Raw genomic sequence first — 230,686 nt, 5'->3', positions numbered from 1 at the left:
GCTGGGTCGCGGCGTTCGTCGCGGTAACGGTGCTGCATTGGGTCGCGGCGGAATGGATCGAGCGTCATCGCGGCGCGCCGCCGCCCGTCGCGCACGTGCGCGTGCCGGTGCAGGTCGCGCTGCTCAAGACCGAGCGCATCGAGCGCGAGGCACCGCCGCCCGCGAGCCCGGCCAAGGCCGCGCCCCAACCCGCGCCCAGGCCGAAGCCCAAGCCCGCCGAACCGCACACGCTGCAAGCCGTCTCGCCGGCGAAGCCGCATCCGGCCACGCCCGCGGCGGCCTCGGCGGCCACGGAAGCGGCGGCGCCCGATGCGGCTTCCGCCACAAATACCGGAGCGAGCGGCAACGGCGCGAGCCACGCGGCGTCCGGCAACGGCAATACGCCGAACGCGCAAGCGCCGCAGGCGTCGCACGGCATCCGGTTTTCGGTGCCGCCTTCGGGCGAGTTGCAGTACGACACGTTCTTCAACGGCGTGCGCAATCAGCCTGGCACGATCCACTGGTTCAGCGACGGCCAGCGCTACGAAATGGTCGTCTCCGTGCCGCTGCCCTTCGTCGGCACGTTCAGCTGGACCAGCAAAGGCCATGTCGATGCGTTCGGCCTCGCGCCCGATCAGTACATCGAACAGCGCGGCCGCCGCGCCGCCGACATCGCCGTGTTCGATCGCAACAACAAACAAATCGTCTTCACGCGCACGCCCAATTCGCTGGCGCTGCCCGACGGCGCGCAGGATCGCTTCAGCATGGTGATGCAGCTCGCGAGCCTCGTGCGCGGCAATCCCGGCGCGTACACGCCCGGCGTCACGCGCGAGTTCTACGTGGCCGACAACGACAGCGGCGAAACCTGGCCGATCACCACCATCGGCGACGAAACCGTGAACACCGATCACGGCTACGTGAGCGCGCGCCACTTCATGCGGCTGCCGCGCCACGACGGCGACAAGCGGCGCATCGACGTGTGGCTCGCGCCTTCGCTCGGCTGGCTACCCGTGCGCCTCGTGCAGACCGAGCCGAACGGCAACCAGTTCGAGCTCGTGTGGCGCGGCGCGCTGACGGTGCCGCGCGCGGGTGCGCGTCCGGCGGATCAGCCCGCACCGGCGGTGCCGAGCGCGCCCGCCGACGCGGGCAATCCGGCGCCCGCGTCCGAACCCGCGGTCACGCCCGATGCGTCGTCGAACGCGGCGCCCGCGACGTCAGATCCGGCCCAGCCCGCGCCCGCAGCACCGTCGGCGGCATCGCCCGATGCGGTGACGTCGCCCGGGTCGCTGTCCACGCCGCCGTCCACGCCGCCATCCACGCCGCCGCAAGCGCCGTTGCCATCGCCGGCACCATCGCAAGCACCGCCGCCATCGCCCGACGCTACCGGCGCACAAGCCGAGCATCCCTGAAGCGCTCGCGCCGCACCGCTCGCGCTTGCATCATCGAGACAACACGAACGACATCCGCGTGGCCAATACAACGACATCGACGAAAAAAATTGGCCCGAATGCCTGCAGGTTTGCGCGAAATCGCCCATACTGAGTTGCAGCGGTCCGGTAGCATGAAACAAGCATCGGAACCGCATTTCAGCAGCGCCGCGCATGGCAAAAATTTCATCGACGAAACCCAGCGGCGCACGCGCGAATTTCACAAAAAGAGATTAGACGGCGAGCAGGCAGATGCAGGTTGGCATGGCGTGACATGCTGCACCGTAATCAGCTCATCGCGGCGTAACAGGGACGGCAACATCAAGAGTGCATAGCGGGTGCAGCGTCAGGCGCGAGGTGCGTCGAGAGGCGCGTGCGAGCCACCCGCATATCGATTGCAAACATCGGATTGCAAACAGCAGATTGCAAACAGTGCGCATCACGTTCACGGGCCTCGGGCGCGTGAATTGCTGCACAGCATCGAGCACGCAGTACCTCGCAAACGGCTTGACTCCCGGCCCCGGCGGGCGAAGGAGGAACCCATGCAAGTGACTGTCAACGGCATCGACACGCACTATGTCCACGACGACAGAAGCGGCGGTCCCGCGCTGGCGTTCGTGCATCAGCTCGGCGGTGATCTGTCGATCTGGGACACGCTGGCAGGTCACTTCCGCCATCGTTACAGCGTGCTGCGTTACGACGTGCGTGGGCACGGCGCGAGTCGCGTCGCGCGCGAGGCATTCGACTTTGGCGCGCTCGGCAGCGATCTCGCCGCATTGCTCGACGTTGCTGGCATCAAACGTGCACATATCGTTGGCATGTCCATGGGCGGCATGATCGCGCAGCAGTTCGCGCTCGATCACCCCGACCGTGTGCTCACGCTCACGTTATGCGATACCGCGAGCCATACCGCCGCCGAAGCGCGCGCCAGCTGGGACACACGCGCGGAAACGGTACGGCGCGAAGGTCTCGCCGCGCTCGCCGACGCCACCATGGCGCGCTGGTTCACCGCGGAATTCCGCGGCGCGCAGCCTCATGTGATCGACCGTGTGCGCGACGTGTTTTTGCGCACACCCGCCGAAGGTTACGCAATGGCGTGCGAGGCGTTACGTAACTTCGACGTGGAGGAGCGGCTCGCGCAGGTGCGGGCGCCGGTTCTCGCGGTAGCAGGACGGCATGACACAGGCACGCCATCTGCAAACACACAGGCGATGGCGCGCGCCATTCCGGATTCGCATTTCGTCGTGCTGGATGCGGCGCATCTGGCCCCGATCGAGGAGTCGCATCGCTTTACCGCGTTGCTAGAGACGTTCCTCAAGCAGCAGATCTAATGTTTTTCGCATAACGGCCGTTGAACAGGTAAGCGCCGCAGCAGGTCTCGCGGCAGTGATCGAAGCCGGCCGAACGCCGTTGAGTAGAGCAGTCGCAGCGCCCGTAGTGGCAGTCGAAGTTGCGGTGAATTTGCAGCAAAGGGAGAGCAGTCCAGAAAGAGGTGAAGCCGGACCCACCCCTTGAATTCCAGAACGAACGCTCCATGTATCGATTCAAGCAGTCAGGGAGCATAGGAAAAAGGAGTGTCGCCATGCAGATGATCTACAACAGTCCGAACTATTGCGTAGTCGAATTTCCGCCGCAGGATGGCCATGTCGCCATGAGTTCCGGCGGCTATGAGATCGTCGACAAGAACTCGCGTCGCGAGCTATTTATCGACGGCATGATGGCGGCACGTTTTCGCGAAGACGTGCAGAAGTTGATGGATGAGGACCAGTCGCTCGACGAGGTGGATGAATTCCTCGGGCAGTTCGACAGCCTCATGCAGCAACCCGTCGTGCTTCACTGACACGCCCGCCCGAAGGCCTCGCGCGCGGCACTCGCGCGGCCCTCTCGTCGCAGGTGGGTCCAGGCCCCGTCCGGTTCGCCGGGCGGGGCCTTTGTTTTTGCGGCGATGGCGCGTGGCCTAAGCCTGTCGCCCGCGCCGGTCGCCCGAGCCCGGCGTCCAATCCCGATGGGAAACTCGCAGGTACGCGCCCCGATTGCGGCCCGGCGCGCCCGACCAGGGGCGTTGCACGGGGGCCCAAGCGCGCAGCGGGCCGCCCCGGCTGCGGCTACAATGACGGGTTTCCCCGTTCACCCGGCGCTCGTCACGCCCGCGATCCATGAACCAGTCCGTTAAAACTGCCCACTACACGCGCGGCGCCGCGCTCGTCGCGCAGCTCGCCGCGCGCATCGTCATCCTCGACGGCGCGATGGGCACGATGATCCAGCGCTACAAGCTCGACGAAGCCGCCTACCGCGGCGAGCGCTTCAAGGACTACGCGCGCGATATCAAGGGCAACAACGAACTGCTCTCGCTCACGCAGCCGCAGATCATCAGCGAGATTCACGAGCAATATCTCGCGGCGGGCTCGGACATCATCGAGACCAACACGTTCGGCGCGACCACGGTCGCCCAGGACGACTACGGCATGGGCGATCTGGCGATCGAGATGAACGTCGAATCGGCGAAACTCGCGCGCGCCGCGTGCGACAAGTATTCGACGCCCGACAAGCCGCGCTTCGTCGCGGGCGCGATCGGACCGACGCCGAAAACCGCGAGCATCTCGCCCGACGTGAACGATCCGGGCGCGCGCAACGTGACCTTCGAGGAACTGCGCCGCGCTTACTACGAGCAGGCCAAGGCGCTCATGGACGGCGGCTGCGACCTCTTCCTCGTGGAAACGATCTTCGACACGCTCAACGCCAAGGCCGCGCTGTTCGCGCTCGACCAGCTGTTCGAAGACACCGGCGAAAATCTGCCGATCATGATCTCGGGCACCGTGACCGACGCCTCGGGCCGCATTCTCTCGGGTCAAACCGTGGAAGCGTTCTGGAATTCGCTGCGTCACGCGAAGCCGCTCACCTTCGGCTTGAACTGCGCGCTCGGCGCGGCGCTCATGCGCCCGTATATCGCCGAACTCGCGAAGCTCTGCGACACCTACGTTTCGTGCTACCCGAACGCGGGCCTGCCGAATCCCATGAGCGACACGGGCTTCGACGAAACGCCGGCGGATACGTCGGCGCTGCTCAAGGAATTCGCCTCGGCCGGTCTCGTGAACGTGGCGGGCGGTTGCTGCGGCACGACGCCGGAGCACATCGCGGCCATCGCCAAAGCGCTCGCCGAAATCAAGCCGCGCCGCTGGCCGGGCCAGTATCGCGACGCGGCCTGAGCGCGGCGGCCGGCGCGGCGATCGTCGCGCTGACTGCCGCGCTTTTCGCCACATTTTTCGCCGCGCTTTTCGCCACCCGAATCGCCTCGCCAGCACCGTTCGCCGCCAGGCTCTCAAGACAAACTCTCGCTCCGGTCCCACGCCATGACTGACCATACCCTGCGCCTCTCCGGCCTCGAACCCTTCAACGTGACCGAGGGCACGCTCTTCATCAACGTCGGCGAGCGGACCAACGTGACCGGCTCGAAGGCCTTCGCGCGCATGATCCTGAACGGCCAGTTCGACGAAGCGCTCGCGGTCGCGCGCCAGCAGGTCGAGAACGGCGCGCAGGTGATCGACGTGAACATGGACGAAGCCATGCTCGACTCGAAGGCGGCCATGGTGCGCTTCATGAACCTGATCGCGTCCGAGCCCGACATCGCGCGCGTGCCGATCATGATCGACTCGTCGAAGTGGGACGTGATCGAAGCGGGCCTGCAATGCGTGCAGGGCAAGGCCATCGTCAACTCGATCTCGCTCAAGGAAGGCCGCGAGCAGTTCGTGCATCACGCGAAGCTGATTCGCCGCTACGGCGCGGCGAGCGTGGTGATGGCGTTCGACGAGCAAGGCCAGGCCGACACGTTCCAGCGCAAGACCGAGATCTGCAAGCGCTCCTACGACATCCTCGTGAACGAAGTGGGCTTCCCGCCCGAAGACATCATCTTCGACCCGAACATCTTCGCGGTGGCCACGGGGATCGAGGAGCACAACAACTACGCCGTGGACTTCATCAACGCCACGCGCTGGATCAAGCAGAACCTGCCGCACGCGAAGATCAGCGGCGGCGTCTCGAACGTGTCGTTCTCGTTCCGCGGCAACGACCCGGTGCGCGAGGCGATTCACACCGTGTTCCTCTACCACGCCATTCAGGCGGGCATGGACATGGGCATCGTGAACGCGGGCCAGCTGGGCGTGTATGCCGATCTCGACGCCGAGCTGCGCGAGCGCGTGGAAGACGTGGTGCTGAACCGCCGCGAGGACGGCACCGACCGTCTGCTCGAGATCGCCGACAAGTTCAAGACCGGCGCGGCGAAGAAGGAAGAGAACCTCGAGTGGCGCAACCAGCCGGTCGAGAAGCGTCTCGCGCACGCGCTCGTGCACGGCATCACGAACTTCATCGTCGACGACACCGAAGAAGCGCGCGCGAAGATCATGGGCGACGGCGGCCGGCCGATCAACGTGATCGAAGGCCCGCTCATGGACGGCATGAACGTGGTCGGCGACCTGTTCGGTCAGGGCAAGATGTTCCTGCCGCAGGTGGTGAAGTCGGCGCGCGTGATGAAGCAGGCCGTGGCGCATCTGATTCCGTTCATCGAGGAAGAAAAGCGCCTGCTCGCGGAAGCGGGCGGCGACGTGCGCGCGAAGGGCAAGATCGTCATCGCCACCGTGAAGGGCGACGTGCACGACATCGGCAAGAACATCGTGTCGGTCGTGCTCCAGTGCAACAACTTCGAAGTGGTCAACATGGGCGTGATGGTCCCGTGCAACGAGATTCTCGCCAAGGCGAAGGTCGAAGGCGCGGACATCGTCGGGCTCTCGGGACTCATCACGCCGTCGCTCGAGGAAATGGCCTACGTCGCGAGCGAAATGCAGCGCGACGACTACTTCCGCATCAAGAAGATTCCGCTGCTGATCGGCGGCGCGACCACCTCGCGCGTGCACACGGCCGTGAAGATCGCGCCGCACTACGAAGGCCCGGTGGTGTACGTGCCCGACGCGTCGCGCTCGGTTTCCGTGGCGTCCAGCCTGCTCTCGGACGAAGGCGCGACGAAGTACATCGACGAACTCAAGACCGACTACGAGCGCATTCGCGACCAGCACGCCAACCGCAAGGCCACGCCGCTCGTGACGCTGGAAGAGGCGCGCGCGAACAAGACGAAGGTCGACTGGGCGAGCTACACGCCGGTGAAGCCGAAGTTCATCGGCCGCCGCGTGTTCAAGAACTTCGATCTCAACGAACTCGCGAACTATATCGACTGGGGTCCGTTCTTCCAGACGTGGGATCTGGCCGGCCCGTACCCGGCCATTCTCAACGACGAGATCGTGGGCGAGTCGGCGCGCAAGGTGTTTTCGGACGCGAAGTCGATGCTCTCGCGCTTGATTCAGGGCCGCTGGCTGCAGGCCAACGGCGTGATCGCGCTGTTGCCCGCGAACACCGTGAACGACGACGACATCGAGATCTACACCGACGAATCGCGCAGCGAAGTGGCGCTCACGTGGCGCAATCTGCGCCAGCAGACGGTGCGGCCGGTGGTGGACGGCGTGATGCGCCCGAACCGCTCGCTCGCCGACTTCATCGCGCCGAAAAGCTCGGGCGTGGCCGACTATATCGGCATGTTCGCGGTCACGGCGGGCATTGGTGTGGACGTGAAGGAAGCGCAGTTCGAGAAGGATCACGACGACTACAGCGCGATCATGCTCAAGGCGCTCGCCGACCGCTTCGCGGAAGCCTTCGCCGAGTCGATGCACGCGCGCGTGCGCCGCGATCTGTGGGGCTACGCGGCGGGCGAAACGCTCGACAACGAGGCGCTTATCGACGAGAAGTACGCGGGCATCCGTCCGGCGCCGGGCTACCCCGCGTGCCCGGATCACCTCGTGAAGCGCGACATGTTCGAGGTGCTGCAGGCGAACGAGATCGGCATGAGCGTGACGGAGTCGCTGGCCATGCTGCCGGCCGCGAGCGTCTCGGGCTTCTATCTCGCGCACCCGGACAGCACGTACTTCTCGGTGGGCAAGATCGGCCAGGATCAGCTCGCCGACTACGCGCGCCGCATGGCGCTCTCCGACGAAGACGCGCGCCGCGCGCTGGCGCCGCAGCTATAACGCGGCGGTTTTCTTCGCCAGGAAACACGACGGGGCGCTTGCGGCGCCCCGTTTCTTTTGCGCCTGGCACTTGCGCTTGGCACTCGCGCTTACGCTTGCGTTTTCATTGGCGCGCGGCCTGCGCCCGGCACGGCGCGCTGTTGCGCCCGCCCGACATACGCGAACGCGCAGGGTGAATATTACGCGCACGTCATTTTTCGGCTTTGTAAGATGCCCCGGCAAGACCTCGCTTCACGACGTTTCGCACGATCATCAGCAAATCCTTAAAAGCACATTCGCAGCACATTCAAGCAACCACGACGGAGAAAATCGTATGAAAAAGCTGATGTTGATGTTGACCGCCTGCGGCGTCGCGGCGCTCGCCCAGCCCACGTTCGCGCAGCAGCCCGCCGCGCCCCAGCAGGCCAGCCCGGCGACCACGTATTCGCCGCCCACCGAAAAGCACGTGAAGAAGCCGAAGAAAAAGAAGATGAAGAAAGCGGCGGCTTCGACCGCGGCGGCGAGCGAGTGAGCGCACGCGAATAAGCGCAGGTTCGCCTCGCTCGAACGCACCAAAACAAAGAGCCCGCATCGGCGGGCTCTTTACATTTCAGTGCCCGGAAAACTTCCCGGACCCGGGCGCGAGGCCGCGGAGCAAAACCCTCAGATTCCCCAGACGATGTCGTTCTGTTCCTTCTGCGCCGCGCGCAGCATGTCGAGGAACGGAAACGCGCGCTGCGCGAGGCCGACCGGCATTTCGTGATGCTCGTGGCCTTCCTCGCCTTCGTGGAAGTGGCCTTCGTGTTCGGCGCGGTCTTTTTTGTCGGTGGCGATGGCGGCTTCCAGCTTGGTGATGGCCGTGTCGAGCTCATCGTGCGTGATCACGCCGCGCTCGCCGAGCCGCTTGCCGATGATGCCGAGAAGATACTGCGCGAGGTTCTCCAGCATCGTGACGTCCGGCGCAGCGTGACATTTGAAAGTAACCAGCATGTCTGTTCCCTTTATGGTTTTTTAGGCTCTCGCCCGGCGTCAGGGCCGCTCGCGAGCCGTGCGAGGCCAGGGCGGCCCCTGCCGGGCATCTCATTCCACATATTAGCACCTGCTAAAATCCGTCTGGACGGATTTACCCGCAGGGCGCGGCGGCCCCGCGGCGGCTCGATCGGACCGGTTCCGGTGCCCCTTCGTGCCGCCCGACAGCCGCCTCACCGCTTGCCGCGCGGCTTATCGCACGCGTCTGGCCGCCGCTCACCCGGCGGCGCGCTGCAGGAACGCTCGCACGACCGCGCCCTCGCCGTAGTTGGCGGCCCGCGCCGCATCTTATTACCCGCACAGGACCTGCAATCAGCATGTTGCCCGCACAGAAACACACCCTGGAGACCCTGCTCGCGCAAGCCGTGACTCAGGTGGCCAAAGCCACCGAAGGCGCGAGCGAAGCCGCATTCGTCGTGCCCGCGATCACGCTCGAGCGTCCGAAGGTCGCCGCGCACGGCGACGTCGCCTGTAACGTGGCGATGCAGCTCGCCAAGCCCCTGCGCGCGAATCCGCGCCAGCTCGCCCAGCAGATCGTCGACGCGGCGCTCGCCCAGCCCGAAGCCGCCGGCCTGATCGACGGCGCCGAAGTGGCCGGTCCCGGCTTCATCAACCTGCGCCTGAGCGCGGCCGCGAAGCGCGCCGTGATCGGCGCCGTGTTCGCCGAAGGCGAGGCATTCGGCCGCTCGCAGCGCGAAGCCGGCAAGCAGGTGCTGGTCGAGTTCGTCTCGGCCAACCCGACCGGCCCGCTGCACGTGGGCCACGGCCGCCAGGCCGCGCTCGGCGACGCCATCTCCAACGTGCTCGCCTCGCAAGGCTACGGCGTGCACCGCGAGTTCTACTACAACGACGCGGGCGTGCAGATCGCCAATCTCGCGGTGTCGACCCAGGCGCGCGCGCGCGGCTTCAAGCCCGGCGACGCCGAATGGCCCGAAGCCGCCTACAACGGCGAGTACATCGCCGACATCGCGCGCGACTACCTCGCCGGCGCGACCGTCGCCGCGAAAGACGGCGAACCCGTGCAAGGCGCGCAGGACCCGGAAAACCTCGAAGCGATCCGCCGCTTCGCCGTGGCGTATCTGCGCCACGAGCAGGATCTCGACCTGCAGGCGTTCGGCGTGAAGTTCGACCGCTACTACCTGGAGTCGTCGCTGTACACCGAGGGCCGCGTCGTGAAGACGGTCGAGGCGCTGGTGGCATCGGGCCAAACCTACGAGCAGGACGGCGCGCTGTGGCTGAAGACCACCGACTACGGCGACGATAAAGACCGCGTGATGCGCAAGTCCGACGGCACCTACACGTACTTCCTGCCCGACGTCGCCTATCACGTCACCAAGTGGGAGCGCGGCTTCACCAAGGTCATCAACGTGCAGGGCTCGGACCACCACGGCACCATCGCGCGCGTGCGCGCCGGCCTGCAGGCGCTCGGCGTCGGCATTCCGAAGGGCTATCCCGACTACGTGCTGCACAAGATGGTCACCGTCATGCGCGACGGCCAGGAGGTGAAGATCTCCAAGCGCGCGGGCAGCTACGTGACGGTGCGCGACCTGATCGAATGGTCGGGCGGCCTCGCCCCCGGTCACGAGACCGCGCCGGACCAGATCGACGAAGCCACGATTCGCCGCGGCCGCGACGCCGTGCGCTTCTTCCTCATCTCGCGCAAGGCCGACACGGAGTTCGTGTTCGACATCGACCTCGCGCTCAAGCAGAACGACGAAAACCCGGTGTACTACGTGCAGTACGCGCACGCCCGCATCTCGTCGATTCTCGGCGACTGGCAAGGCAAGTTCGGCGGCGATCTCGCCGCGCTGCCCGCCGTCGACCTCGCGCCGCTGTCGAGCGAACGCGCGCTCGCGCTGGTCGCCAAGCTCGCCGAATACCCCGACATGCTCACGCACGCGGCGAGCGAACTCGCGCCGCACGCGGTCGCGTTCTATCTGCGCGAACTCGCGGCTGAGTTTCACTCGTTCTACAATGCCGAACGCGTTCTCGTGGACGACGCCCGCGAACGCGACGCGCGCGTCGCCCTGCTCGCGGCCACGCGCCGCGTGCTCGCGAACGGTCTTGCGGTGATCGGCGTGTCCGCGCCGGAACGCATGTAACACACGCAAGACCGGGCGCGGCGCACTCGCACGAGGCGAGCGCGCGCCGCGCCCGGCACACCACCGCCGCACCCTGTTTTGGGGCCGCTCGCCACGCGCGCGCGGCCATTCCGGATTCTCTTGTTTGCAGGTGATTCAGACGATGGCAAAACCGCGCCGCACTACAAAACAGCAGTCGAAACAGACCGGGGGAACCTTTCTCGGCATCGTGCTGGGCCTGATCGTCGGCCTTGCGATCGCGGTGGTCGTGGCGCTCTACATCACGCGCGCGCCCACGCCGTTCGTCGCCAAGGTCGCGCCGCCGGCCGCTTCGGACGCGAGCCAGAACGGCCAGTACGATCCGAACCGCGCGCTGCAGGGCAAGTCGCCGGGCCAGCCGGTGCCGCAAGCCGCGCAGAGCACGCCGCCCAACACGGCGCCGGGCCAGACCACCAATCAGTCGCAGTCGTCGGGCATGCTCGACGAGCCGCAGATCGTCGAAGTGCCGCCGTCGGGTTCGGCCGACAACGGCAACGGCGTCGCGGTCGCACCGAAGCCCGCCACGGGCGACACCGTGACGAGCGGCACGGCCATCGTGAAGAAGCCGCAGGCGCCCGCGGCGACCAACCCGGCGCAGATCCTCGCGGGCAACCAACCGCAGAAGCCCGCCAACGCGGTGCCCACGCCGCCGCCCGCCAAGGCTGCGCCGGGCAGCAACGCCGCCGCCACGGCCGGCGACGCCAACACGGGCTACTTCCTGCAGGTGGGCGCGTACAAGACCTCGGGCGACGCCGAGCAGCAGCGCGCGCGCCTCGCGTTCCAGGGCTTCGAGTCGAAGGTCACGCAGCGCGACGCCGGCGGCGTCACGTACTTCCGCGTGCGCATCGGGCCGTTCTCGAAATTCGACGACATGAACTCGACGCGTCAGCGCCTGTCCGACGCCGGTATCGACACGGCCGTCATCCGCTTCACGAAGCAGTAACCGCACTCCACGCCGCGCGCCTCGCATCCGTCCTCCGTTGCCCGCCGCCTCGCCCCCGGGGCGGCGCCCGGAACCGACGAACGCGTTCGCGCGGCACGGTTTTTCGTCAACACGCATCGTGCCTTTCCGCCAGCGCGCGCGCTGCCCGGCCAGCGATGCAAGACCGGCCTGCGACGCCAGACCGGCCGGTCCTGTCCAGTGGGAAACCCAACACCATGAAACGCCTTCTCGGTACGCTTCTCGTCTCGCTCTCCCTCGCTGCCGGCGCCGCGCACGCCTCGCCCACCGCACCGGTCGCGGGCAAGGAATACACGGTCCTCAAGACGCCGCAGCCGCTCGACGTGCCCGCGGGCAAGATCGAAGTCATCGAATTCTTCTGGTACGGCTGCCCGCACTGCAACGCCTTCGACCCGACGCTCGAAGCGTGGATCAAGAAGCAAGGCCCGGACGTCGTGTTCAAGCGCGTGCCGGTGGCCTTCCGTGACGATTTCATCCCGCATTCGAAGATGTACTACGCGCTCGACGCGCTCGGCCTCTCGCAGAAGCTCACGCCGGTCGTGTTCCACGAAATCCACGTGAACAAGAACTATCTGCTCACGCCGGAGGACCAGGCCAAGTTCCTCGCCACCCAGGGCGTGGACGCGAAGAAGTACATGGACGCCTATAACTCGTTCTCGACGCAAAGCGCGCTGCAACGCGACAAGGCGCTGCTCGATTCGTACAAGATCGACGGCGTGCCGACCATCGCGATCCAGGGCAAGTACGAAACCGGCCCGGCCATGATGCAGATGGACGAGCAGCACGCGCTGCCCGCCACGGCGCAGGTGATGGACTTCATCGTCTCGCAGATCCGCGCGAAGAAAATGTAATGAGCGGCGCGCCGCTGAAGGTCTTCATCACCGGCGCGTCGAGCGGTATCGGCGCGGCGCTCGCCGCCGAATACGCGCGGCGCGGCGCCGTGCTCGGGCTCGTCGCGCGCCGCGCCGAGGCCCTCGCCGGCTTCCGGCAAGCCCACCCCGATCGCACGATCGACATCTATCCCGCCGACGTGCGCGACGCCGAGGCGCTCGCCGCCGCCGCGCGCGACTTCATCGCGAAGCACGGCCTGCCCGACGTCGTGATCGCCAACGCGGGCGTGAGCCGCGGCGCGCTCACCGGCGAAGGCGACCTCGCCACCTTCCGCGACGTGATGGACACCAATTACTTCGGCATGGTCGCGAGCTTCGAACCGTTCGCCTCGGCCATGGCGAAGGCGCGGCGCGGCACGCTCTGCGGCATCGCCAGCGTGGCGGGCGTGCGCGGCTTGCCGGGCTCGGGCGCGTACAGCGCCTCGAAGGCCGCGGCGCTCGCCTATCTCGAAGCGCTGCGTGTGGAGATGCGGCCCTTCGGCGTGCCCGTCGTGACCATCGCGCCGGGCTATATCCGCACGCCCATGACGGCGAAGAACCCCTACCGCATGCCCTTTCTCATGGACGCGGACCGCTTCGCCGCGAAGACCGCCGACGCCATCGCGCGCGGCGCGTCGTTTGCCGTGTTTCCGTGGCCGATGCGCGTGGTCGCCATGCTGCTGCGCGCGCTGCCGCGCTGGCTCTACGACCGCGCGTTCGAGAAGGCACCGCGCAAACCGCGCTCGGCCGAGCTTTGAGCGAACGCTGACGGCAGCGCGTGCGCGAGGGCATGCGCTTTGCTGATGCGCCCGGCTTTCCGCGTTGCCCGATTGCTCCGCTCACGCCGATTACGCCGATTGCGCCGCTCGAAGCCGCTCGCGCGGAGCCCGCGCGATATCGGTATGTGGAATAAATGGTTGTCCCGGCAATTTCCCTTCAGTAAGCTTGCCTGACCCGGGCGCCTCTCGAGGCCTCACCGCCGCTTCGGCATCTCACGCTCCACACGCAACACGCGGAGGCGCCGCCCGTCACCGAAGAACCACGGAGATCCCATGCGCTTCACCCCGCTCAACGCGCCCGCGCGCTCGTCCACGAGTTGGTCCGCCCTGGTGCTCGCGACCGCGCTCGGCGCCGCGTGCGCCTTCGCGTCCGCCGCCGCGCTCGCGAAACCGCTAACGATCTGCACCGAGTCGAGCCCGGACGGCTTCGACGTCGTGCAGTTCAACTCGCTCGTCACGACCAATGCCTCGGCCGACGTCATCTTCAACTCGCTCGTGTCCTACGACGAAGCGCAGAAGAAGGTCGTGCCCGCGCTCGCGCAGAAGTGGGACGTGAGCCCCGACGGCCTCACCTACACGTTCCATCTGCGCCCGAACGTGCAGTTTCAGACCACCGAGTGGTTCAAGCCCACGCGCACGCTCAATGCCGACGACGTGGTGTTCACCTTCGCGCGCATGCTCGACGAGAACAACCCGTGGCACAAGGTGGCGGGCGCGAGCGGCTTTCCGCACGCGCAGTCCATGGGTCTCGTGAAGCTCGTGAAGTCGGTGACCAAGGTCGACGCCAACACGGTGAAGTTCGAACTCAACGAGCCGAACGCCACCTTCCTCTCGATCCTGACGATGGGCTTCGCGTCCATCTATTCGGCCGAATACGCCGACGAACTGCTGAAGGCGGGCAAGCAGGTCGATCTCAACGCGAAGCCGGTGGGCACGGGCCCGTTCGAGCTGAAGAGCTACACGAAGGACGCGGTGATCCGCTACGACGTGAATCCGTCCTACTGGGGGCCGAAGCCCAAGGTGGACCGCCTGATCTACGCGATCACGCCCGACGCCGCCGTGCGCGCGCAGAAGGTCAAGGCCGGCGAATGCCAGATCGCGCTCTCGCCGAAGCCGCAGGACGTGGCCGACGCGAAGCAGAACAAGGCGCTCAAGGTGGTCGAAACGCCCGCCTTCATGACCGCGTTCGTCGCGCTCAACACGCAGAAGAAGCCGCTCGACAATCCCAAGGTGCGCCAGGCGCTGAACCTCGCGTTCGACCGCACGACGTATCTCAAGACCGTGTTCGACAACACGGCCACGGCCGCCTCGAACCCGTGGCCGCCCACGACGTGGGGCTTCGACAAATCGATCCAGGCGTATCCGCACGACCCGGCGAAGGCGAAGCAACTGCTCGCCGAAGCGGGCCTGCCGAACGGCTTCGCCACCACGATCTGGGTGCGCCCGAACGGCAGCGTGCTCAATCCGAATCCGCGCGCGGGCGCCGAGCTGCTGCAGGCCGACTTCGCGAAGATCGGCGTGAAGGCCGAGATCAAGGTGATCGAGTGGGGCGAGCTGATCAAGGAAGCGAAGCAAGGTCAGCACGACACGCTCTTCATGGGCTGGGCCGGCGACAACGGCGACCCCGACAACTATCTCTCGCCGCTCTTTAGCTGCAACGCGGTGCAGTCGGGTATCAACTTCGCGCGCTATTGCGACCCGAAGCTCGACAAGCTGATCGCCGACGGCAAGGCCACCGCCGATCAGGCGAAGCGCACGAAGCTCTACGACGCGGCGCAGAAGATCATCCACGATCAGGCGCTGTGGATTCCGCTCGGCTATCCCACGGCTTCGGCCATCACGCGCAGCAACGTGAGCGGCTATCAGGTGAGCCCGTTCGGCCGCCAGAACTTCGGCAACGTCGCGGTGCAGTAAGCGCGCGCGAGCTTCTCGCCATTGAAAAGCCGGGCGCTGCTGCCCGGCTTTTTTCGTTGTGGCGAGCGCTCGCGCGCCGGAACGCCGCCGTCATCATTACAACGCCTCGAACGTCGATATCGAAATGCAACGGCCCAACTGGCGGAAAACGCCCGGAAGCCCCGCCGCACAGGGCTTTCACGGGCAATCGACGCGTCACGCGCGTAAGAATCGCGCGCACATTGTTGCAGTTTGGTAACTCAAGCCCGAGCGCGCCTGGCTACATTGAAGCCATCGATCTTCACCTGCCACCCGGACGACATGCCGAGAGCAGGCCACCGATGCCAACCGAAGGAGGCTCCTATGAAAACCAAACTCTTTGCCGCACTGGGCGCTGGCGCACTCATCCTCGCCGCTTCGCAAACCGCGATGGCGGGCGTCGCGGTGGGCCTGAACATCGGCATTCCGGCTCCGGTCTACGTCGCGCCGCCGCCGCCCGTGTATGTCGCGCCGCGTCCGGTTTATGTCGCCCCGCCGCCGCCGATGCCCGTGGCCTACGCGCCGGCTGTCGTGATCGGCTGGCACGGCGACCGCTACTGGGACGGCCACCGCTGGTACGGCCGCCGCGAGTGGAACGCGCATCGTCGCTGGTACTAAGCGCCGGTTTCGCGACCACGCCTCACGTGGCGTAAAAGCAAAAACGCCTCGCAATGTGCGAGGCGTTTTTTCGTGCCGCCAGGAAAACCGCGCGTACGGCGTTACTTGCGGTCCGCGACGATCTGGTCGTACGTGCCGCCATCGGCGAAATGCGTGGCCTGCGCCTTCTGCCAGCTGCCGAACACCTGCTCGACCGTGAAGGTCTTGAGGGGCTTGAACTCGTTCGCGTGCTTCGCGAGTACCTGCGCGTTGCGCGGGCGCAGGTGGTGATCGGCGATGATCTCCTGCGCCGCGGGCGACCACAGATAGTCGAGATACGCCTGCGCGACCTTGCGCGTGCCGCGCTTGTCCACGACCTTGTCGACGATCGTGACGGGCGGCTCCGCCAGCAGGCTCACCGACGGATACACCGGCTCGAAATCTTTCGCGGCCGCGCCCGTGTCGATGAGGTTCACCTCGTTTTCGAAGGTGACGAGCACGTCGCCGATGCCGCGCTGCGTGAACGTCGTGGTCGCGCCGCGCCCGCCCGCGTCGAGCACCGGCACGTTCTTGATGAGCGCGCGCTCGAAGTCGAGCGCCTGCGCGTCGCTCGCGCCTTGCAACTTGCGATAGCCCCACGCCGCGAGGTACGTGTAGCGGCCGTTGCCCGAAGTCTTCGGGTTGGCGATCACGACCTGCACGCCCGGCTTCGCGAGATCGTCCCAGTCCTTGATGTGCTTCGGGTTGCCCTTGCGCACGAGGAACACCATGGTCGTGGTGTAAGGCGCGCTCGCGTCCGGCAAGCGCGTGCGCCAGTTCGCGGGCACGAGATGGCCGCGCTCGGCGAGCAGGTCGATGTCGTTGGGCTGGTTCATCGTCACCACGTCGGCCTGCAGGCCTTGCAGCACCGAAAGCGCCTGCGCGCTCGAGGCGCCGTGCGACTGCTTGATCGCGACCGTCTCGCCGCCCTTCTTCTGATAGTCGGCGATAAAACTCGCGTCGATGTCCTTGTACAGCTCGCGCGTCACGTCGTACGAGACGTTGAGCAGCGACGTTTCGGCGTGCGCGGCCGGCGCGCTCAAAGTGATGCTGGCGATGATGCCCGCGCCGACCCAGCGCGCCGTGCGTCCCAAACCTGCCATGGTGATCCCCGTTTTCGTTGAAAGGCGTGATGGCTCGCCTTCACCGAATGCGCCGCGGAACGCCGTGCGCAAAACGTAAGGAAGCCGAACGACGATTCTAGCGAGCCGGGCGAAACCGGTTAGATCGATGGGAAATATGCATATGCCCGCGCCCCGGGCACCGCGCGCTACGCCATGATGTGCGCGCCGCCGTCGATATACACGGTGTTGCCGCTCATGCGGCGCGCGTAGCGCGTGGCGAGGTACGCGGTCGCGTAGCCCACGTCCATGATGTCGACGAGCTCGCCGAGCGGCGCGCGCTCGACGGCGTCGGCGAGCATGCGGTCGAAGTCGGGCAAGCCGGAGGCGGCGCGCGTCTTGAGCGGCCCCGGCGAAACGGCGTGCACGCGTATGCCGAGCGGCCCGAGTTCGTACGCGAGATAGCGGCACGACGCTTCGAGCGCGGCCTTCACCGGGCCCATCAGGTTGTAGTTGGGCACCACGCGGTTGGCGCCCACGTAGCTCATCGCGAACAGCGTGCCGCCGCGCGGCATGAGCGGCACGGCGCGTTGCGCCATGCGGATGAACGAATGGCACGAGATGTCCATCGCCATGGCGAAGCCTTGCGCCGAAGACGCGAGCAGGCCGCCTTGCAGATCGGCTTTGGGCGCGTAGGCGATCGAGTGCAGCACGATATCGAGCGCGCCCCACTGCTCGCGCACCGCGTCGAACACGGCGTCGAGCTGCGCGTCGTCCTCCACGTTCAGCGGCAACAGCAAGCTCGCGCCGAGTTCGTGCGCGAGCGGCTCGACGTACGGTTTGGCCTTCTCGTTCAGATACGTGAGCGCGAGTTCCGCGCCCAGCTCGGCGAACGCGCGCGCGCAGCCGTAAGCGATCGATTCGGCGTTCGCCACGCCGGTGACGAGTGCGCGCATGCCCGCGAGCGGGCGGTCGGGAAGCGTTTGCATGGCGGACCTCACGTTGCGGTGGGCGGGACGGGGGCGGCGTTACGGTTTCTGTCGATGGGCGGGCGCGCGGCGGCTAGACGCGGTTGCCGGAGCCAGGTGCTGAAAACCGCGCCGCCGTGCATGACGGCACGGCGGCGCGGTGGCCCAGCGCTGACGGCGCGCGGCGGCTTACTCGCCCGAGCCGCGCGTGGAGCGGCGGCGCGTGGCCGGCGTGCCCGCCGCGCGCGTGGGCGTGGGCGCGGCGGCCGCGCGCGCCTTGCGCGGCGTCTTCGCCGCGACGGGCGCCTTTTTCGCCGCGGCGGCGGGCGCCTTCTTCGCTTCGGCGGCTTCGGCCTTCACGGCCACCGCACGCGCGGCGCGGCGTGCCTTGGCGGGCGTGACATGCGGAGCGGCGTCCTTCGCTTCACCCGATGCACCCGCTGCAGCCGCTGCGCCCGACGCACGCGAGGCTTGCGGCGCGGCGCGTGGCGCGACCTCGGCGCCCGGCGCTTCGCCGGTTGCCTGCGGCGCGGCCTGCGCCTGCGCATCGGCATCGGCATGCTTTGCCGCGCCCGGAGCCGGCGCGACCGCTTCATCGCCGGCGGCAGCAGCGGCCTGCGCAGCCGCCTCGCTTTCGCTCACGCCACGACCCGGCGCGGCGCCGCCGTCGGCGGGCGGCAAGCCGGTCTTCTCGCTGCCCGGCTCCACGCCCAGCGCGCGCTGCACGTCGCGAAAGCGTTCGCGGCGCTCGCCTTCGAGCGGCCCGGACACCGTCGCGATGCGGTACACGGCCGCGAGCAACGCACGGCGCGTGGGCATTTCGGGCACGAGCAGCGGCAGCGCCTCGATCGCCGCGTGCGGGTCGAGTTGCACGATCGCGCCCTGGCGGCGCGCCGACTCCTTCAGCTCGGCGATGGTCGGTTGCCGCTCGCCGAGATACTCGCGCGCGAGTTCGCGCATGCGCTGGAACGGCCGGTACTGCACCGTGTGCATTTCGTCGGTGAGATACGCGGCGATCCGCATGAACGCGTCGACGAGCGAACCCTGGGTAAGATGCGCGCGCGCCGCGCGCAAGCGCGACTGCGCGAGTTCCTTGCGCAGCGCCATCAGCGGCGGCGCGATGGGATCGAGCGGCGTGTTCGGCGCGACGCCCACCCACGCCTGCACCCACGGCGCGGTGTAGACGCCGTAGAAGGTGCGCTCGACCCACGCGTCGCGCGCGTCGCGATACGCGTCCCACGAGGCTTCGATGCTCGCCGAGGTCTGCTTCTCCATCAGCGTGAACGGATTGTCGGCCGCGGCGGGCTGGCGATGCGCGCGCACCGCGTCGGCCACCGCGGGCAGCAGCGCGAGCGCGGGATTCGCGTCGCTCAGCACGCTGCGCTCCACGCGCGACGGATTGGCTTCGCGAATCGCATGCGCCGTGAACGCGTTGCTCGACGCGCGCACGAACGGCGAGACGAACAGATCGTAGAGACGCTGATTGTTCTCCGCGAACCGGCGCACCACCTCGAACGGCTGCTCGTCGTCGCGGCCGTCGTCGAGCGCGAGGATGTCGTCGATGGTGCGGCGCTCGAAGTGAATCTCGTAGCGCCCTTCGAGCGCCTCGAGACGCGCGGCGTGCGGCGTCGTGTCGCTGATCTTCGCCTCGTAGAGACCGGGCGGCAGTACGTCGATCAGATCGAGCGCGGAAAATAGTTCGGTGTGCTCTTTATTTGCCACGCTCGCCGAAACGAAGATGCCGAGGTGCCCCACCTTGTCGTGCAGGCAATACACGATCACCTGCTCGTTCGCCACGATTTCGTCGACGCTCGCGTAGAGGTCGGGAATCCAGTTGAGCGCCTGCTGCGGCGGCGTGATGTTGTCGCCCCACGAAGCGAGCACGATGATCGGCGTGCGAATGTTGCGCAGGTCCACGGGCGAGCGCGCCTGCTTCGCGTAGACCTGATTGCGCGTGAGGTGATTGCCCACGAACAGGTTCTGCACGATCCAGTCGATCTCGGCGCGATTCAACTGGAAATGGCCGCCCCACCAGCGCTCGAATTCGAGAAAGCGCTCGCGTTCGGTATCGACGTGCGAATAGAGGTTGTAGAGCTTGCCCCAATACGTGTTGGCCGGATTGAGGCTTTCGAAGTTCTGCACGAGATGCGCGCCGTCGAAGCGCCCGTCGCCGAGATCGGCCGCGAACGACGACATCCACGAGCCGCCGAGCATGCCGCCCGAGTAGCGCATGGGGTTCTTGCCGCGCACGCCCGCCCAGTACGAGAGCGGCGAACCGGCCAGCATCAGCGGACCGACCAGCGAAGGCGCGGACGCGGCGAGCAGCGCGGCGGCCCAGCCGCCCTGGCAATTGCCGATCACGAACGGCAGGCCGTCCGACTCGGGATGCAACTCGCGCACGCGGCGCAGGAACACGGCTTCGGCCTTGCCGACCGACTCGATCGTTTGCGTGTCGCAGGGCACCGGGAAGAACGTGACGAAGTAGACCGGATGACCCTTGCGCAGCGCGATGCCCACCTCGCTGTCCATCTTGAAGCCCGCGATGCCGGGGCCGTGGCCCGCGCGCGGATCGATCACGACGAACGGCCGCATGCGCGGGTCGGTGGCGGCACCGGCGTCGGGCTTGATGCGCAGGAGCGCGTAGTTGCACGGATCCTCGAGTTCGCGACCGTCGGCGATCACGTCGTACTCGAACGCGAGCACGGGCGGCATGCCCGCCTGCTCGTGCTGCCATGTCTGGTTGCCGCGCTCGCGCAGCACGTCGAGAAACAGCACGCCGCGCTGCCAGGCGTCGAACAGATAGTCGTAGAACGGTTGCGCGGCGGCGGGCGCGAGCGGTGCCTGCTGGAGCGCGGCCGCGGCTTTCGCGAGCGTGTTCGCGGTGGCGCCCACGGTTGCGTCCACCGCGGCATGCACGGCGGCGGCCGGTTCGGTGAGCGAGGTGGCGGGCGTCATGGCGTCGTCGGGCGTGGCCGCGAAAGGCCAGAACGGCGTGAAGGTCGACAGCGACGAAAGCGAAGCGAAAGGCCAGAACGGCGCGCCCGAGTCGAACGTCGGCAGAAACGAAAACGGGGACGACGACGGGAGCGGCGAGGACGACTGCGGCGAAGGCGACTGCGAAGTGGAAACTGCCACGAGACACATCTCCTTTAAGGGAGCGCAGGGAGCGCGAACTCGCGAACGCGTCGTTCGGCGGGCGCGCGCCTGGCGGAATCTGAAGCGGCCCGTTTTTTCGGGCTTGGCCGCGATGGCCGCGATGGCCGGCGAGCCGGCGGCGGCGGGCGTGATCCGGCGGCAAAACGTGGGCGGCGCGTGCCGGGTCCGGCGCGCCCGCGCGGGTTCGCGTGAAGCGCGAACCCTACCGAGCTGTTGCCGAGCTACCCGCTAAGCATCGATGCAAGACCGCGCGTCATCGACAAGACATGCCGCACCGCAGCATCCCAAAATCTAGGCAGCGCAGCGGCGAAAGTCAAGGCGCGGGACGCGCGCCCTGTCATCGTGGATCATCGCCTCGCGCCGTGAACGAAGCGTGACAAGGCACGGCGCGGCACGCGCGCCGTGTGCGTCACGATGCCGCCCGCCGCGAGTGAGCAACTTTCGGACTGGCGATGTCGCGCTGGACTACACTGTTAGCGCCTTGCGCGCCGCAGCAAAAATTCGTACGCGCCGTTTATCGCTGTGCTTCGCCGTTCTTCGCCCGTCCTCCGCGCGCGATCGCGTCACGCGTCGATCGCGGCGGGAATTGCCCGTGTGTTCGTCTGGAGTCAGTCATGGCTGCATCGCCCGACAAGTATTCGGTTCTGCTCGCCCGTTGCGGCGGCCTCGCGCCCGTGCCGACAGCCGTCGCGCATCCGTGCGACGTGTCCTCGCTCACCGGCGCGCTCGACGCCGCCAACCTCGGCCTGATCGTGCCGATCCTCGTCGGCCCCGAAGAGAAGATTCGCGCGGTGGCCGAGGAAGCCGACCTGCGCCTCGACGGCGTGCGCATCATCGACGCGCCGCACAGCCACGCCTCCGCCGAGCGCGCCGTGCACGCCGTGCGCGAAGGCGAGGCCGAACTGCTTATGAAGGGCAGCCTGCACAGCGACGAACTGCTGCACGAAGTCGCGCTCGGCGCCAACGGCCTGCGCACCGAGCGGCGCCTCTCGCACGTGTTCGCGATGGACGTGCCCTCGTATCACAAGCCGCTTTTCATCACCGACGCGGCCGTGAACATCTTCCCCAAGCTCGCCGACAAAGCCGACATCGTGCGCAACGCGATCGAACTCGTGCAGGCGCTCGGCATCGGCACGCCCAAGGTCGCCATTCTGGGCGCGGTGGAAACGGTCTCCGACAAGATGCCTTCCACGATCGACGCCGCCGCGCTCTGCAAGATGGCCGACCGCGGCCAGATCGTGGGCGGCCTGCTCGACGGCCCGCTCGCCTTCGACAACGCGATCAGCGCCGAAGCCGCGCGCATCAAGGGCATTCACTCGCCGGTCGCGGGCGACCCCGACATCCTGCTCGTGCCCGACCTCGAAGCGGGCAACATGCTCGCCAAGCAGCTCACCTTTCTCGCGGGCGCGGAGGCGGCCGGCATCGTGCTCGGCGCGCGCGTGCCCGTGATCCTGACGAGCCGCGCCGACAGCGTGCGCTCGCGCATCGGCAGCTGTGCGATCGCGGTGCTCGTCGCGCATGCGCGGCGCGCGCGCAAAGCCACGGAGATCCTGTGAGCCGCGCCCATGAAGGCCACCCGCTGCCCGGCCATGTGGTGCTGGTGGTGAACGCGGGTTCCTCGAGCATCAAGTGCTCGGTGTATCGCGTGATCGAAGACGCACGCGTGGCGGGCGGCGCGCGCGCGATCCACGGCGCGGGCGGCCAGATCGAAGGCATCGGCGTGGCGCCGCGCGTGGTCGCGCACATGGCCGACGGGCGCCTGATCGTCGACGAAAAATTTCCCGTGGCGCAGGTCGCCGATCACGACGCCGCGTTTCGCCTGCTGCGCCTCGTGCTTGCCGTGGGCTTGCGCGACACGCCGCCCGCCGCCATCGGCCATCGCGTCGTGCACGGCGGCGCGCAGTACCGCGAGGCCGTGCTCATCGACGATCAAGTGATCGCCGACCTCGACGCGCTCACGCCGCTCGCGCCGCTGCACCAGCCGCACAATCTCTCGGCGATCCGCGCGGTGCGCGAGGCCGCGCCGGAGCTGCCGCAGGTCGCCTGCTTCGACACGGCTTTTCATGCGAGCAACGGCATCATGGCGCAACTGTTCGCCCTGCCGTACCGCTACTACGAAGAAGGCGTGCGCCGATACGGCTTTCACGGGCTCTCGTACGAGTACATCGCGAAGCATCTGCATCAGGTCGCGCCCGAGATCGCACGCGGGCGTCTCGTGGTCGCGCATCTCGGCAACGGCGCCAGCTTGTGCGCGATGCACGACGGCAAGAGCGTGGAGACCACCATGGGCCTCACCGCGCTCGACGGCCTGCCGATGGGCACGCGCTGCGGCGCGCTCGACGCGGGCGCCGTGCTGTGGATGATGGCGCGCGGCATGGACTATCACGCGATCGAAAAGCTGCTTTATCAGGAGTCCGGACTGAAGGGCTTGTCGGGCGTGAGCAGCGACATGCGCGAACTGCTCGCGAGCGATCACGAACACGCGCGGCTTGCGATCGACTTCTACACGTATCGCATCGCGCAGGAAACGGGCAAGCTCGCCACCGTGCTGGGCGGCCTCGACGGCCTCGTATTCACGGGCGGTATCGGCGAACACGCGGCGCCCATCCGCGCGCAGGTGTGCGAGCGCCTCGCGCCGCTGTTCGGCACGCGGCTCGACGCCACGGCGAACGAAAGCGGCCAGGACGAACGCGTGAGCACGCCGGACAGCCGCGTACCCGTGTTCGCCATGCCCACCGACGAAGAAGGCATGATCGCGCTGCATACGGCACGCTTGTTGCGCGCCACGCTCGCGCACTGAACGTCCCGAGCGCACGGGGCGCGGCGGGTGGCTTTTCTCGGTTTTATCGCGTTTTTGTCGCGTTTCTATTGCGCTTTTATCGCGTTTTTATCGGATTACGCATCGGCGGGCGGCGCCGCCTTCCGGTGGACGCGGGCGGGCGCGTCGGTTGCTACTCGTCGACAAGCTCCTTTTTGCGGAGGTTCGCCCATGGCCGCGGAAACCCAAACGCTCACGGTGCAATTGCCGGTGGAACTGGCGCAGGAACTCGATGCGCTCGCCGACATGATCGCGCGCCCGAAAAACTGGATCGTGCGCAACGCGCTGGTTCAGTATTTCGCACGCGAAGGCGAAAAGCGCCGGATGCTTCAGGAAGGCCTCGAGGACATCACGGCGGGCCGCGTGGCGTCGCTCGAACAGGTGCGCGCGTGGGCCAACAGCATCACGAACGGCGCGAACGTCACGAACGGCGCCGCGCCCCATCCCGGCGAACCCCAACCCGCGCAGGCCAGAACATGAACGCGAAAGTCATCGTCGCCAACAAGGCGATGGCCGATCTCGGCGCGATCTGGAAAGGCGTGACGAAGTACCACGACGACGCGAGCGCGTACCGCACCATCAACGCGCTGCTCGACGAAGCGGAACGCCTCGGCCAGGAAACCACGCAGCGGCTGGGCGAACAGGTCGACGGTTTCGACGGGCCGCCCGCGCGCGAGATCTACCGCTGGGTGTGCCTCGCCGGGCGCTACGAATTGCACTACGAGGTGCTGCCCGCCTACGCGATGCAGCCCGCGACCGTCGCGATCCTGCGCGCCTCGCACGCCCGCAAGGATCGCTGAGAACCCGTCTCGCCGATCGGGCGTGACGCTCGCGCAATCACGCGAACGCCGGGCCGCTCGCGTCGAAGGCCTCGTCGCGCAGGCGCGCCGGCGCCGCGCCGTGCACCAGCGTATCGACGAAATATCTGGCACGCGGCCACGGACCGAAGCCGGCCGCCGTGTTGATGTGCCCCGCATCGCCGAGATTGACGAACGCGCTGCCCAGTTGCCGCGCGAGCGTGCGCGCGCCGTCGAGCGACATCCACGGGTCGGTTTCGCTGCCGATCAGAATTGACGGCACGTTGAGCGGCTGCGGATCGAACGGTCCCGCGAAACGGAACTTCGCGGGACTCGCGGGCGCGACGAACAACACCCCGGCGATATCGGCGCTGACCGCGCCCAGCACGCCTTGCAGCAACGCATGCGCCGTCACGAGGCAGCCGAAACTATGCGCCGCGAGCACGAACGGCCCGCGTTCGCCAGCGAGGCGCCTCGCGAGTGCCGCGCTCCACACCGCGAGATCGGGTGCGTCCCAGTCGTCCTGCTCGGCGCGCAGCGAGCGCGCGAACTGGCGCTCGAGCCAGCTTTGCCAATGCGCGCCGTCACTGCCGTGCAAACCGGGCACGGTGACGAGTCGCGGCGGCCAACGCGTTTGGGCGCACGAAAGCATGATTTTTTCCTCGCTGGATCACGGCGTGCTTCGATTGTCGCGGCCGGGCGCCAGGTACCGAACCAATTTTTTTTGCTTTGCTTGTGCACGCGCGCGCTGCGCTGCGCCGTAACGGCCGTCGCACGGGCGCCGGCGCGATTGAAGCGGCGAGCGCGATGCCGAAACCGTAGAATGTGGGCCAGTGACCACGTTTTCAGCGCTCTCGCCCATGAAAATCCTGTTCTGGCTTCCGCAAGCCGATGCCTCCGCCTGGCTGCACGGCCTGGCGCGCGCCCTCCCCGAAGCCGAGTTGCGCGAATGGCAACCCGGCGACACCGCCCCCGCCGACTACGCCGTCGTCTGGCATCCGCCGCGCGAACTGTTCGCCGCGCCGGGCCTGCGCGCGGTGTTCAACCTCGGCGCGGGCGTCGACGCGATCCTCGCGCTGGAGCGCGACCAGCCCGGCACGCTGCCCGCGAACGTGATGCTCGTGCGTCTCGAAGACTCGGGCATGGGCCCGCAGATGGGCGAATACGTGCAGCATGCGGTGCTGCGCTACCTGCGCCGCTTCGACGACTACGCGCTCCAGCAGGCGCGCCGCGAATGGCACGTGCTCGCGCCGCATCCGCTCGAAACCTTCACGGTGGGCATCCTCGGTCTCGGCGTGCTGGGCGCGCAGGTCGCGCGTGCCGTGGCCGCGCTGGGCGTGCCCGTGCGCGGGTTTTCGCGCAGCGCCAAAACGCTCGCCGGCATCGAGACGTTTTCCGGCGAGTTGCACGGCCCGCAGTTCGACGCGTTTCTCAGCAACGTCAAACTGCTCGTGAACCTGCTGCCCGCCACGCCCGACACCGAGAACGTGCTCGATGCGCGCACCTTCGGCAAGCTCGCGCGCGGCGCGTATCTCGTGAACGTCGCGCGCGGCACCCATCTCGCCGAAGCCGATCTGCTCGACGCGCTCGGGAACGGCACGCTCGCGGCCGCCACGCTCGACGTGTTTCGCGAGGAACCGCTGCCGGCGGAGCATCCGTTCTGGCGCGAACCGCGCATCACCATCACGCCGCATAGTTCGGCGCTCACCTTGCGCGACGAAGCCATTTCCCAGATCGCCGACAAAATCGGCGCGCTCGCGCGTGGCGAAACGGTGAGCGGCGTCGTGCACGTCGAGCGCGGGTATTAAGCCGCTCGAACGACTCATATCAGACAGCAGGAGACAAACATGGCATTGCCGAACGCAGTGAAGATCGTCGAAGTCGGGCCGCGCGACGGTCTGCAAAACGAAAAGGAATTCGTTGCGACCGCAACCAAGATCGAACTCGTGAACCGGCTCTCGCGCGCGGGCTTTCCGAATATCGAAGCCGCTTCGTTCGTCTCGCCGAAATGGGTCCCGCAAATGGCCGACGGCGCCGAGGTGATGCACGGCATCGAGCGGCGCGCGGGCGCGATCTATTCGGTGCTCACGCCGAATATGCGCGGCTTCGAAGGCGCGCTGGCCGCGCGCGCGGACGAGATCGTGATCTTCGGCGCGGCGAGCGAGGCGTTCTCGCAGAAGAACATCAACTGTTCGATCGCCGAAAGCATCGAGCGTTTCGCGCCCGTCGCGCAGGCCGCCAAAGCGCACGGCGTGCGCATCCGCGGCAGCGTGTCGTGCTCGCTCGGTTGCCCGTATCAGGGCGACGTGCCGGTGGCGTCCGTGGTCGACGTGGTCGAGCGCTTCGCGGCGCTCGGCTGCGACGAGATCGATATCGCCGACACCATCGGCGTGGGCACGGCAAAGCGCGTGCACGACGTGTTCGCGGCGGTCACGAAGGTGTTCCCGCGCGAGCGGCTTTCGGGCCACTTCCACGACACCTACGGCCAGGCGCTCGCGAACATCTATGCCGCGCTCGAAGAAGGCGTCGCGATCTTTCACGCCTCGGTGGCGGGGCTCGGCGGCTGTCCTTACGCGAAGGGCGCGACCGGCAACGTCGCGACCGAAGACGTGCTGTATCTGATGAACGGTCTCGGCATCCACACCGGCATCGACCTCGATCAGGTCGTGGCGGCCGGCGACTTCATCTCGCAGGCCATCGGCCGGCCCAACGTGTCGCGCGCGGGCAAGGCGCTGCTGGCGAAGGCGCAGAACGCGGCCGCGTGCGCGTGACGTGGCGCGCCGAACCTTGTACATGAATCATCGATTAATTCGCAGTTCGAAGGAAACGAACGTATGACCGAAGTGACTGCAACGCACGCCAACGACAACCTCGACACGCTGCCCGACTCCGCGCGCCGCGTCGCGCTGCTGCTGCGCGAGCGCGGCCATGCGAAACCCGTGGTGATGCTGCCCGAAACCGGCAAGACCTCGGCCGAAGCGGCGGCGGGACTCGGCTGCGAAGTCGCGCAGATCGCCAAGTCGATCCTGTTTCGCCGCCGCAAGGACGACGTGCCCGTGCTCGTGATCGCGAGCGGCGCGAATCGCGTCGACGAGAACAAAGTGGCCGAACGCGTGGGCGAGATTGGCCGCGCCGACGCGAAGTTCGTGCGCGAGAAGACCGGCTACGCCATTGGCGGCGTCTGCCCGATCGGTCACGCTGTCACGCCCGTCACGCTGATCGACGCGGACCTGCTCGCGCTCGACAGCCTGTGGGCGGCGGCGGGCCATCCGCATGCGGTGTTCAATCTCACGCCGCAGGAACTCGTCGCGCTCACCGGCGCGCCCGTGGTGGACGTCGCGCTGCGCGACGCGTGACACCTCTCGACACGACCATGACCACGCCTTCGCCCTGCATCAACGTCTGCCGCATGAACGCGCAAAGCGGCCTCTGCGAAGGCTGTTTGCGCACGATCGACGAAATCGCGGCGTGGTCCACGCTCGACGACGACGCGAAGCACGCAATCTGGGACGCCATCGAAGCGCGTCACAGGGAATGGCTCGCGCGCCGCAACGCCGCATCCTCCGGAGACCTGCTATGACCGCGCCCGCGCGCGTCGTGACGATCGGCGAGACGTTTCGCTCGACGCTCGCGCTCACGCCCGAATCGGTGAAATCGTTCACGCGGCTCGTGAACGACCTCAACCCGCTGCATCTCGACGACGCCTACGCGGCGCAGAGCCGTTTCGGCGGCCTGATCGCGTCGGGCACGCAGCCCACGGCGCATTTCATGGCGCTGCTCGCCACGCATTTCTCGCAATACGCGCAGCCGCTCGGGCTCGAATTCGACATGAAGCTCAAGCGCGCCGCGTATGCCACCGACGTGATCACCTTCGAATGGCGCGTGGAAGAGGCGTACTGGAAGCCGAGCCTGAACGGCGACCTCGTGAAGCTCGCGGGCGAAGCCGTGAACCAGAACGGCGAGGTGCTCGTGGTGGGCCGCTCGACGATCCTCGTCATGCCGAAGCCCGCGCACGCCGCGCAATGAGCGCGACCGCCCAGCCTGCCCCGTTGCCCGCGTCCTTGCGCGTGTTCGAGCGCGGCTGGCTCTCGTCGAACAACGTGTTGATCGCCGATACGCAACGCGCCGCGCTCATCGACACGGGCTACGCCACGCACGCCGCTCAAACCGTCGCGCTCGTGCGGCACGCGCTCGGCGCGCGCCCGCTCGACCTCGTCGTCAACACGCATCTGCATTCGGATCATTGCGGCGGCAACGCGCGCCTGCAAGCGCAATGGCCCGCGTGCGCCACGCTCGTGCCGTCCGCGAGCGCGAACGCCGTGCGCGACTGGGACGAAGCGCGCCTCACGTTTCGCGCCACGGGCCAGACCTGCGAACGCTTTGGCTTCACGGGCACGCTCGCGGCCGGCGACCGGCTCGCGCTGGGCGGTTTCGAGTGGACCGCGATCGGCGCGCCGGGCCACGATCCCGACTCGCTCATGCTCTACGCCGCCGAGCCGCGCGTGCTGATCAGCGCGGACGCGCTCTGGGAAAACGGCTTCGGCGTGATCTTTCCCGAACTCGACGGCGCGAGCGGCTTTGCCGAGCAGCACGCGGTGCTCGACGCCATCGCGCAACTCGATATCGACGTGGTCATTCCGGGTCACGGCGCGCCGTTCGCAAACGTCGGGGCCGCGCTCGAACGCGCGTACTCGCGCCTCGCCTGGCTGCGCGCCAATCCCGCGCGCAACGCGAAAAACGCGCTCAAGGTGCTGATCGTGTTCAAGCTGCTGGAAGTGCGCGCGATGACGTTCGAGGCGCTCGAGGCACTGCTGGATCACGCCGCGCTCATGCGCGCCGCCGCGCAGTCACTCGCGCCGCGCGCCGCCTGGCCCGCGCTGTTGCGCGAACTCGTGGCGGAACTGGTGAAGGCGGGCGCGCTTGTCGCAAACGGCGAGTGTATCGAGGCACCCGCCGCCGCGGTGTGAGCGGCGCGATGGCGGCGCGAGGGTGACATGATGGCGCACAACGGCCGCTCGAACGCGGCGCCATCGACGAAAAAAAACGCTCGTCCGTTTCGGGACGAGCGTTGCAATGTGTTCTGACGTGATCAAACTGTCGAGCGAATCATACTCGCGCCAGAAATGGCGAAGCATCGGTGATTTCCCTACAAATGTTTGACGCTCCGCGCAGCCCGTAGCAAGCAAATCGAAATATTTCGCGCCGCCACGAGATAGTTGGGATTCCCGATCAATAGCCGAGCGCAATGCGCAGCCATTCGAACCCGTACGAGCACAGATACAGCCCCAGCCCGATGGTGCCGCCGATCACCGTGCCGTTCACGCGAATCTCCTGCAAGTCCTTGCCGATCTTCAGCTCGATGAGCCGCGCCGTGTCGCGCGTGTCCCAGTGGCGCACGGTGTCGCGAATGTGATGCGTGAGGTACTGCGCGAAATCGGGCGCCATCGCGCGCGCGGCGTCTTCGAGATGGCCGTTGAGCGAGGCGCGCAAGGCGGCGTCGGCGGCCAGCGTTTCGCCGAGCCAGTGGCCCGCCGCCGCGACCTTCGCATGCAGCGAGGAATCCTCCCGCGCGAGGTCGTCGCGCAGCCACGCGCGCAGGCTGTCCCACAGTTCGCGCGTGTAGTCGTTGAGCGCGCTGCCTTCGCGCAGGCTCGCCTTCAGTTCCTCGCCCTTGCGCAGAAACGCGGGATCGCTCTTGAGCTGCACGATCAGCTTGTGCACCACTTCGTCGAACTTCTGCCGCAGGTGATGCTCGCGGTCCTCGCTCACCTGCAGCAACAGGCGATTCACCGCGCTTTCGAGCACCCGCGCGCCACTTTCGCCAATCCAGCCCGAGGGCAGAATCTTCTCCGTCTTCGGAAATTCGCCCTTGAGCCCGTCGACGATCCGCGCCGCCACGAACGCGCGCGTGCTCTCCTCGCTCAGCAGCGCGCCGAGCTGGTCGAGCATCTGGTCGAGCAATTCCTGATGCCGGCCGTCTTTGGTGAGCGTGTCGAGTATCGCGCCCGCCGACTTCGAGAGATCGACGCGCGCGAGCGCCGCATGCAGCCCGTCGCGAATGAACGTCTGGATGCGCGCGTCGTCGGTGAGGCCGAGCAGCCCCGACATCACGCGCACCGCGTAGTCGCCGAGATGCCGCGCGTTGTCGGGCGCGGTGAGCCACACGGCGAGCCGTTCGACCGGATCGTGACGGCGGATCAACGCGACCAGCGAGCCCACGTCGAGAAACTTGTCGCGCACGAACACGGCGAGTTCGTCGGCGATGCGATCCTTGTTGCGCGGAATCACGCCCGTGCGCGCGGAAACGAACGGGATCGGCACGCGCCGGAACAGCGCGACCACGGCGAACCAGTCGGCGAGCGCGCCCACCATGGCGGCTTCGCTCACGGCCTTGATACCGTCGATGACAACGCCGGGCGGCGAGAGCGCCGTGGCCACGAACACCACGGCCGCAACGATCAGCAGCAGCAAGGCGCGGCGCTTGGCGCGCGCGAGTTCGGCTTCGTCGCGCGCGGTGGCGGAGGTCGGCAAGGCATCGGAGTCGTGCGGTGGCGTCATGCGCAAAACCTGTGTCGCGAAAGGCAATCGCAACATTATGCGGCCGCCCGTGAACCGGGGCGGCGGCGCGGTTGCCGCACGCGCGCGCCGTCGCTCGCGAAAGTACGGCGCAAGTTCCGCGCGAGGCCGCTGCCCCACCCTCGACGCAAAACCCTCAATACGAAATCAGCGCTCGGTGGTCTCGAAGAACGCCAGCATTTCCTCGACGAGCACGTCGCTCGCTTCCTCGGGAATGTAGTGGCCGCACGGCAGCGCGCGGCCGCTCACGTCGCGCGCGACCTTGCGCCATTCGGCGAGCGGATCGAAGCAGCGTTCGATCACGCCGGCTTCGCCCCACAGCACGCGCAGCGGGCACGCGACCTTGTTGCCGCGTTCGAGATCGGCGCGATCGTGTTCGAGGTCGATGGTGGCCGAGGCGCGGTAGTCCTCGCACATCGCGTGCACGGCGCCGGGCTGGCGCAGCGCCGCGCGATACGCGTCGAGCGCTTCCGGCGAGAACGGCGCGAGACCGGCGTGGCGGCTGCCCATCACGCGTTCGATGTAGACGTCGGGGTTGGCCGAGATCAGCGTTTCGGGCAACGGCTCGGGCTGGATCAGGAAGAACCAGTGGAAATAGAGCGTGGCGAATTCGCGGCTGGTTTGCTCGTACATGGCCAGCGTGGGCGCGATGTCGAGCAGCATCAGCCGTTCGACGGCCTGCGCGTGATCGAGCGCCATGCGATGCGCCACACGCGCGCCGCGATCATGCGCGCAGACCAGAAAGCGCTCGAAACCGAACTGACGCATGACGTCGACCTGATCGGCGGCCATCGCGCGTTTCGAGTACGCCGCGTGCGTGGCGTCGCCAGCCTCGCTGTCCGGCTTGGCCGAGGCGCCGTAGCCGCGCAGGTCGGTGGCGATCACGGTGAAGCGCCGCGCGAGCGCGCTTGCGCAGCGATGCCAGATCATGTGAGTCTGCGGGTGGCCGTGCAACAGCAAGAGCGGCGGCCCGTCGCCGCCTTTCACTCCGCAGATGTCGACGCCGCTCGCGGTGCGAACGCTGAAGGGCTGGAATCCATCGAAGGACATGGGACGTGTCTCTTGTGCTTGTTGGTGTTGTCATTGTATGAGCGGTGCGCTGCGCGCCGGGCCGGTTTGCGGCTCGCGGGCGTAGAAACCGAACACTCACTCGAATGCCGCACGCACCGTGCCGCAGCAGCCTGCGGCCTATAATCGAACGATCGTTAGCAAAACGGGAAGCGCGACGCTTTGCTGGAAACGTTTTCCGCGACCTCGCGCGCGAGCTTCTCGAACCGTACGCGCCGCACCCGTGCCCCCAACCCGCCGCCCGCGCGAAAGACGCGGGCTTCAACAAGGAGACAAGACTCATGGCATTGCCCGCCGTCCTGCAAAACCTCGCGCTGCCCGTCGTGGCCTCGCCGATGTTCATCGTCAGCTACCCCGAGCTCGTGCTCGCGCAATGCAAGGCGGGTATCGTCGGCTCGTTCCCGGCGCTCAATGCGCGCCCGGCCGAACTGCTCGACGAATGGCTCACGCAGATCCAGAGCGAACTCGCGGCGCACAAGGCCGCGAACCCCGACGCCGTGATCGGCCCGATCGCCGTGAACCAGATCGTCCATCAGTCGAATGCGCGGCTCGAGCACGACGTGCGCGTGTGCGTGGAGCACAAGGTGCCGATCTTCATCACGAGCCTGCGCGCGCCGCCGAAGGAGCTGCTCGACGCCGTGCACAGCTACGGCGGCATCGTGCTGCATGACGTCATCAATCTGCGGCACGCGACCAAAGCGCTCGAGGCGGGCGTCGACGGGCTGATTCTGGTGGCGGCGGGCGCGGGCGGCCACGCGGGCACGACCTCGCCGTTCGCGCTGGTGGGCGAAGTGCGCAAGATGTTCGACGGCCCCATCGTGCTCTCGGGCGCGATCGCCAACGGCGGCTCGATTCTCGCCGCGCAGGCCATGGGCGCCGACCTCGCCTACATGGGCACGCGCTTCATCGCCACGCGCGAGGCGCACGCCGTGGACGCGTACAAGCACGCGATCGTCGAAGCCAGCGCTTCGGACATCATCTACACGAACCTCTTCACGGGCGTGCACGGCAACTACATCCGCGAAAGCATCGTGAACGCCGGGCTCGATCCCGACGCGCTGCCCGAATCCGACAAGTCGAAGATGGACTTCGGCGCGGGCAGCTCGAAGGCGAAGGCGTGGAAGGACGTATGGGGCGCGGGCCAGGGCGTCGGCCTGATGGACGACGTGCCCGCGGTGGCGGAACTCGTCGCGCGGCTCAAGGGCGAGTACGACGAGGCGAAGGCGCGGCTGGGAATTGGCGCGCGCTGAAACCCGCATCGGGCGATGGCGCGCGGCCTCGCGCTCAGGTGACGGGGCCCAGGCGCGTGGGCCAATCGGCGCGCCACGGTAGCGCGCGTCAGGCCTCGAAATCGCGCTGCGCCCGGGCGGCGGCCGCGCGTATCGCTGCCACGTCGGGCCACAATTCGCGTGCCGAAAACCGCGCCGCGAGGAAATCGACGAACGAACGCACCTTCGCCGAAAGATGGCGACGGCTCGCGTACACGGCGTAGATCGGCAGCTCGCGCGGCGGCAGCGCGTCCACGAGCAGCGGCACGAGGCGGCCTTCCGCGATGTCGTCGCCGACCACCTCGGTGCCGAGCATGGAAAGCCCGCCGCCTTGCAGCATCACCACGCGCAGCGCTTCGAGATGGTTGACGATGAGATTGCCGCCCGGCTTGAGCTTCGCGGCGCTCGCGCCCGGGCCGTCGGCGGATAAGGCGAGTTCCTGCGCCGAGGCCCCCGCGTATTGCACGAAGCGATGGCGCGCGAGATCGGCCACCGTCTGCGGCATGCCGTGGCGGCGCAGGTAGTCGGGCGCCGCGCACAGCACGATGTGCGCGGTCGCGAGCGGCCGCGCGATCAGCGAGGACGACTTCAGGCCCGAAGGCGCGGCGCGAATCGCCACGTCGAAACCCTCGTCGATCAACTCGACCACGCGGTCGGACAGCGTGATGTCGACGGTCACCTGCGGGAAGTCCGCCGCGTAGTCGGCCACGGCGCCCATCACGTGCCGCAATCCGAACGCCGTTAGCGAGGAGACGCGCAGCCGGCCCTGCGGCACGACGCTCGCGGCGCCCACGGCCTGGCCGGCTTCGTCGAGTTCGGTGAGTGCGAGCGCGAGACGCTCGTAGTATTCGCGGCCCGCCTCGGTGGGCGCGACGCGGCGCGTGGTGCGGTTCAGGAGGCGCGCGCCGAGCTGCTGCTCCAGATGCGCGACGTGCTTGCTCGCCATCGCCGCCGACATGCCCAGGCGCTCCGCGGCCGCGACGAAACTGCCCGCCTCCACCACCTGGCGGAACACGTTCATGCTGACGAGGGTATCCATCGCGCCGACCTTCTATTTCAGTTGCGGAATCAATCGGCGATATTTTGCGCGGTTTATCAAATGCGGGTAGGCAAACCTGCACGCTCGCACGCGGTATCGACGAGCAAGCGACGATAAAAAACCCCGCGCCGCTTCTCGCCGCGCGGGGTTTTACGTCGACCGTCGACGGGAACGCGCAGCCGCCTAGAACTTCGCGCGAATGCCCACGCCGTAGGTCATGCCGCTCGACATGTTGTCGTAGTGGTCGTACATGTACGCCGCGTAGAGGTCGGTGCGCTTCGAGAGCGCGTAGTCGTAGCCCACGGCCGCCGTCTGGTGCGTCTGGTTCAGGCCGCCCGTGTCGCGCGAGTACGCGTACGAGGCCATCACCGTGCCCGGGCCGACCGGTGCCGAAACGCCGCCTTGCGCCGTGTTCACGTGGAAGCTGCCAATCTGCTCCCAGTTCGCCGTGTACATGTACTGGCCGAAGAACTTCACGTACTTGAGGTCGTACGAGAGGCCGACCTGCGCGACGCCCTGGCTCTTCAGGCCGACCACGGTCGTGTCGCCGCTGATGATGCTGCCGATGTCGCCCGGCGTGTTGTTGAAGTTCACGTACTGGTACACGGCCGTGGCCGCGAACGGGCCGTGGAAGTACAGGCCCTGCACGCTCCACTTCTTCTGGCCGTTCTGGCCGGCCTGGTTGCCGAACGCGTACATGGCCGAGCCCGAGAGGCCGTTGAAGTTGGGCGTCGAGTACTGCACCGCGTTGTTCCAGCCCGAGTCGCCCACCACGCCCTGGTCGGTCGTGTAGGTCGGGAACGTCGAGAGGCCGAGGTACACGTGGTACACCATCGGCGAGAAGGTGTACGAGTCGATGAACGGGTTGAACAGAATCGTGGAGACGAAGAGCTGCGTGGTCAGGCGGCCCGCCGTGACCGTACCGTACGGCGACTCGAGGCCCACATACGCGTTACGCGCGAAGAAGGTGTCGCCGGTGAAGCGGCCGTAGTTGCCGTTTTGCGCGCGGAAGAAGCTTTCAAGGGTGAAGATCGCCTTGTAGCCGTTGCCGAGGTCTTCCGAACCCTTCATGCCCCAGTACGACGTCGACATACCGCCGCCGCCCACGTTCCAGGCCGTCTGGCTGCCCGGAAAGCGCGTCGCGCCGACCCATTCGTCGACCTGACCGTAGAGCTGGACGCTCGACTGCGCCAATGCCGACGACGACGCGGCGGCAAGTACGGCGGCGATCGCACTCGCCTTCAGGGTGGTGCGCAGCGCGCGGCTCTTCGTGGTGTTCATGGGTTCTCCAGTCTTTGTCAAAAAAGGGATAGGCGGCTGGGCTCGAAGCCTTGTTTTCGTCGTTCGCGGCAGGGACCGCGCTTTCATTGCCGGTTGAATCGCGCTTCGAATCGGTGCGGGCAGGTCCATCTTTGCGGACCATTTTTACGGTCAAAAATATTGGGTGTTATCGCCGGTATATCGACGGGAATACTTTGTCGCCGATGAAACCTGTTTAACCGCGCTTCCGACCCCTTTCTACTGCGCTGCAGCACGCGTTCTCGCAGGCCGCAAAGCCGCGCGGGTCAACGTTTTGCCGACCTCCGCGCGGCGCGAATGACGCGCCGCCGTAGCGAAGTCGAGATTTGATGACGAAAGGGTTACATCTGACGAGAGATTTCCAAAAAAGTGTGGTATCCGCGCGTCAAATTGGCGGCGACGGGCTACCGGCGACGGGCTGCCGGCGACGGGCGACCGGCGACGGGCGTGCGGATATCGGGCGCGCGACAAGGCGCGACCCGGCGATGCCGATTCGGCGTTGGAATGGAGAAAGCAGGAAGCGGGAAGCGGGAAAAAAGCGGAAACGCGAGACACAGCGGTCTCGCGTGGTCGGCAACGGGTCAGTTGCCGCTTAACTGATGATGAATTGCCGATCAGTCACGATCAGTCGCGATCAATTCCGATCAGTTCCGATACGGCGAAGGCATCGGCGGACGGGGCACGTCGCCGCCGCGCTGCAACGGCCGGAATGCGGCGCGCTCCTCGTTGTAGCGCGCGACGTCTTCGCGGATCGAGCCCGCGCGCACTGGCGAGTCGGCGGGCGGATGCGGCGCCGGGCGGGTTTCCGCACTCACCGGCGTGATGGGATTGCCCCGATAGCCGCCCCCCTCGTCGAAGCCGCCGTACGAAGCACCGCCGTAATGCGGCGCGGGCGGCGCTTCCGCCGGGCCTCGCCATGCGTTGTGGGCCCGCGCGCCGCCGCGCTCGCGACGGCCGCCCTGATCGGCCACGCGCACCGGCGCCGGACCGCGCATGCCGCCGCGCATTGCGCCGAAGTCCTCGCGGCCCGGACCTTGCGGGCTGAACACGGCACTGCGCATGCCGCCGAAGCCCGGATTACCGCCGCGTTCGCCAGCGCCGTAGGCGCTGCCATTGCCATGGAAACCGCCGCCGCCCCAAGGCGCGGAGCGCATTTCGGGCGCGCGCGCGCCAGCGCCGCCGTGCGAGCCGGCGGGCGCGAAAGCGGGATGGGCGTGGGCCAATACGACAGCGGACGCCAGACCGGCGCCCAGAACCCAACGTCCCAGTTTGAACAACCCTGCGTGCATTGTGATGTTTCACCTGCCCGACGATCCGCATGGCGGCGCACCATTCGGGCGGTGGCGCGCCTGTCCCGGAATGACGCCGCTGTCCGTATTCCTGTACGAAACCGCGATGCGTAACGATTGCCGCCGCAACGGTCGGCGCATTCCTTTCACGGTAATTTATGGGCGCTCCTAAACCGTGTCGAGCCAATAATTGTTATGCCGCCTGAAGGGTTGTAACACCATGTTACTGCACGGTTTTTTGGTATCGAGTGGGCTCCGTGATTGCCCGTAGACGCTTGCCGGACAAGGCTTTCAACGCCACGAATCGACCTCTGCAAACGCAGGCGAACGTCTGACGAATCGCGGCACTTTGAACGGTTTTGTTGCGGGCCGGGAATACCGCTCGCGCGCTCAAAATCCGTTATGCCGATGCGGCATTCAAAACGCCGATCCATGCAATCGATTCATTAATCGATTCTTCAAATGAATTTGCTTTTTCAATCGCTCTGCGCCGACAATAGGACCTTCCGTTTTCGACCTTTTCGACTCAACCCCAGGCAACGCAGGCTCACGCCGCCGCGCGTGGCGCTTTAGAGATTCCTTCGATGGCTCGTCCGAAATTCCTGCCCGATAACTTCACGTTGTGCCTCGTCGGCACCGTGATCCTCGCGAGTCTGCTGCCCGTGCACGGCCAGTCCGCCACCGCGTTCAACTGGCTGACCAACATCGCCGTCGGCCTGCTGTTCTTCCTGCACGGCGCGAAGCTCTCGCGCGAAGCGATCATCGCGGGCGCAACGCACTGGCGTCTGCACCTCGTCGTGCTCGCGAGCACCTTCGTCCTCTTCCCCGTGCTCGGGCTCGTGCTCAAGCCGGTGCTCTCGCCGCTCGTCACGCCCGCGCTCTACGCCGGCGTGCTGTTCCTCTGCACGCTGCCTTCCACGGTGCAATCGTCGATCGCCTTCACCTCCATCGCGCGCGGCAACGTGCCCGCGGCCGTGTGCAGCGCGTCGGCGTCGAGCCTGATCGGCATCTTCGTCACGCCCGCGCTGGTGAGCGTGGTCGTCACGAACCAGAACGCGGGCGGCACCTCGGCGTGGCATACGGTGGGCAACATCGTGCTGCAACTGCTCGTGCCGTTCGTCGCGGGTCAATTGCTGCGCCCGCTGATCGGCCGCTGGATCGAGCGCAACAAGAGCGTGCTCAAGTTCGTCGATCAGGGTTCGATTCTGTTCGTGGTGTATGGCGCGTTTTCGGAAGCCGTGAACGAAGGCCTCTGGCATCACATTCCGCTCGCGGCGCTGGGCGGCCTGCTGGTCGTGAACGCCGTGCTGCTCGCGCTGGCGCTGGGTATCACCATCTTCACGAGCAAGAAGCTCGGCTTCTCGCGCGCGGACCAGATCACCATCATCTTCTGCGGCTCGAAGAAGAGCCTCGCGGCCGGCGTGCCGATGGCCAAGGTGATCTTCGCGTCGAACGCCGTGGGCGCGGTCGTGCTGCCGCTCATGCTGTTCCATCAGATGCAGCTGATGGTGTGCGCGGCCCTCGCGCAACGCTGGGGCGCACGCGACCTGAGCGCGGAGCGCGACGCCACACGCGGCGAAGAATCGGGTGCCAGCGCGGGCGAACGCACGGCCGCCGCCCGCCGGTAGATCCCTCACGCCGCGCGCTCCAGCCGCGCACATCGTCCACAAAACGCCCGCCTCGCCGGGCGTTTTGCGTTTGTCGCGCGCTTGTTCTGCGCGGATATCGGGCCAAATCATCCGTAATATGACAGCCCGAATCTGACATGGAAATGACGTTTATGCGCCACGGATTGGCGGCGCGCAAACGGTTGCGCGACTTTTCATGGCCGGAATCCGCGTTTCTGTCACCAAAATTTCACTTAATTCATCCGATCATTTGCCGTTAAATCCAACGTCTACGCCCGTCCTGGCTTGTTCATGTCTGCTCGCGCGCCACTCCTACGCGCCGCGCCCGGTGTTGGGGCTTTGATCGCCCAACGCCAGTTGCGCGCCGTCTTTCAGCCGATTGTCGATTTCGAGAACGGCGCGATCCTGGGCTACGAAGGGCTCATTCGCGGGCCGGCCGGCTCGCCGCTCGAATCTCCCGCGGCGCTGTTTTCGCGCGCCCACGCCGAAGGCTGCACGGCCGCGCTCGAACGCGAAGCGGCACTCACCTGTATCGAAGCGTTCGCGCGGCTCGACTCGCCCGCCAAACTGTTCCTCAATTTCAGCGCCGACGCGCTGCGCCAGTTCACCGAAACCGGCGACGCGGGCGACGCCGCGCGCGCGCTCTTCAGCGGCCCGATCGATCCCGCGCGCATCGTCATCGAACTCACCGAGCAAAGCGCCGTCGACGACCTGCGCGACTTCGCGCCCGTGGTCGAACGCCTGCGCGCGGCGGGCGCCCAGTTCGCGCTCGACGACTACGGCACGGCCAACGCGAGCCTGAGCCTGTGGGCCAGGCTGCAACCCGACATCGTCAAGATCGACCGCTTCTTCATTCACGACATCGCCAACGACCCGCTCAAGTTCGAAGCCGTGCGCGCCATGCAGCATTTCGCGCAGGCGAGCGGCGCGCGGCTCGTGGCCGAGGGCATCGAAAACGCCGCCGACCTGATCGTGCTGCGCGACATGGGCATCGCCTGCGGCCAGGGCTTCTTCTTCGGCCGGCCGGAAACCGAGCCGCTGCGCGCGCTCGCGCCCGAAGCGCGCGAGGCGATTCGCGCGGGCCATATCGCCGTGTTTCCGGAAGCCACGCGCAGCGCGGCGACGCAGGCCGCGGGCACCGCGCCCGCCGAGAAAATGCGGGTGCGCGCGCCCGCCTTGCCGCGTCACGCGACCAATAACGACGTGCTCGAACTCTTCAACAGCCGCGCCGACCTGCACGCGGTGGCCGTGGTCGAGGGCGAGACGCCGGTCGCGCTCATCAACCGGCGCGCTTTCATGGACCGCTACGCGCTGCCGTATCACCGCGAATTGTTCGGCAAGAAGGCCTGCATGCAGTTCGCCAACGCCTCGCCCGTGCTGATCGAGCAGACCATGAGCGTGGAGCAGATGGCGACGCTGCTCGCGAGCGACGACCAGCGCTATCTCGCCGACGGTTTCGTCTTCACCGACAACGGCCGCTACGCCGGTCTCGGCACCGGCGAAAGCCTCGTGCGCGCCGTGACCGAAGTGCGCATCCAGGCCGCGCGTTACGCGAATCCGCTCACGTTTTTGCCGGGCAACATTCCGATCAGCTCGCATATCGAGCGGCTGCTGTCGCACGACGCGGGCTTCCATGCGTGCTACGTCGACCTGAACCAGTTCAAGCCGTTCAACGACCAGTACGGCTACTGGCAGGGCGACGAAGTGCTGAAGTTCGCGGCGCAGGTGCTCGCCGACGTGTGCGATCCCACGCGCGACTTTCTCGGCCACGTGGGCGGCGACGACTTCCTGATCCTGTTCCAGAGCGAAAGCTGGCGCGACCTCGCGTGCCGCGCGATCCAGACGTTCAACGCGGGCGCGCTGCGCTTCTACGCGCCCGAGGACCGGCGCGGCGGCGGCATCCACGGCGAAGACCGCCATGGCAATCCGACCTTCTTCACCTTCGTGACGATGGCGATCGGCTGCGTGCGCGTCGCGCCCGGCGACGGCGCGCGCCATAGCAGCGACGCGATCGCCTCGCTCGCGGCATTGGCCAAACGGCGCGCGAAACAGGAAGCGTCGGGGCTGTTCGTGATCGAAGCCAACGAACGCTTTCCCACGCTCACCAGCGTGCCCGGGGGTGATCGTTGACCGGGCGATCGGGCCGGCCGTGAGCTAGCGGTCGATCCTTTAGCGGCGCCCCAAAAGAAAACGGGCCGGCCGCGCGGCAATTGCCGCGCGCCGGCCCGTTTTGCGTTTCGACGCCCTGCGCGCGAACACGCAGGACGCCGTCACGCAACGCGAACGGTCATATCGTGCCCATCAACACCAGCACGATAACGACGATCAGCACGACGCCGAGCGTGCCCGACGGTGCATAGCCCCACGAGCGGCTATGCGGCCAGGCGGGAAAGGCGCCGACGAGCAACAGGATCAGGACAACCAGAAGCAGGGTGCTAAGCATGATGCCTCCGAGAGTGAAGTGATTAGCGCCAGCCCTTCCGCAACCGGCGTGCCCGGAGAATATGTTTAGTTCATTTTACTAAACAAATTATTTTGCGTTTATCTGAGTGATTACGCGGTGTTACGTGGTGTTCCGAACGTAAACCCGGGCTTTTTTCGATGCTTTTTACTATACAATGCCCCGCACCTGGAGGACGCAGCGGAACCAAGAGCCGAACATGGGGACAACCATTCGTGACGTCGCGCAGGCCGCCAACGTGTCGATCGGCACGGTGTCGCGCGCGTTGAAAAATCAGCCCGGTCTGTCGGAGGCCACGCGCGAGCGCGTGGTCGAAGTGGCGCGCGCGCTGGGCTACGACATCGCGCAATTGCGGCCGCGCATACGCCGTCTGACCTTCCTGCTGCACCGCCAGCACAACAACTTCGCGGCCAGCCCGTTCTTCTCGCATGTGCTGCACGGCGTGGAAGACGCCTGCCGCGAACGCGCGATCGTGCCCGCGCTCCTCACCGCCGGTCCCGCCGACGACACCGTGCAGCAATTACGCCTGCACGCGCCCGACGCCATCGCCGTGGCCGGTTTCGTCGAGCCCGAAACGCTCGCCGCGCTGGTCGCGCTGCAACGCCCGCTCGTACTGATCGATCTGTGGGCGCAAGGCCTGCGCTCCGTGAACGTCGACAACGCGGCGGGCGCCGCGCTCGCCATGCAGCATCTGTTCGCGCTCGGGCGGCGGCGCATCGCGTTCATCGGCGGCTCGCTCGCGCACTACAGCATCGCGCAGCGCGCGCTCGGCTACCGGCGCGCGTTCTTCGAGGCGGGCCTGCTGTTCGATCCTTCGCTCGAAACCACCCTCGACGGCGGCCTCGACCCCGACACCGGCGCCGCGCTCGCCATGCAGCGGCTGATCGACACGGCGCGCGCCGAATCGCGGCCGCCGCCCGACGCGCTGTTCGCCTACAACGACGCCGCCGCGCTCGCGGCCATGCGCGTGTGCGCGGCGAACGGCCTGCGCGTGCCCGAAGACATCGCCATCGTCGGTTTCGACGATATTCCGGGCGCCACGCACGCCTCGCCCGCGCTTTCGACCATCGCCGTCGACAAAGAAGCGCTCGGGCGGCGCGGCGTCGAACTGCTGCTCGAAGAAGCGCCGGCGCACAGCGAGATCCGCCTGCCGGTGCAGCTGGTCGCGCGCGCGAGCACGTTAGCCACGTTGAGCACGGGCGCATGCACGCCCGCCGCGCCGCCCGAAACGCCGGTTCATGCCGATGGCGGTCGCGACACGCACGCGGTCGTATCCGCCGTGACAGCGCCCGCTTTATCGGCATCGACATCGACATCGACATCGCTCAAAGCGGCGGCCAAACCCGCGCGCGCGCCACGCGCCGCGCGCGCGGTTGCCGTCGCGCATGCCGCCGCCGCGGTCGAAGCCACCGAAGCCACCGAAGCCACGGTAGCCACCGAAGCGCCGCAAAAAACCCGTTGACGCCACAATCGGCGTGCACGCCTCGTCCACCCGACTCCAGCACGCAGTCCAGCAAGAAGAGAACGCCATGACGACGACCGCTACTCCGCCTTCTGCTTCACAACCAGCTTCACAAAACGCTTCACCGACCGATTCGCAAACCGCCGCGCCGGCCGTCGCGAGCTTTCGCGACCGCGGCTTCCTGCTCGGTCACGTGCAGGACACGCTGCGCTTCTACGCGCCCAACGTGTTCGACCGCACGGGCGGCTTCTTCCACTATTTCCGCGACGACGGCTCGATCTACAACGCGCACTCGCGCCACCTCGTGAGCAGCTGCCGCTTCGTGTTCAACTATGCGATGGCGTATCGCGAGTTCGGCGATCCGCAGCATCTCGAATACGCGCGCCACGGCCTGCAATTCCTGCGCGACGGTCACTGGGACCCGCAACGGCAAGGCTACGACTGGGAGATCGACTGGCGCGACGGCCAGAAACAGTTGCTCGACGGCACGCGCCATTGCTACGGTCTCGCCTTCGTGCTGCTCGCGTATGCGCACGCCGCGATGGCGGGCATCGAGGAAGCCAGGCCGATGATCGCCGCGACCTTCGAGCTGATGGAACACCGCTTCTGGGACGGCGCGGCCGGCCTTTACGCCGACGAAGCCACGCCCGACTGGACCGTTTCGAGCTATCGCGGCCAGAACGCCAACATGCACACGACCGAGGCGCTGATCGCCGCGTACGAGGCGACCGGCCATCTCGTCTATCTCGACCGCGCGGAGCGTGTCGCGAGCAACATCACGCTGCGCCAGGCGAAGCTGTCGCAAGGGCTCGTGTGGGAGCACTATCACGCCGACTGGTCGGTGGACTGGCACTACAACGAGGAAGACAGCTCGAACATCTTCCGTCCGTGGGGTTTCCAGCCGGGCCACCAGACCGAGTGGGCGAAGCTGCTGCTGCTGATCGAGCGCCATCGTCCGCTGCCGTGGCTGCTGCCGCGCGCCATCGAACTGTTCGACGCGGCCATGGCGCACGCGTGGGACAACGACCACGGCGGCCTGTACTACGGCTTCGGCCCGGACTACACCGTGTGCGATCACGACAAATACTTCTGGGTGCAGGCCGAGACCTTCGCCACCGCCGCGCTGCTGGGCAAGCGCACCGGCAACGAGCGCTTCTGGGACTGGTACGACGAAATCTGGCGCTACAGCTGGAAGCATTTCGTCGATCATCGCTACGGCGCGTGGTATCGCATCCTCACCTGCGACAACCGCAAGTACAGTGACGAAAAGAGCCCGGCCGGCAAGACCGACTACCACACCATGGGCGCCTGCTACGAAGCGCTGAACGGTTTGCCCGGGCGCGGCATGGCGCCGGTCGTCGGCCGCGAGGCGGCGCCGCACGACGCGCCGTAACGCCAGCGACCGGCGTACGGGCATCCGGCATACGGGCATCCGGCGTACGGGCAACCGGCGTACGGGCAACCGGCATACGCATTCCAACGATCGAGACAGCGGCCCGATTCCGCCGCAACGAAGCACAAGGAACACGACGATGAGCACTTGCAGCACCGGTCCGGACTTCTCCTCCGGCTTCCCGGCCTTCATCTCGGCCGGCGACATCCTCACCGACCTCGTGCGCGGTCCCGCGCCCGAAGGCAGCGCGCACGCGTCCGTGCCGGGCGGGCAGGCAGGCACGGATTCGCACTGGCGCGCGCATCCGGGCGGCGCGGGCTGGAACGTCGCGCGCGCGGTGGCGCGCCTCGGCCTGCCCACGGCCTGCGTGGGCGCGCTCGGCACCGACAACTTCTCCGACGAGCTCTGGAACGCCAGCGTCGCCGCCGGTCTCGACATGCGCTTCATGCAGCGCGTGGAGCGCGCGCCGCTGCTCGCGATCGTGCATCAGACGCACCCGCCCGCGTACTACTTCATCGGCGACAACAGCGCGGACCTCGCCTTCGACCCCGCGAAGCTGCCCGAAGGCTGGCGCGCGCACGCGAAGTGGGCGCACTTCGGCTGCATCAGCCTCGTGCGCCAGCCGCTCGGCGAAACGCTCGCGACGCTCGCGGCCGAGTTGCGCGCGGCCGGCGTGAAGATCAGCTTCGATCCGAACTACCGCAACCTCATGGCGCACGGCTACGAGCCGATCCTGCACCGCATGGCGGCGCTCGCCGATCTCATCAAGGCTTCGGACGAAGACCTGCGCATGCTGTTTCCGGGTCTTGCGGAAGCCGAAGCGATCGCGGCGCTGCGCGCGCTCAATCCCGCCGCCACGCTGCTCGTCACGCGCGGCGCGCAGGCGGCCACGCTCTACGTGGGCGACGAGGTGATCGAGGCCGCGCCGCCGCGGGTGGAAGTGGCCGATACGGTGGGCGCGGGCGACGCGTCGATCGGCGGTCTGCTGTTCAGCCTGATGAGCACGCCGCAACGCCACTGGCGCCAGCATCTCGCGTTCGCGCTCGCCGCGGGCGCCGCCGCCTGCCGCCGCGCGGGCGCGCATTCGCCGACGCTCGACGAAGTCGTCGCGCTGATCGCGGATTGAGGGCCGGCCGGGGTTCGACTGGTGTGTCGATGGCGTGTCGATGGTGGATCGGTTGAACCCTGGTTGAAGTCGATCGATTCGATCGAGGGCGGATCGAGGCCTGCGCCTCGGCTGCCTTCCCGCGCGCGGCGCGCCATGCCGCCACCGTACGAGACGTACGAGACGTACGACACGTACGCCACCGCACGACCGCCTCGGGCGCGCCCCGTGCCCTACCCGGCTTTCCCGCTCCCCGCTCCCCGCGAGGCCACGCGCCACACGCCACACGCTGGCCAGCCGCGTCACGAAGCTGCCGCGCAGCCGTCACATGCGTGCCCCGCAGCGCCGCTGGCAACGTGCTAGCATGGAATCGACCCGCATGGATGTCAGACACAGCCTGATGTCGACGCGGGATTTTCCCTCCACGAGGAGCTGGGTATGGAAGACGTCACCTACACCAAGGGAATCTACACGGCCGTCGCCACGGTGCGTCCCATGAACGCGGGCAACGCGGGCACGTACCAGGGCCTGGTCTCTCTGGCGCGCGACGACGGCGAGGATCTCGAGAACGCGCTCTACGAAGTCGAAGCGGCCTCGGGTACGCCGGAAGAAGCCCTCGAGGAAGCCAAGGCGCTCGCGCATCGCCTGCTTGGCGAGCTGGAACTGTAGAACGGTAGTCCCGGGTTCGACCGCGAACCGGCTGGAGATGATCATGGCCGAACAGCTTTTCCTCCACGGCGTCTACGCCATCCACGTGCATCCGCTCGAACTGCAGGGCGCGCGCTGGGACGCCGAATATCAGATCACGCATCGCGACACGGCCGTGCAGCCGTGGGTCACGATCGGCGGCAACGCGGGCTTCGACGCACCTGCGCAAGCCGTCGAAGCCGCGCGCCGCCAGGCCATCGCCGACATCGAGCACGGCGCCGGCATTCCGAAGCCGCACGGCTTTCCTTGAAGGCACGGCTTTCCTTGATGTCGTGATTTCCTTGAAGGCACGGCTTTCCCTGATGTCGTGATTTCTCTGAAGGCACGGCTTTCCCTGATGTCGTGATTTCCCTGAAGGCACGGCTTTCCTCGATTCACCTCGCACCCCACGGCTTTCATCGACGCTGACCATCCCGCGCGCCGCCTCGCGACGGCCCGGGTGCATGGCGAGGCGGCATCGTCCGGGCCGATCGCGCACGTCCCTCTCACGCCGGCAGGCCATGGCCCGCCGCCAGCTTGTCCGGCTTCCCCGGCGTTGCTACGCTCTCCTTTTCCGCCTCAGGGAACGCAGAGGACCATCATGACGCCCGACACGCCGGAGCGGCTCGCCCATCAGGAAGCGGCGCAGCAGGCCGAGTTTGCGCCCGTGGAGACACCGGGCGCGCAGCCGGGCGCGCAGCCGCGCCCGCCGTCCAGCGCGAACACCGAAACGCCCGCGACCGACACCGCCGCCGCCGCGCGCCGCGGCCCGGGCCGCCGCCTGCGCATCGGCGCGCGCGAGGTGCTCGTCTACGGCATGCCGGTGCAAACCTGGGGCGACTTCTACCACTCGGCGCTCACCATGCGCTGGTCCACGTTCTTCGCCTCGCTCGCGGGGCTCTTTCTGCTGCTCAACGGCGTGTTCGCGTGCCTCTACCAGATCGGCGCGGCGCCTATCGCGAACCAGTATCCGCGCGGCTTTCTCGGCGCGTTCTTCTTCAGCGTGGAAACGCTCGCGACGGTCGGCTACGGCGACATGCATCCGCAAACGCTCTACGCGCACGCGATCGCCACGCTCGAAATCTTCGTCGGCATGTCGAGCATCGCGTTGGCGACGGGCCTGATCTTCGCCCGCTTCTCGCGGCCGCGCGCCAAGATCATGTTCGCGCGCGAAGCGGTCGTGCATCCCATCGAAGGCCGTCTCACGCTGATGGTGCGCGCCGCCAACGCGCGCCAGAACGTGATCGCCGAAGCGGGCGCCAAGCTGCGCCTGATTCGCGTCGAAACCTCGCCCGAAGGCTTCTCGTCGCGGCGCATTCACGACCTCAAGCTCGTGCGCGACCAGCATCCGCTGTTCACGCTCGGCTGGAATCTCATGCACGTGATCGACGAATCGAGCCCGCTGTTCGGCGCGACGGCCGCGACGCTCGCAGGCCAGAACGCCTCGCTGCACGTGGTGATCGAGGGCTCCGACGAGTCCACGGCGCAGACCATGCAGGCGCGCTACAGCTGGTCCGACCAGCACATCCACTGGCACTACCGCTACGTCGACCTGATGAGCGACGAGGGCGGCATCAGCACGATGGACTACACGCACTTTCACGATGTCGTGCCCTTCGACGGGAAAAAGCCCTACGGACCGCGGATGATCTAGGCCGCGCCACGGTTGGGGCGCCGCGAAAAATCTCACTCGAAACCCCGCAAACATGAGCGGCATTTGGCGCAATTGGGGAGCGCACCCGCAGAGTTAGCAAAATATTTCCGTCATTGGCGCGAAAAAATAGAGTCTTCATCGCCGGTGTTAGTGAAGCGCCTGGCGAATGCACAAAACGGAGACTCCCCCCATGACCGCGCGCCCCGCCTTCGGTGACACGCCTGCTTCGCCGCTCGACTCGCCCCCTCTCGCCGACTACAAGCTCACCGACAACCTCACCGCCACGCGCGGCCGTATCTTCCTGACCGGCACCCAGGCGCTGATCCGCCTGCCGCTCATGCAGCGCGCGCTCGACCGCGCGCACGGGCTGAACACGGCGGGGTTCATCAGCGGTTATCGCGGCTCGCCGCTCGGCATGGTCGACCAGCAGGCGTGGAAGGCGAAGAAACTGCTCGAAGCCGCCGACGTGCGCTTCCTGCCCGCCATCAACGAGGAACTGGGCGGCACGGCCGTGCTCGGCACGCAGCGCGTGGAAGCCGACCCGGAGCGCACTGTCGAAGGCGTGTTCGCGATGTGGTACGGCAAAGGCCCGGGCGTGGATCGCGCGGGCGACGCGCTCAAGCACGGCAACGCGTACGGCTCCTCGGCGCATGGCGGCGTGCTCGTGGTGGCGGGCGACGATCACGGCTGCGTGTCGTCGTCGATGCCGCACCAGAGCGACTTCGCGTTGATGGCGTGGCACATGCCGGTCGTGAATCCGTCGAATATCGCCGACATGCTCGAATTCGGCCTGTACGGCTGGGCGCTCTCGCGCTTTTCGGGCGCGTGGGTCGGCTACAAGGCGATCTCGGAAACGGTGGAGTCGGGTTCGACCGTCGACCTCGACGCGATCCAGACCGACTGGCCCGCGCCCGCGGGTTTCACGCCGCCGCCGGGCGGCCTGCATAACCGCTGGCCCGACCTGCCGAGTCTCGCGATCGAGCAGCGTCTCGCCGCCAAGCTCGACGCCGTGCGCCACTTCGCGCGCGCCCACAGCATCGACAAATGGATCGCGCCGAGCCCGCACGCGAACGTGGGCATCGTCACCTGCGGCAAGGCGCATCTGGACCTGATGGAAGCGCTGCGCCGGCTCGACCTCACCGTCGCCGATCTCGAAGCGGCGGGCGTGCGCATCTACAAGGTCGGGCTCTCGTTTCCGCTGGAGATGTCGCGTATCGACGCGTTCGTGGCCGGTCTCGACAACGTGCTCGTGATCGAGGAAAAAGGCCCGGTGATCGAGCAGCAGATCAAGGATCACCTCTACAACCGTACGAGCGGCGCGCGCCCGGCGATCGTCGGCAAGCATGCGGAAGACGGCACGCTGCTGCTCTCCGATCTCGGCGAACTACGGCCCTCGCGCATTCTGCCCGTGTTCGCCGCGTGGCTCGCGAAGCACAAGCCCGCGCTCGACCGCCGCGAGCGCGTGGTCGATCTGGTCGCGCCGCAGATCCTCTCGAACGTGGCCGACGCCGTGAAGCGCACGCCCTACTTCTGCTCGGGCTGCCCGCACAACACCTCGACGAAAGTGCCCGAGGGCTCGGTCGCGCAGGCCGGCATCGGCTGTCACTTCATGGCCTCGTGGATGGAGCGCGACACCACGGGTCTGATCCAGATGGGCGGCGAAGGCGTGGACTGGGCCTCGCATTCGATGTTCACGAAAACGCCGCACGTGTTCCAGAATCTCGGCGACGGCACCTACTTCCACTCGGGCATTCTCGCGATCCGCCAGGCCGTGGCCGCGAAGGCCAACATCACCTACAAGATCCTCTACAACGACGCCGTGGCGATGACGGGCGGCCAGCCCGTGGACGGCACGATCTCGGTGCCGCAGATCGCGCGCCAGGTGGAGGCCGAAGGCGTGTCGCGCTTCGTCGTGGTGAGCGACGAACCCGAGAAGTACGACGGCCATCACGGTCAGTTTCCGAAGGGCACGACGTTCCACCATCGCAGCGAACTCGACACGGTGCAGCGCGAATTGCGCGAAACGCCGGGCGTGACCGTGCTCATCTACGATCAGACCTGCGCCGCCGAAAAGCGCCGCCGCCGCAAGAAAGGCGAGTTTCCCGACCCGGACAAGCGTCTGTTCATCAACGAGGAAGTCTGCGAAGGCTGCGGCGATTGCGGCGTGCAATCGAATTGCCTCTCGGTGGAACCGGTGGAGACGGAGCTCGGCCGCAAGCGCCGTATCGACCAGTCGTCGTGCAACAAGGACTACTCGTGCGTGAACGGCTTCTGCCCGAGCTTCGTGACGATCGAAGGCGGCAAGATCAGGAAGGCCGCGGGCGCGGCGTTCGATCCCGAGGCGCTGGCCGCGCGCGTGAACGCGCTGCCCGTGCCCGCCACGCCGCTCGATAACGCGCCGTACGACATTCTCGTGACGGGCGTGGGCGGTACGGGCGTGGTGACGGTGGGCGCGCTCATCAGCATGGCCGCGCATCTGGAAGGCAAGAGCGCCTCGGTGCTGGACTTCATGGGCTTCGCGCAGAAGGGCGGCTCGGTGCTGTCGTTCGTGCGCTTCGCGGCCACCGACGCGCTGCTCAACCAGGTGCGCATCGATACCCAACAGGCCGACCTGCTGCTCGCCTGCGACATGGTGGTGGGCGCGAGCCCCGACGCGCTGCAAACGGTGCGCCACGACCGCACGCGCATCGTCGTGAACACGCACGAGATTCCGAACGCGACCTTCGTGCAGAACCCCGAGGCGAACCTGCACGCCGACGCGCTGCTCGCGAAGATGCGCCATGCCGCCACCAACGGCCACACGTCGGCACAAGACCCGCTTTCGACCTGCGACGCGCAGGCGCTCGCGCAGCGTTATCTGGGCGACACGATCGGCGCGAACATCGTCATGCTCGGCTTCGCGTGGCAGCTCGGCCTCGTGCCGGTGTCGCTCGCCGCGCTCACGCGCGCCATCGAGCTGAACAACGTGGCCGTGCAGGCGAACCTGTTCGCGTTCGCGATTGGCCGCCTCGCCGCCGCCGATCCGGCCGCGCTCGAAGCCCTCGACACGCAACGCGCGAAGCTCGCCAATGCCGCCGCCAAAGCCAGCACGCGCCAGCTCACGCAAACGCTCGACGCGTTGATCGCCGACCGCGAAGCGCGTCTGCTCGCCTATGGCGGCGCGCGCTACGTGAAGCGGTATCGCGCACTCGCCGACGCCGCGCGTCAGGCCGACCCAAGCCTCGAGCAAACGCTCGCGCGCGCCGTTGCCACCACGTTCTTCAAGCTGCTCGCGGTGAAGGACGAATACGAAGTTGCGCGCCTGCACGCCGACCCGGCGTTCCGCGCCGCGCTCGAAGCGCAGTTCGAAGGCAAGGCCGGCAGCGACTTCACGGTGAAGTTCAACCTCGCGCCGCCGCTCGTCGCACGCGAAAAGAACGGCCAGCAGCCGCGCAAGATGCAGTTCGGCCAGTGGATCTGGAGCGCGTTCGGGCTGTTGCAGAAGGGTCGCGGCGTGCGCGGCACGTGGCTCGACCCGTTCGGCAAGACGCTGGAGCGCCGCATGGAACGCGCGCTCGCCGACGACTACGAGGCGACGCTGCGCGGCGCGTTCGCTCACCTCACCGCCGAAAACGCCGACGACATCGCGCGGCTCGCGAATCTGCATCAGCGCGTGCGCGGCTACGGGCACGTGAAACTCGCGAACGTGGCGGCCGTGAAGCGCAGCGAACGCGACCTGGCCGCGCGCCTGAAGCTCGATGCGCGCACGAGCCCGGCGGTGCAGGAAGCGCTGGATTCGTTCAAGGGCGCGGGCGCGCTGCGCGGCATTCCGGTGGTGGTGGCGAAGTAGCTTGCCGCGAAGTTGTCCGCGTGGTCGTTGTGAAAAGCCGCGAGTGCTGGCAGCACTCGCGGCTTTTTATCGACATTCAGATTGAGTCAACCCCGGCGCCCTCACCCCACCGCTTCCTCGCCCTCGTGCCAGTCCACGTCGCCGCATAGCACGCCCATGCGTTCGCCCACCTGCACGGCTATCGAGATCGTCACGCACGGCAGCGCCTCGTTGATCGACAGATACGGCCCCGTCACGTGCGCATGCCCCGGCGCGACGAGCGCCGCGCGAAAGTACGGGCGCCGCAGCCAGCTCGCGCCCTGCGCGTCCTCGAGCGGCAGGAAGCGCGCGTCGCGTTCGGCGCGATCCACGCGCAGCACCACGTTGCGGCCCGCCTGGCGGCCGTTCGCATCGAGCAGGTAGCAGCGCGCCGCGTGATCGAGCGCGAGAAAATTCCAGCACACTTCTTCGAGTGGTTCGCCCGCCGAAAGCCGCTCGGCCGCGCGCTCGAACGCGCGCAGATACGGCGCGAGCCGGTTGGTCGTGCCGCGCTCGCGCGTTTCGGTCTGCTGACGAAAACGCTCGGTGGCGTCGGCGATCACGGCCTGCGCGTGGGCGGCATCGGCGAGACCCGGCGCGGGCCGCGCGAAGAACTGGCCTTGCACGAAGTCGGCGTTGCAGGCGAGCGCGAGTTGCGCCTCGTGCTCGGTTTCCACGCCTTCGATCAGCACGAGCTTGCCCGCGTCGTGCAGCAAGGCGACCAGCGCGGGCAGGGTCGCGGCGCGGTCGGCGCGCTGCTGCGCATGCAGCAGCATGATGCGGTCGAGTTTGACGATGTCGGGATTCAGCTGCCACACGCGGCCGATGTCGAGATTGCCCGCGCCGAAGTCGTCGAGCGCGACGAGAAAGCCGCGCGCCCGGAAGGCGTCGATGGCGTGCGCGAGCGCCTCGAGATCGGTGCCCTCTTCTTCGAGCACTTCGAGCACCACGCGGCGCGGCGCGATGTTCAGCCGCCGCAGGTTCGCGAGCAGCGCCGCCGTGTTGTACGACTCGATCAGCGTGCCCGGGTGCACGTTGAGAAAGAGCCATTCGCGCTCCGCGCCGAGCAGCGCGAAGTTCTCCAGATGCAGCGCCTGGGTGAGCCGGTCCACTTGCAGCGCCTCGCCCACGCGCGCCGCGCCGCCGAACACGTCGGCGGCCGAGACGTTGCGGTCGAGCGCGTCGTGCGCGCGCAGCAGCCCCTCGTAGCCCACCGCGCGCATGTGCGAAAGACTGAAGACGGGCTGGAACACGCTCGTGAGCGTGAGCCCGCCATGTTGCGCGCTATAGCGCGTCAGCCCCGAAGTGACGCTGAGATCGAGGCCGTGCGGGGCCGCGGCCGGTCTGTCCTGTTGCTCTGTGGTCATGCTGTCCTCTGGCGCCTGGAAAACGCTGCGCGCTCGCCCGTGGCGGATGCCGATGCATCGATGCCGTTGCGTTGCTACCGTGCGTCACGAGCGAGACTAAGCAAGGTCCGTGCTCGCCCGCGTTCGCGATCCGGCATGCATCGCAAAGGATGCGACAAGCCGCCGCGTGCGCCGCAAGTGGGCACGCCATGCACCGCGCGCAACCGTGCGCGATGCACCGATATCGTGCGCCTTTCGCCGCGGGATTGCGCCGGCGGTGGCGCACACAGCGTCGCAAGAAAGCAGGCGGCCGCAGGAGGCGCACGCGCCGCATCGCGCGCCGTGCGCTGCGCGCCTCGCGGCGGCGCAACGCGGCCTCGGGCTACACTTGTGGCCCGCCCGGCCGCCGCCGGTCGCTTCGTCGCTGGCTATTGCGCCGACTTCTCCGCTGGCTAGCCCGCTTGCCGCAAGCCTCGGCGCCCGCTTTGGCACGATCGGGTCGCGTAGACCGGATCACGCAGATCGGGTCGCGCAGATCGGGTCGCGGCAGCGGAAGCGACGGTAGCCGCCGTCACGGCAAGCCCGATCACGGCGAACGCGTCCGCGCCACGCCACCCGAATTCACGCAGGCGCGCCGCCGCGCGCGCCGATCCTCACGTCTCGATGGCCATTCTTTTCACCGTTCTCATTCTGCTGCTCGCCGTTGCCGTCTCCGGCGTCGTGGTGCGCGTCATCCCCGTGAAGCTGCCGCTGCCGCTCGTGCAGATCGGCATCGGCGCGCTGCTCACGTTCCCGCGCGTGAATCCGCACGTGACCTTCGATCCCGACATCTTCATGGCGCTGTTCATTCCGCCGCTGCTGTTCGCGGACGGCTGGCGCATTCCCAAGCGCGAGTTCTTCATGCAGCGCCGCGCGATCCTCATGCTCGCGCTCGGGCTCGTGCTGCTCACGGTGGTCGCCGTCGGCTATTTCGCGCACTGGCTCGTGCCGCAGATCTCGCTGCCAGTCGCCTTCGCGCTCGCGGCCGTGCTCTCGCCCACCGACGCCGTGGCGCTCTCGGCCATCGCCGGCAAGGACCGCATTCCCGCGCAGCTGATGCACATCCTCGAAGGCGAAGCGCTGATGAACGACGCGTCCGGCCTCGTCGCGCTCAAGTTCGCCGTGGCGGCCGCGCTCACCGGCGTGTTTTCGCTGCGCGCGGCCACGCTGAGCTTCTTCCTGATCGCGGCGGGCGGCCTCGCGCTGGGCGCGGTGATCGGCTGGGTGTTCAGCTTCGTTTCCGCGCGCTTCCTGAACGTGACCGAAGACGGCGACCCCGCGCCCGGCGTGGTGCTCACGCTGCTGATTCCGTTCGCCGCGTACCTCTTCGCCGAGCATCTGGACGTCTCGGGCGTGCTGGCCGCCGTGGCCGCCGGGATGATGATGAACTACACGAGCACCGCGCACACGGGCCCGGTGTCGACGCGCGTACGCGCCTCGAGCACGTGGTCGATGATCGAATTCGTCTTCAACGGCATGGTGTTCACGCTGCTCGGCCTGCAGTTCCCGGGCATTCTCGGCAAAGCGCTGCTCGACGCGCATCACACGAGCGACGTGCAGATGCTGCGCCTGCTCGGCTATATCGCGGCCGTGCTCGTGGCGCTCTACGCCATGCGCTTTTCGTGGGTGTGGTTGCTGCGCTGGGTCGCGAGCCGCGGCGCGGCGCGTCACGGCGTGACGAACGCCGTGCCGGGGTTGCGCACGGTCGCGATCACAACGGTGGCCGGCGTGCGCGGCGCGGTCACGCTCGCGGGCGTGCTCTCGCTGCCCGTGACGCTCGCGAACGGCGCGCCGCTGCCGGGCCGCGACAGCGCCATTTTCATTGCGACCGGCGTGATCCTCGCTTCGCTGCTGGTGGCGATCGTGGGCTTGCCGTTGCTGTTGCGCGGCGTGCGGCGCGCGGCCCAGGGACCGCACGCGGCCGAGGAGCGCGCCGCGCGCGTGCAGGCGGCGCAGGCCGCGATTCGCGCCGTCGACGCCGTGCACGAACAGGCCACCGAAAACCTCGACGAAGCCGAAGCCGCCTACGCCGCCGACGTCACCGCGCGCGTCATGGACGGCTATCGCCGCCGCCTCGCCTCGCTCGACGCCGACCGCGACCGCAGCGCCCACGCGCGCCGCGCCGAAGCGCTCGAACTCGAAATGCGCCTCGCGGGCATGCGCGCCGAACGCGCCACGCTGGTCGCGCTGCGCAATCACATGCGCATCAACGACGAAACGCTCGCCAAGCTGATGCGCGAAGTCGATCTCGCCGAAACCGCGATGACCTCGCGCGGCCGCACTCGCGCGTGAACGGCGCGCGGTTCTTCAGCGCCGAAAAAAAGCAAACGCGCGGGACGGACCACCGTCGCCGCGCGTGAAGGCGTTCGCGCCGCGCAGACGCGGCATCGGCCTCTAATCGACGCTCACACCGCCGCTTCCTGCGCGGGCTTCTTGCGCAGCAGCGCGTACAGGATGATCGCGCCGAACGTGGCCGTGCCGATACCGCCCAGACCGAAGCCGCCGAGCTTGAGCGAGAAGTCGCCCGCGCCCAGCACGAGCGTGACGGCCGCGACGATCAGGTTGCGGTTGTCGGAGAAGTCGACCTTGTTGACGACCCAGATACGCGCGCCCGTGACCGCGATCAGCCCGAACACGACGATCGAGACGCCACCCAGCACCGGGCCCGGAATCGTCTGGATCACGGCGCCGAACTTCGGCGAGAAGCCGAGCACGAGCGCGATCACGGCGGCGATCACGAACACGAGCGTCGAGTAAATTTTGGTGACGGCCATCACGCCGATGTTTTCCGCATAGGTCGTCACGCCCGTGCCGCCCGCGAAGCCCGAGACGACGGTCGCGATGCCGTCGCCGAGAAACGCGCGGCCGATGTAGCGGTCGAGGTTGTAGCCCGTCATCGCCGAAACGGCCTTGATGTGGCCGAGATTTTCGGCGACGAGGATCACGGCGATCGGCACGAGCAGCGCCATCGCGTGCGGATCGAACACCGGCGCGCTGAACTTCGGCAGGCCGAACCACGCGGCGTTCGCGACGACCGAAAAGTCGATCGGCTTGCCGAGGCCCATGCCGTTGGTGACGATCGCATAGATCACGTAGGCGATGATGAGGCCAACGAGAATCAGCAGGCGCTGCAGCATGCCGCGCGTGAACACGGCCACGCCGCCCACGCACAGCACGGTGACGATCGCCATCCACGAGTCGAACTGCGAGCCGCTCACGCCTTTCACGGCGATCGGCGCGAGATTCAGGCCGATCACGCAGACGATCGCGCCGGTCACGACCGGCGGCATGAGCGTTTCGATCCACTTCGTGCCCACCGCCGAGACGACCAGGCCGATCAGCGCATAGACCACGCCGCACGCGATGATGCCGCCGAGCGCGACCGGAATGTTCAGGTTCGGGCCGTGGCCCGCGTAGCCCGTGACCGCGATCACGAGGCCGATGAACGAGAAGCTCGAGCCCAGATAGCTCGGCACGCGCCCGCCCACGACGAAAAAGAACAGCAAGGTGCCGATACCCGACATGAAGATGCAGAGGTTCGGATCGAAGCCCATGAGCAGCGGCGCGAGCACGGTGGAGCCGAACATGGCGACGACGTGCTGCACGCCCATCGCGAACATCTGGGGCCACGCGAGCCGTTCGTCGGGCGCGACGACGCTTTTGACGGCGCCTGTCTGTGCACGCCAGCGCGGGAAGTAGGAGTCGGACATCGGGTTCCTCCGGCGGGATATGGTTCTGTTTATAGGCGCACGTGGGCCCGCGAGCAGGAAAACTGCGCGGCGGCGGCGGCCGAAAAGGGAAATCAGGCGCGAGTGTACGGAGCCGGAATCGGCGTGGCAAGCAGCGCGTGGGCGCGCGCGTGGCCGCTGTTGCGGGCTTGCCAGCCGCGCTTCGTCGCACTGGACAAAGCGCGCACCGCTTCGGGCGAAGTCGGGCTGATTTAGGCAAACTCGCCCAGATTCAGACTGGTCCTATATCAGCCCGCGGGAGCGGAATCTACACTTTCTTTGCTGCGTGACCCCATGACAGTTCATGCAGAGGTTGTTAGTTGTAAACTCTCCGACTTCTCCGCTCCTGCTTTCCGGCTCGAGCGGTTTTTTTTCGTCCGCGCTTTTTCGTCCGCGCTTTTTCGTTTTGTCTTTTGTTTTCCGCTTGCTTCGCCGGCGTCGCTTTCTCGGCGCTCAGTCGAACGCGCCCGCCGCCAGCGCGCCCGCGTAATCGCGCACGTCGTCCGGCCAGCCCGCGAGCGCCGTCTCGAAGCGCGTGCGCTCACCCGCGTAAAGGGCGCGCAGCGCGTCCTCGTAACTGGGCAGATTGCCCGCCAGCGCCGTCATGAAACGGTGCGCCGCTTCCTGCGCGTGACGCCTGCGGTCCTTCGCCTCGCTCGCGTGACGCGCGCCGTCCACCAGCCGCCGCAACACCACCGAGGCGCCGCCCGGCTGCGCCGCGAGCCATTCCCAGTGCCGCGGCAGCAGCGTGACCTCGCGCGCCACCACACCGAGTTTCGGACGGCCGCGGCCACGCGGCGCGCCGTCTTCGGGTTCGTGCGCCGTGGCGGCCGCCGTGGCGTCATCTCCCGCGCGGGGCCCGGCCGCCGCCTCCACGGCATGGCGCGCGGCGATCTCGCTTGCCGTGCCGCGCAGGTCGAACTCGAGCGGGCGCGCGTCGCGGTCGTCGAAGACGAGGATCGCGGCGTCTTCGCCACGCTCGAGATGGGCCTTGACCGCGAGCGCCACGGCCGGCGGCGCGCCGCGCGCGATCCGCTGCGTGCCCGCGAAGGCGGTGCAAGTCGCGGCATCGCGTTGAATGGGGTTCATGGTGTTGCCTCGCCGAGTGCCAAAGATGCGCCGAATTTTATCCGGGTAAATTAAAGAATGCAATATACCCGGGTAAAATTTGACGATCAGCGTCGGCGTGCTTCCCGTTCGACGGCCTCGCCGCGCGCCTCGGCGGCGAGCGTCGGTTGCCATGCCGCCACGCGGTTGCGGCCCGCGCGCTTCGCCGCATAGAGCGCGGCGTCGGCGGCGTCCACCAGCGCGCGCCAGTCCGCGAACGCGCCCTGCGCCGTGCACGCCACGCCCACGCTCACCGTCAATACGCCAGACGGACTATCGCCATGCGGCACGCCGAGCGCTTCCACGGCCGCGCGCACGGTCTCGGCGAGCGCGAGCGCGGCGGCGGGCGGCAGCTCCGGCAACAGCAGCACGAACTCCTCGCCGCCGTAGCGCGCCGCGAAGTTGCCGACTCCGCCGGCGTTGCGCCGCCCGTGCGCGTCGATCGCGTGCGCGACGGCCGCGAGCGCGTCGTCGCCGGCGAGATGGCCGTAGCGGTCGTTGAAGCGCTTGAAGCGGTCCACGTCGAGCAGCGCCAGCGACAACCCGCCGCCCGCACGGCGCGCACGCTGCCATTCGTGCAGGGCGCGCGCCTCGAAGGCGCGCCGGTTCGCGAGCGACGTGAGCGCGTCGGTGCCGGCCTGCGCGCGCAACTCTTCTTCCACCACCACACGCCGCCGCAACTGGCGCGTGAACATCGCGGCGAGCGCGATCAGCGAGGCGTCGAGCAACGCCGTGAGCGTGCCGATGATCCACGCGCGCACGCGCCATTCGCGGTAGATATCCTCGGCCGCGATCGCCACGCCGAACACGAGCGGAAAGCCCTCGACGCGACGCAGCGCGAACCAGCGCCGCACGCCGTCGACGGGCGCCGAGGCAAAGAAACCGCTCGCCGCGTTTTGCGCCGCACGCTGGAAAATTGCCGAATAATCGGGCTTCTGGCCGATCAGCGCGGGATCGTAAGGACGGCGCATGAGCACGGTGCCGTCGAGCAGCGTGAGCGCGATGGCGCCGTTCGTGCCGATATCGACGCCGCTGAACAGCTGCCGGAAATAGTCGAGCCGCATGGTGCCGACCACGATGCCCGCGAACGAGCCGTCGGGATTCGAGAGACGGCGGCTCAGCCCGATGGTCGCTTGCCCGGGCTCGTCGCGCGGAATGAACGGACGACTCACATACAGGCCGGTAGTGGGCGTCTCGCGCTGCACGGCGAAGAAGTCGCGGTTGGCGAGATTCATCTGGCGCGGCCTGACGGCATGAGAGTCGAAGGTGACGTTGCCCGCCGCGTCGGTCACGAGAATCGCACCGAGATGGTTCGCCGATGCCGCGCGGTCGAACAGCACGCGCTGGCGAATGTCGGGCGCGAGGCTCGCGAGACGCGGGTCGGCGAGCGCGTCGACCACGGCTTGCAGCGAGAGCGCGTAGACGTCGAAATTGCGCGCCGTGTCGCGCTCGAACAGCAGCGCCATGTTGTAGGCGGAGGCGCGCGCGCTCGCGAGCGCGTCGTGCCGCATCTGCGCCATGACCCACGCGGCGACCAGCGTCAGCACTGCGGCGAGCGCAATGCCGATCGCGAGCACGGCATGGGGGCGGCGGGTCATCATGATGCGTCGGTCTCGACTGGCATCGCGCGGCGGCGCTGTCGATCTGCCGGCCTGAGGACCGGCGATCGAAGGCACACGCCGCGTGCAGGCCTGCATCGTCGCATGCGGCGCGCCCGCGCGCCATGGGGACAATTCCGGTTGGCCGCGCGGCATGCGCACGCGGTTTTACGCGCGATTCCTCCGAACAAAGTGCCGGATTGAGCGTCGAGCTTGCGCGGGATTTTCTCGCGGATTGCGTGAGGACCGCGTGAGCGATTCACGCGATTAGTTGGGATTCCTTGCGTTATGCCGATCGCGTTATCACCGCGTTATCACCGCGCTATCGTCGCCGGATTTCGCTCATGTCTCGCTCATGTCGACGATCGCGCCCGCCTCGATCCACGCGCGCCAGGTGCCGCCGAAGTCGAACGCGGCATCGACATCGAACGCCAGCGCGAGCGCTTCGTCGAGCGAGGTGCCCGCGCTCAACGCGATGAACGCGGCATGCGCGGCCGGCGTGTGCGTGAGCAAGGCCGGGCGCCATTGCGGCCGCACCACCAGCGTCCACGCGGGCGTGTCGATCCGCTCGGGCCACGCGCCGCCCGGCTGGTGCGCGCGCCAGATCGCGGGCGCGTCCGCGCGCAACGCGAGCGCGGCGCACGCGGGATGCACCCGGAGCCGCGCCTGCGCGAGACGCCCCGCGTCCACCGTTTGCCAGTGCGCCGCGCTCCAGGGCGTGACGTTCGCCGCATACGCGGCCACGTGCAGCGCCCACTCGAGCCGCGCGACATCGGCGAAATACGCATAACGCGGCTCGCTTTCATAGTGCGCGACGAATGCCGCCAGCGAGGCGCCGAAGCCCGTGAGATCGGCGTCTTGCGGCGGATGCGCGCGCGCATAGGCGAGCGCGAGCGCGTCGAAATACGCGTCGCCGGTGAGCGCGGCGAGCACGGGATACGCGCTCGCGAGCGCATGCCGGCGCGCCGCGCGCACGTTGCCGCGATACAGGCCCAGCCGCGCGTGCAGCAAGGCCGGGTCGGCGGGAAGCAAGGTGGGGGCGAGCGCGGCGTCGGCGGCGGCGTCGTCCAGCGCGGCGGCGAACGCGTGCTGCGCTTGCGCGAGCGAGTCGCGCGCGGCGCTCATGGGTGCGCGTCCTCTCGCCCAGGGCGAACCGGGCGCTCGCGCCTGGGAAGGACACGGCGCTCGCGCACGTGCTCTTGCTCGTGACGCGCCAGGCGCGCGCGGGCGCACTGCGCCTCGTCGAGCAGCACGTCGAACGCGGGCAGACCGGTGTCCCATTCGATCAGCGTGGGCACCGCGCCGAAGCGGGCGAGCGCCGCTTCGTAGAGCGCCCAGACTTCCGGCGCGACGCGCGAGCCGTGATCGTCGATCACGGCGTCCGGCGTCACGCGATGCCCCGCCAGATGAATTTCGCCGATCGCCTGCGGCGGCAGCGCGGCCATGGCCGCCAGCGCGTCTTCACCGTGATTGCATTGATTCACGTACAGATTGTTCACGTCGAGCAGCACGCCGCAACCCGTGCGCTGCGCGAGCGCCGCGAGAAATTCGGCTTCGCTCATGGCGTCGTCGCGAAATCGTACGTAGGCCGAAACATTTTCGATCAGCACGTTGCGGCGCAGCGCGTCCTGCATCTGCGCGACGCGCGCACTCAGATGATCGAGCGCGGCCTGGGTGAGCGGCATCGGCAGGAGATCGTGCAAGGCGCCCGCCGTGCCGCGGCCCCAGCACAGGTGCTCGGACACCACGGCGGGCTCGATGCGCTCCACGAGCCGCGCGAGCTTCGCGAGATGCGCCGTGTCGAGCGGCGCCGCCGAGCCGAGCCCGAGGCCCACGCCATGCAGGCTCACCGGCAGATCGCGGCGCACGTGCTCGAGCACGTGCAGGTCGTAACCGCCATCGCCGAAATAGTTCTCGCTGTGTACCTCGACCCAGTCGATGGCGCCGGCGATGGGCGCGGCGGCGGGCGGCGCCATGAACGCCCCGTAATGCGCATGACGCAAGCCGACGCCCACGCCCGCCGGCGCTTGCGCCGGGGCGTCGCAACGGGGCGCCGCACCGCTCGATACCGTCATGCCGGCGCGCTCACTTTTCCGGCGAGCCGCCGAGCTTGAGGCAGTTGCCCTTCGGCATGGTCTTGAAGTCGCCCTTGTCGTGATCGACCTTGGCCTGGCCCGCGCAGTCGTGCACGCCGGTCTTGCTCGCGCAGTCGTTGTGGCCGGCCTTGGCTACGCCGTAGCAATTCACGGTGTCGTCGGCGTGCGCGACGGTGGCGCCGGCGGTCGAAAGCCCCGCGAGCGCGGCGGCGATCAGTGCCTGGCGGCCGAGACGGTTCTTCATGGCAGTTCTCCTCGTGGACTTGAGTGGTCGATGAAAGGCGCGCTTGCGCGATCCGGCTATTTTGCCTGACGCCGCGCCCGGACGATTTCGTTCGCGTATCGTCCAGCCCCGCGCCCAGCCCGGCGTCCGGCCCCGCCGATTATTTCCATTCACGTAACGATGTTTGCTATATCGCGATATTTATCTTTGATGTGCGCCGCAATAAAGTGTCATCAACGGTTCAAACAACGCGATTGTTACGAATCGAATACATAATTTTCGGAGGTTGTTACCATGAAGAATCTGATCGCTGCCGCGCTCGCCGCCACTGTCCTCGCCGCTCCGGCGCTTTCGTTCGCCCAGGCCAGCCAGGCGCCCGTCACCCGCGCGCAAGTTCGCGCCGAACTCGCGCAGCTCGAACAGGCCGGCTATCGTCCGGGCGTGTCGAGCCCCTACTACCCGGAAGACCTGCAAGCCGCCGAAGCGCGCGTGAACCAGCAGAACGGCGCGGCGCAAGCCACGGCCTACGGCGCGTCGACGAACGGCAGCTCGCAAGCCGGTAGCCCCCAGCCGAACGTCAAGCCGGTCTACTTCGGCAACTAAGCCAGTTTTCGCGGCGCGCCGGATCGTCGCCCGAACGCGTTGAGCGCACGCCTCGCGCGCTCACGACTTAGCCGATTCGCGCTCGCCGCCTCGCGGGCCCGCTCCCTGTTTCCGGGTGCGGGCCCGCCGCGCTTTCCCCTTTGCCGCGCCATCGCCGCGGCCGGTCCGCACGGGGTGCCAGCAGTTCATGCGGCGCTTTGGCGCTCGCCTCAGGAAACCTCCGCCGCCGGCAATCCGGCGGCTTTGCCCGGACTTCGGTCCGGGCCTTTTTCCTTTTTCCCTCTCACGCTCGCGAGCGCGAACGCGCAGGCGTCAGTAGCCGTGCGTCACGAGCGCGAGCACGGAAAGATCGGGATGCGTGCCGTCGACGATACTGCGGCCGACGTGCATCGCCTCGTCGACGGCCTCCTGTTCGCTGCGCCAGGTTTCGTCGCCATCCGCATGAAACGGCACCGTGTGGCCGGGCAGCGCGGCATTGGCGCCCGGATGGCAGACGTAGGCCGCGTAGGTGTAGCGGCTCGCGCCGCCTTCGAGGGGTGTGGCCGTCACGTGAATCTCGAAGCCTTCGTAGTCGGTTCGATGCGAAGGTCGATTCGTGACGGGTTGCGATTCTTGAAGCGCTGCCTGCTGCGGCGCTTGCGCCTGAGCGTTCATGATGCCTCCGGATGCCGCGTGCGCGCGGCGGCGGCCGGCGCCATGCGGCCGCGCCCGCCATGAAAAGTTTAGGCGATGCGCGCGGCATCGACGCCAGTGCGCCACACCGTGCGCGGCATGACCTACCATGACGGGACTTTCATGCGCGGTTCGCGCGCTCAAGGAGACTCAGCATGGCTACCGGCACGGTTCGCCTTCATCGCGTGCTGCGCGCGCCGCCCGAGCGCGTCTATCGCGCGTTCCTCGACGCCGCCGCGCTCGTCAAGTGGCTGCCGCCCAACGGTTTCACGGCCACCGTCCATCAACTCGACGCCACCGTGGGCGGCCGCTATCGCATGTCGTTCAGCAACTTCACGACCGGACCCGGTCACGCGTTCGGCGGCGAGTATCTCGAACTCGTGCCGCACACGCGCCTTCGCTACACGGGCATCTTCGACGATCCGCACCTGCCCGGCGTCATGCAGACGACGGTCGAGTTGCGCGAGGTGTTCTGCGGCACCGAGCTGCAGGTCGTGCAGGAAGGCATCCCCGAGGTGATTCCCGTCGAGGCCTGCTATCTCGGCTGGCAGGAGTCGCTGGTGCTGCTGGGCAAGCTGGTGGAGGCCGAAATCCCGGCGTGAAACGCCCATGCGGCAAAGCTTCGCGCATGCCGGGTTTTAAAGCGCCGAATTGAGGGGTTTTTGGGGCTCTTTTCGACGCTTTAAACGGCCTTTAAAGCACCATTAACGAGCTTTTGCCGATTTTTTCCCGCGCCGGCCGCAACTCGCCAACCGGCATTCGCAATCCGCCTCGACGAATCAGAAAAAATTACCTTGCGTTACTGCTGAGAGGGAATTTACCTATCCAGCGGCGAAGTGTACCGCCCACGCAACGGAGCGATTTTTTATTTCTAGATCGTTGATAACGCAACGTTTTTCACGAAACCGTTTGCGAGCGGAAAAATTTTCCTGGCCCAGGTTGGCGTAAACAACGTATTCGAACGTGCCGCGAGTGAAATAGAGCCAAGTAAAACGTTTGCGAGGGACATTCCACTCGCATAGGGTTAAAACCTTACCCGTTTACGAGTCACGGATTGCGTCCCGCCTACGCCAAACTGTCAGAAAATTACAGGGTCTAGCGCACATAAGACATTGTTTTTTTACAAATACTCCATAGAATGTGAATCGCGAATCCGTCACGGGGGACGGAGCGTGTTTATTCGCCCTTGGAGCCAATCATCATGTTGAAGTTGATTAACAAAATCCGCCGTGACGAACGCGGTGTTAGCGCGCTGGAATATGCAATTCTCGCCGCTATCGTTGTTGGTGCAGTTGTTGCGGCCGGTACGGTCCTGTCCAGCACCTCTACGGGTCTGCCGGGACTCTTCACGTCGCTCATGACGAAGATCACGAATACGATCAACGGCACGACCTAAGCATCGGTCAGGTCAGAACGCCTTGGCGTTCGTAGACTTCGAGATGGCCGCCGCTTACCCCGGCGGCCATCTTTTTCCTGGACCGGTCGCTTCATTTTTCTTTTTTTCTTCCGTTAAGACATTCAATGCAGCAGATTGCCTGCGCCGTGACCATCGCGCTGCTCGTCAGCCTGGCGTGGTTCGACGTGGTGCATCGACGCTTGCCGAACACGCTGATCGGCGTTGTCGCACTGCTGTATTTTCTCGTGGCGGTCTTTGCGAAGGAGCCGCTGAGCGCGGTCGCGGCGCACGTCGCCGTAGCGCTGCTCGCGTTTCTCGTCGGCGCATTGCTGTTCGCCGCACGGATGCTGGGTGGAGGCGATGTGAAGTTCGCCGCCGCGGTTTTTTTGTGGTCTGGCGCGAGTCTCGCATGGCCAACCTTCGTTCTGATCTCGCTTGCCGGTCTCGTCGTCGCGCTCATCGCGCTGACCGCGGGATGGCTGGTGCGCCGCTCGCCTTCCGCGAGGCTCGCGGGCCTCGCCAGGCCGTGGGCCGCCACACGTGGCGTGCCTTATGGCGTGGCCATCGCGCTCGGCGCACTGCCCATACTCGCACTGCGCATGCTCGCAGGCGGCATGACCCTATAAACCAGCGTCGCTGGATGTGGTAACTGGCATGTCTAATATCGTTAAGGTAGGTTTCCTGGTCATCCTGGCGGCGCTGGTCGCCTTGATCCTGCGCGGGTTCTTTATCGCCGCTTCGAAGCCGGCCGGACCGCAGGAGCCGACCACCGACCGCATCCGCATCGCGGCGGCCGATCTGCCGCGCGGCCTGCTGCTGCGCGACGACGATCTCAACTGGAAAGCCGTGCCGCACGAAAGTACGCCGGCCGGCGCCGTGATCGACGGTCCGCAGCACGACGTCACGCTCAAGGGCGCGGTGCTGCGCCACGCCGTGACCGCGGGCGCGCCCATTCTCGCCTCCGACGTGATCCAGGCCAACGCGCCCGGCTTTCTCTCGGCTACCCTGCATCCCGACATGCGCGCGGTGTCCGTCGCGATCGACGACGTCTCGGGCAATGCCGGCCTGATCCAGCCCGGCGATTACGTCGACCTGATCCTCACGCAGAGCATGCAGGGCAAGACCGACTCGCCGGACGAGTCCGTCTCGAGCGAAACCGTGGTGCAGCACGCACGCGTGCTCGCCGTGGGTTCGGAACTCGTGCCGTCGAAAGATTCGACCGACGCCAACACGCGCGCACGCACGGTCACGCTCGAAGTCTCGCCGCACACGGCCGAAGCGATCGCCGTGGCCGCGCGCCTCGGCAGCCTCTCGCTCGCGCTGCGCAGCTTCGCGACGCTCGACCGCGCCGCCAACGCGGCGTCGGCGCCCGACGCGACCTCGGACACGCTGCCCTCGGCGCAACCCGTGTGGGCCGGCGACATCTCGCGCGCGCTGCGGGCGCTGCCGGGCAACGTCCGCAACGCCAATGCGGGCGGCACGCCGTTGCCGGCCGCGCCGGTGGCCGCGCCGAGCGTGACGATCTATCGCGGTTCCGCCGTCACGACGCAAAGCGACAACAACGCCGTTCCGGTGATGCATGGCAGCGGCGCAGGCGGAGGCGGCCCGTTGCCGCAGCCGACGATCGGTGTCCCGCCCCTGCCGAGCCCGATGGCGCAAACCTTCGGCATGCACTAGGCGTTCGCGCCCGCACGCCGGTTATTCGAACCTCGGGCTTTGCCCGAACGATGTAGCTGCTCATGAACACATTCCTGGCCCGTAGCCGCCGGACGTCGATACTCGGAAACCTCGCGTCGCTCGCCGCCGCGCTGGCGCTTTCGATGACGGCCATGACCGTGGCGCATGCCGCCGGTCCGATGCGCACCGTTCCTGGCGCGGCCTCCGCGTCGGGCGCCGCGAATTCGCCGATGATCTACGCGACGCCCAGCGCGCCGGTTGCGGAAGCGCCCGGCACGCCGCTCGCCGTCGGCACCGGCAAGGGCGTGATGCTGCGCCTGCCCGCGCCCGCCACCGCCGTGTTCGTCGCCGATCCCGACATCGCCGACGTGCACGTGCCCAACTCGCAAGCCGTGTTCGTGCTCGGCAAGAAGGCCGGCTCGACCACGCTCTACGCGCTCGGCGCCAACAACAAGACCATCCTGCAGCGCACGGTGGTCGTGAACACCGACATCGACGCGCTGCACGACATGCTCGCCACGCGCTTTCCGGCGCTGACCCTGCACGTGGAAGCCGCGCCCGGTTCGCTGCTGGTCGCGGGCCAGGTGCCGAGCGCCGCCGACGCCGACGCCGTGGTGCAAACGCTCAAGCCGTATCTGCACGACAAGGAATCGCTCATCAACCGCCTCACGGTGACGCGTTCGATGCAGGTGAACCTGCACGTGCGCATTGCGGAAGTCGACCGCACGGTCACGCAGCAGTTCGGCGTGAACTGGTCGGCGGTGGGCGGCATGTGGGGCAACTTCATCGGCGGCATGCTCTCGGGCCGCACGATTCAGGACACCTCGGGCGTTTATCAGATCGCGAGCAGCAACGCGTTCTCGACGCTGCTCGGCTTCAAGGCCGGCAAGACCAACATTCAGGCGCTGATCGACGCGCTCGACCAGGAAGGCCTCATCACGATGCTCGCCGAGCCGAATCTCACGGCCATGTCGGGCGAAACGGCCAGCTTCCTCGCGGGCGGCGAGTTCCCGATTCCGGTCTCGCAAAGCGGCAGCAGCGGCGGTTCGATCGGCGTGGAATTCAAGCCGTTCGGCGTGTCGCTCAACTTCACGCCCACCGTGCTGTCCGACAACCGCATCAGCCTGAAGGTGAACCCCGAAGTCAGCCAGATCGACAGCACGGCCAGCATCACGACCAACGGCATTTCCATTCCGGGCCTGAGCGTGCGCCGTCTTTCGACCACGGTCGAACTCGGCAGCGGCCAGAGCTTCGCGATCGGCGGCCTGCTGACGAGCGACTCGAGCGACACGCTGGCCGCGCTGCCCGGTATCGGCACGCTGCCGGTGCTCGGCAAGCTGTTCTCGTCGCGCCAGTATCAGGACAAGAAAACCGAACTCGTCGTCATCATCACGCCGTACCTCGTGAATCCGACCGACGGCAACCGTCTGCGCACGCCGCTCGACACGCTGATCTCACCGAGCGGCGACATCGAGTATGGCGTGCAGCGCTCGCTCGGCATCGACCCGCTGTCCGGCGACACGCCGCGGCTCGTGGGCGCCGCGGGCTTCGTCTACTGAAGGAGAAGTTGCGATGGCTAGCTTGCGCCCGCGAACCCTTTTTTGCCGCTTGCCGCTCGCGCTGCTGCTGTGCGCCGCGCTCGGCGCGTGCATGTCCGAGCGTCCGCCGATCGGCCTGCCCAGCGCCCAGTCGATCCAGTTCGACGGCGTGCATGCACTCGGCCCGAACTGCGCGTCGATCGCGTTGCCCTCCACGATCGGCGACCCCGACATGGTCGAACATCCGTCGATTCCGTTCGGTTGCGCGACCTATTCGAATCTCGCCGCGCAACTCGCGCGGCCTGCCGACATCGTGCAGCCCACGCCTTACGGCGGCACGAACGGCGTCGTCGCGGAGCGCGCCCTGTCGCGCTACAACGCCATGCCGGAGCCGCACGCGGCACCGGACGCCGCGCCCGCCACGACGAATGTGGGCCATTGACGCGCTCGGCGCATAAGGAGTCACTGCGATGGGTGTATCCGAAACCCTTTCACGCTTGCGTCCCGGCAAAGCCACGGCGGCCCAGGCGGCCGAATTCGTCGCGTACGTGAGCGACGCGCAGACCGAAGAGTCGGTGCGCCGCTACGTGCACGACCGTATGATCCAGCACGCGTTCATCGCGATCGGCACGGTCGACGACGCCATCGAGCGCCTGAAAAGCATGGAGCGCTCGCCGTCGAAGCTGCTGATCGACGTGTCGGGTTCCGACATGCCGCTCTCCGACCTCGAACGCCTCGCGCAAGTGTGCGAGCCGTCCGTCTCGGTCGTGACCGTGGGCGAGCGCAACGACGTCGGCCTGTTCCGCAATCTGCTGAAGATCGGCGTGCAGGACTATCTCGTCAAGCCGCTCACCTCCGAGCTGCTGCAACGCACCTTCGACACCACCACGAACGCCGAGCCGCTCCAGCATCGCCGCACCGGCAAGGTGATCGCGATCGCGGGCACGCGCGGCGGCGTGGGCACGACCACCATCGGCGTGGCGCTGGCCCGCCAGCTTGCCGACGTGACCATGCGCCGGGTCGCGTACCTCGACCTCAACCTGAACGGCGGCGCGGCCTGCACGCTGCTCGGCCTGACGAGCAACAACGGTCTCACCGACGTGCTCGAGAACGTGCACCGGCTCGACGTGCAGTACATGGAGCGCACCTTCGTGACGCTCGGCCCGCGCCTGTTCGTGCTCTCGTCGGAGCTCGACTACGGCAACGCGTTCGAGCTGCAGCAAGGCGCGCTGAGCGAACTGGTCTCGACGCTCAAGCACCACTTCCACTACGTGCTGCTCGACATGCCGAGCGCGAGCGGCATTGCCGCCGAGGAAGCCTTCTCGGCCGCCAAGAACATCTACCTCGTGGCCGACCGCTCCGTGCATTCGGCGCGCGAAGTCACGCGCATGATCCGCTACGCGCAGTCGGCCGGCAACGAACCGACCATTTCCGTGCTCGTCAACAATCCGGGCCAGCCGGCCGCGGGCCGCGTGGCGTCGAGCGATCTCACGGCGGCGATCGGTTATCCGGTCACGCAGGAATTCCCGTTCGACGGCAAGTCGGTCGCCGCGGCCGAAAACCTCGGCGAACGCGTGCGTCCGGACAGCGAGTTCGGCGTGGCGATCAGCCTGCTCGCCGACAACCTCACGGGTACGCACAGCACCGCGGCCGCGCCGTGGTACGCCCGCTTCATCCCCCGGAAGAAAGCATGAGTTTCGGTCTCAAACGCGATATCGAAAGCCACGCGCCGCAGGTGCAGCCGGCCGAGAAGCCGCGCACGAGCGAAGCGTCGGCCGCCATTGCACGCCTGTCGCGCGACATCGAAGTCCGGCGCGAACCCGCGCCCGCGGCCGCGGCAGTCAGCGAGACCATGATCCGCTCGGAAGCATTCCGGGTGATCCGCACCGGCGTGTTTTCGTCGATGAACGTCTCGGCCGCCGTGCTCAAGACGCGCGAGGAAGTGCGCGAAGGCATCGAGCAGATCGTGGCCGATATCGTCGAGCGCGAGCGCATGAACTTCACGCTCGCCGAGCAGATGCTGATGGTCGACGAGCTGCTGAACGACATGTTCGGCGTCGGTCCGATCGAGCCGCTGCTCGCCGACGACACCGTCACCGATATTCTGGTCAACGGCCCCGACCAGGTGTACGTGGAACGCCACGGCCGCCTCGAACTCACGCCGCTGCAATTCCGCGACAACGCGCACGTCGTCAACGTCGCGCAGCGCATCGCGGCGGCGATCGGCCGTCGCGTCGACGAAAGCAGCCCGATGGTCGACGCGCGTCTCGCCGACGGCAGCCGGGTGAACGTCGTGCTGCCGCCGCTCGCGATCCACGGCGCGTGTATCGCCATTCGTAAGTTCTCGAAGCGCAACATCACGCTCGCGCGCATGGCGCAGCAGGGCAACATGTCGGCGGAAATGGCGCGCGTGCTGAAGATCGCCGCGACCTCGCGCCTGAACATCCTGATCTCGGGCGGTACGGGTTCCGGCAAGACCACGCTGCTCAACGCGATGTCGCATTTCATCGACGAACGCGAGCGCGTGATCACGATCGAAGACGCGGCCGAACTGCAACTCCAGCAGCCGCACGTGGTGAGCCTCGAAACGCGGCCCGACAACACCGAAGGCACGGGCGGCGTGGACCAGCGCGACCTCGTGCGCAACGCGCTGCGGATGCGCCCCGACCGCATCATCCTCGGCGAAACCCGGGGCGCCGAAGCGTTCGACGTGTTGCAGGCGATGAACACGGGCCACGACGGCTCGATGACCACGATCCACGCGAACACGCCGCGCGACGCCATCGCGCGTCTGGAAAGCATGGTGATGATGGCGAACGGCAACCTGCCGCTCGCCTCCATCCGCCGCCAGATCGCGAGCGCCGTGCACATGATCGTGCAGGTCGAGCGTATGCGCGACGGCGTGCGCCGCATCACGCGCGTGTCGGAAATCGCGGGCATGGAAGGCGACATCGTCACGACGCAGGATCTCTTCGTGTTCCGCTACGACACGACGAGCTACAACGACGAAGTGAAAGGCACGTTCGACTGCTCGGCGATCCGCCCCGTGTTCGCGGGCCGCGCGGCGTACTACGGCCTCGAAGACGCGCTCATGGAGGCGATCAAGGTATGAGCCCCGCCGACATCGTCACCGCAGGCGCCTTTCTGGGCGTCATCTTCATCGGCCTGATTCTCTCGACGTTGCGCGATGCGCGGCGCGCGCAGCCGGAGGTGCGCATTCGCGTGCGTCTGCAGGAGATTCAGACGCTGGAGATCACCGAGACGGTGTCGCCGGATGCGAAGGCCGCGGAGCTTTTCAAGCTGCGCTCGCCCGAAGGCTGGCTCGAGGTGTGGTATCGGCGTCATCGTCAGCGGCTCGCGACCATTGGCGGCTCGCACGGCATGAAGTGGATGGTGGTGGCGGCGGTGCTGGGATTCGTGGCGAGCATCGTGGCGTCCAAATTGCCCTGGATTCACGGGCCGTTCGTGCCGCTGCTGTTTCTGCTGTTGCCCGCGCTCGCGGTGGTCATGGCGTATCGCATGCTCAACCGCCGTTTCAGCACGCGTTTTCTCAAGGCGTTTCCCGACACGCTCGATCTCGTGATCCGCGCCGTGCGCGCGGGCGTGCCCGTGACCTACGCGATCGCGGCGGCCGGCGAGCAGGCGGACGAACCCGTGCGCACCGAATTCCGCACCATGGGCGACGCGCTCAAACTCGGCATCGACGTATTCGAGGTGCTCGACGCCGCCAATGCGCGCATCGAAATTTCCGACTTCGCGTTCTTCGCCGTGTGCCTGCGCCTGCAACGCGAAACCGGCGGCCAGCTGAGCGAAACGCTGGAAAATCTCGCGACGATCATTCGCGCGCGCCGCGACATGAAGCTCAAGACGAAGGCGCTCACGGCGGAAGGCCGCATGACGAGCAAGATCATCGCGGCGGTGCCGTTCGTCATCATGGCGGCCCTCTACCTGATGAACCCGCAATATCTCGACCCGCTGTTTGCGACCGAACTGGGCCGCGACCTGCTGGGCGCGGCGGGCGTGCTGATGTCGATCGGTCTGATGATCGTGAACAAAATGGCGAAGCTGGAGACGAATTGATGAACTCGATGTCCGTCGCGGCAGGCAATCTCGTCCTGATCGGCCTCTTGATCGCGGGCGTGTATCTGTACATTCGCACCGGCAACAGCACACGCGCGCGCGTTTCGGAACGCGCACGCGCCATGTCGCTGGCTGCGCACAGCATCAATCCGAACGCGGGTGAAAACGCCAACGCCGGCTTGCTCGGGCGCGTGAACAAACTGAGCCGGCTGTTCGCGCTGGTCGGCGAGCGCCTGCCGCTATTCGACGCGAAGCAGCGCGCGAAACTCGCGCTCGCCTGCCGCCGCGCGGGCTTCTACGGACATCGCGCGATGTCGATGCTGGTGGGCCTGAAGTTCACCTGCGGCATTGCCGCGGGCGCCTGCGCCGTGGTGTTCGGCGCCAAGGTACCCGTGTTCGGCCAGTTCCTGATCCTGCGCGCGATGCTCATGCTCGCCGCGTTCATCATCGGCATGATCGTGCCGGAATATTTTCTCTCGTTCATGGCGCGCCGCCGCCGCCGCCAGATCGCCCGCGTGCTGCCCGACGCGCTCGACCTGCTCGTGATCTGCACGAACGCGGGGCACAGCCTCGCCGTTGGGATCCAGCGCGTGGCGAAGGAAATCCGCACGGTGTCCGTGCCGCTCGCAGACGAACTCGATATCACGTCCTCCGAACTGCATCTGGGCGGGGACGCCGCGATCGCGCTGAACAACCTGAGCGACCGCATCGACCTGCCTTCGGTGCGCAGCCTCGTTTCGACGCTCGTGCAATCGCAGCAGTACGGCACGCCGATCACGAGCGCGCTCAAGACGCTCTCGAAGGGCAGCCGCGCGCAAGCGATGCTGGAGCTCGAGGAAAAGGCCGCGAAACTCGCGCCGAAAATGACGTTGCCCATGATGCTCTTCATCCTGCCGACGGTGACCATCGTCGCCGCGGGTCCGGCGGTCCTGCGCCTCCTGACTGTGTTTGGAAAATGAACCCTATTCCTCGCCCCATGCGAGCGCTGCTCGCTGCGCTTCTCGTTCCGCTCGGCTTGCTCGCGGGCTGCTCCAGCACGCCGCACTACGCGGCGGCGCCCCCCGGTCCGCGTCCGCTGACGCACACGCTCGGCGCGACCGACGACCTGCGTATCGCCGCGGGCGCGCTCGAATCGGGCGACGTGCAGTTGGCGGGTTCGCTCTACGAGAAGGCGCTCAAGGCCGATCCGAACTCGGTGGACGCCAATCTCGGCATGGGCGACTGTCTGTTCCAGACCGGCGACCTCGAACGCGCGCGCATCGCTTATGGCCGCGCCGCCGCGATCGCGCCCGACGCGCGCCTGCCGAAGCTCGCGCTCGCGCGCGTCGCGCTCAAGCAGCGGCGTTTCGACGAGGCCACGCACCTGTATCGCGATCTGCTCGCGCGCACGCCCAATGATCCGGCCGCGGCCGCCGGTCTCGGCACCGTGCTCGACCTCACCGGCCATCACGACGAAGCGCAGACGACCTACCGCGACGCGCTCGCGCAGCACCCCGACGCCATGGCGCTGCGTATCGACCTCGGTCTCTCGCTCACGCTCGCCGGACGCCCGCGCGAAGGCGTGAACGTGCTGCTCGACGTGGCCAGCATTGCCGACGCGCCGCCGCAGGCTCGCCAGGATCTCGCGCTCGCCTACGGCCTGCTCGGCAACGACGCGGCCGCCGAGAAGATCCTGCTCGCCGACCTGCCCAAGAACTCGGTGCAAGACAACCTGCGCTACTACGCGCGCGTGCGTTCGGCGATGCAAAGCCGCGCCACGGCCTCGCAAAGCGCACAGCCGGCCGCAGCGGCGGTGGCGGTCGCGGCGCCGGTGGCGACGCCCGTCTCGGTGACAACCAGCGACGCACGCACCGTTTCGATGACGCCGGCCACGCTGCCCGCGCCGAGGCGTGCCGCCGCGGCCACGAGCGCGGCGCTGGCTCCGGCGAGCCCGGCCACGGCGCTCTCGAGCGCCAGCGACGCGCAGATCCCGCTCACGGGCGGTTTCGGCGGCCAGTCGCGCCTGATCGAAGCCAAGTAAGACACGCGGCAAGGGACCAATACGATGACGGGAAAACCCTTCCGCCCGGCGCGCGCGCGGCGCCGGCTCGCGGCCAGCAAGCGGCGCGCGCGCGGCGCGACGGCGCTCGAGTTCGCGCTGATCCTGCCGTTCTTCATCCTCGTCGTCACGATGATCCTCGAACTGAGCTTCGTGTTCGTCGTCCAGGAGATGCTCGACAATGCCGCGCGCGACGCCGCCCGGCAACTGCGGATCGGCAATCTCTCGGGCAGCAGTTACGCGAGCTCGCTCACCACGGTCATCTGCAACGACCTCACGTTCTCGAAGTTCACGCTGGTGCCGTCGTGCGCCAGCAACATCCAGCTTTACGTGGCCGCCGCGGCATCGGGCTCGCCCGCCGGCTACGGCTTCACGACGCTCAAGACCGCGGCCGTGAGCGGCCAGACCATGGCACAGACGCAGGCCACCGTTTCGGCCAACTACGACGTGCTGCTGCAGATCGGCTATTCGTACCCGTGGATGCTGCCGGGTCTGAAGCTCGTCACCGGCAACGCCATGCTGATCTCCACGATCGCCTTCCAGACGGAGCCCTACTGATGCGCAGGCTGCGTGCACTTCTCGCGGACAATCGCGGCGTCGCGGCGCTCGAGTTCGCCATCATCCTGCCGATCATGCTGACGCTCGTGTTCGCCACGTACGAAATCTCCCAGTTCGTGCGGGCGCAACTGAAAGTGGACAGCGCCTCGCAGGCGATCGCCGACATGGTCGCGCAACAGGCGGCGGGCGTGACGAGCGGCACCTCGGGCTCGCTCGGCAACTTCTGCACGGCCGGGACGCTGATGATGACGCCGTTCGCCGTTGGCACCAACAACTCGTCGTTTTCGATGGCGGTGGCGAGCGTGACCAACTATTCGCTGACCGGTCCCACGGTGGACTGGGAAAGCGACAAATCGTGCAGCACCACGGCAACGGCGCTGGGCTCGAGCGCCAAGTCGCTCGCCACGTCGCCGACCAACCTGATTCCCACGGCGGGCTCGCCCGGCGACAGCGTGATCGTGGTCACGGTCAACTACGTCTATAACTCGCCGCTCCATTACATCATCCCGGGCCTGCTGACCCTGACGCATACCGCGTTCGCGCGACCGCGCAGCAACGGCTTGATTCTCTGTACGGCGCCGTGCACGTGAGGACCGAATCCGTGACCGCAATTCCCTCTACACAGCGCGCGCCGCGCGCGCCACGTCAGCCTTCGCGCCAGCGCGCGCGCCCGTCGAAACAGCGCGGCGTCTCGAGCCTCATGCTGCTCGTGCTGCTGATCCCGCTGCTGCTCTGCGTCGGGATCGCCGTGGACATCGGGCGCATGGTGCAGTTTCGCTCCGACCTGCAGAACGCCGTGGACGAAGCCGCGCTCGCGGGCGCGGCCGTGTTCATCGACTCGACGCAAAGCTCGCTCGCGTCGAGCGTGGCCACGAACTATTTCAATCGCGCGATTCTGCCGATCGCCATCTCCGTCTCGGCGCCCACGGTCACGACCAACGCGAGCGGCACCATCAACCCGACGCTCGGCACCTCGGCCGCCCACTCGGTGACGGTGAGCGCCACCGCACAGGTGCAGACCACGCTGATGGCGCTCGTCGCGCCTTCGATGGCGACGATCAGCACGACCGCCACGGCGGCGAACCCGGTGGTGCAGGCGAACCTCGCGTTCCCGACCCAGGTCTCGGCGGCGTGCGACGGCAACAGCGTCTATCTCTACCAGGTGCCGCAGAATTCGACCAAGACCGGCTACGACTATTCGAGCGTGCCCGCCTACAGCACCGACAACTACTACCGCATTTACACGAGCTATTCGCCGAGTTCGTCGATGGGTCAGGCCGTGAGCCAGAACCTGCCCACGTTCTCCGTGAACCAGCCGCTCGGCGTGATGATGCGCAACGACACCAACGGCAACGTCGGCAATTCGAACTGCGGCGTGACGGTCACGGGCGCGAACTCGTACGGCGCGCCGAGCGGATCTTCGCAGGCGTTCTATTCGTCGCTGCTGATGAACGGTCAATCGCCCAGCGAAAACTCGAACTACACCTACTCGGCGACGGTGTCGGTCACCACGACCAACACGCAGACGACCACCACCACGACCGGCTATGGCGCCGGTACCTCGACGAGCAGCAGCAGCAGCTACAACGTGAACTCCTACTCGCTCACGTTGCCGCCCAGCACGCTGTATCCGAGCGGCCGGACCGTTTCGGGAACGAGCTCGAATCTGCCTTCGGGCTACGATCAGCTCACGATGATCTTCGGAACGAGTGCGCCGAACAACGCGAATTCGGGCTGCACGACGGTCGGAACCCCGACCACGACGAACGGAAACACCACGACGACCACCTCGCAGTCGAGCACCTGGTACAACCAGACCACGACCAAGACGGTTTCGACGCCGACCACCACCGTCACGCAGTACAGCTGCAAGACGCAGTACCGCACGAGCCAGCAGGGCACCGGGAATTGCTCGCTGTACGTGCAGACGGGAGCCGGGGTGACGAAGAGTTATCTGTCCGGTATCTCGACGAGCTCGCAGGCGCCCGCCGCCGCGCGCGGCAGCTGCTTCGACATGACTTCGGCCGGCGCGAACTATTCGGCGCCGAGTTGCGCACAGCTTTCGGCGCTCGCGAGCGGCAGCGGGTCGACAGCCGTCGCGCCCGCGGCCGTGTTCTGGTGGGACGACGCGGGCGGCGTGGGTCCCGGCGAGCAGTACTACAGCCCGTCGTCGCATTGCTCGCAGATCACCTCCGGCAGCCCCGGCTACGGCGAGGACTGCCAGTACAAGAACATGGTCGTGGCGTTGCAGTGTCAGTCCAGCGGCGGCAGCGGAACCGGCTACACGGCCGTGGTGTTGACGAACTAAAGATGAATGCAGGCAAGAGCATGAACGAGGCGCGCCCTTTCGCTTCCCCACCCGCCAGGCACTGGCTGAACCCGGCGCGGTTGCGCGCCTATAGCGCCGTGGTGCTGTTCTCGTGGGCATTCTTCGTGGTGAGCACGGGCTGGAAAATGTGGCGCACGTATGGTCAGCCCAACGGCATGGACTTCCGCACCTTCTGGATGGCCTCGCGTCTGTGGCTCGAAGGGACGCCGCTCAAGGCCTATTCGTTCGACGCGCTCACGCAAACCGCCAAGCGGATCCAGCCGCTGCTCCCCGACGCCGCGCCGTTCTTTTATCCGCCGAATTTCCTGCTGTTGCTGCGGCCGCTCGCGCTCGTGCCGTGCAGTGTCTCTTCGCTGGCGTTCACCGCCCTCACCACGGGCGTATTCGTGTATCTGGTGCGCAAGATTCTGCCGATGCGCGCGGCGCTGCTGCCGATTTTCGCGTTTTCCGGCATGTGGCTGAACATGGCGCAAGGGCAGAACGCCTGCCTCACGGCGAGCTTCGCGCTGGGCGCGTTCCTCCTGCTGGAAAAGCGGCCGGTTCTGGCGGGAGTCTGCATCGGCATGCTGTCGATCAAGCCTCACCTGGCCATCCTGTTTCCGGTGGCGCTCGCCTGCGCGGGCATGTGGACGGCGTTCGCCGCGGCGGCCGTCACTGTCGTGCTGTTCACCGGTTTGTCAGTGGTGGTGTTCGGCCCGGAAGCCTTTCCCGCCTTTCTGCAGGGCATGCATCTCGCGCGCAGCGGTCTGGAAAGCGGCGCGCTGCCGTGGGGCCGCATGGCCAGCTTCTTCGCGACGCTGCGCCTCGTGCACGTGCCCGTGTTCTACGCCTACCTCGGGCAAGCTTGTCTCGCGATCGTGGCGACCGTCACGGTGGCGTGGGTCTGGCGACGTTCGACCGATCTGGCGCTGCGCGCGACGGCGCTGATCGCGGGCACGTTCATGATCAGCCCTTATCTCTACAACTACGATTCGCCGTGGCTGGGCGTGGCGCTCGCATTCTTCACCGCCAAGGCGCTGCGGGATGGCTGGCTGCGCTGGGAGCGCGAGATCATTTGCGTGGCTTGGATCTATGCGCCGTTCGGCGACCTGTCTGGCGACTTTCTGCACGCGAATTTTGTGCCGCTCGTGTATGGCGCGGTGTTGTGGATGGCGGTGCGACGGGTGCGGGTGGAGCTTTTGGTGAGGACGGCGGAGGACACCGATGCTCATGCGGCGGGGGAGATTCGCCGGGAGGCGGTGGTTGGGAGGTGAGATGGGGGGGCTGCGTTGACGATGGACGTCTCTAGCTCTTCGCGCTCACTGGTTCGCGCCACGCCCGGTGGCCTCGCAACCAGGTCAGAACCTCGGATTTAAGCCAGACGCCCCCTCCGACCAGGAATTTTGATCCAGGTTGGTAGCCGATGGGCGCTCGCGTGGAATTTCTGAATATCGTTGCAGTAGGTCGGCGAAGATACTCTCACCGAGTGCCTAAGCATTAAGGACACGATTAGAAAGTGCGGGCCCCAGCATCGTTGGAAGTGACCTAAGTGGTCCACGGACCTGTAATTGAGACAGGTACGGTCCCCCGAAGTGCGTTTAGATACGCATTTAGAAGTCAGCCGCAAGCTCTGCGGTAGGTACTTCACGTAACCCAAAAATCTCTCCGTGCTGTTGCTAGGGGGACATTTTTGGGAGGTTGCGCGGGAATTTCGGGGAAGCTGGAGGGGGCGGCGCACTGCCAAAACAAAAAACCCGCGAAGCCTTACGCTACGCGGGTTTCGGTTGAATCTATTGGTGGGCGGAGGGCTCCCAAACTAATCCGCCTATCTCCCAGCCTATAAGGCTCACAAAGCCGGAGAATAAGAAGATGCCCCCAAAGTTGCCCCACCATTAAAGTGCCTAGTTTCTCTAGGCGTAGCCACCTCGCGATAGCATGGAAAAATTCTACGCGTCTTTGAGCGGTGTGACTCAAAAGCAACAGCATACCTACGCCTTACAGACAACCGCGTGGCTATCGACTGAACACGCGACCGGCCTTGCAACGGCTCCGGAGATGGGCGCTCGGAAAGCACGACCTAGCTAACATCATCATTTTGATGATATAAAGCGTCCAGACCAAAATGAATAACGACGGCTCCTGCAATGACCCCAGCTGCCGGACCAGGCAATCGTACGGCGACCAACCTATCTCACGCGCAGCGTGAGCGGCTGGCCTACATCGAGTTTCGCCTCTATTTCACCGGCGCACTTGGGCGCGCCGATCTGATCAACCGTTTTGGTATTGCGCCGGCCGCCGCAACCCGTGATTTGGCTTTGTATCGGGAATTGGCTCCAAACAACATCCGCTTCGATGGCAGCACCAAGCTATACCGCTTTGGTGTTGCGTTCGTCCCTATGTTTCACCGATCGTCGCATCGTGCTCTAATCGCCCTCTCCCACGGCTTTGGCGAAGGCGACGATGCTGAACCTGCTGCCCTACTGGCCTGTGAAACACCCGCATTATTGTGCCCGCCGCCGCTCGACACCTTGGCCACCGTTTGTCGTGCGATCAAAGCGCGCCAGCCCTTGGCCATTCGCTACAAATCTGCGAGCAGCGAAGAGACCGAGCGGGTCATAGTACCGTTCGCTCTCGTTGATACGGGTATGCGCTGGCACGTTCGCGCCTTCGACCGCAAACGCCAATCCTTCCGCGAGTTCGTACTCACCCGCATCGACGTCCTGAATGCGATCGAAGAAGAAGCTCTCCTGCACGAGCGCCCGGAGCACGACAACCAGTGGAGCCGCACGATCGATCTGGAGCTTGTGCCTCATCCACGCCTAGATTGTCCCGAGATCGTCTCTCGCGATTACGGCATAACTGACGGCACGCTGCACCTCCGCGTGCGTGCCGCCGTGGCCGGTTATATGTTGCTGCGTTGGGGCGTGGATTGTTCACCCGACCACAATCTAACTGACGAACAGTACCGTCTTTGGTTGCACAACCCCATGACTCTTTACGGCGTCGAAAACGCCCGGCTGGCGCCCGGCTATCAAGAACCCGCGTGCCCCGCAACTTCCTCACAGGCAATTAACTGATGCAACTGACTCAAGCCCCCGCACCAGGTGCACGCGCGCTAATCCGCGACGAAGAATGGATCATCCAGAGTGCGGACCAATGCAACCTTGGAGGCTGGCAACTCTCCTGCATTGGCGTGTCGGAAACCGTGCGAAACCGCCACGCGTTATTCCTTAGCCAGCTTGAGGAAGTTACGCTGATCGATCCGGCTAAGACCGAGCTGGTGAACGACGATTCCCCGACCTTTATTGCTGCGCGTCTCTTCATCGAAGCACGCCTGCGGCAGTCCGCCTTGCAAAGCGAAGCTGTGGTGCTGGGGCATCATGGCGTAATGGATGCCTTGCCCTTTCAGCTCGCGCCCGCGCACACGGTATTGCAGCAATTGCGCCCGCGCCTATTAATCGCCGACACGGTGGGCTTAGGAAAAACGCTTGAAGCCGGCATTCTAACCACTGAGCTCATGCGCCGAGGTAAGGCCCGCCGCATCTTAGTGGTCACCACGAAGAGCATGATGCGTCAGTTTCAGCAGGAGTTTTGGAATCGTTTCACTATTCCTTTGACGCGACTTGACTCTGCGGGCATCCAGCGAATCCGACGTGACATTCCAGCCAATCACAACCCATTCAGCTACTACGACCGCACGATCATTTCGGTTGATACGTTGAAGCGCGACAGCGAATACCGACACTACCTGGAAAGCGCCTGGTGGGATCTAATCATCATCGACGAAGCCCACAATGTCTCGTTTAAGGGAAACCGCACACAAAGCAATCGTCTCGCCGACCTGCTGGCGCAACGATCCGACGCTTTGATTTTGCTCACCGCCACACCGCACAACGGGAGGAAGGAGAGCTTCGCCAGCCTGATGCGCATGCTCGACCCCACGGTCTTGCCGCCTGGTGCCGATTACACTCGCGGCGATGTGGAGCACCTTTTCGTGCGCCGATTCAAAAAAGATGTTCGCGAGCAGATGAAGCAGGACTTCCCGGAGCGCGAGGTGTTCCGCTTGTCGTGCAGCGCCAGCCCGGCGGAAAACCTCGCCTTCGATGCATTGGCAGAACTCAAGCTGGCGAGCGACGGGACGAGCGCACGCGAGGGCGCCATGCTGTTCCGCACCGTTCTGGAGAAGGCCCTCTTTTCCTCGCCCGCTGCCTGCGTACAAACGCTGAAAGAGCGCCTGCGGAAGCTGGAAAGCAAAGTTCCGAGCCATCCTGACCTGCCAATCTTGCGCGACCTGCAAAGCCTGGTACAAGCCATCAGTCCAGACAACTTCAGTAAATTCAAGCATCTCATTCAACGGCTCAAAAGCGATCCGCACTGGCGCTGGGACGGCAACGACCCGAGCGACCGCCTCGTGATCTTCACTGAGCGTGTGGAAACCCTGAAATTCCTGCAACGAGAACTGCCTAGAGCCATAGGTCTCGAAGATGACACCGTAGCCATTCTGCATGGTCAACTGCCCGATCAGCAAATACAGGAAACGGTCGAAGACTTTGGCAAAACCCACTCGTCACTACGTCTGCTGATCGCATCCGACGTCGCTTCCGAAGGCCTCAATTTGCACTATCAGGCGCATAGGCTAATCCACTTCGATATTTCCTGGTCGCTGATGGTCTTCCAGCAGCGAAATGGACGTGTTGACCGCTACGGTCAGACCCGCACTCCGAAAATCGCCTACCTGCTCACAGAGCCGCGCAACGAGCGGATCCGTGGGGACCTTCGTTATCTGGAAATCCTGATCGACAAAGACGAACAAGCCGCCAAAAACATCGGCGACCCCTCGGCCTTCATGGGCCTGTATGACGAAGAACTGGAGACCGCAGAGGTCGCCAAGGCCATCGAAGGCAACAGCACCGCCGAGGCCTTTGCCGCGTTGCTGGCCGGCAACGACATCGACCCTTTCGAGGCGCTTTGGGGAAGCGTGGACGAGGTGCAGGACACCACGTCTACCGAACCCGTCGCCCCAGACTGTGCTCCCACCGCCGAACTACCGAGTCTGTTCCACGACAGCTACTGCTATGCCCGAGACGCCCTACGTTGGCTGAGCCATCAGGCGCCGCGGGAGCACCGGCCCGTGCAGGCCGACGACATACATCGCACCTTGAGCTTCCAGCCCAGTCGAGATCTGGCACAGGTGCTGGGGCGAGATCTCGCGGACGAAATGTGGCCCAACGACAATAGCTTCTCGCTCAGTGCGGACAAGAAAGTGGTCGAAACCGCAATCAAGCATGCCCGCGATACCAACGCATGGGCTCAAGTGCATTATCTTTGGCCGCTGCATCCGATTGCGCAGTGGCTGGACTACAAGCTCATGGCCTTGTTCCGTCGCCAAAGCGCTCCGCTTATTCGTGTTTCGCAGGGCTTGGCCAAGGACGAAGCTGTTGTCCTCGTCCTCGCGCAGGCGCCCAATCGCCGTGGTCAGGCTGTGCTGGCCGAATGGGTCGGTGTAAAGGTCGGCCCTACCGGTCAGATCCATGGGGTGCTGACTCTAAACGAAGTCCTGCAACGAACCGGGCTATCGAATGACACCGGCCACACCCTGACCAATGATGGCCAGGCCCTGAATAGCCATACGCTGCAGCAAGCTTTGCCCGAGGTGATTCAGGCTGCCCAAGCTCATATCAAGCCAATCAAGCACGCCTTTGAAGCCGATTGTCGGGCACGGTTGGATCGGGAACTTGGCAAACTGAAAACGTTACAAGACAAGCACCTACATCAGCTGGAGCTGGACTTCAGGCAGGGTATCGCGCAAGTCAACGCTGCGCGCCGCAGGCAAAAGGAAAGTGCCACGATTGATCTGTTCAACAACTACCAGCAATGGATTCGCGACACCCTGCAACTGGACGACCGCGTCCAGTTCACAGTCGTCGCTGGCCTGATGGCCTGAAGAGGGGAACATACAGCATGAGTTTCGCCATCACCGGCCTTGCCAACGCCAACGAGTTCTATAGCCAGCACTACCTGGACGAAATTCTCGAAAAGGATCTCAAGCCCCTGTTCGAGCGCTGGAAAGAGCAGGGAAGCGATAGCCCCGTTTCCCGCCTACGCGCCGCCAGTGGCGCCAACGGCTATTTCCGCGCGCGCGAACGATTCCTTGCCGAGCGTAGGCAAGACGAGCGCACCAGCATGTTGCTCGATCTAGCCGAGCCGCTTCTGCAGGCGCTGGGCTATGCCCTGAATCCGCAGACCCTACCGCTGGCAGATGGCGAGCTACCGGTTCTCGCTGTGTATCGCGATGCCAAACAGCTCCCCATGCTCGTGATCGCCGCCGCCGTGGCCGGACCCGGCGACGAGGAAACCAGCCCGTTGCAATTGGCGCCACTACGCACGGTCGACGACAAGCGGGGTAAGCAGGTCCAGCCCGACTGGGAAGAAACCCTTACCAAGCGTCTGTTTGCGCACGATCAGCCACCGCGCTGGGTGCTGTTGGTGCACCACGAACAATGGATGCTGATCGAGCGAAGCAAATGGGGCCGCAAGGCATTATTGCGCTTCGAGCTACCCGAGCTGTTTGGCCCGCGTGACGAACGCCAATTCCGCACCATGGCCGCACTGGCCGGCGCCGAATCCGTACTGCCGGCAGAGGGTGGCGTGGCGTTGCTCGACAGCCTGGATGACAGTTCGCATAAGCATGCTTTTGAGGTCTCCACCGACCTCAAATACGCTCTTCGCGAATGTATCGAGGTGATTGCCAACGAGGCTATTCGCTACAAACGTGAGGTCGCCAAGGAAAAAGTCTTTGAGCGCAATGACACTGACTTGGCCGACCAGCTTAGCCGTGAAAGCCTGCGCTATATGTATCGGCTGCTGTTCCTGTTCTACATCGAGTCGCGCCCCGAGTTGGGCTACGCGCCGATTGATGCCGAAGCCTATCTCAAAGGCTACAGTGTTGAACACCTGCGCCAACTCGAGCAGACTCCGCTCACCACGCCCGAAGCACAGGACGGCTTCTACTTCCATGAGAGCCTCAGGCAACTGTTCAACCTGATCTGGCAAGGCTTCCCCGCCGGTGATGCCGCCAATGTTCAGCTTGACTTGACCACTACTCACGATCGCCCGCTTGACACCGGTTTCACTATCGCCCCGCTGCAAGGACACCTGTTCGACCCGGCGCGCACGCCACTCCTGGGTAGCATCAAGCTGCGCAACCGCGTGCTGCAACGGGTAGTCGAGCTGATGTCGCTTTCTCGTGGCACCGGCAGAGGAGGCCGTGGCCGCATTAGTTATGGCACCTTGGGCATCAACCAGCTTGGCGCAGTGTATGAGGCCCTCCTGTCGTTCCGTGGTTTCTTCGCAGAGGAAGATCTCTACGAAGTGCGACCCGACCCAAAAGGTAAGAAAGCCCCCAAGATGGAGGATGAAAGCGAAGAAGACGGCGAAACCGACGATGCGGACGATGTCGATTTCGAGCTCGATGTCCCTAGTGCCGCGGAAAGAAAGAAAGACGCCGCGCTCGATCCGCTGGAGGCCGCCTATTTCGTGCCGGCCAGCAGCATTGCCCAATACACAGACGCCGAACGTCTATTTGGCGGTGAGCCACGTCTCTATAAGAAGGGCACTTTCATCTACCGCTTGGCTGGACGTGCGCGGGAGAAATCCGCCAGCTACTACACCCCCGAGGCGCTCACTCAATGCCTCGTCGAGCACGCGTTGAAAGAGATGCTTCCTGGCAAGAGCGCAGACGAGATCCTCGAGGTCACCGTTTGCGAGCCTGCCATGGGAAGCGCGGCCTTTTTGAACGAGGCCGTGAACCAACTGGCTGAGGCCTACCTGCAAGCCAAGCAAAAGGAATTAGGTCAGACCATCGCCCACGAGGACTACGCGGAAGAAAAACAGCGGGTAAAAATGTACATCGCCGACAGCAACGTGTTTGGTGTGGACCTTAACCCCGTAGCAGTGGAACTCGCCGAAGTCTCGCTGTGGCTCAATGCCATTTTCAAGGGCGGCCATGTGCCCTGGTTTGGCCTGCAGCTGGTCGACGGTAACTCACTGGTGGGCGCGCGGCGCGACGTATTCAGCACCGCACAGCTCAGCCCCGGCAAGGGTGAAAATGGCCAGCCCGAGCGTGACTGGCGCGCCGCAGTACCTCGTGCACTCGCGCTAGCGCAATCCCCGGACAGCACTGACATATTCCACTTCCTGCTGCCCGCCGACGGCATGGGCAGTATCAGCGACAAGGTGGTGAAGGCGCTCGAACCGGCAGCGGTTGAACAGTTCAAGCAATGGCGTAAGACCTTTTGCGCCCCGCTGGCTCGCGATGAAATTGAGCGAGTGCAAAAGCTCGTCAAGGCGGCGGAGGCCCTGTGGCAACAGCATGCCGAGGAACTCGCTCGCGTGCGCCGCGCCACTTGCGACGAGCTGCACGTGTGGCCCGACTCGACCGGCAACCGCGCACCGACTTCCACCGCGCAGAAGGATGCCGCCTACCAGCGAGAGATGTTGAGTGAGCACCAGATAAACGCAAGCCCCTACCGCCGCTTGAAACTGGTGATGGACTCCTGGTGTGCGCTGTGGTTCTGGCCGCTGGAACAAGCAGAGAATCTGCCCACCCGCGAGCACTGGTGGTTCATTTTGGAAACCGTTTTGCTGGGCAATGCCAGCCTGACCGCCGCGCCAGCCAATGACTTCTTTCCAGAAACCATTTTGCAGCAGGGGTTGGATTTTACCCCGGAGCGCGACCGCTACGGCCTTGTTGATATCGAAGCGCTAATTGCCGCTCTGCCACAATTGCAGGTGGCGCAGGCTGTGGCCGCGCAGCAGCACTTTATGCACTGGCAGTTGGAGTTCGCCGACCTGTTCAAGCAGCGCGGTGGCTTTGATGTGGTCCTCGGGAATCCGCCGTGGATCAAGGTGGAGTGGAACGAGCAGGGACTGCTTTCGGACTTCGACCCGCGCTTCGCAATTCGGAAGCTCAGTGCTAAACAGGCTACTGACCAGCGCGACGCTGTGTTTGTGGCGCTGCCGCAGGCCAAAGCTGACTACTTGGCTGAGTGTGCCGCCACAGAGGGCATGGGGCAGTTTTTGAACGCCAGACAGAATTACGGTCTACTCGAAGGGCAGAAAGCCAATCTATACAAATGTTTCTTGCCATTGGCATGGCGCATTGGTTGCGGAGTTCAGGCATTGCTACATCCGGAAGGTCCATATGAAGATCCTAAGGGAGGCAAGCTGCGCGAGGCGATATATAGCCGCCTGCGCGCGCATTTTCAGTTTCAGAATGAACTGAAGCTTTTTGCAGAAATCGGTAACCGAGTGAAGTACAGCATCAACATCTACGGAAATGAACGGGCGGCCGCTTTCAGAACGATGGCGAACGTGATGCATCCGCAAACTACGTTTTCCTCCCTAGCACACCCCGGCGGCGGTGCAACGCCTGGCATCAAAAGCGAAGCAGGCAACTGGGACTTCACCGGTCACCGAAACCGCGTTATCGAGGTCGATGCTTCGTTGCTTTCTACCTTTGCCTTGCTCTACGACGAGCCTGGCACCCCGTCCATGCAAGCGCGTCTCCCGGCAGTGCATAGCCGAGAATTAGTTTCGGTGCTAGAAAAATTCGCACGTGTCCCTCGTAGGCTTGGCGATCTGAACGATCATGAATTCACCGCTGTTTGGTTTTTCGATGAAACTGCCGCGCAACGCGAAAAAATAATTATGCGTCGCACAGAATTTCCCGAATCACCGTCTACCCTTGTCCTTTCGGGTCCACATTTTTATGTTGGGAACCCACTGAACAAAACACCTAAGCGAGTTTGCGAAACACATAAAGCTTACGATCCGCTTGATCTGGAATTTCTGCCAGACGATTACTTGTCACGTAGCAATTATCGTCCTGCTTGTGCGATGGACGCATATATCAAGCAGGTACCGCTGGTCAATTGGGTTGAGGACAATGAAAGTCAGAGCAGACCGGTAACGGACTATTATCGACATATAAACCGAGAAATGATTAGTACCTCCATGGAGAGATCTTTAATATCTGCGATCATTCCAAAAGGGGTTGGACATATTCACGCCTGCATAAGCACAACGTTTCGCACAATAAGTGATCTACTCGATTTCCACTCAATGACTCTCTCCCTGCCTTTGGATTTTTTTATGAAATCTACTGGGTCTGGGCATGCCAACTTGGCCTATTTGAGTCGATTGCCAATGCTTGCGGACGTGTTCCCGTCAGCTTTGCGCAACCAAATGCATTTAAGAGCACTGGTACTAAGCTGCCTTACGAGTCACTATGCCGACCTTTGGCACAAGACTTGGCTACCGAGCTTTCAACACGAACGCTGGGCCAGCAGCGATCCTCGATTGCCTTCTGATTTTTTTGTTGGGCTTACGCCCGAATGGAAACGTCACTGTGCTTTGCGCAGCGACTACGCTCGACGCCAGGCGTTGCTAGAGATAGACGTGCTGGCTGCACAGGCGCTCGGACTGACATTGGACGAACTGCTGACCAGCTATCGCGTACAGTTTCCCGTGATGCGCCAGAACGACCAAAACACCTGGTACGACGCCGAGGGCCGCATTATCTTCACCGCCAGCAAGGGTTTAGCGGGCGTTGGTCTTCCACGCAAGCCCTCCAAGAAGGAGCTCGAGTGCACCCTGTCCATCCCAGGGGGGCAGAGCAAAACCCTGCGGCTCGGTTGGGATGACTTGATGCCTAGAGAGGGTAAGCCGCAAGTGCCCGATGGTACCGTAATCAAACGCCCGATCAATGACGACACGCAGCCGGGTAATTCGATGCATCGAATCATCCGGTATGTCGCCCCATTCACTCTCGCAGATCGCGAAGCCGATTACCGCGTGGCTTGGGCTCATTTCGAATCGCAGGGAGCATGAGGATGATGAGCGAGACAGGGCCCCTATTCTCTGTACCCAATGACAGTAACCCGTGTGAGGTCATCGTCGCCGGCATGCGGACTCCGTTCGATGAATACGATGCGGCGCCCGAGCTGACATAGCGATAAAGCTCGAAAGACTGTTGGACATTCACAAAAATAAGGAGAGCAGTAATGGCCTCGTTGTTTCTGAACCGCCTAAGCGCAGATGACCGTAACGCGTTGCTTACCAAGCTGCATCAAGCCCAGCACGGGCATTGTTTTATCTGCGAACAGGCTGTCGATGTTCAACTTCATAAGGATAGCCTGGACATTGATCATGTAGTGCCGCTGAAAAACGGCGGCAAGGATGATCCGAGCAACTTCGCCTTAACCCATGCAAGCTGCAACCGCTCCAAGCAAGCCAGCAATCTTGAGATAGCACGGGTCCTGCAACGCTTCGTCGCGCTAAAGGAGAAGCTGGAACCGGAGAACCGCAGCCCCAACCTGGGCGACATCCTTAACAGCGCGGGTGGCGGAAGCGCCGAGCTGAGCTTCAAGCTGGACGCACAGCAGCTTCAATTTACCCTGAGCGCCTGCGGCGACGAGCGCATCCACAGCGTGCCGCTATATGAGGACGAGCTAAGCGGGTTTAACTACTTCTTCGTCAAGTTGCCGATCCAGTACTTGCGCCACGATGATCGTATCAATCCGCGCGCGATTGGCAGCAATATCAGTAAGCTGGTTGAGGAGTTCTACCAGAAGCGACCGCAATTGCATGTGCCATTGGCCTGGTTGAGCTCGGAAGGCGGCAAAGGCGCCGTGCATGTATTCGATGGCCAGCACAAGGCGGCCGCGCAAATCATGCTAGGTGCCAAAGCATTGCCTGTGCGCGTTTTTATCGACCCCGATGCGGATACGCTGATTACCACCAACACCAATGCGGGTACTACGCTCAAGCAGGTTGCGTTCGACAAGTCAGTTCAGCGGCACCTGGGCAGCACGCTGTATCAGGACCGTATCGAACGTTACCGCCGGGAAACCAGCCGTAAGGATGATGATCTGGCGTTCAGCGAGCGCGATCTGGTGAACTATTTTAAAGGCCAATCGCGCGAGATGAAACGCTACATTCTGGACGCGGTGCGCGATGGAGTGACTTCGTCACCCGATAACAAGCTGCGCGACTTTATCGACTATGGCGGTCGCGGTAAGGAACGGCCACTGTCATACAGTTCCATCGACAAGACGTTCTATTCATTTTTCATCTATCAGGAAGTGTTGGAAACCCGTCTGGACCATGGTGTCGACGATGGTGAAAACCCGCGAGAGTTGGAAACCGCGCAGCTGGTTCGTTTGATGAACGTGATTGCCGAGGAGATTTATATCGGCAAGTTCGACAGCGACATCGGTACTGACAAGATCGAGAATCAGCTGCAAAAAGGTGAAACCTTCCCTCACGCACATCTATGCGCTTTCCGCATGAGCAAGGAGGAGGTGATCTACAACTGGCTGCGGTTTGTTCGGCAGATCGCGATCAACTACTTCATCACCACCGGCAAGCCAATTCAGGAGAACAAGCTGTTCCAGTATCACTTCGCGGAACAGCTGTGGATCAATATCCGCAATTTTGTTCGAAACTTAGCAGCACTACCCCTGTGGGTCAATAAGGACCTGTCGGCAACGGTGTTCGGCGGCAAGCAGAACAACAGCTTCTGGCAAACCGTGTTCGAGACCGGCAAGAGTCCACAAGGTGTGCAGGTGATGGCGCAGGGCATCAACCTGGTCGAAATGATCAAGTAAGGATCGCACCGAATGCAGCCATTAATCGTCGCTCAGCAAGTAACCACGGGGGTTGCAGATTTTCTGCGCACCGCCTTTCCGTCGACCACGCCTGGATTTGTCGGGCTATTGGAGCGCTTTCTGGCCGAGCGCGACAATATCCTCAAAGGCCCATATCTGACGGTGCCGCTACCGTTTCGCAAACAAGCGAACGCTGGGCGGGCACCATTTAGCTGGCTACCTGCAGGCTTTGTGCCGCATGCTCACCAAGCCCGTGCCTTTGCCCGACTCGTCGGCGAAGATGCGCAGTCGACGCTGGTCGCCACCGGTACCGGTTCGGGCAAGACGGAGTGCTTTCTTTACCCAATTCTGGAACATTGCCGAGCGGCCCGCGCTGAGGGGCGACGCGGCGTCAAGGCGATCATTCTCTATCCGATGAATGCGCTGGCCGGCGATCAGGCCGGACGTGTGGCCAAGGAAATAGTCAAAGCAGCAGGGCTGACCGGCATTCGCGCCGGCTTATATGTGGGCGATACACCGGCGGTGGACTCGGATGTGGTACAGCAGTTGGACGAGAAGACCTTTACGGTCATTACCGATCGAAATGCGCTTCGCAGCGCCCCGCCTGACATCCTGCTGACCAACTACAAGATGCTGGATTTCCTGCTGATTCGAGCGGCCGATGCGCCGCTGTGGGCGCACCAGCAACCGGATACCCTGCGCTACCTAGTGGTAGATGAGCTGCACACCTTCGACGGCGCACAGGGCACTGATCTTGCCTGCCTGATCCGCCGTTTGAAAGGGCGGTTGAATTGTCCGCCCGGGCAACTTGTTTGCGTGGGCACCTCAGCCACGTTGGGTGATGAGGGCGTTGGCGATTTGCTGTCCTTCGCCGGAGATGTGTTTGGTGAAACACTGGACGAGCGGGCTGTCATCGCCGAGGATCGCGAATCGGTGGGTGCCTATTTAGCCGAGGCGGTGGTCGAGTTCACTCGAAGTCCTCAGCCGACGGATATCGCATTGCTGGCGCCGGAGAATTTCGACGATATACCAGCTTACCTGGCAGTACAGGCAGCACTGTGGTTTGCCCAACCCTGCTCGGCGGAGCAGGTGCGGGACTTTGGCTGGCGCTGTGCGTTGGGCGAGCTTCTGAAGTCCCACTTTGCCTTTCAAAACCTGTTGCGCGATTTGGAGCGGTTAGGGCCCAAATCGGTACTGCTAGATGACCTGCTAGCGCTGCTGAAGCGGCGCCTGCCGGCCAGCGAGGAGGAACGCTACCCGCTGTTGTGGTTATCCAGCTTGCTGGCATTGGTGGCCCACGCGCGAAAGCCGGGGCCTCAGGATTTCTTCCTGCAGGTAAAAGTCGAAATCTGGCTGCGCGAGCTGCGTCGCATGGTGGCGGCACTGGACATCGAGCCGGTGCTCAGACATCACGATGATCTGGCCAAGACCGATCAGGGACAGGTTTATTTGCCGGTCTTGCACTGCCGCGACTGCAACGCGACAGGCTGGGGCGCCACCCTGACGAAGACTAGCCCCAATCAGCTGGGCGCCGATCTGCGCGCGTTCTATAGCGCGTTCTTTGCCGAGGACGTAGCGACGCGCTTTCTGTTTCCTGCGACCGAGAGTGCCCAGCCCAAGGTGTTCGAGCGCAAGCGAGTTTGCCCGAAGTGTGGCACTTTGCATCAGCTGGCTCAGGTCGAATGCTCGCATTGCGGTCATGGGGTTTTGCACGCAGTGGATTTGACGGCGAATCTACGTGAAGTCACACGAAATGGCGCCAAACTTACCAAGTCCAATCACGACTGCCCGTACTGCTCGGGCTACAACTCGCTGACCATTGTCGGATCGCAAGCCGCCAGCCTGGCCGCAGTAATGCTGGGCCAGCTGTTTGCCTCCCGCTTTAACGCAGACAAAAAGCTGATCGCCTTCTCTGACTCGGTCCAGGATGCCGCGCATCGTGCCGGGTTCCTTGCCGCGCGTACCTGGCGCCTAAACCTTCGCCCAGCGTTGACGCAGGTCATTGCAGCGGCTCACGAGGCTGGCCAGCCGCTGACCTTGGCAGATTTGCCAAAGGCATTTGAACAACGCTGGCGTGACGGGACGGGTGATGCCCAGTATGTTGCCAATTTCCTACCTCCTCAGCTCCATTGGCTGCGTGATTTCGAAACCCTAATGAGTGAGGGTGCGCTACCCGAAAACAGCGATCTGCTACGTTTGCTTGGGCGAGTACTGCCTTGGGTAATCAATGCTGAATTCGGCCAGGATGCGCATGTAGGCCGTACTTTGATGGCTACTGGTACTGCTAGCGTCCTGCCAAGCGAAGGCGCGCTGGAAGCTGCCGCCGACTGGCTGTTGCCTCGCCTGCGCGAGCAGCTTGACGAGTTGGCCGGCACATCCCCACAAGAAGCTTTAGTGTTTCTGCGTGGTTTGGTGGAGGAGATGCAGCGCTCTGGGGCCTGGCGGGATAATGGCTTGGCGTTTTATGCCCGTATGGGTTGTAGTCCTTGGGTGTACAAGAAGAATCCGGCCGAGTCCAAGATGATCTCTGGCCCGCGTCCGCCACGATTTATCACGCTGCCAGAGTACCAGCGCTGCGTCAGCATCGGAGGAAGCCATGCGCAACTCTTTCGCGCTTGGGCCTTCAAGGCCCTTCCAGTTTTGCATGATCTCGCCCTTGGAGCTGATGCACTGTTAATGCCGTTGTATCGCCTGGCACTGGAAGCGCTTAATGCAGCAAGATTGGTTGGCTTTGAACAAGCTGAAGGGCACAAGCACGACATCCGTGTTTGGGGACTGGAGCCTGCGGCCTTCTTTGTCACATTGGGCGGACAAAAATGGCGCTGCGGGTGTTGTCACGCGGAGCTTCTGTCTGGGCCAACTGAGGAGCTAGTTGGCCAGCCCTGTCGCCGGGGAGATTGTCGAGGGTTGCTGGAGCCTGACGACGCGCGGGGTGATTTCTACCAAAAGCTATATCTGCATGCCGATATTCAGCGGGTCGTAGCCCATGAGCACACCGGCCTGCTACCACGTGAAACCCGAGAGGCGGTGGAGCGCAATTTCAAGGCTAACAGCGGGCGCCCTGGCGAGCTGAACGTGTTGTCGGCTACGCCAACGTTGGAAATGGGTATCGACATCGGCGATCTGTCCAGTGTCTTACAGTGTTCGGTACCGCCGCAGCAGGCCAACTATATCCAGCGCGCGGGCCGCGCCGGTCGCAGCACCGGTAACGCCTTGTTGATGACCATGGCGACCAGCAAGCCGCATGACCTCTATTTTTGGGATGACCCCAAAGACATGATTGCGGGGACGGTTCAAGCTCCCGGAGTATTCCTCAATGCCTCTGCGGTACTAGAGCGGCAGTTGACTGCGTTCACCTTGGATTGTTGGGTGCAGGAGGCTGGACGCGCGGCGCAGATCCCCGTGGAAGTTCGCGCTGTGTTCAGCGCCATCGAGAATCAGACGACCAGTCGTTTTCCCTATCCCTGGTTGGACTATGTCGAGCAGAATCGGGCGACACTGCTCGATCGTTTCCTGCGTTTGTTCAACCAAGGCGCGCAAATGCCTTTGAGTGATAGCACGCAGCAGTGGCTAACCAAATTTGTCGATGGAGGAGCAGACGCTTCCGGGTCATTGCCCTGGAAGATCGTTCATCGCTTACAGGGTATTGCGAAGGATGTCGCAGAGCTCAAGCGCCAACGCGAGCGCACGGTCAAGGAAGTCGACAAGCTACAGGCACTGGCAGTGCGCGGCGAAGAACAAGAAGCGGAACTTGCGCGCCTGCTTCAGGAGCGCAGCGCGCTCTCGAGGCTCATTGGGAGCATTGAAGGCAAAGCCACGCTGAATGTGCTTACCGATGAAGGGCTGTTGCCTAATTATGCCTTTCCTGAACAGGGAGTGCTGCTGCGCTCGATCATCGTGCGCGAATCCAAGACAGGTGGAAATACCGCAGATCCGCTCACGTTCGAATACGAGCGCCCCGGGTCGTCGGCGATCACAGAGCTGGCGCCCAACAATACCTTTTACGCTGAAGGGCGGCGGGTGGTAGTCAACCAGGTGGACGTTTCCAAGATCAAACCTGAGGCCTGGCGCTTCTGCCGGCAATGTGCCTATGCCGAGCCGCTCTCTTCGGGCGATCCCCACGCACATTGCCCTCGCTGCGGCGACACCCTTTGGCGTGATAGCGGCAGGGTGCGCGAGATGCTGCGCCTAACCACGGTGTTTGCACGCACCTTGGATCGTGACAGTCGCATCGCCGACGACTCGGATGAGCGTCAACGTGGTTTCTATGTTCGCCAGGCCTTGGTGGACAGCCCGCCTGATGCAGTGAAGCAGGCCTTTGTGATCGACAAGCCCGACTTTCCCTTTGGCTTCGAGTTCCTCGACCGGGTGACCTTCCGCGAGGTGAACTTTGGTGAGCAATCGCCAGACGCATCACCCATGCAGATCGCCGGCGAAGAGTTGAACCGACCAGGTTTCACCATCTGTCCTGAGTGTGGCACTTTGCACCGTAAGCGCACAGCTGAGGAGATGCATCGTAACCACTCTGCGTGGTGCTCACGGCGCAAGAACCCGGAGGCAAGCACGCAGCAATGCATTTTCCTGTACCGCGAATTTTCCAGCGAAGGCATTCGGGTCTTTTTGCCCGACGTCGGTTTTGCCGATACGAAAGAGTCGCTGATGAGCTTTGTGGCGGCTCTGGAGTTGGGGCTGGCACGGCGCTTTAGAGGAGCAGTCGATCACCTGCGCATTGCACTAGATATGCGCATGGCAGCTGGTTCGGACACCCCACGCACCTATCTGGTCATTTACGACAGCGTGCCCGGAGGCACGGGCTATCTAAAAGACTTGATGCGTGCCCCCGAACCATTGCTCGAAGTGTTCGAGCTAGCCTTGCACGCACTCAACACCTGCGGTTGCAATCAGGACAATGACGCCGACGGCTGTTACCGCTGTGTGTATCGCTATCACAACAGCTTCGATCGCAAGCTCATTTCTCGCCGCATTGCACAGAAACTGCTGAACGACGTCACGCAGTTCAAGGGCAGTTTAAAGCCTGTCACCCATCTGGCAGGGCAGGCTCCCAGCAATCACTTGCTGGAAAGCGCACTCGAAAAACGTTTTGTGGAGGCATTACGCCACGACCACAGCGGGCTGAGGTTTCAACTGAGCGATGCTCTGTTTAAAGGAAAGCCGGGCTATCAGGTTCAGGCAGGGACGCGGCGTTGGCGTTTGGAGCTACAGGTTAACTTGGGGCAGGCCAATGGGGTGGTAGTACCCTGTAAGCCAGACTTCGTGTTCTGGCCTGACGACGCCAATGATGACTTGCCTGTGGCGGTATTCGTGGACGGCTGGCAGTGGCACAAAGACATTGTGTTAACGGATCTGGCCAAGCGCATGGCGTTGGCCAAGAGCGGGAAGTTCGCCGTCTGGACATTGACTTGGGATGACGTAGACGCAGTGCTGCAAGGTAAGCAGGCGGCAGCTCCATCTGTCTGGCCGTCGTTGTTCGATGACAGTGCGACTCCGGTGCTTCAAAAACTTTGCGCTGCACAGGGCATCGAGGTTCTGCAGGACTTCAAGGCGCGGTCGCCATTCGCTCAGCTGCATAGGCGTCTGGCCAGCGGCTCACATGTCGCGTTGCGCAAGCTGGCGATGGCATTGGCCGCGAGCCTGATGGTCCCGGCCGGTGATTCAGCTGCCTTGCAAAGCATGCAGGACGGGGACTTTTGGAAGCGGCTTGATGATCTGAATTTACTACCCGATTTGAGCCAAAACCGCCTTAGCCTGCGCCAGCTCGGAACAGCATTGACACTTGCAGTTGCTATCCACCCGGATCAGCTCAAACAGATCATCACCGGCCATGTTGGCGTCGAGTCTGAACCCTGTGTAGTGGGGCACTGGCAGGACGTCGGTTTGCCGGATGCCGAGCGGCTTTTACGTTGGCAGCAGCTTTGGCAGTTGTTGAACCTGTTGCTGCCGTTGCGAGGCATCTGGGTTGGTGCGGCCGATATGCCGGGCCTGCCAGCCATGCAGGATTGTCCGGTGTTCAATAGCCACTCCGCCAAGCTTTCCCCGGCTTGGCTGGAGGCGTTGGAGTTTGCAGCGCAAGAGGTACAAGATTGGGCCATGGCATTGGCCGAGCTAGGTACAGATTCACCCGAGCCCGGTTATGAACTTATGGGCGACAAAGGGCGCGTTCTGGCGCAAGCCGAGTTGGCTTGGCCCGATCAACGCGTTGCCGTGCTGTTGCCTAGTGCAGAAACAGACGCCAAGGTATTTGCCGAGCACGGATGGCTAATTTTTATCGTGGACGGTGGTGCGCTGCCCTCCGACCTAGAGAACACATTGATGGAGACGAAGGCATGACGCTGGCACCCAAGATCGCGATGTCCGATGACTTTTTGAAGGCGTTTGCGGCAGTCCCTCGCTCCCACCAGCAGGCAGTGTTGGCCTTTGTGGCCAAATTTCGCCAGAACCCCATGGCGAGTGGGATCAACTATGAGCGCATACGCGATGCTGCCGACCTAAATATGCGATCGGTACGAATCAACGAAAACATGCGTGGCATCGTTTTAAAGCCAGATGTCGGCAATGTCTATTGTTTGCTATGGGTTGATCAGCATGACGACGCCTATCATTGGGCGCGGCGTCATCGGGTAGGCGTTCATCCTGACGTGGGTAGCATTCAGGTTTATGCTGTACAAGAAGAATCCACTCCAAGCGAGAAGCCTGTTGCCGCGCACACAGCGAGCTTGTTCGATGCGCTCAAGGACAGGGAGATCCGCAAATTAGGCGTGCCAGACGACATGCTGGTCGCGGTGCGCGCTGTTACTACAGAAAATGGTCTGGAGGCGTTGGAGAAGCAGTTACCGGATGAGGCCTATGAGTCCCTATATCTGTTTGCTGCAGGTGAAACGCTCGATAAGATCTTGTCCGATCAAGCCGCGCCGAACAACGTTGATACCACCGACTTCAGTGCCGCACTCGAGCGCGACAGCACGCGTCGACACTTTGTAGTATTGACCGACGACAGCGACCTCGAAGCCTTGCTGGCTGCGCCGCTCGAGCGCTGGCGAGTATTCCTGCACCCCAGTCAACGTAAACTAGTCGAACGGGATTGGAACGGTCCTGTGAAAGTGACTGGGGGAGCCGGCACCGGCAAGACCGTGGTAGCCATGCACCGCGCTGTACGATTGGCCCGTCAATACGCCGCACTGCCTGGACGGCCTGTAGTGTTCACTACGTTCACCAAGACTCTGGCAGAGGACATCCGCAGTCATCTAGCTCTCCTATGCACCCCGCAGGAGCTTGAGAAAATTCAAGTGGTTAATCTCGATCAATGGGCGTCGGGCCTGCTGCGGCGCTTCGGCTACCCGCATAGCCTTCTATACAACGAATCGGATCGCCGCCGCTTTTGGGAGGCGGCCATGTCTGCCCTGCCGGCAACGGTCGATCTATCAGCTCAGTTCTTGCGCGCAGAATATGATCGGGTCGTGCTGCCTCTCGGCTGCGAAACCGCCGAGGACTACATGCGTGCCAGCCGTGTCGGCCGTGGCGGGCAACTGAGTCGACCGATGCGCAAAGCAATCTGGCCGGTTTTCGCCGAGTATCGCTTCCAGCTGAATGCCGCCAACCAGCGCGAGCCAGAAGATGCCTTCCGAGAAGCGTGTCAACTACTACGCCGAGAAAAACCCGAACTGGGCATTCGTGCCATGGTGGTAGACGAAGCCCAGGACATGAGCCCCGCTGCCTTTGAGCTGATCCGCACCGCCGTAGAACCAGCCGCCAATGATCTGTTTGTGGTTGGCGACGCGCATCAGCGCATTTATCGACACAAGGTGGTACTTAGCCGGGTAGGCATCCAGGTACGCGGCCGGAGCGCGAGCTTAAAAGTGAACTACCGTACAACCGACGAGATCCGTAAGTGGGCCTGCGCTCAGCTCGAAGGCTGCGAGGTGGATGATCTGGACGGCAACCTCGATACTCTTCGAGGTTATCGCTCTCTAACCCATGGCGACGCGCCGGATATCATCGTGTCGGCTTCCCAGCAAGAGGATATTGCACATATCCGAGCGATCCTGAAGCAGTTGCAGGACGATGACATGGAGTTACGCCAAGTGTGCATTGTATCGCGCACGAATGACGACCTGAACGGCATTGCAAATGGGTTACAGCAGACTGCTATACCCTGCCTAAGACTGGACAGCTCGACTGCTGACGATTCCTCCATGCCAGGCGTTCGCTTAGCGACAATGCACCGTGTTAAGGGGCTTGAGTTTGGTGTAGTGATCGTTGCCGGGTACCACGGCGCGGTGCGCTATGCTGAACAATTCAGCCGAGACGACGATGCCGGTGTCGCCGAGGACACCGAGCTTGCAGAACGCTGCCTGTTGCACGTTGCGGCCACGCGGGCCAAGCGGAATCTGTTTGTTTTATCACGTTCTGCATGATCGTCCACGCATCCGTAGTCGCGTGTTTGTTAGCAGTAGCCCCCAGGCTGGTTGAAAGTCTGGGAGTCACACGGAGCATTTACCGTGCAGGTACCACGTGCAAAAAGAGAGCTACTTGCCAGCAAGCCAGATGAGGGCAATATCCTTCACGACCGTTGATTCGAGCGCAATTCCAAAGTGTCCAGCAGTTCGTGCAACGCGGACATCGCCACATCAGTCAGTGCCGTCATGACGATGCGCGGCGAATTGCCTGCGCGTGAACTGCTGCCGTATATCGCTGCACAGCTGGTCGGCGCACTGCTCGGCGCGTGGCTTGCGCATGCGATGTTCGATCTACCCATCGTCGAGCTATCGAGCAAGGTTCGCACGGGAACCCGGCAATGGATTGCCGAAGCAATGGCTACCGCCGGCTTGCTGCTCGTCATCCTGCGCGCACCAGCTGGACGCATGTCGATCGTGGTCGCTGCATACATCGGCGCAGCGTACTGGTTCACTGCATCGACGTCGTTCGAGAACCCGGCCGCAGCTTTCGGTCGTATGTTCATCGACAGCTTCGCAGGCATTGCGCCATCGAGCGTACCCGGCTTCGTCATTGCCGAACTGATTGGCGCGGCAATTGGCCTCGCATTGCACACCGCGCTCAAACCGCGCGAGCGGCACATCGGTCACCCGAACCTAATCGAATCCTCTGGTGAGTAAGCGCGCGGCGAACCCATCTTGACGATGGGCGGATCGATCAGTTCGACGCTGTGCGTTGCCAGCGATGCGGCAGCAGATCCTCGATGCGAGCTCCTCACCTCACCCGGATTGACTCCCGCGACAAGTAAAGCCCGAGCCTCGTCCCTCAGCCTCCTTGCTGCCCCAAGCGTGACTTCTGGGTAGATGCCGAGCGACAGGCTTTTCTCCTTACCGCCGAATCGGTACTTAAGCCGCCACAACCTGCTACCCCGCGGTGTGACGAGCAGGTACAGCCCGCCGCTGTCGAAGAGCTTCCTCGGCTTTTCGATGGGGCCGGTGCTCCTGATGAATGCTTCGGTTAGCGACATATGGAAACCGTGCTGGGGAATACTGTCTTTCTAACATGACCTGCTGCCCCCAAAGTCTTCCCCCCTTGGGGGCAGCTGTCAACAGATACTCTCAGACATCGCCAGAAACAAAAAACCCGCGGAGCCTTGCAGCTACGCGGGTTTCAGGACTTTCTCGTACAACTTCAGACATGTTCTTGGTGGAGCGGATGAGGATCGAACTCACGACCTTCGCATTGCGAACGCGACGCTCTCCCAGCTGAGCTACCGCCCCAATCAGCCTTTGATTCTACACACCCCAAATAAAACTTGCCAAGTCAAAAACTTAGCCCAAGGCAAAAATTATTTAGAAGGCGCGCCAGCCAGCACCCACGCTACAACCGTATGAATATCCGCTGCGCTCATACCCGGGTGCGAGGGCATCGGAATCGCGCCCCATACGCCGCTCCCGCCGTCGCGGACCTTCTTCTCCAGCTTCGCCTGCGCACCGGCATCGCCCTTGTACTTCGCGGCGATGTCCTTGAACGACGGCCCCACGAGTTTGCGATCCACCGCGTGACAGCCCATGCAGGCATTGCGGCTCGCCACCGCCGTCCCATCGGCGGCGGAAACCGCTGCAAAGGCCGGCGCGGAAACCGTCATCGCCAGAGCAATCACCGAAATCCACCGTTGCATCACAGCGCCGCCCCCCCGTTACCCGCGCGCGTAGCCGTGGAATTCGTCACGGGCGCGGGCGGCTGGTGCTCGATCGGACGCGAGCTCACGCCCGAATCCGGCACCGCGCCCACCGTCGGTTCGTCGGCGCTGGGCGCGGGCGTGGCGGCCGGCGCATTCGATGCGGCCGCGTTCGCCACCGCCGCCTGCTCCGGCTTGATGTACTGGTAGCACTTCACGACCTTGGCCACGCCCATCACCTTGCTGGTCGCGTCAGCGGCAATGTCGCCCTCGCGCTGGGTCACGAGGCCCATGAGGTACACCGTGCCGCCCTCGCTCACCACCTTGAAGTTGTTCGCCGAGATGTCCTTGTAGGCGATCAGTTCCGACTTCACGCGCGCTTCGAGGTACGAGTCGTTGGCGCGATCCGAGAACGAACTGGCCGGCGAAACGCTCAGGCCGTTGACGATCGATTCGACGTTTGTCACCGCGCGCACGACGCCCTCGGCCTTCTGCTTCGAAGCCTCGTCGGGCACTTCACCCGTGAGCAGCACGCGCTGATTGAAGACCGCCACGTTCACGTGCGACGCGTCGGGCAGGTTCTTGTTGAGGTCGGCGATCGCCTTCACCTGAATCTCGCGGTCCTCGGTTTGCGAGCCCACCGTGCGCCGGTCGGTGGCGACCAGCGCGGTGCCGCCCGCCGCGCCCGCGAGCGCCAGAAAACAGCCTTGCAAGCTCGCGCAGAGCGAGGCCGCAAAGCCGATCGTCAGCGTGGTCCGGGCCAGCGCGCGCGTCATGCCGTATCTGCTCATCAACTTCCCCTCTCGTCGTCCTACGGTGTCAGTCGTCGCCCAGCAGCATCGCGTCGATGCCGTCGCACAGGCAATGGATGGCCAATAGATGGATTTCCTGGATGCGCGCCGTGCGATCGCTCGGCACGCACAGATGAATGTCGGTATCGGCGAGCACGGCGTTCACATTGCCGCCGCCCTTGCCCGTGAGGGCGATGACGATCATTTCGCGCTCATGCGCTTCCTCGATGGCCGCCAGCACGTTCGCCGAATTGCCCGAGGTGCTGAGCGCGAGCAGCACGTCGCCGGGCTGGCCGAGCGCGCGCACCTGCTTCGCGAACACCTGGTCGTAGGCGTAGTCGTTCGCGACGGCCGTGAGCACCGAAGCGTCGGTGGTCAGCGCGAGCGCGGGCAAGCCCGGGCGTTCGCGCTCGAAGCGGCCGATCAGCTCGGCGGCGAACTGCTGGGCGTTGGCGGCCGAACCGCCGTTGCCGCACGCAAGGATCTTGCTGCTGTTCGCCAGCGCGGCGAACATCGTGTCGACCGCGGCGGCAACGGGGACCGCCAGGGTTTCCATGGCCGCGAGCGCAATGGCTGCGCTGTCGCGGAAGTGCTGTTGAATACGTTCGACGGACATCGACTCTCTAATCTTTACTGCGGGTATCGCGAATAGTCCGCATGCATGCGGGTGCCGCAAGTTTAGCGCACTCGCGCGCGGTTATTTTCACCCTTCTTGGCTGAATAACGATTTTTAGGCCTGTTTTCGCGGGTTTTTTCATCCGCTTGCTCAGGTTTCGCCCGCTTCGAAGCCGAACGCGTCGCGCAGCCACACGAGTCGCCCGCTTTCGAACGCGATCACGTCGAAGCGGCACGGCGGGATCGGCGCTCCGCTTGCCGCGTTCGCGGTATTCACCGCGCCTGCCGATATCGTCGACAGAAAATGCCGCGCCGCGCACAGCACGCGTTGCTGCTTTCGCCAACCGACGCTCGCCGCCGCGCCGCCGAATTCCGGCCGCGCTCGCGCGCGCACTTCCACGAAGACGAGCGTGCCGTCGCGCTCGCGCATCACGAGATCGAGTTCGCCGCCACGGCAATTCACGTTGCGCGCCACGCACTCGTGACCCTCGCGCCGCAGAAACGCCAATGCGTGCGCCTCGAACCGCGCACCAATCGCGCGGCGCCGCGACGCGTGGCTTGGGGCGTTGGACCGGGCGGATGCGAAAAAGTTGTCGGCGTTTGCGCGTTCTTTCGTCGACGGGCGCGGCGCCCGCGTGTGTTCGCCAGCCGTTTCGCCGAAGGGTTCGCTTAAAGCGGCGCACGTCGATCCGCGCGACAAATCGCTCGCTGACTTGCCCGTCGATTCGTCCGCCGATTTGGCCAACGAACGGCTCGCCGATCCGCGTGACAAATCGCTCGCTGATTTGCCCGTCGATTTGGCCTTCGAACGGCCCGCCGATCCGCGCGACAAATCGCTCGCTGATTTGCCCGTCGATTTGGCCGTCGAACGACTCGCCGATCCACGCGACAAATCGCCCGCCGATTTGCCCGTCGATCCGCCCGCCGCTCCACGCGACAAATCACTCGCTGATTTGCCCGCCGCTTCGCCCGCCGATTCGTCCGTGGATCCGCCCGCCAACTCGCCCGCCGATCCGCCCGTCGCTTCGCCCGCAGCGCTTCCCACGGGCCAGGCCGCTTCAGCGTGGCACAATGGCGGCCTCTTTTCCTGCATTCGCGCGTTCCGTGTCATGACGTCCTCCTCGTCAAATTCCTCGCCTTCGTCGCACTCGGCCTCGTCCGTTTTCGAACTCGCGCAGAACCAGCAGTACCCGGCCGCCACGCTGTATGTCGTGGCGACCCCCATCGGCAATGTCGCCGACATCTCCCTGCGCGCGCTGCACGTGCTCGGTCTCGTCGACCGCATCTGCGCCGAAGACACGCGCAACACCGGCACGCTGCTCGCGCGCTACGGCATTTCGAAGCCGCTCGTGGCCGTGCACGAGCACAACGAGCGCGAGGCCGCGCAGCGCGTGATCGACTTCCTGCGCGCGGGCGAGCGCGTAGCTTGCGTCTCCGACGCGGGCACGCCCGGCATTTCCGACCCGGGCGCGAAACTCGTGGACGCCGTGCGCGACGCGGGCTTCAACGTCGTGCCGCTGCCCGGCGCGAGCGCACTCGCGACCGCGCTCTCCGCGGCGGGCGACTGGGTATCGACATTCACGTTTCTCGGCTTTTTGCCGCCCAAAGCGAAGCAGCGCGCCTCCGCGCTCCAGCCGCTCGCCACGCACGCCCATGCGCTCGTGTTCTACGAAGCACCGCATCGCATCGTGGAAACGGTGCAGGCGCTCGCCGACGCGTTCGGTCCCGCGCGGCGCCTGTTGATCGCCCGCGAATTGACGAAGCTACACGAAGCGCTCTGGCGCGGCACCCTGGCCGAAGGGCCAACGTGGCTCGCCGCCGACGCGAACCGTCAGCGTGGCGAGTTCGTGCTGGTGGTGGAAGGTGCGTCCGCGCAGCCCGATGGCGACGCCGATCACGACGCGCTGCTGCGCACGCTGCTACAGGAAGTGCCGGTGAAAAGCGCGGCGAAGCTCGCGGCAGCGCTCACGGGCGCGTCGCGCAACGCGCTCTATGCACGCGCGCTGGAATTGAAGGGCGAAGACGAGGATCGCGACAACGCGCAAGATTGAGCCGGAGCGTGAGCCCGGCGGCGGACGACAATGCGAAAGGGCCGCCCGAGGGCGGCCCTTTCTACATTCGGCGCAAACCGGATCAGTTGTCCGTGCTGGCGTTCGAGTTCGCCGCGACCATTTCGGCCTGGGCGACCTTCGCTTCCTGACGCGTGAGGCCTTCGATCGTGACCTTCGCGGTGCCCGCGTGCTGCACGCCGAGCATCTTCGCGGCGGCGTACGAGAGGTCGAGAATGCGGCCGCGCGCGAACGGGCCACGGTCGTTGATCTTCACCACCACCCACTTCTTCGTGCCGGCGACACTCACGCGAACGTACGAGCCGAGCGGCAGCGTGCGGTGCGCGGCCGTCATCGCTTCCATGTTGTAGCGTTCGCCGCTCGCGGTCTTGCGGCCGTGGAACGCGCGGCCGTACCACGAGGCGCGGCCGGTCTGGTGGAACGAATGGACGTCGGTGCCGTTGTCGTCGATCGGCTGGGCGTCGGCGAGCGAGTTGTCCTTGGCGGTACCCGAGGCAGGCAACGCAGCGAGCGCCGAGCCATAGCTCTGCGGCGCCGCGAACGCGGTGTTCCGGGTGCTCAGGGCGTCGTTGTCGGCCTGATTCTGGGCATTCGGCGGCACGGCACAACCGGCCAGTGCGGACACAGCCAGAAACGTCCCGAAACGTCGTCGAGTCAAACTGAAATTCATAAGCTAGCCATCTCATGTCGAAGCCCGAAAGGCGCACTGGGTGCGCTCGGTCGAATGGCTTCGGCGGTCGTGGGCAAGGCTTCGCCTTCGTTCGTCAAAAATGGAATCGACGAGCGCGTGCCAATACCCGGATGCAGCCCTATTAGCTGCTAACCGCTAGTTATCTTTCACGTCTGGCGCAACCTGTCCCCGGCAGCCTGACCAGACCCCACAAGCCGCCATCGGATGCGATGACGCATTCGCGCGCACCGGAAACTCGCGGCGCACAGGAACGGCGGCGTAGGCCCCACCCAGCTTCACGGCATGTAGGCCGTTGCAGGCGCGTGGCGCCTGGCTGGGCAAGACGTGCGGCATCGAAATGATCGACACCTGATTTGCCATCTTGTAAGGCAGCCTGTTCAGCCAGCCTCCAACGACGGCACTGCTTGACGGCGATGCATCGTGACCTCATTAACTGCTCGGGTCGCATCGCCCAGTGAAAGCACGGCAAACCGTGCATGTTGGGCTGCATTATACCCAAAAGTAATTCCTGTCACCGAAGTCAGTCGAAAAACTCCATGATTTCTGACTATTAGCGTAATAAACCGCCTCAACCGAGGTTTGCATCGGTCCGTGCAGCCCTTGTCAGACAAGGGATTCGGCGGACGGCAACCCCGTCGGCGCCACTGTGGTCTCACCGGTACAATCGGTCTTTCGGTCGGCGCCGCGGCCGCGGTTTCGAGCCAGCAGCCGCGCGCGAACGCTGACCGCGGATCACCCTTCAAAAGGCTGCGGCAGCGCGTCGCACCCTCGACACATTCCCCACGAGAACGCCGCACATCGCATGAAAGTCACGCTGATTCCCGTCACGCCGTTCCAGCAAAACTGCTCGCTGCTCGTCGACGAAACCACGGGGCGCGCCGCCGTGGTCGATCCCGGCGGCGACCTCGAATTGATCGAAGCCGAACTGGCAACCCAGGGCGTGCAGCTCGAAAAGGTGTTCCTCACGCACGGCCATCTCGATCACTGCGCGGGCGCGAAGACGCTGGCCGACAAATACGGCGTGCCGATCGAGGGACCGCAGGAAGACGAGCGTTTCTGGATCGACCAGTTGCCCGAGCAGAGCGTGCGCTTCGGTTTTGGTCACGCGCAGGCGTTCGAGCCCACGCGCTGGCTGCACAACGGCGACACGGTGCGTTTCGGCGGTGAAGAACTTGAGGTGTATCACTGCCCGGGCCATACGCCCGGTCACGTGGTTTTCTTCAGCCGCGCGCATCGCGTCGCGCTGGTCGGCGACGTGCTGTTCGCCGGCTCCATCGGCCGCACCGACTTCCCGCGCGGCAATCACGCCGATCTGATCCGCTCGATCCGCGAGCGGCTCTGGCCGCTGGGCGACGACGTCACGTTCGTGCCGGGTCACGGCCCCGTATCGACGTTCGGCGAGGAGCGCCGCCACAACCCTTACGTCGCAGACAACGTACCCGGATAAGATGAAACGTACGATGAATCAAGCCGCCATCGAAGAAATTTACGTGAGCACCGACGTCGAGGCCGACGGTCCCATTCCCGGGCCGCACTCGATGCTGAGCTTCGCCTCGGCGGCCTATACCGCCGACAAACGCCTGATCGCCACGTTCTCGGCCAACCTCGCGACGCTCGAAGGCGCGGCGCCGCATCCCGTGCAGGCCGCGTGGTGGGAAACCCAGCCCGAAGCGTGGGCCGCGTGCCGCACCGACTTGCAGGACCCCGCGCAGGCGCTCGTCGCTTACGTGGACTGGGTGGAGGCGTTGCCCGGCAAGCCCGTGTTCGTGGCCATGCCGGCGGGCTTCGATTTCACCTTCATGTTCTGGTACATGATGCGCTTCGCGGGGCGCTGCCCGTTTTCGTGGTCGGCGCTCGACATCAAGACGCTCGCGTTCGCGATCACCGGCCTGCCGTATCGCAAGAGCATCAAACCGCGCTTCCCCAAGCACTGGTTCGACGATCACCCGCACACGCATGTGGCGCTCGACGACGCCATCGAGCAAGGCGCGCTCTTCTGCAACATGCTCGCCGACCTGCGCGCACAGCAGGCCGCGCTCGCCGAAATTCGCAATGATGGGGACGGCTCGGGGCAAAACGCCGCGAGCGAACCGGCAAATTAGGTGATCTCCCTCGTCGACGGTGCTTTGCATTGCGTTTTGTTTTCCCGGCCTCTAACATCCAGGAATACAGCGACGCAACGGAGGCGCAGTTGACACTCGATACGTTCTCTCAGAAGATCCTGCGCCTGCTGCAGCTCGACGCGCGCCGCTCGGTGCAGGAAATCTCCGACCAGGTGGGGCTTTCCAGCACGCCGTGCTGGCGCCGCATCAAAGACATGGAACAGTCGGGCGTGATCCAGCGCTACACCGCGCTGCTCGATCGCGAAAAACTTGGCCTGCACGTTTGCGCGCTCGCGCATATCCATCTCACGCGGCACACCGAAGGCGGTGTGGAAGCGTTCGAGCGCGAGATCGCCACCTGTCCCGAGGTCACCGAGTGCTACAGCACGACCGGCGAATCGGACTACATCCTCAAGATCGTCGCGCCCGACATCAAGGCCTACGACGCCTTCCTGCACGAACGCATCTTCCGCATTCCGGCTGTCGCGCAGGTGCGCACGAGCGTCGTGCTGCGCGAAATCAAGTTCGACACGCAGTTGCCGCTTTAACGCGGTGCGGCATCAGCCTAACCCTGCGATTTGACAGTTTGTCGTTCGACGGGCTGCACCACGTTCAAACGCTGCGCGCCCAGTTGCGCGCGCAACGCTTCGAGATCGACGGCGGCGAGGCGCGGCGCGTCTTGCGCGCTCGCGAGCGTCACCTGAATCTCGATGCCCGTGCTCAGATAATGCAGCGTGATGTCGCGCAATAGCACGCCGTGCGCCGCGAGCGCCTCGCGCAGCCGCGCGGCCACCTGCTCGCGCGGCGGCAGATTCGCCACCGACCGCACGTGCATGTCGTCTTCCGGGTCCACGTGGATGAGCGCGTCGAGCACGCGCGCGTCGGTGAGCAGGCGCGCCCGCGCCGACTCCGCAATATAGTGACCTTCCGAAACGGAGATCCACGGGTCGACCAGAATATGCGCGTCCACGAGCGCGAGGTCGCCGGTCTTGCGCGTGCGCATGCCGTGCACGTCGCGCACGCCCGGCGTGGCCGCGAGCAGCGCGCGCAGGTCGGCGGCGGTCGTGTCGTCGAGCGCGCGGTCGGAGAGATCCTGGAGCGCGTCCCAGCCGAACACCCAGCCCATGCGCGCGACCATGAAGCCGACGATGGCCGCCGCGATCGGGTCGAGCAACCGCACGCCCGCGAGCGAGCCGACGATCCCGAGCGCCACCACCAGGGACGAAGCCGCGTCCGAGCGCGCATGCCACGCATTGGCGATCAGCATGGCCGAACGCACGCGTTGCGCCTCGCGCAGCATGTAGCGAAACAAACCTTCCTTGGAAACCAGCACGAACAGCGCGACGAATAACGCGCTCAAATGCACGGGCGGAATCTCACCGAGATTGGCAATACGTGAACCCGCGCGTGCGAGCATTCCCACGCCGACAGCAATCAATAATGCGCCGAGAAATAATGAAGCAACCGTTTCATAACGGCTGTGGCCGTAGTTATGATCGGCGTCCGGTTTAGCGCCGCTATGCCGATTGGCGAGCAGCACCACGAAATCAGAAACGATATCGGCAAGCGAATGCACGCCATCGGCGATCAACGCCTGCGAATGCGCCAATACGCCAACGGCGATTTGCAGGACCACCAGCACCGAATTGACGGCGACGCTAACCCACGTGGTGCGGCGCGCGACCTCGTGTTTATCGGATAACGGCGTGGTGGCGGCGGCATTCATGCGCGGCGGTACAAAATAGGGAAATAACCTCGATTCTAAGCGCGACGCCTGCCGATTTTGCGGATATCCCTAAAAACTTCTTTTAAATCAGTTGCCTACAAGAATGAAAAGTATTCTTATTTAAACTCACGCCGGCTTGGCGCGCCAAAATACAAAAAGCCGCGCGTCCCCCGACTGCGCGGCTTTTTGCCTGACGGTTCCGAAATCCGGGAACCGTGCTCGCCATGGCCAAACCGCGGCCGAGGGCGATTTACTTCTGGATCAGAAAACGGTCGCGGTCTTGACCGGCAATCCAGCGCGGCGGTTTGCCGCGGCCCGACCACGTGCTGCCGCTGTCGGGATCGCGGTATTTCGGCGCGACGCTGGCGCGCGAGCGGCTTGCGGCCTTCGCGGCCTTGGTGCTGGCGCGGCCGCCGCCGAGTTCGGCAAGCGTAATGCCATAGTCGGCCATTTTCTGCTTGATTTCGTCGAGGACCTCGGCATATTCACGTGCCTTCGCCTCTTCAATCTGCTTCTCCAGCTTTTCTCGCTGAGCGAGGAGTTCCTTGTAGGAAGACATAGGTGCCCTTGTGGTTTGGTCGTAAATGGCTACCAGTCTCACGCCAGTATGCCGATTGATAGATGCGTGCCTCGGAAATCGGTGGCGAGATTAACACAGATTCGAATGCCGGGAAGCGCATCAACAATAAAAATAATCAAAACGGGATTTCGAAACCGGTCGCGCGCCACGCACGTCTATCTCAATGTGATTCGATGCAAATCGGTATTTTTACTAAATCTGACTTTTGAACTGATAAATCTCCGTCTCATATTGGCAGCGCATGAAAATTAAATGGCTCGCAAACGTCACAACATTTCATGGCATGAAAACTTTGTACGTTTGAAAGCTGTTATGCAAGGTTTGATGCCGCGTCATGCGGCATTTCCTAAGCCTGCTTTCTAATTGGCGCCGCCCGCGCGATAAATCAGAAAAAAATACCGTTTTAAGCGAGGTGGCGTTCGATGCAATCGTCCAGCACGGCATGCAAGGATTGGTAATGCGTTTGCGGTGTATCGAAAATAAATCGCGTACGCCCGTCATTCTCCGTTATGAGGTCGGCGCCATAACGATCGACGCCCGCCAGCCGCAATCCGGCGGGCCGCGCCGCATGCGTATCGAAAAAATGGATCAGCTCGGCTTCTTCGTCGGCGGCCAGCGGGTCGAGCGGGTCGAGGTCGGCGGCGTCGAGCCAGCCCATCGCCCCGAATCCGCCGATATAACGCAGCCGCTCCACCTCCATCGTCCAGAACGTGAAGTCGCCGAGCGCGAGGTAGCGCTCGGCGTCGGGGTGGTAGCGCAGATAGCGGCGCGCGATGGCGGCGTGCTCCGCCGCGTGCGCGGCGGCGTCCACGGGCGTGAAGCGGCCCAGCAGCGTGGCGCGCGGCGCGTCGAGCACATTCAGCCCGTCCCGCTCGTGACCGTGCGCCACCAGAAAACCGGCGCGCGGGTCGTCGAGCAGATTGCGCGTGTGCTCGGCGAGCCGGCTCACGAGAATCACGGGGCGATGGCGCGCGTCGGGCGCGAACGGCAACAGCGTGGGATACGGAAAGCCGCGCGGGTCGCGCGAATGCGTGGCGAGCGCGCCGGCGGGCGTCTGGTGCAGCAGATGCAGCGGAGCGTGAGCGGGAATCTTCAAGGGCGCGTCCTCGGGTCGTCGGTCGGCGAAATGCGCGTCGCGGCCGCGACAACGGACCGGCGGATCGTGCCGTTCCTTGCCGTGTCACGCGGCGGCGCATGCCGATAGTAGTGCAGCGCGCGCTCGCCCGGCAGGCCGCGAGCGCGTTCGCTAGAATCTCCGTTTGCTTTCAGGCGCCTTCCGCCGCCCTCTTTTTCCGGAATTCCCTCGTGTCCGACCACTCGACCGCCACCGCGCAACCGTCTTCGGGCGCGCCCGACTCCAGCCCCGCCGCCCAGCACCGTGCGTTGCCCGCGGCGCAGCGCCACCGCGCGCGCCTCGCCACCATGGCGCTCTTTTTCGTCGCCGGCATGATGTACGCCTCGTGGGGCGTGCACGTGCCCACCGTGCGCGACAAGTTCCACCTGGACGCGGCGCTGCTGTCCTACGCGCTGTTCGCCGTGGCGGGCGGCTCGATCGCCGCGATGACGCTGATCGGCGGCTGGATCGCGCGCGCCGGCTCGCGCCGCGCCTGTCTCGCGGGCGGCCTGACCATGAGCGTGTGCGGCGCGCTGATTCTCGTCGTGCCGTATTACTGGATGCTGCTCGTGGTGCTCGCGGCGTTCGGCGTGGGCATGGCCACGCTCGACGTGGCGATGAACGCCGAAGCCAGCGCCGTCGAGGAAGCCGTCGGCAAGCCGATCATGTCGGGCCTGCACGGCATGTTCAGTCTGGGCGGCATGGCGGGCGCGGCGATCGGCGGCGCCCTGCTCGCGCACGGCATGGCGCCCGCCGTGCATCTGCTGCTCGCGTCCGCGCTCGCGGCGCTCGTGCTCGTGCTGTCGTGCCCCGCGGTGCTGCCGCACGTGCCGCATGCCGCGCACGGCGAGCACGCGAAAACCGGCAACCGCTGGCGCACGCCTGCGCTCTGGGCGCTGGGCGCCATCGCCCTGATCGCGTTGATCGCCGAAGGCGCGATGTACGACTGGGCCACCGTCTACATGCGCGACGTCGTGCTGTCCACACCCGCGCTCGCGAGCGCGGCCTACGCGGCCTTCTCGGGCGGCATGGCCGTGGCGCGCTTCGCCGGCGACGCCGTGCGCGCGCGCTTCGGCGCGCCGCAACTGGTGCTCGCGAGCGCGTCGCTGGCCTGCGCGGGCATGATCGGCGCGCTGCTGCTGCCGTATTCGTTCACCGCGCTCACCGGTTTCACGCTGATGGGCCTCGGCCTCGCCAACATGATGCCGGTGCTGTTCGCGGCGGCCGCGCGCGTGAAAGGCATCCACGCGGCCGAAGGGCTCGCGCACGTGGCGGGCATCGCGTATTTCGGGCTGTTGTTCGGACCGGTGGTGATCGGCGGCATCACGCAGGTGACGAATCTCACCGTGGGGCTCGCGGTCGTGGCGCTGTGCGCGGCGCTCGTGGCCTTCGCGGGGCCGAAGGTGTTGCGTCGCCTGGGTATTTGATCGCGCATCCGATCGCCTGTCCGATCGGGCATGCGGGCCGCGCCGCCGTCGGCGCATTCCGGTAGCGCACGCCATCGCCGCAAAACAAAAAGCCCGCAGGCGCGAACCTGCGGGCTTTTTCGCATCGATCACGCCGAACCGCACTGAAGCGCGGCCCGAACGTGCCGGAGCGCGGTCTTACATCTTCACCACGTCGAGCAGCGACTTCTTGCCCGACTTGTAGTTGTACAGCGAGATCACGCCGTGCTTGAGGTCGCCCTTCGAGTCGAAGGTCGTCTCGCCGATCACGCCCTTGTAGTCCGTCGCCGGCATTGCCGCGAGGATCTTCGCCGGATCCGTCGAGTTCGCGCGCTTCATCGCATCGACGATGATGTACACGGCGTCATACGTGAACGGTGCGTAGATCTGGATCGGCTGGCCGAAACGCTTTTCGTACTTCGCTTCGAAGGCCTTGCCGCCGTCCATCTTCTCGAGCGCCATACCGGCTTCCGAGCAGACGATATTGTCGGTGGCGTCGCCGGCCAGGTCCGACAGCTTGTCGGTACACACGCCGTCGCCAGCCAGCACCTTCGCGCGCAGGCCGAGCTGCTTGGCTTGCTTGGCGAACGGGCCGCCCGTGGCGTCCATGCCGCCGTACATGATCGCGTCGGGGTTTTCGCCCTTGATCTTCGTCAGAATGGCGCGGAAGTCGACAGCCTTGTCGTTCGTCGCGTCATGCGAAAGAACGTTCATGCCGAGCGACTTGGCGGTCTTCTCGAACTCGTTCGCGAGACCCTGGCCGTAAGCCGTCGAGTCGTCGACGATCGCGACGCTCTTGACCTTCAGGTTCTTCGACGCGTAGTTCGCGAGTGCCGGACCTTGTTGCGCATCGGTCGCGACGACGCGGTACGTCGTCTTGAAACCTTGCTGCGTGTAGGCCGGGTTCGTGGCCGACGGCGAGATCTGCACGATGCCTGCATCGCTGTAGATCTTCGATGCCGGGATCGACGTGCCCGAGTTCAGGTGGCCCACCACGGCAACGACCTTGTCGTCGACGAGCTTCTGCGCAACCTGCGTAGCCGTACGCGGGTCAGCCGCGTCGTCCTGCGCGTCGAGTTGCAGCGTGACCTTCTGGCCGCCGATCGTCAGGCCCTTGGCGTTGATTTCCTCGACGGCGAGGCGTGCGCCGTTTTCATTGTCCTTGCCGAGGTGGGCGATGCCGCCCGTGAGCGGCGCGACGTGGCCAATCTTGACCGTGACGTCGGCGCTTGCCGCCGTTGCAAACGAAGCGAACAGCATGGCCGCAGCGCTGATCGGCAACAGCTTGTGAAGCTTGATATTCATGTAGATCTCCAGTTTCTCTCGAACCCAAAAGCAACGTAATCGCCCTGTGCTCCCGCGCCCCGAACGTGTCGCTCCCCGTGCGGACGACCACGCAGGATGCATCCTTGATGCACCTGGCCAGCATGGCGTCGGGCCCGTTCATGGCGGGCCGTCTGGCCATACTTGCGCGCAAGTGTAGGTGATCAAATTAATTTGGTGGATTTTTTTCAGATATCGGGGCGAGTACCAATAGGCGCTCGCCAAGTGCCCGTCAAATGGCCGTTTTCCGGCCGAAATCCTTGCTGGATCGAGCTCGCGAGAACGCGGCCCAATGCGCGGCAAAGCGCCGCCAGACACCTTACCGAATCAGTTTTGAGATTTTTTGACGGTAATTCTGACGAATTGGCGGGGGTAAATCGCGCGCCGCTTCCGGAATGACCGAAAACTCGTTGCGCGCGCATCCGTCGGCCAAACGTGTTCGCGCGTCCTGGCCGCACGATTCAAGTCAGCATTCGATTAATGCCGATCGGCACGCACGCAAACGTGCGGCGGCTGGCATCGGCGCGAGCAATGCGGCTTTGCCGCAACAATCGGACGGCCACGGCTCACCTGGCCCGAAGCGGCGTGGGCCGAACCGAAGCGGCGGCGCGCCGAGGTCGCACGGAGCCGCGGCGCGGAGCCGTCACCCGGAGCAGCGGCGCGAGCACGTGGCGCGCTTTGAACGCTTCGAACGCATCGAGCGCGCTCCCGGCCGTGGCCCAGCAACAACTCAGCCGCACCCCCTGCCGCGCTTGCGCGAATTCAGCCGCGCAAGCCCGCCAGCGCGGCGCGCCATTCGCGCTCCAGCGCCTCGACCACCTGCGCGGCGCCCAACCCGGCTTCGCGCGCGCGGCCGAGCGGCGCGCCCTGACCCGACCACAGCGAGAGCCAGTCGCCGTCGTCGGCGCGCGCCGCGCGTTGCCGCAGCGGCTGCGTGAGCGCGTTCTGCACGGGATACGGCGCGACCGAGCCCGCGTGCGCCTGCTCGTACGCTTCGAGCTGCGTCATCAGCGCGTTGCGGATGCCGCGCGCGTGCCGTCCCGTGATCGCGCGCGTGACCGCGGTCGCGGTGTCCGCCGAGGCGCGCAGCCGCGCTTTCCAGTCGGCGGGAATCGCGCTTTCGGCGCAGCCGAGAAACGCCGTGCCCATCTGCACGCCCTGCGCGCCGAGCGCGAGCGCCGCGACCATGCCGCGCCCGTCCATCACGCCGCCCGCCGCCAGCACGGGCAGGCCGGTCGCGTCGGCGAGCTGCGGCACGAGCGCGAAGGTGCCGATCAGCGCCTGCGGCACCTCGCCGATGAACGTGCCGCGATGACCGCCCGCCTCGGCGCCCTGCGCGACGATCGCGTCCGCGCCCGCATCGCGCCACGCGAGACCTTCGGCCACGTGCGTCGCCGTGCCGATCACGTAACTGCCCGCCGCTTTCAGGCGCGCGACGTCCGCTTTCGCGAGCAGCCCGAACGTGAAACTCACCACCGGCAGGCGCAACTCGACCAGCATGTCGAGCTGCGCGCGAAAGTCGGGCGCGTAGGACGCGAGCGGCGCGCCGGGCGCGAGGTCGAAGCGCGCGGCGAGCGGATCGATCGCGCCGAGCGCGCGGCGCACGGTGGTGTCGTCGGGTTGGGCGCGCTCGAGCACGAAGAGATTCGCGCCGAACGGCTTGCCGGTGAGCGCACGGATCGCCGCGACTTCGCTCGCGAGCTTCTCCGGCGCGAGCGCCGCGCCCGCGAGAAAGCCGAGCCCGCCCGCGTTCGACACGGCCGCGACCAGCGCGGGCGTGGTCGGGCCGCCCGCCATCGGCCCCTGCACGACGGGCAGGCGCAAGCCGAATCGGCGCATGAAAGCGGTGACGGGCGCGGCGGAATCTGACGAAGCAGCGGGCGAAGCAGTGAAAGCGGTAGCGGCGGGGTTCATGGCGCGTTCCTGGATGGACGGAGGGACAGTCGGCACGACGTGCCACCGACTCTAGCCAAAGCGCCCGCGCGCGAACAATGAATAATCGAGATCATTACGATCCGCTTGCGAGAACAGGCGCGAAGCCGCGACGCCACGAGCGCCTATGGCAAACTGGCTGCCCGAATTTCCACCGGGCGCCGCGCGCCGGGCGCCGGGCGCCGCGCGCCGCTCCTCGTGCCCGGCGTCCGGCCGCGCGACTCACTATTACTATTGAAGAGAAGACGGAGAAAGACATGAGCGTTTCGACTCGATGGATCGACATTCCCGTCGGCGACGACAGCTTCGGCGCGTACGTCGCCACGCCCAGGGGCGGCAAAGGTCCCGGCATCGTGATCCTGCAGGAGATCTTCGGCGTGAACGGCCATATCCGCGAAGTGGTCGAGCAATATGCGCTCGACGGCTACGTGGCGATCGCGCCCGACGTGTTCTGGCGCACCGCGCCGCGCGTCGAGCTGGAATACGTGGGCGCCGACCGCGAGCGTGGCATCGAACTGCTGCAAAAAACCGACGTGAATCTCGCGGTGCAGGATATCGGCGCGACGGTCGCGGCGCTGCGCGCGCTGCCCGAATGCACGGGCAAGGTCGCAGCCATCGGCTATTGCTTCGGCGGGCGTCTCGCGTATCTCGCGGCGGCGCACGGTCTCGTCGATGCCGCGGTGTCGTACTACGGCGGCGGCATCCAGAACCTGCTCGATCTCGCCGGCAAGGTGACCGTGCCGATGCTGTTCCACTACGCCGAGAACGATCACGGCATTCCGCTCGACGCCGTCGGCCAGGTGCAGGCGAGTTTTGCGGGCCGCCCGAACGCGGCGTTCCATCTGTATCCGAACGCCGAGCACGGTTTCAACTGCTCGGTGCGCGCGTCGTACAACCAGAACGCCTCGGCGCTCGCGCACGGCCGCACGCTGAGCTTCCTCGCCGAAAAGCTCTGACCCGCACGCGGGGGTATCGATAGAAACTGACTGCGGAAACTGACTGCGGCGCGCCTCGATCCGGCGCGCCGTTTTCACGTCGAGCGGCTTGATCCCGCGCGCTTGCGGCGCCGGTTTGCGCGCACTCGCGCACGCGCCCGAATGCGCGGCACCGGTATCATCGTCCGCATTCAACGCTTGCCGCCCAACGACGAGGAGTGCGCGCCTTGCTGTCCGATTATCTGGAATACGACGCCATCGGCCTCGCCGATCTCCTGCGCCGCCGCGAAGTCAGCGCGCGCGAACTGCTCGATAGCGCCATCGCGCGCGCCGAAGCCGCGAATCCCGCGATCAACGCCCTCGTCCTGAAGGACTACGAGGCCGCGCGCGAGCGCGCACGCGAGATCGCGGCAAACGCCAACGGCGTGGACGCGCTCGCCGACGGTCCGCTCGCGGGCGTGCCGTTTCTCGTGAAGGATCTGGGCGCGGCCGTGGCCGGCCTGCGCATGACGCTCGGCAGCCGTCACTATCGTCATTACATTCCCGCCGCCGACGCGCCCGTGGTCACGCGCATCCGCGCCGCGGGTCTCAACATCTTCGGCAAGACGAGCGCGCCCGAACTCGGGCAGATGCCTTATACGGAGCCCGAACTGTTCGGCCCGTGCCGCAATCCGTGGAATCTCGATCACACGCCGGGCGGTTCGTCCGGCGGCGCGGCGGCGGCGGTCGCGGCGGGCATCGTGCCGCTCGCGCATGCGTCGGACGGCGGCGGCTCGATCCGCATTCCCGCGTCGTGCTGCGGGCTGTTCGGGCTCAAACCGTCGCGCGCGTTTCAGGTGCCGTCGAACGTGCCGCCCGCGCCCGGCGCGCTGGGTGTCGACCTCGCCGTGTCGCGCAGCGTGCGCGACAGCGCGCTCATGCTCGATCTGTTCAGCGGCGAAGGCAGCGTTGCGCCCGGCGCGCCGGGCAGCTTTCTCGCGGCCGCGCGCGAGCCGCTCGACGGCGCGAAGCCGCTGGCCGTCGCGCTGATCGCCGAGCCGATGTTCGCCGAAACGCTCGCGCCCGACGTGCGCGACGCGCTCACCGACGCGGCCACGCTGCTCGAATCGCTCGGTCATCGCGTGGAGCCGGTGTCGCTGAAGCTGGATTTCGCCGCGGCGCGCGAAGCGTTTCTGATGCTGTGGTCGGTGGTCGCCGAGCAATACGTGCTCAACGCCGACACGATCACCGGCATCAAGCCGCGCCGCGAGGACTTCGAGATCGCCACGTGGGCCATGGCGCATATCGGCCGCAAGCTCGGCGAACGCGAACTCCCTGCGGCGCTGGAGGTGCAGCAGAAGATCACGGCGCAGCTCGCCGATCTGATGACGCGTTACGACGTGCTGCTGTGCCCGACGCTCGCCGCGCCGCCCGTGAAGATCGGCGAATTGCGCCCCACGCAAAGCGAGCGTTTGCAGATGCGCGCGGTCACCGCCGTGCCCGTGGAGGCGCTCATGCGCAAGCTGCTGACCGAAGCCTCGAACAAGGCGTTCGCGTGGGCGGGCTGCACGGAACTGTTCAATCTCACCGGCCAGCCCGCGATGTCGGTGCCGCTCTGGTGGAATGCGCGCGGCCTGCCCGTGGGCGTGCAGTTCGCCGCGCGCGAGGGCAACGACGCGCTGCTGCTGCGCCTCGCCGCGCAACTCGAAGCGGCACGGCCGTGGTTCGCGCGGCGGCCGCCGCTGTTGCAGGCGCGCATGTGAGCGGCGCGCGTCAGTCTCGTTGCGAGACTTGAAGCAAAGCGTGCGCCGGGCGCGCACGTGGTTTCAGAGGGGTTTCAGCGCGGCGGCAGGCACCTTTTTGCAGGCGCCCCGCGCCGCCGCGCAGCGCTCGAACCCGCGCTCAGGCCTTCTTGTTGTACGCGCTGCACCAGCCCTTGCCCGCGACCTGTTTGCCGCCGAACATCGGGCACGGCGCGAAGGCGTCGGTGGCCTTGCCCTGGTAGAACGTGCAGTTGCTGCAGTCCTGACCGGCGGCGTATTTCGCGAACTTCGACTTGTCGACCTTGCTCGCGTCGAGCTTGTAGCCGAGCGCCTGCGCGGTGGGATCGGTCTCGGCGGCCTTGGGCGCGTCGGCGAACGCCTGGCGCGACAGCGCGAGCGTCGACGCAACGCCAAGGCTCGTGATCAGAAAGCTGCGGCGGGACGATTTCATGAATCTCACTCCGGTATTGAGGGGCGATGTGTTTCGCTGGGGTTGTTGTCGAGCTTCGTGATGCGCCGCTCTCACGACGGCGTCGCGGAGAAGCTTAACAACGAAGCGCGCCCGTTTGCGTCTGCAATGCCGGAGATAAGTGAGCCGCATTGTCGCGGCCACGCGGCGCGACGCCGCGGTTTTTTATCGTCGATATGTCGATATCTCGATATGTGGATGGCGTAGTGCGCGGCTACCTGCCCGTCACGCGTTCCCCGCCAGCTCGCAAACGCGTTGCGCGATCGCGAGCGCCGCCGTGAGTCCCGGCGACTCGATGCCGAACAGGTTCACGAGCCCGCGCACGCCGTGCGACGCCGCGCCCTGGATCAGGAAGTCGGCGGGACTTTCGCCGGGGCCGGAGAGCTTCGGCCGGATGCCCGCATAGGCGGGTTGCAGCGCGTCGCCGGGCAACGCGGGCCAGTAGCTGCGGATGGCGGCGTAGAACGCCTCGGCGCGGCGCGGATCGACGTCGTAATCGATCGCGTCGATCCATTCCACGTCGGGACCGAAGCGCGCCTGCCCCGCGAGGTCGAGCGTGAGATGCACGCCGAGCCCGGCGTCGTTCGGCATGGGATAGATGAGCCGCGAGAACGGCACGCGCCCCGCCACGCTGAAGTAATTGCCGCGCGCGAGATAAAGCGGCGGCACGTGGCGCGCGTCGAGCCCGCGAATGCGTTTGGCGAGTTTCGTCGCGTACAGTCCCGCGCTGTTGACGACGCAGGTCGCGCGGATTTCGGTGAGGGCTTCGGGGTTCGCGTGGTCGCTCGCGCTATGGCCATCGCCGCTCACGCGCACGACGAAACCGTTGCGCCCGTTGCCGAGCGCATCGATCGACATCACTCGCGACTTGAACGCGAACACGGCGCCGTCGCGTTCCGCGTCGCCCTGCAGCGCGAGCATGAGCTGATGACTGTCGACGATCCCCGTTTGCGGCGAATACACGGCCGCCACGCATTCGAGCGCCGGTTCGAGCGCGAGCGCCTCGCTGCCGCTGATGCGCGTGAGGTCGAACACGCCGTTTTCCTTGCCGCGCGTGCGGATCGCCTCGAGCTGCGGAATCTGGTTCGCGGCCGTCGCGACCAGCAGCTTGCCGCAGCGCGCGTGCGGCACGTGCCGCTCCGCGCAGTATTCGTAGAGCATTTCACGCCCGCGCACGCACAGCGCCGCCTTGAGCGAGCCGCGCGGATAGTAGAGCCCCGCGTGGATGACTTCGCTGTTGCGCGAGCTGGTGCTCGTGCCGATGGCTTCGGCGGCTTCGAGCACGATCACCTCGCGTCCGCGCGCCGCCAGCGCCCGCGCCACGGCGAGCCCGACCACGCCCGCGCCGATCACCACGCATTCGATCTGATCCATGTTCCCGCTTCCTGCACGTTGAGTGCATGCCATCCGTCTGGAAAAATTGTACGCCGCGCCGCGAGGCCGTCACGGCCCGTGTTGGCGAGCAACGCGCGCCGGGAAACACAGCGCGGCCATTTGCGCGCGGCGTGAACGTCATGCCAGGCAAGCGTTGCAAAGCCTTCCACCCAGGCGGTGAAAAGCGTCGGGCGCGCCAAAGCCGGGGATGCCGGTGTATACGCGCACTATCGCCGCGCCGTGACGATAACGTTTTGATAACGCATGGATAACCACCGGCATTGCTTTGCGGAGATAGCAACAGTTCATATCCAATCGGCGGAATTGGTGCGTTTTTCATCGCCTGGCGAGCTGGCAATTTTCCGGTTGAAGCGGCGGCCGGTCGTCCCCACCTGAAATGCACCCCTGTGGTCCGGCGTTTGCGAACCCGGTATAGGATCGATGGTCAGAACGTACCCGCCGCCCACGCACGGAGTCGTCACTATGACGTTGTGGAAACCTTGTCTCGCGCTCGCGCTGCTCGCAGCGACTTCCGCGATCGACACCAGCGCTTTCGCGCAAACCGCCGCGCAACCCGCCGCACAATCTATGGCACCCACGGTGGCCCCCGCGGCGGCATCGCCCGCGCCTTCCGCGCCACCCGCCTCGGCGCCCGGTGCCGCGAGCGCGGCGCAAAATACGGCGCCCTTGCCGGCCGCCGTGCCCGTCAAATGGACGCTCGACGTGATCCAGAACGGCCAGCAGATCGACTCGTTCAGCGCCACGACCTCGGTCGGCCAGGCGCGCACGGACACGCACCACAAGGTGATCACGCACAACGTGGGCTGCAAGGATCAACCGGCGGGCAGCATCGACCTGGCGCGCACGATCACGGTCTCGCCGTTGCGCGCCGACGCGAGCGGCGTGATCTTTTCGATCGACGCGCAGGAAACGCTGGAAAATGCCGCCGCGCCCGCGCCAACCACGGCGCAAGGCTGCAAGCTGCCGCCGCAGCCGCGCCAGATCAGCGCCAGCCATCCGGGCCTCGTCGTGCCGCCGGGGCAAACGGTGAGCTGGCAGATCGTCGACAAAGACCCGTCGCTCGCCTACCGCGTGAGCGCGAGCGTCGCGCCGCAGCCCGCGCCATGACGCCCGTTCCCGACATCCGGCCGCGCGCGCGAGCCCCGCAAGGCCTGAGCGCGGCGCGCAACCCGACCGATACGCCATTGAATAACGCATGCGAAATCCCGAACAACCGCTGATCCAATCGGACCACGCCAAAGACTTCGTGGCGGTGAGCTGGAACCTGCACAAGGGCCGCTCGCCGCTCGGCTTCGAGGCGTGGGAGGCCATGCGGCGCTGGGTGCAGTCCACGCACGCCGACGCCTGGTTTCTCCAGGAAGCGATGGCGCGCCGTATGCCGCAGCCGGTGCTCGCCTCGAGCTTCGGCTCGCCGCTCGCCGATCCGATGGAAGACGTCTGGCAATGCCAGGCCACCGAAATCGCCCATGCGCTCGAGTTGCAGATCGCGCTCGGGCCCAATGTGTTCAAGCCGTCCTGGCGCCACGGCAACGCGATTCTTTCGCCGCATCCGCTCGATCTGGGCGGACGCTGGGACATCTCCGCGCACCGCTTCGAACGGCGCGGGCTGCTGGTCGCGCGCGCGAGCGTGGCCGGGCAATCGGTCACGCTACTGTGCGCGCACCTGGCGCTCACGCGCAGCGCGCGGCTGCGCCAGATGCACTGGATCGCGCACTGGATCGCGAAAGAAGCGCCGCAAGGGCCGCTCGTGCTGGCCGGCGACTTCAACGACTGGCGCAACGACTCGGTGCCGCTGTTCGCCGAACACGGCCTGCGCGAAGTCGCCACGCTGCTCGGCGAACCGGTGCGCACGTTCCCGGCGTTTTCGCCCGCGCTCGCGCTCGACAAGATGTTCGTGCGCGGCCTGAAACCGGTGGAGCTGATCCAGCCCGCGCAGGAAACCGCGTGGCTCTCCGACCATCTGCCGTATATGGCGCGCTTGCAGCTCGAATAGGCCGTTAGCGCTCGCCGGGTCTGCGCGGCATTGGCCTCGTATCGACGATGCCGCGCCGTATGCGCTTTCGCGTTTGCGTTCGCCGGGGTTCGCCGGTTCACCGCAGGATCCGCGGCCGGGCTCGCATTCACGCGGCGCGGCGTGCGCGCAACACTCGCCCGGCCCGGCGTAAAACACCCCACGGGCACCCGGGCGCAACGCGATACCATGTCGCGTTCCCACCCGCGTGCCTGCGTCCCTGCCGTGCTTCCCGCACCTGAGCGCATCCTGGCGCGCCCTCCGTCAGGTGTTTCCCGATGCACTATCTCGCCACGCTGCTGCAGATCGCCGTCGTTTATCTGTTCGCGCTCATCAGCCCCGGCCCCAACTTTTTCATGGTGACGCAGCTTTCGCTCGCCGGAAGGCGCGGCCTGGGCGTGGCCTCGGCGGCGGGCGTGGGCGTGGGATCGACGCTCTGGGCCGCGCTCGCGATGCTGGGCTTCGCGGCCGTGCTTCAGCACATCGGCTGGCTCTACAACGGCGTGCGCGTGGCGGGCGCGCTCTATCTCGTGTGGTTCGGCTTCAAGCTGCTGCGCTCGGGCGTGCGCCGCGAGATCGCCGCCGCCGCGCAGGCCGTGGTCGCACCGCCGCCGCCCGCCGATCGCCGCGCGTGGTTCCGCACGTGGCGCGCGGGGCTCATCACCTGCCTCACGAATCCGAAGTCCTGCGTGTTCTGGACCAGCGTGTTCGCGGCCGTATTTCCCGCGCATCCGCCGCTGTGGTTCTACGGCGTGGCGCTGGCGACGGTCGCGGCGATGTCGTTCGGCTGGCATTGCAGCCTCGCCTTTTTATTTGCCGACGACCGCACGCAACGCGGCTACAAGCGCATCCGCCGCCCCATCGACGCCTTCTGCGGCGCCGCGCTGATCGGCCTCGGCGTGAAGCTGGCCGCCGACCGGTGAGCGTGGCGCGGACGCTCGAACGCTAGCGGCATCGGCATCGGCATCGGCATCGGCATCGGCATCGGCATCGGCACACACTAACCAGGCTCGGCGCGAATCCGCGCGGCACCCCGCCGCAGGATTGGGGATCTGCACGCTTTCGCACCGATCCCGATGCCATCGACGGCAAAAAACCGCGCAAAATCAACCCGCTCAACAGGGTCAATGCTGCGAGCTGTCAGACCTTCCGGTATCATCTAGCCGAAATTTCGTACGCGCGCGTCCGTTGTCCGTCAGGACTTCCGGTCACACCGCTGCGGCTCGAGAATCCGTTCTCGCCCGTGTGCCGCCGCAACGCCACGCAGGCCGCCCAAGCCGACGCCAGCTTTATCCGCACCTCCGCTGTGCGCAAGCCAGCCCGCCGCCGCGCATCACGCGGCCACGCTTCCCTTGAGGCGCATCGGCGCCCACCCGGCCCGAGCACGGTAAAATGGCGGATTGCGCTTCGTTCGGAGCGAGGCGCGCGCAAAAATCGTCAAGCTACGCTGTACGGGACAGCAGGCCGGCAGGATCGCCGCAGTCTGGCGGTCCCTGTTTCGCACCTTCAGGAACCATGAGCAAAAACACCGAAGAAACCGTCTTGAGCGTCCATCACTGGACCGACACGCTTTTCAGCTTCACCTGCACGCGCGATCCGGCCCTGCGTTTCGACAACGGCCAGTTCACGATGGTCGGCCTCGAGGTCGACGGCAAGCCGCTGATGCGCGCCTACTCGCTCGCGAGCGCCAACTACGAGGAACACCTCGAGTTCCTGAGCATCAAGGTGCAGGACGGCCCGCTCACCTCGCGTCTGCAGCATCTGAAGGTCGGCGACAAGGTGCTGATCGGCAAGAAGCCCGTGGGCACGCTCGTGGCCGACAACCTGCTGCCCGGCAAGGTGCTGTGGCTGCTCTCGACCGGCACGGGCCTCGCGCCGTTCATGTCGATCATCAAGGACCCGGACATTTACGACCGCTACGAGAAGATCGTCCTCACGCATACCTGCCGTTTCGTCGACGAACTCGCGTACAAGGAGTTCATCACCGAGGAACTGCGCGAGCACGAATACCTCGGCGAGATCGTGCGCGAAAAGCTGGTCTACTTCCCGACCGTCACGCGCGAAACCTTCGAGAACCGCGGCCGTATCACCGAACTGATCGACACGGGCAAGCTGTTCGAAGACCTCGGTCTGCCCGCGTTCACGCCCGAGCGCGACCGCATCATGCTCTGCGGCAGCACGCACATGCTGCGCGACACGGTCGAACTGCTCGAAAAGGCCGGTCTGGAAGAAGGCAGCAACAACAAGCCGGGCCATTACGTGGTCGAAAAGGCGTTCGTCGGCTGAGTTTCGTCGATCCGCCTCGCGCCTCGCGCAACGAAAAAACCGGAGCTTCGCGCTCCGGTTTTTTTTCGTCCGGCGATTTGGCGCGGTTTCAGGCCAATTTCACCGCGCGATTGCCCGGTTTGAGGCGTGAGCTTTTCGTCCGACGATTCGTGCGAATTTTGTCCGCTTTCGTCTGCGGATTGCGCATTGCATCATTCCAGAGCGTGGTTACAGGTGTCACAGAAGCTCAGTAAGTTCCGTGTCGGTGTTTTTCCTACATGACAATCGGGCCGCGACTTCATGCTGCACCTGAAGATTGCGCGCTAAGCCTTGTCAGCGCTGAACTTTTTCTTTTTTTAAGATATTATCGCAGCGCATCAAACAATACATGGTAACGATCTCAGGGCCGGAGCCAGGTTGTTACGGGATGTAAATTTCGTTACGCTGCGCCGTGCCATTTTTGCTGCCGCGCCGGACGTCCGCGCGAGCAAAAAATCACGGTCCAGGACCGTTTCCTGAACGGGGAGAAGGATGATTACGTCGAGATTCGGCGCGCTGAACGCGCGCATGCCGGAGGGCGATGCCGCGCGCACCGCCGACGGCCTCGCCTTCTTCGCCCACGCCGCCGAACTGGCGAGCGAGTCGGCCACCATCGCCGCACTGGAACATCTCACGCACACGCAGCGCCAGCTCGGCTCAACGTCGCCGGGTTCGCCGCCGGGTTCGCCGCCTGGCACGCGCGCGGGCGCGCTGCCGGGGGCAAAGTCCAAGGCGCGGCCCGGCGTCAAAGCCAAAGCGCTGCCGGGTTCGCAATCCGGCGTCAAGCCCGAAGCCAACGGCGTCGCGCGCCCGCGCCGTCCGGCGGCCGGCCGTCCCGCCGCCGGGCAGATTCACGCCGACGAAGCCGCGCGCCAGCGCCTCGCGCGCGAGTTGCACGACAGCGTGGGCGCCGAACTCGCGGCCACGCGCTTCGCGCTCGCCAATGTGCATACGTGGCTGCCCGTGGATGCGCCGCCGCAATGCGCCGAAGCGCTCGCGCTCGTCGCGCGCTCGCTCGACGCCGCCACCGGCGCGATCCGCACGGTGCTCGACGGCCTGCACGCGCCGCAGCTCGACGCGGGCCTCGCCGCCGCGCTCGCCGACTGGACCCGCGACTTCGCCGCGCGCAGTGGTCTCGCCGCCGCCATGACGCACACCAGCGACGACGCCCGCCTCGCGCGCCTGCCCGCCGACGCCGCGCTCGCCGTGTTCCGCGTCGCGCAGGAAGCGCTCGTGAACGTCGCGCGCCACGCCCGCGCCTCGCACGCCGAAGTGCGGCTGGAAAGCACGCCGCGCCATCTCACGCTGGTCGTGGTGGACGACGGTATCGGCTTGACGGCCGTCAGCAGCCGCGCGGCCGGCCACTACGGCCTCAAGGGCATGCGCGAACGCTGCGCGGCCTTCGGCGGCTCGCTGCGCGCCACGGCCGTGGCCGCGGGACCGCACGAGCCGGGGCAAGACCACGCGACACGGAACGCCACGCCCGCCGGCACGACGCTGCGCGCGCGCTTCGCGTGGGCGGCGCTGCTCGGCACGGCGCCCGCCACGCCGCCCATTCAGCCCAAAGGCGCTCATTCATGACCCATCGCATCCTGCTCGTCGACGACCACGCGGTCGTGCGTCAGGGCGTCCGCCAGCTGCTGCTCGATCGCGGCATCGCCCACGAGGTGGTCGAAGCGCAAACCGGCGCCGAGGCGCTCACGCTGATCGCGAAACACGTGTTCGACGTGGCGCTGCTCGACATTTCGCTGCCCGACATGAACGGCGTCGAGGTGCTCAAGCGCGCGAAGAAGAAGGCCCCGCGCGTGCCCGTGCTGATGTTCTCCATGTATCGCGAAGACCAGTACGCGGTGCGCGCGCTCAAGGCAGGCGCGGCCGGCTATCTCTCGAAAACGGTCGATGCCGCGCAGATGATCGCCGCGATCCAGCAGGTCGCCGCGGGCCGCAAGTACGTGAGCCCGGCGATGGCGGAAGCGCTCGCCGACTACGTGCTGGTGGACGGCGAACAACTGCCGCACGAAAAGCTCTCCGACCGCGAATACCAGACGCTCTGCATGCTCGCCTCGGGCAAGCGCCTGACCGACATCGCGCACGCGCTCTCGCTTTCGGTGAAAACGGTGAGCGTGTACCGCACGCGCCTGCTCGAAAAGATGAAGCTCAGCAACAATGCCGAGCTGACCTTCTACGTGATGAGCAACCGGCTTGTGGATCTCTCGCCGGCCGTAGGCGCCTGAAGTCGGCGCAAGCGGTTCGCGCGACCGGTTCGCGTGATCTCGCCGGCGGACTCCCGCGCCAGGCGGGGTTTTGCCGCGCCTGCGGCATCGAGGCGGCCTTCTCGTCATAACGCCGCGTTCGCGCAACGAACTGCGCCGAACGCGCGGGTTCCGGCAAGGATCGCGCGCCCGCCTGCCGCTTTGCGGCGGAATCCCCCGCGACACTTCGCCCCCGCCGACCGGCCTAACCCGATCCCGGGTGCGACATCCGCTAAAATTTCAGGTTTCCCCAAGACATCCGGCACGCGATGCCGGCGGCTGCGCACCTTTCCCGCGCTGGCCGCGCTCGCGCGTTTTACGTGGAGTTCCTCGCCAAATGTCCCTTTTTCGCAAGAAAAACATCGAGCACATGTTGAAGGCCAGCGCCCAGGGCGCCGGACTCAAGAAAGCGCTCGGTGCGCTCGATCTCACCTTTCTCGGCATCGGCGCCATTATCGGCACCGGCATTTTCGTGCTGACCGGCACCGGCGCCGTGCAGGCCGGCCCGGCGCTCATGGTGTCGTTCCTGATCGCCGCCGTGGCCTGCTGCTTCGCCGCGCTCGCCTACGCCGAATTCGCCTCGACATTTCCTGTCGCCGGTTCGATCTACACGTACTCGTACGCCACGCTCGGCGAAGTGGTCGCCTGGATCATCGGCTGGGATTTGATGCTCGAATACGGTCTCGCCAGCTCGGCCGTCTCGGTCGGCTGGTCGGGTTATCTCCAGTCGCTGCTGAGCGGCTTCGGCCTCTCGCTGCCCGTCGAACTCACGGCCGCGCCCGGCGCGGTGCCCGGCGTGACCACGTTCTTCAACCTGCCCGCCTTCTTCGTGATGATGGCGATCACCGCGCTGCTGTCCATTGGCGTGCGCGAATCCACGCGCATCAACAACGTCATGGTCGCGATCAAGGTGACCGTGGTGCTGCTCGTGATCGCCGTGGGCGTGTTTCACGTCACGCCCGCGAACTGGCATCCGTTCATGCCGAACGGCTGGAGCGGCGTGTTCGGCGCGGCGGCCGTGATGTTCTTCGCGTTCATCGGCTTCGACGCGGTGTCGTCGGCGGCCGAGGAAGTGAAGGTTCCCAAACGCGATCTGCCGATCGGCATCATCGCCTCGCTCGCCGTGTGCGCGGTGCTCTACGTGGCCGTGGCGGCCGTCGTGACCGGCATCGTGCCGTCCGCGCAATTCGCCAATATCGGCCACCCGGTCTCGTACGCGCTCCAGGTGGCGGGCCAGACGTGGGTCGCGGGCTTCATCGACCTGGGCGCCGTGCTCGGCATGCTCACCGTGATCCTCGTGATGAGCTATGGCCAGACCCGCATCATCTTCGCGATGTCGCGCGACGGCCTGCTGCCCGCGCGGCTCTCGAAGGTGCATCCGCGCTATTCCACGCCGTTCCTCACCACGTGGCTCGTGGGCATTTTCTTCGGGCTGATCGGCGCGCTGGTGCCGCTCAAGGTGCTCGCCGAACTCATCAACATCGGCACGCTCGCGGCGTTCTCGATGGTGTCGATCGCCGTACTCATCCTGCGCCGCACGCACCCGCATCTGCCGCGCGCGTTCCGCTGCCCCGGCGTGCCCGTGGTGCCGATTCTCGCGGTGGCCTCGTGCCTGTTCCTGATGCTCAACCTCGCGTTGTTCACGTGGCTCGCGTTCTTCGCGTGGACGGCGATCGGTCTCCTGATCTACTTCTTCTACTCGCGCAGCCGCTCGCGTCTCGCCCGCGGGACGCCATCGCACTGAGCGTGGCGGCACACGCCCGATCACGCTGCGGTGCAGCGTGAAAGCGTGGCCATGACGCACTCGCAGGCCCGCTCCGACCCGCTCGGCGCGGGCCTTTTTCATGGCGCTTCGCGCGCGGCGCCGAACCGGTAAACCCGCGCAGCGCAAACGAAAAAATTGTGCTTTACTGGCGAGGCTTCATCCCAAGGTTTCACCCCAGCAAGGCACCAGCCGAACCCAGATTCCGCTTCATCCGCTTCGCCCGTAGCGTTTCGCCCACCCGCGCAACGCCGTGCGTTGCGCGCGGCAGGCTCACGCGCAATGCGTAGCACGGGCGGGTCTTTTGGCGGGCGGTGCGGTGGCAATGCAGGTGGACAGCAAGCGGGTTTTGGCGGGTTTCTCTCCCACAACGTTGTGTGGGATCGGAGTGGTGCGTGTCGATCGGCGTTGGCGCTTTCGCGCTTGCTTCGATCCCTGGCGCGAGCTCTGGTCGACACACTGGAGACAAGTCAATGCCGATCAGCATCCGCCTCACGGTCAACGGCGTGCCCGTGACCGCCGAAATCGAACCCCACACGCTCCTCGTCCAGTTCCTGCGCGAACAGCTGCGCCTGACCGGCACGCACGTCGGTTGCGACACCGCGCAGTGCGGCGCCTGCACCGTGCATCTGAACGGCCGCGCGATCAAGTCGTGCAACCAGCTCGCGGTGCAATGCGACGGCATGACCGTGACGACGATCGAAGGCCTCGCGAAGCCCGGCACGCTGCACCCGATGCAGGCCGCGTTCCGCGACTGCCACGGCCTGCAATGCGGCTTCTGCACGCCCGGCATGGTGATGTGCGCGAGCGCGCTCGCCGCCGCCAGCCTGCACGCCGGCGCGGACCTCACCGAAGCCGAAGTGCGCCACGGGCTCGACGGCAATCTGTGCCGCTGTACGGGCTATCACAACATCGTCAAGGCCGTGGTCGCGGGCGCGCAGCAGATGCGCGCCGACGCCGCGCCCGCCGCGACGAGCGCCGCCGCCGCAGCCGCGTGATCGGGAGGCACATCATGAACGCACCCGAAACCGCCCGCATGATCGGCGCGCCCATCAAGCGCAAGGAAGACTTCCGCTTTCTCACCGGCGTCGGCCAGTACACCGACGACGTCGTGCTGCCCGCCCAAACCTGGGCCGTATTCGTGCGCTCGCCGCACGCGCATGCGCGCATCCGCCGTATCGACACGCATGCCGCGAAGGCCGCGCCCGGCGTGGTAGCCGTGTTCACGGGCGCCGATCTTGCCGCCGACAACGTGGGCGGCTTGCCATGCGGCTGGCTGATTCACAGCATCGACGGCACGCCCATGCACGAACCGCCGCATCCCGTGATCGCGCACGAGAAAGCGCGTCACGTGGGCGACCAGGTCGCGCTCGTGATCGCCGAGTCGATGCAGACCGCGAAAGACGCGGCGGAGCTTGTCGAAGTGGATTACGAAGCACTGCCCGCCGCCGTGGACACGGCCAGCGCCGCGAACGGCAAGCAGCCGCTCGTGCACGACGGCGTGCCGGACAACACCTGCTACACATGGGGCCACGGCGACAAGGCCGCCACCGACGCCGCCTTCGCGAAAGCCGCGCACGTGACCACGCTCGACATCGTCAATAACCGGCTCGTGCCCAACGCCATCGAGCCGCGCGCCGTGAACGCGAGCTACACGCCGCACGACGACAGCTACACCGTGTACGTGGCGAACCAGAACCCGCACGTGGAGCGCCTGCTGATGGCCGCGTTCGTGCTCGGGTTGCCCGAAACCAAACTGCGCATCGTCGCGCCCGACGTGGGCGGCGGTTTCGGCTCCAAGATCTTCCTCTACGCCGAAGACGTGGCGCTCACGTGGGCATCGAAAAAAATCCGCCGTCCCGTGAAGTGGACCGCCGAACGTTCGGAATCCTTTCTATCCGACGCGCACGGCCGCGATCATGTGACGAAGGCCGAACTCGCGCTCGACGCCAACGGCAAATTCCTCGCCATGCGCGTGCACACCACGGCGAACATGGGCGCGTATTTGTCGACGTTCGCCTCCAGCGTGCCGACCATCCTGTACGCCACGCTGCTCGCCGGCCAGTACACCACGCCCGCGATCTACGCCGAGGTCAAGGCGGTGTTCACGAACACGGTACCGGTGGATGCGTATCGCGGCGCGGGCCGGCCCGAGGCGACCTACGTGGTCGAGCGGCTGGTGGAAACGGCCGCGCGCGAGTTGAATATCGACCCCGTCGAACTGCGCCGCCGCAACTTCATCACGCACTTTCCGTACGCCACGCCCGTGGGCCTCACCTACGACACCGGCGACTACGAAGCCTGCCTCTCGCGCGCGCTCGAACTCGCCGAGGTGCAAGGCTTCGCCGCGCGCCGCGACGCGTCGAAGGCGCAAGGCAAGCTGCGCGGGCTCGGCTACTCGTGCTACATCGAGGCGTGCGGGCTCGCGCCGTCCAACATCGCGGGCGCGCTCGGCGCACGCGCGGGGCTGTTCGAGGCGGGCGAAATTCGCGTGAATCCCACGGGTTCCGTCACCGTGTTCACGGGTTCGCACAGTCACGGCCAGGGCCACGAAACGACCTTCGCGCAGGTGGTGGCCGACCGCCTGGGCGTGCCCATCGAACAGATCGAGATCGTGCACGGCGACACCGGACGCATTCCGTTCGGCATGGGCACATACGGCTCGCGCTCGATCGCCGTGGGCGGCTCGGCCATCATGAAGGCGCTCGACAAGATCGAGGCCAAGGCGAAGAAGATCGCCGCGCACCTGCTCGAAGCGGGCGTGGAAGACATCGAGTTCGCCAATGGCGTGTTCCGCGTGGCCGGCACGGACCGCACCCAAACCTTCGCCGACATCTCGCTCGCCGCCTACGTGCCGCACAACTATCCGCTCGAAACGCTCGAACCGGGCCTCGACGAAAGCGCGTTCTACGACCCGACCAACTTCACCTATCCGTCGGGCGCGTATCTCTGCGAAGTGGAGATCGATCCCGAGACGGGCGAGACGCGCATCGAGCGCTTCACGGCCGTGGACGACTTCGGCAACGTCATCAATCCGATGATCGTCGAAGGCCAGGTGCACGGCGGCCTCGGCCAGGGCATCGGTCAGGCCATGCTCGAGCGCTGCGTGTACGACACCGAAAACGGCCAGTTGCTCTCGGGCTCGTACATGGACTACGCCATGCCGCATGCGTCCGATGTGCCCTTCTACACGGTGGAAACCGCGAAGGGCACGCCCTGCACGCACAATCCGCTCGGCGTGAAAGGCTGCGGCGAGGCGGGCGCGATCGGCTCGCCGCCCGCCGTCATCAACGCGATACTCGACGCGCTCGCGCCGCTCGGCGTGAAGGATCTGCAGATGCCCGCCACGCCGCATCGCGTGTGGGAGGCGATCCAGGCGGCGCAGGCAGCGGGACACACGTCGCAAGCAACACATGCGGCGGCACGTCAACCTTGAGCGGAGCGCAACCATGTACGCATTCGACTATCAGCGCGCCAGCGACGCGCGAGGCGCGGTGAAAGCCCTGGCCGCCGACGCGGAAGCCAAATATCTCGCGGGCGGCCAGAGCCTGCTCGCGGCGATGAAGCTGCGGCTCGCGCAGCCTTCCACGCTCATCGACGTCACGCGCATTCCCGAACTCAAGGCCGTCACGGTGGACGGCGGCGTGGTGACGGTGGGCGCGGCCGTGAGTCACGCCGATGTCGCGGAGCACACGGAGATCCGCCAGGCGTTGCCCGCGCTCGCGCAACTCGCGGGCATGATCGGCGACCCGCAGGTGCGCGCGCTCGGCACGCTCGGCGGCTCGATCGCCAACGACGACCCGGCCGCCGACTATCCCGCCGCGCTGCTCGGCCTGAAGGCGACGGTGATCACGGACCGGCGGCGTATCGCGGCCGACGACTTCTTTATCGGCATGTACGAAACCGCGCTCGAACCCGACGAGCTGATCGTGGCCGTGGCGTTCGCGGTGCCCGAGCGCGCGGCCTACGAGAAGTTTCGCAATCCGGCTTCGCACTTCGCGCTCACGGGCGTGTTCGTCGCGAAGTATGCCGATGAAACGCGCGTGGCCGTGACGGGCGCGGCGGCCTCGGTGTTTCGCGCGAGCGCGCTCGAACAGGCGCTCCAGACGCACTTCGCGCCCGAAGCCGCGCGCGCTGTGACCCTCGCGTCCGACGACCTCAACACCGACCTGCACGCCAGCGCCGCGTATCGCGCGCACCTGATTCCGGTGCTCGCGGCGCGCGCGGTGGCGAAGGCCCTCGGCTGACCTCGCCCGGTTGCGGCGAGCGCACGCGCGTTGTGTTGAGCGCGCGTGCGCTCGCTGTCATGGAGTCGCGCCATGCCACCCGCCATGCCACCCGATTCGATCGACGACACCCTCGCGCAGCTCGAAGCGCGCGGCTATTTCGCGAGCCGCGCGCTCGCCACGGCGCTCTTTCTCGCGCTGAAGATGGAGCGACCGCTCTTTCTCGAAGGCGAGCCGGGCGTGGGAAAAACCGAACTCGCGAAGGCGGCCGCGCAACTGCTCGGCACGCCGCTGCTGCGGCTGCAATGTTACGAAGGGCTCGACACCGCGAGCGCGCTCTACGAGTGGGACTATCCGCGTCAGATCATGGCGCTGCGCCTGGCCGAAGCGGCGGGCGAGACGCCGCGCGGCGACACGCTGTATCGCGACGAGTTTCTGTTGAAGCGCCCGCTCTTGCAGGCGCTGCAAGCCGATCCCGAGCATCCGGGCGCGCGCCGCGTATTGCTTATCGACGAAATCGATCGCGCCGACGAGCCGTTCGAAGCCTTCCTGCTCGAACTCCTTTCGGACTTCCAGGTATCGATTCCCGAATACGGCACGGTGCGCGCGAGCACGCCGCCGCTCGTCGTCATCACGTCGAACCGCACGCGCGAAGTGCACGACGCGTTGAAGCGCCGCTGCCTCTATCAATGGCTCGGCTATCCCGAGCGCGCGCGCGAACTCGCCATCGTCGCGGCGCGCGCGCCGGCAACCAGCGCGGCATTGCAGCGCCGCGCCGTGGCGTTCGTGCATCGATTGCGGACGATGGATCTCTTCAAAGCGCCCGGCATTGCCGAAACGATCGACTGGTGCCGCGCGCTCGCCGCGCTGAGCGTGACGGAACTCGATCCGCAGTCGGTGCAGGACACGCTGGGCGTGCTGCTCAAGTATCAGGACGATCTCGCGCAGCTCGACGCCGAGCGCATTGCGCAGACGCTCGCGCTCGCGGAATGACGATGACGACGCAGACGAAAGCACGCGGCATCGACACAAAACACGCAACGCCCACGTTCGCGAGAAACGTCGTGCACTTCGTGCGCGTGCTGCGCGGCGCCGGTTTGCCGATGTCGCCCGCGCACGCCGTGGACGCGCTCGACGCGCTGCGCCACCTCGACCTCACGCGCCGCGACGACGTGCACGCGGCGCTCGCCGCGATCCTCACCGGCGCGCCCGACGAGCGCGAGATTTTCGACGCCGCGTTCGCGCTGTTCTGGCGCGATCCCGACTTCGAAGGCAAGCTGCGCGCGCTGCTGTTGCCGAAGGTGCAAGGCGGCGTGCCGCCGCCACGCCGCAACAACCGTCTCGCCGACGCGCTCGCGGCGCGCGCGGGCGCGCGGCCCAACGCCACGCCGCCGCCCTCGCACGAAGAACACGTGTTGCGCGCGCACGCGACTTTCAGCGCCGAGGAACGCCTGCGCCAGCGCGACTTCGACACGCTCGACGCCAACGAATGGCGCGCGCTGCGCCACCTGATCCGCGCGCGCCGCCTGCCGCTCGCCACCGAGCGCACGCGGCGTTTGAAGGCCGCCTCGCACGGCACGCACGCCGACTTGCGCGCGAGCGCGCGGCAGGCCGTGCGCGCGGGCGGCGACTGGACCGGCTGGAAATATCGCGCGCCGGTGGAGCGCAAATTGCCGCTCGTGCTGCTGCTCGACATCTCCGGGTCGATGAGCAGTTACTCGCGCGCGGTGCTGTACTTTTGCCACGCGCTGCTGCAATCGCGCGAGCGTTTGCAGGTGTTCCTGTTCGGCACGCGTCTCACGCACGCCACGCGCGCGCTGCGCGAACGCGATCCCGACATCGCGCTCGCGCAACTCGCCGCTCAGGTCGCGGACTGGTCGGGCGGCACGCGCATCGGCGCGACGCTCGCCGAGTTCAACCGGCGCTGGGCGCGGCGCGTGCTGGGTGGACGCGCCACCGTGCTGATCGTCACCGACGGTCTGGACCACGACGCGAGCGGCGCGCTCGGCGAGGAAATGGCGCGCCTGCATCGCTTCGCGCATCGCGTGGTCTGGCTCAATCCGCTGCTGCGTTACCGCGATTTCGCCCCGAAGGCGCGCGGCGTGCAGGCGATGCTGCCGCACGTGGACGCGCATTTCCCCGTGCACAACCTCGAGAGCCTCGAAGCGTTCGCGCGCGGCCTGAGCGGCGCGCCGCACGCCGCGCCCGCGGCACGCGCGTTGCACCGCCTCTCACCTGGAGAATCACGATGGAGCTGACCGAAAGCCACACGTTGCCCGTGCCGCAGCAGCGCGCGTGGGAAGCGCTCAACGACACGGCCATGTTGAAGGCGTGCATTCCCGGCTGCGAAAGCATCGAAGCCGATGGCGAGAATGCCTACGCGGTCGCGCTCACGGCGGCGGTCGGGCCGGTGAAGGCGCGCTTCAAGGGCCGCATGCAACTCGCCGATATCGACGCGCCGCGCAGCTACACGATCGTGTTCGAAGGCCAGGGCGGCGCGGCGGGTTTCGGCAAGGGCGACGCGCACGTGACGCTCGAACCCGCCGGCGACGCGGCCACCACGCTCGCCTACACGGCGCGCGCGCAGGTGGGCGGCAAGCTCGCGCAGATCGGCTCGCGGCTCGTGGACGGCGCGGCGCGCAAGATCGCCGCCGAGTTCTTCCGGCGCTTCGGCGAGCAGCTCGGTGAACAGCGGGACAGCGGCGCGGCCGCAATGGACGAATCCGCCGGGCCGGCGACAGCGGAAAACGCAGCGAACGAAGCGGGCGACGATAATGTCGACGACACCGGCAGCACCGACGCATCGCAAACAAGGAAACGATCATGGACAGCGTGGATCTCGAAGTCCTGAAGTCCGGCGTGCGCTGGCTCGACGCGGGCCATCGCGCGCTGCTCGTGACCGTCGTGAAGACGTGGGGCTCCTCGCCGCGGCCCGAGGGCGCGATGCTCGTGGTGCGCGACGACGGCCTCGTGGTGGGCTCGGTCTCGGGCGGCTGTATCGAAGACGACCTGATCGAGCGCGTGCGCCGCGAAGGCGTCACGCAGCCCGCGCCCGAGGCCGTGAAATACGGCATCACCGCCGAGGAAGCGCACCGTTTCGGCTTGCCCTGCGGCGGCACGATCCAGCTCGTGCTCGAACCGCTCGGCGCGCTGTCGCGCCTGCGCGCGCTGCTCGACACGGTGGAGCGCGGCGAACTCGTCGCGCGCACGCTCGACATGGCCACGGGCGCGGCGACGCTCGGCCCCGCCAATGCCACCGACGGCGTGCATTTCGACGGCGCGCGCCTCCTGACGATCCATGGCCCGCGTTACCGCATGCTCGTGATCGGCGCGGGCCAGCTATCGCGCTATCTTTGCCAGATCGCGGCGGGGCTCGATTATCAGGTGACGGTATGCGACCCGCGCGAGGAATACACCGACACGTGGGACGTGCCCGGCACGACGCTCGTCCACACCATGCCCGACGACACCGTGCTCGACCTGAAGCTCGACGAACGCTGCGCCGTGATCGCGCTCACGCACGACCCGAAACTCGACGATCTCGCGCTGATGGAAGCGCTCAAAACGCCCGCGTTCTACGTGGGCGCACTCGGTTCGCGGCGCAACAACGCGGCGCGGCGCGAGCGGCTCAAGGAGTTCGATCTCTCGGAAGCCGAACTCGCGCGGTTGCATGGGCCGGTCGGCATTTATATCGGCAGCCGCACGCCGCCCGAAATTGCCGTGTCGATACTCGCGGAGGTCACGGCGGCGAAGAACGGTGTATCGCTGCCGACGATCTTGCAGGTGGAAGGCGCGAAGGCCGCGCGCGAGGAAGCGGCGGGCGCGGGCTCGACCTGCGACGTGTAACGCGCCATTCGCAGGGAGCCACGCCCGGCGCGGGTTGCACGCCGTACGGCGCGAGACACGCGAGGGTGCGCGCCGCGAGCGCGACAGCAGCCCACGCGTGCACCACGCGAGCCCATGAAACCGCGCGTCACGCCTCGCGCTGCTGGCCGCCTTCTTCGTCGGCATCTGGGTCCGGCGCGGCTTTCGAAGCGGCCTCGCGCGAACCCCGCCGTGCGCGCGCCTCGCGCAACCCCTTCGCGCGCACCAGCCGCACCATACGCGTCCACCCCGAAGGACGCGGGTCCGCCAGCATCGAGAGCGCGCGTGCATAGTCGAGCGTGAGACCGGGCGTCCACGCCATCGTCTGGCCGCGCTTGCGCAACTGCGCCGCCACCCACAACTCCGGCGTCGCGAGCATGCGCGCGAACGCGAGCCAGCCGTGGCCCCACACGCGAGGCGTCGCGCCTTCGAGCGCCGCCTCGAGCGCATGCGAGACCGTGCTCGAACAGTTGCGATGCGTGAGGTTGTAGGTCGTGTCCTCGCGATAGTGCTGCCAGAAGCGCGTGAGCCGCAGCGGGTCGTAATTGCGAATGCGCACCTGCCGCGTGGACGGGCACCACGCCTGCGACTCGGTCGCGTAGTCGGGCTGAAACAGCCCCGGCACGTCGTTTTCGCGGGTCGCGCGCAGCGTCCGCGCGAATTCGTCGGGATTGCGGTCGATTTCGATCGCGGGATACAGGCTGATGTAGACGCGCTCCGGCGCCTCGAGCGCGGCGTGCCCTGTCGAGATCACGCCGTGGCGATCCACGGCCGCGATATAGCGGTCGATCACGGGCTGGCGCCGCGCCTCGCTTTTCGACGTGCCCACGGGCGTCCACACGTGCACGGTGAGCGCGTGCTCCTGCGGCGCGGGCGGTCCGTCGAACACTTTCTGCGCGAGCGTGGGTCCGTCCGCGGCGGCACCCACGGCGCTCGCGGCCAGCGCGGCCCGGCCGCCTTGCGCCGCCGCCGGATTCACCGCGAGCCGGCGCGCCCGCAACGCGAGCAGCAGCATGTTCCAGCCCGCGAAGAACAGCACGAGGCCGAGGCAATACGGCACCGTGCCCTTGTAGTGCGTCGGGTACGGCTGATACAGAAAGACGGCGATACCGATCTCGACCGCGCCGCCCGCCACCGCGAGCCGCCACGTGCGATAGCGCACGACCCACGCCGAGGCGATCTGCAGCACGCCATCGGCGAGAAACAGCGTGGCGAAGATCATCGAGAGAATGAACGAGCCGTGGCGATACCCCGAGAGGATCAGCACGGCCGTCGCGCAGAAGCTCGCGCCTTTCAGGTAGCGCAGCGTGCGCTGGCCGCCCATGCCGGTCCACGCCACGGCCAGCGTGGCGAGCCCTTCGACCAGCAGAATCCACGCGAACGGGGCGATGTGGAAATGCAGCACGCCGTCGAGCGCATCGAGAAACAGACCCAGCCCGACGAGCGCGCTCAGCGCGCCCATCAGCAGCACGCCGCGCCAGCGCGCGCGCAGATAGTCCACGCCCAGCAGGATCATCATGAGCCGCACCATCGTCCGTCTCCGCTTTCCGGCACCGATGAAGCGCATCGTACGCCCGCGCGGCGCGAGACCGTTGCGAACCTGCACGCCGCTCGCTCGCCGCGCACCGCTCGCCGCGCACCGCGCACCGGGACGCGATCACCTTACGATCGCGCCCCGCAAAAACAGCGCGGGCCGCGCGACTTGCGTCGGCGGCCCGCGTGGGGTGCGGCTTTTTCAGCGAATGCAGCGCGGCATCAGCCGAACAGCTTGAACGCCTGCTTGAGCGTGTTGGTCACGCCCCAGACGAGCGGCACGAGCACGTAGAGCCAGAACACGGCCATCAGCACCTTGTTCGAGGACTTCGGAGCAACGGTATTCATGGTTCGGGTTCCTTACTGTTTGGCGGCGAGCTGCGACTCGCTCATGTGATGCTTTTCGTTCACGCGGCGCACCAGCAGATTGCAGACGAAGCCCACGATCAGCAGCAGCGCCATGATGTGCACCGTCATCGTGTACGCGTCGGCCTTGGCCACACCGTTGGCGAGCTGATACTGGCGCAGATAGTTCACGAGCGCCGGGCCCGCGACGCCCGCCGCGGCCCACGCCGTGAGCAGACGGCCGTGAATGCCGCCGACGAAGGCCGTGCCGAACATGTCCGCGAGATACGCGGGCACGGTCGAGAAGCCGCCGCCGTACATCGACAGGATCAGGCAGTAGGCCAGCACGAACAGCACGATGTTGCCGCTCTGCGCGAATTGCGGCACCGCGTAGTACAGGATCGCACCGAGCACGAAGAAGATGAAGTACGTGTTCTTGCGGCCGACCCAGTCCGACGCCGAAGCCCACACCAGACGCCCGCCCATGTTGAAGAGCGACAGCAGGCCCACGAACCCGGCGGCGGCGCCCGCCGTGACGGTGTCCTTGAAGCTTTCCTGGATCATCACCGAAGCCTGGCCGAGAATGCCGATGCCGGCCGTCACGTTCAGGAACAGCACGAGCCAGATCAGGTAGAACTGCGGCGTCTTGAGCGCTTCGTCGATATGCACGTGCTTGCTCGAAACCAGCTTCTTCGCGACCACGGGCGGCGTCCAGCCAGCCGGCTTCCAGTCAGGCGCGGGCACGCGAATGGCGATCGAGCCGATCGTCATCGAGATGAAGTAGGCCACGCCCAGCACCACGAAGGTCTGCGCCACGCCCGAGCTCGTGTCGCTCGCGAAGTGCTTCATCAGCATCACGGAGAGCGGTGCCGCGATCATCGCGCCGCCGCCGAAGCCCATGATCGCGAGGCCCGTCGCCATGCCGCGGCGGTCCGGGAACCAGCGGATCAGCGTGGAAACCGGCGAAACATAGCCGAGCCCGAGGCCGATGCCGCCGATCACGCCGTAGCCGAGATACAGCAGCACGATCTGGTGCAGATACACGCCGAGCGCGGAGACGAGGAAACCGCCGCCGAAGCAGCAGGCCGCCGTGAACATCGTGCGGCGCGGGCCGACGCGCTCGAGCCACTTGCCGCCGAACGCGGCGGAGAGGCCGAGGAACACGATCGCGAGCGAGAAAATCCAGCCGAGCGTCGTGAGCGTCCAGTCGCCGGGCGCGGATTGGGTCACGCCGATCACCTTCGTGAGCGGCGCATTGAAGACGGAAAACGCGTACGCCTGGCCGATGCACAGATGCACCGCGAGCGCGGCGGGCGGCACCATCCAGCGCGAAAAGCCGGGCGGCGCGACGGTCGCCTCCTTGGAAAAGAATGGTGCGTTTTGCGCACCGCGCGTCGAATCAGCAACGCTGCTCATGGTGTCTCCTATGGCGGCCGAAGGCGGGCATGCGCACCGGCTCCGGTCCCTTGCCAGATGGCGGGTGGTAGGCGTGGTCTCTCGCGTTTCTGGCGCCTGTGGACGCCGAAAAACTGTCTGCCGGATGTGGCAGCCCCGAACGTTAGTGCCCCGGCGCGCGCTTGGCAATATGAGACAGCGATGCATATGCACAAATCCGATCGCCCGCGCCCATTCATGCTGCCAATGCAGCAATCGAAATAACGGGATAAAAGCGGGAAAAGCGCATGAGGGAAAACGCCTGGCACACCGATGTTTGGGCACGGCGAAAACGCCACGCCGATGCGAACGGTTGGCATCGGCGCCAGGAAAAAGCCCGTTGAGCGGTGCGCAAACGCACATAAGCACGCATTGGGGCACGAGCCTCGCGCGCTATGCGCCCCATCCGCTTGACAAGAAAATTGGCCCGCCTTGAACTGGCAACGGTGTGGCACGCGCGCTCCGCGCCGTCTGCCATGCCGTCCTGCGCTCATCCGTGACCCGACATTCGCCGAGCCCCTCATGCGCCTCGCCTTCGTCTTCCGTATCGCCCTGTTCGCACTCGGGGGCCCGGCCGCCGCCGCGCTGGCCGCCGACGCGCCCGCGAGCGCCGCCACGCTCGCGCCGTCCACGGCCGCCGTGGCGAACGTGCCGCTCGAACCCGCCGGCAGCGCCGCGCAGGCGCCCTACACGAACGAAGGCGAGACGCAGACCTTCACCGTCAACGCCGACGGCTCGTACACCAAGCTCGACTCGCTCACGCTGCGCGTGAACACCGAGGCGGGCATCGCGCGGGCCGGTCAGTATTACGTGTGGTTCAACCGCGAGATGGCGCACGTCGACATTCTCGAAGCCTGGACCGAAGACCCGGCGGGCGGCCGCCACGACGTGCGCCGCGAGCAGATTCGCGACGTGCAGGAAGTGCGCTCGTTCGACGCGCCGATGTTCCAGGACGTGCAGGACAAGGTGATCGTGTTTCCGGCCGTGGAGCCGGGCGCGCGCGTGCATCTCACGTGGCGGCGCACCCAGCGCGTGCCCATCGTGCCCGGCTGGTTCAGCGACTTCACGCCGCCCGATCTCGCGCCCACGCACAACTTCCGCGTGATCTACGACCTGCCCGCCAAAGTGCCGCTCTATGCCGACGCGCGCGGCTTCACCGCGCTCGCGCCCGTCACGCACAACGGCCGCACGCGCTACGAATACCGCTACGACAAGAGCAATTTCGAGCGCCTCGAATACGGCTCGGTGGCCTATGTGAGCTACGGCGACCGGCTGATGGTCTCCACCTTCCCCGACTACGCCGCGTTCGCGCAGGTCTACCGCGAAGCCTCGGCCGATACGACCACGCGCGACGCCGCCCTCGTGCGGCTCGCGCAATCGCTCACGGCTCGCGACGGCACACCGCGCGCGAAAGCGCAAACGCTCTACGACTGGGTGCGCCGCAACATCCGTTACGTGGCGATCAACGTGGGGCGCGGCGAGATCGTGCCGCATCGCGTGACCGAGGTGCTCGCGAACCGCTACGGCGACTGCAAGGACCACGTGGCGCTGTACGGCGCGCTGCTCGACGCCGTGGGCATCCGCAACACGCCCGCGCTCATCAACAGCGGCACGGTCTACACGCTGCCCGCCGTGCCCGGCTTCGGCATCATCAATCACGTCATCACGTGGCTGCCCGACTTGCAGATGTTCGCGGACTCCACGGCCAGCAACATCGAGTTCGGCTATCTGCCCTCGACCGACATGGATCGCGTGGCCGTGCTCGCCGGCGACGGCACGCAGCTGCGCACGCCCGCCACGGCCAGCACCACGCGCGACAGCGACCTCGACATCACCGTTGCGCCCGACGGCTCGGCGCGCTTCGTGTACCGGCTACAGGCGGACGGCTGGTCGGCGGAACAGACGCGCAGCGTGCTGCGCCTGCAAACGCCCGCGCAGCGCGAGGAATCGCTGCAATGGGAGCTGCGCAACGCCAATCTGCGGGGCAGCGCCACGCTGGCCTCCAGTTCGCTCGACGCCACCGGCGGCCCGCTCGTGCTCACGCTCACGGGCAGCTTCGACGGCTTCGTCGACCCGGAAATGACCACGCCCGTGCCCACGCTCACGAGCTTCGTGGGCGGGCTCGACGCCTCGCTGCGCTACTGGCTCGGCGAGCCGCGGCGCACGCAGCCGTTCGTCTGCCGCAACGTCGTGGTGACGGAGCGCGCGCGCATCGCGCTGCCGCCCGGCATGCGCGTGCTCGACGTGCCGATCTCGCAGCACGCCGACAATCGTTTCGTGGATTTCCGCTCGCAGTACGCGCTCGACGCAGCCTCGAACGTGCTGCGCGTGACGCGCACGGGCCGCACGCATTTCGCGAGCGACGTGTGCAGCGCCGACGACTTCACGCAGATGCGGCCCGTGTTCGAAAAGATGGCGCGCGATCTGCGCGCCCAGTTGATCGTCAAGCCGGCGGCCGCGATGCAGGCGCCGAACGGCGCGCCCAGCGATCAGTGAGCGCGCGCCGGGCTGCCTCACACGGGCCAGAGCGGCCCTTCCTGCATCGCGCCGATCTGCTCGCGCAGTTCGAGAACGCGCTCTTCCCAGTAGCGCTGCGTGTTGAACCACGGGAACGCCGCGGGGAACGCGGGGTCGTGCCAGCGGCGCGCGAGCCACGCCGAATAATGGATGAGGCGCAGCGTGCGCAGCGCTTCGACCAGATGCAGTTCGCGCGGCTCGAACTCGCAGAAGTCCTCGTAACCGGCGAGCAGGTCGGCGAGCGCGCGCGACGCGCCCGCGCGGTCGCCGGGCAGCAGCAGCCAGAGATCCTGAATCGCGGGGCCCATGCGGCTGTCGTCGAAGTCGACGAAATGCGGGCCGGCGTCGGTCCAGAGCACGTTGCTCGGATGGCAGTCGCCATGCAGGCGCAACGGCCGGATCTCACCGCCTTCGCTCGCGCGCTCGAACGCGCCCTTCACGCCTTCGAGCGCGAAATCGACTGCCGTTCGCCACGCCTCGCGCAGGTCGCGCGGCACGAAATCGTGCTCCAGCAGGAACGCGCGCGGCTCGTAGCCGAACGTTTCGATGTCGATGGCGGGACGCGCGCGATACGGCTCGGTCGCGCCCACGGCGTGAATCCGGCCGATGAAGCGGCCGAGCCATTCGAGCGTGTCGCTGCGGTCGAGATCGGGCGCGCGGCCGCCGCGCCGCTCGAACAACGCGAAACGGAAACCTTCATACGAATGCAGCGTGCGGCCTTCGAGCACCAGCGCGGGCACGGCGGGAATCTCGCGCGCGGCGAGTTCGGCGACGAACGCGTGCTCTTCGAGTATGGCCTCGTCGCTCCAGCGCTCGGGCCGGTAGAACTTGGCGACGAGCGGCGGCCCGTCTTCCACGCCCACCTGGTAGACGCGGTTCTCGTAACTGTTGAGCGCGAGCATGCGGCCGTCGGTGCGGCGCCCGGCGGGCATCAGCACGCTGTCGAGCGCGTCGAGCACACATTCGGGCGTGAGGCGCGCGTAGGGCGCGGCGCCGTCGTTGCCGGCGGGCGCGGCGTCGTGATCGCCTGAGAAGGGGGAAGGATCCTGGTTCATACCCGCAATTGTGCCTCTTTGCGGGCGAGCGGCGCGAACCGCGTGCCGTGCGGGGCCGCGTGATCTCGCGCGAGGTCGCTTTCGGCGCGTGCGGCGTGTGCGGCGCGCGCGTCCGGTAGAACCGCGCGGCGGCCATTCGCGCGGCGTGCGCCGGGACGGCACGGCAACGCGGGTCGTGCAACAGGTCTTGCTACATCGTGTCGCCAGGCGCGTGGGACACCTTGAGCGTGAACACGATGCGTCGAACACGGCGCGAAAACCCGCGCCCGGCGAGCTTGCCTAGTGGATCTGCGCGCCGGCGGGCATGACGTGCTCGCCCGTATCGATCAGATCTTCGAGAAAAAAGGGCTCGGTGTTGAGTTGCGCGGAGGCGCCAGGCTCGCCGGCGTACCACGTCACCATGGCCATGTCGCCGAGCAGACGCATGACGATGCCGCGAGCGCCTTGCGGCACGGCGATATGAACTGAGCGGACGATAGAACCGATTTGCATGATGTTTCCCCGTACCCTAGCCGGTCACCTCGAAGGAAGACCGGTCGGTATGCTGACAAAAACCGATGCGCACCGTCGGTTGCGCGCGCATCCAATTCGCCACTGATCCCCCGCTGCCACGCAGCCCGACGGGACCAATGGTCAATCTATTGTTGCCTGTTTGAACGCCTGAGCAAAGCGAAATAATAGGGGCGTCAGTCACCGTTTTACATGACATGCGCGCGACGCCACATAAGAAACATCGCACGACCCATAAATTTCGCGTCGCATTTTTACATCCACGGCAACAACGCAGGGCCCACTGTAACAGATGGTAAACCCCACATTACGCGAGCTTGCTACGGAGGCCCCGCAAAAAGTACGCTGATTGCCTGAAACAGGCGCTATAGTCCTGTCCTCATCCGGGACGTCGAAATTGCATCGCACACCGTAGCAAGTCGTGATTCGTCGCTTGCGTAACGGTCTCTGCGCAGGACTTTCGCGCGATTCGCCTGCACTTTTTACAGCAGACGATACGCGTGCCGTTCAGGCAGGCGACGCCACGGAACCCACGAGACCAGACAACCTGCGCCCTCGCGCATGCGGCCAAAGAGCCACGCGAGCGGCGCGCCGACATCAGCGAAGGAACCTGCCGTTCCATGTGGATTGTTCGACTCGCGCTCAAGCGCCCGTACACGTTCGTCGTGCTCGCGTTGCTGCTGATGATCGTCGGGCCGCTGACGATCCTGCGCACGCCCACCGACATCTTCCCGAACATCGACATCCCCGTGCTTTCGGTGATCTGGACGTACACGGGTCTGCCCGCCGACGAAATGGAACGGCGCATCGTGCTCAACTACGAGCGCGGGCTCTCCACGGCCGTGAACGATATCGAGCACACCGAATCGACCTCGCTCAACGGCATCGCCGTGGTGAAGATCTTCTTCCAGCCGCACGCGAACATTCAGGAAGCGCTCGCCGAAGTCACCTCGCTCTCGCAAACGCAATTGCGCCAGTTGCCGCCGGGCATCACGCCGCCCAACATCCTGCGCTACAACGCGTCCACGGTGCCGATCCTGCGGCTCTCGCTGTCTTCGCCGCAGCTCACCGAGCAGGAGCTGTTCGACTACGGCAACAACTTCCTCAAGACGCAACTGGCCACCGTGCCCGGCGCTTCGGCGCCGCTGCCCTATGGCGGCAAGCAGCGGCAGATCATGGTCGACATCGACCAGCGTGCGTTGCAGCAGCACAACCTCGCGCCGAGCGACGTGGTCAACGCGATCAGCACGCAGAACCTCATCCTGCCCTCGGGCACCGCGAAGATCGGCGCGACCGAGTACTCGGTGACGATGAACGCAAGTCCTACGAGCATAGAGGGCTTGAACGACATCCCCGTGAAAACCACGCCGAACGGCACGATCTACATCCGCGACATCGCGCACGTGCGTGACGGCTTCGTGCCGCAGACCAATATCGTGCGCGTGGACGGCCAGCGCGCCTCCATGCTGTCGATCAACAAGACGGGCAACACGTCCACGCTCGAAATCGTCGACCGCATCCAGTCGATGATGCCCACGCTGCGCAACCTCGTGCCGCCTTCGCTGAACATCGACCCCGTGGCGGACCAGTCGCTGTTCGTGCGCGCCTCCGTGCAGGGCGTGCTGCGCGAAGCGCTCATCGCGGCCGCGCTCACGGCGCTGATGATCCTGCTGTTTCTCGGCAACTGGCGCGCGACGCTCATCATCGCCGTGTCGATTCCGCTCTCGATGATCACCTCGCTGATCGCGCTCGCGGCGCTCGGCGAAACCATCAACATCATGACGCTCGGCGGTCTCGCGCTCGCCGTGGGCATTCTTGTCGACGATGCAACAGTGGCGATCGAGAACATCAGCCAGCAACTCGAGCAAGGCAAGACGCTCGAGCAGGCGATTCTCGACGGCGCGCATCAGATCGCGATTCCCACACTCGTCTCCACGCTCTCCATCTGCATCGTGTTCGTGCCGATGTTCCTGCTCACGGGCGTGGCGCATTACCTCTTCATTCCGCTCGCCGAAGCCGTGGTGTTCGCGATGCTCGCGTCGTACTTCTTCTCGCGTACGCTCGTGCCCACGCTCGCGATGTACCTGATGCGCCATCATCACAAGGCCGCCGACGCGCATCACGCGCACACGGGCACGCGCAATCCGTTCATGCGCGTGCACCTTGGCTTCGAGCGCGGCTTCGAGCGGCTGCGCGGTCGCTATCGCGGCTTTCTCGAAGCGCGCGTCAACCATCCCGTGTGGTTCGTGGCGATCTTCCTGGGCTGCTGCGGCGCTTCCATGCTGCTCATGCCGTTCCTCGGCCGCGACTTCTTTCCGCAGGTGGACGCGGGCACGATCGCGCTGCACATTCGCGCGAAAACCGGCATGCGCGTGGAAGAAACCGCCGTGCTCACCGACCGCGTGGACAAGCGTATTCGCGAGCTGATCCCGAAGGCCGAGTTGCATTCGATCATCGACAACATCGGGCTGCCGGTGTCGGGCATCAACCTCTCGTACAGCAACACGGGCACCATCGGCACCTCGGACGCCGACGTGCTCATCACGCTCAACGAAGACCATCACGCGACGGCCGGTTACGTGCGCACGCTGCGCCGCACGCTCAACGCCGAATTCCCCGGCGTGCAGTTCGCCTTCCTGCCCGCCGACATCGTGAGCCAGACGCTGAACTTCGGCATGCCCTCGCCGATCGACGTGCAGATCGTGGGCCGCGACGTGGCGGGCAATCGCACCTTCGCCGCGAATCTGCTCGCGCGCCTGCGCGGCGTGCCCGGTTTCGCCGACGCGCGCATCCAGCAGCCCGCGGATTTGCCGCGCATCTTTATCGACGTCGATCGCACGCGCGCGCAACAGGCGGGCTTCACGCAGAAAGACGTGGCGAGCGACCTGCTCATCACGCTCTCGGGCAGCCAGCAGACCACGCCCACGTTCTGGCTCAATCCGCGCAACGGCGTGAGCTACAACGTGGTGACGGAAGCGCCGCAATACACGATCGATTCGCTGCAATCGCTCGCCAACATTCCGCTCACCGCGAACGGCCGCAGCAACATTCTCGGCTCGCTCGCGAGCATGCAGCGCGTGGCGGGCAACGCCGTGGTCACGCACTACAACGCGCAAACCACCATCGACATTTACGGCACCGCCGACGGCCGCGATCTGGGCGCGGTCTCCGACGACATCGCGAAGATCATCGACGAAACGCAACACGAGTTGCCCAAGGGCTCGACGATCAAGCTGCGCGGCCAGGTGCAGACGATGAACGATTCGTTCTCCGGACTATTGTTCGGACTCGTGTTCGCGATCGTGCTCGTGTACCTGCTGATCGTCGTGAACTTCCAGTCGTGGCTCGATCCGTTCATCATCATCACGGCGCTGCCGGGCGCGCTCGCGGGCATCGTCTGGATGCTGTTCCTCACGCACACCACGCTGTCCATTCCGGCGCTCACGGGCGCGATCATGTGTATTGGCATTGCCACGGCGAACTCGATTCTCGTCATCAGCTTCGCGCGCGAGCAGTTGCGCGAGCACGGCGACGCCGCGCGCGCGGCGATCGAGGCGGGCTACACGCGCTTTCGCCCCGTGCTGATGACGGCGCTCGCGATGGTGATCGGCATGGTGCCGATGGCGATCGGGCTCGGCGAAGGCGGCGAACAGAACGCGCCGCTCGGCCGCGCCGTGATCGGCGGCCTCGCTGTGGGCACGCTCGCCACGCTGATCTTCGTGCCCGTGGTGTTTTCGCTCGTGTACCGCAAGCTCGGCGAACGCCGCCGCCGCGCGCTAGAGCATGTCGTGCCCCGATAACACTGCACCGTAAAAATTCGCCTCTCTCGCGACCCTCGTCATGACGACTCACACCGATACGCCTCCTCCGCCAACGCCGCCGCACAAACCGCGCCGCTGGCCGCTCGTGGTCGCCGCGCTCGTGGTGCTGGGGCTCGCCGCACAAGGCATCTGGTCGCGCCACAGCGCGCACGCGGCGCTCGAACACGACGCCCAGGCCGCGAGCACGCTCTCCGTGCAGGTGGTCGAGCCGCAGCATTCGGCGCGCGCGCTCGATCTCGTGCTGCCCGGCAACGTGCAGGCGTTTCTCGACACGCCGATCTACGCGCGCACGAGCGGCTACCTGCGCAAGTGGTACTTCGACATCGGCGCGCACGTGAAGGCGGGGCAGTTGCTCGCGGAGATCGACGCGCCCGAAGTGGACGATCAACTGCGCGCCGCGCGCGCCGATCTCGCCAACGCCGAAGCGAACTACGCGCTCGCCAGAACCACGGCCGACCGCTGGCAGCAGATGCTGCAAAACCGCTCGGTCTCGAAGCAGGACACCGACGAAAAAGTGGGCGACATGCTCGCGAAAAAAGCCACGCTCGACGCCGCGCGTTTCAACGTTTCGCGGCTCGGGCAGTTGCAGTCGTACGAAAAGGTGACGGCGCCGTTCGACGGCATCGTCACGGCGCGCAACGTGGACGTGGGCGCGCTCATCGACGCGGGCAACGGCGGCAGCGCGCAGAAAGAGCTGTTCCATGTGGCGCAGGCCGACAAGCTGCGCGTGTACGCGAACGTGCCGCAGGCCTACGCGCAGCAGATTCGCGCGGGCCAGCCCGCGTTCCTCACGCTCAACGAGACCCAGGGCAAGCGCTATCCGGGCACGATCGCGCGCACGGCGGGCGCGGTCGACCCCACGCAGCGCACGATGCTCGTGGAAGTGAGCGTGGACAACCGCGCGGGCGAATTGCTGCCGGGCGCCTATGCGCAGGTGCATTTCGCACTCGACGGCTCGGCCACGCCGCTCACGCTGCCCGGCAACGCGTTCCTGTTCCGACCGGGCGGCGTGAAGGTCGCGACCGTGGATGCGAACCACCGCGTGAAGCTCGTGAACGTCACGCTCGGCACCGACTACGGCACGCGCGTGGCCGTGGCCGCGGGGCTCACGGGCGGCGAGCGCGTGATCGTCAACCCGCAGGACTCGATCGTCGATGACACACCGGTGCGCATCGTCGCGGCGCATGGCGTGAACCCCGCCAGCGCGCCTCAAGCCGATGCCGAAGCCGCCTCGGCGCATGGCGCGAGCGGCGCGGCCAGCGCCAACTCGAGCGCCGCTTCGCAACGGAGGCCCGCATCATGAGGCACGCGTATCGGTATCGGCTTACCTCGCGTCGGCTGATCGCCGTGGCGGCCACGCTAACCGCCCTCGCCACGCTCGACGGCTGCACGCTCGGCCCGGATTACCGGCGGCCCACGCTGCCCGTGGCCGCCACGTACAAGGAACTCCAGGGCACCGGCTGGGCGCTCGCGCAACCGGCCGATCAAGCTTCGCGCGGCGCATGGTGGACGATCTACGGCGACGACACACTGAACGCGCTCGAAGCACAGGTCGCGGACGCGAACCAGAACGTGCTCGCGGCGCAGGCGCACTTTCGCGCGGCGCGCGCCAACGTCGCGCAACAGCGCTCGCACTTCTTCCCCGTCGTGACGGCGAGCGGCGACTACTCGCGCACGCGCACCTCGCAGAACATCCTCTATACGTCGAAGGCCGGTCACACGATCAACGACTACGCCGCGGGCCTCGACGCCACGTGGGAGCCGGACCTCTGGGGCCGCGTCGCGCGCAGCGTGGAAGCCGCGCGCGCCAACGCGCAGGCGAGCGCCGCCGACATGCAGGCCGTGCTGCTCTCCATGCAGGCCGAACTCGCGACCGACTATTTCGAGTTGCGCGGCATCGACCGCGAGCAGCAGTTGCTCAACGACACCATCGCGGCGTACGGCGATTCCGTCGATCTCACGCAGCATCGCTACGACGGCGGCATCGCCACCGACGCCGACGTCGGCCAGGCGCAAACGCAGCTGCAAACCACCCAGGCGCAGGCCATCGACCTCGGCGTGCAGCGCGCGCAGCTCGAACACGCGATCGGCATTCTGGTCGGCCAGTCGCCCTCGACGTTCTCGTTGCCCGCGATTCCCGCGGTGCCAGGACCCGCCGCCTACACGGTGCGCGCGATCGCGAGCCCGCCGGGCGTGCCGTCCACGCTGCTCGAACGGCGCCCCGACATTGCCGCGGCCGAGCGCCGTGTGGCCGCCGCCAACGCCGAAGTGGGCGTGGCCACCGCGGCGTTCTTCCCGAACCTCATGCTCGCGGTCACAGGCGGCCTCGAAGCGACCAACTACGGCCAGTGGCTGATGGCGCCCGCGCGCTTCTGGTCGCTCGGGCCGACGCTCGCGGGCACGCTGCTCGACTTCGGCGGCCGCGAGGCGGTGCGCGACGCCGCGCGCGCGCAGTACGACGAAAGCGTGGCGCAGTATCGGCAGACCGTGCTCGACGCGTTCGGCGAAGTCGAGGACAACCTCGCCACGCTGCGCGTGCTCGAACAGGAGGCGGCCGCCCAGGACCGCGCCGTGAGCGCCGCGCAGCGCACGCTCGCGAACGTGCAGAGCCGCTACCAGAGCGGCGCGATCACCTATCTCGACGTGGTCGTGGCGCAGACCACGGCGCTCACCAACGAGCGCCAGGCCGTTGCCATCGCGCGGCGGCGCATGGCCGCGAGCGTGGCGCTCGTGAAGGCGCTCGGCGGCGGCTGGAGCGCCGCCGATCTGCCCAGTAACGAAGCGCTGACGCACCCGGGCGAGGTGGCCGGGAAGGCGGCCGGAAAGGTCCCCGACACCGCACCGCCCTCGACGGGGCAAGCCGAACCCGCGCGTGCCGCGAGCGCGCCGGGTTGAACGGCTAACGCGCGCATTTCCCCATTCATCGACGAAAAACCCGCGTAAAACGCCCCAAGCGCCCACGAAAGCCCACGCAACCCCAAAAAACTGCGGCGCTCGCCGCCATCGGGCGCCCAACAGGCGTATCGTTCAGGGTTTCCCCTAGTTCGTGGAGTTTTCGTCGTGACAGTTTCACCGGGCGCCGGCCGCCATTCCGACGCGCCCCCGGCCGCTTCGTCCGCCGCCGCCATCCCCTACATCGAACGCGGCACGCCCGCGTTCTGGCGCGCGAGTCTCGCGCTGCTGTTCGCCGGTTACGCCACGTTTTCGCTGCTTTACTGCGTGCAGCCGCTGCTGCCCGCGTTCTCGGCCACATTCGGCGTGAGCCCCGCGCAGTCGAGCCTGTCGCTTTCGTTCAGCACGGCCGCGCTCGCCATCGCCATCTTCATCGCCGGCTTCGTCTCCGAAGGCTGGAGCCGGCGCGGCATGATGACCGCCTCGCTGTGCGCCTCCTCGCTGCTCACGCTCGCCGCCGCGTTCGTGCCGCACTGGCACGAGCTGCTGGTGCTGCGCACGCTCGAAGGCATCGCGCTCGGCGGCGTGCCCGCCGTCGCCATGGCGTGGCTCGCCGAGGAAATGCACCCGGACGGCCTCGGCTTGTCGATGGGGCTCTACGTGGGCGGCACCGCGATCGGCGGCATGGCGGGGCGCGTGATCACCGGCATCGCCACGGATCTGTTCGGCTGGCGCGTGGCCGTGGCCGTGATCGGCGTGCTCGGGCTGGCTTCGATGTTCGCGTTTCGCGCGCTGCTGCCGCACTCGCGCCATTTCGCGCCCAAGCGCGGCCTGGGCTTCTCGCATCATCGCGCGGCGCTCGCGCGCACCTTCGCGCGGCCCGGCCTGCCCGTGCTGTTCGCCATGGGTTTCGTGCTGATGGGCAGCTTCGTCACGCTCTACAACTACATCGGCTACCGGCTGATCGCGGCGCCGTATCACATGAGCCAGGCGGCGATCGGCGCGATCTTCCTCGTGTATCTGACCGGCGTGGTCGCCTCGCCGTGGTCGGGCCGCATGGCCGACACGTTCGGACGCGGCCGCGTGCTGATCGCCGCGCTGTTCACCATGCTCACGGGCGTCGTGCTCACGCTGTTCGCACCGATCGGCGCGATCGCGGCGGGCATCGCGTGTCTCACCATCGGCTTCTTCGCGGGGCACTCGGTCGCGAGCGGCTGGGTCGGCCGGCTCGCGCGCGAAGCGAAAGGCCAGGCGGCCGCGCTCTATCTGCTCGCGTACTACCTCGGCTCGAGCGTGATGGGTTCGGTCGGCGGCCACTTCTGGACCTCGATGGGCTGGGGCGGCGTGGCCGGACTCGTGATCGTGCTGCTCGTGGCGGGACTCGCGGGCGCGTTCATGCTGCGCTCGCGCGAGCGTGCGCAGGCGGCATAGCGCGCGCTCAGCGCGGCCGGGCAGGCGGTGATCGCACCGATTGCCGTGAATGCGGCGGCACGCCGTATGCGTGCGCCTCGACACAGGCGCGCGACGTTCGCAATCGAAAGTCATTCGTAATGCTGCGAACGCGTGTGCCGGGAAGGCGACGGGCCATGCCGTTGGCCGCGCAAACGCCGCTGGACGCGGCTTCGCGGCCGCAGCGCGAGGCGGTGCTCACCCATGCGGCATCGCGGCGGCCCAGCACGCCGAAAACCCTCACCTATACTCGATTGAGGCTCGAGGCCACCGCGCCAGCCAGCACAAACACACGAAGCTTGCGCGACTTCGAAGCCAAAACGATAAGGAGACGAGCATGCAAGGCTATTTCACGATCGGCGACTTCGTGATGATCATCCCGATGGCCCTCGCCGGTGCGCTCTTTCTGGGCGCGCTGCCCTGCGCAACCGAATTCCGTCACAACACGCTGCGCGTGATCGGCGCGCTGATCGGCGCGACGCTGGCCGTCGCGCTCGTCGAGGCGCTGCCCGCGCTCATGTGACGCGCGTATCGATCGCGCGCGGAACTTCGGTGCCCGAAACATCGGCGTTCATGCCGCGAAACTGACGCAGCACGGCCGCGAGATACGGCGTGCGCGCGCTGACGTTCGCCTTGTCGTTCGCTTTATCGTCGATGGAAGCGAGTGCGGGCAACGCGGTCCACGGCAGCGTGGGATGCAGATGATGCTGCCGATGCAGATGGTGATTCATCAGCAGCACGCCCAGCGCGCGCGGCACGCGAAAGTCGCGCGCGCGGCCCGGTTCGTCGAGCGCGACGTCGTAGTGCGGCAGGTTGTCGGCGAGCGACAGCCACAGGCCGCGCAGAGACATCGCCACGAGCAGCACGCAGCCGTAGCGGCCGTAGAGCGCGAACGCCATGGCATAGAGCGCGAGCGAGAGCAGCCAGTCGCGCCGCGCGCGCCGGCGCCGCACGGGGTCGGCGGCGTGATTCGCGAACAGCCGCTGCACCTGGACACCCGACTCGCCTTGCGCGCCCACGCCCCGCGCGACGATCGCGCGCGCGGTCGTCTTCGGCAGAAATGCCAGCAGCGGCAACACCAGTTCCATCAGATAGAAACCGCCGAGCAGCCGCGCGTAATACGCCACGCGGCGCCGCCAGCGCGAACCGCGCGAGGCGATCACGTCGGGCCGGTCGAACGGCTCGCGCGTGAAGCGGTGATGCATGAGATGACCGAAGCGCACCGCGTCGAACGGTAACGCCAGGCCGATCGCGAGCGCGCGGGCGAGCGCTTCGTTCGCGCGCCGCTCGCGCAGCAATTGACCGTGAATGCCCTCGTGCACGAGTCCCCAGTGAATGGGCGTGGCGAGCACGACGGGGATCAGCGTCACGGCGAGCGCGAACGTGAATTCGTGCGTCGCGCGCAATAGCAGCGGCAAACCGAGCCATTCCCAGCCGAGCGCGGCCACCGCGAACGTCAGCATGCACGCATTGGCGCGCGCGAGCGCGGCCCGGCGCGCCGCGTCGAAACGCGGAGCGGAGGCGGAAAACACGGGCGTTTCGGCGCTCGTCGGGTCCATCGGCAATTCCTCGCGGCACGGGCTGCGGCGACGTTAGCAGCGGCGCGTGACAGCGCGAAGAACGGTGCATTACGGCATCTTGCGCGAGGGGTCCGAATGCCGCTCCGAAAGCATTCGATGCGCGCTGCGGCGCATAAAAAAACCGCCTCGCGAAGGAGGCGGTTCGAGCACGGCCACGCGCGAGCGGGCGCTTAGATGTGCTGATCGGTCGACGGCTTTTCCCACAGGTTGACGCCGCCTTCGGTCGCGTAACGATCGATCTCGGCGAGTTCTTCCTGCGAGAATTCGAGGTTCCGCAACGCGGCCACGTTCTCGCGCACCTGCTCCGCGCGACTCGCGCCGATCAGCGCCGAGGTCACGCGGCCGCCGCGCAGCGTCCAGGCAATCGCCATCTGCGCGAGGCTCTGGCCGCGGCGTTGCGCGATGTCGTTCAGCTTGCGCACGTGTTCGATGTTTTCCGCGCTCAGGTGATCGCCCTTGAGCGAGCCGCCGCCCGGACGGTTCACGCGCGCGTCGTCCGGCACGCCGTTCAGATACTTGCTGGTGAGCAGCCCCTGCGCAAGCGGCGTGAACGCGATGCTGCCCGCGCCCACTTCGTCGAGCGTATCGAGCAGGCCGTGCTCGATCCAGCGGTTGAGCATGTTGTACGACGGCTGATGGATCAGCAGCGGCACCTTGTATCCGGCGAGCAGCGCGGCCATTTCGCGCGTCTTCTGCGGCGAGTACGACGAGATGCCCACGTAGAGCGCCTTGCCCTGCTGCACGGCCGTGGCGAGCGCGCCCGCGGTTTCTTCGAGCGGCGTGTCCACGTCGAAACGATGCGAATAGAAGATGTCGACGTAATCGAGACCCATGCGCTTCAGGCTCTGGTCGAGGCTGGCCAGCACGTACTTGCGCGAGCCGCCGCCCTGGCCGTACGGCCCCGGCCACATGTCCCAGCCCGCCTTCGACGAGATCAGCAGCTCGTCGCGATACGGCCGGAAATCGTCGGCGAAAATGCGGCCGAAGTTGGTTTCCGCGCTGCCGTACGGCGGGCCGTAGTTGTTCGCGAGATCGAAGTGCGTGATGCCGAGATCGAACGCGGTGCGCAGGATCTCGCGCTGCGTCGAGATCGGCGTGGTGTCGCCGAAGTTGTGCCACAGACCGAGCGAAAGGGCGGGCAGCTTGAGCCCCGACTTGCCGCAAACGCGGTACTGCATGTCCGAATAGCGTTCGGAAGCTGCTTCGTAGGCCATGGTCTGGATCCTCGGCAAAAACGTGGTGGGAGGCGCGAGCGCGATGCGAACGATCGGGCGGCGCGCAAGGAGGCAGCTATGGTAGCCAATCCGCGCGCGTCGTGCAGATGCCCAGTATGCGGGACGGCGCGCGGGCCGCGACGCGGTTCGCGGCGGTGCGCTGCGGTTGGATTCGACGGGGAGCGCACCCTTGCGCGCACTGGAGCGGACGACGAAGCACGCGACGAACGCGACACCGGCGCGCGGTGGACGGCGCGAAGGCGCTCGCCTACACTTCGGCCTCCCTCCCTAGCGAAGGTTTGTCATGGCCAAAGTGATTTCGATCGCGCTGATCGCCTGCGGCGTCGTGCTGCTGTACTTCGGCGGCCAGTCGTTTCACTCGTTTTCGAACGACGTCTCGCGCCTCTTCACGGGTGCGCCGACCAATCGCACGATCCTGCTGATCGTGGGCGGCATTGCCGCGACGCTCGCGGGCATCACCGGGCTGGCGATGTCGGGCAAGCGCCGCTGAGCGCGATGAAGCGGTGAAGCGCGAACCGGAAGCGGCGCTGCGAAACGCGGTACCGACGCGATCGTCTCGCCGCACTCGCCGCGTCGTTCCCGGTTACAGCTTCACTTCGGGCGTGGCCGCCGAACGCGTGCCGGGCAGCGGCACGTTGCTCGCGCCGTGGTAGGTGTAGACGAGCGAGAACTTCACCTCGTCGCTCTGGTTCTGCCCCGCCGAATGCAGCGTGTTGCAGTGGAAGAACACCACGTCGCCGGCCGCGAGCGTGGGCGAAACGGCGCGGTCGATCCACGCCTGGTTTTCGGGCAGGTCGGAGCGGAAGAATTTCGCGGCATCGAAGGCGTCGGACGTGAACGGCGCGTCGTGCGAGCCCGGCACGAACCACAGGCCGCCGTTTTCCTTCTTCTCCGGTCCGAGCGCGAGCCACACGGAAACCAGATCGTCGCGCTCGAACGACCAGTAGCGCACGTCGCGATGCCAGCCCGTGAGGCTGCCGTACGCGGGATGCTTCGTCATCATGCAGTTGTGATGCGCGCGCGAAAGCACCGGCTCCTCGCCGAAATACACCTCCATCCAACCGGCGATCTCCGGCGAGACGGCCCACTCGCGAAACTGCGCGTCGCGCCCGTACGCGTCGAGCAGACGCCGCACCGTGTGACCGCCGGGCGCGTCTTTCGAATCGGGCGCGCCGGGATAACGCAGGTCGGCCTCGAACTCGAGCGGCGCCGCGGCCGCCCGCAACTGCGCCTGCGCGGCGCGCTTGATCGCCTCGCAGCGCTCGGGCGCGACGAGCCCCGGCACGACCACGAAGCCGCGCTCGCGCAGCGCCTGCACCTGTTCTTTCTTTGACTGGACTGACATGGGACTTCCGTTGATGCGATGTCGATGCGAACCATGGCCGCGCTCATCGTCCGGTTGCCGCGACGACCTCCGCGCCCGGCCGATTTTGCGATTGTAAAGCCGCGCGCGAGCAGCCGGCACGCACGCAACACCGATGCGTCCCTTGGCCACCTCAACACGCAGTGCCCAGCGAAACGGCGATCACGGCGAGCCCGGCACGATCCGTCCCTATCGGCGGCAAACTCGGCCTAACTTCACACTAACGCCATGCATCGTTCGCGTGCGCACGCAAACGGCGCGGGCGCACCGCCATGGCGAGAAAGGGTGCGATCGGCTGCATCGAAACCGGGCAGCCCGGGTATTAACCGACTTTCGGGCGTCATGATTCGCGTGTAGTCTGCGCGATGTTGTTCGAACCCATAAAAAAGATATCGCACGGACGGAGCGCCGCGGCAATTCCCGCGAACTCCCGTGGCCACAGGCGCTCGAAGCCCTGTCACCGTCACGTTGCGTCATTTGCCGCGCCAGCCGGCCTGCCATTCGCCTTCGATCACCCTCTTTCGTTCGTGACGACACCCTGATTGGCACGTTTGCTGCTCGACGCGATACGTCGCGCAAGGCGCATTCCGAAACCGTTTCAACCCAAGCCATGCCTACCCTTTTCGATACTCGCATGACCCGCGCTGCCCTCAAGGCCGCCCGCCCCGCCCGCCGTCACGTGGTGCGCGCCCTGCGCCATCACGCCACCCGCACGCGCGCCCTCGCGCAACAGGTGCGCGAGGCGAAGCCGGTGGACAGCATGCGCGCGTGGTTCCACTCGTTTTTCGCCGTGCTGCGCCTGCGCGCCGGTTCGCGCCACTTCTCGCTGCGCACGCTGCTGTATCGTCCGAACGCGCCGCTGCGCTCGCTCGCCGCGCCCGTCACGGTGCATGCCGCGCGCGGTTCGCGCCGGCCGCGCCGCATGGGCGCGAGCAGCGCGGGCTGGTTCGGCTTCGCGATGCGCTGATCGCCCGATGCTGATCGCCCGGCGCTGACCCTCTGCGCGGCGATCGGCAAGAGCCCGCGCCGGCAATAAAAAACCCCGCAAAGGCCTTGGCCCGTGCGGGGTTTTTCTTGCTCGAATCCGGCGCGGCCGGATTCGCTTCAGCGCATCGCGCTTACGCCAGTTCGACGACCGGCTCCGTGCCGGCGGCTTCGGCGAGAGCAAGCGCCTTGTCGGTGGCTTCCCACGAGAATTCCGGCTCTTCGCGGCCGAAGTGGCCGTAAGCGGCGGTCTTTTCGTAGATCGGGCGCAGCAGGTCGAGCATCTGGATGATGCCCTTCGGACGCAGGTCGAAATGCTCGCGCACGAGCTTCGTGATGGTCGCGTCCGACACCTTGCCCGTGCCGAACGTGTTGACCATGACCGACGTGGGTTCCGCCACGCCGATAGCGTACGAGACCTGGATCAGGCAGCGCGACGCGAGGCCCGCGGCCACGATGTTCTTCGCCACGTAACGGCCCGCGTATGCGGCCGAGCGGTCGACCTTCGACGGGTCCTTGCCCGAGAACGCGCCGCCGCCGTGCGGTGCTGCGCCGCCGTACGTGTCGACGATGATCTTGCGGCCCGTGAGACCGCAGTCGCCTTGCGGACCGCCGATCACGAAACGACCGGTGGGGTTCACGAGGAACTTGATGTCGCCCTTGATGAGGTCGGCCGGGAGCACCGGCTTGATGACTTCTTCGATCACGGCTTCGCGCAGCGTGCCGAGGTCGATGTCCGGCGAATGCTGCGTGGAGAGCACGACCGTGTCGATGGCGTGCGGCTTGCCGTCGACATAACGCACCGTGACCTGCGACTTCGCGTCCGGGCGCAGCCAGGGCAGACGGCCGTCGCGGCGCAGGTTCGACTGACGCTCGACGAGGCGGTGCGACAGGTGGATCGGCAGCGGCATCAACTCGGGCGTTTCGTCGCACGCATAGCCGAACATCAGGCCCTGGTCGCCCGCGCCTTGATCGAGGTTGTTGTCGTGCGCGCGGTCCACGCCTTGCGCGATGTCCGGCGACTGCTTGTCGTACGCGACGAGCACGGCGCAGCCGCGGTAGTCGATGCCGTAGTCGGTGTTGTCGTAGCCGATGCGCTTGATCGTGTCGCGCGCGACCTGGATGTAATCGACGTTGGCCGTGGTGGTGATTTCACCGGCGAGCACGACGAGACCCGTGTTGCACAGCGTTTCCGCTGCCACGCGCGAGTATTTGTCTTGCGAAAGGATGGCGTCGAGAATCGCGTCCGAGATCTGGTCCGCGACTTTGTCGGGATGGCCTTCGGAGACGGATTCGGAAGTGAAGAAATAGTCGTTTGCCACGTTTCAAGCTCCTGTAGCTGGTGACGGTTGAAGTTCACGTAGCCAGCTTCGGAAGCCTTGAAGCGGCGACGCTTTAGCGGTTTTGTTGCCCGGTTGGCGCCTCTGAACAGGTCAGAGACAGTAAGCCGGCTTCGCCCCGCAAGTTGTCTATTAACTCGGCGAAGCCCTTATTATAGCGACTTCCCTAATTCGTCGCAGAGTCACGCCGCGTGCCGTCAGTCGCATTCCACTCCTCATTCACGCTTGCGCTGTTCCGCGCGGGAGCCGTCGCATGCTAGGCAAACTCGGCTCCCGTTTTGCCATTGGCCTGCTCAAGCTATTTGCGATCCTACCCTATGGTTTCGTCGCGCGCCTCGGCGACGGGTTGGGCTGGCTGCTGTACCAGATCCCAAGCCGCCGCAAGCGCGTCGTGCATACCAACCTGCGTCTGTGCTTTCCCGAATGGAGCGAAGCCAGGCGCGAGGAAGTCGCGGGCCTGCACTTTCGCCACGCCATCCGCAGCTACATGGAGCGCAGCGTGCAGTGGTTCGGCTCCGCGAAGAAACTCGAAAAGCTCGTGCAGCTCGACAGCGAAATCGACCTCACCGACCCGGATCTGCCGCCCACGCTCTTTCTCGGGCTGCATTTCGTCGGTATCGAAGCCGGGTCGATGTTTCTGAACTACTCGCTGCACCGGCCCTGCGGCTCGCTCTATCAACCGTTCTCGAACCCCGAGTTCGAAGCCGCCGCGAAAGCGGGCCGCAGCCGCTTCGGCGCGGAAATGGTGAGCCGCGCCGACAGCGCGCGCGCCGTGCTGCGCTGGCTGCGCGACCGCAAACCCGTGATGCTCGGCGCCGACATGGACTACGGCATGCGCAACTCCGCGTTCGTGCCCTTCTTCGGCGTGCCCGCCTGCACGCTCACGGCGGTCGGGCGTCTGGCGAAAGTCGGCCATGCGCAGGTCGTGCCGTTCATCGGCGAGGTGCTGCCCGATTACAAGGGTTATCGGCTGAAAGTCTTCAAACCTTGGGACAATTATCCGACCGGCGACGACGAACTCGACGCGCGCCGCATGAACGCCTTTCTCGAGGAGCAGATTCCGCATCTGCCCGAGCAGTACTACTGGGTGCACAAGCGCTTCAAGACGCGCCCGCCCGGCGAGCCGAGCGTCTACTGACGCGGGGTGCGCGGCGCGGGCGTCGCTTACAATGACGGCATGAAACTCAAATTCACCAAGATGCACGGCGCGGGCAACGACTTTGTCGTGCTCGACGGCTACAGCCACCCGCTCGCGCTCACGCCCGAGCGGGTGCGCGCGCTCGCCGACCGTCACTTCGGCATTGGCGCGGATCAGTTGCTGATCGTCGAAAAGCCCACGGTCGATGGCGTCGACTTCCGCTATCGCATCTTCAATTGCGACGGCGGCGAGGTCGAGCATTGCGGCAACGGCGCGCGCTGCTTCGTGAAATTCGTGCGCGACCAGAAACTCACCGAGTCGAACCGCGTACGCGTGCAAGTGCAGAAAGGCACGATCACGCTCGCCATGCAGGAAAACGGCGAGGTCGTCGTCGACATGGGCCGGCCCGAGTTCGAAGCCGCGCGCGTGCCGTTCGACGCGAAAGGTCTCGAAGGCCGCCGCGAGGGCAACGACACGCTGTGGCCGCTCGACGTGAACGGTGAAACGCGCTGGGTGTCGACCGTGTCGATGGGCAACCCGCACGCGGTGCAGGTCGTCGACGATGTCGAGGCGTATCCGGTGAAAGCCGAAGGCGCGCTCATCGAGCGTCATGCGCGCTTTCCGAACAAGGTGAACGCGGGCTTCATGGAAATCGTGTCGCGCAACGAAGTGCGGTTGCGCGTGTTCGAGCGCGGCGCGGGCGAAACGCTCGCGTGCGGCACGGGCGCCTGCGCGGCCGTGGCCGCCGGCATTCGCCGCGGCCTGCTCGATTCGCCCGTGAAAGTGCACACGCATGGCGGCGTACTCACGATCGCCTGGGACGGCGCGCGCGACGAAGCCGCCGCGCTCACGATGGCGGGACCGGCCGCCACCGTGTTCGAAGGCGAGATCGAACTCGCCGATTGAGGTGAATCCCGCGCGATTGCGTGCGGGTTTCAGCGCACGGTTTCAGCGTGATTTTCCGCGACGCTTCGCTTCGGCGAGATCGCGCACCGCTTGCAACGCGTTCCGCAACGTATCGACCGCATCAACCCGCACCAGCGCACCAACAACATGAACGATCGCGAAGTCGCCGACTATCTGCTTGCCCACCCCGATTTCTTCGTCGAGCACGCCGAACTGCTCGCGTCGATCAAGCTCGGCAACCCGCACGGCAAGGCGGCCGTGTCGCTGCAGGAGCGCCAGATGGAAATGCTGCGCGAGAAGAACAAGCATCTCGAACGGCGCTTGTCGGAACTGCTGCGTTACGGCCACGAGAACGACTCGATCGCCACGAAGTTCGGCCGCTGGACCACGCGCGTGATTGCCGAGCGCGATCCGTACGCGCTGCCGCGCACCATCGCCGAGAATCTGCGTGATGTGTTCGACGTGCCGCAGGCCGCGCTGCGCATCTGGGACGTCGCGCCCGCCTACGCCGAAGCCGAGTTCGCGCGCCATACGGGCGAGGAAGTGCGCCTCTACGCGAACAGCCTGGATACACCCTACTGCGGCGCGAACGCCGGCTTCGAAGCCGCGCAATGGCTCGATTCGAGCGAGGGCGCCGCGCAATCGGTGGCGATCATCGCGCTGCGCAGCGCGCCGGAAGCGGAAGGCGGCGGCGCGCAAGGCGCGGCGTTCGGCCTGCTCGTGATGGGTTCTCCCGACGCGCGCCGCTTCCACGAAGGCATGGCCACCGACTTCCTCACGCAGATCGGCGCGCTCGCGAGCGCGGCGCTCACGCGCTTGTTGCCGCATTGATTGCCGCATTGATTGCCGCGCATTGCCGACATTGATCCGCCGCCACCGATCGACTACACCAACGTGAACGCGCCCGCTGCCACCGCCGCTCCCCTCGACGCGCATATCGCGGATTACCTCGCGAGCCTCGAGCACGAGCGGCGTTTGTCGGCGCATACGCTGCGCGGCTACACGCACGAACTCGACGAACTGCACAAGCTCGCCAACGGCCGCCCGCTCGCGGCGATCACGCCCGCCGACGTGCGCGGCGCGGTGGCGCGCGCGCACGCGGGCGGGCTCTCGGCGCGCTCGATCGCGCACCGGCTTTCGGCGTGGCGCGCGTTCTATCGCTGGCTCGCGGGCCGCATCGAACTCGAAGCGAATCCCGTGGCGGCCGTGCGCGCGCCCAAGAGCGCGAAGACGTTGCCGAAGGCGCTTTCCGTCGACGACGCCGCGCAGCTCATGAACGCGCCCGCGATTGGCGGCGCCGACGCCAACGGCCCCGAAGCGCTGCGCGACCGCGCGATGCTCGAACTGTTCTATTCGTCGGGCTTGCGCCTCGCCGAACTCGTCGGGCTCGACGTGCGCTACGTGAAGCGCGACGGCTACGAATCGGCGGGCTGGCTCAAACGCGACGCCGCCGAAGTCGAAGTGCTCGGCAAGGGCAAACGGCATCGGCTGGTGCCCGTGGGCGCGAAAGCGCTCGACGCGCTCGACGCGTGGCTCGCCGCGCGCGGCGCATTCGTCAAGCACGACGACGCGCCGCTCTTTCTCTCCGTGCGCGGCAATCGCATGGCGCCGGGCGTGGTGCGCGAGCGCGTGAAGCGCGCCGCCATCGCCGCCGGCATTCCGGCCAACGTGCATCCCCACGTGCTGCGCCACTCGTTCGCCACGCATCTGCTGCAATCGAGCGGCGATCTGCGCGCCGTGCAGGAGTTGCTCGGCCACGCGAGCATCGCGGCCACCCAGGTCTATACGTCGCTCGACTTTCAGCATCTCGCGAAGGTCTACGACACCGCGCACCCGCGCGCCAAGAAACGTGTCGACGAGAGTTAGCGCTTCAGCGCTTACTTTCGTCCCATGCAAAGCTGTCGACGAGAGTTAGCGTGTCGGCGGGAGTTGGCGCTTCAGCGCTTAGTCCCGCCCCACAGCGCTTACTCTGGTCCCATGCAAAGCTGTCGACGAGAGTTAGCGCTTTAGCGCTTACTTTCGTCCCATGCAAAGCTGTCGACGAGAGTTAGCGTGTCGGCGGGAGTTGGCGCTTCAGCGCTTAGTCCCGCCCCACAGCAGTTACTCTCGTCGACAGCGACGCCGTCCATGCGCGAAGCGCCGTCGCGCGCCTCGCCCAAGCCGTATCGAATACATCATGAATATCGTCACCCTCAAGCCGTCGAAAGAAAAATCCCTGCTGCGCCGCCATCCGTGGGTCTACGCGAACGCGATCGAGCGCGTGGAAGGCAAACCCGCCTCGGGCGCGACCGTCATCGTACGCGCCGCCGATGGCCGCTTTCTCGGCCGCGCCGCCTACAGCCCGCATTCGCAGATCCGCGCGCGCATCTGGAGCTTCGACGAAAACGAGCCGATCGACCACGCGTTCTTCAAGCGCCGCGTGCAGCGCGCCCTCGCCGACCGCCGCGCCATGGTCAGCAACACCGGCGCCGTGCGCCTGATCTTCGGTGAAGCGGACGGCTTGCCGGGCCTGATCGTCGATTACTACATCGCCGACGACTCCGGCGCGCGCGGCCAGCTCGTCTGCCAGTTCATGGCGGCGGGCGTGGAAGCGTGGAAGGAAGCGATCGTCGCGGCGCTCACGCAGGTCACGGGCTGCCCGAACGTCTACGAGCGCTCGGACGTCTCCATCCGCGAAAAGGAAGGGCTCGAACAAATCACCGGCGTGCTCGCCGGCGACGAACCGCCCGCCACGCTCGTCACGAACGAAAACGGCGTGCGTTATCACGTCGATGTGCGCAACGGCCACAAGACCGGCTTCTACGTCGATCAGCGCGACAACCGCGCGCTCGTGCAGACCTACGCGCGCGAGCGCGAGGTGCTCAACTGCTTCTGCTACACGGGCGGCTTCTCGCTCGCGGCGATGAAAGGCGGCGCGAAACGCGTGGTGTCGATCGACTCGTCGGGCGAAGCGCTCGCCACGGCGCAAAAGAACGTCGAGGCCAACGGCTTCGACGCGGCGCTCGCGAGCTGGCTCGACGCCGACGCCTTCAAGACGCTGCGCCGCCTCCACGAGGAAGGCGAACGCTTCGACCTCGTGGTGCTCGATCCGCCCAAGTTCGCGGCCTCGCGCGAGCACGTGGACCGCGCCGCGCGCGCGTACAAGGACATCAACCTGAGCGGCTTCAAGCTGCTGCGTCCGGGCGGCCTGCTGTTCACGTACTCGTGCTCGGGCGCGATCGATTCGGCGCTGTTCCAGAAGATCGTCGCGGGCGCCGCCGCCGACGCCAAGGTGGATGCGCGCATCCTCAAGCGCCTCGGCGCGGGCGTCGACCATCCGCTGCTCACGGCTTTCCCGGAAGGCGAGTATCTGAAGGGCCTGCTGTTGCAAATCGCCTGAGGCGCCCCTATCTGCCTGCGCATCGGCGCGAGCGGCGATACCCCGGTCGCGCCCCGAAACCGCGGCGCCGGCCCCGGCTTGAACGCCCCGCGCGCCGGGCCGCCTCATGCGAGCGCGGCGCAGATATGTTTCAATAGGAAGTTATCTTGTAACACTGACGGCCCCGCCGCCGCCCGTTCGCTCCGGCGGCGCGCCGGAACGCTCCCGAACGCACACACTCCAGGCAGACAGCATGGCAACCAGCATGATTCCCGTCACCATCCTGACCGGCTTCCTCGGCAGCGGTAAAACCACGCTGCTCAAGCGCATCCTCAACGAGAAGCACGGCATGAAGATCGCCGTGATCGAGAACGAGTTCGGCGAAGAGAACATCGACAACGAAATTCTCGTGCAGGACGCCAACGAGCAGATCATCCAGATGAGCAACGGCTGCATCTGCTGCACGATCCGCGGCGACCTCTCGCGCGTGCTCGGCGACCTCGCGCAGCAAAAGCGCGACGGCAAGCTCGACTTCGAGCGCGTCGTGATCGAGACCACCGGTCTCGCGAATCCGGGCCCGGTGGCGCAGACGTTCTTCATGGACAACGAGATCGCCGACACCTTCCTGCTCGACGCGATCATCACGCTCGTGGACGCCAAGCACGGCAACCATCAGCTCGACGAACACGAAGTGGTGCAGCGCCAGGTCGGTTTCGCCGATCGCATCTTCATCACGAAGGCCGATCTCGTCGACGAAAAAGAACTCGCCGACCTGCGCCATCGCGTGCTGCACATGAACCCGAAGGCGCAGATCCGCCAGGTGAATTTCGGCGAAGCCGACATCAAGGAAGTGTTCGATCTGCGCGGCTTCAACCTGAACGCCAAGCTCGAAATCGACCCCGACTTCCTCGCCGAAGACGAGCACGCGAGCCACCACGCGCACGCGCACGACGAGCACGGCCACGCGCATGGTCATGACCACGATCACGCTCATGACCATGCTCACGATCACGCCGACTGCGATCACGATCACGGCAAGTGCACGCACGAAGGTCACGACCACGGCCACCACCACCATCACGCGCACCACGACGACAAGATCAAGTCGTTCGTGTACCGCAGCGACCGCCCGTTCGACCCGAACCGCCTCGAAGACTTTCTCGGCGGCATTCTTCAGATCTATGGCGAACGCCTGCTGCGCTACAAGGGCGTGCTCTACATGAAGGGCGTCGACCGCAAGGTGGTGTTCCAGGGCGTGCACCAGATGATGGGCAGCGATCTCGCGGCCAAGTGGCTGCCGGTCGAGAAGAAGAACAGCAAGATGGTGTTCATCGGCATCGAACTGCCGCAGGATCTGATCACCGACGGGCTCGACGCCTGTCTCGTGTAAGCGCCTGACGGCACGACATCGGCGAAACGGCCCGGCGCCGTCTTGCCGGTTGCCGCCGAGCTGAACTTGCGCCCCGCGCCCGGCCCTCGCGACCGGGCGCTTTCGTTTGCGCGCGCCGGAGCCGGGCGGAAAATCGTCACCGTTCTGAAAAAAGTCCGAAAAAACCCGTCGAAAACGCGAATTCGCCGCGCGCAATGACGTCTTTCGCTGCGCGGACGCCAAATAACGTACCCGACCATCGCTTTTTCACGATTGGCGCGTTATATTTTCTGGATATCGACCGGTGCGCAAACGTAAATCCGACACGCTCAAGAAAATCGCGCCGTGACCGGGAATTTCCGGCTTGCGGCCTGAGTTTGCGGTTCGGTTACAATACGGCCCCACTGGAAGAGAGGCAGCCCCGGAATACGCGTTTTTCCGCCGTTCCGGCAGGGCGCCCCGCCGTCAGCGCATGGGAGTCGCAGCGCGCTGCCGGTACGAAATATGCCTCAGGAGCATCTGTAAAACCGGTTTCCAGAGGAGTTCGGCCCCGCAGCGGCGCTTCGCGCGTCACGACAATTCATCGTCCGTGCCCGCCAGCGCGCATGACGGCGCGGTTAATGCGCCTGGCAAAAGTGGTGAGTTCGCCACCGCGGCCACTGCGGGCAACACCCAAGTGCAGGCAAGATGTGCCAGTTTTGCCCCACTCATTGAAGAAGCAAGCCAGATGACGACGAAACGACTCTTGACCGAAGCCGAAATCCTGAAGATGGGCGACAAGGATTACATGAACGAGGATCAGCTCGCCTTCTTCAAGAACCGGCTCGAACAGCTGCAGGCGGAAATCCTCCGCAATGCGGGCCAGACCACCGAGAATCTGCGCGAAACCGTGATCGTTCCGGATCCGGCCGACCGCGCGACGATCGAGGAAGAGCACGCGCTCGAACTGCGCACGCGCGACCGCGAGCGCAAGCTGCTGAAGAAGGTGCAGCAATCGATCGCGCGCATCGAATCGGGCGACTACGGCTGGTGCGAAGAAACGGGCGAGCCGATCGGCATCCCGCGTCTGCTCGCGCGCCCGACCGCCACGCTCTCGCTCGAAGCGCAAGAGCGCCGCGAACTGCGCCAGAAGCTGTTCGGCGACTGAGATTGCCGGCTGCCGCGAACGGGTCTCGCGGCGCACGACTTGCCTTCGCGAAGAAGCGCACGGGTCTCCCGTGCGCTTTTTTCTTTGGCGCGGCGCCGGGCGCTCGCCCGGGCGCCTTGCCGGCCGCACCGCCGTGGCGGCCGCCTCACCGCCTTCCCACGCGCTTTTGCCGCACCCGCGCGGCCCGGTTTCTGCGCGCCTCGCCCTTGAAGTGTCGATCGACGCCCTAAACTTCTACCGACACGCGCTTCGGGCGCAACCGGATTCGAGCGCGGCGGCCACGCTTTCCAACGCCGCCGCGCCTCCCGACAACGGCACGCAATGCCATCGCATCCCACGCGGCATCAACGCAAAAAGGAACGCACATGGAGCAATTTCACGGCACGACGATCGTCTCCGTACGACGCGGCGACAAGGTCGCGCTCGGCGGTGACGGCCAGGTCACGCTCGGCAACATCGTCATGAAGGGTGGCGCGAAGAAGGTCCGGCGCATTTACGGCGGCAAGGTCATGGTCGGTTTCGCGGGCGGCACCGCCGACGCCTTCTCGCTGCTCGACCGCTTCGAAGCCAAGCTCGAAAAGCATCAGGGCAATCTCACGCGTTCGGCCGTCGAACTGGCGAAGGACTGGCGCACCGACCGCATGCTGCGCCGTCTCGAAGCCATGCTGATCGCCGCCGACGAACACACCACGCTCGTCATCACCGGCAACGGCGACGTGCTCGATCCCGAAGGCGGCATCTGCGCGATTGGCTCGGGCGGCTCGTACGCGCAGGCCGCGGCGCGCGCGCTGGTCGACAACACCGACCTCTCGCCGCGCGAGATCGTCGAAAAGTCGCTCGAAATCGCGGGCGACATGTGCATCTACACGAATCACAATCGCGTGATCGAAACCATCGAGTAACGGCCTCGCCACCGACTACAAGGACTCACGATGAGCACCATGACTCCCGCCGAGATCGTCTCGGAACTCGACAAGCACATCATCGGCCAGGCGAAGGCGAAGAAGGCCGTGGCCGTCGCGCTGCGCAACCGCTGGCGCCGCCAGCAGGTGGCCGAGCCGCTGCGCCAGGAAATCACGCCGAAGAACATTCTCATGATCGGGCCGACGGGCGTCGGCAAGACCGAGATCGCGCGCCGTCTCGCCAAGCTGGCCGACGCGCCGTTCATCAAGATCGAAGCGACCAAGTTCACCGAAGTGGGCTACGTGGGCCGCGACGTGGACAGCATCGTGCGCGACCTCATCGAGATCTCGGTGAAGCAGACGCGCGAGTCGGAAATGCGCAAGGTTCGCAGCAAGGCCACGGACCAGGCCGAGGACCGGATCCTCGACATCCTGCTGCCGAGCGCGCGCCCCGTGGGCTTCGGATCGTCGGAATCGGGCGCCGCGGATAGCGACAACGTCACGCGCCAGACCTTCCGCAAACGCCTGCGCGAAGGTCAGCTCGACGACAAGGAAATCGAGCTCGACGTCGAACTGCCGCAAGCGGGCATGGACATCATGGGGCCGCCGGGCATGGAAGACATGACCGAGCAGATCCGCTCGATGTTCGCCAATCTCGGCGGCGGCAAGAAGACGCGCCGCAAGGTGAAGGTCAAGGAAGCGCTGAAACTCCTGACCGACGAGGAAGCGGCGAAGATGCTCAATGACGAAGAGGTCAAGCAGAAAGCCGTGCAGAACGTCGAGCAGAACGGCATCGTGTTCCTCGACGAAATCGACAAGATCGCCTCGCGCAACAACGAAGGCGCGGGCGGCGGTGAAGTCTCGCGTCAGGGCGTGCAGCGCGACCTGCTGCCGCTCGTGGAAGGCACGACCATCAACACGAAGTACGGCATGGTCAAGACCGATCACATCCTGTTCATCGCGAGCGGTGCGTTCCACCTCTCGAAGCCGAGCGATCTGATTCCCGAACTGCAAGGCCGTTTCCCGATTCGCGTCGAACTCGACTCGCTCTCCGTGAAGGACTTCGAAGCGATTCTCGTCTCCACCGACGCGAGCCTCGTGAAGCAGTATCAGGCGCTGCTCGCCACCGAAGACGTGCATCTCGACTTCGCCGAAGACGGCATTCGCCGCCTCGCGGAGATCGCCTTCTCCGTGAACGAGAAGACCGAGAATATCGGCGCGCGCCGTCTCTATACGGTCATCGAAAAGCTGCTCGAAGATGTCTCGTTTGCGGCGGGCAATCACGCGGGCCAGAGCGTGACCGTCAACGCGGCTTACGTCGACAAGGCGCTCGGCGAAGTCTCGCAGGACGAAGATCTGTCGCGCTACGTGCTGTAACGCGATATCGCCCGTCGCCCGGCGGCGGGCGCTGGCAACATCGGCGCATCAAAAAAGGGACCCCGCGGGGTCCCTTTTGCATGGGTGCCGGCGTTTGCGTCGGCGTTTGCCCAGGCCCGCGGCGCGCCCGGGAGGCGCGCTCAGCGATGCCGGCTCACTGCCGCACGGGCCGCTTCGCGAGCTTGCGCTGCAAGGTGCGGCGATGCATGTTGAGCGCGCGCGCCGTGGCCGAGATGTTGCCGTTGTGCTCGGCAAGCACGCGCTGAATGTGCTCCCATTCGAGGCGCGCGACGGAAAGCGGCGCCGGGTGCTCGATGGCCGCTTCGGCCTGCAGCGCGCTCGCGTCGCCTTGAAGCGCCGAAAGAATCATCTCGACGTTCGCGGGCTTCGCGAGGTAGTTGTCGGCGCCGTCCTTCACCGCCTGCACGGCCGTGGCGATGCTCGCGTAACCCGTGAGCACGAGCATGCGCGCGTCGGGTTGCAGATCGCGCAGCGGCGCGATGAGCGAGAGGCCCGAGTCGTTGCCGAGATGCAGGTCGACGGTGATCTGCGCGAACTTCTGCTGGTTCGCGAAGCGGATCGCTTCGTCCGCGTTGTGCGCCTGCTCCACCTGGTAGCCGCGCCGCGTCAGGCCGCGCGCCAGGATGTCGGAGAACACCTCGTCGTCGTCGATGACCAGAAAACTCATTTCGCTCATGCCTATTGCTCCGTGTTGTTAGGCCGCACCGGGCCGGGCCGGCCCGTCGCCCGATTCCATTCCCGAACCGGCGGCCGCGCCTTCGTGCGGCGCCGCGTTCACCTCATTCGATGCCTGTGCGGCGGCCTCGTCCGTGTCGCCCGTGTCGTCCGTGTCGCCCGGCCGGACCGGCACGCGCAACAGCGCGCGCGTGCCGCGCGGCTTGCGCGGGCGCGCGTAAGTCGTGGGCGCGCCCGTGGCGATGGCCGCGCTGTCGGCGTCGGTGTCGCCCGCGGGTTCGCCGGGCGCCGTGACGTCGGCCAGTTCGATCGAGCCGCCCAGCCGCGCCGCCGACGCAAACGCCAGATACAGCCCGACGCCGTGACCGCCCTGCGTGCTGTCCACGGGCGCGGCGCCGAGCGACGCGCGCAGCGAAGCCGGAATGCCCGGCCCCGCGTCGCGGACTTCGAAGTCGACATGCCCCGCGCGCGGCGACGCGAACGCGCGCAACGTCACGAAATCGCGGCTCGCGCGCGCGGCGTTGTCGAGCAGGATCGTGAGGATCTGGCCAACCGCGACGGTGTCGTCGAGACTCAGGTCGGCGGGCGGTTCGTCGAGCAGCTCGAAGGTCACGTGCGGATGGCGCAGGCGCCATTGCTCGACGAACGGCCCGAGCCACTCGCGCACGGCCTGCCGGCTGCCCGCCGACGACGCGCGGCTGCGCAGGCGCGCGAGCGCCGAAGTACACAGCGTGATCTGCCGGTCGAGCAGGTCGAGGTCGGCGGTGTAGGGCGCGAGGCCCTGGTCCGTGCGCGCCACGTCGCGCAGTTCCTCGGTGAGCATGGCGATAGTGGAGAGCGGCGTGCCGATCTCGTGCGCGACCGTGGCCGCCTGCACGCCCAGCGCCACCGCGCGCTCGTCGCGCAACAGCCGCTGCTGGGCGTCGCCGAGCGCCGTGTCACGTTGCCGCAGCGCGCGCGACATGCGCGCGACGAACCACACGATCAGGCACACGCTCACCATGAAGTTCACCCACATGCCCGCGCGATAGTAGTCGAACAGGTTGGCGGGATTGTCGAGATTGAGCGGGACGTTGTCGAAGCCGAGCAGCACGTAGCAGGCCACCGCGAAGGCCGCGAGCCACGCCGTGAGATACCAGGGCAGCACGGCCGCCGCGATCGCGAGCGAAGGCAGATAAAGCGAAACGAACGGGTTGGTCGTACCGCCGGAGAGGAACAGCAGCGCGGAAAGCGCGCCGAGGTCGACCCATAGCTGGCCGAACAGTTCGAGATTCGACTCGGGACGATCCTGCGTGACGCGCAGCCACGTGACGCCGTTGAACGCCACTTCCATGGCGATCACGAACAGCATGGCGGGCAGCGGCAATTGCACGCCGATGAAAAGCTGCACGAAGGCGATCGTGCAGAGCTGGCCGATGATGGCGAGGCTGCGCAGCCAGAACAGATGGCTGAGATTGACGCGAGCACTGACGGTTATGCGATGCATGGCGTCAGTTTACCGGTTAAGACTTGTCTGATTCATCATCTTGAAAAGGTTTGCTTCAATCTAGGTCATCCGCCGACTACATAAATCGCGGCGTTTTCCTACAGGATAGAAGCAGCAATGCCCAATGTCGTTTCCGGTGCGCTCGCGCCTGCGCACGCCCTCTTTCTCGATTTCGTCGATGCCGCGAGCCACGACGCCCCCGCCGCTTCCACCGCTTCCGCCGATCGCGGCGCGGTGGCCGAAGCCGTGCTCGACCGCGTGCGCGCCGCGCTGCGCGCCCTCGACGACGACACGCTCATGCGGATCGCAGCGCGTGCCCGGCAGCAGCCGTTCGCCGACGAAGCCATCCGCCTCACGGGCGCGGTGGCGCGGCTCGCGCCGCAGCGGGCCGCCGCGGGGTTCGCGGCCGGTCTCGCGCTGCAATTCGCGAATCGTCACGCGGACGCCGTGCAACCTTACCGCCGTGCGCTTGCAATCGCGCGAAAGTTTCCAAATCTGCGGAACAATCTCGCATCAGCCTTGATGCAAATCAAATCTGATGGCAACGAAATCCTGGCATTGCTGAGCGAAGTCGTCGCGGAAGAACCCGGCAACGCGAATGCGTGGATCAATCTCGCGCGCGTGCTACCCACCGACACCGACATCGCCCGGCCGCTCGAGGCGGCGCGCAAGGCGCTAACCCTGGCGCCGCAGAGCCCGCTCGCGCTCAACAACTACGCCATGGCCTGCAAGGAAGCGCAGTTGTGGGACGAAGCCAGGCGCGCCGCCCTTGGCGCCTGCCAGTATGCGCCGAACGACCCCACGCAGCGCCTGAACCTGGCGATGACCCAGCTCCTGCGCCGCGATTACGCCAAAGGCTGGCCGGGCCACGAGACACGCTGGGAAGGCTCGAGCGAACTGGCCTCGGGCCGGCCCGTGTTCCCGAAGCCCGAATGGCGCGGCGAGCCGCTCGCGGGCCGCACGCTGCTCGTGTGGGGCGAACAGGGCATGGGCGACCTGCTGCAGTTCTGCCGCTATCTGCCGATGCTCGCCGAACGCGTGCATCGCGAAGGCGGCCGGCTGGTCTGGAATTCGTTCCCGCAGATGGGCGCGCTCCTCTCGCGCAGCCTCGGCGCGCACTGCGACCGGTATTGCGTGGGCGGTCCCGTGGAAAACCTGCCGCCCTACGATTACGAAATCTCGCTGCTGAGTCTCCCGCTGCTATTCGGTACCGTGGATGCGACGATTCCCGGTCCGGTGGGTTATCTCAAGGCGGATGCGCGGGCGGCCGCGGGCTGGCGTGAACGTCTCGCGGGAGAAAAGCGGCTCAAGGTCGGGCTCGCATGGACAGGCAGCCTCACGCACAAACGCAACCCGTTCCGGCGCGTCGGGCTCGAGGCCTATGCGAAGCACTTCGGCGCGCTGCAAGACGTGGCGGCGTTCTATTCGCTGCAGCCGGGTGCCGACGACGATGTTGCGGCGGCGCGCGCGGCGGGCTTCGAGGTGACCGATTTCAGCGCGCAATGGCGCGATTTCGACGAGACGGCGGCGTTCGTCGAATCGCTCGATCTGGTGATCTCGGTGTGCACGTCGGCGGCGCATCTGGCGGGCGCGCTGGGCAAAACCGCGTGGGTGCTGCTCGACGTGAATCCACATTGGGTCTGGCAACTCGAACGCAGCGACAGCCCGTGGTATCCGCACACGACGCTGTATCGGCAGAAAGCGTTCCGCGAGTGGGAGCCGGTGCTCGCGCGCGTGAGCGCCGATCTGGCGGCGCTGGCGAAGGCACCGCGCACCGTGTGACGCCTGGCACGCCAACGCGCGCGCGATTCAACACGAACACACGCGAGCGCGGACCGTCGCCGACACGGGGATTCAGCGCGGCGGCGGCACTTCGCCCGATGCACCGAGGCCGCCCGGCGCGGGCATGAGCGCCTCGGCGAGACATTCGGGGCACAAACAGCGGCCGCGCGGATCGAGCCGGCCGGCGGGGACAGCCGGCAGCGCCTTGCACCAGCAGTCGAACGGCTCGGTATGGCGGCCGCAATCGAACGCGGCGCCGCAACGCGGGCAGCGCACGCTTTTCAAGGCGTCGGCGGGGGGACGGGGAGCCGTCATGGCGTGCTCCTTGAGGTGACGGGGCCGAATTGGGGCGCGAAAGCCGTTTCGGAGGATGCCGGATCGCGACGGAACGCGCCGGATCGCGTCGAACGATGCCGGACACAGACGGAATCGCGGCACGGCGCGGCCCGGACGGCAACCCGGCGCGCCCCCGCGGCGAAGCGGAACGAAGCGGGGCGAGAACGCCAATCATGCCACGCCGACCGCCGCCGCGCCTTGACGGGCCCGCGCGACGGCCCTGTTGCGCACACGCGCCGGCCGACCGCGTTTTCCCTGCTGCGCCGCGACAGTCCTGTACAATCCGGCCTGTTTCAACCGGTTTTCGCCCGCGCTCCCCTCCGCGGCTCCAGTTCCGCGAGTGCGTGCGCGAGTTTCGTCCGTTTTCCGTCTGTTTTCGTCCAGCCCCGCCGCCATGTCCGAGCCTATCGACCTTTCGCAGATCGCGCCCACCCTGAAAGCCGAAATCCTTGCCGAGGCGCTGCCGTATATTCGCCAGTACCACGGCAAGACCGTCGTCATCAAATACGGCGGCAACGCCATGACCGAAGAGCGCCTCAAGCAAGGCTTCGCGCGCGACGTGATCCTGCTGAAGCTCGTCGGCATCAACCCGGTCATCGTGCACGGCGGCGGCCCGCAGATCGACACGGCGCTCAAGAAGATCGGCAAGCAGGGCACCTTCATCCAGGGCATGCGCGTCACCGACGAGGAAACCATGGAAGTCGTCGAGTGGGTGCTCGGCGGCGAGGTGCAGCAGGACATCGTCACGCTGATCAACCATTTCGGCGGCCACGCGGTCGGCCTGACCGGCAAGGACGGCGGCCTGATCCACGCGCGCAAGCTCATGATGCCGGACCGCGACAATCCCGGTCAGTACGTGGACATCGGCCAGGTGGGCGAAGTCGAGGCGATTAATCCGGCGGTCGTGAAGGCGCTTCAGGACGACGCGTTCATTCCGGTGATCTCGCCGATCGGTTTCGGCGAAGACGGTCTCTCGTACAACATCAACGCCGACCTCGTGGCGGGCAAGCTCGCGGTGGTGCTCAACGCCGAAAAGCTCGTGATGATGACGAACATCCCCGGCGTGATGGACAAGGCCGGCACGCTGCTGACCGACCTTTCGGCGCGCGAGATCGACGCGCTGTTCGAAGACGGCACGATCTCGGGCGGCATGCTGCCGAAGATCGCCTCGGCGCTCGACGCGGCGAAGAGCGGCGTGCGCTCGGTGCACATCATCGACGGCCGTATCGAGCATTCGGTGCTGCTCGAAATCCTGACCGAGCAGCCGTTCGGCACGATGATCCGCTCGCACTGAGCGAGCGGCGCCCGACGCGGCAGGTTCGCGCGAACGCACGCGCAACCGCCGCGCCATCGAAGCCCATGGCCTGTGCCGTCCGCCAGGCCGTCTCTTTCAACGCGCCGCGCGCGCCGTCGCAATACGGCCCGCACCGCGCCGCCACCCTGCCCGACGCACGATGACCGACTCACGCCCGAACCGCCGGCGCAGGCCGAGACGCGTCGCTCGCACGACCGCCGCCCCGGGCTTCCGTGCCCCTGTCTGGCTCTTCGATCTCGACAACACGCTGCACGGCGCGTCCCGCGCGATCTTTCCCGCCATCAACGCGGGCATGACGCAGTACATCATCGATGCGCTGGGCATTTCGCGCGAGCACGCCGACCATCTGCGCACGAGCTACACGCAGCGCTACGGCGCAACGCTGCTCGGTCTCGCGCGCCATCATCCCGTCGATCCGCATGACTTCCTCAAGGTCGTGCACACCTTCGACGACCTGCCCGCGATGCTGCATGCCGAGCGCGGTCTCGCGCGTCTTCTCGCCGCACTGCCGGGCCGCAAGATCGTCTTCACCAACGCGCCCGAGGTCTATGCGCGCGCGGTGCTCGCGGCGCTCGGCATCGAGCGCGTGTTCGAGCGCGTGATCGCCGTGGAAAACATGCGCAGCCCGCGCGGGCACTGGCGCGCCAAGCCCGACCGCGCGATGCTGCGCGGCAAATTGCGCGAAGCGGGCGTGGCGCTGCGCGACGCGATTCTCGTCGAAGACACGCGCAGCCATTTGAAGGACTATCGCCGGCTCGGTATCCGCACCGTGTGGATCACGGGCCATTTGCCCGCGCATGTGCGCGGCACCGGTCGGCCGCACTATGTCGATCGTCGCATTCGTTCGCTAAAATCGCTGAAACCAGGCCTGCAGCCGCGACGCTCGAAGTAAAACGGGGGAGCGTCGGACCGCGGCAAGAGGCCAGACCGAGGACGCCATTCATGCAGCCGACCGAAACGCGTGAAGCAGTCACCGCAGTTGATTCCGCGGGCAACGCCATACCGGGCGAGGGCCGTCGCGCCACGCGCCCGAAGCCAGGCGAGCGCCGCATCCACATTCTCCAGACGCTCGCCTCCATGCTCGAGGCGCCGCGCGGCGAGAAGATCACCACGGCCGCGCTGGCCGCGCGTCTCGGCGTGTCCGAGGCCGCGCTGTATCGCCATTTCGCCAGCAAGGCGCAGATGTACGAGGGGCTGATCGACTTCATCGAGCAGACGCTGTTCGGCCTCATCAACCAGATCGTCGAAAAAGAACCGGGCGGCGTGCAACAGGCGCGCGCGATCGCGCTGATGCTCGTGAACTTCGCGGCGCGCAACGCCGGCATGACGCGCGTCTTGACCTGCGAGGCGCTGGTGGGCGAGCACGAACGGCTCGCCGAGCGCGTGAACCAGTTGCTCGATCGCGTGGAGGCTTCCCTGCGCCAATGTCTGCGCGTCGAACTCGCGCAGGAGGCGGAACGCCGCGCGGAGGCTGGCACAACCGGTTCGGGCGCCCCGGTTCCGGGCGAAGCGCAGCGCGCGGCGCCGGCGGGCAAGAGCGGCCCGGCCAACGACGCGGCGATTCGCGCGAACCTCGTGATCCGCTATGTGATCGGCTGCTGGCATCGCTATGCGCAAAGCGGTTTCGCGCGCTCGCCGAGCGAACACGCCGACGAGCAGATCCGCATCATGCTTCAGTAAGCCCCATTTCAGTAAGCCCCGCTTCGCGCCGCGCCGCCGTGGTCTTCCGGCGCGCCGCGGCCGGGAGCCCGCGTGGATCGCTTCGCACTTTTTCCGATATACTCTGCGTTCGTTTTGCAATACCTTTGCAATCCCCACGCGCCGATTTGCTGACTCGATTGCGGGCGCGTGAATTCCGGGTCAAGGTCCGGAGTTCGATATAAATGCGGCTAAAGAGGTCGTCAGCTGCGCCACCCCTTTCGCATTCCGCGCTCGCCGAGACCATTTAGCCGCCCGAAACAACCAAGGCGGAACGAATGGAATCGATCGGTATCGTCGCTCCTCAAACCCTGCATTTCGACGCGCCGCTGCAATTGCAGAACGGCACGGCGCTGGCCGGTTACGACCTCGTGGTCGAGACCTACGGCACGCTCAACGCCGCACGCAGCAACGCCGTGCTCGTCTGTCACGCGCTCAACGCCTCGCATCACGTCGCGGGCGTGTACGCGGACAACCCGAAAGACGTTGGCTGGTGGGACAACATGGTCGGGCCCGGCAAGCCGCTCGACACCAACCGCTTCTTCGTGATCGGCGTGAACAATCTCGGCTCGTGCTTCGGCTCGACCGGCCCGATGAGCCGCGACCCCGCCACGGGCCAGCCCTACGGCGCGAAGTTTCCGGTCGTGACCGTCGAGGACTGGGTGGACGCGCAGGCGCGCGTGGCCGATCGCTTCGGCATCGACAAATTCGCGGCGGTGATGGGCGGCAGCCTCGGCGGCATGCAGGCGCTCGCGTGGAGCCTGCGCTATCCCGACCGCCTCGGCCATTGCATCGTGATCGCCTCCACGCCCAAGCTCTCGGCGCAGAACATCGCGTTCAACGAAGTGGCGCGCTCGGCCATTCTCTCGGACCCCGACTTCCACGGCGGCGACTACTACGCGCACGGCGTGGTGCCGCGCCGCGGCCTGCGCGTCGCGCGCATGATCGGCCACATCACCTATCTTTCCGACGACGACATGGCCGAGAAGTTCGGCCGCGCGCTGCGCCGCGCCGAAGGCGCCGTCGACGCGTACAACTTCAACTTCGACGTGGAATTCGAGGTGGAGTCGTACTTGCGCTATCAGGGCGACAAGTTCGCCGACTACTTCGACGCCAACACGTATCTGCTGATCACGCGCGCGCTCGATTACTTCGATCCGGCCAAGACCTACGACGGCGACCTCACGCGCGCGCTCGCGCACACGAAGGCGAAATACCTCGTGGCGAGCTTCGCGACCGACTGGCGTTTCGCGCCCGCGCGCTCGCGCGAGCTCGTGAAGGCGCTGCTCGACCACAAGCGTCAGGTGACCTACGCCGAGATCGACGCGCCGCACGGCCACGACGCCTTCCTGCTCGACGACGCGCGCTATCACAACGTCGTGCGCGCTTACTACGAACGCATTGCCGCTGAGGTGGGCGCATGAACCAGAGCGCATTCGACAGTCTTTCCGCCCGTCCCGACTTTCGCACCATCGCGCGCTGGATCGAACCGCGCGCCAAGGTGCTCGACCTCGGTTGCGGCGACGGCTCGCTGCTCTCGCTGCTCAGCGAGGAGCTGGAGTGCACGGGCTACGGCATCGAGATCAACGACGCGGGCGTGCTCGCCTCGGTAAAGAACGGCATCAACGTGATCCAGCAGAATCTGGAAGACGGCCTGCGCCTGTTCGAAGACGCGAGCTTCGACTTCGCGATCCTCTCGCAAACGCTGCAGACCATTCACCAGACCGCCGCGATCCTGCGCGAGACGGCGCGCGTGGGCAAGGAATGCATCGTCTCGTTCCCGAATTTCGGCTACTGGCCGCACCGGCTTTCGGTGCTGCGCGGGCGCATGCCGGTCTCGAAGTCGCTGCCCTACCAGTGGCACAACACGCCGAACGTGCGCGTGCTCACGGTGAAGGATTTCGAGGCGCTCGCGCCCGAGGTCGGTATCGAAATTCTCGATCGCGCCGTGCTGCATGGGGGCCAGACCGTGCGATGGGGCGTGAACTGGCGTGGTAGTCTTGCGGTCTATCGCGTGAGAAAAAAATGACGCCGTGCGCGGCGTCGCGTGTTTTTCCACCCAACTCACTCAACACCGCCGCCGCTCACGCCCGATATGCCGAATCCGCCGCACGAGGCACGCTCTCTCGACGCTCACGAATCCCATCCCGGCTGGCGTGCGTATCTGAATACGCACATGCTGATCTGCGTCTTTCTCGGCTTCACGTCGGGATTGCCGCTCTTCACGCTCGTGTATCTGGTGCAGGCGTGGCTGCGCTCGGAAGGCGTGAATCTCAAGGAAATCGGCCTGTTCGCGCTGATCCAGTTTCCCTACACGTGGAAGTTCGTCTGGGCGCCGCTCATGGACCGCTACGTGCCGCGTCTGCCGGGCTGGAAGCCGGGCCGCCGGCGCGGCTGGATGCTCGTCACGCAAATCCTCGTGGCATTCGCGATCGGCACGCTCGGCTATGTCTCGCCGAAGGACTCGATCTGGACCGTGGCCGCGCTCACGGCGCTCGTGGCGTTCTTCGGCGCGAGCCAGGATATCGCCATCGACGCGTATCGCCGCGAACTGCTGCGTGACACCGAGCAGGGCCTCGGCAACGCCGTGCATGTGAACGCGTACAAGATCGCCGCGCTCGTGCCCGGCTCGCTCGCGCTGATCCTCTCCGACCATCTGCCGTGGAGCACGGTGTTCGTCGTCACGGCCGCGTTCATGATTCCCGGCATGCTCATGACGCTCGTGGTGCGCGAGCCCGAAGTGCACGGCGCGCCGCCCAAAAACCTGCGCGAGGCGATTGCGCAGCCGTTCGTCGAATTCGTGCGCCGCGACGGGCTCGCGGCCGCGCTGTTCGTGCTCGCGTTCATCTTCCTCTACAAGCTCGGCGACACGATGGCCACCACGCTCTCGACGTCGTTCTTCCTCGACATCGGCTTCTCGCGCACCGAGATCGGCGTGATCGCCAAGATGACGGCGTTCGGCGCGAGCCTCGCGGGCGGCATCGTGGGCGGCGTGGCGCTCGTGAAAATCGGCATCGGACGCGGGCTGTGGATCTTCGGTTTCCTGCAGATGATCTCGACGCTCGGCTTCGCGTGGCTCGCGCAGTTGCACGACGGCTCGGCGTCGCTCGCGGCTATCTACGACGTGGTGCTCGGCGCGAGTCACGCGGTGGCCGCCGTGGCGCACGTGTTCGGCGCGAATCTGCAGCTCGCACTCGATCCGCGCGCGGCGGCGCTCGCGCTGGTGTACGGCTTCGAGACCTTCGCGACCGGTTTGACGCTCGCCGCGTTCACCGCCTATATCGCCAGCACCACCGACCCGCGCTACACGGCCACGCAGTTCGCGCTCTTCACGAGCCTCGCCTCGGTGCCGCGCACGCTCGCCTCGGCCGCGAGCGGCTACGTGGTCGCCCGCATCGGCTGGTTCGACTACTTCATCGTCTGCACGGCACTCGCCGTACCGGGTATGCTCCTGCTCATCCGTATCGCCCCGTGGAGAATCCGGTCGTGACGCAGCACCCGACTACCGTGCCAGGCACCGTGAAAGACGCCGTGCCGCCGCACGTTCCGCACCGCAACACGCGGCGGCGGGGGCGCGTTGTCGCACGCGCCGCGGCCGAGGTGCTGACCCGAATGCTGGTGCTGGCCGCCGCGCTGCCCGCGTGGCGCGTGGCGCTCGCCGCCGACAACCCCGCCGCCACGAGCGCGACCAGTGCGGCAGCCGCGTTGCCGTCGAGCGCCGATGCACCTTCGGTCAACAGCGCCGCCAGCGCGATCACGGGCGCGAACCCGGGCACCATGCCGAGCACGAATGCCGGCGCCGGTTCCAGCCCGGCCGCGACCAGCGCGCCCGCCGCCGCCATCGCGCCGAACACCGGCCGCGTCGTGCGCTTCGGCAACAGCGCCGTGTATCGCAACCTGATTCCCTCGCCGATGCTGGAGGCGCAGGCCGCCTCCGAATTCAACGAAATCGTGCGCGGCGCGGCCCATTCGAACCGTCTTTATGCCGATAGCGACCCGCGCGTGCAGCGCGTGCGCGCGTTCGTCGACCGGCTTGCGCCGTATGCGCTCAAGTGGAGCGATCGCGTCAAGAACTGGAAGTGGGAAGTCGCGGTGATCCGCTCGACGGACATCCGCATGTACTGCCTGCCGGGCGGCAAGATCGTCGTGTACGGCGGCCTGCTCGACCGCGTGAAGCTCAACGACAACGAATTCGGCATGCTGCTCGGCCACGAGATCGCGCATGCGGTGCGCGAGCACGTGCGCGAACGCCTCGGCGAGCAACAGGCCGCGCAGATCGAATCGGGCAGCGTGCCGCAGTTGTTCGGTCTCGCCGACCTCGGCGTGTTTCCGCTCGGGATCGGCTCGCAACTGGTGGAAATGCACTACGGCCGCGCCGACGAAACCGAAGCCGACGTGATCGGCGGCGACATCGCCGCGCGCGCCGGTTTCGACCCGCGCGCGGCGCTCACGCTGTGGGACAAACTCGCGGTGGCCACGCGCGCCGACCGCGATCAGGGCTTCATCTACGTGCATCCGTACACGCCCGCGCGCCGCGCCGACATCGCCAAACGGCTCGCGGACATGATGCCGCTCTACGCCAAGGCCATCGGCAAACCGCTCGACGCGCTGCCCGACTACGAAGGCATGGCCGCGCCGCAACGGCGCAAGCTCGCCGGGCAATGAGCGCGCCCGCAGTGCGGCGCGCGCGCCAAGGTCAGCCCTTCACCTTGTAGTCGTAGTCGATCGTCAGCGGCGCGTGGTCGCTGAACTTGATGTCCTTGAAGATCGACGTTTTCTTCGCCGTGTGCCCGACGCCCGGCGTGGCGATCTGGTAATCGATACGCCACCCCACGTTCTTCGCGTAGGCCTGACCGCGGTTGCTCCACCACGTGTACTGCTCGGCGCGCGTGTCGAGCGTGCGGAACACGTCCACATAACCCACGTCGTCGAACAGTTTCGTGAGCCACGCGCGCTCTTCGGGCAGGCAACCCGAGTTCTTCTGGTTGCCCTTCCAGTTCTTGATGTCGATTTCCTTGTGGACGATGTTCACGTCGCCGCACACGATCACTTCCCGCTCCTGCGCGAGTTCGGCCAGATGCGGCATGAATTCGTCCATGAAGCGGTACTTCGCGGCCTGGCGCTCCTCGCCGCTCGACCCCGACGGCACGTACACCGAGATCACCGAGAGCTTGCCGTAACGCGTTTCCACATAGCGGCCTTCGGGATCGAATTCGGCGCTGCCGAAGCCGATGATCACGTCGTCCGGCTCGTGGCGCGAGTACACGCCCGCGCCGCTGTAGCCCTTCTTCACCGCATGCTGGAAATAGCCCTTGAAGTCGTGCGGCGCGAGAAATTCGGGCGTCATGTCGTCCTGCGAGCACTTGATTTCCTGCACGCAGAGCACGTCGGCTTTCTGCTCGCCGAACCACTCGAAAAAGCCCTTCTTCGCCGCCGAACGGATGCCGTTCAGATTCGCGGTGATCACACGGAACATGGTGTTTTCCTCTTGTTTTGGGTTGCCTCGGCGGGCGAGGCGGGTGCGTCCGGTTTGCGCTCGAATCGAGCGGGATTCCAGCGCGATTCGAGCGTGAGTTCGGGCGGCGCTCAGTCGACCTTCACGCCCTTCAGTTCGGGCTTGCCCGGCGGATATTCGAGCTTGAGGCCTTCCATGAGGCGCAGCAGCAGCTCGGCCACCATCACGTTGCGATGCGTCTTGGAGTCGGCGGGCACCACGTACCACGGCGCGCATTCGGTGGAGGTGGCCGCGAGCAGATCGCGGTACGCGGCCTGGTACGCGTCCCAGTGCTGGCGCGCCTCGAGGTCGGAGAGATCGAACTTCCAGTGCTTCGTTTCGTCGTCGATGCGTGCCTGCAGGCGGCGCTTCTGCTCGTCCTTCGAGATGTGCAGCATGCACTTCACGATGGTCGTGCCGTTCTCCGCGAGCATGGCTTCGAACTCGCGAATCTGGCGATAGCGGCGCTCGCATTCGGCCTGATCGATCTGCTCCATCACGCGCGGCACCAGTACGTCTTCGTAATGGCTGCGATTGAAGATCGCAAGTTCGCCGGCGGCCGGCGTCTGCGCGTGCACGCGCCAGAGAAAGTCGTGCGCCGCCTCGATGGCCGTGGGCGCGCGAAACGGCACGATGCGCAGCCCGAGCGGATCCACTTCGTGGAACACGCCGCGGATCGTGCCGTCCTTGCCGCTCGTGTCCATGCCTTGCAGCACCAGCAGCACACGCTGATGACGCTGCGCGTGCAGGCGTTCCTGCTGCACGTCGAGCCGGTTGCCGATGTCGGAAAGACGGTCGCGGTCGCTGTCCTTGCTGCCCGTCGAGAACGGCTTCGCGCCCGGATCGAGCGCGTCGAGCGCGAACTTCTGCGCTTTCTTGTCGCCGAAAAACGGCACGCGGTAGTCGTCGAGCAGCGCGTTCACGCGCGCGTCGAGTTTCGCGTCGGAGTTCGGGGTTTTCGGCATGCTGTTCACCTCGTTCTGAAACGACGAGGCGGCGTCACACGTCACGCGCAACGCCGCCTTCGTCGACTGCCAACCGCTTGTCTTGCCCGCTCAGCCGAGCTTCTTCTTGAGCAACTCGTTGACCTGCTGCGGGTTCGCCTTGCCCTTGGTGGCCTTCATCGCCTGGCCGATCAGCGCGTTGAACGCCTTTTCCTTGCCCGCGCGGAACTCCTCGACCGACTTCGCGTTCGCGGCGAGCACTTCGTCGATGATCGCTTCGAGCGCGCCGGTGTCCGAAATCTGCTTGAGCCCCTTCGCCTCGACAATGCGGTCGACCGCGCCTTCGTCGGTGGCCTTCTCGTCCCACATCGCCTGGAAGATTTCCTTGGCGATCTTGTTCGAGATGGTGCCGTCGGCAATGCGCGCGAGCAGCAGCGCGAACTGCGCGGCCGAGACCGGCGAAGCGGCGATCTCCAGCCCTTCGCGGTTCAATTGCGACGAGACTTCGCCCATCAGCCAGTTCGCGGCGGCCTTGGCCTGCGCCGCACCCGCCTTCGCCACGACCGCTTCGAAGTACGCGGCCATCGCCTTGCTCGAGGTGAGCACGTTCGCGTCGTACGCCGTCACGCCGTATTGCTCGACGAAACGCGACTGCATCGTGGCCGGCAATTCGGGCATCTCGCCCTTCACGCGCTCGACCCACGCCGCGTCGATCACGAGCGGCATCAGGTCGGGGTCGGGGAAGTAACGGTAATCGTGCGCGTCTTCCTTGCTGCGCATCGAGCGCGTTTCGCGCTTGTCCGGGTCGTAAAGGCGCGTTTCCTGCACCACCGTGCCGCCGTCTTCGATCAGCTCGATCTGACGGCGCACTTCGTACTGGATGGCTTCTTCGAGGAAGCGGAACGAGTTCAGGTTCTTGATCTCGGCGCGCGTGCCGAATTCCTTCTGGCCGACCGGGCGCACGGAGACGTTCGCGTCGCAGCGGAACGAGCCTTCCTGCATGTTGCCGTCACAGATGCCGAGCCACACCACGAGCGTGTGCAGCGACTTCGCGTAGGCGACCGCTTCCGCGGCGCTGCGCATTTCAGGTTCCGTAACGATTTCGAGCAGCGGCGTGCCGGCGCGATTCAGGTCGATACCGGTCATGCCCGCGAAGTCTTCGTGCAGCGACTTGCCCGCGTCTTCTTCCAGATGCGCGCGCGTGAGGTTGACGGTCTTTTCGTACGCTTCCTTGCCCGCCTTTTCGTTGGCCGGCACCTGGATCGTGATCTGACCGCCCTGCACGACCGGAATCTCGTACTGGCTGATCTGATAGCCCTTCGGCAGGTCGGGGTAGAAGTAGTTCTTGCGCGCGAAGATGCTGCGCGGCGCGATGGTCGAACCGATGGCGAGACCGAAGCGGATCGCGCGCTCCACGGCGCCGCGGTTCATCACCGGCAGCACGCCCGGCAGCGCGAGATCCACGGGGCAGGCCTGCGAGTTGGGCGCCGCGCCGAATTGCGTGGACGCGCCCGAAAAGATCTTGGAGACGGTCGACAACTGCGCGTGCGTCTCGAGACCGATAACGACTTCCCACTGTGTGCTCATGCTTTACACCCCTGCCGGCGCCTGGCGATGCCACTCGGTCGCGCGCTGGAACGCGTCGGCGACTTGCAGCATGCGGGCCTCGTTGAAATAGTTGCCGACGATCTGCAGACCGACGGGTCGCTGCGCGTTCGCGCCCGCGCCGAAGCCGCACGGCACGCTCATGCCGGGCAGGCCCGCGAGGCTCGTGGAGAGCGTGTAGATGTCCGCGAGGTACATCTGGAGCGGATCGTCGCCCTTCGCGCCGATATCCCACGCCACGCTCGGGGCCACCGGTCCCATGATGACGTCGCACTGCCTGAACGCTTCCTGGAAGTCGTTCGCGATGATGCGGCGGATCTTCTGCGCCTGCAGGTAGTACGCGTCGTAGTAGCCGTGCGAGAGCACGTAGGCGCCCACCAGAATGCGGCGCTTCACTTCGGGGCCGAAGCCTTCCGCGCGCGACTTCTTGTACATGTCGAGCAGATCGCCGTATTGCGCCGCGCGATGGCCGAAACGCACGCCGTCGAAACGCGAGAGGTTCGACGAGGCTTCCGCCGGCGCGATCACGTAGTACACGGGAATCGACAGTTCGGTCTTGGGCAGCGTGACTTCCACCAACGTGGCGCCGAGCGACTCGTAGGTCTTCAGGGCGGCGTCGATGGCGGCACGCACGTCGTCGGCGAGACCCGCGCCGAAGTATTCCTTCGGCAGGCCGATGCGCAGGCCCGCGAGCGGCTTGCCCGCGGCGGCGTCCGGCGTCCAGTTCTGGCCGAGAAAGCGCGTGTAGTCTTCGTCGTCGCGTTGCAGGCTGGTCGAATCGCGTTCGTCGAAACCGGCCATGGCGTTGAGCAGCAGCGCGCAGTCGGCGGCGTTCCGCGCCATCGGGCCGCCCTGGTCCAGCGACGAGGCGAACGCGATCATGCCGTAGCGCGAGACGCGGCCGTAGGTGGGCTTGATGCCCGTGATGCCCGAGAACGACGCCGGCTGGCGAATCGAGCCGCCCGTATCCGTGCCGGTCGCGGCGGGCGCGAGGCGCGCGGCGACCACGGCGGCCGAGCCGCCCGAGGAGCCGCCGGGCACGGCCTTCGTGTCCCACGGGTTCTTCACGGCGCCGAAGAACGAGTTTTCGTTCGACGAACCCATGGCGAATTCGTCCATGTTGGTCTTGCCGAGGCAGACCATGCCCGCGCGCTCGAGGCGCTCGACCACGGTGGCGTCGAACGGGCTCACATAGTTTGCAAGCATGTTCGAGCCGGCCGTGGAGCGCCAGCCGCGCGTGACGAACACGTCCTTGTGCGCGAGCGGCAGACCCGCGAGCGGGCCGGCGTGGCCCGAGTGCAGCAGCGCGTCGGCGGACTTCGCCTGCGCGAGCGTCAGTTCCGGATTGACGTCGACGAAGGCGTTCAGGTCCTTGTGCGCCTCGATCCGGCTCAGATAGTGCTGGGCCAGCTCGACTGCGGAGTATTCCTTCGCAGCCAGCGCGGCGCGCAGTTCGGTCAAGCTTTTGTCATGCATTGCGTGATTCCTGGAAGAGCGTCACGGTGTAACCGGCGATATCCGGCGGCTCCTGCGCGGCGCGGCCGCGGTCTTTGCGGCGCACGCCCGGTTTGCGGGGCGCGCGTTTCGAAACGTTCTTAAAACGCCCGCGAAACCGCGCGAAAACTTCGGAGTCCGTGCCGTTTTTCGAATCGTTCCGACGACTCGAAGGATTTCGAAAAAAGCTAAAAAATGCTCAGCGTTTACTCAATCACGCGCGGCACGAGGTAAAGTCCGTCCTGTACCGCGGGCGCCGGACGTTGCAGCGCCTCGCGGTCGACGATTTCGGTCACGGCGTCTTCGCGCAGACGCAGCGCAACATCCTCGATCTGCTCGATCGGGTGCGCGAGCGGCGCGATGCCGGTCGTGTCCACGGCCTGCATCTGCTCGACGAGGCCAAAGAAGTCGTTCAGGCGTTCGAGCGTGTTGCCGGCTTCGGCGTCGGCCAGTTCGAGGCGCGCGAGATGCGCGATTCGCTTCACATCGTTCAGGGTCAGGGCCATGCGGTCACCGGAAAAAATGGCTGCGGCAGTGCGGGAAATCCAGTGCTGCAACAGCGGTTTATCGCGCCTGATCCGGCTGTGGACGAAAGCTTCGACGAGGTCAAAAACTGCCGGCCGGATCCTGCAAAACAGGCAAAATTATAAGGTATCATTACGCGTTCGACCCAAACCCGGACCGCCTTGCGCCCGCCTTTCAGTTCCGTACGTAGAACGATACGGCCAGAAAGGACTCAAAGCAGCACGCAAAGGGCAGCGCGGGGCAGCGCAACCAGGCTGCCTTCCGGTAACCATCCCCGCAGTCTCAGGCCCCTTCGTTTGACCGACGGCGCGCCCCATGCGGCGCCCCTTGCGTGTTTCCGGGGTGCTTTCGCGGCGGCGCGCTGCGCCCGCCCTGAGGCTGTTATTTTTTCCGCTGCCGCCCTTGTCCAGGCATCTGGAAGGACGGCCACAAGCGAGACAGGATTTTTGAATGTTCGGTTTTCTGCGTAGCTACTTCTCCAACGATCTGGCGATCGACCTCGGCACCGCCAACACCCTGATCTACATGCGCGGCAAGGGCATCGTCCTCGACGAACCCTCGGTCGTGTCCATCCGCCAGGAAGGCGGCCCCAACGGCAAGAAGACGATTCAGGCCGTCGGCAAGGAAGCCAAGCAAATGCTCGGCAAGGTGCCGGGCAATATCGAAGCCATCCGCCCGATGAAAGACGGCGTGATCGCCGACTTCACCGTGACCGAACAGATGATCAAGCAGTTCATCAAGACGGCTCACGAATCGCGCATGTTCTCGCCGTCGCCGCGCATCATCATTTGCGTGCCTTGCGGTTCGACCCAGGTCGAGCGCCGCGCGATCAAGGAAGCGGCACACGGCGCGGGCGCCTCGCAGGTCTACCTGATCGAGGAACCCATGGCCGCCGCCATTGGCGCGGGCCTGCCGGTTTCGGAAGCCACGGGCTCGATGGTCGTCGACATCGGCGGCGGCACGACCGAAGTGGGCGTGATCTCGCTCGGCGGCATCGTGTACAAGGGTTCGGTGCGCGTGGGCGGCGACAAGTTCGACGAAGCCATCGTCAACTACATCCGCCGCAACTACGGCATGCTGATCGGCGAACAAACGGCCGAAGCCATCAAGAAGGAAATCGGCTCGGCGTTCCCGGGTTCGGAAGTCAAGGAAATGGAAGTGAAGGGCCGCAATCTGTCGGAAGGCATTCCGCGCAGCTTCACCATCTCCAGCAACGAAATTCTCGAAGCGCTCACCGACCCGCTGAACCAGATCGTTTCCTCGGTGAAGATCGCGCTCGAACAAACGCCGCCGGAACTGGGCGCCGACATCGCCGAGCGCGGCATGATGCTCACGGGCGGCGGCGCGCTGCTGCGCGACCTCGACCGTCTGCTCGCGGAAGAAACCGGCCTGCCGGTGCTGGTGGCGGAAGACCCGCTCACCTGCGTGGTGCGCGGCTCGGGCATGGCGCTCGAGCGCATGGACAAGCTGGGCAGCATCTTCTCGTACGAGTAAGCGCCTCGCCTTCGCTGCGGGCGCACCGTGGCGCGCTGAGTCCGGCGCGCCGCCGCAGGCCCGGCGGTTCCGCCGCCGCCGCGCCGCCCGCAACGAAGTGCTGCGCCGGGGCGTCCTTCGGGGCGCCGCTGCATCATCTCCTGTTTCACCGAACCGTACACGCCCCCGGCGCCGACCATGGAATACAGTCCGCCGCCCCTGTTCAAGCAAGGCCCTTCGGCACTCGCACGGCTGATCTTCTTCGTCGTGCTGTCGATCGCGCTTCTGGTCTCCGACGCCCGTTTCAAGACGCTCGAGATCGTGCGCGGCGTGCTCGGCGCGGGGCTCTATCCGCTGCAACGCGCGGCCCTCGTGCCGCGCGACCTCTTTATGGGCGCCGCCGATCTGGCCGTGACGAGTTCCACGCTGCGCGCGGAAAACACGCAGCTTCAGACGCGCAATCTCCAGCTTTCGCAGCAGGCCAACCAGGCCGTGTCGCTCGCCGCCGAGAACGCGCACCTGCGCGCGCTGCTGCAACTGTCGCAGCATATCGGCACGCCCACCACGCCCGCCGAGATCCAGTACGACACGCGCGACCCGTTCACGCAGAAGGTCGTGATCGGCGGCGGCTCGCAGCAAGGCGTGCAGAACGGCTCGCCCGTGGTCACCGAAGACGGCGTGATCGGCCAGGTCACGCGCGTGTTCCCCATGCAGTCCGAAGTCTCGCTCGTCACCGATAAAGATCAGGCCGTGCCGGTGGAAGTCGTCCGCACGGGCCTGCGCAGCGTGATCTACGGCACCGCCAAGGGCGACCTGCTCGACCTGCGTTTCGTACCGATCAGCGCCGACCTGCAGACGGGCGACGAACTCGTCACGAGCGGGCTCGACGGCGTGTATCCGCAAGGTCTGCCGGTCGCGAAGGTGCTGCGCGTGGACAAGCAGGCCGACACGGCATTCGCGCGCGTGGTCTGCCAGCCGCTCGCCGCCGTGCGCGGCGCGCGCGACGTGCTGGTGCTGCATTTCGTGCCGCAGGTCCCGCCGAACCCGATCGTGGCCGAGGAAGCCGCCGCGGCCGCCGAGGCGAAGGACAAGAAAAAGGGCGCCAAGAGCGCCGCGAAGAACGACAAAGCCGCCGACAAGAAAGCCGAAGACGCGAAGAAGGCCGCCGCGCCGGCAGGCGCTTCCGCCGCGCAGGCCGCGCCCGCGCCGGCCGCGGCGAAACCGGCCGAAGGCAAGGCCGGAGCAAAGCCGGAAGCGAAGACCGAAGCCAAACCGGCCGCCAAGCCCGCCGCGCAAGGGGGCCGTTGATGCCGCGTCCGCAATACATTCTTCAGCCGGTCAATCCGTACTTCATCGGTTTCAGTCTCGCGGCCGCGTTCCTGCTGAACCTGCTGCCGTGGGGCAAGCTGGCCAGCGTGCCCGACTTCGTCGCGCTCGTGCTGCTGTTCTGGAACATCCACCAGCCGCGCAAGGTGGGCATGGGCGTGGCGTTCCTGCTCGGGCTGCTGATGGACGTGCACAACGCGAACCTGCTCGGCGAGCACGCGCTCGCCTACACGCTGCTTTCGTACGGCGCGATCACGATTCATCGCCGCGTGCTGTGGATGTCGCTCGGCCTGCAGATGTTCGCCGTCATGCCGTTGCTCGTGGGCGCGCAGCTCGTGCCCTTCGTGATCCGCCTGCTGATGGGCGCATCGTTTCCTGGCTGGGGTTATCTCATCAGCGGCTTCGTCGAAGCCGTGCTCTGGCCGATCGCGAGCGTGCTGCTGCTGTTGCCGCAGCGCCGTCCCGTCGATCCCGACGACACGCGGCCGATCTGAGCGGCGCGCGCCGCTTGCCGCGGGAAGACTGGCTTGACTACTTCTTACGCACTCCGCCCCGGCGTTCCGCACACACGGAAACGCGGGGTCCGGGCCTGACAGCATGACCGAATTCAAGGACACCCAGCAGCAGCTCTCGAAATTCCGCCTGCGCGTCGCGGCGGCGGGGCTGTTCGTGTTCGTCTGCTTCGGGCTGATCGGTTTCCGCTTCCTCTATCTGCAGGTCTGGAACCACAGCAAGTACTCGTTGCAGGCGGACGAAAACCGCATCTCCGTCGCGCCGATCGTGCCGAACCGCGGCATCATCACCGACCGCAACGGCGTCGTGCTCGCGAAGAACTACTCCGCGTACACGCTCGAAATCACGCCCTCGAAGCTCACCGACACGCTGGACAACACGATCGACCAATTGTCGACCGTGATCCCCATCGACCAGCGCGACCGGCGCCGCTTCAAGAAGCTGCTCGAAGACTCCAAGAACTTCGAGAGCCTGCCGATCCGCACGCGCCTGACCGACGACGAAGTCGCGCGCTTCACCGCGCAACGCTTCCGCTTCCCCGGCGTGGAAGTGCGCGCGCGCCTGTTCCGCCAATACCCGCTCGGCCCGACGGCCGCGCATGTGATCGGCTATATCGGCCGGATTTCGCAGCGCGATCAGGACCGCATCGACGATCTCTCCGATAAAAACGACAGCGATCCCGAGCACTACGATCCGCGTCTCGACGCGAACAACTACAACGGCACCGACTACATCGGCAAGATCGGCGTCGAGCAGAGCTACGAAACCGAACTGCACGGCCTGACGGGCTTCGAGGAAGTGGAAGTGACGGCGGGCGGCCGCCCGGTGCGCACGCTCTCGCGCACCCAGGCCACGCCGGGCAACAATCTCGTGCTCTCGCTCGACATCGGCTTGCAGCAGGTGGCCGAGCAGGCGTTCGCGGGCAAGCGCGGCGCGCTCGTTGCGATCGAGCCGTCCACGGGCGACATTCTCGCGTTCGTCTCGGCGCCGAGCTTCGACCCGAATTCGTTCGTCGACGGCATCGACCAGCAAACGTGGGACGAGCTGAACAACTCGCCCGATCACCCGCTGCTCAACCGGCCGCTGCACGGCACCTATCCGCCGGGCTCGACCTACAAGCCGTTCATGGCGCTCGCCGCGCTCACTCTGCACAAGCGCACGCCGGGCTGGGGCTTCTCCGACCCCGGCTACTACATGTTCGGCGGCCACCGCTTCAATAACGACGTGCGTTCGGGCCAGGGCTGGGTCGACATGAACCGCGCGATCATGGTGTCGAACGACACGTACTTCTTCATGCTCGCGCACGATCTGGGCGTGGACAACATCGCGAACTTCATGAAGCCGCTGGGCTTCGGGCAGCTAACCGGCATCGACATCGCGGGCGAGGCGCGCGGCATCCTGCCTTCGACCGAATGGAAGCGCAAGGCGTACCGCCGCCCCGAGCAGCAGCGGTGGTACGAGGGCGAAACGATCAGTCTCGGCATCGGCCAGGGCTACAACTCGTTCACGATCCTGCAGCTCGCGCACGCCACGGCCACGCTCGCCGACAACGGCATTCTGATGAAGCCGCACCTCGTGAAGGAAATCGAGAATCCGATCACGAAGGCGCAGCATCTGACCGTGCCGAGCGAAAGCGGCCGCCTCGACGTCAAGCAATCCGACATCGACGTGGTGAAGCGCGGCATGGAAAACGTGACGATGAATCCGTCCGGTACCGCGTACCAGGTGTTCAAGAACGCGCCGTACACCTCGGCGGGCAAGACCGGCACGGCGCAGGTGTTCTCGCTGCAAGGCAACAAGTATCAGGCGCACGCGCTCGCCGAGCGGCTGCGCGACCACGCGCTCTTCATCGCGTTCGCGCCGGCTGAAAAGCCGCAGATCGCGGTGGCGCTGATCGTCGAAAACGGCGGCTGGGGCGCGCAGTCCGCGGGTCCGATCGCGCGGCGCGTGCTCGATTACTGGATGGTGGACCGCCTCAAGCCGGGCGTGGAGCAGGCGGCCGTGGCCGCCGCGGCTTCGGCCACCGAAGATGCGTCCGCACCGCAGATCGGCACGGCGCCGGGCGCGGCTTCGGCGGGGGTACCCGCTTCGGCACCGGCTTCGGCGGCACCGGCATCTGCGGCTTCGGGTGCGGCGGCGGCGAGCGCGGCTGCGGGCGCCTCGGCCGGTAGCGCGGTCGCGCCCGCCGCGGCGCCCACGCCCGTGAAGGTCGCGGCCGGTTTCACGCCGCTGCCCGTGCCCGTGACGGCGCCGCCGCCCGCGCCCGCTTCGGCCGCATCGGACGCCGCCGCGTCCAACGCCGCGGCTGAAAACGCCGCATCGAGCGCCAACGCGCCGCGCGCGGCTTCATCGGCGAAAAACGGCAAAGCCGCGAACACGAAATCGCGCGTCAACGCAGCCGCTCAGGTTAGCCCGGACGCGCCCGACACCACCGACGCCGTGGACGGCGGCACCGCGAACAACGCGGCGCGCCCCGAAGCCGCCTCGCTGCCGCGCCATTTCGGCCCCGGCCCGCATCGTCAGCGCCGCCCCGCCAACGCGGCGGCGGCGACGCTCGCGCCGCCGCCCAAGCCCGCCACGGGCGGCATCGACGAGTAGGAGAGTCTCCATGCCCTTTCTCCAGTTCGACAAGATCGACAAGCGCGCTGTGCTCGACACGCTGCGCAAGATGTTCCTCGGCTTCGACCGCCCGCTCGCGCTCACGGTGTTCCTGCTGCTGTGCGTGGGTATCGTCACGCTCTACAGCGCGAGCCTCGACGTGCCCGGCCGCGTGGAAGACCAGCTGCGCAACATCCTGCTCACCTTCGTGCTGATGTGGGGTCTCGCCAACGTGCCGCCCAACACGCTCATGCGCTTCGCCGTGCCGATGTACACCTTCGGCATCGCGCTGTTGATCGCCGTGGCGGCGTTCGGCCTCACGCGCAAGGGCGCAAAGCGCTGGATCAACGTGGGCGTGGTCATCCAGCCCTCGGAAATCCTCAAGATCGCCACGCCGCTGATGCTCGCGTGGTATTACCAGCGCCGCGAAGGCGTGATGCGCTGGTACGACTTTCTGGTGGGCTTCGTGATCCTGCTGGTGCCCGTCGCGTTGATCGCCAAGCAGCCGGACCTGGGCACGGCCGTGCTCGTGTTCGCCTCGGGCGTGTTCGTGATTTATTTCGCGGGCCTCTCGTTCAAGCTGATCGTGCCGGTGCTGATCGCGGGCGTGATCGCCGTGGCGTCGATCGCGGCGTTCCAGGACAAGATCTGCCAGCCGCAAGTGAACTGGCCGCTCATGCACGACTACCAGAAGCACCGCATCTGCACGCTGCTCGATCCCACCTCCGACCCGCTCGGCAAGGGCTTCCACACCATTCAGGCCGTGATCGCGATCGGCTCGGGCGGCCCGCTCGGCAAGGGCTGGCTCAAGGGCACGCAGTCGCATCTGGAATTCATCCCCGAAAAGCACACCGACTTCATCTTCGCGGTGTTCTCGGAGGAATTCGGCATGGCGGGCGGCGTCGTGCTGCTCACGCTCTACATGTGCCTGATCGCGCGCGGGCTCTATATCGCGGCGAACGGCGCGACGCTATTCGGGCGATTATTGGCCGGCTCGCTCACCATGGCGTTCTTCACCTACGCGTTCGTCAACATCGGCATGGTGAGCGGCATCCTGCCCGTGGTGGGCGTGCCGCTACCGTTCATGAGCTACGGCGGCACGGCGCTCACCACGCTCGGCATCGCCATCGGCCTCATCATGAGCGTCGGGCGGCAGAAGCGTCTGATGCAGAGCTGAGCCACGCTGCCTCGTTGCATGCCGATAAAAAAACGCGCCGGGATCTCCGGCGCGTTTTTGCTTGAGCGGCATGTCGAACCCGCTTACTGCGGCTGCGCGGGCGCCGCTTTCTTGAGCTGCGCGCTCAGTTGCTGGAACTTGAGCCGCGCCGCCGGATCGCCCTGCGCCGCGGCCGCCGCGTAGTACGCGCGCGCCACGTTGATGTTTTTCTCCACGCCGTCGCCGCCGCGCTCGTAGAACGAGCCCGCCACGTACTGCGCGGTCATGTCGCCGCCTTCGGCCGCTTTCTTGTACCAGTAGAACGCCTGCTTGTTGTCGCGCGAGGTGCCGCGCCCGTCGAGAAACTGGTTCGCGAGCGCGAGCTGCGCCTGCGTGTGGCCCTGCTTCGCGGCCTTCAAAAACCACTGATGCGCTTCGGCCGGATTGCGTTCGACGAACTCGCCGTCGTCGTACATCTTGCCGTACACATATTGCGCGTGCGACATGTTGGCCTCGGCGGCCTTGCGCAGCCATTTGCGGCCCTCGCCCACGTCGGTGGCGCCGCCTTCGCCGTTCACCAGCATCATCGCGTAGTTGAATTCGGCGAGCCGGTTGCCGCGCTGCGCCGCCGCCTGGAACTCGGCGCGCGCCGCGTTCAGATTGCCCGCGTTGTAATCGGCGACGGCGTTGGCCGTCTGCGGATCCGTGGGCGCGACGGGCACGCCGTTTTTGGTTTCCCCCGCCGATTGCGTCGCTTGCGTCGATTGTGCCGCTTGCGCCGCTTGTGCCGCCTCCGCCGTGACCGCGCTCAGCGCGAGCGCCGCCGCCGTCACGCCGCCCAACGCCATCGCCCGTAATACCTTTGCTTTCGAACCGCTCATGACCGCGCCTCCTGCAGCGCTTGACGCGTCGCGCGCACGAGCCACATGACGTCGGCGGCGAGCGCGATGAAGTTGAAACCCATTTCCCGATACTGCCTGGCGCCGGCCGCGTCCATCGCGAAGATACCGGTCGCCACGCCCGCCGCGCGCGCGGCCGCGACCACACGCTGGATCGCCGCCTGCACGTCGGGATGCTTCGAGTCGCCGAGATGGCCGAGACTCGCGGAAAGATCGCCGGGACCGACGAACAGGCAATCCACGCCGGGCACGGCCGCGATCTGCTCGACCTGCTCGACGGCCTGCGCCGTTTCGATCTGCAAAATCGTGGCGATCTGCGCATTGGCATTGCGCAGATAGTCGCGCCGCATGCCGTAGGCGGCCGCGCGCACCGCGCCCGCGACACCGCGCTCGCCGTCGGGGGTGCCCACGTCCGGATAACGCGTGAGGCGCACGGCGCGCGCCGCGTCTTCGGCCGAATCGATGCTCGGGAACATCACCGTGCGCGCGCCCGCGTCGAGCACGTGCTTGACGAGCCACGTCTCGTTGCTCGCCACGCGCACGACGGGCTCCGTCGGCAGATGCGCGGCCGCGATCGCGCGCAGTTGCGCGACGATGTCGGCGCTGTCGTTGGGCGTGTGTTCCATGTCGATGAGCAGCCAGTCGAAGCCGGCGTGCGCGAGCGCCTCGGCGGCGGTCTCGCTACCCATCGAAAGCCAGAGGCCGAACAGCGGCTCCGCTTCCTTGAGGCGTTCCTTGAGGGGATTGGTGAAGGTGCTCATCGCCGTGCTCCCGGCGAGCCAGCACGTTGCGCGCGGCACGCGCGGGCGGTTACGCCCGGCGACGCGGCATCCGGCATGTCTCGCTCCGTTGAGTGTTGTCGGCCGCGCGCGAGGGTGCGGCGGGCCTTGCCGGAGCGATCATACCGCGACAAAAGTTTGCGAGCCGGACGCGGAAAACCCGGCTTGCGCGGCGCGAGCGCGATGCGCTTGTGCGTCATTCGCGCATCACGGACGCGTCTTGCTTGTGTGTTGCTCGCGTCGTGCTCGCGTGTTGCGCGCGTGCTGCTATCCGCGCGCGGCGGAAAAGCCGCGCGCTCGCTCGCACACGTCAGTCACGCACGACTTCGGCCCAGCAGTTCGGCGTTTCGTAGAGCCGCACCTTGTGCAGGCGCAGATTCACGCCGTAATGCGCGTCGTAGACCTCGGCCAGAATGTTGAACGCGATCGCCGCGAGATTCTCCACGGTCGGAATGCGATCGATCACCACCGTCTTGTGGCCCGGCAGCGTTTCGAGAAAACCGCGCACCTGCGTGTCGCCTTCGAAGACGAGAAACGCGTGATCCCACAGGTCGACGAGATACTGGTTCGCGAGCGACTTCACATCGGCGAAATCCATCACCATGCCGCGGTCCGGCGCGCCTTCGGTCTCGACGAGATCGCCTTGCAGCGTGATCTCGAGCACGTAGCGATGACCGTGCAGATTACGGCACTGGCTGCGGTGATCGGGAATGCGGTGGCCCGCGTCGAATTCGAGTTTTCGGGTGATGGTCAGCACGGCGGCGTCTTCGTGGAATCAGGGAATGTTCAGGTACTTGTGCGTCTGCATCGAGAGGCGCCATTGCGGATGACGCTTGCACCAGTCGATAGCCAGCTTCGTGTTCAGGTCGCGCGAGGGACCGTCCATGGGCTGCACGAGAAAATACTCGAAATCGAGCAACGCGTACTCGGCGAGACGCTGGTTCTCCTGCGGCACGACCACTTTCAGCTCGTTGCCCTTCGTGACGACGAGCGGCGCGTCGGCCTTCGGGCTCACGCAGATCCAGTCGATGGTCTCGAGCACCGGCAGCGAACCGTTGGTTTCGATCGCGATCTCGAAGCCGGCCGCGTGCAGCGCGTCCACGAACGGCTGATCGATCTGCAGCATGGGCTCGCCGCCCGTGCACACCACGAAGCGGTGGCGCTCGCCTTCGGGCCACAGCGAGGCGATCTTCGCGACGAGTTCCTCGGGCGTGCGGAATTTGCCGCCGTTTTCGCCGTCGGTGCCCACGAAGTCCGTGTCGCAGAAGCGGCACACGGCTTCCGCGCGATCTTCCTCGCGGCCCGACCAGAGGTTGCAACCGGCGAACCGGCAGAACACGGCCGGGCGCCCGGCGTTCGCGCCTTCGCCCTGCAACGTGTAGAAAATTTCCTTTACCGCGTAAGTCATGCTGCTGCCTGAATGTGGGTCGAACGCGCGCGGGTTCGCGTGCGTTCGTATCGGGCGCGATTTCGCTGAGAGTTTCGGCGAGGTTATCGTCGATTCGAAGCCAGAACCCGCTGCGCCGAAACCGATACACCCAGCCGATTGTAAGCCGGCCTGTCGCGCCGCCCGTGCGCGCCCGCCGCTGTTACCGCATCATGTGCCGCTCTTTTACCGCTGTTTTGCCGCGCTTTTACCGCTTGCTGCCGCCTGTTGGCGGACGCTCAAACCGGCGCTTCCGTGACGTTCTCGCCCGCGAGATAGGCCTCGTAGCCGCGCTTGCGCAGCTTGCACGCCGGACACTCGCCGCAGCCGAAGCCCCATGCGTGCAGTTCGGCGCGCTCGCCCACGTAGCAGGTGTGCGTTTCCACGCGCACCATGTCGACGAGCGCCTCGCCGCCGAGTTGCTCCGCGAGCCGCCACGTGTCGGCCTTGTCGAGCCACATGAGCGGCGTTTCGAGCAGAAAGCGCGTGTCCATGCCGAGATTCAGCGCGACCTGCAACGCCTTCATGGTGTCGTCGCGGCAATCGGGATAGCCCGAGAAGTCGGTCTCGCACATGCCGCCCACGAGCACCTTGAGCCCGCGGCGGTACGCAATGGCCGCCGCGATCTGCATGAACATGAGGTTGCGGCCCGGCACGAAGGTGTTCGGCAAGCCGCTCGCGGCCGTTTCGATCTCGATCTCGCGCGTCATGGCGGTGTCGCTGATCGAGCCGAGCACCGAGAGGTCGATCATATGGTCTTCGCCGAGACGCTTCGCCCATTCGGGGAACGTGCGCGCAATGGCGGCGCGAAAGCCGTCGCGGCATTCCAGCTCGACGCGATGACGCTGGCCGTAATCGAAGCCGAGCGTCTCGACGGTCTCGTAGCGGTCGAGCGCCCATGCGAGGCACGTGGCCGAGTCCTGGCCGCCGGAAAACAGCACGAGCGCGCCCTTGGCTTCAGTTCGAGTCACCGTGAAACTCCGTGAGTGAGGTTTCCGCGCCCACGTCTCGCCTTGAAGCTTGATGACGCGCGGACCGGCGTCCCGCCGGCTCAGGCAGTATAGGCCGCAGCCCCAGCGCGGACAGCGCCGTCACGCTTATGCCGCGGATACCGCCAGGCTCGCGTGGCGACCGGTTCGCGGCCCGAAAACGTACGGCAATGCACGTCGGCCGGACACGCAAACGACCCCGCAAGACAACGAAAAAGCCCCAGGAATCGAACGATCTCCTGGGGCTGCACATTCTGGTGGCCTGGGTCGGAATCGAACCAACGACACGCGGATTTTCAATCCGCTGCTCTACCAACTGAGCTACCGGGCCAACGAAGAGAGAAGAGTATAGCGGGCCAAACCGCTGCCCGCAAGACCTTTCGCAAAAATCTTCCGCGCGCGGGTCGCGCGGAGGCTCATTCGCCCTTGCTCTTGCCGAGATCGACGCCGAGCTGCTTGAGCTTGCGATACAGGTGGGTACGCTCCAGCCCCGTTTTCTCGGCCACGCGCGTCATGCTGCCGTTCTCGCGCGCGAGGTGATACTCGAAGTACGCGCGCTCGAACGCGTCGCGCGCGTCGCGCAACGGAATGTCGAACGAGATGGACGCGGTTTGCGAAGCCACCACGCCCGCCGGCACGCCGTCGTTGCCGAGCACGGGCAGCGCCGCCGCCGAGGCCACCGCCGCCACGCCGCCCGCCACCGGCTTGTTCGCCGCCGAGGCCGGCGTGACCGGCGCCGCGGTGCCGCGCGCGAGGCCCTGCTCGACTGCCTTGAGCAGCTTTTGCAGCGCGATCGGTTTTTCGAGGAAGTTGAGCGCGCCGATCTTCGTGGCCTCGACGGCCGTGTCGATGGTCGCGTGCCCCGACATCATGATGACCGGCATCGTGAGCTGACCCTGCGCCGCCCACTCCTTGAGCAGCGTCACGCCATCGGTGTCCGGCATCCAGATATCGAGCAGTACGAGGTCGGGCACGTGGCGCTGCCGGAATTCGCGCGCCTGCTGCGCATCTTCCGCGAGTTCCACGACATGTCCTTCGTCGCTGAGGATCTCCGAGAGCAATTCCCGGATGCCCATTTCATCGTCTACCACCAGGATGGTTGCCATTTACGCTGCCCTTGTCTGCACTGTTGCTTTTGATCCCCGCTCCGACGCCGCACGCGGCTTGTCGCCCGGCGAGCCCGAACCGGACGAGCCGGACGGGGTACCGTCCGGCGAACTGTCCGCCAGCTGGAGAAAGAGAATCGAGATCTGCGCGCCTTCTATCACATCGCCCGCCTTCAGTCGATTGCGGATGTCGATGCGCGCGCCATGCTCGTCGACGATCTTCTTGACCATCGCGAGCCCGAGCCCTGTTCCTTTGGCTTTGGTCGTGACGTAGGGTTCAAACGCGCGCGTGAGAATGCGCGCCGGGAAGCCCGGTCCGTTGTCCGATACCGTGAGACGCACCGCCTTGCGCGTGCGGCCCTGCGCGTCGGGGTCCCCATATTCTACGGCGCGCGTCTCGAGCGTTACACGAGGCGCCGCCGTGTCGGCCACCGCATCCTGCGCATTTTGCAGGAGGTTGTGGATCACCTGACGCAATTGCGTGGCGTCGCCCTTGATCACCGGCAGTTGCGAAAGCTCGACCTTGATCGCGCTCTTGCCTTCCTCCGCGCCATAGAGCGTGAGCACTTCGCTCACGAGTTCGTTCAATTGCAGATTCGCGAGCACCGCCGGCGGCGTGCGCGCGTAGTCGCGGAAGTTGTCGACCATCTGCTTCATCGCCGCGACCTGATTGACGATGGTCGTCGCGCCGCGCTTGAGCACTTCGGCGTCGGTGGGCGCGAGCTTGTCCGAGAGCTTCATCTGCAAACGCTCGGCGGACAGCTGAATGGGCGTGAGCGGATTCTTGATCTCGTGCGCGAGGCGGCGCGCGACTTCGCCCCACGCCACCGAACGCTGCGCCGAGATCACGTCGGAGATGTCGTCGAACACGACCACGTAGCCCGAGGTCTGCATGTCGCCCGCGTCGCGGCCCGTGTCGGACACGAGGCGCGCGCCGCGCACGAGCAACGTGAGCGGATCGGTTTCGCCGGGCACCGGCACCGAAAACTGCTGCTGCCAGTGGCCGCGATCGAGCTCGCTGTCGCTGTCGCCGTCGCGCCGCGACGCTTCCTGGTCGGCGAACGCCTTGCGCACCATCGCGCCGAACTCCGACAACGCGCCAATGTGATCGAGCGCCACGCCCAGTTGCGTCTGGAACGGCTGACGGAAGATGCGCTCGGCGCCGGGGTTCGCCGTGGTCAGACGGAACTGCCGGTCGAACACGAACACGCCCGCCGTGAGATTCGCGAGAATGCTTTCCAGATACGACTTCGAATGCTCCAGCGCGATGCGGTTCTTCTCCACCGCCTGGCGCGCCTCCGAGAGCTGGCGCGTCATGGCGTTGAACGACTGCGTGAGGAAGCCCAGTTCGTCGCGCGACTTGATTTCGCGTTTGGGCGTGTAGTCGCCCTCGGTCACTTCCTTGGTGCCCTGCGCGAGCAGGAACAGCGGCCGCGCGAGCTGGTTGCCGAGCGCGAGCGCGAGCATCATCGCCACGAAGGTCGCGAGGAACAGCGCGAGCGTGAGCGTGCCGATATACATCTTGCGCAAACCCGTGCGCCCGAGCGCCTTTTCCTGATACTCGCGATACGCGCGCTGCACGGCGTCGGCGTTGCGCGCGAGCGCGGCGGGCACGGGCTGCTCCAGTTGCAGGAAGCGCTCGGCGGGTTGCAGATCCGTTGTGTTCGCATCGGGAATGCGCGTGACCACGCGCAGGCGCAGCGCGCCCTTCGCGCCGAGCTGATGCGGGTCGCCGTCCACCTCGCCTTCGATCGCCGCATAGCCGCGCCCGCGCGCCTGGTCGATCATGAGCGGCGTGGGCAGGTCGGCCGGCATCAGCGAAGAGAAGTTGCTCGACGCCTGCGCGACCACGTGCATGTCCGGCGCCGCGCCCGACATGCTGCGCACCGGTTCGACGATGGTCGCGTCCTGCACGCCGAACTGGTCGCGCGCGCGCAGCAGCGTGAGCGTCGTGCCCGCCGAATCGCCGTTCGCGATCTGCTCGGCCATCAGGCGGCCCTTGGTCTGCAGGTCGGAGAGCGACGCGTCGAGCATGCCGCGCCCGAGATTGAGGCCCGCCGTGAGCGCCGTTTCCACGTTCACGTCGAACCACGATTCGATCGAGCGCGACACGAACTGATACGAGACGATGTAGATGATGCCGCCCGGCACCACGCCCACGAGCGCGAAGAAGAACGCGAGCTTGGCCAGCAATCGCGTGCCGAATTTGCCGCGCCTCAGGCGCACGACGATCACGATCACGAGCGCCGTGACCACCGACATGAAGATCAGCGCGACGACGATATTGGCCGCGTAGAGCCAGCCGTAATAGCGGTCGAAGAACTCGGTGTTCGCGCTCGCGGCCGCGAGCAGCACGAGCAGCAGCGTTGCGGTGCACGCAACGGTGGACACGAGCAGCTTGACGACGACGCTGCTGAAGCTGGTGGCGCGGCGCACTTTATTTAGCACGTTCGGTCACCGTGAAGTTGAATCGCTTCCAGTCGGAAGCGAGGTTCCAGTCGCGGTTGTTCACCGCGTCGATCTGGAACGGCTTGGGCATCAGCGCGACGTCGAGCTGCATGCGCACCGAAGCCGTATAGGTCTCGCCCGGGTGCACGTCGTTGCGCTCGATCACGTGCCACGACGTGACGTGCTTGATGACGGCGAGCGCTTCCGCCAGCGAGGGAAAGCCGAGTTGCAGCCCGCCGCTCGACACGCGGTATTCGCGCGTGAGCGGCTGGAACGACAGGCGAATGCTTTGCGACACGCTCACCGGCTGCTCGTCGAACCAGTACCAGCGCGGGCGCGTGAGTTCGAAGTCGGTGGTGAAGTAGAGCGGAATGCCCTTGTTGACCGCGTCTTCCAGACTGCTGTTGAGGTCGAAGTCGAAGCGCGCGTCGAGATTCCAGCCCGAGCCGTCGGCTTGCAGCGACGCGCGCTGCACCGAGATCGTGTCGGCGCGCGCGGGCGCGACGGCCGTGAAGCCGACGACGGCCAGCACCAGCCAGATCAGCGCCGCGAGCCGCAGCGGGAAGAAGCGTTTGAAGGTCACCGTTTCTGAAAGCGCGCGTAGAAGAATCCGTCGTGGTCTGCGGTGCGATCCGGAACTGCGGCCGGCGCATCGGCATGCTGCCGCGCCTCGCTGGCCGTGGGCAGCAGTTGCCCCGGCGCGTCCAATCGTACCGCATCCGCGTGGGTGCTTTCAAACCAGCGCGCCTGCGCCTCGCCTTCCTCGGGGAAGATCGAGCAGGTCACGTAGAGCAGTTCGCCGCCCGGTTTGAGCAACGGCCACAGCGCCTCGACAATACGGCGCTGCTCCTTCGCGAGCGCGGCGATGTCGCTTTCGCGGCGCAGCCAGCGGATGTCGGGATGACGTCGCACGATGCCGGAAGCCGAGCACGGCACGTCGGCGAGAATGCGGTCGAAGCCTTCGCCGTCGTGCCACGCGGCGGGCTCGCCCGCGTCGCCCACGACAATGCGCGCGCGCCGCTGCGGATGCGCGGGATCGTCTTGCGCAAAGCCGAGACGCGCGAAGTTTTCGCCGATGCGCGCGGCGCGCGTGGCGTCGCTTTCGAGCGCGATCAGGTCGATGTCGGCGAGTTCGAGCAGATGGCCGCTCTTGCCGCCGGGCGCCGCGCACGCGTCGAGCACGCGCATGCCGTCGCGCACGCCCAGCAGTTGCGCGGCGACCTGCGCGCCCGCGTCCTGCACCGAGACGTCGCCCGCCATGAAGCCCGGAATGCGGTCGACGGGCAACGGCGCGGCGAGCTTCACGGCCTGTTCGCCGATCTGCGCGGCCGCGATGTTCTCCGCCGCGAGGCGCTGCACGTAGTCGGCGGCGCTCGCGCGGCGCGCGTTCACGCGCAGCGTGAGCGGACCTTGCACGTTGCCGCTCGCGAGAATCGGCTGCCATTGCTGCGGCCACGCGGCGCGCACCGCCTCGAGCCACCAGCGCGGATAGTTCCAGTGCGCGACCTCGTCGGCGTTCGCGGCGGCCAGCGCGGCTTCGCGCTCGCGCAGGAAACCGCGCAGCACGGCGTTGACGAGGCCCTTCGCGAACGCGATCTCACGGCGCGCCGCCACGGCGCGCACGGCCTGATCGACCACGGTGAACGGCGTGTAGGCGGCGTGCGCTTCATCGTCGATCAACAGCGCCAGCGCGCAGGCAAGCAGATTCGCCACGAGCGGCGGCGGCGCCTTGCTCACGCGCTGCCGGATCAGCCAGTCGACGGTGCCGAGCCGCCGCATCGTGCGGTAGGCGATGTCCTGCACCGCGCCGCGCGCCGTCATGGCGAATTCGCCGGGCAGCGCCGCGAACGCGCCCGTGAGCGCGGCGGGCAATGCCGCGCCCGCGCGCACCGCGCCGACGGCATGCGCGGCCTGGTCGAGCGCGAAGCCGAGCGAGTCGGGCGACAGATGCACGGCCTGGCTCGCCGCCGGACGCTCGCGGCGCCCGGACGATGCGGGACGTTTTTTGCCGCCGGACGGCGCGGCGGGACGCCGGGAAGGGCTGGATGTCATGAAAAAACCGGATGCGGGCCGCGGCGCGCCGCGGCGTCAGTAAAACCAGAACGGGCCATTGTAGCGTGGCGTGGGCGCAACGCCGTCGCGCGGGGCGATGGCGCCGTCGTGGCGCGGGGCGGCCGCGCCGCGATCCGCCTCGCCGGCGCGCTATAAAACGTCCGATATCGGCGGGGCGCCCAGCCGATGATGGCTGCACCGTTCGACGCGAGCGCCATCATGAAGCTATTCGGGAAACGAACCGACATTGCGTTTCTGGTCTTCCTCGCGATGTTCTCCGTTTTGCAGCAAGGCCGCGGCAAGCTGCGCGCGCCGTTCTGGGACTATCACGTCTACGTGGACGCGCTCGCCCGGCTGCACGCCGGCGCGAACCCGTACGCCGCGCAAGCACTGCCGTTCGTCTATCCGCCCCTCTTCCTGAACCTGTTCGGGCACGCGCCGTTCGCGTCCGTCTACGCGCTGTTCGCGGCCGCCGCGCTGGGCTGCGCGCTGTGGGGTATCGGCAGATCGCCCGTGTGGCTCGTGGCCGCGCTGGGTTTCCTCACCGGCGGCGCGGGCGTGGGCGGCATCGTCACCGGAAATTTCGCGATCTTCGCGCACGTGCTGCTGGTCGCGCTGTTCTACGCGGCGTCTCGCGACGAAGGCCTCGGCACTGACGCATCGCGCGCGCTGGCGTGGCTGATCGCGCTGCTGATCGTCGTGTTCGCGTCGATCAAGATTTACTTCTTCGCGTATGCGTTCGTGTTCCTGTTCCTGCCGAAAGCCACGCGGTACTTACTGCTCGCGGCGGCGGGCGTCGCGCTCGCCGGTGTCGCACAGGTCGTGTTCGAGCCGCAGCAGTGGGCCGCGTTCGAAGCCATGCTGCGCTTGCAGATGCTGGTTCGCAACGACGCCGGGCTCGTGCTGCCGGGCTTGCTGCAACGGCATCTGCACGCGCTTCCGCCGTTTGTCGACGTGCTGGTCCACGTGACCATCGTGACGGCGTTGTTCGTCTACGCGATCAACCCGCTGCGCGCGCCGCGCGCGATCGCTTTCGGTGATGTGTCGGGAAAGCTGTTCTACCTGCTCGCGTTCGCGATCGTGCTGAATCCGCGCTTGAAGGAATACGATCTTGGGCCGTTTTTCGCGTGCTGCTTCGCCTCGCTGTTCCTCAATCGCCATGGCGACACGCCGCGCGAGCGTGCGTTCTTCTTCGCCGTGCCGGCCGCCTTCATCGCCGCGTGGATCGTGGTCGTGCTCACGCGCTGGTTCTTCGTGCTCGACGGCGCGTGGGTGCTCGGCGTGTATCTCGTGTTCGCGCTGGCCTCGCTTCGTCAGCGCGCGCAGCGTGCGCCCGCCATGCTCGCCGCCGAACCGCGCGGCACGCGCGATGCCGATTTGACGGTCACGCCGTGACGCGCGCGCATTGCTTTTCGTCGCCATGAAAAAACGCCTCCGAAGAGGCGTTTTTCAGATGCCGCACGCGGCCGTCACCATGGATGCCGACGCGAATACCGCCCTCAATACCGGCCGGTCGACGCCATTTCCATGAGACGGCGGATGCGCTCTTCGGTGGCCGGATGCGTGCTGAACAGATTCGCGATGCCGCCGCCCGCGAGCGGATTCATGATCATCATCTGCGCCGTGGCCGGATGCTGCTCGGCCGTGGCGAACGGAATGCCCTGCGCGTAGCGATGGATCTTGTCGAGCGCCGAAGCGAGCGCCTGCGGATCGCCGGAAATCTCCGCGCCGCCGCGGTCGGCCTCGAACTCGCGCGCCCGCGAGATCGCCATCTGGATGAGCGCGCCCGCGATGGGCGCGAGGATCGCCACGGCAATGCTCGCGATGGGGTTCGCCGGACGGCCGTTCTCGTCGCGGCCGCCGAAGAACATCGCGAAATTGGCGATGGCCGAAATCGCGCCGGCCATGGTGGCCGAGATCGTCGAAATGAGGATGTCGCGGTGCTTCACGTGCGCCAGCTCGTGCGCCATCACGCCGCGCATTTCGCGCTCGGACAGCACGCGCAGGATGCCCGTGGTGGCCGCGACCGCCGCGTGCTCGGGATTGCGGCCCGTGGCGAACGCGTTGGGCGCGTCTTCGTTGATGAGATAGACGCGCGGCATGGGAATCTGCGCACGCGTGGCCAGCTCGCGGACCATGCGGTAGAACTGCGGCGCCGTGGTTTCGTCGACTTCCTGCGCGTTGTACATGCGCAGAACCATCTTGTCCGAGAACCAGTACGAGAAGAAGTTCATCGCGAGCGCGAACAGCAGCGCGAGCATCATGCCACGATGCCCGCCGATCACGCCGCCGATCACGATGAACAGGGCCGTAATCGCGGCCATCAACATCGCGGTTTTGACCCAGTTGAACATGCTGTGCTCCTTCACCCAAAGGGGATCGAATCGTGGGACGCCCGCTGGCCGCCGTCCACCGGTCGGCCGCGCGCGGGCGAGCGCATTGTAAGCGATCTGTTAGATATGGGCGGCCACGAAAAATTCAATCGCGTTGGGCCGAAGTGTTCGCTCAGGTGTTCGCTTTTATCGCGTGCACTTTTTGTGTGCACTTAACGCGTGGTGGTGGCGAGCTTCACGCCGAGACCGAAGAACGCCGCGCCGACCGTGCGGTCGATCCACTTCTTCATGCCCGGCTTGCCCGAGAAGCGCTGCGTGACGCTGCCCGCGATCCACGCGACGAAGGTGTTCCAGACGGTGCTCATCAGCACGAACACGGCGCCCAGCAGCAGGAACGCGAGCGCCTTGTGCTCGCTCTCCGCGCCCACGAACTGCGGGAAGAACGACACGAAGAACAGCACGACCTTGGGGTTCAGCACGTTGGTCCAGAAGCCCGAAAGGAACAGCTGACGCAGCGGGCGCGCCGCGCTGGATGCGGCGGCACGGTCCGCGCCTTCGGCAGGCTTCGCGTCCTGCTTCGCGAGGATCAGGCGCACGCCGAGATACATCAGATAGATTGCGCCGACGAACTTGATGACCGTGAACGCCGTGGCCGAAGCCGCCAGCAGCGCCGTGAGGCCGAACGCGCAGGCGAGCGCGTGCACGCAGCAGCCCGCCGAGATGCCGAGCGCGGACACGAGGCCCGCGCCACGGCCCTGCGCGACGCTGCGGCCGACGATATAGGCCGTGTCGGGGCCCGGCGTCAGGTTGAGCAGAAAGACGGCGACGAGGAAGAAACCGAAATGGGTGATACCAAGCATGACAACCTCAGAAACGGCGAAAACCCGAAAAACTCGCGAAACACCGCGAAAACGTCACCGATTTTAACGCGCCGTTCGTGACGCTACACCCTGGCCGAACGGCCGACTGTTGCGGCGATCGCGCCCGGTTTACGCTGCGGGGGTATCGGCGGAATCCGGCAATTGGGGCAGCTCGAAGCGCTGGCCCACCGCGAGCGGCATGCCGGCGAGAAATTCGCGCGCGGGCAGGCGCTTGCCGCCGGGCTTCTGAAGCTGCGTGAGGCGCAGCGCGCCCTCGCCGCACGCAACCACCACACCCGCCGCCGAAACTTCAATCATCTCGCCGGGCGTCGCGCCGGTCTTGCCGTCCACCGGCTCGGCGGCCCAGAGCTTGAGCTGCGCGCCGTCGAGCGTGGCCGCGCCGCCGGGGAACGGATCGAACGCGCGAATCTGGCGCGCGAGTTCGACGGCCGGGCGGCGCCAGTCGAGCGCGGCTTCGTGCTTGCCGATTTTTTCGGCATAGGTCGCGCCAACGGCCGGTTGCGGCGTGCTGGGCAGCGCGCCGTCGCGTTCGAGCGCCACGAGACCTTCCACGACCAGCTTCGCGCCCAGTTGCGCGAGGCGGTCGTGCAACGTGGCCGTGGTGTCGTTGGCGGTAATGGGCGTGCGCACTTCGGAGATCATCGGGCCGGTGTCGAGTCCGGCGTCCATCTGCATCAGCGTGATGCCGGTTTCGGTATCGCCGGCTTCGATCGCGCGATGGATCGGCGCCGCGCCGCGCCAGCGCGGCAGGATCGAACCGTGAATGTTGATGCAGCCGCGCGGCGGAATGTCGAGCACTTCCTGCGGCAGCAGCAGGCCGTAGGCGGCCACGACCATCACGTCGTGCGGCGTCGCGCGCAACAGGTCGAGCGCCGCGGCGGCTTCCTCGGGATATTTGCCGTTACGGCGCAACGAGGGCGGTTGCGCGACCGCGATGCCGTGCTCCTGCGCATAGCGCTTGACCGGGCTCGCTTGCAGCTTCATGCCGCGGCCCGCGGGCCGGTCGGGCTGCGTGAGCACGAGCGGCACGGTAAAGCCGGCCTCGTGAATCGCGGCGAGCGCCGCGGCGGCGAATTCCGGCGTGCCGGCAAAGATGACGCGAAGACTGTGGCTCATGGGCGCTCGGGCAAGACGAAGTGACGATAAAAACGGCGCGGCGCCGCGTGGCGAACTGCAAAGTCCGTCGCGACACCACGGCGACGGGCACATCGGCGAACCCATCGCCAAACCCATCGCCAAACCCATCGCCAGACACGGCGACGGGCACGGCGGCGCGCGTTACATCGCGCGTTCGAGCTTCTTCATCTTGTTCTTGATGCGCGTCTGCTTGAGCGACGAGAGGTATTCGACGAACACGCGGCCCATCAGGTGATCCATCTCGTGCTGGATGCACACGGCGAGCAGCCCTTCGCAGTCGATCTCGAAGGTTTCGCCCTTCTCGTTCAGCGCGCGCACGCGCACTTTTTCGGCACGCTCGACGTTGTCGTAGATGCCGGGCACGGAGAGGCAGCCCTCTTCATGCACTTCCTTCTCGTTGCTCGCCCAGATGATTTCCGGGTTGATGAACGCGAGCAGTTCGTCGTGCGTTTCGGACACGTCGATCACGATCACGCGTTCGTGCACGTCCACCTGGGTGGCGGCGAGGCCCACGCCGGGCGCGGCGTACATCGTCTCGGCCATGTCGGCGACGAGCTTGCGGATACGGTCGTTGACCTTCTCGACGGGCTGCGCGACCTTGTGCAGGCGCTTGTCCGGGTAATGAAGAATGTTCAGTAGAGCCATGGTTCGACGGGGTTCTCGTAGGGCGCGGGGCGCGCGGGTACGCGGTGCTCGGCGGTTCGGGCCGCGCTTCGGCCCGCTCGTTGGTGCGCGTGTTGATGCGCGGATGAGGTCGATCATCCATTCGCCACGCGGGGCGCACGTTGGCCATTCGGCCAGCTAGCGGCTCCGCCGCGGGATTGCGACCATCAAACGGCGCCGATATCAGCAGATATACGGACGAACGGACCGCAAATCAACGGTGAATACGCGCTGGGCCAGCACGTGCGTGCGCCCGCACCGCATGCGTGACGCGCCACCTTTGTATTTCGGATAGTGAAAATTTTATCACGGCGTGCGGCAATTCGCCCGCGGCCGGAGAACGCCATGCTGACACCGTTGCCGCTGAGCCCCACCGAACTCGCCGCCTGGCTGCGCCTCGCCTTCGCGCGCGGTTTGAAGCCCGCAGCCCTGCGCGCGCTGCTGGGCGCGTTCGGTCTGCCGCATCACCTGTTCGCGCAACCGTTCCACGCGCTCGCCGCGGCGGCGGGCGCCGAAGCCGCGCGCGCTGCGCTCGACGACCCCGGTCCCGACTTCGCCGCGCAACTCGACGTGCTGGAAAGCTGGCGCGCCGCGCCCGGCAACGCGATCGTCACGCTCGCCGACCCGGCCTATCCGCCGCGTCTGCTGGCCATGCCCGATCCGCCGCTGCTGCTTTACGTGAAGGGGCGTCTCGACTTGCTGCACGCGCGCTCGGTGGCCGTGGTCGGCAGCCGCAATGCCACGCCGCAGGCGCTCGAAGACGCCACGCGTTTCTCCCGCGCGCTCGCCGCGAGCGGTATCACGGTGGTGTCCGGGCTCGCGCTGGGTGTCGACGGCGCGGCGCATCGCGGCGCGCTCGATCAGGCGGGCCGCACCGTCGCCGTGATCGGCACGGGCGCGGATCTCGTTTATCCCGCCGCCCACCACGCGCTCGCCACGCAAATCGCGGCGCTAGGCGCGATCGTCTCCGAATGGCCGCTGGGCACGCCCGCGCGCTCGGCCAACTTTCCGCAGCGCAATCGCGTGATCGCCGCGCTCGTGGAAGGCGTGATCGTGGTCGAGGCGGCGCAACGTTCCGGTTCGCTCATCACGGCGCGCCTCGCCAACGAAATGGGGCGCGACGTCTTCGCGCTGCCGGGCTCGATCCACGCGCCGCTCACGCGCGGCTGTCACGGGCTCATCAAGCAGGGTGCGCAACTCGTGGAAACGCCCGCAGACGTGCTCGAAGCGCTGCGCGTCGCAACGCCGGGCCGCACCGCGCCAGCCGCGCCCCGGCGGCCGCGCGAGCCGAAGCAATCGATTTTCTTCGATGTCGCGCGAAGCCCGCGCGGCGTGACGCTGCCGCTGGCGTTCGACGACGCGACCGCGCCTGCCAATGATCCGCCCGCTAGTGCCAATTCTTGTGCCAATTCTTGTGCCGATGCTCGTGCCAACGCTTGTGCCAATTCTTGTGCCGATGCTCGTGCCAACGCTTGCGCCGATACCGCGCGTGCGCGCCCGAGGACAGCTGGCAGCGAGAAACGCACCCAACCACGCAAACGCCACGCTCTCTCGCGCGATCGCGGCACCACGCCCGCCGCGCCCCACATCGTCGAAACACAAGCGGGCGAGCAACCGCCATCCTCCGAGGCGCGCCCCGCCAGCCTCGGCGCGCAGGCCCAACGCCTGCTCGACGCGCTCGGTTACGCCCCCGCCACGCTTGAAATCCTCGCCGAACGCACCGACATGGCCGAAGCGGTGTTGCAGGCCACGCTGCTGCAACTCGAACTCGGAGGGCATCTGCACGCGCTGCCCGGCGGCCGCTTCGTCCGGGCCTCTCACTGACGGCGCGCGGCCGTGTTACATTCGCGCCAACCACCCGCACCACCCCAGCTGCATTCGCTCTATATAGAAGAGCCGCAAGGAACGACCATGCCCGCGCTTGATCTCGACACCGACGCCGACCAGATCGCCGAACGCATCGGCGATCGCGACACGCTCTTCGTCGCCTGTCTGTGCGCGCAGTGGTGCGGCACCTGCCGCGATTACCGGGCAACCTTCGACCGTATCGCCGAGAAGCATCCCGAGATCTGCTTTGCCTACATCGACATCGAAACCCACGCCGACCGGTTCGACGATCTCGACGTCGAAAACTTCCCGACCATCCTGATCGAAGACGGCCACGCCACGCGTTTCTTCGGGACCGTGCTGCCTCACGCCGCCGTGGTCGAACGCATGCTCGCCGATCTCACCGCGCTGCCCGGCGTGGACGGCGCACCGAAATTGCGCCCGGCGCTGGCCGTCGCGTAACGGTTCGGCTTCAATCCAGTCCGCATAAAGTCCAGCGCTCGCGCCGGGTTCGGAACGCGTTTGCTCCGCCACGGCCGACGCCGCGCATCCGGCCCTGACCGTTCCGGCAGCTTGCCGCGCAGCCTGACGCGCCCTTATGATTGGGCGCCTCGCAGCCCCGAGCGGGGCCGGCACGGACCGCGCCGCGCGACGACGCAAAAATCGATGTCGGCGCGCCATGTGCTATAAAGCGGACGTTAACGCGCCCGCCACCTTATCGGGCGGCCCCGTCCAGCCTTGCAGCCTCGCGCCGAACCCCGGCGGCTGTCCGGCCGGCGCCGGCCGCCGGGGCGCTCAACCGGATTCACCCACTAGCAACCAGTCATGTCCAAAGCTCTGATCATCGCCGAAAAGCCATCCGTCGCGAACGACATCGCGCGCGCTTTGGGCGGTTTTACCAAGCATGACGAATACTACGAGAGCGACGATTACGTGCTCTCGTCGGCGGTCGGCCACCTGCTGGAGATCGCCGCGCCCGAGGAATACGAGGTCAAGCGCGGCAAGTGGAGCTTCGCGCACCTGCCCGTCATTCCGCCGCATTTCGACCTGAACCCGATCGCCAAGAGCGAATCGCGGCTCAAGGTGCTCACCAAGCTGCTCAAGCGCAAGGACATCGATCGCCTGATCAACGCCTGCGACGCGGGGCGCGAGGGCGAGCTGATCTTCCGCCTGATCGCGCAGCACGCGAAGGCGAAGCAGCCGGTTCAGCGCCTCTGGCTCCAGTCGATGACGCAGCAGGCCATTCGCGACGGCTTCGCGAACCTGCGCAGCGACAACGACATGCTGCCGCTCGCCGACGCCGCGCGTTGCCGCTCGGAAGCCGACTGGCTCGTGGGCATCAACGGCACGCGCGCGATGACGGCCTTCAACAGCAAGGGCGGCGGCTTCTTCCTCACCACGGTCGGCCGCGTTCAGACGCCAACGCTCTCGATCGTCGTCGAACGTGAAGAGAAAATCCGCCGTTTCGTGCCGCGCGATTATTGGGAAGTGCGCGCGGAGTTCGTCTGCGCGGGCGGCTTCTACGAAGGCCGCTGGTACGACCCGAAGTTCAAGAAGGACGAGTTCGATCCCGAACGGCGCGACTCGCGCCTCTGGAGCCTGCCGGCCGCCGAAACCATCGTCGCGGCCTGCCATGGCCGCGAAGGCACGGTCACGGAAGAATCGAAGCCGTCCACGCAGCTCTCGCCCGCGCTCTTCGACCTGACGAGCCTGCAGCGCGAAGCCAACGGCCGCTTCGGCTTTTCGGCCAAGAACACGCTCGGCCTCGCCCAGGCGCTGTACGAAAAGCACAAGGTGCTCACCTATCCGCGTACCGACGCGCGCGCGCTGCCCGAGGACTACATCGACACCGTCAAAGAGACGATGGCGATGCTCAAGGAAAGCAACAACTACCTGCCGTACGCCAAACAGGCGCTCGACAAGGGCTGGGTGAAGCCGAACAAGCGCATCTTCGACAACTCGAAGATCAGCGACCACTTCGCCATCATCCCCACGCTGCAAGCGCCGAAGAACCTCTCGGAGCCCGAGCAGAAGCTGTACGACCTCGTCGTGAAGCGCTTCCTCGCCGTGTTCTTCCCGGCGGCCGAATACCGCGTCACCACGCGGATCACCGAAGTCGCGGGTCATCACTTCAAGACCGAGGGCAAGGTACTCGTCGAGGCGGGCTGGCTGCAGATCTACGGCCGCGACACGGGCGGCGACGACGCCAACCTCGTGCCGGTGAAGAAGGACGAGAAGGTCAAGACCGACAAGATCGCGGCGCACCAGCTCGTGACCAAGCCGCCCGCACGCTACAACGAAGCCACGCTGCTTTCGGCGATGGAAGGCGCGGGCAAGCTCGTCGACGACGAAGAACTGCGCGAGGCCATGGCCGCCAAGGGGCTCGGCACGCCGGCCACGCGCGCGGCCATCATCGAAGGTCTGCTCGGCGAAAAATACCTCGTGCGCGAAGGCCGCGAGCTGATTCCCACGGCCAAGGCGTTCCAGCTCATGACGCTGCTGCGCGGTCTGGGCGTGGAAGAACTCACCGCGCCCGAACTCACGGGCGAGTGGGAATACAAGCTTTCGCAGATGGAGCGCGGCAAGCTCCCGCGCGACGCGTTCATGCAGGAAATCGCCCGCATGACGCAGACCATCGTCAAGCGCGCGAAGGAATACGACTCGGACACGATCCCGGGCGACTACGCCACGCTGGAAACGCCGTGTCCGAATTGCGGCGGTCAGGTGAAGGAAAACTATCGCCGCTTCGCATGCACGAAGTGCGAGTTCTCGATCTCCAAGATTCCGGGCGGCCGTCAGTTCGAAATCCCCGAAGTCGAAGAACTGCTGCAGAACAAGACGATCGGCCCGCTCTCGGGCTTCCGCAGCAAGATGGGCCGGCCGTTCTCGGCGATCCTCAAGCTCTCGTTCGACGACGACATCAAGAACTTCAAGCTGGAGTTCGATTTCGGCCAGGATCAGGGTGGCGAAGACGGCGAAGCGCCCGACTTCTCGCAGCAGGAACCCGTGGGCGTGTGCCCGAAGTGCAAGGGCCACGTGTACGAGCACGGCATGAGCTACGTGTGCGAGCACTCGGTGGGCGCGGCCAAAACCTGCGACTTCCGCTCGGGCAAAGTGATCCTGCAGCAGGAAATCGCGCGTGAGCAAATGGCCAAGCTGCTCGCCGAAGGCCGCACCGACCTGCTGACGAGCTTCAAGTCGTCGCGCACGGGCCGCAACTTCAAGGCGTTCCTCGTCAAGCAGACGGACGGCAAGATCGGCTTCGAGTTCGAGAAGAAGGAACCGAGCGCGAAGACCGCGGCCAAGACGGCAGCGAAGAAGACCACGGCCAAGGCCGGCGCCGGCGAAGCGGCGAACGACGCAGCGGAAACGGCCGACGCCGGTTCGGACGAAGCGGTGCAAACCGCGAAGCCCGCGCGCAAGACGGCCGCCGCCAAGGCCGCGCCGGCTCGCAAGACGGCGGCGCGTAAAACCGCCGCGCGCAAGACGGGCTCGTAAGCTTTCGCTCGAGCCATGGCAAAAGGCGCAGCTTCTCACGAAGCTGCGCCTTTTATCGACTTAACGTCGGCTAACCGAAGCTAACCCACCGCGAACGCTACGCTTACAGCGGCGAAATTGCCGACGTGCGCGTGCGCGCCGCCGAGGCGCGCGCGGCCTTGGGCGCGCGCTCCGCATCTAACCCGTTGTGCTCGCTCTCGTGGCGCGACACGGCCGGCTGACCGCCGTCGAACGGTTCCACGGCCGCCGCGCCACTGTGCACCGGCGCCTGAGCGGGCGACGGACGCGCCATGCCGTCCTTGACCCATTGCTCGCCGAGCTGGCTGTTCGGCGTCTGGCTGAAGTGCTCGACGAGATGGTCGATGAACGTGCGCACCTTGGCCGGCAAATGGCGGCGGCTCGGATACGCGACGTTGATCTCGACCTGCGGCAGACGATAGTCGCCGAGCAGACGCACGAGGCGGCCACGTTCGATGTCACGGCCGATCAGGTAGCTCGGCAGGATCGCGATGCCCATGCCGAGCAGCGCGAACTGGCGCAGCATCTCGGTGTTGTTCGCGACGATCACGTTGCTCGGGCGCACGCGGATTTCACCGTCCGGGCCCGTGAACACGCGTTCGTCACCCCAGTATTCCGAGGGCAGCGAGAGACACGGATGCTCCAGCAACTGCTCGGGGCGCGTGGGCGTGCCGTGCGTTTCGAGATACGCGGGCGTGGCGCACACGGTCATGCAGCCCGTGGTCAGGCGCCGCGTGACGATGCTGGCGCTGCGCATCTGGCGCGCGGCCACCACGCCCAGATCGAACCCTTCTTCGACGAGATCCACTTGCCGATCGACCAACGTGACGTCGGGGATGACCTGAGGAAACCGCTGCGTGTAGGTTTGCAGGACCGGCGCGAGATTGTGCAGCCCGAACACCACCGGCGCGACGATGCGCAGCGTGCCCACGGGCTCGTGGTTACGCGCCACCACCATCTGCTCGACATCTTCGAGCTCATCGAGAATCTGGCGGGCGCGCTCGAGATACACCTGACCGGACTCGGTCAGCGAAAGACTGCGGGTCGTGCGATTCAGAAGGCGCGTACCGAGACGGCCTTCGAGGTCCGCGACATGCCGCGTCGCAACCGCATTCGAGATATCCATCGCGGAGGCGGCCCGGGCAAAACTGCCGAGGTCCGCGACCCGGACGAAAACCCGCATCGACTGCAAATGATCCATGAGACTACTCCTGCCTGTTGCTGTCCGCCGAAAACCGGCAGAGGAAACCGCGAATTCTCCTACGACAGCAGAAATCGTGCATAAGTTGCCTCGGAAGCCCTTAATTTCTTTACAAATTCTTCGACTGAACCCTAAAACGGATTAAGACCTCCTCTATTGTTTCTTTCGACGAAACAATTTTGCGCAACGCAGCGAGATATAGGTGTAAACGCCTAACAGCGACCCTTTTTCGCCGCACTCAGGCAATCCGTTTCTGAAAAGAAAAAAGCCCCCCGGAGGCGGCTTTCGAGTTAGTGAGCGCTCACACTCACCGTGATTTTCCGATAATTTTTACATCGTCAGAGCCGTTCTTGCAGGGTTTCGCGCGAAGTCAGCAAGACCGGCGGCAAACCCTGCGCGAGCGTGTCGAACAATTCCGCGTGCAAAGCGAGCTCGTCGCGCCAGGCGTTCGCATCGACGGAAATCACCTGCTCGAATTGCTCCGCCGAAAAGTCGAGGCCGCGCCAGTCGAGGTCGTCGTAACGCGGCGAGACGCCGAACGCGTGTTCGTCGCCGGTGGCCTTGCCTTCGATCCGGCGCACCATCCACTCGAGCACGCGCATGTTTTCGCCGAAGCCCGGCCACACGAACTTGCCGTCCGGGCCCTTGCGGAACCAGTTCACGCAGAAGATACGCGGCAGCGCGGCGCCGAGTTGCTCGAGGCGCTCGCCGGTCTTCAGCCAGTGACCGAAGTAATCGGCCATGTTGTAGCCGCAGAACGGCAGCATCGCGAACGGGTCGCGGCGCACCACGCCCTGCTGGCCCGCCGCCGCGGCCGTGGTCTCCGAGCCCATGGTCGCGGCCATGTAGACGCCTTCGGTCCAGTCGCGCGCCTCGGTCACGAGCGGCACCGTGGTCGAGCGGCGGCCGCCAAACACGAACGCGTCGATCGCCACGCCCTTCGGGTTCTCCCATTCGGGGTCGATCGACGGGCATTGCGAGGCCGGCGCCGTGAAGCGCGCGTTCGGGTGCGCGGCCTTGCGGCCGGTTTCCTTGCCGATGGCGGGCGTCCAGTCGTTGCCCTGCCAGTCGATCAGATGCGCGGGCGCCTCGTCGGTCATGCCTTCCCACCACACGTCGCCGTCGTCGGTGAGCGCGACGTTCGTGAAGATCACGTTCTCCTTCAGCGTGGCCATGGCGTTGAAGTTGGTCTTCTCGCCCGTGCCCGGCGCCACGCCGAAGTAGCCCGCTTCCGGGTTGATCGCGTAGAGGCGGCCGTCCGCGCCCGGCTTGATCCAGGCGATGTCGTCGCCGATCGTCGTGATGGTCCAGCCGTCCATGGCGGGCGGCGGAATCAGCATCGCGAAGTTGGTCTTGCCGCACGCCGAGGGGAACGCGGCCGCCACGTGGTATTTGCGGCCCTCGGGCGAACGCACGCCGAGAATCAGCATGTGTTCGGCGAGCCAGCCTTCGTCGCGGCCCATGGTGGACGCGATGCGCAGCGCGAAGCACTTCTTGCCGAGCAGCGCGTTGCCGCCGTAGCCCGAGCCGTAGCTCCAGATCTCGCGCGTTTCGGGGAAATGCACGATGTACTTGGTCTTGTTGCACGGCCACGGCACGTCGGCCTCGCCCGCCGCCAGCGGCGCGCCCACGCTGTGCACGCAGGGCACGAAGTCGCCGTCTTCGCCGAGCACGTCGTACACCGCGCGGCCCATGCGCGTCATGATGCGCATGTTCACGGCCACGTAGGGACTATCCGAGAGTTCGACGCCGATATGCGCGATCGGCGAACCGAGCGGGCCCATGGAAAATGGCACGACGTACATCGTGCGGCCGCGCATCGCGCCGGCGAACAGGCCGTCGAGCGTCGTGCGCATTTCGGCGGGCGCGATCCAGTTGTTGGTCGGGCCCACGTCGTCCTCGTTCTGCGCGCAGATGAACGTGCGGTCTTCCACGCGCGCCACGTCCGACGGGTCCGAGCACGCGAGATACGAGTTCGGGCGCTTTTGCGGATTGAGGCGGCGCATGGTGCCGGCCTCGACCATTTGCGCGCACAGGCGGTCGTATTCCTCCTGGGAGCCGTCGCACCAGACGATCTGGTCGGGCTGCGTATGGGCGGCGATCTTTTGCACCCAGTCGATCAGTTTCCGGTGACGGACCCACGCGGGCACCTGAGCGGCGGCCTGCGCTTGATAGTCGGGATGATTCATCGAGCTGTCTCCATTCCTTGGGGCTATAAAAAACGGGGATCGGCCCTTGTAGACGCTGCAGGCGAGAGGCGCAACTACGACAAACCGGAAGTTGATGGCAGGTCAACGGTTCGACCGGTTCGGGCAGAGGGGCAGGTCGTCAAGGTCCTTTTTAACCGGGGTTCGAAACCGTCTGTAAAGCGGCTTGCATCGCAACCCGTCAAGCTGTTAAAAGTTGCAAATTCGTGGCCGACATCGCAGCGAAACATTGCTCCGTGGCTGCTGTATGCATGCTGTATGCGTTGCGCACCGGGAAGGTGCAAGAGCGCAACTTCAATACCTGCTGCTGTGCGACAAGCGACCTGAAGGCACCCTATATTCATAGCAGCCTTCCGGGCGCTGCATAGTGGGATAACCACCAGATGAACATCGAGTCCCGCCGTTTTCGGGACGACCAGACTACCCGCCGCCATGAAAATTGCCATCCTCGACGACTACCAGGACGCCGTCCGCAAGCTCGACTGCTTTGAATTGCTCGCCGACCACGAGGTCAAGGTTTTCAACAACACCGTGCGTGGCCTCGGCCAGCTCGCGAGCCGTCTCTCGGAAGTCGAAGCGCTCGTGCTGATTCGCGAACGCACCCGCATCACCTCGCAACTGCTCGACAAGCTGCCGCATCTGCGCATGATCAGCCAGACCGGCAAGGCCGGTCCGCACATCGACATCGAAGCCTGCAGCGAGCGCGGCATCGCCGTGCTCGAGGGCACGGGTTCGCCCGTCGCGCCCGCCGAACTCACGTGGGCGCTGATCATGGCGGCGCAGCGCCGCATTCCGCAGTACGTCGCGAACCTCAAGCAAGGCGCCTGGCAGCAGTCGGGCCTCAAGACCTCGGCCATGCCGCCGAACTTCGGCCTGGGCCAGGTGTTGCGCGGCCAGACGCTCGGCATCTGGGGCTACGGCAAGATCGGCCGTCTGCTCGCGGGCTACGGCAAGGCCTTCGGCATGCGCGTGCTCGTGCATGGCCGCGCGCATTCGCTCGAAGCCGCGCGCGAGGACGGTTACGAGGCGGCCGCGAGCCGCGAGGCGTTGTTCGAGGAAAGCGACGTGCTCTCGCTGCATCTGCGTTTGCACGAAGACACGCGCGGCATCGTCAAACAGGAAGATCTGCTGCGGATGAAGCCCACCTCGCTGCTCGTCAACACGAGCCGCGCGGAGCTGCTGGAAGAGAATGCGCTGCTCGGCGCGCTCTCGCACAACCGGCCCGGCATGGTGGCGATCGACGTGTACGAAAGCGAGCCGATCCTGCAGGGCTATAGCCTGCTGCGCATGGAAAACGTGATCTGCACGCCGCACATCGGCTACGTGGAGCACGAGAGCTACGAGCTGTATTTCGGCGCGGCGTTCCGCAATATCCTCGCGTTCGACGCGGGCGATACGGCGAGCGTGGCGAATCCGGAAGCGCTGCAAGGCGGCCGGCGCAAGTAAGCCGCGGCCGGCCGCGCTGTGCGGGCGTGGATGGCGCCCGCAGCGGCGCCGCGCGGGTTTGTCGTCGCCGGGAACGCGGTGGCGCTTGAAGCGCCACTGCGCGGGACGTTTTCGTCGACGGAAGAAACGGCGGCGCGCCTCAACCGTGCGCGGCCGCCGCCAGCACGTCGGGCAAACGCGCGAGGAAGCGTTCGCCGTCCACGCGCCCGAGGTTGTAGGCGTGCTGCATCTGCTGCGGGCTCGTGTAGTCCCAGCTCGAGATCGGCACCTTCACCGAAGGCTGCACGTACACGCGCTGCTGCACGCCTGCGGGCGTCTTGTGTCCCACCACGAACATCTGCGGCCGCGGGTACAGCCGCGTCACCATCACGAGAACGCGTCCGGGCGTGTCGTCGAGCGCGCTCACGGGCACGTTGTCGACCATGCCGCCATCGAGCACGGGGCGGCCCTCGCGCCGCAAGACCGGCGTGAACGGCGGCGTGCAGGACGACTGCAGGATCAGGTCGGCGAGATCTTCGACGCTCGCGCATTCCTGCGCCGTGACGAATTCCGGATGGAAGCCGAGCTTGCGCCCGAGCGTCGGGTGCAGCGTCTTGCGGATGTGTTTTTCGATGTTGTACGCGATCAGCCCGGCGGCCACGGCACTGCGCGCGCCGAGCCAGCGCGGCAGATGCGACACGCCGATGCGAATCTCGGGCGCGTTCTGGAGCTTCGTGAACGGCTCGCCGTAGATGTCGAGCAGCGCCTGCCGGTAGATGCGGTAATGCGGAAACACCGACTCGCTGCGCAGCAGGTTGCCCCAGTAGGCGTTGCGCTTGTTGTGGCGCAGGGCCTCTTCGTAATAGCGCATGACCCAGTCGGCGTCGCGCGTGTACAGCATGCACGCGGTGGCCGCGCCCGCCGAAATACCCGTGATCACTCGCGGACGCACGTGCAGCTGCGGCTGCACGATGTCCCAGAAACCCGCCTGCCACCAGCAGCGATTGCCGCCGCCCGCGAACACTACCTGATCGAACATGCCTTCTGCGTCCCTTGCGCTCATCCGTTCATCGAAGCGGCAAGCTTAATCGAGGAGCGCGTAAGTCGAGGTGGCGTGGACCGCCATGCGGCCGTCTTCGTCGTAGAGTTCTATTTCGCCGAACACGAGATTGCGGCCCATGCGCAGCACGCGCGCGGTCACGAGCACGTCGCCCTTGCGCACCGCGCGCATGAAGTTGGTGTTGAGCGCGACGGTGGTCATCGGCTTGAAGCCGCCGAGCGCGGCCGAGATCGCGACGATCATCGCCGTGTCGGCGGCCGCCATGAACACCTGGCCGCAGATCACCCCGCCCGCGTGGCGCAACTCGCCGGAAAACGGCAGGCGCAAGGTGGCGGTGTCGTCGGTGACTTCGACCGGCGTGAGCCCGAGCGAGCGCACCCATGGCGCCAGCACGCGCTCGAGCAGCGCGTCGATTGCCTTGTCGTCCATTGCTTGCATCGCGTCCATAGTTGGTCTCGCTGAGTCCGCCGGGCGCCACGCTGGCCGATCGCCTCGTCGAGCCAGCCGTCGCGCGGATGTGGCCACATGATACCGGGACGGCGTTGCCGCACGGTGAAACGCGCGCATGCGCGCGATGACGGCAGGCGCGGGAGCGCGCCAGCGGACACTTTCGCGAGTCTTTAGAAAATTTGCGAAAAGGGCTTGGCAAGTCCCAAAAACTCATGCATAATCTTTCTTCTGTTGGGGGCGTTAGCTCAGTTGGTAGAGCAGCGGACTCTTAATCCGTAGGTCGAGTGTTCGAGTCACTCACGCCCCACCAGCGAATTCGTCAAAAAGCCCGATCCTCGTGATCGGGCTTTTTGCATTTCTCGCCGGTTTTTTGGGTAGGCCACCGCGCCTGGCGCCAGGTCATGCGCGACCCGGCCATGCCCAGCGCAGCTACTTCCCCTTCACCCGCCGCACACGCGAACTCGAGCGCGGCAGCCAGCGGCCGAGCGTCTCGAAACCGTCGAGCTGGCGCAGCAGCGTGTCGACGGTCGACAGTTGCATGTGGGTCAAGTGATTCTGCCTGAGCAGCGTGTAGAGGCGTTTGCGCCAGTATTCCACGCCCATCACCGGCACTTCGAATTCTCCTGAAAGCGAAGGCGGCATCACGCGCGCGATATGCGCGATTTCCTGTTCGACGAATGTCATGGCGTTACCCCGTTCGGACTGCCGTGGTTTCTTATCGTATGAAGTACTGTAGGCCCCGCCGAAGCGCGCGCCAGCCTACCCGACTAGATAGGTAAAGAAACTCTGATCGTTGTCAGAAATAGGGGATGAATGAATCCGGCTCAGCGACGTCCTGCGTTTTTCAGATTGTTCTGATAGGGATTTTCTGACGCGCGTCCGATCATAGCCTGGTCAATCTGTTCACCGAGGTAATTCAAGATGCACGGCCATCCTACCGACCGGCTCGTGGCCGGCTCGATCATCGGCGCGATTTTTACGGCTTCGCTCCTTCTGCTGCTGATCTGGCTCGACATCCCTCCCGAGAAGAAGGTCGGGCCGGCCGTGCGGCTCGCGGTGCCGGTCGTCATTGCCGCCGTCGCGTTGTTCGCGCGGCCGCTGCTGTTCAAGACAATCTGGCGCGAACGCCGCGACCCAACGCTGCTCGAGGAAGATCTGAATCTGCTGATGATCGGTCGCGCACTGGGCGTGGTCGGCGGCTTCTTCTTCGGCGTCACGCTCGCCACGCAGCTGCTCTAGGCGCCGCGCGCGCTCACAGGAACGGTTTGCCGTCGACCTGTTCGTAGACGGGATTGCCCTCGTCGTCCTCGAACTGTTCGAGGTAATTGCGGGCGCCGCACACCGGGCAACGGAACAACGGCCCCTGGCCTTCGTTCTTGATCACCACCTCGCTTTGTTCCCACGGCGTGCCGCACGACTGGTTGCGGCAGACGAATGCGTTGGACATCAAACTCTCCTGACTGTTACGGGTGCCAAGCCTACCGCATGTGAGGCTTGCGCGCCGCCATTCTCCGCTGTGCGCGCCTTATTTGCGCCGATTTTTCGTGCGGATTCTTGCGCCACGTTTTACGCCGCGTGCTTCCCGCCGATTTTTGGCGTCGATGCCTGCGGTCGTTGCCCAGCGTCGAGCCGTCGTCGAGCTGTCGTCGAGCTGTCGTCGAGCTGTCGTCGATAACTGCGGTCGACGTGGCCGCGCTGCGCCCTCGTCGCAACGCGCAAGCTCGCCGTGCAACTCCCGGACGCCCGCAAACGCGCGGTGCTATCGTGATTCGCCCGTATTCGCGCATTCGCGCGCACCTGGAGAATCCGTCATGCCTTCCCGCGAAGTCGAGTTGCTCACCCTCGAACCCATGCCGCTGCTCGCCGTCGGCCACATCGGTCCGTACATGAAGATCGGCGACGCGTTCTACGCCCTCGCACAATGGCTCGCCGAGCGTCAGGTACGCACGTCGGGCAGCCGCCTCGTGGGCGTCTATTACGACGATCCCGAAACGGTGGAAGCGTCGAAGCTGCGCTCGAAGGCCGCGATCCATCTGGCCGGGGCGCAGGAGATCGCCATCGACGGTCCGGTCGAACGCCTGCAACTGCGCGGCGGCAAGCATGCGCGCATCGTGCACGACGGTCCCTACGAGGGCTTGATGGAAGCGTGGGGCTGGTTTTACGACGACTGGCTGGCGAAGTCGGGCGAAAAGGCGGACTTCTCGGCGCCGTCGTTCGAGGTGTATCTGAACACGCCCGAGGAAGTCGCGCCCGCGACGTTGAAAACGGAGCTGTATCTCCCGCTTTTGTGAAGGGAACGCGGCTCTGGCGCGATGTCTTTAAGGTTTTTTAATAGAGGTATATGTATACGTAGTAGTAGTTAACAAGTCCCTGGGTTTTCTGTGGATAACCCCGGAAAAGCATTGAGTAAACAACGCTGTGGAAAACTCATAACCCTGCGGGCGTTAACGGGACAATCTCCGGCAGTTGCTGACAACTTTTCCACTGTTTTATCCAGGGGTGGAGTTGTTCAGGATTCGTGCACAAGATGTTCCGGGGCTTTTCCGTGAGTTATCCGCAGGAGGTTGTGGATAGTTTGGCGAGGGCGAAATCGCGCAATTGGCCGCCCTCGCAAGCGTGTTCGCCGCTCGTCTTCAGGCCGCGAGCGCCTGCTTCACGGCGTCCCAATTCAGCCCGAAACGCGCCAGATATTTGCGCAACCGGTCCGCGTCGTTCGGCTGCTTCTTGCTCTGCCGCGACACCGCGAACAAGGTGCGCCCCGCCTCCGACAAGCTCGCCGACACGCGGCACACTTCGAGCACGCGCGCGAGCTGCACGCGATCGAACAGGTCGATTTCGCTCGCGGCGCCGCCCAGCGCCACATCGACAAGATCGCCGGCTTCCTGCGGGTCCGTCCAGGTGCGCGCGAGCCGCTCGACCTCTTCTTCCGCGATCGATTCGGTGATACGGCCGGCGTCGGCGAGCGTCGCCATACGCGTGATCGACGCCGAGAGTTCGCGGAAATTGCCGGCCCACGTTGCACGCGGCGACGTCGCGAACGCGAGAAAGCGCCGCCTGGCCTCGACGTTGAAACGCACCTGCTCGCCCTGCTCGCGCCCGAACCGGTCGAGTTCGAAATCGAGATTCGGCTCGATGTCCTCGCGCCTGCCGGCAAGACCGGGCAGCGCGTAAGTCCAGAGGTTGATGCGCGCGTAGAGATCCTCGCGGAACGTGCCGGCCGCCACCATCTGCCGCAGGTCGCGGTGCGTGCCCGCGATCAGCTCGAAGTCGCTCGTGACTTCGGTGTCGGCGCCCACCGGGAAAAAGCGTTTTTCCTCGACCGCCTTGAGCAGCATCGCCTGTTCGTCCAGGCCGAGTTCGCCGATTTCATCGAGGAACAACAAGCCGCCGTGCGCCGCGCGCAGCAGTCCGGCGCGCGCGGTCTGCGCGCCCGTGAACGCGCCCTTCACATGACCGAACAGCGTGGACATCGCCGCGTCGCCGCGCAACGTCGCGCAATTCACTTCGATGAACGGTCCCGCGAGCCGATGGCGCGCGCGCTTGAGCTCGTAGAGGCGCTTCGCGAGGAACGACTTGCCCGCGCCCGTTGGCCCGACCAGCAGCATGGGCGCGCGCGAACGCGCGGCCACGCGTTCGAGTTGCGCGATCAGCGCGTTGAACCCGGCGTTGCGCGTCGCGATGCCGGCTTTGAGGAACGAGACGGTTTCGTCGCGCTCACGCGTGAAGCGCTGCGCGATGCGGTTGTAGCGCGAGAGGTCGAGATCGATGATGGAGATCGAGCCCGGGCCGCTCGCGCCTTCGTCCGTGCGCTGCGGCGGCCCGGTCTGAACGAGGCGCGCGGGCAGATAGCGCGCCTCCGCGAGCAGAAACCAGCAGATCTGCGCGACGTGCGTGCCGGTCGTGATGTGGATCAGGTAATCCTCGTGCTCGAGGTCGAACGGATAGCCGCGCGCGTAGTCGTGCAACGCGGCGTAGACCTCTTCGAAGTCCCAGGGATTGCTGATGGCCAGCGGCGTGAGCCGCACCTCGGTGTGCGGCGAGAAGCGCGCGAGATCGCGTTTGACGTGATTCGCGAGGCGGCCGAAATCGGGCGAATGCAGCAATTCGAGCCGATCGATGGGCGTGTCGGGATGCGAGCACAACGAAATGGTGGGCCGCCACTTTTCAGCGCGGCGCACGCCGCGATCGCCCTGATCGAGCACGGTGCCCAGAAAACCGATCGCCACGGTCTTGCGCATGATTATCCAAAAAGATAAGAGCCGATCCGATTGTATCGAAAAGCTGGAATCATTCTGATGAGGATTCGCCGCACGACGGTTTCGCGAGTCGATGTTTATGTCGACAATTCAAGGGCTTATAAATTTCACGTCGCCGATGCGCGCGGACTGGCACGCTCCTCGCTAAATAAATTGCAGCCTGATGTCCCGCTGGCCCACGAGCCGAGGTTCCCAAGCCTTGCTGGTGCGCTACCGCCGAATTCGTTCGTTGCGGTTGCGCATGCCGCCATGGACAGACGACGGCCACTGGGTGCGCGAGGCATGCCGCGTTCGGGTTCGAATCCCGGAGTGCCCACCTTGTTCGATAGCTCGACCTGGAAGAGCGGCCGGCGCAAGCCGGACGGTAGCGGGTTCAAATCCCGCTCGAACGCTGTCCGCAAGGGCAGTCTTTTGATCAGCAGTACCCGCCGGCGCGGGCCGCGAGGCCCGCCGCGCGTCGCACCGGTTGCGGCGCCGCACGCACGGCAGGGCGGCCGAAGCGGCCAGCGCGAACGGACCCGACGACAGCAGCAAGACGTCGCATGTCCGCCCGCGCGAACCGTTTCGCGCCACTCTCCCGCGCGTGCCGCGTCTCGATCCGTGCGGCGCGCGCCCACCGGCCCTCGATGAACCATAAGGACAACGAATATGTGGATGCGTCATGTCGTGAAAAAGAACGAGCGCGCCCTCCTGATGAGCGAAGGCGATTTCATGAAGGTGCTGGAACCGGGCGTGTTCCGCGCTTTCGATCCCTTCAAGCGCCTCTCTGTGCAGACCGCGCAACTCGACGCGCCGCTCGCCGACGCCGCGCTTGCCGACTGGCTGCGCCGCGATGCGCCCGCGGTGCTCGCGCAGCATTTTGTCGCGATGGATCTCGCCGACGACGAAGCCGGTCTGCGTTACGCCGACGGCGTGCTCGTCGAGATTCTGCCGCCAGGCACGCGCCGTTTGTACTGGCGCGGCCTGGTCGAGCATCGTCTCGAACGCGTGGATTTCGCGCGCCACGGCGAGCTGGACGCGGCGCTCGTGAAGCGCGTGATGCAGCCTGCGCTGCGTGCGCGCGGCATTGCCGGACTGAGCGGCGTGTTGCTCGTGCAGGTACCGGCGTATCACGTTGGCGTGCTGAAAATCGACGGCAAGATCGAGCGACTGCTCGACGCGGGCCTCGCGGGGTTCTGGCGCTTCGGCCGCGAGGTGGCGGTCGAACTCGTCGACTTGCGCGTGCAGGCGCTCGAAGTCAGCGGTCAGGAAATCCTCACGCGCGACAAGGTCGCACTGCGGCTGAACCTGGCCGCGACCTGGTGCTACGCGCACGTGCTGCACGCCTTCGCGCAGTTGCAGAAGCCCGCCGATCACCTGTATCGCGAGCTGCAATTCGCGTTGCGTGCCGCCGTCGGCACGCGCACGCTCGACGAACTGCTCGAAGACAAGCAGATGATCGACGAAGTCGTGATCGCGCAGGTACGCTCGCGTCTTGGCGACTCCGGGCTGGAAATTCGCAGCGTGGGCGTGAAGGACATCGTGCTGCCGGGCGAGATGAAGACGATCCTCGCGCAAGTGGTCGAAGCGGAGAAGTCGGCGCAAGCCAACGTGATCCGCCGCCGCGAGGAAACCGCCGCGACGCGTTCGCTGCTGAACACGGCGAAGGTGATGGAAGAGAACCCCACCGCGCTGCGTCTCAAGGAGCTGGAAACGCTCGAGCGCATCGCGGAGCGGATCGATCGCATCTCCGTGTTCGGCGGGCTCGATCAGGTCCTGAACGGACTCGTCAGCATCAAACCCGCGGCGTGAGCGACGTATCGACGTGAAGCGGTGTAAAGCAATTTGCTGGCGATCGATAAAGCCGGTATGACAGTGACGCCGCGCGGCGCATGGGTGCCGCGCCGCGCGCCACGCAGAATTCAGGTGAAGCCATGAGTGAACTCGATTATCAGGTGATGGAACTGGCGCACGGCAAGCCCGTGAAAATGTGGACGCACGGCGTGGCCGTCGAGGAAGAAGCGCGCGCGCAATTGCGCAACACGGCGCAGATGCCGTTCGTGTTCCGGCATATCGCGGTGATGCCCGACGTGCATCTCGGCAAGGGCTCGACCATTGGCAGCGTGATCCCGACGCAAGGCGCGATCATTCCGGCCGCGGTGGGCGTGGATATCGGCTGCGGCATGATGGCCGCGCGCACGACGCTCACGGCCGCGGATCTGCCCGACTCGCTCGCCGGATTGCGCGGCGCGATCGAGCGCGCGGTGCCGCATGGACGCGCGCCGGGACGCCGCGATCCGGGTGCGTGGGGCAATCGCGCACCGGCCACGGTGGACGCGATGTGGAAGACGCTCGAGCCGGGCTTTCGGCGCATCGTCGAAAAGCAGCCGGAGCTCGCGAAGACGAATCACTACACGCACCTCGGCACGCTCGGCACGGGCAATCACTTCATCGAAGTCTGCCTCGACGAAAGCGAACGCGTCTGGTTCATGCTGCACAGCGGTTCGCGCGGCGTGGGCAATGCGATCGGCAGTCTGTTCATTGAACTGGCGCAGGAAGACATGCGCCAGCACATCGCCAATCTGCCGGATCGCAATCTCGCGTATCTCACCGAAGGCAGCGAGCATTTCGACGATTACGTGGAAGCCGTGGGCTGGGCGCAGGATTACGCGCGCCTGAACCGTCAGGCGATGATGGAAGCCGTGCTCGGCGCGGCGCGCGTGGCCGTCGGCAAGCCGTTCGAGATCGACGGGCACGCCGTGAATTGCCATCACAACTACGTGCAGCGCGAACGTCATTTCGGCGCGGACGTGCTCGTCACGCGCAAGGGCGCGGTCGCGGCGCAGAAGGGCCAGCTCGGCATCATTCCGGGGTCGATGGGCGCGAAGAGTTTCATCGTGCGCGGACTCGGCAACGCCGAAAGCTTCTGCTCATGCAGCCACGGCGCGGGCCGCACGATGAGCCGCACCGAAGCCAAACGCCGCTTCACGGTTGCGGATCAGGTGGCCGCGACGCAGGGCGTGGAATGCCGCAAGGACGCGGGCGTGGTGGACGAGATCCCGATGGCGTACAAGGACATCGACGCGGTGATGGCCGCGCAGCGCAGTCTCGTCGAAGTCGTGCACACGTTGCGGCAGGTGGTGTGCGTGAAGGGGTGAGGCGGCTGAAATGAAAAAAGCCCCAGGCTGAAAGGCTTGGGGCTTTTTTGCTTCGGAGGGGCGATTGGGCGTGCCCGTCCAACTCAAACGTCAATATTCCCCGCTCGCAGCGCATTGCTCTCGATGAACGCGCGACGCGGCTCCACGTCGTCGCCCATCAGCGTGGTGAAGATGCCGTCGGCCGCGATCGCGTCTTCGATCTGCACGCGCAGCAGACGGCGCACCGCCGGGTCCATCGTCGTTTCCCACAGCTGCTCGGGGTTCATCTCGCCGAGACCCTTGTAGCGCTGCTTCGACACATTGCGTTCCGCGTCGGCGATCAGCCACTTCATCGCGCTCTTGAAGTCGTTCACGGCCATGCTGCGCTCGCCGCGCTTGATGACGGCGTTCTTGCCGATCAAACCCTTGAACGTGTTCGCCGTGTTCACGAGCTGCTGGTAGTCGGCGGTGAGCTGGAATTCCTCGTCGATCACCGACACCTTCACGTTGCCGTGGTGCGTGCGCTCCACGCGCAGCGAACGCAGTTCGCGCACCGGGTCGTACATGGCCACGACCGAGACTTCGGGCTTGAGCGGATCGTCGCGCAGTTGCGCTTCGAGCGCGCCCGCCGAAACCTTCGTCGATTCTTCGCTCGACAGGTCGATCGCCACGCCGTCCATGATCGCTTCGAGCGCGCGCTCGTCATAAAGACGCGAGAGACGATCCACCACGCCGCGCGCGAGCTGGTACGAACGCGCGAGTTCGCCGAGCGCGTCGCCGGCGATCGGCGTAGCGCCTTCGGTCGGCACGAGTTCCGAGCCGTTCAGCGCGAGGCGCAGCATGTGCGCGTTGAGGTCGGCGTCGTCCTTCAGATAACGCTCGTCCTTGCCCGCCTTGAGCTTGTAGAGCGGCGGCTGCGCGATGTAGATGTAGCCGCGCTCGATCATCTCCGGCATCTGGCGATAGAAGAAAGTGAGCAGCAGCGTGCGGATGTGCGCGCCGTCCACGTCCGCGTCGGTCATGATGATGATGCGGTGATAACGCAGCTTGTCGAGGTTGTAGTCCTCTTTGCCGATCCCGCAGCCGAGCGCCGTGATCAGCGTGACGATCTGCTCGCTCGACAGGAGCTTGTCGTAGCGCGCCTTCTCCACGTTCAGCACCTTGCCGCGCAGCGGCAGGATTGCCTGGAACTTGCGGTCGCGGCCCTGCTTGGCCGAGCCGCCTGCCGAGTCGCCCTCGACGATATAGATTTCCGACTTCGCCGGGTCTTTCTCCTGGCAGTCCGCGAGCTTGCCCGGCAGACCCACGCCGTCGAGCACGCCCTTGCGGCGCGTCATTTCGCGCGCCTTGCGGGCGGCGTCGCGCGCACGCGCGGCATCGACAATCTTGCTGCAGATGATCTTCGCGTCGTTCGGCGTTTCCAGCAGGAATTCCTCGAGCGCCTTCGCCACGACGTCTTCCACCGGCGCGCGCACTTCCGAAGAAACCAGCTTGTCCTTGGTTTGCGAGCTGAACTTCGGCTCCGGCACCTTCACGGAGAGCACGCACGAAAGACCTTCGCGCATGTCGTCGCCCGAGGTTTCGACCTTGGCCTTCTTGGCGATCTCGTTGTCGGCGATGTACTTGTTGATGACGCGTGTCATCGCGGCGCGCAGGCCGGTCAGGTGGGTGCCGCCGTCGCGCTGCGGAATGTTGTTCGTGAAGCACAGCACGCTTTCGTTGTAGCTGTCGTTCCACTGCATGGCCACTTCCACGCCCACGCCGTCTTTCTCGCCCGAGATGTAGAAGATGTTCGGATGCAGGACCGCCTTGGCCTTGTTGATGTATTCGACAAAGCCCTTCACGCCGCCGCCGAAGGCGAAATCGTCTTCCTTGCCCGAGCGCTGGTCGGTCAGGCGAATGCGCACGCCGTTGTTCAGGAACGAGAGTTCGCGAATGCGTTTGGCGAGAATGTCGTAGTGATATTCGACGCTGCCGAAGATGGTTTCGTCGGCCATGAAGTGCACTTCGGTGCCGCGGTTTTCCGTGTCGCCGAGCAGTTGCATCGGCGAGACCATCACGCCGTTGCGCTCTTCGAGCACGCGGTTTTGCGCCACGCCGCGATGGAACTCCATGAAGTGCTTTTTGCCGTTGCGGCGCACGGTGAGGCGCAGGAAGCTCGAGAGCGCGTTCACGCACGAGACGCCCACGCCGTGCAGGCCGCCCGACACCTTGTAGCTGTTCTGGTCGAACTTGCCGCCCGCGTGCAGCTCCGTCATGACGATTTCAGCGGCGCTGCGCTTCGGATCGTGCTTGTCGTCCATCTTCACGTCCGTGGGAATGCCGCGGCCGTTGTCGGTGATCGAGATGGAGTTGTCCGCGTGAATCACCACGTGGATGTCGTTGCAATAACCCGCGAGCGCTTCGTCGATCGAGTTGTCGAGCACTTCGAAGACGAGGTGGTGCAAACCGGTGCCGTCCGACGTGTCGCCGATGTACATCCCGGGCCGCTTGCGCACCGCCTCCAGACCTTCGAGGATCTGGATCGACGAGGCGCCGTAGCTGTTGTCGGGTTGCGAGTTGTTCGTATCAGTCATGGATTTTTTCCGGTTCTGCGTACTGCCTGGGTTGCTGCTCGGGGCTTTTTCGAAAAGCCATAAAAACGCCAAAGGGGCGCTGCGCCCCCTGGAGTTCTGCTTCTGTCGCGCTTTTTTAGATGCGCATTGGCATCACCACGTACTTGAATTCCTCGTTCTCGGGAATCGTGATGAGCGCGCTGGAGCTGGCGTCGCCGAGGCTCACTTGCAGCGTGTCGACCTTCAGGTTCGCGAGGACGTCGAGCAGATACGTGACGTTGAACCCGATGTCGATGGTGTCGCCCTGGTAGGCGATTTCCAGTTCTTCCTGCGCCTCTTCCTGGTCGGCGTTGGTCGACATGATCTTGAGCTGGCCCGGCTCGATGATGCAGCGCACGCCCTTGAACTTGTCCGAGGTCAGAATGGCGGCGCGTTGCAGCGAGCGTTGCAGTTCTTCGCGGCCGATCTGGAAAGTGTTCTTGTGACCCTTGGGGATCACTCGCTGGAAGTCGGGGAACTTGCCTTCCACGAGCTTGGAAACGAGTTCGACCTGGCCGAACGTGAACTTCACCTGCGTGGAGCCGATGTCGATCTTCAGCGTGTCGTCGATATCTTCGAGCAGGCGCTGCAGCTCGAGGATGGTCTTGCGCGGAATGATGACTTCCTGGCGCGCGAACGAGCCTTCGATCTTCATCGAGGAGAACGCGAGGCGGTGGCCGTCGGTGGCCACGGCCATCAGCTGGTCGCCGTCGACGACGAGCAGCATGCCGTTCAGGTAATAGCGGATGTCCTGCTGCGCCATGGCGAAATACACCATGCCGAGCAGCTGACGGAAGGTTTTTTGCGGAACCGAGAGGCTCGCGCCAAAGTCTTTCGCCTGGGCGACCGTGGGGAACTCGTCCGCGGCCAGCGTTTGCAGGGCGAAGCGGCTCTTGCCCGACTGCACCGTGAGGCGCTTGTCGGCGAGCGTGAGCGTGACCTGACCGTCGGGCATCGCGCGCAGGATGTCGAGCAGCTTGCGCGCCGCGACCGTGGTCGCGACCTGGTCCTGGCCAACGCCGAAGTCGGCGTGCGTGGTGATCTGCAACTCGAGGTCCGTCGACAGGAACGAGACGTCGGAACCGGTTTTGGTGATCAGCAGATTGGCGAGGATCGGCAACGTGTGGCGGCGTTCGACAATGCCGCTCACCGTTTGCAGCGGCCTCAGCAGGTTATCGCGTTCGGTCTTGACCAGTTGCATAGAGTTCCTTCGTTGATATGACGGTCTGCGCACCGGGCGCCCCGTTCGACACATTCGGCGCGCATGCCCCGACGTTTCGTCACGCGCGCCTCGCGCCGCCCACGCGGGTCGCCCCGAGCGGGTTACACCCGGCTGGCCGGGCGAGTAACCGGGCGAAATTCGCGGCGCGAGTTACGGCGTGAAAACCGCCCCGGACCGCCGGGCGGTTAAACCCATATTGTGCCTGAAAACGGACCACTTCCCTAAATTGGGGGCGATCCACACAATAAACAAGACGACCCGGCGCTCAGGCGCGCCGCGGCCATCGCGCCATGACCGGCCGCGCGCCGGCGCTCAGCCCTTGAGCGTCTGTTCCAGCACGTGCAGCTCGTGATTGAGCTGGGCGTCCTTGGTGCGCTCGTCGGCGATCTTGCGCACGGCGTGCAGCACCGTGGTGTGGTCGCGCCCGCCGAAGAGTTCGCCGATTTCCGGCAGGCTCTTCTGCGTGAGTTCCTTCGCCAGATACATGGCGATCTGACGCGGCCGCGCGATGTTGGCCGGCCGCTTCTTCGAATACATGTCCGCGACCTTGATGCTGTAGAAGTCCGCGACCGTTTTCTGGATGTTTTCCACCGAGATCTGGCGGTTCTGCACCGTCAGCAGGTCCTTCAGCGCTTCCTTGGTCAGCTCGATCGAAATCTCGCGGCCGTGGAACTTCGAATACGCGAGGATCTTGCGCAGCGCGCCTTCCAGCTCGCGCACGTTCGAGCGCAGATGCTTGGCCACGAAAAACGCCACGTCTTCGTTCAGGTTCACGTATTCCGACTGCGCCTTGCGCATCAGAATGGCCACGCGCATTTCCAGTTCGGGCGGTTCGATCGCGACCGTCAGGCCCGAGTCGAAGCGCGAGATCAGACGGTCGTCGATACCCGAAATCTCCTTCGGATACGTGTCGCTCGTGATGATCACCTGCGCCTTGTTGGCGACCAGCGCCTCGAACGCGTAGAAGAACTCTTCCTGCGTGCGCGACTTGCCCGAGAAGAACTGAATATCGTCGATAAGCAGCAGATCGAGCGAGTGGTAGTAACGCTTGAAGTCGTCGAACGCCTTGCGCTGATACGCCTTCACCACGTCCGACACGTACTGTTCCGCGTGGATGTAGCGAATGCGCGCGCCCGGCTTGTCTAGCAGCAGCTGATTGCCGATGGCATGAATCAGGTGAGTCTTGCCGAGGCCCACGCCGCCGTAGAGGAACAGCGGGTTGTACGAGATGCCCGGGTTGTCGGCGACCTGGATCGCGGCGGCGCGCGCGAGCTGGTTCGCCTTGCCGGTCACGAAGTTGTCGAACGTGAGCACCGGGTTGAGCTTCGAGCGCTCGTAGGTCGGATCGGCTTCGTTGCTGCCCGCGGCGCCCGCGCCCTGACCCGCGCGCCAGCCACGGCGGCCCGCGGCGGCTTCGTTGGCGTCGAGGCTCGGCAGATCGAGGTCGGCGGCGTCTTCGGCGGTGGCCTGGGCCGCGCCGTGCGAGGCGTGCACGGCGGCCGACGCCGCCTGCACCATGCCCGCGAGACCCGTACCGCCGCTCACGGCGGCGCGCTGCGGCGCGGCGGCCGGCGCGAGATTCGCGCCCGCGGCGGGACCTTGCGCGAGCGGCGCGCGCGGCGCCGCGACAGGCGAGCGCACGCCCGCCTTCGGATCGAGGACGAACTGCACGTCGACGGGCGTTTGCCAGAAGTCGCGCGCCAGATCGGTGATCCGGCCCGAGAACTGGCTCTTCACCCAGTCGAGCTTGAAACGGTTGGGAGCGGCTATCTGCAGCGTGTTCGCCGCAGCATCGAAGGCAACCGGGGCCAACGGTTTAATCCACGTCACGTACTGCTGGGGCGTTAGCTCACGCTCCAGTAGTGCGGAACAGTGTTGCCAGAAATCGTTCAT

Annotated in this window: 187 protein-coding genes, 4 tRNA genes and 3 pseudogenes (1 of these 194 cut by a window edge); 119 read left to right on the top strand and 75 right to left on the bottom strand. The window is 65.9% G+C overall.

Features of this window, described 5'->3' with window-relative positions:
• The 7 genes from FAZ98_RS00965 to FAZ98_RS00935 form a co-directional block, all read left to right on the top strand.
• A protein-coding gene (locus FAZ98_RS00965) for a DUF3108 domain-containing protein (protein WP_158947913.1) crosses the window boundary here: on the top strand, positions 1-1,388 show its 3' portion. 82 nt of this gene lie to the left of the window's left edge; the window shows 1,388 of its 1,470 coding nt (coding positions 83-1,470); its start codon lies off the left edge, out of view; its stop codon occupies positions 1,386-1,388.
• 152 nt (positions 1,389-1,540) lie between these two features.
• Positions 1,541-1,741 (top strand): hypothetical protein, encoded by a 201-nt coding sequence (locus tag FAZ98_RS00960; protein ID WP_158947911.1) that lies wholly within the window; start codon positions 1,541-1,543, stop codon positions 1,739-1,741.
• A 207-nt stretch (positions 1,742-1,948) separates the two neighbouring features.
• Complete coding sequence (gene pcaD / locus FAZ98_RS00955) at positions 1,949-2,737, top strand: 3-oxoadipate enol-lactonase (RefSeq protein WP_158951816.1); 789 nt, start codon at positions 1,949-1,951, stop codon at positions 2,735-2,737.
• Positions 2,738-2,988: 251 nt separating this feature from the next.
• Positions 2,989-3,246, top strand: coding sequence for a BTH_I0359 family protein (locus FAZ98_RS00950; RefSeq protein WP_158947909.1), 258 nt, complete (start codon positions 2,989-2,991; stop codon positions 3,244-3,246).
• Positions 3,247-3,562: 316 nt separating this feature from the next.
• Positions 3,563-4,612 (top strand): homocysteine S-methyltransferase family protein, encoded by a 1,050-nt coding sequence (locus FAZ98_RS00945; protein WP_158947907.1) that lies wholly within the window; start codon positions 3,563-3,565, stop codon positions 4,610-4,612.
• Between the two features lie 144 nt (positions 4,613-4,756).
• Entirely contained in the window at positions 4,757-7,474 is a 2,718-nt protein-coding gene (gene metH, locus FAZ98_RS00940) for a methionine synthase (protein ID WP_158947905.1), read from the top strand.
• Positions 7,475-7,787: 313 nt separating this feature from the next.
• Entirely contained in the window at positions 7,788-7,985 is a 198-nt protein-coding gene (locus tag FAZ98_RS00935) for an acid-shock protein (protein ID WP_158947903.1), read from the top strand.
• A gap of 131 nt (positions 7,986-8,116) precedes the next feature.
• Here FAZ98_RS00935 and FAZ98_RS00930 read toward each other — a convergent pair whose 3' ends face one another.
• Entirely contained in the window at positions 8,117-8,443 is a 327-nt protein-coding gene (locus tag FAZ98_RS00930) for a DUF1840 domain-containing protein (protein WP_158947901.1), read from the bottom strand.
• Positions 8,444-8,799: 356 nt separating this feature from the next.
• Here FAZ98_RS00930 and argS point away from each other — a divergent pair, with 356 nt between their 5' ends.
• From argS to FAZ98_RS00900, 6 genes are all read left to right on the top strand, one after another.
• On the top strand, positions 8,800-10,584 hold the full coding sequence (argS, locus tag FAZ98_RS00925; RefSeq protein ID WP_158947899.1) for an arginine--tRNA ligase: 1,785 nt from the start codon (positions 8,800-8,802) through the stop codon (positions 10,582-10,584).
• A gap of 142 nt (positions 10,585-10,726) precedes the next feature.
• Positions 10,727-11,545 (top strand): SPOR domain-containing protein, encoded by an 819-nt coding sequence (locus FAZ98_RS00920; protein WP_158947897.1) that lies wholly within the window; start codon positions 10,727-10,729, stop codon positions 11,543-11,545.
• Between the two features lie 215 nt (positions 11,546-11,760).
• Positions 11,761-12,414, top strand: coding sequence for a thiol:disulfide interchange protein DsbA/DsbL (locus FAZ98_RS00915; RefSeq protein ID WP_158947895.1), 654 nt, complete (start codon positions 11,761-11,763; stop codon positions 12,412-12,414).
• Entirely contained in the window at positions 12,414-13,190 is a 777-nt protein-coding gene (locus FAZ98_RS00910; RefSeq protein WP_158947893.1) for an SDR family oxidoreductase, read from the top strand. Before FAZ98_RS00915 ends, FAZ98_RS00910 begins: the two co-directional genes overlap by 1 nt.
• Positions 13,191-13,484: 294 nt before the next feature.
• The gene (locus FAZ98_RS00905) at positions 13,485-15,125 is read left to right on the top strand and encodes an ABC transporter substrate-binding protein (protein ID WP_158947891.1); all 1,641 of its coding nucleotides are present in this window, start codon (positions 13,485-13,487) and stop codon (positions 15,123-15,125) included.
• 342 nt (positions 15,126-15,467) lie between these two features.
• Positions 15,468-15,761: a hypothetical protein gene (locus FAZ98_RS00900; protein ID WP_158947889.1), complete on the top strand. Its 294-nt coding sequence runs from the start codon at positions 15,468-15,470 to the stop codon at positions 15,759-15,761.
• Positions 15,762-15,862: 101 nt separating this feature from the next.
• Here the strand turns inward: FAZ98_RS00900 and FAZ98_RS00895 are convergent, their stop codons facing one another.
• From FAZ98_RS00895 to FAZ98_RS00885, 3 genes are all read right to left on the bottom strand, one after another.
• Entirely contained in the window at positions 15,863-16,882 is a 1,020-nt protein-coding gene (locus tag FAZ98_RS00895) for a sulfate ABC transporter substrate-binding protein (protein WP_158947887.1), read from the bottom strand.
• Between the two features lie 167 nt (positions 16,883-17,049).
• Positions 17,050-17,829, bottom strand: coding sequence for an enoyl-ACP reductase FabI (fabI, locus tag FAZ98_RS00890; RefSeq protein ID WP_158947885.1), 780 nt, complete (start codon positions 17,827-17,829; stop codon positions 17,050-17,052).
• Positions 17,830-17,997: 168 nt separating this feature from the next.
• Entirely contained in the window at positions 17,998-20,943 is a 2,946-nt protein-coding gene (locus tag FAZ98_RS00885; protein WP_233272634.1) for a DUF3141 domain-containing protein, read from the bottom strand.
• 635 nt (positions 20,944-21,578) lie between these two features.
• Between FAZ98_RS00885 and FAZ98_RS00880 the strand changes: the two genes are divergently transcribed.
• The 4 genes from FAZ98_RS00880 to FAZ98_RS00865 all read left to right on the top strand — a co-directional run bounded on the left by FAZ98_RS00880 (position 21,579) and on the right by FAZ98_RS00865 (position 24,582).
• Positions 21,579-22,520 carry a bifunctional enoyl-CoA hydratase/phosphate acetyltransferase gene (locus FAZ98_RS00880; protein WP_233272633.1) on the top strand — a complete coding sequence of 314 codons (942 nt, stop codon included), beginning with the start codon at positions 21,579-21,581 and terminating at the stop codon, positions 22,518-22,520.
• Positions 22,517-23,764 carry an acetate/propionate family kinase gene (locus tag FAZ98_RS00875; protein WP_233272632.1) on the top strand — a complete coding sequence of 416 codons (1,248 nt, stop codon included), beginning with the start codon at positions 22,517-22,519 and terminating at the stop codon, positions 23,762-23,764. The genes FAZ98_RS00880 and FAZ98_RS00875 overlap by 4 nt, the downstream gene beginning before the upstream one ends.
• A 189-nt stretch (positions 23,765-23,953) precedes the next feature.
• The gene (locus FAZ98_RS00870) at positions 23,954-24,262 is read left to right on the top strand and encodes a CopG family ribbon-helix-helix protein (protein ID WP_158947881.1); all 309 of its coding nucleotides are present in this window, start codon (positions 23,954-23,956) and stop codon (positions 24,260-24,262) included.
• The gene (locus tag FAZ98_RS00865; RefSeq protein ID WP_158947879.1) at positions 24,259-24,582 is read left to right on the top strand and encodes a type II toxin-antitoxin system RelE/ParE family toxin; all 324 of its coding nucleotides are present in this window, start codon (positions 24,259-24,261) and stop codon (positions 24,580-24,582) included. The genes FAZ98_RS00870 and FAZ98_RS00865 overlap by 4 nt, the downstream gene beginning before the upstream one ends.
• Before the next feature lie 37 nt (positions 24,583-24,619).
• On the opposite strand, the gene FAZ98_RS00860 is transcribed toward FAZ98_RS00865, so the two are convergent.
• Positions 24,620-25,231 (bottom strand): RBBP9/YdeN family alpha/beta hydrolase, encoded by a 612-nt coding sequence (locus FAZ98_RS00860; RefSeq protein WP_158947877.1) that lies wholly within the window; start codon positions 25,229-25,231, stop codon positions 24,620-24,622.
• 208 nt (positions 25,232-25,439) lie between these two features.
• Between FAZ98_RS00860 and FAZ98_RS00855 the strand changes: the two genes are divergently transcribed.
• The 6 genes from FAZ98_RS00855 to FAZ98_RS00830 all read left to right on the top strand — a co-directional run bounded on the left by FAZ98_RS00855 (position 25,440) and on the right by FAZ98_RS00830 (position 29,546).
• Positions 25,440-26,387 carry a 2-hydroxyacid dehydrogenase gene (locus FAZ98_RS00855; RefSeq protein ID WP_158951814.1) on the top strand — a complete coding sequence of 316 codons (948 nt, stop codon included), beginning with the start codon at positions 25,440-25,442 and terminating at the stop codon, positions 26,385-26,387.
• A gap of 39 nt (positions 26,388-26,426) precedes the next feature.
• Positions 26,427-27,350 carry a hydroxymethylglutaryl-CoA lyase gene (locus tag FAZ98_RS00850; RefSeq protein ID WP_158947875.1) on the top strand — a complete coding sequence of 308 codons (924 nt, stop codon included), beginning with the start codon at positions 26,427-26,429 and terminating at the stop codon, positions 27,348-27,350.
• Between the two features lie 63 nt (positions 27,351-27,413).
• Complete coding sequence (locus FAZ98_RS00845) at positions 27,414-27,935, top strand: YbaK/EbsC family protein (protein ID WP_158947873.1); 522 nt, start codon at positions 27,414-27,416, stop codon at positions 27,933-27,935.
• A gap of 17 nt (positions 27,936-27,952) precedes the next feature.
• The gene (locus tag FAZ98_RS00840) at positions 27,953-28,159 is read left to right on the top strand and encodes a DUF1289 domain-containing protein (protein WP_158947871.1); all 207 of its coding nucleotides are present in this window, start codon (positions 27,953-27,955) and stop codon (positions 28,157-28,159) included.
• Positions 28,156-28,605: a MaoC family dehydratase gene (locus FAZ98_RS00835; RefSeq protein WP_158947869.1), complete on the top strand. Its 450-nt coding sequence runs from the start codon at positions 28,156-28,158 to the stop codon at positions 28,603-28,605. The genes FAZ98_RS00840 and FAZ98_RS00835 overlap by 4 nt, the downstream gene beginning before the upstream one ends.
• Positions 28,602-29,546, top strand: coding sequence for an MBL fold metallo-hydrolase (locus FAZ98_RS00830; RefSeq protein ID WP_158947867.1), 945 nt, complete (start codon positions 28,602-28,604; stop codon positions 29,544-29,546). Before FAZ98_RS00835 ends, FAZ98_RS00830 begins: the two co-directional genes overlap by 4 nt.
• A gap of 262 nt (positions 29,547-29,808) precedes the next feature.
• Here the strand turns inward: FAZ98_RS00830 and FAZ98_RS00825 are convergent, their stop codons facing one another.
• Positions 29,809-31,137 (bottom strand): DUF445 domain-containing protein, encoded by a 1,329-nt coding sequence (locus tag FAZ98_RS00825; RefSeq protein WP_158947865.1) that lies wholly within the window; start codon positions 31,135-31,137, stop codon positions 29,809-29,811.
• A gap of 165 nt (positions 31,138-31,302) precedes the next feature.
• Positions 31,303-32,205 (bottom strand): alpha/beta fold hydrolase, encoded by a 903-nt coding sequence (locus tag FAZ98_RS00820; protein WP_158947863.1) that lies wholly within the window; start codon positions 32,203-32,205, stop codon positions 31,303-31,305.
• Positions 32,206-32,504: 299 nt separating this feature from the next.
• Between FAZ98_RS00820 and FAZ98_RS00815 the strand changes: the two genes are divergently transcribed.
• On the top strand, positions 32,505-33,473 hold the full coding sequence (locus tag FAZ98_RS00815) for an NAD(P)H-dependent flavin oxidoreductase (RefSeq protein ID WP_158947861.1): 969 nt from the start codon (positions 32,505-32,507) through the stop codon (positions 33,471-33,473).
• Between the two features lie 88 nt (positions 33,474-33,561).
• On the opposite strand, the gene FAZ98_RS00810 is transcribed toward FAZ98_RS00815, so the two are convergent.
• The 3 genes from FAZ98_RS00810 to FAZ98_RS35530 all read right to left on the bottom strand — a co-directional run bounded on the left by FAZ98_RS00810 (position 33,562) and on the right by FAZ98_RS35530 (position 36,983).
• Positions 33,562-34,530: a LysR family transcriptional regulator gene (locus tag FAZ98_RS00810; RefSeq protein WP_158947859.1), complete on the bottom strand. Its 969-nt coding sequence runs from the start codon at positions 34,528-34,530 to the stop codon at positions 33,562-33,564.
• Positions 34,531-34,713: 183 nt separating this feature from the next.
• Entirely contained in the window at positions 34,714-35,811 is a 1,098-nt protein-coding gene (locus FAZ98_RS00805) for a porin (RefSeq protein WP_158947857.1), read from the bottom strand.
• 662 nt (positions 35,812-36,473) lie between these two features.
• Positions 36,474-36,983, bottom strand: coding sequence for a hypothetical protein (locus FAZ98_RS35530; protein WP_233272631.1), 510 nt, complete (start codon positions 36,981-36,983; stop codon positions 36,474-36,476).
• Positions 36,984-37,702: 719 nt separating this feature from the next.
• On the opposite strand from FAZ98_RS35530, the gene FAZ98_RS00795 reads away from it, so the two are divergent.
• Both FAZ98_RS00795 and FAZ98_RS00790 read left to right on the top strand, forming a co-directional pair.
• On the top strand, positions 37,703-38,746 hold the full coding sequence (locus FAZ98_RS00795) for a bile acid:sodium symporter family protein (protein WP_158947853.1): 1,044 nt from the start codon (positions 37,703-37,705) through the stop codon (positions 38,744-38,746).
• 291 nt (positions 38,747-39,037) lie between these two features.
• Entirely contained in the window at positions 39,038-40,876 is a 1,839-nt protein-coding gene (locus FAZ98_RS00790; RefSeq protein ID WP_158947851.1) for an EAL domain-containing protein, read from the top strand.
• Between the two features lie 157 nt (positions 40,877-41,033).
• Here the strand turns inward: FAZ98_RS00790 and FAZ98_RS00785 are convergent, their stop codons facing one another.
• The gene (locus FAZ98_RS00785; RefSeq protein WP_158947849.1) at positions 41,034-41,189 is read right to left on the bottom strand and encodes a DUF3309 family protein; all 156 of its coding nucleotides are present in this window, start codon (positions 41,187-41,189) and stop codon (positions 41,034-41,036) included.
• Positions 41,190-41,406: 217 nt separating this feature from the next.
• Here FAZ98_RS00785 and FAZ98_RS00780 point away from each other — a divergent pair.
• The 7 genes and pseudogenes from FAZ98_RS00780 to FAZ98_RS00750 all read left to right on the top strand — a co-directional run.
• A pseudogene (locus tag FAZ98_RS00780) lies at positions 41,407-42,390 on the top strand (LacI family DNA-binding transcriptional regulator); the annotation flags it as partial.
• A gap of 346 nt (positions 42,391-42,736) precedes the next feature.
• Positions 42,737-44,062 (top strand): AGE family epimerase/isomerase, encoded by a 1,326-nt coding sequence (locus FAZ98_RS00775; protein ID WP_233272630.1) that lies wholly within the window; start codon positions 42,737-42,739, stop codon positions 44,060-44,062.
• 139 nt (positions 44,063-44,201) lie between these two features.
• Entirely contained in the window at positions 44,202-45,188 is a 987-nt protein-coding gene (locus FAZ98_RS00770) for a carbohydrate kinase family protein (protein WP_158947847.1), read from the top strand.
• Positions 45,189-45,605: 417 nt separating this feature from the next.
• On the top strand, positions 45,606-45,836 hold the full coding sequence (locus tag FAZ98_RS00765; RefSeq protein WP_158947845.1) for a hypothetical protein: 231 nt from the start codon (positions 45,606-45,608) through the stop codon (positions 45,834-45,836).
• Positions 45,837-45,879: 43 nt separating this feature from the next.
• Positions 45,880-46,125 (top strand): hypothetical protein, encoded by a 246-nt coding sequence (locus tag FAZ98_RS00760; RefSeq protein WP_158947843.1) that lies wholly within the window; start codon positions 45,880-45,882, stop codon positions 46,123-46,125.
• Between the two features lie 330 nt (positions 46,126-46,455).
• Complete coding sequence (locus tag FAZ98_RS00755) at positions 46,456-47,508, top strand: ion channel (RefSeq protein ID WP_158947841.1); 1,053 nt, start codon at positions 46,456-46,458, stop codon at positions 47,506-47,508.
• Positions 47,509-47,698: 190 nt separating this feature from the next.
• The gene (locus FAZ98_RS00750; RefSeq protein ID WP_158947839.1) at positions 47,699-51,337 is read left to right on the top strand and encodes an indolepyruvate ferredoxin oxidoreductase family protein; all 3,639 of its coding nucleotides are present in this window, start codon (positions 47,699-47,701) and stop codon (positions 51,335-51,337) included.
• Between the two features lie 101 nt (positions 51,338-51,438).
• Here FAZ98_RS00750 and FAZ98_RS00745 read toward each other — a convergent pair whose 3' ends face one another.
• Positions 51,439-52,722: an EAL domain-containing protein gene (locus FAZ98_RS00745; RefSeq protein WP_158947837.1), complete on the bottom strand. Its 1,284-nt coding sequence runs from the start codon at positions 52,720-52,722 to the stop codon at positions 51,439-51,441.
• A gap of 642 nt (positions 52,723-53,364) precedes the next feature.
• On the opposite strand from FAZ98_RS00745, the gene FAZ98_RS00740 reads away from it, so the two are divergent.
• Positions 53,365-55,032, top strand: a complete 1,668-nt coding sequence (locus tag FAZ98_RS00740) for a Na+/H+ antiporter (protein WP_158947835.1) — start codon at positions 53,365-53,367, stop codon at positions 55,030-55,032.
• Positions 55,033-55,145: 113 nt separating this feature from the next.
• Here FAZ98_RS00740 and FAZ98_RS00735 read toward each other — a convergent pair whose 3' ends face one another.
• The 6 genes from FAZ98_RS00735 to FAZ98_RS00710 all read right to left on the bottom strand — a co-directional run bounded on the left by FAZ98_RS00735 (position 55,146) and on the right by FAZ98_RS00710 (position 61,513).
• Positions 55,146-56,450, bottom strand: coding sequence for a solute carrier family 23 protein (locus FAZ98_RS00735; protein WP_158947833.1), 1,305 nt, complete (start codon positions 56,448-56,450; stop codon positions 55,146-55,148).
• A gap of 471 nt (positions 56,451-56,921) precedes the next feature.
• Complete coding sequence (locus FAZ98_RS00730; RefSeq protein ID WP_158947831.1) at positions 56,922-57,557, bottom strand: DUF2239 family protein; 636 nt, start codon at positions 57,555-57,557, stop codon at positions 56,922-56,924.
• Positions 57,558-57,643: 86 nt separating this feature from the next.
• Complete coding sequence (locus FAZ98_RS00725) at positions 57,644-59,176, bottom strand: sensor domain-containing diguanylate cyclase (protein WP_158947829.1); 1,533 nt, start codon at positions 59,174-59,176, stop codon at positions 57,644-57,646.
• 339 nt (positions 59,177-59,515) lie between these two features.
• Positions 59,516-60,298 (bottom strand): HvfC/BufC N-terminal domain-containing protein, encoded by a 783-nt coding sequence (locus tag FAZ98_RS00720; protein WP_158947827.1) that lies wholly within the window; start codon positions 60,296-60,298, stop codon positions 59,516-59,518.
• Complete coding sequence (gene bufB, locus FAZ98_RS00715; RefSeq protein WP_158947825.1) at positions 60,295-61,248, bottom strand: MNIO family bufferin maturase; 954 nt, start codon at positions 61,246-61,248, stop codon at positions 60,295-60,297. The genes FAZ98_RS00720 and bufB overlap by 4 nt, the downstream gene beginning before the upstream one ends.
• A gap of 10 nt (positions 61,249-61,258) precedes the next feature.
• Complete coding sequence (locus FAZ98_RS00710) at positions 61,259-61,513, bottom strand: BufA1 family periplasmic bufferin-type metallophore (protein ID WP_158947823.1); 255 nt, start codon at positions 61,511-61,513, stop codon at positions 61,259-61,261.
• Between the two features lie 273 nt (positions 61,514-61,786).
• Here FAZ98_RS00710 and FAZ98_RS00705 point away from each other — a divergent pair, with 273 nt between their 5' ends.
• Positions 61,787-62,095: a DUF4148 domain-containing protein gene (locus tag FAZ98_RS00705; protein ID WP_158947821.1), complete on the top strand. Its 309-nt coding sequence runs from the start codon at positions 61,787-61,789 to the stop codon at positions 62,093-62,095.
• A 312-nt stretch (positions 62,096-62,407) separates the two neighbouring features.
• On the opposite strand, the gene FAZ98_RS00700 is transcribed toward FAZ98_RS00705, so the two are convergent.
• A complete protein-coding gene (locus FAZ98_RS00700) occupies positions 62,408-62,749 on the bottom strand; it encodes a hypothetical protein (RefSeq protein WP_233272629.1) in 342 nt (113 codons plus the stop codon).
• 173 nt (positions 62,750-62,922) lie between these two features.
• On the opposite strand from FAZ98_RS00700, the gene FAZ98_RS00695 reads away from it, so the two are divergent.
• From FAZ98_RS00695 to FAZ98_RS00590, 22 genes and pseudogenes are all read left to right on the top strand, one after another.
• Complete coding sequence (locus FAZ98_RS00695) at positions 62,923-63,369, top strand: SRPBCC family protein (protein ID WP_158947819.1); 447 nt, start codon at positions 62,923-62,925, stop codon at positions 63,367-63,369.
• A 599-nt stretch (positions 63,370-63,968) separates the two neighbouring features.
• Positions 63,969-64,163, top strand: coding sequence for a Flp family type IVb pilin (locus FAZ98_RS00690; protein ID WP_158947817.1), 195 nt, complete (start codon positions 63,969-63,971; stop codon positions 64,161-64,163).
• A gap of 125 nt (positions 64,164-64,288) precedes the next feature.
• Positions 64,289-64,789 (top strand): A24 family peptidase, encoded by a 501-nt coding sequence (locus tag FAZ98_RS00685; RefSeq protein ID WP_158947815.1) that lies wholly within the window; start codon positions 64,289-64,291, stop codon positions 64,787-64,789.
• Between the two features lie 28 nt (positions 64,790-64,817).
• Positions 64,818-65,840 (top strand): Flp pilus assembly protein CpaB, encoded by a 1,023-nt coding sequence (cpaB, locus tag FAZ98_RS00680; RefSeq protein WP_158947813.1) that lies wholly within the window; start codon positions 64,818-64,820, stop codon positions 65,838-65,840.
• Positions 65,841-65,992: 152 nt separating this feature from the next.
• Entirely contained in the window at positions 65,993-67,399 is a 1,407-nt protein-coding gene (locus tag FAZ98_RS00675; RefSeq protein ID WP_158951812.1) for a type II and III secretion system protein family protein, read from the top strand.
• A 13-nt stretch (positions 67,400-67,412) separates the two neighbouring features.
• The gene (locus FAZ98_RS00670) at positions 67,413-67,820 is read left to right on the top strand and encodes a CpaD family pilus assembly lipoprotein (RefSeq protein WP_158947811.1); all 408 of its coding nucleotides are present in this window, start codon (positions 67,413-67,415) and stop codon (positions 67,818-67,820) included.
• A gap of 28 nt (positions 67,821-67,848) precedes the next feature.
• The gene (locus FAZ98_RS00665; protein ID WP_158947809.1) at positions 67,849-69,072 is read left to right on the top strand and encodes an AAA family ATPase; all 1,224 of its coding nucleotides are present in this window, start codon (positions 67,849-67,851) and stop codon (positions 69,070-69,072) included.
• Positions 69,069-70,490, top strand: a complete 1,422-nt coding sequence (locus tag FAZ98_RS00660) for a CpaF family protein (RefSeq protein ID WP_158947807.1) — start codon at positions 69,069-69,071, stop codon at positions 70,488-70,490. The genes FAZ98_RS00665 and FAZ98_RS00660 overlap by 4 nt, the downstream gene beginning before the upstream one ends.
• Positions 70,487-71,458, top strand: coding sequence for a type II secretion system F family protein (locus tag FAZ98_RS00655; RefSeq protein WP_158947804.1), 972 nt, complete (start codon positions 70,487-70,489; stop codon positions 71,456-71,458). Before FAZ98_RS00660 ends, FAZ98_RS00655 begins: the two co-directional genes overlap by 4 nt.
• Before the next feature lie 8 nt (positions 71,459-71,466).
• Complete coding sequence (locus tag FAZ98_RS00650) at positions 71,467-72,417, top strand: type II secretion system F family protein (protein ID WP_158951811.1); 951 nt, start codon at positions 71,467-71,469, stop codon at positions 72,415-72,417.
• Entirely contained in the window at positions 72,414-73,478 is a 1,065-nt protein-coding gene (locus tag FAZ98_RS00645) for a tetratricopeptide repeat protein (RefSeq protein ID WP_158947802.1), read from the top strand. Before FAZ98_RS00650 ends, FAZ98_RS00645 begins: the two co-directional genes overlap by 4 nt.
• Before the next feature lie 24 nt (positions 73,479-73,502).
• Complete coding sequence (locus FAZ98_RS00640; protein WP_158947800.1) at positions 73,503-74,054, top strand: TadE family protein; 552 nt, start codon at positions 73,503-73,505, stop codon at positions 74,052-74,054.
• Positions 74,054-74,644: a TadE/TadG family type IV pilus assembly protein gene (locus FAZ98_RS00635; protein WP_158947798.1), complete on the top strand. Its 591-nt coding sequence runs from the start codon at positions 74,054-74,056 to the stop codon at positions 74,642-74,644. The genes FAZ98_RS00640 and FAZ98_RS00635 overlap by 1 nt, the downstream gene beginning before the upstream one ends.
• Positions 74,645-74,655: 11 nt before the next feature.
• The gene (locus FAZ98_RS00630; RefSeq protein ID WP_158947796.1) at positions 74,656-76,362 is read left to right on the top strand and encodes a TadE/TadG family type IV pilus assembly protein; all 1,707 of its coding nucleotides are present in this window, start codon (positions 74,656-74,658) and stop codon (positions 76,360-76,362) included.
• 2 nt (positions 76,363-76,364) lie between these two features.
• On the top strand, positions 76,365-77,636 hold the full coding sequence (locus FAZ98_RS00625) for a glycosyltransferase family 87 protein (RefSeq protein WP_158947794.1): 1,272 nt from the start codon (positions 76,365-76,367) through the stop codon (positions 77,634-77,636).
• Between the two features lie 870 nt (positions 77,637-78,506).
• Positions 78,507-79,439, top strand: coding sequence for a helix-turn-helix transcriptional regulator (locus FAZ98_RS00620; protein ID WP_158947792.1), 933 nt, complete (start codon positions 78,507-78,509; stop codon positions 79,437-79,439).
• Complete coding sequence (locus FAZ98_RS00615; RefSeq protein WP_158947790.1) at positions 79,439-82,306, top strand: DEAD/DEAH box helicase; 2,868 nt, start codon at positions 79,439-79,441, stop codon at positions 82,304-82,306. Before FAZ98_RS00620 ends, FAZ98_RS00615 begins: the two co-directional genes overlap by 1 nt.
• A gap of 17 nt (positions 82,307-82,323) precedes the next feature.
• The gene (locus tag FAZ98_RS00610; protein ID WP_158947788.1) at positions 82,324-87,252 is read left to right on the top strand and encodes an Eco57I restriction-modification methylase domain-containing protein; all 4,929 of its coding nucleotides are present in this window, start codon (positions 82,324-82,326) and stop codon (positions 87,250-87,252) included.
• Positions 87,253-87,425: 173 nt separating this feature from the next.
• Positions 87,426-89,030, top strand: a complete 1,605-nt coding sequence (locus tag FAZ98_RS00605; RefSeq protein ID WP_158947786.1) for an HNH endonuclease — start codon at positions 87,426-87,428, stop codon at positions 89,028-89,030.
• Positions 89,031-89,042: 12 nt separating this feature from the next.
• Positions 89,043-95,378: a DEAD/DEAH box helicase gene (locus tag FAZ98_RS00600; protein ID WP_158947784.1), complete on the top strand. Its 6,336-nt coding sequence runs from the start codon at positions 89,043-89,045 to the stop codon at positions 95,376-95,378.
• Positions 95,375-97,462: a UvrD-helicase domain-containing protein gene (locus FAZ98_RS00595; protein ID WP_158947782.1), complete on the top strand. Its 2,088-nt coding sequence runs from the start codon at positions 95,375-95,377 to the stop codon at positions 97,460-97,462. The genes FAZ98_RS00600 and FAZ98_RS00595 overlap by 4 nt, the downstream gene beginning before the upstream one ends.
• A gap of 216 nt (positions 97,463-97,678) precedes the next feature.
• A pseudogene (locus tag FAZ98_RS00590) lies at positions 97,679-98,161 on the top strand (aquaporin family protein); the annotation flags it as partial.
• On the opposite strand, the gene FAZ98_RS00585 reads toward FAZ98_RS00590, so the two are convergent.
• The 6 genes from FAZ98_RS00585 to FAZ98_RS35525 all read right to left on the bottom strand — a co-directional run bounded on the left by FAZ98_RS00585 (position 98,128) and on the right by FAZ98_RS35525 (position 101,268).
• Complete coding sequence (locus FAZ98_RS00585; RefSeq protein WP_158947780.1) at positions 98,128-98,508, bottom strand: Arm DNA-binding domain-containing protein; 381 nt, start codon at positions 98,506-98,508, stop codon at positions 98,128-98,130. The pseudogene FAZ98_RS00590 and the gene FAZ98_RS00585 overlap by 34 nt on opposite strands.
• Positions 98,509-98,685: 177 nt before the next feature.
• A tRNA-Ala gene (locus FAZ98_RS00580) sits at positions 98,686-98,761 on the bottom strand.
• A gap of 68 nt (positions 98,762-98,829) precedes the next feature.
• Positions 98,830-99,129 (bottom strand): c-type cytochrome, encoded by a 300-nt coding sequence (locus FAZ98_RS00575; RefSeq protein ID WP_407672067.1) that lies wholly within the window; start codon positions 99,127-99,129, stop codon positions 98,830-98,832.
• Between the two features lie 32 nt (positions 99,130-99,161).
• Positions 99,162-99,953 (bottom strand): BON domain-containing protein, encoded by a 792-nt coding sequence (locus FAZ98_RS00570; protein ID WP_158947776.1) that lies wholly within the window; start codon positions 99,951-99,953, stop codon positions 99,162-99,164.
• A 28-nt stretch (positions 99,954-99,981) separates the two neighbouring features.
• Entirely contained in the window at positions 99,982-100,569 is a 588-nt protein-coding gene (locus FAZ98_RS00565; RefSeq protein ID WP_158947774.1) for a phosphoheptose isomerase, read from the bottom strand.
• Positions 100,570-100,719: 150 nt separating this feature from the next.
• Positions 100,720-101,268 carry a YraN family protein gene (locus FAZ98_RS35525; RefSeq protein WP_407672066.1) on the bottom strand — a complete coding sequence of 183 codons (549 nt, stop codon included), beginning with the start codon at positions 101,266-101,268 and terminating at the stop codon, positions 100,720-100,722.
• A 409-nt stretch (positions 101,269-101,677) separates the two neighbouring features.
• Here FAZ98_RS35525 and rsmI point away from each other — a divergent pair, with 409 nt between their 5' ends.
• Positions 101,678-102,619 carry a 16S rRNA (cytidine(1402)-2'-O)-methyltransferase gene (rsmI, locus tag FAZ98_RS00555; RefSeq protein ID WP_158947770.1) on the top strand — a complete coding sequence of 314 codons (942 nt, stop codon included), beginning with the start codon at positions 101,678-101,680 and terminating at the stop codon, positions 102,617-102,619.
• Positions 102,620-102,701: 82 nt separating this feature from the next.
• Here rsmI and FAZ98_RS00550 read toward each other — a convergent pair whose 3' ends face one another.
• Positions 102,702-103,307, bottom strand: a complete 606-nt coding sequence (locus FAZ98_RS00550; RefSeq protein ID WP_158947768.1) for a septal ring lytic transglycosylase RlpA family protein — start codon at positions 103,305-103,307, stop codon at positions 102,702-102,704.
• 823 nt (positions 103,308-104,130) lie between these two features.
• On the opposite strand from FAZ98_RS00550, the gene FAZ98_RS00545 reads away from it, so the two are divergent.
• The 3 genes from FAZ98_RS00545 (at position 104,131) to FAZ98_RS00535 (ending at position 105,978) form a co-directional block, all read left to right on the top strand.
• On the top strand, positions 104,131-104,775 hold the full coding sequence (locus FAZ98_RS00545) for an MBL fold metallo-hydrolase (protein ID WP_158947766.1): 645 nt from the start codon (positions 104,131-104,133) through the stop codon (positions 104,773-104,775).
• A 13-nt stretch (positions 104,776-104,788) separates the two neighbouring features.
• On the top strand, positions 104,789-105,430 hold the full coding sequence (locus tag FAZ98_RS00540) for a 3'-5' exonuclease family protein (protein ID WP_158947751.1): 642 nt from the start codon (positions 104,789-104,791) through the stop codon (positions 105,428-105,430).
• A gap of 89 nt (positions 105,431-105,519) precedes the next feature.
• Positions 105,520-105,978, top strand: a complete 459-nt coding sequence (locus tag FAZ98_RS00535) for an Lrp/AsnC family transcriptional regulator (RefSeq protein WP_027815813.1) — start codon at positions 105,520-105,522, stop codon at positions 105,976-105,978.
• Between the two features lie 17 nt (positions 105,979-105,995).
• On the opposite strand, the gene FAZ98_RS00530 is transcribed toward FAZ98_RS00535, so the two are convergent.
• The 3 genes from FAZ98_RS00530 to FAZ98_RS00520 all read right to left on the bottom strand — a co-directional run bounded on the left by FAZ98_RS00530 (position 105,996) and on the right by FAZ98_RS00520 (position 108,832).
• Positions 105,996-107,156: a cation diffusion facilitator family transporter gene (locus tag FAZ98_RS00530; RefSeq protein WP_158947749.1), complete on the bottom strand. Its 1,161-nt coding sequence runs from the start codon at positions 107,154-107,156 to the stop codon at positions 105,996-105,998.
• Between the two features lie 250 nt (positions 107,157-107,406).
• Positions 107,407-107,715 (bottom strand): H-NS histone family protein, encoded by a 309-nt coding sequence (locus FAZ98_RS00525; protein ID WP_158947747.1) that lies wholly within the window; start codon positions 107,713-107,715, stop codon positions 107,407-107,409.
• Between the two features lie 424 nt (positions 107,716-108,139).
• Positions 108,140-108,832 carry a HugZ family pyridoxamine 5'-phosphate oxidase gene (locus FAZ98_RS00520; RefSeq protein WP_158947745.1) on the bottom strand — a complete coding sequence of 231 codons (693 nt, stop codon included), beginning with the start codon at positions 108,830-108,832 and terminating at the stop codon, positions 108,140-108,142.
• Positions 108,833-109,119: 287 nt separating this feature from the next.
• Between FAZ98_RS00520 and FAZ98_RS00515 the strand changes: the two genes are divergently transcribed.
• A complete protein-coding gene (locus FAZ98_RS00515; RefSeq protein ID WP_233272725.1) occupies positions 109,120-110,277 on the top strand; it encodes an MFS transporter in 1,158 nt (385 codons plus the stop codon).
• A 177-nt stretch (positions 110,278-110,454) separates the two neighbouring features.
• On the opposite strand, the gene FAZ98_RS00510 is transcribed toward FAZ98_RS00515, so the two are convergent.
• Positions 110,455-111,600: a branched-chain amino acid ABC transporter substrate-binding protein gene (locus FAZ98_RS00510; RefSeq protein WP_158947743.1), complete on the bottom strand. Its 1,146-nt coding sequence runs from the start codon at positions 111,598-111,600 to the stop codon at positions 110,455-110,457.
• 780 nt (positions 111,601-112,380) lie between these two features.
• The gene (locus FAZ98_RS00505; RefSeq protein WP_158951809.1) at positions 112,381-113,457 is read right to left on the bottom strand and encodes an NAD(P)H-dependent flavin oxidoreductase; all 1,077 of its coding nucleotides are present in this window, start codon (positions 113,455-113,457) and stop codon (positions 112,381-112,383) included.
• A gap of 350 nt (positions 113,458-113,807) precedes the next feature.
• Between FAZ98_RS00505 and FAZ98_RS00500 the strand changes: the two genes are divergently transcribed.
• Together FAZ98_RS00500 and FAZ98_RS00495 are read left to right on the top strand one after the other, a co-directional pair.
• On the top strand, positions 113,808-114,506 hold the full coding sequence (locus tag FAZ98_RS00500) for a dienelactone hydrolase family protein (protein ID WP_158947741.1): 699 nt from the start codon (positions 113,808-113,810) through the stop codon (positions 114,504-114,506).
• A gap of 206 nt (positions 114,507-114,712) precedes the next feature.
• A complete protein-coding gene (locus tag FAZ98_RS00495; RefSeq protein WP_158947739.1) occupies positions 114,713-116,227 on the top strand; it encodes an amidase in 1,515 nt (504 codons plus the stop codon).
• A 139-nt stretch (positions 116,228-116,366) separates the two neighbouring features.
• Here the strand turns inward: FAZ98_RS00495 and FAZ98_RS00490 are convergent, their stop codons facing one another.
• Both FAZ98_RS00490 and FAZ98_RS00485 read right to left on the bottom strand, forming a co-directional pair.
• Complete coding sequence (locus tag FAZ98_RS00490) at positions 116,367-116,678, bottom strand: high-potential iron-sulfur protein (protein WP_158947737.1); 312 nt, start codon at positions 116,676-116,678, stop codon at positions 116,367-116,369.
• A 243-nt stretch (positions 116,679-116,921) separates the two neighbouring features.
• Entirely contained in the window at positions 116,922-118,070 is a 1,149-nt protein-coding gene (locus FAZ98_RS00485; protein ID WP_158947735.1) for an NAD(P)/FAD-dependent oxidoreductase, read from the bottom strand.
• A 483-nt stretch (positions 118,071-118,553) separates the two neighbouring features.
• Here FAZ98_RS00485 and FAZ98_RS00480 point away from each other — a divergent pair, with 483 nt between their 5' ends.
• From FAZ98_RS00480 to FAZ98_RS00415, 14 genes are all read left to right on the top strand, one after another.
• Positions 118,554-119,198 (top strand): hypothetical protein, encoded by a 645-nt coding sequence (locus FAZ98_RS00480; protein WP_233272627.1) that lies wholly within the window; start codon positions 118,554-118,556, stop codon positions 119,196-119,198.
• A gap of 88 nt (positions 119,199-119,286) precedes the next feature.
• On the top strand, positions 119,287-120,084 hold the full coding sequence (locus FAZ98_RS00475; protein WP_158947733.1) for an endonuclease/exonuclease/phosphatase family protein: 798 nt from the start codon (positions 119,287-119,289) through the stop codon (positions 120,082-120,084).
• Between the two features lie 296 nt (positions 120,085-120,380).
• Entirely contained in the window at positions 120,381-121,025 is a 645-nt protein-coding gene (locus FAZ98_RS00470; RefSeq protein ID WP_158947731.1) for a LysE family translocator, read from the top strand.
• Positions 121,026-121,617: 592 nt separating this feature from the next.
• Positions 121,618-122,388 (top strand): ferredoxin--NADP reductase, encoded by a 771-nt coding sequence (locus FAZ98_RS00465; RefSeq protein ID WP_158947729.1) that lies wholly within the window; start codon positions 121,618-121,620, stop codon positions 122,386-122,388.
• A gap of 510 nt (positions 122,389-122,898) precedes the next feature.
• Complete coding sequence (locus FAZ98_RS00460) at positions 122,899-123,987, top strand: sensor histidine kinase (RefSeq protein WP_233272626.1); 1,089 nt, start codon at positions 122,899-122,901, stop codon at positions 123,985-123,987.
• Entirely contained in the window at positions 123,984-124,640 is a 657-nt protein-coding gene (gene rqpR, locus FAZ98_RS00455) for a response regulator transcription factor RqpR (RefSeq protein ID WP_158947727.1), read from the top strand. Before FAZ98_RS00460 ends, rqpR begins: the two co-directional genes overlap by 4 nt.
• 355 nt (positions 124,641-124,995) lie before the next feature.
• On the top strand, positions 124,996-126,402 hold the full coding sequence (locus tag FAZ98_RS00450) for an amino acid permease (RefSeq protein WP_158947725.1): 1,407 nt from the start codon (positions 124,996-124,998) through the stop codon (positions 126,400-126,402).
• 491 nt (positions 126,403-126,893) lie between these two features.
• Positions 126,894-127,418, top strand: a complete 525-nt coding sequence (locus FAZ98_RS00445) for a (2Fe-2S)-binding protein (protein ID WP_158947723.1) — start codon at positions 126,894-126,896, stop codon at positions 127,416-127,418.
• Positions 127,419-127,432: 14 nt separating this feature from the next.
• A complete protein-coding gene (locus FAZ98_RS00440; protein ID WP_158947721.1) occupies positions 127,433-129,856 on the top strand; it encodes a xanthine dehydrogenase family protein molybdopterin-binding subunit in 2,424 nt (807 codons plus the stop codon).
• A gap of 13 nt (positions 129,857-129,869) precedes the next feature.
• The gene (locus FAZ98_RS00435; protein ID WP_158947719.1) at positions 129,870-130,667 is read left to right on the top strand and encodes an FAD binding domain-containing protein; all 798 of its coding nucleotides are present in this window, start codon (positions 129,870-129,872) and stop codon (positions 130,665-130,667) included.
• Positions 130,668-130,751: 84 nt separating this feature from the next.
• Positions 130,752-131,639, top strand: a complete 888-nt coding sequence (locus tag FAZ98_RS00430) for an AAA family ATPase (RefSeq protein WP_158951806.1) — start codon at positions 130,752-130,754, stop codon at positions 131,637-131,639.
• 2 nt (positions 131,640-131,641) lie between these two features.
• Positions 131,642-132,904 carry a vWA domain-containing protein gene (locus FAZ98_RS00425; protein WP_158947717.1) on the top strand — a complete coding sequence of 421 codons (1,263 nt, stop codon included), beginning with the start codon at positions 131,642-131,644 and terminating at the stop codon, positions 132,902-132,904.
• On the top strand, positions 132,895-133,497 hold the full coding sequence (locus FAZ98_RS00420; protein ID WP_158947715.1) for a CoxG family protein: 603 nt from the start codon (positions 132,895-132,897) through the stop codon (positions 133,495-133,497). Before FAZ98_RS00425 ends, FAZ98_RS00420 begins: the two co-directional genes overlap by 10 nt.
• Positions 133,470-134,492 carry an XdhC family protein gene (locus FAZ98_RS00415; RefSeq protein WP_158947713.1) on the top strand — a complete coding sequence of 341 codons (1,023 nt, stop codon included), beginning with the start codon at positions 133,470-133,472 and terminating at the stop codon, positions 134,490-134,492. The genes FAZ98_RS00420 and FAZ98_RS00415 overlap by 28 nt, the downstream gene beginning before the upstream one ends.
• Positions 134,493-134,619: 127 nt before the next feature.
• Here the strand turns inward: FAZ98_RS00415 and FAZ98_RS00410 are convergent, their stop codons facing one another.
• The 3 genes from FAZ98_RS00410 to FAZ98_RS00400 form a co-directional block, all read right to left on the bottom strand.
• Positions 134,620-136,041, bottom strand: coding sequence for an HdeD family acid-resistance protein (locus FAZ98_RS00410; protein ID WP_158947711.1), 1,422 nt, complete (start codon positions 136,039-136,041; stop codon positions 134,620-134,622).
• A 224-nt stretch (positions 136,042-136,265) separates the two neighbouring features.
• On the bottom strand, positions 136,266-136,391 hold the full coding sequence (locus tag FAZ98_RS00405; RefSeq protein ID WP_158947709.1) for an MFS transporter small subunit: 126 nt from the start codon (positions 136,389-136,391) through the stop codon (positions 136,266-136,268).
• A gap of 12 nt (positions 136,392-136,403) precedes the next feature.
• Complete coding sequence (locus tag FAZ98_RS00400) at positions 136,404-137,804, bottom strand: L-lactate MFS transporter (RefSeq protein ID WP_158947707.1); 1,401 nt, start codon at positions 137,802-137,804, stop codon at positions 136,404-136,406.
• 540 nt (positions 137,805-138,344) lie between these two features.
• Here FAZ98_RS00400 and FAZ98_RS00395 point away from each other — a divergent pair.
• Positions 138,345-140,318, top strand: a complete 1,974-nt coding sequence (locus FAZ98_RS00395) for a DUF3857 domain-containing transglutaminase family protein (protein ID WP_158947705.1) — start codon at positions 138,345-138,347, stop codon at positions 140,316-140,318.
• A 17-nt stretch (positions 140,319-140,335) separates the two neighbouring features.
• Here FAZ98_RS00395 and FAZ98_RS00390 read toward each other — a convergent pair whose 3' ends face one another.
• Together FAZ98_RS00390 and FAZ98_RS00385 are read right to left on the bottom strand one after the other, a co-directional pair.
• The gene (locus FAZ98_RS00390) at positions 140,336-141,394 is read right to left on the bottom strand and encodes a serine/threonine protein kinase (protein WP_158947703.1); all 1,059 of its coding nucleotides are present in this window, start codon (positions 141,392-141,394) and stop codon (positions 140,336-140,338) included.
• A gap of 279 nt (positions 141,395-141,673) precedes the next feature.
• The gene (locus FAZ98_RS00385; RefSeq protein ID WP_158947701.1) at positions 141,674-141,886 is read right to left on the bottom strand and encodes a hypothetical protein; all 213 of its coding nucleotides are present in this window, start codon (positions 141,884-141,886) and stop codon (positions 141,674-141,676) included.
• Positions 141,887-142,524: 638 nt separating this feature from the next.
• Between FAZ98_RS00385 and FAZ98_RS00380 the strand changes: the two genes are divergently transcribed.
• The 5 genes from FAZ98_RS00380 to FAZ98_RS00360 all read left to right on the top strand — a co-directional run bounded on the left by FAZ98_RS00380 (position 142,525) and on the right by FAZ98_RS00360 (position 150,589).
• The gene (locus FAZ98_RS00380) at positions 142,525-145,704 is read left to right on the top strand and encodes an efflux RND transporter permease subunit (RefSeq protein WP_158947699.1); all 3,180 of its coding nucleotides are present in this window, start codon (positions 142,525-142,527) and stop codon (positions 145,702-145,704) included.
• Positions 145,705-145,744: 40 nt separating this feature from the next.
• A complete protein-coding gene (locus tag FAZ98_RS00375; protein WP_158947697.1) occupies positions 145,745-147,028 on the top strand; it encodes an efflux RND transporter periplasmic adaptor subunit in 1,284 nt (427 codons plus the stop codon).
• Complete coding sequence (locus FAZ98_RS00370; RefSeq protein WP_158947695.1) at positions 147,025-148,620, top strand: efflux transporter outer membrane subunit; 1,596 nt, start codon at positions 147,025-147,027, stop codon at positions 148,618-148,620. Before FAZ98_RS00375 ends, FAZ98_RS00370 begins: the two co-directional genes overlap by 4 nt.
• A gap of 165 nt (positions 148,621-148,785) precedes the next feature.
• Positions 148,786-150,048, top strand: a complete 1,263-nt coding sequence (locus tag FAZ98_RS00365; protein WP_158947693.1) for an MFS transporter — start codon at positions 148,786-148,788, stop codon at positions 150,046-150,048.
• A gap of 355 nt (positions 150,049-150,403) precedes the next feature.
• Complete coding sequence (locus tag FAZ98_RS00360; RefSeq protein WP_158947691.1) at positions 150,404-150,589, top strand: hypothetical protein; 186 nt, start codon at positions 150,404-150,406, stop codon at positions 150,587-150,589.
• Here FAZ98_RS00360 and FAZ98_RS00355 read toward each other — a convergent pair.
• Both FAZ98_RS00355 and mgrA read right to left on the bottom strand, forming a co-directional pair.
• A complete protein-coding gene (locus FAZ98_RS00355) occupies positions 150,582-151,625 on the bottom strand; it encodes a fatty acid desaturase (RefSeq protein ID WP_158947689.1) in 1,044 nt (347 codons plus the stop codon). The two genes, FAZ98_RS00360 and FAZ98_RS00355, sit on opposite strands and share 8 nt — an antisense overlap.
• 191 nt (positions 151,626-151,816) lie before the next feature.
• Entirely contained in the window at positions 151,817-152,860 is a 1,044-nt protein-coding gene (gene mgrA, locus FAZ98_RS00350) for an L-glyceraldehyde 3-phosphate reductase (RefSeq protein WP_158947687.1), read from the bottom strand.
• 304 nt (positions 152,861-153,164) lie between these two features.
• Between mgrA and FAZ98_RS00345 the strand changes: the two genes are divergently transcribed.
• Entirely contained in the window at positions 153,165-153,371 is a 207-nt protein-coding gene (locus FAZ98_RS00345; protein WP_158947685.1) for a DUF3185 family protein, read from the top strand.
• Between the two features lie 93 nt (positions 153,372-153,464).
• On the opposite strand, the gene FAZ98_RS00340 is transcribed toward FAZ98_RS00345, so the two are convergent.
• On the bottom strand, positions 153,465-154,226 hold the full coding sequence (locus FAZ98_RS00340) for a phytanoyl-CoA dioxygenase family protein (protein WP_158947683.1): 762 nt from the start codon (positions 154,224-154,226) through the stop codon (positions 153,465-153,467).
• 628 nt (positions 154,227-154,854) lie between these two features.
• Between FAZ98_RS00340 and FAZ98_RS00335 the strand changes: the two genes are divergently transcribed.
• Positions 154,855-155,211 carry a hypothetical protein gene (locus FAZ98_RS00335; RefSeq protein WP_158947681.1) on the top strand — a complete coding sequence of 119 codons (357 nt, stop codon included), beginning with the start codon at positions 154,855-154,857 and terminating at the stop codon, positions 155,209-155,211.
• Between the two features lie 151 nt (positions 155,212-155,362).
• Here FAZ98_RS00335 and metK read toward each other — a convergent pair whose 3' ends face one another.
• On the bottom strand, positions 155,363-156,550 hold the full coding sequence (metK, locus tag FAZ98_RS00330; RefSeq protein WP_158947679.1) for a methionine adenosyltransferase: 1,188 nt from the start codon (positions 156,548-156,550) through the stop codon (positions 155,363-155,365).
• Positions 156,551-156,821: 271 nt separating this feature from the next.
• Between metK and FAZ98_RS00325 the strand changes: the two genes are divergently transcribed.
• The 9 genes from FAZ98_RS00325 (at position 156,822) to hslU (ending at position 166,765) form a co-directional block, all read left to right on the top strand.
• Positions 156,822-157,706 (top strand): lipid A biosynthesis lauroyl acyltransferase, encoded by an 885-nt coding sequence (locus FAZ98_RS00325; protein WP_158947677.1) that lies wholly within the window; start codon positions 156,822-156,824, stop codon positions 157,704-157,706.
• Positions 157,707-157,745: 39 nt separating this feature from the next.
• Positions 157,746-158,612, top strand: coding sequence for a diaminopimelate epimerase (gene dapF / locus FAZ98_RS00320; RefSeq protein ID WP_158947675.1), 867 nt, complete (start codon positions 157,746-157,748; stop codon positions 158,610-158,612).
• A gap of 147 nt (positions 158,613-158,759) precedes the next feature.
• Complete coding sequence (locus FAZ98_RS00315; RefSeq protein ID WP_158951805.1) at positions 158,760-159,443, top strand: DUF484 family protein; 684 nt, start codon at positions 158,760-158,762, stop codon at positions 159,441-159,443.
• A 63-nt stretch (positions 159,444-159,506) separates the two neighbouring features.
• The gene (gene xerC, locus FAZ98_RS00310; RefSeq protein WP_158947673.1) at positions 159,507-160,478 is read left to right on the top strand and encodes a tyrosine recombinase XerC; all 972 of its coding nucleotides are present in this window, start codon (positions 159,507-159,509) and stop codon (positions 160,476-160,478) included.
• A gap of 310 nt (positions 160,479-160,788) precedes the next feature.
• Complete coding sequence (locus FAZ98_RS00305) at positions 160,789-161,991, top strand: class I SAM-dependent rRNA methyltransferase (RefSeq protein WP_158947671.1); 1,203 nt, start codon at positions 160,789-160,791, stop codon at positions 161,989-161,991.
• 244 nt (positions 161,992-162,235) lie between these two features.
• Positions 162,236-163,360, top strand: coding sequence for a CobW family GTP-binding protein (locus tag FAZ98_RS00300; RefSeq protein ID WP_199272307.1), 1,125 nt, complete (start codon positions 162,236-162,238; stop codon positions 163,358-163,360).
• Positions 163,361-164,066: 706 nt separating this feature from the next.
• Entirely contained in the window at positions 164,067-164,486 is a 420-nt protein-coding gene (gene dksA / locus FAZ98_RS00295) for an RNA polymerase-binding protein DksA (protein ID WP_158947667.1), read from the top strand.
• Between the two features lie 365 nt (positions 164,487-164,851).
• The gene (hslV, locus tag FAZ98_RS00290) at positions 164,852-165,388 is read left to right on the top strand and encodes an ATP-dependent protease subunit HslV (RefSeq protein ID WP_158947665.1); all 537 of its coding nucleotides are present in this window, start codon (positions 164,852-164,854) and stop codon (positions 165,386-165,388) included.
• Between the two features lie 30 nt (positions 165,389-165,418).
• Positions 165,419-166,765 (top strand): ATP-dependent protease ATPase subunit HslU, encoded by a 1,347-nt coding sequence (hslU, locus tag FAZ98_RS00285; protein ID WP_158947663.1) that lies wholly within the window; start codon positions 165,419-165,421, stop codon positions 166,763-166,765.
• A 154-nt stretch (positions 166,766-166,919) separates the two neighbouring features.
• Here the strand turns inward: hslU and FAZ98_RS00280 are convergent, their stop codons facing one another.
• The 3 genes and pseudogenes from FAZ98_RS00280 to FAZ98_RS36025 form a co-directional block, all read right to left on the bottom strand.
• Entirely contained in the window at positions 166,920-167,462 is a 543-nt protein-coding gene (locus FAZ98_RS00280) for a response regulator transcription factor (RefSeq protein ID WP_158947661.1), read from the bottom strand.
• A 168-nt stretch (positions 167,463-167,630) separates the two neighbouring features.
• A pseudogene (locus FAZ98_RS00275) lies at positions 167,631-168,947 on the bottom strand (ATP-binding protein); the annotation flags it as partial.
• 60 nt (positions 168,948-169,007) lie between these two features.
• Positions 169,008-169,385, bottom strand: coding sequence for a hypothetical protein (locus FAZ98_RS36025; RefSeq protein WP_325072344.1), 378 nt, complete (start codon positions 169,383-169,385; stop codon positions 169,008-169,010).
• 84 nt (positions 169,386-169,469) lie between these two features.
• On the opposite strand from FAZ98_RS36025, the gene FAZ98_RS00270 reads away from it, so the two are divergent.
• Positions 169,470-170,729, top strand: coding sequence for a tetratricopeptide repeat protein (locus FAZ98_RS00270; protein ID WP_325072343.1), 1,260 nt, complete (start codon positions 169,470-169,472; stop codon positions 170,727-170,729).
• A 72-nt stretch (positions 170,730-170,801) separates the two neighbouring features.
• Here FAZ98_RS00270 and FAZ98_RS00265 read toward each other — a convergent pair whose 3' ends face one another.
• On the bottom strand, positions 170,802-171,044 hold the full coding sequence (locus FAZ98_RS00265) for a cysteine-rich CWC family protein (protein ID WP_158947655.1): 243 nt from the start codon (positions 171,042-171,044) through the stop codon (positions 170,802-170,804).
• Positions 171,045-171,459: 415 nt separating this feature from the next.
• On the opposite strand from FAZ98_RS00265, the gene argB reads away from it, so the two are divergent.
• From argB to FAZ98_RS00230, 7 genes are all read left to right on the top strand, one after another.
• The gene (gene argB, locus FAZ98_RS00260; protein ID WP_158947653.1) at positions 171,460-172,359 is read left to right on the top strand and encodes an acetylglutamate kinase; all 900 of its coding nucleotides are present in this window, start codon (positions 171,460-171,462) and stop codon (positions 172,357-172,359) included.
• A gap of 160 nt (positions 172,360-172,519) precedes the next feature.
• Positions 172,520-173,272: a pyrimidine 5'-nucleotidase gene (locus FAZ98_RS00255; RefSeq protein ID WP_158947651.1), complete on the top strand. Its 753-nt coding sequence runs from the start codon at positions 172,520-172,522 to the stop codon at positions 173,270-173,272.
• 50 nt (positions 173,273-173,322) lie between these two features.
• Positions 173,323-174,060, top strand: a complete 738-nt coding sequence (gene slmA, locus FAZ98_RS00250; protein ID WP_158947649.1) for a nucleoid occlusion factor SlmA — start codon at positions 173,323-173,325, stop codon at positions 174,058-174,060.
• A gap of 296 nt (positions 174,061-174,356) precedes the next feature.
• On the top strand, positions 174,357-175,502 hold the full coding sequence (gene metX / locus FAZ98_RS00245) for a homoserine O-succinyltransferase MetX (RefSeq protein ID WP_158947647.1): 1,146 nt from the start codon (positions 174,357-174,359) through the stop codon (positions 175,500-175,502).
• Positions 175,499-176,107 (top strand): methionine biosynthesis protein MetW, encoded by a 609-nt coding sequence (metW, locus tag FAZ98_RS00240; protein WP_158947645.1) that lies wholly within the window; start codon positions 175,499-175,501, stop codon positions 176,105-176,107. Before metX ends, metW begins: the two co-directional genes overlap by 4 nt.
• Before the next feature lie 66 nt (positions 176,108-176,173).
• Positions 176,174-177,568, top strand: coding sequence for an AmpG family muropeptide MFS transporter (locus tag FAZ98_RS00235; RefSeq protein ID WP_158947643.1), 1,395 nt, complete (start codon positions 176,174-176,176; stop codon positions 177,566-177,568).
• Positions 177,569-177,678: 110 nt separating this feature from the next.
• Positions 177,679-178,743: a M48 family metallopeptidase gene (locus FAZ98_RS00230; RefSeq protein WP_407672016.1), complete on the top strand. Its 1,065-nt coding sequence runs from the start codon at positions 177,679-177,681 to the stop codon at positions 178,741-178,743.
• A gap of 31 nt (positions 178,744-178,774) precedes the next feature.
• Here FAZ98_RS00230 and FAZ98_RS00225 read toward each other — a convergent pair whose 3' ends face one another.
• The 5 genes from FAZ98_RS00225 to gatC all read right to left on the bottom strand — a co-directional run bounded on the left by FAZ98_RS00225 (position 178,775) and on the right by gatC (position 184,121).
• Positions 178,775-179,554 carry an exodeoxyribonuclease III gene (locus tag FAZ98_RS00225; protein ID WP_158947641.1) on the bottom strand — a complete coding sequence of 260 codons (780 nt, stop codon included), beginning with the start codon at positions 179,552-179,554 and terminating at the stop codon, positions 178,775-178,777.
• Positions 179,555-179,664: 110 nt separating this feature from the next.
• Positions 179,665-180,537, bottom strand: coding sequence for a PPK2 family polyphosphate kinase (locus FAZ98_RS00220; RefSeq protein WP_158947639.1), 873 nt, complete (start codon positions 180,535-180,537; stop codon positions 179,665-179,667).
• Positions 180,538-180,627: 90 nt separating this feature from the next.
• The gene (gene gatB / locus FAZ98_RS00215) at positions 180,628-182,103 is read right to left on the bottom strand and encodes an Asp-tRNA(Asn)/Glu-tRNA(Gln) amidotransferase subunit GatB (protein WP_158947637.1); all 1,476 of its coding nucleotides are present in this window, start codon (positions 182,101-182,103) and stop codon (positions 180,628-180,630) included.
• A gap of 3 nt (positions 182,104-182,106) precedes the next feature.
• The gene (gene gatA / locus FAZ98_RS00210; protein WP_158947635.1) at positions 182,107-183,597 is read right to left on the bottom strand and encodes an Asp-tRNA(Asn)/Glu-tRNA(Gln) amidotransferase subunit GatA; all 1,491 of its coding nucleotides are present in this window, start codon (positions 183,595-183,597) and stop codon (positions 182,107-182,109) included.
• A gap of 224 nt (positions 183,598-183,821) precedes the next feature.
• Positions 183,822-184,121, bottom strand: coding sequence for an Asp-tRNA(Asn)/Glu-tRNA(Gln) amidotransferase subunit GatC (gene gatC / locus FAZ98_RS00205; protein ID WP_028203206.1), 300 nt, complete (start codon positions 184,119-184,121; stop codon positions 183,822-183,824).
• Positions 184,122-184,590: 469 nt separating this feature from the next.
• Here gatC and FAZ98_RS00200 point away from each other — a divergent pair, with 469 nt between their 5' ends.
• The 5 genes from FAZ98_RS00200 to rodA all read left to right on the top strand — a co-directional run bounded on the left by FAZ98_RS00200 (position 184,591) and on the right by rodA (position 191,227).
• The gene (locus tag FAZ98_RS00200) at positions 184,591-185,634 is read left to right on the top strand and encodes a rod shape-determining protein (protein WP_004189550.1); all 1,044 of its coding nucleotides are present in this window, start codon (positions 184,591-184,593) and stop codon (positions 185,632-185,634) included.
• 177 nt (positions 185,635-185,811) lie between these two features.
• Positions 185,812-186,921 (top strand): rod shape-determining protein MreC, encoded by a 1,110-nt coding sequence (gene mreC, locus FAZ98_RS00195; protein ID WP_158947633.1) that lies wholly within the window; start codon positions 185,812-185,814, stop codon positions 186,919-186,921.
• Positions 186,921-187,433, top strand: coding sequence for a rod shape-determining protein MreD (mreD, locus tag FAZ98_RS00190; protein WP_158947631.1), 513 nt, complete (start codon positions 186,921-186,923; stop codon positions 187,431-187,433). Before mreC ends, mreD begins: the two co-directional genes overlap by 1 nt.
• A 103-nt stretch (positions 187,434-187,536) precedes the next feature.
• Positions 187,537-190,050 carry a penicillin-binding protein 2 gene (gene mrdA / locus FAZ98_RS00185; RefSeq protein WP_233272625.1) on the top strand — a complete coding sequence of 838 codons (2,514 nt, stop codon included), beginning with the start codon at positions 187,537-187,539 and terminating at the stop codon, positions 190,048-190,050.
• 10 nt (positions 190,051-190,060) lie between these two features.
• Complete coding sequence (gene rodA, locus FAZ98_RS00180; RefSeq protein WP_158947629.1) at positions 190,061-191,227, top strand: rod shape-determining protein RodA; 1,167 nt, start codon at positions 190,061-190,063, stop codon at positions 191,225-191,227.
• A gap of 83 nt (positions 191,228-191,310) precedes the next feature.
• On the opposite strand, the gene FAZ98_RS00175 is transcribed toward rodA, so the two are convergent.
• The 10 genes from FAZ98_RS00175 to rsmB form a co-directional block, all read right to left on the bottom strand.
• A complete protein-coding gene (locus tag FAZ98_RS00175) occupies positions 191,311-192,087 on the bottom strand; it encodes a tetratricopeptide repeat protein (RefSeq protein WP_158947627.1) in 777 nt (258 codons plus the stop codon).
• Positions 192,084-192,866, bottom strand: coding sequence for an HpcH/HpaI aldolase family protein (locus tag FAZ98_RS00170; protein ID WP_158947625.1), 783 nt, complete (start codon positions 192,864-192,866; stop codon positions 192,084-192,086). Before FAZ98_RS00170 ends, FAZ98_RS00175 begins: the two co-directional genes overlap by 4 nt.
• A 328-nt stretch (positions 192,867-193,194) precedes the next feature.
• The gene (gene queD / locus FAZ98_RS00165) at positions 193,195-193,638 is read right to left on the bottom strand and encodes a 6-carboxytetrahydropterin synthase QueD (protein ID WP_158951803.1); all 444 of its coding nucleotides are present in this window, start codon (positions 193,636-193,638) and stop codon (positions 193,195-193,197) included.
• Positions 193,639-193,659: 21 nt separating this feature from the next.
• Positions 193,660-194,292: a 7-carboxy-7-deazaguanine synthase gene (gene queE / locus FAZ98_RS00160; RefSeq protein ID WP_158947623.1), complete on the bottom strand. Its 633-nt coding sequence runs from the start codon at positions 194,290-194,292 to the stop codon at positions 193,660-193,662.
• A 257-nt stretch (positions 194,293-194,549) separates the two neighbouring features.
• The gene (queC, locus tag FAZ98_RS00155; protein WP_158947621.1) at positions 194,550-195,281 is read right to left on the bottom strand and encodes a 7-cyano-7-deazaguanine synthase QueC; all 732 of its coding nucleotides are present in this window, start codon (positions 195,279-195,281) and stop codon (positions 194,550-194,552) included.
• Between the two features lie 273 nt (positions 195,282-195,554).
• A tRNA-Phe gene (locus FAZ98_RS00150) sits at positions 195,555-195,630 on the bottom strand.
• Positions 195,631-195,715: 85 nt separating this feature from the next.
• Positions 195,716-196,405, bottom strand: coding sequence for a response regulator transcription factor EsaR (gene esaR / locus FAZ98_RS00145; RefSeq protein WP_158947619.1), 690 nt, complete (start codon positions 196,403-196,405; stop codon positions 195,716-195,718).
• Complete coding sequence (locus tag FAZ98_RS00140; RefSeq protein WP_158947617.1) at positions 196,406-198,853, bottom strand: sensor histidine kinase; 2,448 nt, start codon at positions 198,851-198,853, stop codon at positions 196,406-196,408.
• Positions 198,843-199,436 (bottom strand): DUF4390 domain-containing protein, encoded by a 594-nt coding sequence (locus FAZ98_RS00135; RefSeq protein ID WP_158947615.1) that lies wholly within the window; start codon positions 199,434-199,436, stop codon positions 198,843-198,845. The genes FAZ98_RS00140 and FAZ98_RS00135 overlap by 11 nt, the downstream gene beginning before the upstream one ends.
• Positions 199,433-200,905: a 16S rRNA (cytosine(967)-C(5))-methyltransferase RsmB gene (gene rsmB, locus FAZ98_RS00130; protein ID WP_158947613.1), complete on the bottom strand. Its 1,473-nt coding sequence runs from the start codon at positions 200,903-200,905 to the stop codon at positions 199,433-199,435. The genes FAZ98_RS00135 and rsmB overlap by 4 nt, the downstream gene beginning before the upstream one ends.
• 219 nt (positions 200,906-201,124) lie before the next feature.
• Here rsmB and FAZ98_RS00125 point away from each other — a divergent pair, with 219 nt between their 5' ends.
• Positions 201,125-202,300, top strand: coding sequence for a hypothetical protein (locus tag FAZ98_RS00125; protein ID WP_158947611.1), 1,176 nt, complete (start codon positions 201,125-201,127; stop codon positions 202,298-202,300).
• Positions 202,301-202,404: 104 nt separating this feature from the next.
• Here FAZ98_RS00125 and htpX read toward each other — a convergent pair whose 3' ends face one another.
• The 4 genes from htpX to def form a co-directional block, all read right to left on the bottom strand.
• Entirely contained in the window at positions 202,405-203,259 is an 855-nt protein-coding gene (htpX, locus tag FAZ98_RS00120; protein ID WP_158947609.1) for a zinc metalloprotease HtpX, read from the bottom strand.
• A 191-nt stretch (positions 203,260-203,450) separates the two neighbouring features.
• Positions 203,451-204,098: a LysE family translocator gene (locus FAZ98_RS00115; protein WP_158947607.1), complete on the bottom strand. Its 648-nt coding sequence runs from the start codon at positions 204,096-204,098 to the stop codon at positions 203,451-203,453.
• A gap of 129 nt (positions 204,099-204,227) precedes the next feature.
• On the bottom strand, positions 204,228-205,235 hold the full coding sequence (gene fmt, locus FAZ98_RS00110) for a methionyl-tRNA formyltransferase (RefSeq protein WP_158947605.1): 1,008 nt from the start codon (positions 205,233-205,235) through the stop codon (positions 204,228-204,230).
• Between the two features lie 162 nt (positions 205,236-205,397).
• The gene (def, locus tag FAZ98_RS00105; protein ID WP_158947603.1) at positions 205,398-205,901 is read right to left on the bottom strand and encodes a peptide deformylase; all 504 of its coding nucleotides are present in this window, start codon (positions 205,899-205,901) and stop codon (positions 205,398-205,400) included.
• A 366-nt stretch (positions 205,902-206,267) separates the two neighbouring features.
• Here def and dprA point away from each other — a divergent pair, with 366 nt between their 5' ends.
• From dprA to FAZ98_RS00090, 3 genes are all read left to right on the top strand, one after another.
• A complete protein-coding gene (gene dprA / locus FAZ98_RS00100) occupies positions 206,268-207,743 on the top strand; it encodes a DNA-processing protein DprA (RefSeq protein ID WP_158951802.1) in 1,476 nt (491 codons plus the stop codon).
• An 87-nt stretch (positions 207,744-207,830) separates the two neighbouring features.
• Positions 207,831-208,208 carry a thioredoxin family protein gene (locus FAZ98_RS00095; RefSeq protein ID WP_158947601.1) on the top strand — a complete coding sequence of 126 codons (378 nt, stop codon included), beginning with the start codon at positions 207,831-207,833 and terminating at the stop codon, positions 208,206-208,208.
• A 363-nt stretch (positions 208,209-208,571) separates the two neighbouring features.
• Positions 208,572-211,244 carry a DNA topoisomerase III gene (locus tag FAZ98_RS00090; RefSeq protein ID WP_158947599.1) on the top strand — a complete coding sequence of 891 codons (2,673 nt, stop codon included), beginning with the start codon at positions 208,572-208,574 and terminating at the stop codon, positions 211,242-211,244.
• Between the two features lie 103 nt (positions 211,245-211,347).
• Here the strand turns inward: FAZ98_RS00090 and FAZ98_RS00085 are convergent, their stop codons facing one another.
• Both FAZ98_RS00085 and FAZ98_RS00080 read right to left on the bottom strand, forming a co-directional pair.
• Entirely contained in the window at positions 211,348-212,463 is a 1,116-nt protein-coding gene (locus FAZ98_RS00085) for a LysR family transcriptional regulator (protein ID WP_158947597.1), read from the bottom strand.
• A 338-nt stretch (positions 212,464-212,801) separates the two neighbouring features.
• The gene (locus FAZ98_RS00080; RefSeq protein ID WP_158947595.1) at positions 212,802-214,652 is read right to left on the bottom strand and encodes a phosphoenolpyruvate carboxykinase (GTP); all 1,851 of its coding nucleotides are present in this window, start codon (positions 214,650-214,652) and stop codon (positions 212,802-212,804) included.
• A 450-nt stretch (positions 214,653-215,102) separates the two neighbouring features.
• On the opposite strand from FAZ98_RS00080, the gene FAZ98_RS00075 reads away from it, so the two are divergent.
• Positions 215,103-216,116: a D-2-hydroxyacid dehydrogenase family protein gene (locus FAZ98_RS00075; RefSeq protein ID WP_158947593.1), complete on the top strand. Its 1,014-nt coding sequence runs from the start codon at positions 215,103-215,105 to the stop codon at positions 216,114-216,116.
• A 139-nt stretch (positions 216,117-216,255) separates the two neighbouring features.
• Here FAZ98_RS00075 and FAZ98_RS00070 read toward each other — a convergent pair whose 3' ends face one another.
• Complete coding sequence (locus FAZ98_RS00070) at positions 216,256-217,134, bottom strand: patatin-like phospholipase family protein (RefSeq protein WP_158947591.1); 879 nt, start codon at positions 217,132-217,134, stop codon at positions 216,256-216,258.
• Between the two features lie 45 nt (positions 217,135-217,179).
• Positions 217,180-217,584 carry a PaaI family thioesterase gene (locus FAZ98_RS00065; protein WP_158947589.1) on the bottom strand — a complete coding sequence of 135 codons (405 nt, stop codon included), beginning with the start codon at positions 217,582-217,584 and terminating at the stop codon, positions 217,180-217,182.
• Between the two features lie 255 nt (positions 217,585-217,839).
• Between FAZ98_RS00065 and FAZ98_RS00060 the strand changes: the two genes are divergently transcribed.
• Positions 217,840-217,915: transfer RNA gene (locus FAZ98_RS00060), tRNA-Lys, on the top strand.
• A 119-nt stretch (positions 217,916-218,034) separates the two neighbouring features.
• On the opposite strand, the gene FAZ98_RS00055 is transcribed toward FAZ98_RS00060, so the two are convergent.
• Positions 218,035-218,289, bottom strand: a complete 255-nt coding sequence (locus FAZ98_RS00055; RefSeq protein ID WP_199272275.1) for a hypothetical protein — start codon at positions 218,287-218,289, stop codon at positions 218,035-218,037.
• Positions 218,290-218,526: 237 nt separating this feature from the next.
• On the opposite strand from FAZ98_RS00055, the gene FAZ98_RS00050 reads away from it, so the two are divergent.
• Entirely contained in the window at positions 218,527-218,844 is a 318-nt protein-coding gene (locus FAZ98_RS00050) for a hypothetical protein (RefSeq protein ID WP_158947587.1), read from the top strand.
• A 13-nt stretch (positions 218,845-218,857) separates the two neighbouring features.
• Here FAZ98_RS00050 and FAZ98_RS00045 read toward each other — a convergent pair whose 3' ends face one another.
• Positions 218,858-219,052 (bottom strand): hypothetical protein, encoded by a 195-nt coding sequence (locus FAZ98_RS00045; protein WP_158947585.1) that lies wholly within the window; start codon positions 219,050-219,052, stop codon positions 218,858-218,860.
• 364 nt (positions 219,053-219,416) lie between these two features.
• Here FAZ98_RS00045 and FAZ98_RS00040 point away from each other — a divergent pair, with 364 nt between their 5' ends.
• Complete coding sequence (locus FAZ98_RS00040) at positions 219,417-219,896, top strand: AraC family transcriptional regulator (protein ID WP_158947583.1); 480 nt, start codon at positions 219,417-219,419, stop codon at positions 219,894-219,896.
• Positions 219,897-220,238: 342 nt separating this feature from the next.
• On the opposite strand, the gene rtcR is transcribed toward FAZ98_RS00040, so the two are convergent.
• Entirely contained in the window at positions 220,239-221,843 is a 1,605-nt protein-coding gene (gene rtcR / locus FAZ98_RS00035) for an RNA repair transcriptional activator RtcR (protein WP_158947581.1), read from the bottom strand.
• Between the two features lie 337 nt (positions 221,844-222,180).
• Here rtcR and FAZ98_RS00030 point away from each other — a divergent pair.
• The 3 genes from FAZ98_RS00030 (at position 222,181) to FAZ98_RS00020 (ending at position 224,998) form a co-directional block, all read left to right on the top strand.
• Positions 222,181-222,253: transfer RNA gene (locus tag FAZ98_RS00030), tRNA-Cys, on the top strand.
• 256 nt (positions 222,254-222,509) lie between these two features.
• Positions 222,510-223,652, top strand: coding sequence for a slipin family protein (locus FAZ98_RS00025; RefSeq protein ID WP_158947579.1), 1,143 nt, complete (start codon positions 222,510-222,512; stop codon positions 223,650-223,652).
• A gap of 122 nt (positions 223,653-223,774) precedes the next feature.
• Positions 223,775-224,998: an RtcB family protein gene (locus FAZ98_RS00020; RefSeq protein ID WP_158947577.1), complete on the top strand. Its 1,224-nt coding sequence runs from the start codon at positions 223,775-223,777 to the stop codon at positions 224,996-224,998.
• Positions 224,999-225,081: 83 nt separating this feature from the next.
• Here the strand turns inward: FAZ98_RS00020 and gyrB are convergent, their stop codons facing one another.
• From gyrB to dnaA, 3 genes are all read right to left on the bottom strand, one after another.
• Complete coding sequence (gene gyrB / locus FAZ98_RS00015) at positions 225,082-227,553, bottom strand: DNA topoisomerase (ATP-hydrolyzing) subunit B (protein WP_158947575.1); 2,472 nt, start codon at positions 227,551-227,553, stop codon at positions 225,082-225,084.
• Between the two features lie 115 nt (positions 227,554-227,668).
• A complete protein-coding gene (dnaN, locus tag FAZ98_RS00010) occupies positions 227,669-228,772 on the bottom strand; it encodes a DNA polymerase III subunit beta (RefSeq protein WP_158947573.1) in 1,104 nt (367 codons plus the stop codon).
• A gap of 333 nt (positions 228,773-229,105) precedes the next feature.
• Positions 229,106-230,686, bottom strand: coding sequence for a chromosomal replication initiator protein DnaA (gene dnaA / locus FAZ98_RS00005; protein ID WP_158947571.1), 1,581 nt, complete (start codon positions 230,684-230,686; stop codon positions 229,106-229,108).

The sequence above is a fragment of the Paraburkholderia acidisoli genome, from assembly GCF_009789675.1.
Lineage (GTDB): Bacteria > Pseudomonadota > Gammaproteobacteria > Burkholderiales > Burkholderiaceae > Paraburkholderia > Paraburkholderia acidisoli.
The sequence above is the reverse complement of the archived record's forward strand: the minus strand, read 5'-3'. Positions and strand labels throughout refer to the sequence as shown.

Bases quoted from the DNA above. Each gene is read 5' to 3' on its own strand.
- FAZ98_RS00960 (WP_158947911.1), top strand. From the start codon at position 1,541: ATGAAACAAGCATCGGAACCGCATTTCAGCAGCGCCGCGCATGGCAAA.
- pcaD (WP_158951816.1), top strand. From the start codon at position 1,949: ATGCAAGTGACTGTCAACGGCATCGACACGCACTATGTCCACGACGAC.
- FAZ98_RS00950 (WP_158947909.1), top strand. From the start codon at position 2,989: ATGCAGATGATCTACAACAGTCCGAACTATTGCGTAGTCGAATTTCCG.
- FAZ98_RS00945 (WP_158947907.1), top strand. From the start codon at position 3,563: ATGAACCAGTCCGTTAAAACTGCCCACTACACGCGCGGCGCCGCGCTC.
- metH (WP_158947905.1), top strand. From the start codon at position 4,757: ATGACTGACCATACCCTGCGCCTCTCCGGCCTCGAACCCTTCAACGTG.
- FAZ98_RS00935 (WP_158947903.1), top strand. From the start codon at position 7,788: ATGAAAAAGCTGATGTTGATGTTGACCGCCTGCGGCGTCGCGGCGCTC.
- FAZ98_RS00930 (WP_158947901.1), bottom strand. From the start codon at position 8,443: ATGCTGGTTACTTTCAAATGTCACGCTGCGCCGGACGTCACGATGCTG.
- argS (WP_158947899.1), top strand. From the start codon at position 8,800: ATGTTGCCCGCACAGAAACACACCCTGGAGACCCTGCTCGCGCAAGCC.
- FAZ98_RS00920 (WP_158947897.1), top strand. From the start codon at position 10,727: ATGGCAAAACCGCGCCGCACTACAAAACAGCAGTCGAAACAGACCGGG.
- FAZ98_RS00915 (WP_158947895.1), top strand. From the start codon at position 11,761: ATGAAACGCCTTCTCGGTACGCTTCTCGTCTCGCTCTCCCTCGCTGCC.
- FAZ98_RS00910 (WP_158947893.1), top strand. From the start codon at position 12,414: ATGAGCGGCGCGCCGCTGAAGGTCTTCATCACCGGCGCGTCGAGCGGT.
- FAZ98_RS00905 (WP_158947891.1), top strand. From the start codon at position 13,485: ATGCGCTTCACCCCGCTCAACGCGCCCGCGCGCTCGTCCACGAGTTGG.
- FAZ98_RS00900 (WP_158947889.1), top strand. From the start codon at position 15,468: ATGAAAACCAAACTCTTTGCCGCACTGGGCGCTGGCGCACTCATCCTC.
- FAZ98_RS00895 (WP_158947887.1), bottom strand. From the start codon at position 16,882: ATGGCAGGTTTGGGACGCACGGCGCGCTGGGTCGGCGCGGGCATCATC.
- fabI (WP_158947885.1), bottom strand. From the start codon at position 17,829: ATGCAAACGCTTCCCGACCGCCCGCTCGCGGGCATGCGCGCACTCGTC.
- FAZ98_RS00880 (WP_233272633.1), top strand. From the start codon at position 21,579: ATGGCTGCATCGCCCGACAAGTATTCGGTTCTGCTCGCCCGTTGCGGC.
- FAZ98_RS00870 (WP_158947881.1), top strand. From the start codon at position 23,954: ATGGCCGCGGAAACCCAAACGCTCACGGTGCAATTGCCGGTGGAACTG.
- FAZ98_RS00865 (WP_158947879.1), top strand. From the start codon at position 24,259: ATGAACGCGAAAGTCATCGTCGCCAACAAGGCGATGGCCGATCTCGGC.
- FAZ98_RS00860 (WP_158947877.1), bottom strand. From the start codon at position 25,231: ATGCTTTCGTGCGCCCAAACGCGTTGGCCGCCGCGACTCGTCACCGTG.
- FAZ98_RS00855 (WP_158951814.1), top strand. From the start codon at position 25,440: ATGAAAATCCTGTTCTGGCTTCCGCAAGCCGATGCCTCCGCCTGGCTG.
- FAZ98_RS00850 (WP_158947875.1), top strand. From the start codon at position 26,427: ATGGCATTGCCGAACGCAGTGAAGATCGTCGAAGTCGGGCCGCGCGAC.
- FAZ98_RS00845 (WP_158947873.1), top strand. From the start codon at position 27,414: ATGACCGAAGTGACTGCAACGCACGCCAACGACAACCTCGACACGCTG.
- FAZ98_RS00840 (WP_158947871.1), top strand. From the start codon at position 27,953: ATGACCACGCCTTCGCCCTGCATCAACGTCTGCCGCATGAACGCGCAA.
- FAZ98_RS00835 (WP_158947869.1), top strand. From the start codon at position 28,156: ATGACCGCGCCCGCGCGCGTCGTGACGATCGGCGAGACGTTTCGCTCG.
- FAZ98_RS00830 (WP_158947867.1), top strand. From the start codon at position 28,602: ATGAGCGCGACCGCCCAGCCTGCCCCGTTGCCCGCGTCCTTGCGCGTG.
- FAZ98_RS00825 (WP_158947865.1), bottom strand. From the start codon at position 31,137: ATGACGCCACCGCACGACTCCGATGCCTTGCCGACCTCCGCCACCGCG.
- FAZ98_RS00820 (WP_158947863.1), bottom strand. From the start codon at position 32,205: ATGTCCTTCGATGGATTCCAGCCCTTCAGCGTTCGCACCGCGAGCGGC.
- FAZ98_RS00815 (WP_158947861.1), top strand. From the start codon at position 32,505: ATGGCATTGCCCGCCGTCCTGCAAAACCTCGCGCTGCCCGTCGTGGCC.
- FAZ98_RS00810 (WP_158947859.1), bottom strand. From the start codon at position 34,530: ATGGATACCCTCGTCAGCATGAACGTGTTCCGCCAGGTGGTGGAGGCG.
- FAZ98_RS00805 (WP_158947857.1), bottom strand. From the start codon at position 35,811: ATGAACACCACGAAGAGCCGCGCGCTGCGCACCACCCTGAAGGCGAGT.
- FAZ98_RS35530 (WP_233272631.1), bottom strand. From the start codon at position 36,983: ATGCGCTCCGCGCCTTGGGGCGGCGGCGGTTTCCATGGCAATGGCAGC.
- FAZ98_RS00795 (WP_158947853.1), top strand. From the start codon at position 37,703: ATGGCTCGTCCGAAATTCCTGCCCGATAACTTCACGTTGTGCCTCGTC.
- FAZ98_RS00790 (WP_158947851.1), top strand. From the start codon at position 39,038: ATGTCTGCTCGCGCGCCACTCCTACGCGCCGCGCCCGGTGTTGGGGCT.
- FAZ98_RS00785 (WP_158947849.1), bottom strand. From the start codon at position 41,189: ATGCTTAGCACCCTGCTTCTGGTTGTCCTGATCCTGTTGCTCGTCGGC.
- FAZ98_RS00775 (WP_233272630.1), top strand. From the start codon at position 42,737: ATGACGACGACCGCTACTCCGCCTTCTGCTTCACAACCAGCTTCACAA.
- FAZ98_RS00770 (WP_158947847.1), top strand. From the start codon at position 44,202: ATGAGCACTTGCAGCACCGGTCCGGACTTCTCCTCCGGCTTCCCGGCC.
- FAZ98_RS00765 (WP_158947845.1), top strand. From the start codon at position 45,606: ATGGAAGACGTCACCTACACCAAGGGAATCTACACGGCCGTCGCCACG.
- FAZ98_RS00760 (WP_158947843.1), top strand. From the start codon at position 45,880: ATGGCCGAACAGCTTTTCCTCCACGGCGTCTACGCCATCCACGTGCAT.
- FAZ98_RS00755 (WP_158947841.1), top strand. From the start codon at position 46,456: ATGACGCCCGACACGCCGGAGCGGCTCGCCCATCAGGAAGCGGCGCAG.
- FAZ98_RS00750 (WP_158947839.1), top strand. From the start codon at position 47,699: ATGACCGCGCGCCCCGCCTTCGGTGACACGCCTGCTTCGCCGCTCGAC.
- FAZ98_RS00745 (WP_158947837.1), bottom strand. From the start codon at position 52,722: ATGACCACAGAGCAACAGGACAGACCGGCCGCGGCCCCGCACGGCCTC.
- FAZ98_RS00740 (WP_158947835.1), top strand. From the start codon at position 53,365: ATGGCCATTCTTTTCACCGTTCTCATTCTGCTGCTCGCCGTTGCCGTC.
- FAZ98_RS00735 (WP_158947833.1), bottom strand. From the start codon at position 56,450: ATGTCCGACTCCTACTTCCCGCGCTGGCGTGCACAGACAGGCGCCGTC.
- FAZ98_RS00730 (WP_158947831.1), bottom strand. From the start codon at position 57,557: ATGAACCCCATTCAACGCGATGCCGCGACTTGCACCGCCTTCGCGGGC.
- FAZ98_RS00725 (WP_158947829.1), bottom strand. From the start codon at position 59,176: ATGATGACCCGCCGCCCCCATGCCGTGCTCGCGATCGGCATTGCGCTC.
- FAZ98_RS00720 (WP_158947827.1), bottom strand. From the start codon at position 60,298: ATGAGCGCCGCGCGCGACTCGCTCGCGCAAGCGCAGCACGCGTTCGCC.
- bufB (WP_158947825.1), bottom strand. From the start codon at position 61,248: ATGACGGTATCGAGCGGTGCGGCGCCCCGTTGCGACGCCCCGGCGCAA.
- FAZ98_RS00710 (WP_158947823.1), bottom strand. From the start codon at position 61,513: ATGAAGAACCGTCTCGGCCGCCAGGCACTGATCGCCGCCGCGCTCGCG.
- FAZ98_RS00705 (WP_158947821.1), top strand. From the start codon at position 61,787: ATGAAGAATCTGATCGCTGCCGCGCTCGCCGCCACTGTCCTCGCCGCT.
- FAZ98_RS00700 (WP_233272629.1), bottom strand. From the start codon at position 62,749: ATGAACGCTCAGGCGCAAGCGCCGCAGCAGGCAGCGCTTCAAGAATCG.
- FAZ98_RS00695 (WP_158947819.1), top strand. From the start codon at position 62,923: ATGGCTACCGGCACGGTTCGCCTTCATCGCGTGCTGCGCGCGCCGCCC.
- FAZ98_RS00690 (WP_158947817.1), top strand. From the start codon at position 63,969: ATGTTGAAGTTGATTAACAAAATCCGCCGTGACGAACGCGGTGTTAGC.
- FAZ98_RS00685 (WP_158947815.1), top strand. From the start codon at position 64,289: ATGCAGCAGATTGCCTGCGCCGTGACCATCGCGCTGCTCGTCAGCCTG.
- cpaB (WP_158947813.1), top strand. From the start codon at position 64,818: ATGTCTAATATCGTTAAGGTAGGTTTCCTGGTCATCCTGGCGGCGCTG.
- FAZ98_RS00675 (WP_158951812.1), top strand. From the start codon at position 65,993: ATGACCGTGGCGCATGCCGCCGGTCCGATGCGCACCGTTCCTGGCGCG.
- FAZ98_RS00670 (WP_158947811.1), top strand. From the start codon at position 67,413: ATGGCTAGCTTGCGCCCGCGAACCCTTTTTTGCCGCTTGCCGCTCGCG.
- FAZ98_RS00665 (WP_158947809.1), top strand. From the start codon at position 67,849: ATGGGTGTATCCGAAACCCTTTCACGCTTGCGTCCCGGCAAAGCCACG.
- FAZ98_RS00660 (WP_158947807.1), top strand. From the start codon at position 69,069: ATGAGTTTCGGTCTCAAACGCGATATCGAAAGCCACGCGCCGCAGGTG.
- FAZ98_RS00655 (WP_158947804.1), top strand. From the start codon at position 70,487: ATGAGCCCCGCCGACATCGTCACCGCAGGCGCCTTTCTGGGCGTCATC.
- FAZ98_RS00650 (WP_158951811.1), top strand. From the start codon at position 71,467: ATGTCCGTCGCGGCAGGCAATCTCGTCCTGATCGGCCTCTTGATCGCG.
- FAZ98_RS00645 (WP_158947802.1), top strand. From the start codon at position 72,414: ATGAACCCTATTCCTCGCCCCATGCGAGCGCTGCTCGCTGCGCTTCTC.
- FAZ98_RS00640 (WP_158947800.1), top strand. From the start codon at position 73,503: ATGACGGGAAAACCCTTCCGCCCGGCGCGCGCGCGGCGCCGGCTCGCG.
- FAZ98_RS00635 (WP_158947798.1), top strand. From the start codon at position 74,054: ATGCGCAGGCTGCGTGCACTTCTCGCGGACAATCGCGGCGTCGCGGCG.
- FAZ98_RS00625 (WP_158947794.1), top strand. From the start codon at position 76,365: ATGAATGCAGGCAAGAGCATGAACGAGGCGCGCCCTTTCGCTTCCCCA.
- FAZ98_RS00620 (WP_158947792.1), top strand. From the start codon at position 78,507: ATGACCCCAGCTGCCGGACCAGGCAATCGTACGGCGACCAACCTATCT.
- FAZ98_RS00615 (WP_158947790.1), top strand. From the start codon at position 79,439: ATGCAACTGACTCAAGCCCCCGCACCAGGTGCACGCGCGCTAATCCGC.
- FAZ98_RS00610 (WP_158947788.1), top strand. From the start codon at position 82,324: ATGAGTTTCGCCATCACCGGCCTTGCCAACGCCAACGAGTTCTATAGC.
- FAZ98_RS00605 (WP_158947786.1), top strand. From the start codon at position 87,426: ATGGCCTCGTTGTTTCTGAACCGCCTAAGCGCAGATGACCGTAACGCG.
- FAZ98_RS00600 (WP_158947784.1), top strand. From the start codon at position 89,043: ATGCAGCCATTAATCGTCGCTCAGCAAGTAACCACGGGGGTTGCAGAT.
- FAZ98_RS00595 (WP_158947782.1), top strand. From the start codon at position 95,375: ATGACGCTGGCACCCAAGATCGCGATGTCCGATGACTTTTTGAAGGCG.
- FAZ98_RS00585 (WP_158947780.1), bottom strand. From the start codon at position 98,508: ATGTCGCTAACCGAAGCATTCATCAGGAGCACCGGCCCCATCGAAAAG.
- FAZ98_RS00575 (WP_407672067.1), bottom strand. From the start codon at position 99,129: ATGACGGTTTCCGCGCCGGCCTTTGCAGCGGTTTCCGCCGCCGATGGG.
- FAZ98_RS00570 (WP_158947776.1), bottom strand. From the start codon at position 99,953: ATGAGCAGATACGGCATGACGCGCGCGCTGGCCCGGACCACGCTGACG.
- FAZ98_RS00565 (WP_158947774.1), bottom strand. From the start codon at position 100,569: ATGTCCGTCGAACGTATTCAACAGCACTTCCGCGACAGCGCAGCCATT.
- rsmI (WP_158947770.1), top strand. From the start codon at position 101,678: ATGACGTCCTCCTCGTCAAATTCCTCGCCTTCGTCGCACTCGGCCTCG.
- FAZ98_RS00550 (WP_158947768.1), bottom strand. From the start codon at position 103,307: ATGAATTTCAGTTTGACTCGACGACGTTTCGGGACGTTTCTGGCTGTG.
- FAZ98_RS00545 (WP_158947766.1), top strand. From the start codon at position 104,131: ATGAAAGTCACGCTGATTCCCGTCACGCCGTTCCAGCAAAACTGCTCG.
- FAZ98_RS00540 (WP_158947751.1), top strand. From the start codon at position 104,789: ATGAATCAAGCCGCCATCGAAGAAATTTACGTGAGCACCGACGTCGAG.
- FAZ98_RS00530 (WP_158947749.1), bottom strand. From the start codon at position 107,156: ATGAATGCCGCCGCCACCACGCCGTTATCCGATAAACACGAGGTCGCG.
- FAZ98_RS00525 (WP_158947747.1), bottom strand. From the start codon at position 107,715: ATGTCTTCCTACAAGGAACTCCTCGCTCAGCGAGAAAAGCTGGAGAAG.
- FAZ98_RS00510 (WP_158947743.1), bottom strand. From the start codon at position 111,600: ATGAATATCAAGCTTCACAAGCTGTTGCCGATCAGCGCTGCGGCCATG.
- FAZ98_RS00505 (WP_158951809.1), bottom strand. From the start codon at position 113,457: ATGCGCCGATTCGGCTTGCGCCTGCCCGTCGTGCAGGGGCCGATGGCG.
- FAZ98_RS00500 (WP_158947741.1), top strand. From the start codon at position 113,808: ATGAGCGTTTCGACTCGATGGATCGACATTCCCGTCGGCGACGACAGC.
- FAZ98_RS00490 (WP_158947737.1), bottom strand. From the start codon at position 116,678: ATGAAATCGTCCCGCCGCAGCTTTCTGATCACGAGCCTTGGCGTTGCG.
- FAZ98_RS00485 (WP_158947735.1), bottom strand. From the start codon at position 118,070: ATGGATCAGATCGAATGCGTGGTGATCGGCGCGGGCGTGGTCGGGCTC.
- FAZ98_RS00480 (WP_233272627.1), top strand. From the start codon at position 118,554: ATGACGTTGTGGAAACCTTGTCTCGCGCTCGCGCTGCTCGCAGCGACT.
- FAZ98_RS00475 (WP_158947733.1), top strand. From the start codon at position 119,287: ATGCGAAATCCCGAACAACCGCTGATCCAATCGGACCACGCCAAAGAC.
- FAZ98_RS00470 (WP_158947731.1), top strand. From the start codon at position 120,381: ATGCACTATCTCGCCACGCTGCTGCAGATCGCCGTCGTTTATCTGTTC.
- FAZ98_RS00465 (WP_158947729.1), top strand. From the start codon at position 121,618: ATGAGCAAAAACACCGAAGAAACCGTCTTGAGCGTCCATCACTGGACC.
- FAZ98_RS00460 (WP_233272626.1), top strand. From the start codon at position 122,899: ATGATTACGTCGAGATTCGGCGCGCTGAACGCGCGCATGCCGGAGGGC.
- rqpR (WP_158947727.1), top strand. From the start codon at position 123,984: ATGACCCATCGCATCCTGCTCGTCGACGACCACGCGGTCGTGCGTCAG.
- FAZ98_RS00450 (WP_158947725.1), top strand. From the start codon at position 124,996: ATGTCCCTTTTTCGCAAGAAAAACATCGAGCACATGTTGAAGGCCAGC.
- FAZ98_RS00445 (WP_158947723.1), top strand. From the start codon at position 126,894: ATGCCGATCAGCATCCGCCTCACGGTCAACGGCGTGCCCGTGACCGCC.
- FAZ98_RS00440 (WP_158947721.1), top strand. From the start codon at position 127,433: ATGAACGCACCCGAAACCGCCCGCATGATCGGCGCGCCCATCAAGCGC.
- FAZ98_RS00435 (WP_158947719.1), top strand. From the start codon at position 129,870: ATGTACGCATTCGACTATCAGCGCGCCAGCGACGCGCGAGGCGCGGTG.
- FAZ98_RS00430 (WP_158951806.1), top strand. From the start codon at position 130,752: ATGCCACCCGATTCGATCGACGACACCCTCGCGCAGCTCGAAGCGCGC.
- FAZ98_RS00425 (WP_158947717.1), top strand. From the start codon at position 131,642: ATGACGACGCAGACGAAAGCACGCGGCATCGACACAAAACACGCAACG.
- FAZ98_RS00420 (WP_158947715.1), top strand. From the start codon at position 132,895: ATGGAGCTGACCGAAAGCCACACGTTGCCCGTGCCGCAGCAGCGCGCG.
- FAZ98_RS00415 (WP_158947713.1), top strand. From the start codon at position 133,470: ATGGACAGCGTGGATCTCGAAGTCCTGAAGTCCGGCGTGCGCTGGCTC.
- FAZ98_RS00410 (WP_158947711.1), bottom strand. From the start codon at position 136,041: ATGGTGCGGCTCATGATGATCCTGCTGGGCGTGGACTATCTGCGCGCG.
- FAZ98_RS00405 (WP_158947709.1), bottom strand. From the start codon at position 136,391: ATGAATACCGTTGCTCCGAAGTCCTCGAACAAGGTGCTGATGGCCGTG.
- FAZ98_RS00400 (WP_158947707.1), bottom strand. From the start codon at position 137,804: ATGAGCAGCGTTGCTGATTCGACGCGCGGTGCGCAAAACGCACCATTC.
- FAZ98_RS00395 (WP_158947705.1), top strand. From the start codon at position 138,345: ATGCGCCTCGCCTTCGTCTTCCGTATCGCCCTGTTCGCACTCGGGGGC.
- FAZ98_RS00390 (WP_158947703.1), bottom strand. From the start codon at position 141,394: ATGAACCAGGATCCTTCCCCCTTCTCAGGCGATCACGACGCCGCGCCC.
- FAZ98_RS00385 (WP_158947701.1), bottom strand. From the start codon at position 141,886: ATGCAAATCGGTTCTATCGTCCGCTCAGTTCATATCGCCGTGCCGCAA.
- FAZ98_RS00380 (WP_158947699.1), top strand. From the start codon at position 142,525: ATGTGGATTGTTCGACTCGCGCTCAAGCGCCCGTACACGTTCGTCGTG.
- FAZ98_RS00375 (WP_158947697.1), top strand. From the start codon at position 145,745: ATGACGACTCACACCGATACGCCTCCTCCGCCAACGCCGCCGCACAAA.
- FAZ98_RS00370 (WP_158947695.1), top strand. From the start codon at position 147,025: ATGAGGCACGCGTATCGGTATCGGCTTACCTCGCGTCGGCTGATCGCC.
- FAZ98_RS00360 (WP_158947691.1), top strand. From the start codon at position 150,404: ATGCAAGGCTATTTCACGATCGGCGACTTCGTGATGATCATCCCGATG.
- FAZ98_RS00355 (WP_158947689.1), bottom strand. From the start codon at position 151,625: ATGGACCCGACGAGCGCCGAAACGCCCGTGTTTTCCGCCTCCGCTCCG.
- mgrA (WP_158947687.1), bottom strand. From the start codon at position 152,860: ATGGCCTACGAAGCAGCTTCCGAACGCTATTCGGACATGCAGTACCGC.
- FAZ98_RS00345 (WP_158947685.1), top strand. From the start codon at position 153,165: ATGGCCAAAGTGATTTCGATCGCGCTGATCGCCTGCGGCGTCGTGCTG.
- FAZ98_RS00340 (WP_158947683.1), bottom strand. From the start codon at position 154,226: ATGTCAGTCCAGTCAAAGAAAGAACAGGTGCAGGCGCTGCGCGAGCGC.
- FAZ98_RS00335 (WP_158947681.1), top strand. From the start codon at position 154,855: ATGCCTACCCTTTTCGATACTCGCATGACCCGCGCTGCCCTCAAGGCC.
- FAZ98_RS00325 (WP_158947677.1), top strand. From the start codon at position 156,822: ATGCTAGGCAAACTCGGCTCCCGTTTTGCCATTGGCCTGCTCAAGCTA.
- dapF (WP_158947675.1), top strand. From the start codon at position 157,746: ATGAAACTCAAATTCACCAAGATGCACGGCGCGGGCAACGACTTTGTC.
- FAZ98_RS00315 (WP_158951805.1), top strand. From the start codon at position 158,760: ATGAACGATCGCGAAGTCGCCGACTATCTGCTTGCCCACCCCGATTTC.
- FAZ98_RS00305 (WP_158947671.1), top strand. From the start codon at position 160,789: ATGAATATCGTCACCCTCAAGCCGTCGAAAGAAAAATCCCTGCTGCGC.
- FAZ98_RS00300 (WP_199272307.1), top strand. From the start codon at position 162,236: ATGATTCCCGTCACCATCCTGACCGGCTTCCTCGGCAGCGGTAAAACC.
- dksA (WP_158947667.1), top strand. From the start codon at position 164,067: ATGACGACGAAACGACTCTTGACCGAAGCCGAAATCCTGAAGATGGGC.
- hslV (WP_158947665.1), top strand. From the start codon at position 164,852: ATGGAGCAATTTCACGGCACGACGATCGTCTCCGTACGACGCGGCGAC.
- hslU (WP_158947663.1), top strand. From the start codon at position 165,419: ATGAGCACCATGACTCCCGCCGAGATCGTCTCGGAACTCGACAAGCAC.
- FAZ98_RS00280 (WP_158947661.1), bottom strand. From the start codon at position 167,462: ATGAGCGAAATGAGTTTTCTGGTCATCGACGACGACGAGGTGTTCTCC.
- FAZ98_RS00270 (WP_325072343.1), top strand. From the start codon at position 169,470: ATGCAAATCAAATCTGATGGCAACGAAATCCTGGCATTGCTGAGCGAA.
- FAZ98_RS00265 (WP_158947655.1), bottom strand. From the start codon at position 171,044: ATGACGGCTCCCCGTCCCCCCGCCGACGCCTTGAAAAGCGTGCGCTGC.
- argB (WP_158947653.1), top strand. From the start codon at position 171,460: ATGTCCGAGCCTATCGACCTTTCGCAGATCGCGCCCACCCTGAAAGCC.
- FAZ98_RS00255 (WP_158947651.1), top strand. From the start codon at position 172,520: ATGACCGACTCACGCCCGAACCGCCGGCGCAGGCCGAGACGCGTCGCT.
- slmA (WP_158947649.1), top strand. From the start codon at position 173,323: ATGCAGCCGACCGAAACGCGTGAAGCAGTCACCGCAGTTGATTCCGCG.
- metX (WP_158947647.1), top strand. From the start codon at position 174,357: ATGGAATCGATCGGTATCGTCGCTCCTCAAACCCTGCATTTCGACGCG.
- metW (WP_158947645.1), top strand. From the start codon at position 175,499: ATGAACCAGAGCGCATTCGACAGTCTTTCCGCCCGTCCCGACTTTCGC.
- FAZ98_RS00235 (WP_158947643.1), top strand. From the start codon at position 176,174: ATGCCGAATCCGCCGCACGAGGCACGCTCTCTCGACGCTCACGAATCC.
- FAZ98_RS00225 (WP_158947641.1), bottom strand. From the start codon at position 179,554: ATGTTCCGTGTGATCACCGCGAATCTGAACGGCATCCGTTCGGCGGCG.
- FAZ98_RS00220 (WP_158947639.1), bottom strand. From the start codon at position 180,537: ATGCCGAAAACCCCGAACTCCGACGCGAAACTCGACGCGCGCGTGAAC.
- gatB (WP_158947637.1), bottom strand. From the start codon at position 182,103: ATGAGCACACAGTGGGAAGTCGTTATCGGTCTCGAGACGCACGCGCAG.
- gatA (WP_158947635.1), bottom strand. From the start codon at position 183,597: ATGCATGACAAAAGCTTGACCGAACTGCGCGCCGCGCTGGCTGCGAAG.
- gatC (WP_028203206.1), bottom strand. From the start codon at position 184,121: ATGGCCCTGACCCTGAACGATGTGAAGCGAATCGCGCATCTCGCGCGC.
- FAZ98_RS00200 (WP_004189550.1), top strand. From the start codon at position 184,591: ATGTTCGGTTTTCTGCGTAGCTACTTCTCCAACGATCTGGCGATCGAC.
- mreC (WP_158947633.1), top strand. From the start codon at position 185,812: ATGGAATACAGTCCGCCGCCCCTGTTCAAGCAAGGCCCTTCGGCACTC.
- mreD (WP_158947631.1), top strand. From the start codon at position 186,921: ATGCCGCGTCCGCAATACATTCTTCAGCCGGTCAATCCGTACTTCATC.
- mrdA (WP_233272625.1), top strand. From the start codon at position 187,537: ATGACCGAATTCAAGGACACCCAGCAGCAGCTCTCGAAATTCCGCCTG.
- rodA (WP_158947629.1), top strand. From the start codon at position 190,061: ATGCCCTTTCTCCAGTTCGACAAGATCGACAAGCGCGCTGTGCTCGAC.
- FAZ98_RS00175 (WP_158947627.1), bottom strand. From the start codon at position 192,087: ATGAGCGGTTCGAAAGCAAAGGTATTACGGGCGATGGCGTTGGGCGGC.
- FAZ98_RS00170 (WP_158947625.1), bottom strand. From the start codon at position 192,866: ATGAGCACCTTCACCAATCCCCTCAAGGAACGCCTCAAGGAAGCGGAG.
- queE (WP_158947623.1), bottom strand. From the start codon at position 194,292: ATGACTTACGCGGTAAAGGAAATTTTCTACACGTTGCAGGGCGAAGGC.
- esaR (WP_158947619.1), bottom strand. From the start codon at position 196,405: ATGGCAACCATCCTGGTGGTAGACGATGAAATGGGCATCCGGGAATTG.
- rsmB (WP_158947613.1), bottom strand. From the start codon at position 200,905: ATGACATCCAGCCCTTCCCGGCGTCCCGCCGCGCCGTCCGGCGGCAAA.
- FAZ98_RS00125 (WP_158947611.1), top strand. From the start codon at position 201,125: ATGAAGCTATTCGGGAAACGAACCGACATTGCGTTTCTGGTCTTCCTC.
- htpX (WP_158947609.1), bottom strand. From the start codon at position 203,259: ATGTTCAACTGGGTCAAAACCGCGATGTTGATGGCCGCGATTACGGCC.
- FAZ98_RS00115 (WP_158947607.1), bottom strand. From the start codon at position 204,098: ATGCTTGGTATCACCCATTTCGGTTTCTTCCTCGTCGCCGTCTTTCTG.
- fmt (WP_158947605.1), bottom strand. From the start codon at position 205,235: ATGAGCCACAGTCTTCGCGTCATCTTTGCCGGCACGCCGGAATTCGCC.
- def (WP_158947603.1), bottom strand. From the start codon at position 205,901: ATGGCTCTACTGAACATTCTTCATTACCCGGACAAGCGCCTGCACAAG.
- FAZ98_RS00095 (WP_158947601.1), top strand. From the start codon at position 207,831: ATGCCCGCGCTTGATCTCGACACCGACGCCGACCAGATCGCCGAACGC.
- FAZ98_RS00090 (WP_158947599.1), top strand. From the start codon at position 208,572: ATGTCCAAAGCTCTGATCATCGCCGAAAAGCCATCCGTCGCGAACGAC.
- FAZ98_RS00085 (WP_158947597.1), bottom strand. From the start codon at position 212,463: ATGGATCATTTGCAGTCGATGCGGGTTTTCGTCCGGGTCGCGGACCTC.
- FAZ98_RS00080 (WP_158947595.1), bottom strand. From the start codon at position 214,652: ATGAATCATCCCGACTATCAAGCGCAGGCCGCCGCTCAGGTGCCCGCG.
- FAZ98_RS00075 (WP_158947593.1), top strand. From the start codon at position 215,103: ATGAAAATTGCCATCCTCGACGACTACCAGGACGCCGTCCGCAAGCTC.
- FAZ98_RS00070 (WP_158947591.1), bottom strand. From the start codon at position 217,134: ATGTTCGATCAGGTAGTGTTCGCGGGCGGCGGCAATCGCTGCTGGTGG.
- FAZ98_RS00065 (WP_158947589.1), bottom strand. From the start codon at position 217,584: ATGGACGACAAGGCAATCGACGCGCTGCTCGAGCGCGTGCTGGCGCCA.
- FAZ98_RS00055 (WP_199272275.1), bottom strand. From the start codon at position 218,289: ATGACATTCGTCGAACAGGAAATCGCGCATATCGCGCGCGTGATGCCG.
- FAZ98_RS00050 (WP_158947587.1), top strand. From the start codon at position 218,527: ATGCACGGCCATCCTACCGACCGGCTCGTGGCCGGCTCGATCATCGGC.
- FAZ98_RS00045 (WP_158947585.1), bottom strand. From the start codon at position 219,052: ATGTCCAACGCATTCGTCTGCCGCAACCAGTCGTGCGGCACGCCGTGG.
- FAZ98_RS00040 (WP_158947583.1), top strand. From the start codon at position 219,417: ATGCCTTCCCGCGAAGTCGAGTTGCTCACCCTCGAACCCATGCCGCTG.
- rtcR (WP_158947581.1), bottom strand. From the start codon at position 221,843: ATGCGCAAGACCGTGGCGATCGGTTTTCTGGGCACCGTGCTCGATCAG.
- FAZ98_RS00025 (WP_158947579.1), top strand. From the start codon at position 222,510: ATGTGGATGCGTCATGTCGTGAAAAAGAACGAGCGCGCCCTCCTGATG.
- FAZ98_RS00020 (WP_158947577.1), top strand. From the start codon at position 223,775: ATGAGTGAACTCGATTATCAGGTGATGGAACTGGCGCACGGCAAGCCC.
- gyrB (WP_158947575.1), bottom strand. From the start codon at position 227,553: ATGACTGATACGAACAACTCGCAACCCGACAACAGCTACGGCGCCTCG.
- dnaN (WP_158947573.1), bottom strand. From the start codon at position 228,772: ATGCAACTGGTCAAGACCGAACGCGATAACCTGCTGAGGCCGCTGCAA.
- dnaA (WP_158947571.1), bottom strand. From the start codon at position 230,686: ATGAACGATTTCTGGCAACACTGTTCCGCACTACTGGAGCGTGAGCTA.